This is a genomic window from Streptomyces prunicolor NBRC 13075 (genome assembly GCF_000367365.1).
Lineage (GTDB): Bacteria > Actinomycetota > Actinomycetes > Streptomycetales > Streptomycetaceae > Streptomyces > Streptomyces prunicolor.
The window spans coordinates 1-202,761 of the sequence record NZ_BARF01000081.1 but is presented as its reverse complement, the minus strand read 5'-3'; the positions used below and the strand labels follow the sequence as shown (position 1 = coordinate 202,761).

Sequence of the window (202,761 nt, the reverse complement as noted above, 5' to 3'; positions counted from 1 at the left end):
CAGTTCAGCGGGTACGCGGCGCACGTTTTCCGGGCACCTCGCGGGGTTCTAAACTGTGGCGGTGACCAGAGGAGAGCCGAGCCCGGCGGACCAGCAGCTGATCGAGCACCTGGCGGCGCTCGGCCTGTACGTGTCGGCGGCGCAGCTGGAGCGGTGGCGCGGGGCCGGGCTGCTGCCCGGGCACGCTCGGGCGTGGCTGGGGCGCGGGCGCGGCTCGGTGTCCGTGCTCGCCGACGGCACGGTCGCCGTCGCGGCGGCGATCGCCGGGCACGCGCGGCCGGGGCGGGACCTGCGCTGGACGGTGATCGCCTGGTACGCCGAGGCCGGACGGCCGGTGATCCCCGGGGAGTCGGCGGTGCCGGAGCCGCCGTGGCCGGCCGTGCACGAGGCCCTGCTGTGGGCCGCGGGCCGCTCCCGGGCGCAGCGCCTGGCCGCCGCCGGGCGAGCCGCGGCCGCCGCCGGCGAGGAGGAGCAGGACGCCTTCTACACCCACGTCACCCGCCTGGTCGGGCGTGCCCCGGGCCCTCTTCCGCACCCGGACGAGCTGCTGCGGGTGGTCCAGGACCCGGACGCCGAGCTGGAGCGCGGCACCGACCGCCGGCTGCGGCGCGGCGCGGTCCGCCTGGCCGCGGCCTCCGGCATGGGCGCCGACGAGGTCGGCGGCGAGGCCTTCGTCGACGCGCTCGCCGCCCTGATGCCCGGCCCCGACTGGGCGCCCGTCGCCGCAGAGGCGCGGCGGGCCGAGGAGGCGGGAACCCTGGGCGACTGGATCCGGGCCGGGACGCTCGACCCGCTCGCCCTCCTCCGGGCCGCCGGCGAACAGGAGGTGGCCGCCGCCCGCCGTACGGCGCAGCTGCTCGCCGGGATCGGCGCCCTCTACGTGATGCACGGTCTGCTGATGCCCGACACTCCCGGCCTCGCCCACCTGCGCGAGCAGCTTGACGCCTCCGGTTTCGGCGTGATCGTCGCCCAGCTCGTCCCCCTCATGATCAACCCGACCGGCGTCCCCCAGGCCCTCGTCATGTGCCTGATGCCCGTCATGGGCGCGCTCGCCGCCCACTTCGAGGACCTGCTCGCCCAGCAGGCCGACACCGGGCGCGGGCTGCTGTGGCTGCCCGGCGACGAACACGGCGGCGCCGAGGCCTACATGGAGGCCTGGACCGGCCGCGTCCACCAGCTCGCCGAGCGCTCCCGCACCCGCCGCACCGCCCAGCAGGCCGGCGGAGCGGACGGGGCGCTCGACGACGACGTCGCCGTCGAGGCCGGCGACCGTCCACACGGCGCCGGCCGCATGATGGAGCCCACTCTGCAGCCGGACGAGGAAGGAACCCGCAGCCGATGACCAGCAACGACCGCCGGACCGGGCCGGGATGTGCCGCATGACCCTCTTGGACGACATCGCGCGCGCCTCCCGGGCCTCCCGGGTGCACACGCCGCAGACCGAACTCCGCTACCACGGCGGCCCGCTCGACGGACAGGCCCACACCTGGCCCCTGACCGCCGTGCCGCCACAGATCCCGCTCGCCCCGTCCGCCGGCCGGCCGGGAGGCCGGTACCTCCTCGCCGGCGGAGCGGACGACCCGGACTTCTCCTACCACTGGACACCCGACGCACCCGAGCTGCGACCGGGTTCCGCCGCCCACGACGCCCCCACTCCGGCCGACCAGCTCATCGAGCTCCCCGCCTGGGCCCTCGCCATCCGCGCCGACTTCCAGGACAGCCGGGGCCGGCATGCCTCCCTCCACCTCGACGTCCCGCCCCTGCCCCACGAGTAGCCGTGCCCCCAACTCCCCGATCGCACCAGGTGGTTGGGACACCGCCGCGGGCGCGGCCGGCCGGGCCGTGCGAGCGCGGCCGGGCAGGGAGCTCGCGGGGGCGACGCCGGCATGACCGTCGAGCAGTACGGGCCGCTGCACTACGGACGGACCCAACGGCACGACGTCGTAAGGGAGTTGCTGGGCAGGCGGCCACCGACGCCGCGCTCGCCGGGGCGTGGCCCGAGCTGGAGGACCCCGGCTGGTTCGGCACCCGGCGCCTGATCGACGCCTACGACCGGGCCGCCGCCCTCCGCGACAACGGACGGCGCGGGTACGGGCACCCCCGACTGGTGACCGCCCATGGATCACCCCCGCGTCGGCGGGGCGTGCCATAGTGGCCGCGAGCTCCTGTCCCCGCCGACGCGGGGGTGGCCCCTTGGCAGCCGCGCGGCCCAAGGCGGCACGCGCTGCTCCCCGCGAACGCGGGGGTGTTGACGCGCCACACGCCCCCACGCCCAGGGAGAGGACCCACCCCGTGCAGCACCCGCTCGCCGCCGTCGTCGACCGCATCGACCCCGACGCCCTCTACCGCATCCCCGACCTCGCCGGCCTCCTCGGCCTGGCCCCCGGCAGCACCCACAGCCTCGCCCTCAGCGGCTGGTTCCCCGGCGCCGAGCGCGAACGGGTACCCGGCGCCGCCGGCGTCCGCCAGGTGTGGACCGGCGCCGCCCTCATCGCCGCCGCCGGCATCGACCCGCCGCCCCTCGACCACACCCGCTACGCCCCCTCCACCCTCTGGCGCCTCGGCTGCGGCTGCGACGACTGCCTGGCCTGGCACAACACCGACTCCCGCGACCGGCGGCGCGCACGCTCCGACGCCGCCTTCCCCCAGCAGAAGCGCCGGCAGGTCCTCGACCTGATCGCGGCCGGCGACGTCACCTCGATCGTGGAGGCCGCGGAGCGCGCCGGCACGTCGCCGGGCCTCGTGTTCGGGCTCGCCAACCGTGACCCCGCCTTCCGGGCCGCCCTGGACGAGGCCGCCAACGCCCTGTGCGTCGGCGGCGACCGGTGCGGCCGGCCCATCGGCTACCAGGCCGGCTGCCGCGGCACCGCATGCCGCCGCGCCCACCGCCCGCTCACCACACCCCAGCCCCCACTCCCCCGCCGGCAGCCGTAGACCGACCCCGCCCGCCCCAGGACGACCTCGGGGCCACCGACCGGTCCAGCCGGGCGCGCCGTACGCCCGAGCCGAGCGCGGCCGGCTCCTCGCGGCCCCTGCCGCCCACGGTCCTCCGGCGCCCTCTCCTCCGGTCACCGCGCGAGAGGAGCACCGCGCTTCAAATTCCCCCGGAATTCACCTCCGAATTGAGTTCTCTATTTCTCTTCAAGTGGATTTGAATAACCCGTTGTGTGGAATATCGTGCACGGCAATTCGGGGGCCTGGTCGAGAGTTGGTGTCAGTGGAAAGTGTGCGACCTGTGTGCGCAGGGGCGTACGGAGTGGATCATGGCGTGATCTGAGCGCTGGAGCGCGTACGCGGGGGCGCGCGAGCCCGCCGGGCACCACCCCGCCGGCGGGCGCCGAGGGCGAGTTATGTAACGCGCAGGATGTACCGGCCGGTTGTGTACCGGCGGAAAATGTAACGGCCGGAAGTATGTAACGGCGGCCCGCTGACGCCCGTCCCGCGGCCGGGGTGTTGAGCATTGCAATATTCAACGCCCCGGCTGCGGGACGGGCGTCAGCGCGATCGCGCCCCTGGTACCTGTACCCTCAACTCCCGCTGCCTGTAGGGGTGTTCACTCCCGGTCGGGGCTGTCGGCGACCCGTCAGGGCCTGCACCCGGGTCCGGCTCGCGCGCGGCGACGGCCCTGCCCGTTCCGCGTCACAGCCGGCAGGACAGCCGGAAGCTCGGTGCACGACGGCGGAGGTGACCGTGACGGAGACAGACCGGCTGAGCCTGGCCCGCCGACTGAGAGATGCCCGCCGGCGAGCCGGGCTGTCCCAGCAGGACACCGCCGGCCTGCTGGGAGTGGCGCGGTCCGCCGTCAGCGACATCGAACGGGGCCGGCGCCGGGTGGACGCCCTCGAACTCGCTTCCCTCGCCAGGGCGACCGGCACCGACGTCGATCAGCTGCTCGACACGCCCGCGGACCCGGTGCAGCAGTATCTGCGGGCGCTGCCGGGATGGCGCGATCTGGACGAGGCCGACCGGCGCAGCGTCGAACTCCACGCGGCGTTCCTGGTGTGGAGGCGCCGGCAGCTCCCGCCGCCGCACCGGTGACGGAGCGGCCGCCGGCAGGGAGACCAGCGCTCCGGGAGGCACCGCGGATCCGGCTCCTAGACTGCCGGGCATGGACCAAAAGACGCGGAATGTACCGCAGTTGATCGCTCAGCCGACCGCGTTCCCCATCGGCCAGGCGCTGACGGCCGCGGTCGTCCTCTCGCCGTACGGCGGCGCCGGCGAGGCCGAGATCGACCGGTTCCCCGCGTACGCCTCGCTCGTGCCGCTCACCGACGAGGCACCGGCCACCGGGCCGTGGAACTTCTGGCGGGACGACGACGGCGCCGTCCTCCTGGCGCTCAACAAACCGGGACGCGAGGGGGAGGTGCACGTCGTGATGGAGCTGGCCGATCCTCCGGGCCTGTGGTGGGACCTGGCCCGCGAGCACGCGCAGTTGATCGTGCTCTGGCTGCCGCACGCCCGTCACCCCACCGGCGAGGAGATCACCGCCGCCCTCAACTCCCGGTCCGGCTGGATCGCCTCGGCACGGCGGGTCCCGCCGGTCGAGCTGCTGTAACCCCGTGCCGACCGGCCCGCCGTTACGGCTGCAGGTGCCGGTCGCGGACCGGGATCCCGAGCGGCCTCGGTCCACGGCGGCGAGACGGGCCGGCACCGCCTCCCGGGGGCCGTCCCGGTACGCGCCCACCGCCGGCTCGCGTACGGCGCGGCGGCGGCCGTACGCGCGGGAGCAGCTGCCCGGCGCCGTCGTACGAGGTTCGGGCTGGACCCGGGCTGCGCCGACGTCGACCGATGCCGTCCTCAACTCCCACAGGGCGCAGGGGTGTTCGTTCCCCGGGCGCGGCCGTCGCGGCATCCAGCAGGGCACCGGCGCGCCGACGGACCATGCGCCGGCGCAGCCGGGCGACCAGGAGTACGACCAGCAGCCGCGCGCCCCTGCCGTCCGGGCGAACGGCGGCGCGCCCGGCGATCGGGCCGCCGCCGGCCAGGGCCGGGACGTGATCGGCGCGCACCCGCATCAGCCGAAGCCGCACCGCCTCCTCGACGGCCGCCTACCGGCACTCCGCGCAGGCCCATGCGCCGCACCCGGGCGCCGTGACGTACGGGCGCCACCGTCGTTGACCATGCGGAGCCCTGCGCCGCTCCCCCGCCGATCCTGCCGCTGGAGCTGCCCGTGCCGGTCCTCGACGCCCCGCCCGCCCTCGCCCCCGGGCCCGCGCTGAGCCCCGCCACCGACCGCCGCCCCGTCGAACAGGCCGTCGTCCGGGACGCGTTGAGCGGTGAGCCGCCCGAGACCCTGGTGGTCACCGACATCCCCCAGCCCGACGGCCTGCTCGTGTACCCCGCCTGGACCGACGGCGGCGACGTCCTCGGCGACCGGATCGACCGCCTCGCGCTCGCCCGCGGGGTGGACGGCTGGTCCTGGATCGAGATCCTCCACCGCCACGCCCGCACCACCCACCGCGGCCGGATCACGATCCGCGCCTACCCCCTGCGCCTCGTCCTCGCCGACGTCGAGCGCGGCTACCGCGGCGACGAGACCCACCGCGCCGGCCTCGCCCGCCTCCTGGCCGACGAAGCCGCCCGCCACGGCCTGCCCCCGCTGCCGGCGCCGGGCATCCCCGAATGGGGCGGCGTCGGCCCCCGGCTGCGCAACCGGCGCAGCCAGTAGGACCCGGCCGATCCACCCCACCGCCCCGGGCTCCACGCCGGCCGCGGAGGCGGGGCTCGCGCCGAACACGTCCTCCCGCACGTCCAGGGACTTCCGCCCCAAATCCCGCCCGGGCCCCCGCCGGTCAACGAGCGACAACCCTCACGCACAGCCGTAACGACAACCCCTCCGCCGCGTGGCGCACATACAGCGAGCCGGGGACCGTCGTACGAGCGGGAGCAGCCGCCCGGCGCCGTCGTACGGCCGTTCAGCCCCGGGCCGCGTCGGCACTGTCCAGCGACGTCCGGCGCCGTCCAGAAACGTCCAGAACCGTCCGGCGACGTCCTCCTCGACTCCGCTGTCCCGGCCGGTTGCCCGTGCCCGGGCGCCGCCGAGGGAAGCGGTCGCGGCACGGCCCCGACCCCCGCTTCCGGCACCGCGAGACGCAGCTTCCGCCGCGCCGCAGCGCGAGAATGCCCCGCCGGGCCCGCCGGCATCCACTACCCTGGTCGAACCGACGCGGGGTGGAGCAGCTCGGTAGCTCGCTGGGCTCATAACCCAGAGGTCGCAGGTTCAAATCCCGCCCCCGCTACGCAAGGCTCAGGCCCCCTCCGAAGGTAGAACTCGGAGGGGGCCTGAGCCGTTGTCGGAGCAGCATTCCCGCGTCGTATGCCATCGCGGGGGCGTACCTGGGTGGCGTCGCGCGTCAACGAGCTGTCCGGCTCCGGCTGTTGGGGCCGCCGCGCGAGCGCATGGCGGTGCCGGCCTCGGTGAGCAGGCGGTGGACGAAGCCGTAGGAACGGCCGCAGCCCTGGGCGAGGGTCCGGACCGAGGCTCCCTTGTCGTACGCCTTCTTCAGCTCGGCGCCGATCTTCTGTCGGGCCGGCCCTTTGATGTGGACGCGGATTCCCAGCATGTCGCCTCCCTTCAGGCGCGTGCTCGTGAACGGCTGCGGCCGACGCCGCGGTGGGCCGGGCGCGGCACCGGGTGGCTCACCGGCGGGCGGCGGCGCCGACGTCGCCGGCATTGACCAGCGCCGTCCTCAGCTCCTGCACCCCGCGGGGGCGTTCGCCGGAGGGCAGGGCGGTTGCGGCGTCCAGCAGGGCGCGGGCGTTGCGTCGTACGGCCGCCTCCCGCCATGTCCCGGGCGCCCGGGCAACCAACTCCGCGGCCAGCAGCAGGGCCTCGGCGCTGTCGGGGTGGGCGGCGGCGCGGTCGGCGACGAGATCGGCGTCGGTCAGGGCCGGGGAGTGCTTGGCGCTCGCCCGCATCAGCTCCAGCCACACCGTCTCCTCCACGGCCGCGTCCGCGAAGGCGCCCGCACCTGCCAGCGCGCCCGCCGGCAGGCCGGCCGCGAGCGCGGCCCGCCACAGGTCCACAGCCGCCCCCACCCGCGTCTGCTCGGCCGACGGGAGCGGGCCGTCGTCGCCGGTGTGCGGCGTGCGGGCGGCGATCGCCTCCAGCAGGCGGGAGACCGCGGCCACGCCGTCGCCGGTGCCGGCCGCCAACTCGGTCCACCAAGAAGCGGGTTCACCCAGGAGAGCGGGGTCGGCCAGGAGGGCGTGCGCGAGGTGCTCGGCGGCGCCGGGCACGGCGGCGCGCAGCGCGGCGAGGAGCTCGGCGCGGTCCAGGGCGGCGAGGAGCTGCCCGTCGGGGCCTCCCCAGCGCAGCCAGGAAGCGGCCGGCGAGGTCCGGCCGGGCTCGATCCCGTAGAGGGCGGTGCGGTGGGCGGCGGCGAACGCGGGCGCGTACCGGTGCAGGGCCGGCAGGTGCACCCCGATCGCGGTGGCCACCGCCTCCTGGCCGGCGTGCGCGGCCAGGACGGCGGCGACCGTGTCCAGGACGCCCTCGGGCATCTCGCCGACGGTACGGTCCCGGTGGACGGCGTACTCCAACAGAGCGCCCAGCGCCCGGACTTCAGGATCCGATCCCACCAGCGTCGGCGCCGTCACCTCCCCTCCGGTTGCCGAAGCAATGGCGCCCGGGCCGCTGGCTGGGGTAGCGGCGGCCGAGGTGGTCGTGCCGTCCTTGGCCTCTGCGGCGGCGGAGCGGGTGAGCGCGGCGACCAGTGCCTTCAGGTACGCCATGGCGTCCTTGTCCTGGTCACCGGCGAGAGCGTCGGCGCGCCAGGCTGCGGTAAGCAGGTCGAACAGCGCCTGGTCGGCGAAGAACACCGCGGCGGGCAGGCGCCGTACGCCGTCGGAGCCGACGGCGGGGGCGATCTCACCGAGGCTGCGGCGTACCGCGAGCGCCGCGGCGACAGCCGCCGGCAGCGCACCGTCCGGAAAGGCGCCGGCCCGATCGGCGTGAGCGGCGGCCGCGGCGAGATAGAACGCGGCGAGCTCAGGCAGCTTGAGGGCGGCCAGGACGGCGGGCACGTCGGTCGTCCAGGCGGCCGGGCCGGCGGCGACGAGACGGTGCAGCACCATCGCGTACCCGTCGTCGCCCGCGTCCGTGGCGCCGGCGATCCGGGCCGCGGTGGCCACCGGCCCGTGTCCGGCCGCCAGTTCCACCAGTTCCTCGGCTTGAAGGGCCGTGGTGGTCGTCGACGGTTCCAGCACGGCCTGGGCGCGCGGGTCGGAGGGGCCGGCGGGCTCAAGGCGGCGCAGCGCCTGAAGCACCGGCTCCCAGCCCTCAAGGACCGTGGAGGTCAGGACGGGCGACCAGTCCCACACCCGCAGCCATGAGGCGAGCGGCTCGGCCCTCCCGTCGGCCTGGTCGGCGGCGGGCAGCACCTCGACCAGGGCGGCGGGCGGCGGGGTGCCCAGGGCCGTACGGACGTCCGTCTCCAGCTGCGCGGTGTGCTCGGGCGGACAGGCGGCGAGGAGCAGTTCGACGAGGCGAGCCGGCTCCGGGGCGGGACCGGCGGCCAGGGCCTGCGGGACGAGCGCGAGGGCCTCCTGCCACCACTCCTGGCCGTCCAGGGCGTCGGCGGCCGGCGGACGGTGGGCGAGGTGCGCGGCCATCAGGCGGGTGTGGAGGCGGGCATCGAGGGCGGCCACCCGCCGGAAGTGGCGGGTGCGCTGGGGCAGGCCGGTGCCGGCGTCCGCGTCCGCCGCGGCGAGATCGAGCACGGCGCGCGCCAGCCGCGGCCCGCCGAACGCCGCGGCGTCATCGACGCGCACCTGGTCCAGGTCGGCGTGGAAGACCACCGGCCGGGAACCCTCGGGGGTCAACTCGACATCGTGGGCGAGGAGTTTGGCCAGGACCGCCCTGACCGCGCCGACGTTGCGGTGCGCGGGGCCGCGGCGGCCGGCCGGGTACGCGGTGTCCGCGAACTCCCGTACCAACAGCCCGACTTCGTGATCGGGCAGGCGGGAGGCGACCTCCCGGGCAACCAGTTCCCGCATCTCCGCCTCGTCGACCAGCCCGGTGAAGGCCACCGGCTCTCCGGCCGCCACCATCTCCTCGGCGGCGGCCACGCGCTCGACAACGGCCCGCAGCGCCAGATGGCCGGCGTACTCGTCCTCGACGGCGCCGGCCAGCAGTCCCTCCACCGCACCGATCCACTGCCCCGTCCGCTCGGCGCGCGGAACCGCGCGGGCCCACCGCGCGGCCAGGCGCAGCGTCGCCCCCACCTCCAGACCGTCTCCGTCCCGGACACCGGGTCCGGCCAACACGGAGTGGAGCTGGGCGGCTTCGACGGCGTCCCAGCGGCATACGGCCACGCCCAGCAGCGCGTCCAGGGCGAGGCGGCCGGTGGCGGCGATCTGCTGGGCCCGCAGGACACCGGGGGCACCCTGGCCGGCAGGCTCGCTCAGCCAGGCGCGGACAGCGTCCGAGTCGGTAGCGGCGATGTGGTCGAGGAACGGGGCGGCCGGCCACCGTCCGTCGGCCGCCTGGTCTGGCATCAGCAGGTGCGGCGCGTGCTCCTGCAGTACGCCGAGCCACGCCGTGGCCGGGCCGGAACGGAAGAAGAAGTCGCTCGCGCGCGGGTCCGCCCAGCCGGCGAGCTCCTTCGCCTCGACGGCACCCGGGTGCTGGAGGGCGACCAGCTCGAGGACGCGGGCCGCTCGGTCCGGGAGCGGCACGAGCAGGTTGCGGGCGGCGCCGAGGATGTCCGCGTACAGGACGGCGGCCTCGCCGGGGTGGGCCGCACGGCCGTGCAGGATCCCCGAGGCCACCGAGTACACGGTCCCCCACACATCCAGCGCCGTCTCCTGCGCCGCACCGAGCTCCACCCCCATCAGCCGCTCCACGATGCCCCGCGCCCGCGCCTGGTGATACCGGCCCGGACGGCTGAGCTCGTCACGCAGCACGTCCGCGGCCGCCGTCACCCGCTCCCACACCGCTCCCGCCCCGGCCAACGCGCCACCAGCCGCGTCGTGGGCGTCGGCGGTGCCGGCTTCGACGGCCGGCCCGTCGGACGGGGAGGCCTCACCGGCCGAGGGCGCGGCGCCCGCCGGTCCGTCCGGCCCGGAGACCTCGGCGGCGGGGGGCGCGACGGCATCCACCGCGGCCAGCACGCCTTCCGCCGCCGCCTTCAGTCCCACCGTGACCGGGGCACCGGGCAGGCCCAGCAGCGCGTCCGCCGCGGACCGCACACACGCCGCGGCCACCTCGGACGGCCGTACGAACCCGTCCCCGGCCAGGACCCGGTGGGCGTCCCGCAGCAGCCCCAGCGCCCGTACGCCCGCCTCCCCCTGCGCCGTCAGGGCGTCCGCGAGGACGTCGTCGACCTCGGGCAGCACGCTCGCGCCGGCCGGCGCCACCTCGTCGCTCATCCCCGCACCGTAGACCCGCCGGCCACCACCGGCGGACCGGCTATGGCGGATCCGCCATAGCCACCCGCCCGACCTGCCGCTTCTCCCCCACGCGCCGGCCGCCGACACCGCCCTGGCCGCCTCGGCGCGCACCGAGGTGAGGAGGTCGTACGACACGGCGCTGCTGCTCGTCACCCGCCGCAGGGGTGAGCGCCCGCACCGGCCGTCGTACGACCGCGGGCGACCACCGCGGTCCTGGCAAGCCTGCGGACGGTGCACGCCGCCCGAGGCCCGGCGGACACCGCCGTACGGCCGCCCGCTGCCGCATGGGCGCGTGCGTGGAAGTGTGTGAATGTGTGAAATCCGCCCGGCTGCACGTCACTCCGGGCGCAGCGGACGACACCGTCGTACGGCCTCGCCACGGTGCGCGGCGGGTGACGAGCAGCAGGCCGGGCGTATTCCAGGACGTCCGGGGACCCGCGCTTCCCTCGTTCCGGGAGCGGGGCGCCGCACGGCGGACGAATCCCCGGGCCGGGATGCCGAGTTGCGACGGGCGCGCTCCCCCGGACCTGGTCGGCACAGTACGGTGCTCGCGCCGCCGGCGCACTCGAAGGCCTCCCCCGCTCCGGCCGGTCACTCATACGCAGATTCCGACCAGAACAGCAGGTCAACCACCGCACAAGGAAGGTCAGTTGACGCCTTGCGGGCGGTCCAGGGCTCAGCCGGGCAGAGAGCAGCACGTCGAACGCGGGGCCGGCCGTTGGCCGGCGTGGGCGTGCCCCCTGTCGGGGGCCGCGTGGGGGTGAGGCCGGGTCCCTTTCGGGACCCTGGCCGGTCGGGTGCGGGGCCGGGGCCGTTGGCCCCGGAGCGGGTGGGGCGGTCGGGCCACGCGCAGGCCTGCACGCTCGACGACGAGGTCGACAGGGGCGACGGCCGGTGCGGACCGCGAGCAGGACGTCGCCCTGGGCCCGCATGCCGGGCTCGGGCACACCAGCCCTAATCGATCAGGCGGCGGGCGGCGCGCTCCCAGTTGGCGGGCAGGCCGTTGAGGGCCCGCTCCCGGGCGGCGAAGCTGTCCGGGGCGGGGCTCCGGGGGGCGCTGATGGCCCGTTCTGCGCCGTAATGGAGCTCGGCACGGTCCAGAACGACGTCGGCGCCGCCGGGGACGTCCTCGTCGGCGAGGTGCAGCAGGTCGGTGATTGCGTCCTCGATCGCGGCGAACGGGTGCTCGGCACCGTAGCGGTCCCAGATGGCCCTGCCGCGGGCCACGCGCTCGGCCGGGGTGCTGCTGCTGGAGTCCTGGGCAATATCGTCCACGGGGGCGATCCTCCGATTCATGGTCGGCCCGGCGAGCTCTCGCAGGGCACTACGCCGTGCGGGCCGGTCGACCGGCCGGGCGCCTCTGCGGGGCGGGAAGCGAGCCTCCGCAGCACTTCGGCCACAGGTCGCGTGTCCCGCCCCGCAGGGAGCGGCGCCGCAGGCCCCCGGGGGGACAAAGGCCTGCGGCCGGTCCCTCCCGCCCCGGGCGGGGGACGAGGAGCGGAAGGAACCCGTGAGCTGGCGGGACTCGAACCCGCTCCTCCCTCTCTCCGAGGGGGTGCACTGCCTACACCGCAGCTCCAGGAGGGGGCGACCCTCCCTTCAACCCGGGACGCTGATCAGGCACCCGAGTCCGAATTGGGGCCACCGGGGAGGGGTGGCATCAGCCTTCCGGCCCGCCACCCCGAACCCACGATGACTCTTAAGACTATACGCACCCCGGGGCGGCATTGCAAGCCATAAGAGGCAGGAAGCGAGTCGGGACATACAGGCACCCACTCGCCGGGTGATGCGGTCGCGGGGGCTGCCGGACGGCGCTCCATGCCCGGCGCAGCGGACGGCACCGCCGTACGGCCTCGCCGCGGCGCGGTTCGGCGCGCGACGGGCGCCGAGCGACAGCCGGCTGCCGGCCCGAGACCGCCACCCGCACCCGGCGCCGCGAGCGCGCCGCACGGCGGACGAATCCCCGGCTCCGGAGGGCTCGGCACCGTACGGCGGCGGACGAACCCTCCGGCCGGGCCGCCGAGTCGCACCGGGGCACGCGTCCGCGAACCCGGCGAGCACCGCGCGACGCCCGCCCGCCGGGGCTCACCGGAATACAACCATGTCGTCTCTTAAGACTTGCCATCATGCCATTCGGTGCGTATAGTCTTAAGAGTCACAAGGTGCGACGGTAGCCATCCGGAGGGACCCCGATGTACAGCGACGAGAGCAGCAGCGACGAACTCGAAGCCATCCGCACCGAGCGCCTGGACGTCGACCTGGAGACGGCGCAGATGCACGCCGAGGCCGACGCCTGGCACGCCGTGCGCGAGCGCGGGTACTGCAACCACGGCTCCGCCGTCGGCTACATCGACCCTCCGGTCCACGAGGTCCAGCGGCTCCTCACGCCCGGCCAGCTCATCTGCACCGCCGGGTGCTCCACGGTCTTCCGCGACGACGAGGACTGGTACGCCCAACTCGACGACCCGATGGCCAACCCCGTCCCCCTGCCCGCCCGCACCCCGGCACCCGCCGGGAAGTGAGCACCGCCCCTGCGGGACCGCCGCTGCCCCGCGGCGCAGCGGCCCGCCCCGCCACCATCCGCCCAGGAGTGCACGTGCCGTCCACGCCCGCCCAGGCCATCTGGCGTTTCGCCGACCACGACACCGTCCGCACCGGCGAGGGCCTCACCTGGCACCGCGGCCTGCGCCGCAGCCTGCAGTGGGCCGTCCCCGGCGGTGACACCTCCTGCGAGATCGACGACAACGCCGTACGCGGCCTGCTGGCCGCCGACCCCCGCGCCGTCTTCGCGCCCGCCGGACCCGGCGCCTACACGCCTCTGCCGGGGCACGCGCTGGACACCCCCGGGGCCCTGCGCCTGCTCGACATCCGCCCGGCCACCGGCGCCACCCTCCACCGCCACCTCCTGGACCGCGTCGGCGCGTTCGCCGGGAACACCACCGGCAGCCGCCGCACCCCCGCCCCCGGACTCCGGCCCGCAGACATCCGCGCCTCCCTGCTGGGCACCGCAGAACGCCACCGCGCCGCCCGGATCACACTCGACCGCGCCCACGGCCGCGTCCACGCCCGCTACGCCATCGCCAGCACCCTCCACACCCACACCTACGTACTCACCACCACCTGACACACCCACCACCGCGGGCCCGGCGGCGAGCAGCAGCCAGGCGCATCGGGAAGACCCGCCGGGCGACGACACCGGGCGCCCGTGCTCCGGGGGCCGGGGCCGGGACGGCCGAATCCCGACCGCACCTCCGCACACTCCCCCTCGGGTGTCGCAGGCCGCCGCTACGATGACGGTGCACCAAGGGCAACCGCGCCACGCCCGGTCCACTCCACCTCGACGCCCACACCGCCGACGGGGACCGCAGACGTCTGAGACTCGCGCGAGCGATGCCGTCATGCCCTCCTCCTGGACGGCCGGCGCGTGTGGGGCAGCAGGCCGGACAAGGACGTGAGACATGACCAACCCTCGCAACCGGGAACAGGACCGCGCCGTACGCCAGTACAAGCGCGACCACCCCGGCATCACCCTGGACCAGGCCCGCCAGGCCGTCGCCGCCCGCTCCGGCCAGCAGAGCCTCCCGGCCCGGATCCCCGCCGCTCCCCTGCCCCGCCCCGCAGAACGGCTGGAGGGCTACATCCAGCGCGTCGCCGCCACGGCCGGCGTCCAGCGGCACCGGGCCATGGAACTCCTCGGCCTCGCGCCCGGCACCTCCGCCACCGAACGTCTCGACGAACTCGCCGCCGGCCCGCTGCCCGACCACGCCGTACAGGCCCTCGTCGCGGCCACCGGCATGACCGCCGACCAGGCCCGCGCCCTCACCACCCCGCTCCCCGCGCGCCCCGACCTGGCGACCGTACGGCGCATGACCGAGACGCCCTTCACCGCCGGGCACTTCCGCCGCGGCGGCGAGGGCAAGACCTCGACCTCCACCGACCTGGCCGCGGCACTGTCGCTCGCCTTCGCCCAGCAGGCGAACATGACCGACCTGGACCCGCTCATCACCCCGGGCGAACCCCCCACCGACGCGCACGAGCTCGCCCGGCTCCTCGCCGAAGCGCGTCAGCGGCCCCTCCTGATCGACACCGACCCGGCCCGCGACCTCACCTGGACCAGCCCCGCGTCCACCCCCGTCCACGAGCTGCTCCAGACCCCCTACACCCCGGTCTTCGTCGATCTGGACCGGCCGACCGATACCGTCCGGCCGCCCATCGACCCCGAGGTCTTCGACGAGGTCGCGAAGGCCCTCGGGATCGAGCAGGACACCGACACGGACGCGCCGCCACGCGAGTAGCGGCCCGCGCGGCCCCAGCGCGGGCGGACCGGGCCCGCAAAGGCCTGAACGACGCCGGCCAGGTCGGGGCGCAGCGGCCGGACCCGTCAACGGCGTACGGAAGGCAAGGACCCGGCCACACGACCGCACGGTCGCCAACCGCGTCCACCCGAAGGCCTCCACCCGCTCCAACCGGTCACACATATGCGAGATCCCGACCAGAGCAGCAGGTAAACAGCCCTGTGCGGCAGGGAAGTTACCTGATGACGACGGGGCGCAGCGGCGGGCGGGGCGGGTGCAGAGCAGCACGTCGACCAGCGGGGCCGGCCGCTGGCCCCGGAGCGAGGTGGACCCCCGGCACCGTCCTCCGGTGCCGGGGGTCCATGTGCGTTTCCTGCGCCGGCCGTGGTTTCGGCCGGCCAGGGGTCAGGTGCGCCGGCGCGGCATGCGCGTCCGGTGCACGAGCGGAATGCCGAGGCGGGCGGCCACGGTCCTTTCCAGGGCGGAGACGACGTGGCCGGGGGTGGCCTCCCGCAGCGGGATCACCCAGTACTCGACCCACTCGTCCCGCTTCGACGCGCTCCGGTTGGTGTGCTGGCCGAGCCGGGTCGCGACGGCCCCCCGGTTCAGGGCCCGGGTGGGGGCGGTCTTTCCGCAGTAGCAGGCGTTGCCGTTGCGGTTGACCGCGATGTAGATGGCCTTGTCCTCGTGGCCGGAGTCCTCGCCGATGGGGATCGGCTCGGGCTGCGGTTCGAGGAGCCACTGGCCGGCGAGGCGGGCGAGCATGGCGTACCGGTCGTCGGTGACGGTGACGAGGCCGGCCCAGGCGGTGTCGGTCATCAGCGCGGCTCGCTCTCGGCGATGCGGGCGAGGTCGCTGCCCATGAAGCTGAGCTGCTTGAAGGACGGCTCCACGACGGTCCAGGAGAGTTCGGTGGTGGTGCCGTTCATCTTGCGCAGGGCGATCAGGTCGTCGAGGTCGGCGCCGGCCGCGGTGAGGGAGGTCTGGAAGGCCGTGAGGGCCTTGTCCTCGAGTTCGGTGGCGGTGGGGTCGTTCTGGTAGCCCTCGGGGACGAACCCGTGGTTGGCGGCGAGGCGCAGGTGGGCGTTGAAGTCGCTGCCCTTCCACTTCTCGCGCTCGACGAGACGGCCGTCGGCCCACCACCGCGGGCGCAGGCCGGCCCGGATCCGCTTGATCGCGTCGGCGAGCACCTGCCGGCCCTCCTTCGTGTCGAGGACGGTCTTGACGACCGTGCCGACGCCGGCGCGCATGACCTTGATGCCCCCGACGATCTGCTCGGCGGAGCCGCCGGGCGCGAGGAGGTAGCCGCTGGTGACGAGGGTGACCATGGCGAGCACGCCGAGGAGCAGCCGGGCGGGGACGTCGCCGTTGTCGGCGCGCTCCAGGAGGTCGTCCACGGCCTGGTCGCTGTCGATGTTCTCGACGGTCCATTCGTGGTCGGCGAGGGCCTGCCACAGGCAGCCGGTGTCCAGCGCGGTGCGCACGGGCGCCAGCTTCTCCCTGGGGAGGCTGGAGTAGGAGCGCAGGCCGAGTTCGACGATCGGGCCGCTGCGGTGGGTGACCTGGAGGCTGCGCTTGTCGAGCTTCGCGGCCATGACCGCGTTCAGCCGGGACTCCTTGCGGGTGAGCTGCTGAACGACGTACGTGAACCGCAGGTCGCGGAAGGCTGGGTTGAGTCCGAGGGCCTTCATGGCGTCGGTGACGTCGGCGCGGCCCAGGAGGACGTCCCGCACGGCCTGGGCGTCGTCGCCGAGCTCGCCGGAGTCGAACAGGGCGGTGACGATCTCCTCGGCGGTGACACCGTTCTTCGAGGGCCCCTTGAACTCCTTCACCCCGATGTTCATCCGCATCAGCAGCGAGCGGACCGCGACAGGGAAGCGCCGCATGCCCATGGACGGGTTGTCGTCGGTGTAGCCGACGATGACCTGCACCGGGACAGTCATCGCGTTGAGGAGCCTGGCGGCCTGGTCGCGCTTGGCACGGGCCGCCCTGCTCGTGCCAGCGGCGCCGTCGATGTCGCGGTGGGCGTTCTTCACGATCTCCCGGACAAGATCCCGCCGCTCGGCCAGGGGAAGCCGCATGAGGTGGGACGGAAGCAGACTGTCGGGGGCCTTGGCGTTGGTGGGGCGGATCGAGCTGGACGGGACCTTGATACCGGCCGTGCAGGACGCCCAACGGCTGTTGCCGTCAACGAGGTTGAGGTCGTCGTCGGGGTGGCGTCCCGGATTGAGGAAGGTGGCGGGGACGGCCGTCAGGGGCCGCTCCACGATGCGCCGGCCGACCTCCTGCGCGTTGACCTCCCGCACGCGCATGGACGCCCGGTCGGTGGCCGCGAGAAGGTCGTCCATGGCGTCGGCGTAGACGAGGGTGGCCTCGGTGTCGTGCCCGGTGGGCATGGACAGGACCCGCTGGTTGTTGCCGGTGTCCGGGTCGGCCGCGTAGTGGGCCTCGTCCAGGAGCCGGTCGTTCTCGATCGCGGGGGACAACAGCAGCGTGTACGCGCGGTAGGAGATGACACTCAGCCAGCCGGTCTCCACCCGGTGGCGCTCCAGGCGGGCACCTTCGAGCAGTCCGGGCTCGACCGCGCCGAACACGATCCGCCGGACGGCGGCGGAGGAGATCTGGACGTCGGGATGGCTCTCAAGGAACTTGATCGCCTTGGTGGTCTTGCTGACCGGCTCGACGCGGTGCACGAACGGCGCCGAGCGGTCGCCGGAGCGGATGTCGATGAGCGCGATGCCGTCGATGTCGTCGGGCTCGTCGGGGATGTCGATGGTGCTCACAGGGCCTCAATCGAATGGGCCGGCGCGAGGCGGGCTCGCGGCCGGTGACCGGCGTACGCGAGCAGAGCGCCATCGGAGCGCAACGCACCCGTGCCCGCCCGGCAAGGACCGCGGTCCGTCGCTGAGCCGACCCGGCGTCGCTTCGGTGACCCGCAGGCGGATCCGGGTACCCGCCCCGTAGCGTGCAGGCGGCGTACTCAGGTCTTGCCGGTGGATACCGCGGTGTCCACCGGCTGCACAACAGGCCGCCCTCGGCGGCGACGATGACACAACGGTACGCCCCTCCGAGCGGGCACAGCACACGAGTTGACGGACTTTCCGACCCGACCTGCCGTGACCTGCACGACCTCGCCCGACGGCCCGTCAGGAGCTGGGTGGGAGTCGCCTACCGTACGGCCGCCGGGACACCTCGACGTCCGCTCCGCCGAGGCGCAGCCGGACGACACCGCCGTACGGCCCCGCCACGGCGCGGTACGGCACGGCACGGCACGGCACGGCACGCGGCAGGTGACGAGCAGCAGACCCGAGCCGTTCCACGACGTCCCGGGACCCGCACTTCCCCCAGCTCCGGGAGCACGGCACCGTACGACGGACGAATCCCCGGGCCAGGACACCGAGTTACGCAGGGACCGCTCCCCGGACCCGGCCGGCACCGTACGACGCTCACCCCGCCGACGCGCACCGCCGGCCGCGTCCACTCGAAGGCCTCCACCCGCTCCAGCCGGACACTCATACCTGAATTTCGGCCAGAACAGCAGGTCAACCACCATACGAGGATGGCCAGTTGACCCCTGCCGGACGACCCGGGCGAAGAGCAACAGAACGCGGGGCCGGCCGTTGGCCGACGCGGGGCGTGCCCCCTGCCGGGGCCGCGTGGGCGTGCGGGCCGGGTCCCTTGCGGGCCCCTCGCCGGACGGGTGCGGGACCAGGGCCGTTGGCCCTGGCGGCGAGCGAGGCCGGGTTCGGCGACGTCGCCCCACCGGGACCGCGCGGAAGCACGCAACCCGCACGCGCAGCCGTAACGCCGCCCCTCGGCGCCGGACGGACACCCTGCGTGCGCCCAACCAACCTCCACGCACAGCCGTAACACGACCACCCGCGCCGAGGCCGGTCAGGACGGGACCCACGGCCCACGGCGGCCAGGACCGGCCGGTCGAGCCGGGGCCGTCCGCGCACCAACAACCCGCACGCACAGCCGTAACACCACCCCCTCGGCGCCGAACGGACCACCGACCCGCGGCGGGACGGCCCACTCTCCGACACGCGATCGCCGAGCACCGCGTACGGAAGGGAACTGCGCACACGGGCGGGACGACCAACCGCACGACACCGAGCGGACACCCGCCCCACGCACCAACCGGCACGCACACCCGTCACAACACCCCAACCCGCCTACAGCAGAAGCGAGTTCACCAGCCCCGCCTGCACACGCACCCGACACCCACAACCACCCCGCCACGGCCGCGCAGCAACCAGGAGGCGAGGCCAGGACGGGCCGACCGACCCGCAACCCGAAGCACGCGTTACGGCTGCGTGTGCCGGTCACGGACCGCACGCAGAGCGGCGCGCAGCCGGCGTCCGTGCTCGCTGTCCGGGATCTTGACACGGTCCGGGTCCATGGACGCGAGACGGTCCAGGGCCAACTGCCGCCCCTGGGGACCAACCCGGTACGCGGTCTCCAGCAGATACAGCGCCCTGTACAGCGGCCGGGAGAGCCCCCTGGCATGCCCGCTGAGGAACGGCTTCATCGCCCGCGTCAACTCATCCACCGGATCCGGGACATCGACCGGGTCGACCGCGTCGGGGACTTCGGGGACTTCGGCTTCCCCCACCGGGCGGGCGACGGCACGGCGGAGGCGGTAGGCCGCCTGCCGGCACGGCGGCCCGCAGTACACCGCATCCGCACGCCCAGCCGTAACAGCCCGCCCACACGCCCCGCACGGCCGACCCGACCCCCTGCCGCCCCTGAGGACCCGCGTGAGGGATGTCCGACAGGCCTGGGAGCACGTCACCCCGTCGAGCAGCGTCTCCGCCCGCCGCACCACCACCACACCGCACCCGACACACGGCGTCGGCGGCAGAACCTCCCCACGACCGACCAACTCCGTCCACCGGACCGCCGCCGACCGCCGGGCGTCATCCGGGCGCGACAGCCCGCTGACCGGATCGGGACACCCCCTGCCGTAACAACCCCCGCAGATCGGGAAACGGCCACCCACCCAACGCCGGCGTCGGCGCACCACACCCACCACCAGAAACACCGGACCACCACCGGACATGTCCGCGGCACACATGGTGCAAGGGCGACAACCATCACGCACAGCCATACCAAGGACAACGATCCACACCCACAACCGGCACGCACAGCCGTAACAGACACCACACCGGCATCAACCCGCATACAGCGCCCGAGAGTTCACCCCGCCCCACCCGTTCACCGGAACCGAGCCGGGACAACAACAACCTCCACGCACAGCCGTCACAACGGACGGCGGCCACGCGACGAGCGGCGACACCCCAGCCACGAGACACGACCGACCAACCATCACCCGGCGCCGACCACGCACCGGCACCATGCACCACCAACCCGCACGCACAGCCGTAACAGACACCCGCACCCCTCCCCGAGCGAACGCCAGACCGCCCACGACCACCAACCGCCACGCACAGCCATAACAACACCCCAACCCGCCTACCGCAGAGGCGAGTTCACCCGACCCGCCTGCACATCCAGCCGACGCCCCCCACGAGGCGGGCCAGGGCCCGCCGGCGCGACGGACGCCGAGCGGGCCCGAGGGACCGAACGACGCGGCGCGGCAACGACCCGCCCAAGGGGATTTCCCTCCCCGTACGCGGGCGCGGACCTAACCGAATAGGTCCAACTTGCCACGTTTTAAAGGCTCTTGACAGAGTTTCAGATGGTCTGTCACGGTCATGTCCGCCCGCTCCGGGCGGACCACCAGAGAGGACGATCCCCATGGCACGACGCACCGAGTACGACGAGAGCCAGGCCGCCGGACGCCTGCGCGTCCCCGTAGCCGCCTTCCGGTGGGCACGGCACACCGGCCTCGTCCCCGCCCCCGACGCCTCCTCCCGGCAGTGGTCACGGGCCACCGTGGAGGCGATCGACGCCGCCGCGATCCGCGCCGCGACGCCCACCCCGCCGATCTCCGGCGGCGAGGCCGCCGACCGGCTCGCCGACGCCCTCGGCACCCCGAACACACCCAGCGAGAAAGCGCACGTGACGTCGTTCGTGGTGCGGCGGTTCGTCGACCGCGGCCTGCTGGCCGACCTCAGCGCGAACCCCGACGGAACACTGCACCACCCCGGCCAGGTCGCGGAGATCTGCCGCCGCGAGGACCTGGCCCGACTGGTCGCCGCCGACACCCCGCTCGGACCCGAGCAGGCCGCCGCACGGCTCGGGGTCCGCAGGACCGACTTCGACTGGATGCTGCGCCTGGACTGGATCAGCCCCGCCGAGTCCATCGAGGTCCGCTTCGGCACCTCCCGCGCCGGAGCCGTCGACATCCCCCTCTACACCACGCAGTCCGTCGACACGCTCGCCGCACGCACCGACATCGACTGGGAGCAACTGCACGCGGTCCCCAAAGGCCGGCGCTCCCCCCTCGCGGCACTGGCCAGGCAGACCGCCACCGCATAACACCAACAGCCCCCACTCGTTGAACGGGACCGCGGAGCAAGGGACAAGCTTCCGGGGACCAGCCGGCCCCCGGAAGCTCCACCGGCTCCGGGCCCACGCCCCCGAAAACCAACCCCCACCGGCCACCACCCAGGCACACGAGCGCACGCCGCCGGAGTGTTGACCCCGCCCCCGCCCACTGCCAACAGCGGCAGGAACCCACACGCACAGCCGTAACAACGGGACAGCAGCACGGCGGGTCCGCGCCGTACGGGGCCTTCGAAACGGAACCAAACCCACACCCGCAGCCGTAACCGGGCGACCGCGCCCGAGGCCGACCGCGCCCGAGGCCGACCCGGGGAGCGGCGGGGCAGACGGCAGCCGGGGCCGTCCGCGCACCAACAACCCGCACGCACAGCCGTAACAACGGGACAGCACCGGCGACGAGCCAGCAGCACCCCCCGAACGCCACACAAGGAGGGCGAGGCCGTCGTACGACCGCGAGCAGCCACCCCGCCACACAACGAGCACAGACCCGCACAGCACCGACGTCACCAGCACCGCCCAGCACCGCCCTCAACTCACATACACCGACGCGGCGTTCACCCCCCGAGCCCGGCCGACCACCACGCACAGCCGTAACAACGGGAGGTGGACCGGCGTCCGAATTCCCTTGTCGAGCGCGCTGATGCCCCGTTGGCAGCCGCTGCTACCTTTTGCAGACGGCGCCGCAGATTTCGGGCACACGGCGCCGGGCCATCCGCCTCGGCGGGGAAGCCGAACCAGCACCTCCGGCTACCGGAGGCAAAGCGCCGTCGGGCGCCCCGATGCAACGGTGTCGCCGCATCAGCGGCGGCGCCGTTCGCAGATCACCATCAGGTGCGGACCCCGTTCGTGGCGCAGCGGTCCGTCGACCGCGGCCTGCTGACCGAGCCGCGACCCGCCCGCCCGAGACAACGGCCGCTACCCTGCACACCGTGCCCGGGTCACGCGCTGTCCTCCGACGCGAGGTCAGGGCGCAGCCGGTACCAGGAGCCGGGGCCGCCACGGCCGGGCCTGCGCACGCTCCCCTACGATGGCGAGTGCACCACGGGCAACCGCGCCGCACCCGGTCCACCACCATCTCGGCGCCCACACCAGACGGCTGCGACTCGCGCGAGTGATGGCGTCATGCCCTCCTCCGGGACGGCCGGCGCGTGTAGGGCAGCAAGCCGGACAAGGACATGAGAGACCATGACCAACCCCCACAACCAGGAACACGACCGCGCCGTACACCAGTACATGCGCAACCACCCCGGCATCACCCTGGAACAGGCCCGCCACGCCATCGCCGCCCACCCCGGCCACCAACACAGCCTCCCCACCCACCTGCACGCCGCCGAGATGCTCCACGCCCCCTACCCCCCGGCCTTCGTCGATCGGTGGCCGACCGACGCCGTCCCGCCGCCCGTCGACCCCGAGGTCCACGACGAGGTCACCAAGGCCCTCGGGGCCGGACCGGACACCGACACACCGCCACACGAGTAGCGCCCCGCGCCGCCCCAGCGCGGACGGACCGAGCCCGCAAAAACCCGCACGACGCCAGCAAGGCCGCAGCACAGCAACCGAACCCGTCAACGACGCACGGAAAGCGCGAACCAGCCGCCTCCACCCGAATGCCTCCACCCGCCCCAACCGGTCACGCATACGTGAGATCTCGACCAGAACAACAGGCCAACTGCCGCTCGTCCGCACCCGCCTTCCAGCACGTCGGCGGGCTGCGGCAACTGTCTACCGCCGGCCGGTGCCCGGACGCGCTCAGGGCTCGCAGGGCACCTCGGCCTCCGGGTCGTAGCCGTGCGCGACAGCGTGACCGTAGAACGCGTCAAGGGCGGCCCCCAGGCCCACCCCCCGGTCCGTATCCGGCAGCGGAGGCCGAACCACCCACTCCTGCAGAACCGCACGCTGCGCCTCGTCCGGCAGGTCCCCGAACTCCAGCCCGGAGAAGTTGTCGGGCATTCCCCTGCACAACTGCCCGAGCCTCTTGATCAGGCCTTCGGGCAGGCCGTCGGGCACCTCCAGCAGGCCTTGGGCCGCATCCTTGAGCGCGTCCACGACCAGGCGGCCCTCGTCCGAGCCGAACACCCTGTCCACGCGGAACTCCGGCCCGATCAGCCGGGCGCGCACCAGGTCGGTACGGATCTCCGCCTCACTCTGCAGGCCGAGATCACACTCGGTCACCCGCACCCGGTCCCGCCGGGCGTTGTAGCCGACATCATCCGCGGCGAAGGTCAGAGCGATCACGACGTCCGGGGCAAGGGCGGAGCGCAAGCCCTCGCCGTCACCATCGCCGGTCTCGGCCACCGCGAGCACCGGCACATCCAGCTCCCGCGCCAGGCGCCGCAGTTCCTGCACCGCCCCGGCACCGGCCTCCACGTCCTGCGCCGGCCGTCGCAGACCGGGCACCGCCTCCAGCCCGTCGACGACGACCAGCCGCAGCCCCTCCAGGTCCCGGGCCAGACGCGCGAGTTCACCGGTCCCGGTGGCGGGCCGGTCCTCGATCAGCAGCCGCGCGGCCTCCGGTCCGGCACTCAGCTCGGCCACGGCAGCCCGGTCCGCCCCTTCCAGCCGTCCCTCGCGCAGCGCCTGGTAGCCGACCCGGAGCTGGCCAGCCATCACCCGCGCGGCAATGTCCCGCGCGGAGGGCCCGAACGCCGCGTACAGAACAGCGCCCCCGTCCCGGAACAGCGCGCCCCGCACCGCGCCAGCAGCCCGCCACCGGCACCGGGCCTGCGGTCACTACCCGCCGGGCCCGTGACGGTGACCAGATACAGCCGGCCCGGGTGCAGACCACCGCCGAGCGCCCCGTCCACCACCCGCACCAACGTCGACACCGGGGACCGCGAGCCCAGCAGGGAACTCAACTTGTCCAGGTCTTGATCTGAGCAGCGACCTCCCGGACCGGGAGCCCGTCCCGGGCGGCGCGGGCCAGTGGAAGAACGGTGTCCAGGCCCGGGCTCACCGGCAGGTCGCACGCCGACAGGTAGGCTGCCGTCACCGTGGCCGCGAACAGCAAGTTCCTCACCTCCAGGCACGGGTTTCGCGCCAGCTCGCACAGCAGCGCCGCGGCCTTGTGATGGGGCTCGGGATAGATCTCATGGTCAAGAATCTCCGCCCGGTGACGTGCTTCCGCCGCAACCGGGACGCCGTAGTCGACCACCTGGGGATCTCCCGGAATCTGCTGTGCTACTGCCAGGATCCACGCGAGATCAATGCGGACGTTCACGCGGCGTCCCTCGACGCCGTTTCCGTCGCCTTGTCCGAGAGGCCGGGATAGCGGTCCTCCCCAACCTCCGCGTCGAACTCCTCCGTATAAGCGGCGAGGAAGGCCGCTGCGCCGGCCATGAAGGCAGCGCGTGTCTGGTTCAGGTCAGCCTCGATCAGGTCGGCCACGTATCCCTGCAAGCTCAGGCCGCGGCGCTTCGCTCGGTCCTCGGCGGCTGCTTTCACGGCATCGTCCAGTCTGATGTTCGTCTGCTTTCCCATACCGACACTGTAGCTACATGCCGGTACCAGTACATAGCAAATGAGCTTGGTCCGAGATTTCGAGCCCTGGCCGAGGAAGATCCAGCGCTTGAGAGGACGTGTGTGATCACAGAGGGCTCCTCGACGAGGGCGCGGCCCGTCGGTCACCGCCCAGCCGTCTCCGGGCCGGACAGCGGCGCCGCCTGGTGGTGACTCTGATCGCCGGCGGGGCTTGTGCGTTGTGGTAGCCGCACGGGCTCTACGAGGCCTCTTCGGAGGTACGGCGAACGGGAAGTAGATCGGATGGCCGCTGTCCAGCGCTCACCTGGTCACTCAGTTTCGCGGATCTGGCAACATCTGATCGTCAGGCGTGGCACGGTCGTGCAGGCGCTGATGCCAACGACCAGGAGGGGGAAGCCAGTGACCACCGTCGTAGACCAGCTTCGCAAGTGGCAGGCCATGGGCGGCCCGGACCTGTGGACACAGGCCTGGGACCACACGGTGCGGGTCGTTGAAGGGCCGCTCAACGGATACTCGATCATCATCGACGGGGTCATCATCGCGGAGGGGGCCGCCGGGCTCGCCGTCGCGCTCTACGTCCTGGCCGCCGAAAACGGCATCGAGTCGACTGCGGTGACGGATGAGCAGGTCCAGGCTCTCTACGCGGGCGACTTGAAGGGCGACGAGCGTCAGGCACAGTGGGAAGAGCGTCTTGCGGCGCTCGGTCACGACCTCACCGACACCAACGACCCCGTGGTCCGTGTGTGGAGGATCGTCTCGTACAACTACGCCCAGCATGGCGATGGCGACGACTTCGACTTCTCCATGACGCGCTGGGGGCGGGGCTACACCGACGGGATGAACCGCCTCCGTTCTCGTTTCGGTATCACCCTCTGAGCGCGGGCTCATGAAGCCCTTCGCGTTCCAGCACGGGACGAAGGCCTGGAAGGCTGAGAGCGTTCTGCACGTCTACGCACTCGTCGACCTCGCTGACCCTCGTCACGAGCCCCTGATCGCACTCATCACCGAAGCCAACAGGTCTCTGATCGACGCGGGGTTTCCACTCTGCCCAGTTGAGCTGCGGTGGCTCCACATCACCGTCGACCAGATCAGCGGCCGGCCGGCGGCTGCAGTGCCGCCCGCTGAACGGCGGGCCCTGGTAGAGGCGTTGATGCAGGCCCTGGCTACTGTCCCGCTGCTGGAGGTGATGGTCGGCTCGTTGCTGAGTTATCACTCCGGGGTCATCGCTGACCTGTGCCCCGACGAGGGGCTGGTGCATCTCCACGACGTCACCCGCCGCACCATCCGGGCGGTGTGCGGTGAGGGCGCGGTTCAATACCCCTGGGGCGTACAGCACTTGACCAGCGCCTACGCCTACGGCCATGCCGACTCCGATGCAGCACAACGTCAGTTGCGCCGTGTCCGACCAAGCCACGCCCCGCTCTACATCTCCGCCGTCCACCTCGTCGACGTCACCGCTACAACCACCGAGCGGTCGAAGACCATTACGTGGACGGAAGTGGCCACGATCCCCCTCGGGGGCCACGACCTCGCGGTGTGAAGCCCATGGTGGTCAATTCATCCCGTCGACGTAGAGGCCGGGTCCTGCCGACACCAACTCGGTCGGTCCGGCCGCGCTGTCCGGCCTGACGCGGCGATGTATCAGGTGAGCCGGAAGGCGCCGTCGCCGATCAGGTGGACCTCGCCGCCGACCATGATGGAGAGCACGGCATCGCGCGTACCGCGAATGGAGGCGTGGAGGGTGGACGGTCGGCCGACCTGGGCGCCCTGAGAGATGATGATCTCCTGTTTGGCCTCAATGAGCCCGTATCGCAGCAAGTGTAGAGCCCGGGCGCGGGCCAGACAGGCGGCACTCCACAAGGCGGGCGAACAGGGCAAATCGACCCAGTACGCCGTGGCCAGCGCCGCGAGCGGCGCCGGCCACGGCAACCGGCGGCCAATCAGCAGGAGTCGGCGTCGGGGGCGCACCAGCGTGGGCAACGGCCGCTCAGGTCCACACCCCCAAGCGCACCATGACGCCAATCATCACCAAGCCGACGCCAACGCCAATCGGAAGACGGTTACGGCCTTCGAAGTGTCCGGCCAGAGCCAGAACAAGACCGCCAACAACGAGTACAGCTGCCAACACATTCCACATCTGGGCTTCAGCCCAGTCAGTGATCATCCCGTCTCCAGCTCAAGCTTCGAGGTCGTCAGCATTATCCCGGACCGGGCGTACGGCACCGCCCCGATAGCTAGAGACCCGCCGCCAGGCAGGTCCAAGGCCGCGCCGTACAACGCTCCGGAAAATAGACGGGGCACATCCGGCCACCCCACCTGGACCAGACACGACCACCCACGGCGCCGAGGGTGTACACGGCCTTCTCCTTGACGCGAGGGCAGCGGCTACCACCAGACGTGCACGAGGTACTCACCACTGTCGATGACGCCGCTGCACGCGAGGTCGTTCATGACCGACGCGAGATGAGGCTCAGGTCCGCCCGCGCGCCACGCGGAAATCTCCTCGGCCTCATGTGGATTCATGGGGACGCCTTCCTCCCACTCGTCCAACGCCTCGACGAGGCGGTACGAGCCATTGGACACGCCGAGCGCCCGAATCACGCTGTACTCCACGCCGTAATGGCGGCGGATGAGGCATTCAAGGGCGGCGAGTTCGACCTGGTGGTGGGCGACGGTTTCCGCCGACAAGCTCATGTGCGGGCCTTTCCGTGACAGTTCGTGAGGCGGGCGGCATCCCGTTCGTCCGCTGCCCCGGCGGCGGATCAGGGCCTGCCGAACATCGGGCGAGCGCTTCTGCGGGGACTCGAACCCCGGTTCGCGGGCTGACAACCCGGCGTCCTACCCCTGGACGGCACGAGCCTGCGTTGAGGCATGCCGTGTTGCGTACCCCCGGCGGGATTTGAACCCGTGATCTCACCATTGAAAGCGGGGCGAGATAGGTCGGACTACTCCCACGAGGGCATAGGTTCCCACCGTCGGCCGGGGATCGGATCAGGTAGGGCCCGCGAAGGGCTTGCTCGTCACCTTCCCCGGCCGGGGCAGGGCCGCCGTTGGCTCCTCCCCAGGAGCCGCAGGCGACGCGTGCCAGCGGGTCAGATCCGCCGGGGGAAGCATCGCCTTCCCGCTGACACGTCGTGGACGGACGGGACTCGAACCCGCAACCAACCCCGCAAGGTTGCTCTGCCCATTGAGCTACCGCCCCAAGGAGAGCGTCCCCTCCTCTTCAACCCGACCAGGTGATCAACCGGCCAGGCCCGAACAACGTGCTGATACGCGCCCGCTCAACGGGGCCGTGCCTCTGGAGGGGCACATATCAGCACTCCGCGGTCCGAGGGGACTCGAACCCCTGACCCTCCCCCGGCGTGGGGGCCGCTCTACCAGCTGAGCTACGGACCTGCCGGTGAGCGCGGACCGGCCGCTCCTTGCTTCCCGGCGTCAACGGGACCAATCACCCCCGTTGACTCTTAAGACTATACATCAACTGCGCAGAGGATGCAAGCCTTAAGAGGCGGATGTGGAGGCGCCACGGACGCGACACGAGGCCGGCCACTGCCGACGGGGGCATGCCCCGTACCGCGTCCGCCCAGCCCGGGCCCAGAGACCGGGGCGGCCGGGACGCCCTCGTACGAACGCTCAGCCGAAAACCGGGCGGTGGTGGGCCTTCGGTCCGGCACCGCGAACACCGGCCCCGACACCCGACTGCCCATCAGCCGGCGTAGCCGACTACCGGCTGCACGGCGGCAAGGGCGGGCAGGACCGCACATATCAGCCCACCGAGTCACTCCCGCGCGCACCGCCTATCGCGTCAGCCTGTCCGCGCAAGCAGGGCGTTGACCGTCGCATCGTCCCGGTGACCATGTCCCCGGTCAACCCGATCAAGAACGTAGAGCTGGCTGGCCTGAGAGCCGGGCCCGCCACTACGGGGGAAAGCGGCGGACCCGGCCAGGACCCACCGTCCCACATCCGCCCTCCCGTACGCAGCAGTTCACGGCCCTGTCGGGGTGCCAGAAGGAACGCTCCGAGCTCCGCACTGGTCGGGGGAATGGAGGAGAAGGTGCTCGACCTTCCGCCGCCCAGGGCATATGCGTCATGTCGGGGGCGACGCCGCGAGATCAAGACCACGTTCCGCGGCCAGGGCGAGCACCGCGGTGACCGTGACACCGTCACGCAGGTACCGCCGCACCTGACGGCCGTCCAGAACAACTTCGAGCGCGGCGGCCGTGATGGACCACCTCATGCAGGCGCTCGCGGTTGCGGTCCCGTCAACGCCCAGGGCCCGCATCCAGATATCCAACTCATCGGGCGCCAGCCCCAGCGACATCCAGGCGTCTGTCCGCTCCCGCAGACGATCGCGGCGAAGCCGCGGCGCCAGTTCCGCGATCAGCCGGCCGATGTCCGAACGACGGGCTGGCCGCGGGGCCGAAGACCCGGGACGCTTCCGGCGCACAACACGCTCAAGCTCGGCTCCCAGATCAAGACCTTCTCGGGCGGCGACGGCCTGGGCATCCGGTGTCCGGCGGCGCACAGCTGACGCCGACGAGGTGGAGGCCATCCGGGCGGAGACCGGACGCAGGTAGTACCAGATCGCGGTGAGCTCGGGGTCGGTGAATCGCGGTTCGTACATGGGACAGCCTCTCGGGTCGACGTGTTTCCGGGCATGCGAAAGGGCCCCGTGCCGGAGGCAACAGGGCCCTGCAGATAGAGGGTGGTGATGTCAGATGGGCGCGGCGGACACACGCCCGCTCCGCCGACGGCTGCGCATGATCGAGGCCGTCCGGTAGAGGCTCCTACTGGGAGGGGCACACGCCGAGCAGAGCGGCCAGCTTAGGCGGATCTCACGGCAAAGAACCGCGTTTCGGCGAAACTCCAGCCCGGCGACGGCGACAGGCCCCATCCAGGAGACGGCCTGCTGCGGGCCTCGGCCACGAGGGCATTGACGATCCTCGTGGGGGGCGGTCAGTTTTCTGCGAGCGGATCGTCCTGGGCAGGTACGAAAACCCAGCCCATGGCCTCCATGGTCTCCGTCTCCCACATCTCGAAGAGCAACGGCAAGTCTCTCTAACGCCGGGCGGGATTGCCGATCCAGCGGATCGGGTCGCTCGCGGCCGGGCGGCCGCTGTCGCAGCCTTCGCACAGTTCCAGCAGCGCTCCCGGCGCCGGCGCTCTCCAGTGCAGCAACAGCGTCCGTGTGCACCGAGAGCACGGCACCGGCGTCTGCCTCTCGCGGCGCCCGCCGACTACGCCGTCCAGGTTCGCGAGTTCCTTATCCGTCACCGAGTCGAGGTGCCCATCAATGTTAGGCGTGCGCCAGAACGTACCGTCGGGACGGACGAAGTAGCGCCACTCGAACGACACAGAGTTCCCCTTCGGGGCAGATTGGTGCAATGCGCCACGATGTGCCCACCCCTGGATCACCGTCAAGAGCCGCACACCTCCAGACAGCGGGTCGGACGAAGTCGAACCTGTTGACGGGGCGCGATCACATTCCGGCTGGAACGCCCGGGAGGGTTGTGCACCGGCTCTCAAGTGGGCGGTCAGCAGAAGGGCGCCCTTCCTACCGGCGCCCCGCCCGGACGCCGGTGCGGTGGCGGGCATGCGCGTCGGTCCGGCGCCGAGGACGGTGCCGGACCGACGCGTCGGCGGACGCGGGTCCAACGCGCCTGCCAGGGTTCCGAGACGGTTCGGGCTTGCGACCAGGAGCCGTCAGGAGGACACCGGCGAAATCGCCGCCTGTGCCGTGCTGTTCACCACCGTCTTGGTGAAGGGGCCTAGACCGCAAATCGGCTGGAACAAACGGTGGGCCACCCCGAGAACGGCGCCCCGACAACTCGCCCTCGACGTACCGGTGTCAACGCCCCGGCCGGGCCGCGGATTCGGTTGCGGAGAGCGGAACACCAGCGGGGCCAGAAATTCCTATAACGGCCAAAAGGGGTGCTGGGTGCGGCGGGGCGGGGCCGTGCGTGGAAGGCTTGTGCCGCGCAGCCCGAGGACCGGCAGGGTCCAACTGCCCCTGGGCCACGCACTCTTGCGACCAGTAACTCGGGCCCCGGCACTCCGCGGGCGGCCCCCGTCAGGACGGGGTCCTGCGCACCATGAGCGACACCTTCGCCTCCCACCCAGCCCCACCGGCTCCGGCCGGCCTGGCTGTGCCCTGCTCCTGCGCCCACGGCGCCGCCGCCGCGGCGGACGGCGGCGAACCGGCCCCGGCCGCGGGGCGGTTCGGCCCCACGCACGCGCTGATTCTGCTGCTGTGCGTGCTGGTGCTGGGCAGCGGGCTGTTCCTCGCCGGGACCCCACTGGACACGGTCTTCACTCTGCTGGGCGGCCTGGTCTCGATCGGCGCAGGCACCCTGGCTGCGGCGGGCGGCGGGCGGCGTCTGCTCGCCGTCCTCGCCGAGGCCGCTGTGCGCGGCGCGGGCAAGTAGGCGGCCCGGGATGACCCGTACCCCCCGCGGCGCCGCAGACCGCCCCTTCGCCCACCTCGCCGAGCACCTGACCGCCCTGCGGCGCACCGCGCGGCTGCCCCAGCGCACCGTGGTCCAGGCCGCCAGTATCTCCCGCGGCGCCGTCCAGCGCGCCGAGTCCGGTACCACCGCCCCCACCCTGGCTGTCCTCGACGCTTACGTCCGTGCCTGCGGAGGCCGGCCGGACGACCTCGCCCGGGCCCGTGCCCTACGCGCTCGCGGCCGCACCGCCCAGCGCGATCGGCTCCGCTGCCTCGACGCCCCCAACCCGGCTCTCATCCACACCGCCGACGACCTCGGCGCCGCCCTGGCCGCCGCGTACGAACGAGCCGGCGCCCCGCCCCTGCGCGACCTTGACCTGCCCGGCCGCGCCCCGGTGCCGCCCACCACCGCTTGGCGGATCGTCAACCGGAAGGGGCTGCCCGCCACCGTGCGGCAGATGCTGACGTTCCTGACCGCCTGCAACGTCCACCCCGCCCAGCAGCGCACCTACATCGACGCCTACCACCGCATCACCGCCAGCCTCCATACCCGTCCTACGCCCCCGCCCGCACAACGCGCGAGCGATGGCCGCAGAGCAGTCGTGCGCCTCGCCAGCGAGGTACATCACGAGCAGCAGCACCTGGCCGCCGCACTCGCCCCCGGCCTCCAGGTCTTCGCCGCCGCACTTGGCCAGATGGACGTCCGCCCCGAAAAGCTCGTCCCCGCCGTCGGAACCCTCATCCCCGCCCTGTCCCGGCTCCTCGGACAGGAGGCGCGCCGCAACGGACGCTCCCTGTCCGACACCCTCGCCGCCGGCGTCGACCCCTTCGCCGCCGCGCTCCCCCACCTGCTCCCGGCCATCCCCCTCAGCCGCGGCCCCCGCCGCACAGAGAACCTCCGTCTCACACACGAACTGGCGCCCCCCGACGAACCGTTCTCCCCGGCGCTGATCACCACCACTCCCCCACCGAACTTCCCCGGCCACCTCGCCCCCACCAGCTGACCACCAGCCACACGTCGACCACGCCGCCGGACACGAGAGAAGCGAGCGAGTAGCAGGCCGGACACGATGACGGCCCCAGCGGACAGCGCATCGCCCCGGCACCTACGCAACCCCACGGCCTTTGCGGCAGTACGCGTGCGGTGCTCACGGGTGAGGCTCTGGAGCCTCACCCATGGGACTGGACTATCGGCGCACAACGGCGTGCATTGTCGTCACGACCTTCCACAACACGCTGATGCCGCCGGCCACACCGGCGCCCAGGGCAACGATCGGGTCGCGGGAGTAGGCCCATGCCCCGGCCGCGGCGGCCACCGCAGCGCCAGCACCGGCACCGGCACCGGCACCGAGTGTTGCGGTGCCGGGTCGGCGAACTGAACGACGACACCGAGGAGTTCGAGCGCCACGGGCATCCCGAGGTTGGCCCAGTGGTCCAGCAGGTCGACGAGCTCCACCCACGCGGCGAGGTCGGCGAACGCACGGCGCGGCTGGGTGCGCACGATGTGCTCGGCGACCACGAGATCGGCCCAGGGGCCACGCCCGGTGCGGGCGGTGAGCAGGACGTCGTCTCCGGTCCGTACGCCGAGTTCGGGCGCGCCCGGGGTCCGTTCGCGCATGACCGGGGTGAGGCGTGGACTGACTGGGGGGGTGACAGCGTCGGAGGCGAAGCGGAGGCACTGAGCGTCCTACTCCGCCACGAGGGACTCCTCATCGAGGTGCTGGTATCGCAGCCATCGGTGTAGTCAGTCCCGGTCGCAGGCAATTTCGGTCATCCCCGAAAGACGCAGTCCGAGAGCAGGCACGAGGCCGTCCCCAGCAGCTACCCGTGCCGAAGGAACCCCACGAGGCGGGCGAGCACCAGCAGTGAAGGGCACGACCAGCCGCATCAACGCGTCCAGGGTGCCGTCCGTCTCCCAGCGCACCCACTGCCGGTGAACCATCTGCCAATCCCCCAACTCACTGGGCATGTTGCACCAGAACTCCCTGGTCCTGAGCTGCCACAGGGCACCGAGTAGGTGACGGCGGAGATCGGGATTCAGCCCTAGGCGTGGGGATCGCAATTCGAGCGGCAATGCCAAGCGCAGCACATCCCACTGGATATCGCTCACATCCTGAACATCCCTACTGGTGGCCTGGGCCTTGACCGCCACGGCCGCGGCCCGTACCTCGTCGAGGACCACTCCGTCGTCGGGCCCGATGTCGGTGACGTCCGTCGTCACCGTCACCGAGCCACGCATGCCTTTCCCCAAGACCAGTGTGTCGGCGACCGCGCGAACGAGCGGCATCTGCCCAGACGCGGAGCCGGTTCCGCGTCTGCGGGAGGTGACGACAGGGATCACCAGGACCGGTGGACGCTCACCGGCCAGAGCCGACAGAGCCATCAACTCAACGGCACTGGCGGCCTGCGCCTGTGTCCATCTTCCCGCGAGGACAACCGCGTCGCCCGACCACACCGGCACCGCGGGGCGGCTGCGTACCTCCGTCAGGCTCGTCGTCAGCATCGACCACGCACCCGGCGCGGCAGTCGCCAACGACGCCCAGGACCTCAGGTGGTACCCGCAGCTCAGCATGCTACTGATGACGCTCACGGCGTCCGGGACGGGCAAGGCTCCGTCGACTGCGGCCAGCGTCGACCGGGCCATGGTGATGTACTTGGTGTAGGCGCGTCCCGTCCGGGGCAACAGCAGCCAGATCCGTCGCGCGTCCAGCGACGCGCGGGCCTTCAGCGCAGTCAGATGGGCCACCGCAACGTCGTCAAGCTGGCCGCCCCCGTCGGCTGCCGCATACCGGTCCGCCAACTCAGGCGTAATGGCCGCCACATGAATCCTCAAATCGCTCATAGAGCGTATATATATCGACTATTTACCAAAAGCCTCAACATCACTCGGGCGAGCTGCATCACGCTCCGGTGCGGGCAAGTAGGCGTACCCCCGCCAGCGGCGCAGTCGCCCCTTCGTCCACCTCGCCGCACTGCGACCGCCCAACGCGCCGAGCCGCAGAGCCAGGCGCCCCCCTCCATCGATCGTGTCCCGCATGGCAGCTCCGACGGAGCCTGCTCTCGACAGACGGCGCGACACAAGTCAGGGCTGCTGGGCGGCCGGTTGAGGACCAGGAACGGAGCGCACGGGCACGGCAGCTGCACGAGCAGCACGCTCTCGTGCCACCTCGGCATCCCATCCCAAACTCGCTTGTCCGCCTTACTTTCCGCGCGGTTGACGGTGAGAACAAGGAGGATTTCCACGGGTTATGGGGCTTCGAGCAGTCGGCGCCACCTGTCGTCGGCGAGCGCGGCCTTGAGTTCCCGCACGAGCTGTCCCCGGGACCGCGAGGTCACGTCTCTCCGGAGGCGGGTCGTTCCGGGCTCGCAGAACGAAGCGAAACCGGCGACAAGAGCGGCGACCTGTTCCGGACGGCGCCGGCCCAGTTCCTCGCGTGCGGCTCGTTCAGCTTCATACCAGGGCTGCTTGAGATCGTCGGATCGCTGCGCGGCCGTACGCCCCAACTGCCTCACGTGCATCTGACACTCGCGCCACCGCTGCGCCAGAGCACGGACGAACCTCCGTCGGTTAATGATGTCCCAGGCATCCTGGTCCGTCATGGCGCGCAGTTCCCGCATGTCGAGCGCGGCAAGGGAGGTGGTGAACTCGGGTCTAATCCCGGCCAGTTCGCAGTGTCGGTCACGCAGGTGCTCCAGAGCTCCGGCCCACCTACGCAGCAACAGCGGATGCCGTAAGTCGTCGCAGCGTTCCTGCTGATGCGTCGCGTCACCCGCCGCCACGGAGGTGACCTCGCGCGGTGAAGCGGCCAGGAGCGCACGTACCTTCTGGCCAGTCGGCGCCGTGATCAGATCCCTTCGTACGGCATCCTCGATGGCCTCGAAGACATCACGGTAGGACGGCGTGTCCAGGGGGTTGAGCTCGGGCAGGCCACGCCGGGTGAGTTCCTCGGCGCGTAGCTGCTTGATCTCCTCCACATGGTGCTTGGCCAGGATCGACAGCGCGCACAGCCGGGCGTCCTTGAGATGGGGTGCGAGCAGTTCCCAGCCCTGCTCGGCGCGCCGTGTCTTCAGGAGCGCATTGGCCTGGCCCATGCGCTGGTGCACCACGCCCGCCCGGCGCTTGACATTGTTCAACCGCGTGTCGCGGCCGTAAGTCATGCGCTCGACGCTGGAGGCTAGCTCCCCCGCCCCGGCGTACAGGGCATCGGCCCACTGCTCAAGCCAGTCGTCACTACATAAAGCCTCCGACACCGTGGCGTGCACATCGCCGGTGGCCTCGGCGACGGCCGTGGTGACCAGCACATCGAAGTCGACTTCCCACCACCTCTCAAGCTCGTGATAGGTCATGCCCCTGATGTCGCTGATCTTCATGTAGCTCGGCATCGCGTGAGTCTCCCCCATAACGGACGGGATGGTCGGCATCGGTGATCGAATGCTTCCCCGACGAATCATGCGGAACGCAGCCACCGGCGTCATAGGCCCGGCCAGATGGCGAGCCGGCCTCCGCAGGGGTCCTCGCCCGTCAGGACGCCCCGGAGAGCGTCATCCAACCACCTTGGGCGAAGGCCACAGTCAGTCTCCCGACGGAGGAGCTTGTGCATGCGTTCGCCAGAGACGCCACCGCCTGCGGTCGTCCGCCGGGGTCCCGCTCCCTCCGGCAGGGGGCCCGCCCAGTTCTCCTCCTGCGCGGGCCTGGCCAAGCACCGCAGCCTGCACGGCCGGCCAGTCCTGCATGCGCCACCAGCGGAACAGATCGCCGGAGGCGAGCACGGGAAACGGGAGCGCGTCGACGACCCTGCGCTGATACACCTCGGGCGGGCGCTCGGCGGGGTCGAGGCGATGCTGGTGGTTGACGATCAAGGCAGCGCAGGTGACAGGCTGACCGGGCCGCAGCTGCGGCCATTTCTCCAGATGGCGTTGAAGCTGCGAGATCAGTTTCTCCCCCGCTGGCCCGGCGACGGCCTTCACCTCGACCAGGCAGGTGGACCCATTCAGCACGGCGAGCAGGTCCGCCGACAGGGTGCCGCCCAATTCCTCGTCCAGATCGGTGACGGCGAATCCGGCGGCACGCAACACCACGGCCACCGCGTCTTCCAGCTCGCTGCCGCCGCCGTACAGGAGACCGGACCGTACGGGCTCGGCCTCGTCCCGCGCCCGCTCCAGATCGTGATCCAGGCGGGCCTTGTCCTCCAGGTAGCGGCGCTCCAACTCCTCAACTGCGCCGCGTGCTTGCGTCTCCGCTGGCGTCTCCAGGGCGGGATCGACGTGGCGGCGCGAGCGGACGCGGCGCAGCGCGGCCGGCACGTGCTCGGGGAGGGCGCGCTGGACGAGCCAGTCGACCACCTGGTTCCAGTCGACCCCGTCAGGGATCACGTACCAGATCTGCTGGCCGTCGCCGGACGTCCAGCGTGCGACGACGGGCTCACCCAGACTGTCGACAAGGATCGGCACCAGGTCGCCTTCGGGCTTGCGCATCGTCGTTCCGCGCTCCCCCTCCAGGGCGGTAGCCGACAAGGTCATCGCCCACCAGGGGGCGTTTGCCGGGCGGTTGCGCAGTCTCAGTCCGAGGTCGTGGTCGGCCGCGTCCAGATCGGGAGCCAGGGAGACCTCCGCCCCCGCGAGCAGCCGCTTGCCGACGATCGCGCCGGTGAAGTGGCGGAAGTCCACGCGGCCGCCGGGCCGACCGAAGACCGACCGCACGCGGTCTTGGTCATCGTCCGCCGTGCCCATCGTCGCGATGATGAGCGCGGGCTCGCGACGTGAGGCCGCCCCGGACAGGAACCTGTCAAACTCGTCGGCGCCTCGACCGGAGAAATGGCTCGGGTTGATGGCTGCGGCGCAGGTGCTGGTGTCCATGTCGAGCCAGCGCGGCTCGGCCCCATGCTCGGTCCAGGAGATGCCCGCGTACTTGGCCGAGGCCGCGAAGAGCTTGCGCGCGTAGTCGGCGGCCTGCGGATCTGGGTTCTCCATCTGGGCGGGGTCGTGGACAGCAATGTGTACGGGGACGAGTCCGTTCGGACCCGAGGTGTGCGCGGACATGGCCGAACCGTAACGGCCCGGTGTGACAACGCCGCCAGGAGGACACAGCCAAACCGGCCCTGCGGACGGTCAGAGCGCCGAGACGGTCTCAGCGAGCCGCGGGAAGGCTCTGGACTTGGTTGGCCACCTCGTCGAGCGCATCCCTGGCCATGTCGAGAAACACCCTGCGCTGCACGATCAACTCCATGCCGGCCTCATGCACCGCACCGCCAGCATCGGGGATGCCATCCGCTGCGGCTGCCTCCGCGTAAGCCCGCACGTCCAGCACCAGGGACGACATCCGGTCGACAAGCCCCTGTGCCGCGGCCGCGATGGTCTCGGGACCCTCCAGGATTGTCACGATCCCAGCGCTCTCAGCGTCCTTGAACTTCACTCTGATCGCGGCGACCCGTGCTTCGTCGAACGGCACCGACGAGCGCCTGACCTGCAGTTCTCGGAAGAGCGACTGGTTGTCTCGGTCTACGGCCCCCAGCGCTTCGAGGAAGGCGACATAGGCGGCCTGCCTGCGTTCACGACGCCAGCGCTGATGCTCGACGCGTAACTCATTCAGCTGGACCCGGTTCTGCGACTCCTCTTGCCATATGTACTGACGCTCCAGAGCGGTGGCCGTTCGCTGCTCCGTACGAGCTGCGACGAAGGCGGTGAGCGCGGCGCCCATGATGGTGCCCAGCACACCCACGACTGATACGACGATGGCGGTCATGCCAACGTACTTTCCCCACGCCTCTACCCGCGCACCCGAGACAGAGCCGCGGCTGTGGATCGGCACGAGGGACGGGCAGCGTCTCATTGCGCGCCACCGCCCCCGGTGTTGCCAGGCACCCGCGTTCCTGTACCGCCACAACCCGGTGCAGCCGACCGCGTTGCCTGACTCCACGGCGGCGAGCGGCCGCGTTAGGCACCTCCCCGGACCCCTTGGTCCTGTCGATGACTCGCACTGATGATTCTCGGCACCGGTGGCGCCGCAGACGTGGATAACCCTGGATAGGTCCCCCACCAGCGACAACAGAAGCCCCTGGCAAGCCAGTTGACCGGCGGTACGCGACGAGGCGCGTACCCGACGGCGTCGGGCCGTCTGAAATCCTCGGCGCGGTCCGACGGCCTCCTGCGAAGCTGTCGCGTCGGATCAGCCCGGTACGAGACCAGGACGCGCACCATGACCACGAACACGCCCGTCACCTCCGCAACACACCGCCGCGTGGACTGGAAGGTCCTCGACCGGGCCCTGGCCGCGTACTCCACCGACTCCCTGCTCGTACTGCTCCAGGCGGCCCTCACCTCGCCGGACTTCCAACGTCTTGAGGACCACCTGCTGCTGGTGCTCACCCGCGTGTTGCGCACCCCATCCCGCCCTGGCATGCCCGTCGGCGCCGACGACCTGCCCGGTCTGATCGACGCCATCGTGCGAGCCGCCCCCGGACGCGGAGTCCGCACTGGCCGCGACCCCAGTGACCTGCGCGCGGGAGTCGGCAGCACCGTTTCGGGGGAGCGGCTGCTGGTCCACCCCGGACAGCTCGACCACACCCTGCTCGTGCTGCGCAGCCTGGAGCTCACCGCTCTGGCCGTCGACCAACCGCTGCGCGAGGCAGTCGGTTTCGGGATCGGAGACGTCCTCGACCTGGCCCTGCGAATCACCGACCGGGCGCTCAGCGCGCTTACCCCCGCGTGGCCCGAACCCTATGTCAGCCCGGACGACGCCCCAGAACATCGGCTCGCCTGCCGCATCACCTCCGCCGAGGTCGACGCCGCCACCGCGATCGCGACGGCCGACCCGGTCGACCTCGTCCCCTCCTGCCGGCACCCGGAACATGCCAGGCGCGCCCTGACGTGGCTGACCAGCCCGATCAAGGACCTCCCGCTGCGCTACCGACCCCACGCACCACTGCTCGGCCCCGTCCTGGCCGTCACCGCGCACGGCCGACGTCTGCCCGTCCCCGCTGGCGCGGCAACGGACGCCATCGCCCCGGCCGCCACCCGGCTGTTCGCCCTCCTGCCACCGGCCGAACTTGCCGCGGCCGAGGAGCGGTTGCAGGAGGTGACCGTCGCCCGGCTCGCCCAACTCCTCGGCGTGGACCACTTCCCCGCAATCCCCGGACGGGTGTGCCGGATGACCTCGCCCACCCACCGCTACGACATCGCCGTCGTCAGCGCGCTGGCCGATGGCGCCCTGAGCGGCCGCGTCGAGGAAGGCCGCGCCGCCCTCGCCGACACACCGCCGGGCCACGGCCGCCTCGTCGTCTACGGCGGCCCCCGCGTCCTGACACGCGAGCTGATCCGCGACACCGCCTTCCTCCACGTGGAGGAACTCGCCGAGATCCTCCACCAGAGCAACGGCGACCCGACCCTCGCGGCCCTGTTCATCCTGGAACTCACCGAGCACCCAGGCGTCCACGGCGTGGCCTACCTCGATGCCCTCGACGCGTGGTCGCTTTGGCACCGCAACGCCACACTGCTGCTGCCCGGCCCCGACCGGGACGGCATCGCATTCGTCCCCGTCACGCCGTGCGACGAGGTCTGGGAGCACGCCGCCGTGCACGCAGCCACCGACCGTGTGCTGAGCGCTGCCGGCCTGCCGTGCGTACGGGACTTCACGCGCGTCACGCCGGTTGCACCCGAGCGCGGGGCCCGCGGGACGCGAGCCTGTCTGGAGTACCGCAGCTCCGAGGGCACCTTGCTGATCCGTACGTCGACCGTCCCGCCGATGGTGATTGTCGCTGTCCCCTCCCAACAGCGCGGCGGCCCACTGGACGCACGGGGCATGGACGACCTGGCCGACTCCCTTCACACCACGCTCACCACCATCGAGCCGGTCGTCGCGCACGCCACGCTCCCCGACGGCGCACCCCTCATCGTGGACATGACGGTCTCCGCCGAGCCCCACCAACTGCCCACCGGAGCAATGGATTCGGCCGATGACGCCGACGCGGAAGAGAGGCTCCTCGTGCTCGCCGGCTCCGACCCCGAGACCGCGCGGATCGGACTCGTCGTCGACCCTCCGCTCCTTGCCGCCTTCGCCGGCGACGGCCAACAGGGGCACCGCATCCTGGGCCGCCTCGTCCACGAACTCATCACCCAAGTCCGCACCGGCCGCGCCGCCGGGCCCGGTACCGACATCGACACCTTCACCGACGCATGGAACAACGCCCATCCTCTGCTGCTCCTGGCCGGCATCACCAACTCCTGGCCCGCTGCCCGCCCCGCCTTCACGCTGCCGCGCACTCCGCACCTGCACGCACGCGCCCTGCGCGCCGCGGCCGCGGCTGTACGCCGCGCCAGCGTGCCGGTCGGCACGTGGCACGGAGCCGACGCATGCCGCCCCGGCGGACCCGCCGAGCAGCTCCTCCATGCACTGGAAACCGAACTCGCCGACCAGATCAGCGCCCACCAGCCGGCCCTGTTCGGCGAACTCGCCCGGCATCTGAACGCCGCGTGGTCCCACCGCACTCGCTCGCACACCACCATCACGGTCAACCTCGCTGCCCCCTGGGCGGACAACTGGGCGGAGGAGTCCCGTCGCCAGCAGCAGGACGCGATGACCGCCACCAGCGCGCTGCACCTGCTACTGCAGCAGGCGCTCGTCACACCGCCCGCCGGTGACCGGCCCGTTGATGTCCTTGCCGTCGCCGAGCTCGTCGCGCTCGCCGAAGTCGTCTACACCACCGGCATTGCCGCGGTCTCAGCCGCGCGCCGTCTGCACGACCTTGTCCTGACCATCGACCCCAGCGGCCTGTTCAACCTAAGCGCCGACCCCAACACCTCCGCCCCGGCCCAGGGCACGGCGAACGCGGACCATCTCGGTTTCGACGCCGAGGCCTACCAACACGCCCGCCACCAGCGGATGATCGAGGCCGCCGCCGATACAGAACTCAAATCCTTCGACGCGGCCGACGTGCTCGCCCGGGCGCAGGTGCGCACGCCCGTCGGCTTCACGGCAGCGGCCCTTCCCACTGGTAGCGAGCTCGCCAAGGCCGACCAGCTCCTCATCAAGGACTGGGGGTGCGGTCTGGACGCGATCGTCGCGGTCCTCGCCACCGCGTCCGACTGGGCCACCGGCGAGCGCGGCACCATCACCGTGACCAGCGAGGAACTCGTCGCTGAGAGCGCCGCCTGGTCCGGGCTTCCCGCCGAACAGCTCCACGCCGCCGTCGACCGTCTGCGCCTGCATCCCGGCAACGCCGAAGGCCCCGGCGAGCACGCCTACACCGAGGTCGAGCGCCGTATCCGGCCGCTGACCCACCCTCTCATCGCCCACGGCGAGCAGCTGCTCGTCCTGCCCTGGCTCGCCCACGTCTCCCTGGAGACGTGGGCGGCCAACCTCGACGATGGCCACCTCCCGCACCCCGAACTTCCCGCACCCGTCGACAAAGCACTCTTTCGCTACCGCCAGCAACTCGACCAGCGTCTGGAGAAGGACGTGCGGGACGCCGCCCGCCGTGCCGGTCTGCCGCACCGCTTCCGCCTCTTGGAGAAGACCGCCGCCACACTCGGTATCCCCGGCCTGATCGGAGAGATCGACCTCCTGGTCGCCGACTCTGACACCCACCGCCTGTGGGTGATCGAGGCGAAGAACCCCACCCGGGCCGTCGCTGTCCACGCCCTGCAGCAGCACATGAAGAGGTTCACCACCCGCTACCGGGACAAGCTGCTCAGCAAAGCCGCCACCGTCGCCCAGCACGCGGTCCAGGCTGCGGCGGCCTGCGGTGTCGACGGCGAATACCCCTGGCGGGTGCAGCCGTTGATGGTCACCCGCACCATCGAGCCAGCCGCGTTCCTCGTCGATCCCCGCGTCCCCTACACCACGGTCGATCACCTCGCGGCGATCCTCAGCCAGCCCCACGACCCCGGGTCCGGCTGGGCCCCAGCCGGACCGTCCGAGACCCCGTGACCACACGCCGCGCCTGATATTTCACTGGTCCAACTGCAGGAGGTTCTACGCCTACGAACCAGCCCATCAGGCCAGGGTCGTGGCATACCGTGTCGGCGAGGACTGGCACCTCGACGTGTGCACGAGCGGCGGGCGGCTGCTCGTGTACGGGACCGTGCCGGAGGGTGAAGTCGCCGACCTCACACCGGAACTCGTCGCCCGCGCCGCCGCATGGGCCACCGACTCCTCCGGCTACGCCTGACAGCGGTTCACCACCACCGCGGAGGACATCAGGAATCGCTGAGCGCCGGCCGTCAGGACGTCATGCGACCGCGCGAGCTACTGCTCCTTGCCGGACACGGGGACGTGGCGGTGTACCAGTCTCCGGGCCGCTAGGCTGCGCGGAGCCTTGCAATATACGAAGTCTCCGGCGGTGGAAAATGCCTCGCGGCGCGGTGCACTCGATCTGGATCGCGGTCGACGACGAAGTCCCACAGAACGTCCGGGACGTCACGGAGACACACAAGAGGCTGCGCGCCCGGCGATCGGCCGACCCCTGCTGGAGCACGCTCGGGCTGCGTGGTGCGGATGCCAAGAACCGTCGCGCGCAATGGCGGACCGAGGTCCACCGCCAGCGTCTCGCAGGTGAGCTGCTGGACACCGTCGACGTCCTCGTCGAGTGGGGCGTTCGCGAGGAACTCTCCGCCCGAGGCTGGGACCATGAATGGGACCCGGCGCCCGAGGAGGCGTGGGAGCAGGGCCGGTGGCCCGGCTCGCGAGACCGCGGTCTCGGCGGTTACCCCGAGCGCCTCTCCGCCCGCCTCGACGGCGACCTCGTCGCCCTTGCCGTCGCAGCCTGCTGGTGGACGTCCGCGCCGGCAATCGAACTTCTGCAGGCCTGGCGCGACCTCCACCCCGGCATCATTCCACCCCGCTACAAGCTCGACGCCGAAGGTCGCGAACTCCTTGCCGGTCCGCTCGCCGAGTACGTTCGCCTTTCCGACCGAGTCACCACCACTGGAGCCATCTGGCGCTCCGGCGTCACGCGCGGACTCGCCCAGGCCCGCGCTCTCGTCCCCGCGGCGCAGACTGCCGACGGATCAACCACGGCACACTGAACCGGACAGGCAACAGCGCTGCCGCATAGGTTCCTTCATACGCGCGAACCTCACGGTCGCATCGTCTTCACGTGCAACAGAAACCCCAGTCGACTCTTAAGACTTGCATTCATCCACCCCAAGCTATATAGTCTTAAGAGACGCAGATGTTGAGGTCTGCGCCGCCCCCAACAACCCGTACAGGAGAACCCCACCGCATGGCCCTGCCCCTTCCCGCCGGATTCACCCTTTACGACTGGATGGAACTCCGCGGCTTCACCTGGAAGATCGAAAACGAGGGCTACGAGTACGCCGCCGAGGAATATGCACCGGAGTTCGAGACCGCAGAGCTGAAGGCCATCGCCGAGGACGACGACCCGCGCCCCCTGAGGCGGCTGGTCGACGACCACGAGCAGGCGATGGACACCTGGCAGGAACAGACCGGCTGGGATGAGGTCGACCGGCTGTGGACCGCACACCAGCGCGAGCAGAAGGAACGCGGCGAGCAGCACCTGCTCTGGGCCCTGCACCCGGGCGTCGACTGGGACGGCGGCGCGTACTCCACCGCCTACGAGAGCCGCGAGAAGGCCCTGGACGGCATCAAGCAGCAGAACGAACTCGCCGAGAAGTACGACCATTTCACCCCGTTCACCGGTCGGCTGATGCACCGCCGCGAGCCCGGCGGCGACTGGACCGTGGTACCCATCGAGCACTCCCCCTGAGGGTCACGCAGGTCCGGCCGGTACGACGGGACATGCCGTCGGCCTGGCCGCGGCCGAGGTCCCGGCGTTCCTGGACGGCAACTCCGAGGCAGACCTGACCGTCCCCGTACTCGGCAGCGTGGCCAGCTTCGGCATCAAGTCGTGGCCGACCTGGTCATCGGCGCACGCTGATCGAGCCTGGGCCCACCGGAGCGGGGAGGAACACTGATGGACCTCTCTGCGCGACCCTGTTCAGTTGGCGACGGCGTGGAAGGCGGCTGGCATCAAGCCCTGAGCGCACCCAGCCGCACACACGGGCGGCCGGGTGCACCCAGGAGCCGACACGCGGGCCTGCTTCACGAGTCCCGGTGTTCCAGGGCGTCGAGCGTAGCTTCGGCCAGCGTCCAGCCGATCGCCAGTGCGGGAGGTTCGACGCGGCCGGTCCGCACCCACGATCGCAGCGCCATGTGCCGCGGGATGACGGTGAGGGCGTCGATCCCCTGCTCCCGCTGCAGAGCGATTCCCACCTGTTCCAGCAGGTGCCGGTCGAGGTCCTCACGTGGCTGGGTCACCGCATATACGATCGGTCGGCCTAAGGGGGCGCTTCGTACCAGGCTGCGAAGTTCCGCGGCCACTTCCACCGACGGCCGCGGGTGGTGCAGCGTCCAGATCTGGTCGTCCTCGGCATGGCCGACGTCGTCCCGAAGCTCGGCGTTGGCTGCCAGCCACGCCGCACTTTCCCGTTGCCACAGCTCCTCGTCCCAGCGCTGGAGCGACTTCTCGGTGTCCGCCGCGACCATCTGCTCCTGAGCGGCGGCCTGCTCCGCGCGGCTCAGGAATCCAGCAGGAACGCGTTGGAGGTTCCGCACTCGGCTTCGTTCAGCCCAGTCAGCCATGACGTCCGGCCATGCCTCTGGGTGGCGCCGCTCGCCTTCCGGCGCGAGGATCTGCAGGAAGTCGGTCCGCCACGTGCCGAGGTGGGGGGCCTTGTCCTCTGGCGGCAACGTGGTCCAGGCGCTTCCGCCAACGGAACCGAAGGCCCAGAAGTCCTCGACGTCGTCGCTGGCTTCAGGGTCGTACGGCTCGACCCACCCGTCCTCTTCCTCATCCTCACCATCAAGGTCGAGTTCGTCGTCCCAATCGTCCCCGACCTGGTCGGCGTCCATCTCCGGCTCGTTCTCGTTCTCCGGATCGGCCGTGCTGCCGCCCGGCCGGTCGGCTTCGCCGTCCCACGGTCTGGCGTCGGCATCACCTTCCCGCGGCAGGGTGATGCCCTCCTGGTCGGCGCGCCACACGACGTACTGGGCGAAAGCCTCGTCAAGGGAGACGAACAACTCTGGCCCAGGGCGGCGTGAGGACCACTCCTGCTGATTGAGGCTCGTGAGGTGAGACCAGATCTGTACCCGGGGCGAGCGCTCGTCGATGATCTCGTCGTCGTACCAGGGGACCTGGTCCGGAGCCAGGACGACGACGGCATCGGCCTGAGCGGCCAGGCCGGGATGTTGGAAGGCGTTGCCGACGTCGACCACCAGGACGTCGAACTCGGCGCGCGCGGCGGCAAGTTGCTCTGCGGCCCCGGTCGTGCTCTCCGCCAGGACCGCTACCTGAAGGTGATGGTCGCCACCCAGCTGGCTGGAGGCATCGCGCCAACCCGTGAAGGGAGCATGGCCCAGACCGAGCAGGCGTGGAAGGTTCGAAGGGTCGTCGCCGGCAAAGATCCCCACCCTTGCGCCGCCGACGGCCGCAGCCGCGGCGAGCATGTAGCTGGCTGTGGTGCAGCCACGTCCGCCGCGGCCGTCACTGGAGAGCACCGCCACCACGCCCCGCAACGCGACCGTGGGCCCGCTCGGCCTCGCGGCGATGCGTGTGGGGTGCGGGCCTTCGAGTTCCGCCTCGATCGGGTCCCTTTGCCGCCAGGCGGCGAAGGCGTCGCGTGCCAGGCCCAAGCGCCGCAGGGCACGGCTCCAGAGCACGGTCTGGGAGACAGACAGCTCGGACAGGATGCTGCTGAGTGCCTCGCTCTCTGTTCGAGAGGCGGTATCCGCGTCCCACAGAACGTCGAGTCCCGCGCCGCGCACGAGGTCAGCGGCTTCCTGGAGGGCATGAGGCTCTGCCCGAAGCTCGACATGGGCGCGCTGGCCGGCGAGTGCGAGGGTGAGAGTGTCCCGGGGCCGTGCCGAGAGCGCGGCGGCCCGTAGTCCAGGGATGCCGCCCAAGTCTCCGGCCCGGGTGCGGATGGGCAACCAGCGTGCGAGGAGACTGGCTGCCTGTCCGGGCGCCGGCCACAGCGTAAGGCGGTCCGGGTACGGACTGGCGCCGGAGAGTCCCCACACCGAGCCGGGGTCGGCGGATCCCTCGACGAACAGGCCGGGGTGCGCCAGCGTTTGGAACAGTAGCGCCTCCAGACTCTGCTGACCGGTATCGACGGCGTCCGGGACTAGGCCGAAGCGCATGCCGGCCTGCCGGTAGAAGTGGAGAGCGGCCGCTTTCGGCTCGCCGGTGTAGGCCCTGCGCATACGCGCGGCCTTGCCCTCGGCGGACATCATGATCGGACCTATCCGCGGCGCGACACCCCGGACCGGCACGCCGGCAGACGACGAAAGCTGTGTACACGACCGGGAGGTCGTGTTGCCTGACGGGGTGATGCACCACCTTTCCGCCGTACACGCTTCCGGGTCCGGGCCGGTCAACGCGGGGCAGGGGGCAGCAGGTACTGCCGGGCGACACCATACCCGCCTGCACCCGCCGAACGGTACGAAACCGGTTCCCGCGTATACAGGTCGTTCGAGCGTGGCAGAACAGCAGGGCGATGCCTCGTGCGGGCTGTTCTGAGCCGGTCCGGCTTGCGCTCTGTGGGACAGTTCACCGGGGTGCGGCGACGGCGGCACGGAGGCCCATGGAGACATGGCGATCACGATGACCATCGAGGTCGGAGTGGTCTGTGTGCCGTGATGGCCAGCCCGGCCACGGAGGAACATCGTGTCCGTCTCCGTCATCTGAGGGGCACGACCTGCGCGCTGTGCGCGACGACTACACCGAGGCCCTGGACCAGTTGGTTGCAGCTCTGACCGAAGGCAGACAGCTAGAGACCCTGGAGGGGCCCGGGAGTGAGCCTCCGCGGGATCTGATGGCGGCCTTGGAGGCGAGCATCCGTGCATCACGGCGCGGCGAGGGGACCCCAAGGCGACGGCCAAGGCTCTATGCGAGGCGATGCCCCTGCGCCCCGGATCGCCACTCCCTGTCACTGGTTTCGTACCGTTCGGCGGGTGCAGGCGGGTATGGTGTCGCCCGGCAGTACCTGCTGCCCCCTGCCCCGCGTTGACCGGCCCGGACCCGGAAGCGTGTACGGCGGAAAGGTGGTGCATCACCCCGTCAGGCAACACGACCTCCCGGTCGTGTACACAGCTTTCGTCGTCTGCCGGCGTGCCGGTCCGGGGTGTCGCGCCGCGGATAGGTCCGACATGGTTCACCGCTCCCCGTTTCATCCTGCGGGGCGGGCCCCGCAGGGCTGGGCGGCTGGCGATTGGCTCAGCTCACAGGACGCACGCGCACTCGTTGCCGGCGCGCAGATCGCACCAGAGGCGCTGCGGGCCTACATGTCGGCGTACATCGTCTCGGACGCGACCGGCGACCGGCAGATCCGCCAGTTCCTTGAGCGCATCCTGATGACGGGCAGGCTCTCCCGCTCCCCCGACGGCGGCAGCCTCGTGGCCCTCAGCCACCACCACGACGGGTCCTACGCCTTCCTCCTCGCCATGCCGGACGCGCGCGTCGTCGCTTACCGCGGGCCGCGGACCTCCTGGTACGACCGGCCAAGCCGGACTCCGCTCGAGGAACTGCTGGAGGATGTCTCCGAACGTCGCCAACGCCAGCAAGATGTCGCCGAGCGTCGCCGACTCCAGGAGCTGGCTGAGGAGCGCCGGAAGCAGGAGCGCTCCCCGAAGCCGCCGCCGGAGCCGACCTGGCCGTTGCTCCCCGGTGACCGGGCCTACGACTGGGAGGGGCGTGCCGTCCCCGTGCCACGCCTCCGGCGCCTCATCACTGACGAGGACGTCATCCGGCGGACGGGGCGACGTCCCTACGTGGTCTTCCACGCCGATGCGCTGAACTCACCTTTCTTCCGGGAGGTCCCCCCTGAGAAGCGGGCTGCGGCGATGCGCGGTGTCGTCGACAAACTGCTGCGCGCCCCGACCAAGGGGACTGTGAGCATCGGTCCCGGCGCGATCACGGTGACCGGCCAGAAGGTGACGCTGACCTTCACGCCCGACTGCGCCATGGTCCGGACCCTCAACCCGCCGCGGCCCGGATACAACACGCCAGCCCGGTACCGGGCCGGCCGCTGGCGCCTTCCCCGCCCAAGGCCGCGGGACCCGTCATCGGAGCAGAGCCAGCACGTCGGGGAGGACGCCCATCGCCACGCCGCCCCCAGCTCGCCCCGGTGAGTCCCTCGGGTGTGCGCTTGCGGAGGCCAGTGACGGATCGGCGGTATCTATGCGGCGGCGCGGTCAGGGTGATCAGGGTGGCCGTCCCAGTCGGCCGCGACCTCTCGCAGTCGCAGCAGGACGTGAGCGGCCTGATCGTCGTCGCCGCACGCGACCCCGTGGGCATGGTCTTGCACGAGGGAGTGGGCGGCGCGCCAGTCGGCCTGGTAGGCGTCGAGACCCTCCGGATACTGCGCGCGCATCCGCTCGTCGAGCCGGTCGTCGATAAACGCCCACCACCGGGCTGCGGTCTGCAAACTCACCAGAGGACGCTCCTCTTCCTCAACCGCGCGAAGCGCCGGCAACGAACCGGCAGGCATCCGGGCCACTGTAGCGAGGACGGCGGCGCCGCCATAGCGGGTCCGCCCATGGCCAAGAGACGGACGGTCGGTCCCTGCTCGCACTCGTGCGGCGATCGAGGCAACCCGGTCGTCCCAAGCACGGATGTCGCCGGCAGTGCCAGCTGGCAGGGCTACCGGCGAGCGTCAGGCAGACGGTCGACATACGCCGCCTTCGTTCGCCACGCCGCGCTACAGGCCGGTGAGGTGCACTCCACCCGAGAGTAGGGCGAAGGCGTGAACCGGTACCCATTGAACGCCGAGTGGTGGCACTTGCGCTGGACTACGACCCAGAGAGGCCGGTGGGAGGGGGTCTTGCAGGCGGGCACGAGGTTCTCCAGAGAGTCGGGATCCGTCCCTCCCTTCCAGGCGGCGGGACGATGGCGGCGGGCGCGTGTCCGCCGGTCGGGCACTCAGCGCGAAAGGGGCCATCTCCCCGGCGCCATGGATGGCCAGAGCGGGGCCAGAGGCCTACGCCAGCTGGAGATGCGTGCGGCAGACCCAGGCTTGGACCCAGCCCTCGGTCACACGGTCGACCATGACGTTGTGGCTGTTGGTGCCGGGCTCACACACGGTGCAGTCGATGCGGTCGGGGCGCAGAAGCTGCTGCGGGGTGAGGCGGGTCGTCGCAGGGAGAGTCCACCGCTCGGAGCGGACGGTCTCGCTGCCGTACGGGTGGTAGCTGACGGGGAGGCGTGCCATGCCCGGGAGGTCGTGGTCTTCGGTTCCGGTCACGGTGACCGTGGTGCCGCCGATGGAGAGGAGGTCGCCATCGTGCAGTTCGCGGGCCTCGACGGCGGTGACAACGGAGCCGGTCATGATGACGGTTCCCGGAGGCAAGTCAGCAAGGCGCATCAGGAGCGACCGTCCATGGCGAGGGGCAGCTCGCATCCTGCGTCCTCTTCGGCCACATCGGCCCAAATTACGGCCTCATGGTCGTGCCCCGGCGCGCACGGCGGGGCCTGCTCACCCGGCGCGAGGTCGAAGTAGGGCTCGCTCTCTCCCGGGGAGGAAGGACTGACCAGCGCCCGCCGACAGAACTTGCAGAAGGGCAGGGTGATTGCGGGTGATGACACGAAAGGGGGCTCCTCGTCGATGGGAGTGGGTTCTGCTCTGGAGCAGCGCGCTGCGGACTGCGGCGTGGCTGGCGCAGGTGATGAACTAAGGCGACGGCGCCCGGCAAGGGCGCCGTCGGGCGGCTACTGCACCTGCGCCCGGGCACGGATGATGCCTGCCGACAAGTGGCCAACCCGGGCGTAGAGGGACTCAACCATCTGGGCCTGGTCCTCCGCCACCAGCCCAACAGCGGCCGTAAACGTCCCGGCCATCAGCCGGTCGATCATCCCCAGCAGGGACTCGATCTGCCCGGTCGCGTCCGCCATGTCCAACTCCGGCTCGCCGGTCTTCTGCTTCATGAAACGGTCCCTTCCCAACAACCTTGATGACTCTTAAGACTATACACACAGGGCGCGAGGATCGCAAGTCTTAAGAGACGATCAGGGAATGGGCAGCATCCACGTCAGTGGGTGGGACTAAGCACCAGCGCCAACAGGTGGGGCGGGATGCCGCCATCCTCCCCGAAGTCGATAGGCCCGCCGAACGCCCAGCCCGAGGTACCGCTGGCGGGGTCAGGCTGGTAGTAGCCGGCCTCGACGCGGACAGACGCAGGTGAACCGATGCCGGAACTGGGGTAGTCGGCGGCCCGGATGGCGACGATCGCGTCGGCGGGCAGATCAATGTCGGCGAGGATCTCGCGCAGCTCGCTCAGGCGCAGGCCCTGGACGAGGACGGGGAAGTCGCCGCGCCAGTCGGGCGCGCGGCGGGCGTCGTGAACGGGCGTTCCCCCGGCGATGAGGGTCTCGACGCTGTCGAGCTCCACGGGCTCCAGGTCCCGCAGCGTGCAGGGGTAGGACCCCTTGCCGTACGTCCAACCAGTGCGCAGCATCCCGGCCTCCATCCCGAGGGTGTCCTCTTCAAGGCGCAGCAGGTGGTCTCTGGGGACCTGTGCGAGGCCGGCGTGGCCGTCGATCTCCAGGGCCCGGACGTCCACGGCCACGGTGGGCCTGTCGTCATACACGAGCGACATTCTCCTTTGTTCGGTGAGCAGTTGAGGACAGATTGGCTGCAAGCCGGTTCCGCGTGCGGGGACCGACCGCTCCCGGCGGAGCACGGCAGTCACGACGATCGGCAGGCCGCGGTCTCGTACTCGGCATCGAGGGTCGCGTCGCGTCGCCACTCGCGCTCCTCACGAGCGCGTTCGCGCCCGTGCTTGTAGGAACGCGGATTGTGGCCCGGGCAGCAGTCGAAGCGGCGCAGGCCCTGACACGTCATCATCTTGGTGTGCACGACGTCGTCCTCACATACGCGGGATAGGAACAGGGTGGGCGATGGGTCCGTCACCAGAAGTCGGCTTCGACGAGGAGCTGGCGGCGGGGGCTCTTGCCCAGGAGGAGTTCGACCAGGACATCGGCCTCGATGGCGATCAGCGCGACGTCGAGCGAGCTCGGCTCGCGGGTGCCGTCGAGGATCGCAGCAAGGTGCTGATGGGCGAGGGGGCGGCCGAGCGTCGCCCGGCGCGCGGCCAGATCCCGGATCCGGTCGGCCGTCGTACACCTGGACGCCAAAGTGAGGGGCGTGGTAGTCACAAGGTCTCCTCATGGTGATGCACGACGGTCGGGCTTCCGTACGGACCAGAGTCAGTTCTGCTGGTTTGGACGGTAGGGACCGCGGAATCGGGCGGGGATGCCGACAGCCGAGGTGTTCCGGACGGGCAGGCCCTCACGCGGGCCGTTCTTCTGCGACAGCCAGGCGCCGAGGGCGAGTTCGTCGGTCGCGGCGTCGCGGGCCGCGCGGGAGCCGAAAGCTCGAACGGTGACGTCACCTTCGACGTAGAGGGCGAGGCCCCAGATGATGTCCAGGACGTCGTCGAGGTGTGCGACGACCTCGTACGGCACGCTGCCGAGGTCCCAGCCCTCCGTTCCCCACGAGTAGACGGCGTGCCACCCGACGGGCAGTTCCCGCGCCCAGTCGGTGCCGTCGCCGGTGTAGTCGTCCTCGGGCCAGCTGGGCAGCGCGGCAAAGGGGAACTCCTCGTCGGGGAACAGCAGGTGCGGCACGGTGGGCGTCTCCTCAAACCTAGATGACTCTTAAGACTATACATTCGCGGCATGTGAGCGGCAAGTTATAAGAGGCGATCAAATAGGGCGCAGTCAGGTCACCCGCACGACGGCGATTCGACGCGGCACGAACCGACCGCAAGGCCCGCCCCGACCCGCTCACGCCATAGCCACGCAAGATCAGTCACCGAGCCCGCCGAAAGCTCCGACTCTTAAGACTTGCGAAGCCTGCCTCTCGAATGTATAGTCTTAAGAGACAGCTCGGGGGCGCTCCTCCCGAACATCCCGCACGCAGGGGCTGCGGCAGTGTCGCAGCCTGTGGAAAGGACTTGTGTGATCAGCACCGTCAGCACGACCGTCTCCCCCCGCTCGAACGCGTCGGCGTCCGCCGCGTCATACCTGGAGCCCGCGGACCAGCGCAACCTCAGTGGCGGCGCCGGTAACCCGCTTCTGGAGCTGCCGACCTGGAGCGCCGTGCGGGCCCACTACGGCCTGACGTGGGAGCCGGTGGCGGCGTCGGTCCCGGCCTCCGGTCCCGACGGGCTCCCGATCCTGGTCAGCATCGACGAGTCGGGCAGCCCGGTCTACCAGACGGAAGACGACCACAAGAAGATCGTGCGCAACGACTCGTGGGCGACCCTCGGCATTCCGCGCTCCGGGTACGAGGTCCTCGACCACGCACTGCTCGGCCGGATCATCGCCCCGGTCATGGAAGCCCCCGGCGCGCAGGTCCGCATGCTGCGTGAACTCCGGGGCGGCCGTTCGGTAATGGGACTGATCGAACTGACCAGGGAGGCGAGGGGCTTCGCGGGCGACCCCTCACCGTGGACTCTGACCGTCGGCTTCCAGGCCTCGCACGACGGCAAGGGGTCCCTGCGGGTATGGGGCAGCGCTGAGCGTCTGTGGTGCACGAATCAGTGGAATGCCGCCATGAGGCGCTCCCGCGCGGCCGGGCACTTCTACACGATCAAGCACACCAAGAGCGCCCTTGACCAGATCGAGGAGGCCCGGCACCTGGTGAGCGTGCTGCGCCGCGACTTCGACGGCTTCCTCAAGGACCGCGAGGCCCTCCACCGCATGCCCGTCACGCAGACCCAGCGTGAACAGTTCATCGAGCGCATGGTGCAGCTGCCGGAGCAGGCAGCGGACCTGAAGGAGGACGACTACCGCATCCGGCGCGTCCACGAGCGCCGGGGCGTCCTGCGGGGCATCTTCGCCAGCTCCACCATGACGGGCGTCGGCCTGACGGCGGGCGCGCTGGTGGAGGCGGCCGGGGAGCTGTCGGACTGGGGCGGCCGTCAGACGGTGGACGGCCGTATCCGCCGGTCGCTGCTGGAACAGAGCACCTTCAAGGTGCGCGCCCTGCACGAGGCCCTCGCGTTGGCCGCGTGACCTCCTGCCCGGGGTCCGCCCCGGGCAGTTTCCGGCCGGTCCGCCGCGACTCGGCGGACCGGCCCCGCCCGAATCCATCCCACGCTCCCCTGCGCCCGCAGGCTCCCTCGACCGAGAAAGATCCACGACCTCTACATGACCGCAACGCACGTGAAGGGCGTCACCGTCGTCGCCGACGAGCCCGCCCGATCCCCGATCAGCCGCCCCGGTGTCAACGTGGTCTTCGACCAGATCAGGCACCTGTTGCTCGCCGACGGGAGCGAGTGGTATGGATGCCTCCACTGCGACTACGTGTCGCAGAACCAGAACTCCATCCGGCCGCACCTCAAGGCACACAAGCCCAAGGCCGCACCCGAGGTCCGCAAGCCGCACAAGCCTTCGGGACCGGCCGGGCGGACCGGCACGGCCCTGGCAAACCGCTCCGAGCCCGGGCCCCGGCGTCGCCAGCCGAGCAGGTCGACGCCGGCTCCGAGCAGGGACCTGGGGGCACTGAATCTGGGAGAACTCGTTCAGCGAGCGCGTCTCACCGAACAGATGCATGCCCAGCGTGACGAGGCCCTTCGCAAGGCCGAAGACGCCCAGCGCATCGCGAATGACTGGAAGTCTCGGGCGGACGACTGGCGGTTGCGGTTCGAGGGCATGAAGGCGCGGATGGAGCAGGCGGAGGGCACGCTCTCCAAGGTCCGCGCCATGGTGAAGTAGCGACTGGCGGGGGCCGAGGAAGCGCCCCCAATTCCCCTTCGTCTCTTAAGGCTTGCATTCACCCAACCTTGCGCGTATAGTCTTAAGAGTCACCGAGGCGGTTAGGGCCGCTCCTCGACCACGAGATGGATCGGATGAGCCACATGCGTAAGCACAAGCCGCACAGCACCTCGGGCAACCCCGCCCGGGTCGAAGCAGTCCAGAACCGCCGCCGTTCCGGCGCCAGCGGAACTCACGTTGCCGGTCCCCGCCGCGCCCGGGACCGCCGCAACGGACAGCGCGCGGCCATCCGCTTCTCCGTCGATGCCAACTGACCGGCCCTCCCGATCCTGTGCCCGTTCGAAAGATCCTTGCTGTGCGCGTCACCGTCTTCCACAACATGGCGGCCGACCTCGCCGATGCCGACACGTCGCCCGCGTTGATGCCAGCGCCCGACCTGCCCGAGCAGCTTCCCGGCATCCCGGGAATCAAGCTCGGCCGCGAGGACGGCCGCACCGTGATCCGGTGCAACGACGGCACCACCCGTATCGGGTTGGGCGTCCCGGCCGACGGCGCCGTCGTGACCGCCCTGGCCGCTCACCTCGTGCGCCTCACCCGAACCCACTGAACCCTCCTCCCCATAGGATCGGAGCCCGAATGGCCCTCGCAGAGCTGAGCAACATCCCGGACCCGGCGGACCACGACGCCTTCCGGCAGTGCATGGACAGCATCGTCCGTACCGGAGACACCGCCTCGCTGGCCGACCTCATGCGTCGCGCCGCGGCACTCTTCGCCGGCCTTGATGGACACCCGGCTGTTTCCGCGGCACCGGAGGCCTTCGCCGCGACGCTCACCGCGGCTGGCGCCACCACGCATCTCCCCGCCCTGTCCGCGCTCGCGTGGCGCGCCGGACAGCTGTGGGCCGAGCCGGCCTCCGTCGACGACGACCGGCGGGCCGGGTTCGTCGGATGCCTGCCCGAGTACGCCCATCACCCGCGGGTCGCCGCAGCGTCCTCGGCTCTCCGCCGTGCCGGGATTCCCCTCGCCGTGTTCCTTCACGATTGGCACTACTGCTACGGCGAGCACGGCGCCCAGGGCGTGTACCTGGCACCCAATGGTGAACGTACCGTCGAGGCCTCCTGGTTCATCGACGGCCGGGACAACGAGCGATCGCTGCGGCGGCCGCGTCTCGACCGAGTCCGCGAGGCCCGCAACGCGGCACTCACTCGCGTGCGCGACGTCCTCTCCACGGCCGGATGGAACGCATACACGAAGGCCAGTACGAACACCCAGTCGCGGCGGGTCCTGAGCATCGTGGCCAGCCTCCCCCTGTGATGAGCCGACCCTCCGCCCGCACTCACGGGTCACCGCACCGCGTCACCATGGCCGGTGTCGGTCTGCAATCGCCGACCGTGGTGGTGCGCGCGCCACAGACCGGTGAACTGCACGGCGTCGCGCCGGACGAGGTTCCCCCCGACGGCCTGGCCACTGGCGTACGGCTCCTGTGCAGCGACCACGGAACCCATGTCCCCGTGGTGCGGCCGTACGCCGGTGAGTTCGACGTCCACAGGGCCTGCCGTGCCTGCCTCGCGGTCGCCCGGGGCGAGCCACCCGGCACACCGGCTGCGGCCGAGGCGTTGCCCGGCAGCGAGCCGGTGCTGCCCGACCGCCCCGCTGTCATCCACCTGCCGGAGGAACATCGGGGGCGAGCGGTGAGCTGGGGCGATTGGGAGGACATGCCGTGGATGACGCATGTCCCCCAGGTCTGCGAGGTGTGCGGCGACGTGGGCCCGGTGCAGTGGGCGAAGGGCACCAGCAGCGAACCACCCGCGCGGTACTTCGCCGTCTGCTGTAACGCGTGCGGAGACGCCCGGGCGTTCGCTTATGGACTTGACGGCGCCCCAGTGGTGATCTGGGCACGCCGGGGATGGTGACCGGCTGCACAGGGTGGTAGGAAGCCGTGACCGCGGCCTCCGGACGATCCCGCCCGCCGCCGGCGAGGGTCGGCCTCACCCGTTCGGGGCCGCGGGGACCTGGGCGTACGTGGTGAAGATCAGGCCAGCCGTCAGCTTGTGCTGGGCCAACTGCTCGGCGACGACGTGCGGGTCCCTCCAGCGCTGTTGTCCATGCGTGAGCGCTTCGGCCCAGTTTCGTACGGCAGCGGCGAGCGCCTCCCACTTCTGCTGCGTGACCACGCGCATCCCGTCGACGGTGATCGCCTGCCGGTGCGGCGTACGGCTCTGGTGGACGATCACCGGGATCTGCTGGGTGACGTCGGGATACACCTGCTGGTCCCAGCGAACGCTTCCGCCGAGTTGGTCCAGGTCGTGCTTGATGATCGTGTCCGTGGTTCGTCCGGTCTTCAGCTCGATGACCGCGTGCCGCCCGGGCCCGAGGACCCATAGGTTGTCCGGGCCCTTGTCGTACTGCTTGTCGGGGCGCGTGCTGACGAACCCGAGGTGCTCGCCCAGCCGCTCCCAAGCGCGCTCCGCGTCGTCGCTGCGTTCCTCGTCTCCCCAGATGACGTCCTCGGTGAGGGCCTGGACGGCCAGGACCAGCGCGGTGCCGTCGGAGTAGGCGCCGCCGAGGAACTCGGCCGCGGCCTGCGCCTGGACGGCGGCGGGACGCAGTTGCGCCGGGGTGACGCCGCCCGCTGGTCGCAGGACGAACGGGTTGTCGTCCAGCGCCTTGGCCAGGAGACGCTGGGCGGCCGCGTGGTCGACGCGATGAAGGTAGGCGGCCCGTTGTTCGGTCAGCCAGCCTCGTACGGCCCGGTCGGTCACCGTGCCGATGGCTTGCTGGAGTCGGTCGGAGGCATCGTTGTATCTGCCCGTGGCGGCGAGGTTGAAGGCCTCGCGGACACCGATGGCCTCGGGTCGCACGGTGCCGCCGACGGCGTAGTGGACGCCGGCGAGGGCTTGGCGGCTCAGCGCCCGCCATCCCGGGTCCTTGTCCAGGCACAGGCCGACCGCTTCACGGATGCCGTCGAGTCCCTTGCCGGTGAGTTGCTCGGCGAGGCTGCTGCTGAGGTCGATCTGCGCGCGGGTGGCCGGCGAGAACAGCGCCCGCTGCTTGCGGTCGTGGAGCGCTACGGCCAGCTGGCTGCCGAGCAGCAGCACGGCGCAGTGATCCTCGCTGTCGCGTACTCCGCGTCCCATACCCTGCTCGATCCGTTGGATCTGCCGGGCGAGCAGTGTCGGGCTTCCGGAGAGCACCGCGGCCTCGCGGCGCTCGGTGGCGTCCATGGGCCGCGGGACCCCGTCGAGGATGAGCAACTCGCAGGCCTCGCGCGGCAGGTCGATTCCGTCGTACTTGTTGACCATGACGACGAGACCGACCCGTCCGCTCTTGAGAGCGCCCACCCCGGCTGGGAGGTCGGGGGCGTGCAGGACCCGGTCGGCGTACGGTCGCCACGGTGCGGCTGCGGGGGTGCTGGGCACGAGGACGACGACGTTGACCGGTCTTGCTTCGGGTGTGCCATCTCCGTCCCGGTCGCCGTCGGCGAACTGGCGGGCCATCTGCCGGATGGCCTCCGGGTCGAGGTGGGAGTTGAGGGCGAGGGGAGCGAGGATCATCCGGTCGCCGAGGTCTGCCGCGCTCCCCGGGGTGACCGGTTGCTGTACGTCCCGGGGGCCGGCATCAAGGTCGGTGACGAGGACGCTGTCGTCGGCGAGCGTGGCGGTGAGGTAGACGCGGCGGCGTGCGTTGGCGAAGGCGGGGATCATCGAGATCGGCGGGCACGGCGGGCTGATCTGAATATCCCGGCTGGAGACGGTGACCGAGCAGAGTTCGAGAACGCCGGCGATCAGGGGCCACGTGAACTTGAAGGCGTCCGTGTCCGCGTGCGGGTGCAGGACGGCCATGACGTCGTCCTGCCGACTGTTCCAGGACCAGAAGGGGACGGGCACCGTAGCGGTGTAGTCAGACGCCTGGACGTCCGCCCACCCCTTGGGGGACTGAGCCTTGAGATCGGAGGCGAACAGGTCGGTCAGGGCCTCGTAGGCGGGATGGCCGACAGGGATCGTGAGCCGGAACTGGGCCTCGGTCGTGGCGAGCGCGGCGTGCGCGTCGTCGACGATGACGATCCCGGCGTCGAGCTTGTCCCGGCTGTCGCCGACCACGCCGAACACCGACTGGCCGTTGATCAGTTTCTGGAAGGTGGCCACGAGGATGGCACGGCCCCCGCGGAAGGCCAGGTCGTCCACCGAGTCGGTCACGGCGAGCCCCATTCTGTGGGCCTCTGCGCGGACCTGGGCGGCCAAGTACCGGTCGGGGGCGAGGTAGACCGCGACGCCGATGCCCTCGTTCAGGGTGCTCTGTGCCATCAGCAGACCGACGGCGGTCTTCCCGCCGCCCGTGTTCTGCTTGATCACCACGTCCCGGCCGTCGCGGTGTTTGTCGAACCACGCTTCAAGGACTTCACCCTGTTCGTGCCGCAAGTAGGGCCAGGGCCGGTTCGCCAGAGCGGCATAGATCTCGCGAGGCCTCAGGAGCGGTTCCCTGCGGCCGGTCCCTACGAGGCTCAGGTCGAGCGACACGGCGGTGTCCTTCCTCATGGCGGGGCCGACGGCCGGTGTTCGGCCGTCGGCCCCGCCATCATCCCGTGGAAGCAGACGGGCCATCAGCGTTCCCAGCCTCGAGTCGCGAAGGGTGTTCAGTACAGGTGCGTAAGGACGCCGACGACGAGCCAGATCGCCCAGAGGGCCGGGACGAGTGCGGCCAGTGAGCTCCGTCGACGCAGGACCGGTGTCCCAGGCGTCCAGCTCGCCGGCCCGCCGGGCGCCGGTTCGGGCTCGGTCAGCTTGTTCACGCGAGCGAGCGCGCAGCGGTTGCTGATGAGTACGACGGGGTTGATGACGAGGGAGAACGGCGACCACCAGCCCTGCCAGAGGCTTCGGCTGGTGAACTCTCGGAATACCGCGGTGCCGCAGGTGCGGCAGAACGGTCCGGTCAAGCTGGAGAAGCCCAGCCAGATCAGCAGGCCCTGGTGCCTGCGGAAGGTGACCGGCGCAGCGGGGGACGCCGCGCAGATTCTGCACATCGGCTGACCTGTGAGCTCGGTCGGGGCTGTCGCCGGCCACGGAAGCGCATACTGCTGCGGCGCGGGCGGAGGCTGCGGCGGTGGGCTGGTCATGGTGGTGGATCCTCATGTCGCGGGGAAGGCGGACGGTTGGCCTGCGCCGTCATGGGGCGCCTCAGGCCATGGGGATACCGAGCCGGAGCGGGATCAGGGCTTTGCTGTTGGTCTCGCTGGGCGGTGAACCAGGCGTGCAGAGCTGGTCGTTCCACCAACACGGTCATGAACCTTGGCGGCCCGGTGGTTTCGTATCTCACGGTTAGTGGCGCTGGTGGAGCGGGTGCCGCTTCAAGGACGCCGCGGGCCGAGGCGGCGACGGATTGTTCGGCGTGCGCGCGCTCCCGCCGGCGGGCTACTTGGGGATGTCCGGCTTCGGGGCGGGATTCGTCTTGTAGGGGTTCGCGCAGTCATACAGCATGTACCCGCGGATCTTGACGCCGTCGGACTTCCTGGTGACGGTGCCCCTCGTGTACCAGGTCTTCTCGCTCTTCTTGTAGGCCCACTGGTCGTAGACGACCTTGTCCTTCCGGTAGGCGATGCCCACCGTGGTCGAGCTCTTGGACGGAGCCTTGTGGACCTTCACGGCGCTGCAGGAGATGGTCGTGGTGCTCGAAGTCGCCGCCTGCGCCGTGGGCGCAAGGGCAACTGCCGAGCCGGCCACGGACAGGCCGATCGCGCCGACGGCGGCGCGGCCGAGCCGTGTGCGTATGAGCATGGTGCTCCCTATCGACAGGGGTGGGGTGTTGCGTCGCGCTCGCGACGTCAGCAGACGCTAGGACGAGCCGCCTGTGGATAGATTTCGCTGGCTCGGCGGCAGCTCACATCTGTCCTGGCTGCGACCGAGATTCATGGTTGGCGAACGGAGCACGCTAGTTGGCGAATCTTGATGCGCGATCGATGGCCAACGCGCTCACCTGCGGCGATGCCCTCGTCCTCGGAGAGGGCGTGGCACGATCCGCCAACTATCACCCTCAAGATTCGCCAACTGCCCTTCTCTACAGGTCCCTGACCTGCACCGGAGCGAGCATGATTCGCCAACAACGACGCTCGGTCCACACTGGCCGCCGCGAGCCCCGGACGTCGACCACTCCACAGATTCGACTCTTAAGACTTGCATCGCCACTTTGCATGCAGTATAGTCTTAAGAGTCATCGGGTGATGTTCGCCCCTTACTGGAAGGAGTCGGCGTGACGACCACGCTCCGCCTCAGGGCCCACGTGGCCGACGGTCGCTACACCGTCTCCACGATCGAGTTGATCGACTCCACACCGGACGGCATGACGTTCGAGACGATGGTGTTCGACACCACCGTGGACGACGAAGTCGACTGCCGCCGCTACACGACCTCGGACGAGGCTGTCGCCGGTCACGCGGCTTGCGTGCGTGAGATCCAGCTCATCGAGGATGCGCTGACGCTCTGACCCGCCGAGCCGACCGCGCCCCCGCTCCCCAGGGCGCGGCACTCCGGCCAGCCCTCGCTCCCCCTCCCAGGCCGACCGATGAGCGTCGGTCCGCACTGGACCCGGCCGCGAAGGACAGCTACCCGCCCGCCGCCCACGCCCAGCGCATGGTTGGAAATCTATCCACAGGCAGGCCACCTTACGGTCGCTCAACGCGCTACGCCTGGCTGCACCAGTCCAGGCACGTCGGCTCATCTCCCGTTTGCCGCCCCGCCGTTGACTCCGTGACCCCGAGGAGGGGTGCAGCACCATGCGACAAGCCGCACACAGTTCCCGCAGCCGGCGACCGGGCCGGCGGGCCGCAATCGTCCTGAATGTCGTTGCGGCCCTCGCCCTCGCGGGCTGCGGGACTGCCGGCACCGACTCGGCGCTCGCCACGAGTTCGCCTGGCCCTACTGGTGAGGACCGCTACGCCCTGCCCTCGGCGTCGGGGATGGCCTCGATCGCGTCCTTCGTCAACCGTCACACGGCCTGTCGGGAATTCACGTCGGGCCAGAAGTACGACGCGTCTGGCCGGAACACTGCGTGGGGTAGGGCCGAGGTGCGGGACCCGTCGTGGGGTATAGCCGAGCGCGCCGTGTGCGAGGACACGTTCGCCGACGCCATCGCCCTGCTCGCGGTGCCCAACATGAAGACCTTCGAGGCCGCCGTCAGGGAGAAGGACGGACATGCCGACTTCCTCGTCGGCCGGGACTTCGCGGTCGTTCCGGTCAACGACCGCACGTTTCGCGACCTGACGGGATCCGGCCTCAAGTTCCTGACCTGCGACCCGAACTTCAGCGTGCCGAGCGGCTTCAGCACCAGGCCTGCCCTCGCCCACGGGTGCGTGCTTAGCAACTACGCCCCCGCGGGTTAGGCCCCGCGCCGCGACGTTGCGATGACAGCCGGCCCGGCCCGTTATCTCCACGGGCCGGGCCGGCTGTTCGGCGCCTGAACTACTCAGCGTGGCGCCTCTTAAGACTTGCACAACCCAGTCGACCACTGTAGAGTCATAAGAGTCAAGGGGTCGTTGTAGCGGCTCTTCGGCAACCGGCAACGCCACGCGCCGGTACCTCCCGACGACTCGACAGTGAAGGCTCGCATTGGACCACAGCTACGCCCAGCTCGAACTCGGCGGCTTCGGCACACTCCGGATGACCTTCCTGGCCGACCCGTCCACCGGTGCCGTGCGCTACAGGCTCACGGCACCGCACGTGCGCGGCAGCGTCGTCCTGGTCCCCGCTCTGTTCTTCGCGGACCCGAGCGTCCCGGAAACGCCCGCTCGGGGAACCGACCTGTACATCTTCGCGCGCCTCGACAACGTCCCGACCGGAGTCGGTCGCCACGAACGCCCGCTGACCGTCCACGGAATCGAACTCGCCGGCCGCAGCGTCGTCAACACCCAGGCTGTCGACGCCATCAAGGCCTACCGCATGGGCCGGTCTGGTCGGACCGAACTCCTGCCCAGCCGATCGGGCAATCTCGCTCGCGTCGTGCTCGGCGCCGCTGCGGAGCACTGGAGCCAGCGCGACGACCGGCCCGTGCTCGACGACCTCGCGCGACGAGCCTCCGCGCAGCACTTCCTGAGCGAGTACGAGAACGAACTCGACCAGCGCGAAGAGGCTGTTCGTCGCGCCCAGGTCGCCCGGGACGAGACGCAGCAGCGGATCAGCGTCTTGCGCGACCTCGTGAACCCTGCCGTTCCCGCCTGCGCATAGCCGACAGGCGCCTTCATCACGCCCGCCCGCTCACGGAAAGAGACATGCGAACCGACTTCCAGCACTATGCCATCCAGCACGACGACGGTCGCTGGCTGTACTACCTGCCGCACCCGCCCGGGCTCCCGGCCTCCCTGCGCACGTCGGTCCTGGCCGACGGCGAGCCGATGCAGCCGCTGGGCGACGGCACCGGCGTGTGGTGGGTGACCGGCCATCGGGCCGAGTGCCTCACCGCGGTCTACCAGCCCCGTCCGACGGTCACCGGCTACCGGCTGACCGACCTCTCTGCCCTCTCGGAGCGGTTCCCCGGGTACCTCAGCGTCGAGGAGTGGCACCAGTCGCTGGGAGACAGCAGCCGCAGTGAGGCCTACTACTCCCTCTACGAGGAGGTGACCCAGGACAGGGACGCACAGGAGTACGCGTACGAGGGCCGGACCGTCGTCCTGACGGGCGGGGAGCCGCCTGCGCCCGGAGGCCCGCCGTGGGTTGCGTCCATGCCGGAGTCGCTGGTGCAGCGTCCGGAGTACCACCATTGCTTCCGGGGCTACATCCCGGGCCTGCGTGACCACCTGCGCGATCTGGTCCGGCGCCTGGGACATGTCGAGCACTGCTTCAACGGCCGCTCGGGCAAGCCGAACGGGCTCTACGTCACGGTCGCGGTCCCGTTCGAGGAGCCGGTCTCGCGCTGGCTGCCGTACATCGGCGCCAACGGACGGCCGCTGAAGTCGGGGCGCAATGAGCCGGTGCTGGTCCGGCGGGAGATGTACCTCCCGGTCGCCGATCACGTCAGTGGACCCGACTACCGTACGGCGCTCGCCGAGTGGGAGCAGCAGGTCGCCTTCTGGCTGGACCTGGTCCGTAAGGCCGCTGTCCGGGCCTGCAACGCCTGTGAGGGGACCGGACACGTGATGGATGTCCCCGAAGGCGTCCATGCCCCCGGCCCGATCAGCGCCCTCGCGGCGTCACGCTAACCCCTTCCGAGTTCACCTGGCGGTACCGCCAGGCGAACTGCCCCGTAGCCCCTTGGAGTTCCTTGTCCCCCACCGCTTTGACGACCCGCACAGAGCTGCCGCTGGCCCACCACGGCACGCTCGTCGCCCATGTGACCGCGCTTCCGCACGGTCGCGTCCGTTACGTCGTACGCGCTCCTCACGTCCGGGGCACGTTCGTCGTCGTCCCCGAGCACCTCCGGGACGGCACCGTCGTTCCCTCCGCGGTCAGCGTGCAGTACGGCGACGGCGCTGAGCCCGTCGGCTACTACGAGCACCGGCCCGACGAACCGGTCGTCTACGGCGTCCGGTTGCACGGCTGGACCGGAGATCTCGACCCGGCCGCGGTGCCCGACGGGTACTTCCTCGGTCAGTACGCCACCAGTCTCCGTGACAACCGCGTGCACCGGCAGCTCACTTCCGCCGTCCGTCGCCGTACCGAGGCCGTGATCCGGGCGATCGTCGGTCACTGGTACACGCTGCCGCACCGTGAAGCCCTGCTCACGTCTGCGGCCCGGGTCAAGGCGTCGGCGTTCGCCGACCACGAGGCCGAGAAGGCCGCGCGGGCCGAGACCGAGTGCGCCGACCTCCAGCAGCAGCGAGTCCTCGCCCGGCGCAAGCTCAACGTCATCCTCGGCATCGCCCGTCGCACCCCCCGCCCGGCCCTGCGTCCCGACCTCGCGCCCGTACGGCTCCCGCTCGTCGACGGCCGCGGCCGGCCTATGGGGTCGGTCCTCGTACAGGAGGTCGCTGTGGACGGCGCCGTCCGGGGAAGCGTGGTGTACGAGGTCACGGGCGCACGTGTGCGCGGCCAGTTCACCGTCGGACGGGACATCTACCGACCGCTTCCCATGCCCGAGGGCATCTGGGTGGCCTACGGGCACGCACGCCGGCGCCACTTCGAGGACGAACGAGACCACGAGCCCACCGTCAACGGTGTCCGGCTCAACGGAGCGTGGAACAGCGACACGATCGAAGACCTCACCGCAACCACGCCGAAGGAAACGTCGGCCCGGGTGCGCACGAGCAGGACGACCGGGCACTCCGCCCCGTCCGCCACCGCCCGCCGTGCCTCGGCCGTACTGCGGGCCCTGGCCCTTCACTACCTCGCCCGCCCCGACGTCGAGGCGCTGCAGCTGGCCGCCGCTCAAGACGACGTGCTCGGCCAGCGTGGGGATGCCCGTCGGGAGCTGCGCGAACTGCGTGAACGCCATCGCGCAGCCGAGCAGCGAGCCCGAACCCACCGCCGCAGGGAGCGTCAGTACCGCTCGCTGGCCGTCTCCGGCACCCAATTGCGGGAGGCCCTGGCAGCCCTCGCCTCCTGAACACCCGCCCATCGCCCTCCCCCAGTCAGCAAGGAGAACGTGCTCCCTTCCGAAGAGATGCAGTTGGTCAGTGACCACTACGACGCCCTCGGCCGCGCCCTGGTCGATGCGCTCAACTACCGTGACATCCAGGGTGGCGGCTGGACCCACGAGCCGGGCTGGAACGTGCAGGGCTCGGTACTCCTTCGCCATCCCGCCGGCCTTGGCGTCAGCCTCGTCCGCATGAACACCCACCGCAAGGGCGATGCCGGGCGGCGCCTGACGATCGACGGTGTCTATCCGAGTTGCTGGGGCGGTGCCAGGGCGGATTCGATCACTGTCGGGATGGACCGCCCGGCCCTGCGTATCGCGGACGAGATCGTGCGCCGGTTTCTGCCCGACTACCTGGAGACCCTCGTGGAGGCGCTCAAGCAAACCCGTATCGCGGAGGAGAGGCGCCAGGCCAGGATCGTCATGAACCGGCGTCTGGAACATGCTCTTCCCGGGCTGTCGGCCGCGGGCAGCCCTCGCCACCCGGAACCGGCGCGCTCGCGCTCCTACTGGTACGGCGGCGAGTACAGCCAGGGCCCGACGCCGGTGCTGGCGTCGGGCAACGTGACTCTGCGCGCCGACGCCACGCACATGGACCTCAAGCTCACCGACGTGCCGGCCGAGCTGGCCCTGAAGATCCTGGAGATGCTCCACCCTTCCCGCGTGCTTGAGGGCGTCGTCACCGGACGGGCCATCGAGCAGGAACAGGCCGCGCTGCCGCGGGCCAAGCGGCTCATCCTTGGGGAGCTCGTGGACCGGACTCGGCCGCATGAGGCCGAGACTCTGTCGGGCTGACCGTAACGCGGTCCAGGGCCTCGACACAGGCACGAACGAGAACGGCCTGAACTTCCCTGGGGTGCTGAGTGGGTAGCCGATGTCCGGCCCGGGGCACGAGGTGGACCACAGCACCGGGAATCTGAGCAGCCAGCCGTACGGCGTGGACGGGTGGGATGTGGCGGTCGGCCTCGCCGACGAGAAGGTGCACCGTCACCCGTCTCAGCGCGTCCAGGCGGGTGGTGACGTCGTGCGTCATCAGGGCCCGGTACCAGCGTGCCGCGATGTCAATCGGCGGCTGTGGGTAGGGGCGAGGCCGCAGCAGGTCGCGCACGCGCTCGGCCGGGCGGGGCGCTCGCAGGCACAGTTCGGCCATCGCATGGCGGGTCAGTCCGAGCAGCCGCCGGTGGACGGGGTTGAGTCGGGCGGCCATGTCGAGGGCTCCGCCGGTGGTGGCGGCGAGGACGACTCCCACCACCTGGTCGTCGATGAGGTGCGGGTGGTCGGCCGCGAGCGTGAGTACAGCCATGCCGCCCATCGAGTGGCCGACGAGGATCACCGGAAGGTCGTCAGGCGCTTGGTGGCGGATGATCGCCCGCAGGTCGTCGGCGAGGAGGGAGATGGACGGCTCCTCCGCACCTGGGGTGGAGTCGCCGTGGCCCCGCTGGTCGTATCGGACTACGCGTATGTCCGGGTGACGGCCAAGGAGCTCGTGGGCGTGCCGTTCCCAGATGGAGGCTGCGGCCTGCCAGCCGTGCGCGAAGACGACGGCGAGGTGGGGCGTAGCGGGTCCGTCGGTGTAGAGCGCCAGCCGGGCGCCGTCCGGACGGGTCAAGTGGGCGGACGGCGCCTTCGCCGGGCGTGAGACGGGCGTACTCTGCTGGGCACTCACTACTCAAGTCCCCACAGGCACAACAATGTTGACGGTTGTCCCGCGTGCTGGGGGCAGTACGGCTCCAAGCCGCCGGAGGATGGACTGCATCCTCCGGTTGTCCGAGCCGACCAGGAGGGTGAGCTCGCGGACCGACGTGGTCCTGGCGACGGCGAGGACGTTACGGGCCAGGGCGGACCCGAGGCCCTGGCCCTGCCACGAGTCGTCGACAAGCAGGGCCAGTTCGTGTACGCCTTCGTCCTCTGTGTGCATCAGGTGAGTAAGGGCGACGACATCGGCTTCGGCGGGATCGCCGGCCGGGCGCGTGGCCCAGGTGATCCCTCGGTCTGGGTTCGTCAGGTGTTCCCATTCGGCCCGCGACAAGGTGCGGCGTGCGGCACCGTAGCGGGCGAACCTCGTTTCCAGCGAGCACCTGGCGTGCAGGGCGTTCGCGTCCTGGATGTCGTCTGGGGTCGCCGGAGATGTCAGCGTGCGCACACTTCGTTGTGTGTGAATCACCCAGGGGGATATCGGGGCTTCTGATGGCCTGGCTTGAGTGGCTCGGGAGCGCGAGAGCATGCTGAACCGGCCCTTCTGTCGGGGGAGTTGATCAGGCCGCAACCGGGGCTGACGAGCCTGCCACTGGTTGCCTGTGGATAGATTTCGCGGCACGGGAGGGGGTCGATGCCCTGCCGACGAGTCGCCCCTGGGCGGCTGGTAACCGCATGTCCGTTCTCATAGAGGTGCCGAGTCGCGGAATCCCGAGGGATGCGGAACCTGCTGGGTCGCGTCGTGGATCTGCGGCAACGGTGCGCGGGCCTGCGTTCTTCGTTCCTGGCCAAGGAGGTGGTGGCCGAGGCCTCGGCGTCGACCCGAAGTGGCCCCGCCTACCCGCCTGACTGTGCAGTTTGGAGCGTGGGGGCCGCTTCACGCCGTCGTTGAACCGGTTGTCATCCGGAGCCAGTTGTGGCCGCTTTACGGGACCGCCGATGGTCACCACAGCCACTCGGACCATGAGCGTCCTCGCATCTGGCCCGAGGGTTTTACCATGCACGCTCTGGTCGTTCGGTACCTTCGCGTGAGTGTCGGCCCCACCACCAGCTCCGGAGAACAACGTCTAGGAGCAGATGTCCGGCTCGCTGATCGGCTGGGGCCGTGGCCTCGGAGGCTCTGCTGCCTTCGTCAGTTGGACTGGTGTTTGGTGTGAGAGCGGTTCGACTGGAGCGGTCGGAGCACTCCCCCACGCCGTACCGACCGACCGACAACTTGATGCTGGCCAATCGGCACGGCCGTGATCGAACCTGTCTTCCCACGCTCCGCGCAGAGGCCTCGTGGGTGATATCCGCCAGCGTTTGAATCTAGGCCTTGCGAGCTACGCCCACGTATAGCGCGAGTTCGTCGGGCTTGGCCAGCGTTTGGCCAATGCCGGGCTGCCATTGAGTGGCCACCACAACGCCAGGGTCGAGCACTTCAAGACCAGCGAAGAACTGGGCGACCTCATCCCGCGACCGCACCTGGGCAGGAGTTCCCCCGTTGCGATAGACCTGAACGATCTGTTCCCACGCTTCGGGATCGAAGTCGCCCGTGGCGTGCGAGATCACCAGATGACTTCCCGCCGCCATTGGCTCCAGCAACTGTCGAACAATTCCTTGTGGATCATAGTCATCAGAGACGAAGTGCAGCAGCGCCACTAGCGAGAGCGCAATCGGCTCGCTGAAATCGAGAACCTCCTTCGCCGCCTGGAGGATTTTCTCGGGCTCCCTGAAATCGGCCGAAATGTACTCCGTGCACCCTTCATCGGTTCCGTAAAGGAGAGCCTCGGCGTGCCTTAGGACGATGGGGTCATTGTCCACGTATACGACACGAGAGCCTGAGTTTATCTCCTGGACAACCTGATGCAGGTTCGGCACCGTGGGGATTCCAGTACCGATATCAAGGAACTGCCGAATCCCTTGCCGGGCGAGCATCCGGGAGGCGCAATGCATGAAATCTCGGTTCGTCACCGATGCAGCTTTGATGTCGGGGTACAGTAACTCGACCTGCTCTGCCGCCGCCCAGTCTGCGGGATAGTTATCCTTGCCACCGAGGTAGAAGTCATACAGGCGAGCCGGGTGTGGTCGGCTTGTATCTATTTTCCCCGCATCGAAAACGTCATCGGTCATTTCCGTCCTCCATTGATGGCATGCATACAGTTACTACGGGACCTGAAAGAATTAGCCAGCAACCGACAAGCCCGGGGTGATCAAGTAGTCGGCCTTCCCGGCCTTTGCCCCGCTCACGAACGCGCCCAGCTCGGCCTTCGTGAAGATGAGAGCTGGGCCGTGAGGGTCAGTGGACTGGCGCAGAGCGATGCGGCCGTCGCCAAGGTCCATCGCTTCTAGGCACTGTCCGCCATTGGTACCGCTCCAGGGGCACTCCCACCCCTCGACGCCAAGGTCAACGGCGGCATTAAGGACGTGACTCATTTAGTAGCTCCTTGCGCACATCACCGAGGAACTCCACGGTGCGCCTTTTCGATATTGCCTGCGCACTCATCCGGTCCAGGACCTCGCGGTAGAGAGCGACCTCTACTCGGTCTTCGATATAGGTCGCACTGCTGACGCTGTCGTTGCAGACTACGTCCGGAAATTCCGAGACCTGGAAGCGGAAGTGAGTGAAAGGACCGAATGCTCCTGGATGCAGGCCGTCACTGAACCGGGCGACTTGCAGGGTTACATTCGGTAGTTGAGACGCCTCAAGCAGATGGTCGATCTGCGCTTGCATGACGTCCGCGTCACTGGCGCGTCGCCGCAGCACCGTCTCGTCCATGACCACCCACAACTGCGGCGCATCGGGGCGAGTGAGGAGCGCCCGGCGCTCCATGCGGAGGGCCACACGCCGTTCCAGCTCATCGGACGAGACCCGGGGGAAACCCACTCTCAGAACGTCACGGGCGTAGTCCTCGGTTTGCAAGAGCCCTGGAATCACCTGCGGTTCGTAGAGACGGATCTGAGTAGCCGAGGTCTCCAAGCTCACATATACGGCGAACCAACTTGGCAGCGCATCACGGTAGCTCTGCCACCAACCAGGAGCGTTGGCCTGCTCCGTAAGGTCGAGAAACTCCTTCGCCTCTGCCTCCCCGACCCCGTAGGTCTCCAGGAGCGCCTTGACCGTCGCCCACTTCAGGGTGACCTCGGCTCGTTCCATCCGGGTCACGGTCGTAGAAGCCTGGCGAATCCGCTTGCCGGCCTCCTGCGCCGTCAGATTCGCGGCCACCCGAAGGTCTTGGAGCCGTCTACCGAGCACCATCTGCAAGACGGTTGGGGCAGACCGCGGCTCGCTCACGTCGCCTCCTCTGCTTCCTCGAACACCCGACCTCGGATGCAGTGTGCCATGGCACCGACGCGCCGAACAGACTGCATCACCTGACTATGCAACCTGCATAGTGGGGCTTGCCAATTGCTCGATGTGACGAGCATAGTGTCGCGGGTGACCAAGCTCACCCGTGTACGACGGCTGACGCTGGCCTCGCGCGACCGGGGCTCTCGGCGCTATGTGGCCCGCTCCGCAGACGCCGCGCCGCGCGCCTACGGCAAGAGTCATCACCCCGGCACGGCGTCGCGTAGTGCTCCCCGACGCGATGCGCCCGAACTCTTCGGCTGCCGAGGCTGGTTGGCCTCTCAACGTCCCAAGGCCGAGTTACAGACGCAGTCCTCACAGCTCGCGGTCACGTGCAACCGTCCCCCCACCGCTAGGAACTGGCCGTGACCATGACCTACGACGCACCCGCTTTGGGAACAACACCCCCCGACCTCGGCGCCGAAGCGCGTTGCGCCGCCTTCCTCCTGCCGGCCGACGGCCTGGCCGTGCGCGAAGCCCGCCGGAACGTGCGGGAGCAGTTCGGCAAGTGGGGCATCGGCCTCGATGACTGCGACACCGCGGCCCTGGTGATGAGCGAGTTGTTCACCAACGCGCTCATCCATACGACGAGCGAGGAGATCACCTGCGGTCTGGGCGTTGCGCCGGATCTGCTGTTGATCAAAGTCTCGGATGAGGGGGGCGGCCATTCCACCCCCAGCGCGCGAAAGGCAACGCTCGATGAGGGGGGCGGCCGCGGGCTGATGCTCGTGAAGGGTGTGTCGGATCGCTGGGGGGTCGGTCCGGCCAAGGACGGTGGCGGCAGAATCGTGTGGGCGGTTCTGCGCCTGACTCAACCGTGAACGGGTCGCGGATGGTCGTCGCCTCCACCGACGTTCGCCAGCTGGCCTCTTGGAGTGCCGTCAGCCGGAGTATGCACAGCGGACGCGTCTGCCCCTCAGGCCACGAGGTCGCGACGTACGTTCGCGAGTTCCTCGTGGATCTGGCTCCATGGGAAGGTGCTGGCCCCGCTCTGTCCCGATCCCGGCTCCGGCAGACTCTCGTAGTCCAGGATGAGAGAGACACCTTCACGGCTGAGGGTCTCGACGCTGTTTCGGAACGGGAGTCGCTGCGCCAGTACCCGGTTGGGCCAGGGCACGGCGATCACCGGCTTCCCGAACCCGATGGCCTCGTTGACGAGGCCGAGGGCCAACGTGTCCGAAATGCCGGCGGCGAGCTTGTTGGTGCTGTTGAAGGTGCCAGGGGCAATCACGAACGCGTCTGCCTGCGGAAGCACATCGGGCTCGTCCGGCTGTTTGTAGTCGTACCGGACCGGATGGCCAGTCAGCTCGCGCAACCTCGGTATGTCGAGGAAATCAAGCCCTTTGGGCGTTGCGATCACGCAGACCTCCCAGCCCTCGCCCTGGGCCCACTCCACCAGCGTGGGAAGGTCCTGGGCCGGGTAGCCGCCGCACGCCACGATGTACAGCACGAGTCGCTTGACCTCCACCGAACCCACGTTGCCTTCTCCGCTCTCTCCGGAACCACGGTCACGCCCGGCCAGATGCCTCGCAACCACCTGAGCGCGACAAAGCCGGGCCCTGATTCTTTCACGGGGGTGGAGGCGGATGCCGGAGTCTGCTGGTGACGACCTCGCCGGGCTGATCGGCACCAGAGTGGAGTGGCACCGGCGCCGACGCGGGCTGTCTCGGCGGGAACTGTCCACACTGGTGGGCCATACCGAACGGTGGCTGAGCCTGCTCGAACAGGAGGGGCGCGGGGCCCTTCGCCTGGACAACCTGATCGATCTCGCCAGGGCTCTACGGATCGCCGACCTCAGTTCGCTCGTTGGGCGCCGTTTCAGTGCCACTGCCCTGGACATGCCCGAACACCCCGCTGTCCCGGAAGTACGCAAGGCACTGACCAACGCCCTGCTGGCGTCGGCCCCGGAAGAACCACCGGGTTCGGCTGCAAGTCTGGAGCGCCGAATCCGGCACGCCTGGGATGCCTGGCACGTGTCGCGCACGCAGAATACGCAACTCGGGTTGCTACTTCCGGGCCTGCTGCGGGACGCCACCGCCTTGACCCGGACGTCTTCCGGCACGCAGCGCCGCAGGGCGTACGCGATCGCGACTAGCGTCCACCTGCTCGGCCAGCGCTACGCCTACGGAGTGCGGGCAATGGAACTGGCCGCGAAATTCACGGACCGAGCGTTGTCGGCCGCGGTCACATCGGAGGACGCATACCTCATGGCGCTGGCCGGCTGGGGCTCGGCGATGACTTCTCTCACGGCTCAGCAGCCGCAGGATGCAGAAGAGACAGCCCTCGCCGCGCTCCATCACGTCGCGCGGCCTGTCTCCGTCGACGAGCAGTCACTGCGCGGAGCTCTCCTCCTTTTCGCCGCCATGGGTGCTGCGGGCGACCGCCGAGCCGGGGACGCCTGGCGCCACTGGGAAGCGGCAGACCGGATTGCGACGAATATTGGCGGGCACGTCGATATGCAAACCATGTTCGGCGCGACCAACGTCGGTATTTATGCCGTAGCAGTGAATGTCGAGTGTGGTAGAAGTTCTGCTGCTGTTGCCAGTGCCGCCCAGTTGAACCCCCGGGATATTCCGTCCACCAACCGTCGAGCGCAACACTTCATTGATCTAGCGCGCAGCCATTTTCAGGCAGGGGATCACGAATCTGTCCGTGGAGCTCTGCTGGCATCGGAGAGGGCTTCTAAGGAAACGATTGCCTTCAATCCAGAAGGACGACAGATCGTTTCGGACATCATCCGGACAAACCGCTCCGTGGATGACGGCATCGCCGGCCTGGCGGAGCGACTCGGCTTGAGGTAGTCACCTACCCCGCCTCGCGATACCGCTGATCCCCGGCCGCACGGGGTCATGACCTCTGCAGCGACAGGTGTAAGCGACCTGCTCCTTGCGCTCCCGGATCCCGTCCGAGCTCGTTGCGGAACAGGCCTGAGCACTGACTGACGATCCCCTGCCTTGCGTTCCCGCGAAACTCCACCGGTTCCGGCCAGGGCCCCGGCATCGGGCGTGGGCAGGCCACCCTCGCAGCCCGTGGACCTACCGGGTAATTGCTTCAGATTTCAGCACGCGCCGTGAGCCCCGGCCGCCCGGCAGGATATCCGGGCCATTTCACCCCCAGCGCTTGCCTCGTGGGTCCGAGTTGTTCGACGCGTCCGTCTGGACATCCGCCGACAGCGGAGAACGCGTCACCACGCGAAGGCACCCACTTCCGGCATACCGGGCTGGAGGTCATCGGCGATGCGCACTCCCTGCCCACCTTCCGGTTCGTTGCCGGCACGGCATGCCAGCAGCCAAGGAGCGAAGTCCGCTGGGCCCTCAACGAGGTGGAACATTTTGTTCCATCCGTCCACCGAACGGCACCTACGGTTGCCACACGCACACCGACGGTTCCACTCGGAGCGGCGCGTGCGGCCATGCCGCCCAGAATCCGGCCTCGCATCAAAAAGAGTAGGGGGACGAATGCCAGAGGGCCTGCACCACCTCGATACCCCGACTCTCATGCGGATCTACCGGGAAGTCCTGGGCTGGTCACTCGGATATCTAGCCAGCGGCGATTCGACTGAGATGGCCCTGCCCGGAGGGTTGGTCACTCCCGTATCCGACGAAGTGCTCGGCGCTCTCAACATTGAGCAACATCCTGCAATTGCCTGCCGTTGCGTGGACTTCGACGCCGTGACGCTGCCAGGCCCACTGGGTCACGCGGCACTAACTGCGTTCGAAGGGGGTCCGGACACCCCGTCGTTCACCGCCTCTGCACCAAACACGGTCACGCTACTGGTCGCCCCGGGAAGCGGGCCGGCCCTCGCCACGTGCGACGAGCGTCTCAGTGTCCACGCAGGCAGCGACTCCTGGTTGGTGATCCCGCCTTCCCCCGGCACACGCTGGGACACGGCTCCCTGGGTCCGCGGGCAAGTGCAGCCCATCGCCCTGCGCCGCGGAGAGGACCTTGTGCCCGCCCTGCGGCAGGGCCTGCGTGTCCGGCGCGTGGCCAAGTCCCGGGAGCGGTTCGTGCCAGATGGCACAAGCGGGTCTCAGACACCACGCGCCTCCGAGGGCCTAGCTTCCCGCGACGAGGAGGGCCTCTGACATGCCTGGCCTTCCCCTCTTCGCCCTGACGTTCGGATCCGCGCCTGCGTCCCGCGTGAGCCCGGGGCTACTGCGGGCATGCGGCACCACGCGGGCGATGTCCCGCTGCACGACCGGGGCCACGCACGTTTCGTGTGCAACTCGCGAGCACTGTCGCCGGAGCACGGGACGTCCACCGAGGCCTCGTCGCGCCTGCGGCCCGATCGACCGCCCGGGACGCCGGGCGTCCATGCGCGGTGGTTGTCCGCTGCTGCTCGGCACGCGCCAGATGTTGAGCGCTGCCGCCTTCCGACTGGTCGCCGGGGCGAGCCCGGGTTCTACCGGTTTCCCCCGATCCGGAGATCCGACCTCCGCCCCGGCGACCTCGCCTTCCCGTCCTGCTGCCGTTTCACATGAAGGTTTTGATGACACGAGAGATAGCCATCGCACTGTGCCTGGGTGTCATGTGCCTGATGCTGCTGGTGCTTTTGGTACGTCAGCAGCAGATCAGCAAGCGTGCCCGTGCCCAGGTGGAGTCCCTCAAGGCGGGCATCAGGAGCCGCGAAGACGAACTTCGATATTTGATTTCGGATCGTCTTCCCGCACTTACGGAGAGCCTGCTGGTGCAGTCACGTGCAGTGCCGGGTCTGCGAGACCAGCAGTTGTTGGGTACCCCGTTCGCCGACAGCGCCGAGAGCGTCCTCCGGGCCTTCGAGAACATGCTCGTCGAGAGCCGCCGGAAGGCGGACCACGCCGTCCGCGACACGCTGGCTGGGATCATCGGCAAGGTCCAGAGCCTGATCGGCGAGCAGGAGATCGAACTGCGCCGGATGCAGGATGACCACGAGCATCCGGACGTGCTCGGAGACCTATTCACGCTGGATCATCTCAATGCTCAGATGGCCCGCAAGACACAGGCGATCTTGGTGTTGTGCGGTAAGTGGGTCGGGCGGCAGCGGAATGTGGCCACACTGACCGAGGTGGTCCGCGGTGCCATCACCAAGATCGGCGACTACACCCGTGTGCGTTACGCCGAGAACGAGGAGATCGCGGTAACCGCGCAGGCCGTCGAGGCCGTGGTGATCTCACTTGCTGAGATCCTGGAGAACGCGCTCAACAAGTCGGAGCCGAACGCACCGGTATGGGTCGACATCCTGACCGCCTACAACGGCGTGTCCATCACCGTCAGCGACGCCGGCATCGGCATGACTGACCATCAACTCGCCTCGGCCGGTGCGACTCTCAGAGGAGATCGGCCGGTGGACATCACCCGGCTGGGAGACCCGCCTCGGATTGGCTTCGCCGCCATCGCCGCGCTGTCCGAGAGCTACGGGTTTTCCGCCCACCTCAACGGTCAGTCCTCCTCAGGTGGCCTGAGCGCCACGGTCTTCGTGCCCACCAATCTGCTGACGCGGCCCGAGAAACGCGACCCCCGGGTCATCCGGCAGACGGCGGTCCTCCCTCCGCCTCCCACCTCATCCGCGACTGGGCTACCGCAGCGCACCCGGGCAACGGCAATCAGCGGACCTGCTGTCCAACAGGTCGGGCAGCAGGAACCCCCGCGCATCGACGCCCAGGAAGCCGGAAGCCGCTTGGGCGCTTTCCAGAGCGGCACTCGCGCCGGGCGGCGTGCCGGCGTCTCCTCCCCACTCTCTGACAGCAACGACAGGTGACGTGACATGGACACTGGCATCCGGCTCAACCCTGGACTGGTCGACTTCGGCAAGGTCGACTTCCTCCTCGACCAAGCACTGCAGCGTGTCCCGCACGTAAGCGGGGTGATCCTCCTGACGGCGGACGGGCTGCTGCGGGCACGGACAGAGGGACTTCCTCTGGACATGGCTCAGCGGATGGCGGCGGCCTGCACCGCGGTGCAGTCCAGTAGCCGCGGCACCAGCGAATTCGTTGTCCCGGAGGGAGACGCAGTCGCCCGAAATGGGAATCCCGTAGCCCCGGAGCATTTCGACGGCGGACACTGGCGCCGGACACTGGTCGAGTTCGACGAGGGGTACGTACTGGTCGAAAGTGCCGGTCAAGGCACCTTCTTGGGGATCGCAACAGGCTTCGACGTCAACCTCCAGCAGGTAGGTACCTGGAGCCAGGACCTGGTGCAGTCGGTCGGCAACGTGCTGGGCACCACAGCGCGCCAGGACGTCGGCGGCAGCGTGTCATGACCGAACCCCGGCGCAGGCCGCCGCTAATCCGTCCCTACATGGCAACAGGCGGACGGACGCGCGCCAGTCGTCACTTGTTCGACGTGCTGACGGTCCTGCATGCGCCGGGCGAACTGCCGGTCGAAGGGCTGAGTCCGGAACAGCGACAGCTGGTGGACCTGTGTGAGAACGGCCTGCTGGCGTTGGTGGACGCCGCCAACGCGCTGCAGCTGCCGATCGGCGTCACCAAGGTCTTGGTCGCCGACCTCGTAGCCAGCGGGCACCTGATGACCCGAAAGCCCATTCCGAGAGCTGTTCGACCGGAAGACCATCTGCTGGAGAGAGTGAGAGATGCCCTCAGAGCCCTCTGACCGCCGCTACCTCGCCACGGGTACGCAGTTGGTCAAGATCGTGGTGGCCGGACCGTTCGGCGTTGGGAAGACCACCTTGGTCTCCGCCATCTCGGAGGTCAGGCCGCTGCGTACAGAGGAGTTGATGACGGAGGCAAGCGTCGGGGTGGACGACCTGCGCGGCCGGCCGGGTAAGTCCACGACGACGGTCGGACTGGACTGGGGCCGACTGACCATCGGCGAGGACCTGGTTCTTTTCCTGTTCGGCGCCCCGGGACAGGAGCGGTTCCGCAACGTCTGGCGCGAGACCGCGGTGGGGGCGTTGGGCGCCCTCGTGCTGGCCGACACACGCTTCCTCGCCGAGTCGTTCGAATCTCTCACCTTGGTCGAGGAGATGGGGCTGCGCTACGCGGTGGCCATCAACGCCTTCCCCGACTCCCCCTTCCACCCCGAGCCTGACCTGCGCGAAGCCCTCGACCTGGCCCCGAAGACGCCGCTGGTCACCTGCGACGCCCGGGACCGGCACTCGGCCGCCCAGGCCCTGGCTGACCTTGTGGAGTACCTGATGACCTCCGACGCATTGGAGTCCGCATGACCCATCCGACGCAGCAGGGCACGGTGCCCCCGCCCGGCTGCCCTGCGCATGAAGCCGGGCCTCGACCACCTGCTCCAGGCGGGCGGCCGGTGCCTCTGTACGGACCGCAGTTCTCCGCCCGTCCGCAGGACACCTACAGGGTGTTGCGTTCGATGGGATCGATCGCTCCGATAGAGCTCTCTCCTGGCGTGTTCGGACTGATCACGACGACGTACGCCGCGGCGCTACACCTGCTGCGCAATACTCCGCATCACTTCGCCAAGAACCCCCGCTGGTGGCGGGCGCTGGCCGAGGGACAAGTCCCTCTGGACAGCCCCGCGTTGATGATGATGCAGGCACGCGACAACGCGTTGTGGAAGGACGGCCCGGAACACACTCGCCTGCGCACCGCGATCATCGACAGCCTGGCCCACATCAATCCGCACGCGCTTCGGGCTCGCGTCAAGCGCATCGCCGACGCCCTCATCGACGCCCTTGCTCCCCATGGCAAGGCCGACTTGGTCGGGAGTTACGCGGCTGAGTTGCCGATGCGGGTGTTGTTCGAACTGTTCGACTGTCCGCCCGAAATCGGGCTCCGCATCGTCGGCAGTCTGATCAGGCTCTTCGACACTGACCAGGATGCGGCCGCGGCCAACGCCGACCTGGAAGCGGCATGTCTAGACCTGACCCACCTCAAGCGCAGTTCCCCGGGGTCGGACGTCACCTCGTGGCTGATCGCGCATCCGGCTCGCCTGACCGACGCAGAGATGGTTCAGACGATCCTGCTGGTCATCGGCGCAGGGACCGAGCCGAGCACGAACCTGATCGGCAACGCCCTCAAGCTCATGCTCACGGACGAACGGTTTTCCGGGTCGGTCATCGACGGGGCGCAGAGCGTGGTTGGAGCCCTGGACTACGTCCTGTGGACGGATCCTCCCATGGCCAACTACTGCCCGCTGTACGCGTATCAGGACACCGTCTACGACGGGATTCTGTTGCGCGCCGGCGTGCCCATCCTGGTCTCGTTCGCGGCGGCCAACACCGATCCGACGCTGAACCTCACCGACGCCCATCTCGCCGGTAACGACGCGCACCTGGCCTTCTCCGCCGGCGCCCACGGGTGCCCCTCACCCGACATTGCCCGCGTCATCACCGAGGTAGCAGTCGAGCGCGTCCTGGACCGGCTGCCAGGTATGGAACTCGCATGCCCCGTCGACCAGTTGGAACGACGCCCCGGCACCTTCCACAGCGGCTGGACCGCAGTTCCCGTCATATTCCCGCCCATCGCCACGTCTGGAGAATCATGGACACCGCCTCCTCGGCCCGCTGCCCCTACCGCCTCGACGGCACCGCATCCGACCTTCACGCCGAGGCCGCCCTCCTCCGCGCCCAAGGCCCGGCGACGACCGTGGAACTTCCTGGTCAAGTGGTGGCGTGGGCAGTAACCGACGCCGGCCTGATCAAGCGGCTGCTGAGGCACCCGAAGATCAGCAAGGACGCCCACGAACACGGCACTGACTTTGTCAACGAGCACATGCCGGAACAGTGGCCGTTGCGTACCTGGATACAGGTACGCAACGCGCTCACCGCCTACGGCGAGGAACACACGCGTCTGCGTCGCCTGCTGCAGAAGGCGTTCACTCCCGGCCGCGTCGCGGATCTGCAACCCACCATCGAGCAGATCACGACACGCCTCCTGGACCAGCTCGCCGCCGCCCCAGGCCGCGCCGCCGACCTGCGCGCCGAATTCGCCTACCTGCTACCGCTGCTGGTCATCAGCGAGCTCTTCGGTCTCCCCTCACGGATGCACGACGGCTTCCGCCGCTGTGTCGGCGGACTGTTCGCCACCAACATCAGCGAGACCGAAGCCGAAGCGCACGCACAAGGGATCTACGCGCTGCTCAGCGAGTTGGTTGCCGAAAAGCGCGCAACGCCGGGTGATGACCTCACCAGCGCCCTGATCGCCGCCCGCGACCAGGACGGCACACGCCTGTCGGAGCAGGAACTCATCGACACACTCCTGCTGTTCATCGGCGCCGGACACGAAACCACCGTCAACGCCCTCGACCACGCGATCGTCAACCTGCTCACCCACCCCGAACAGCTCCGCCTCATCCTGGCCGGTCCCGCCACATGGGACGACGCCATCCAGGAAACGTTGCGGCACCAGCCCCCGATCTTCTACCTGATCATGCGGTTCCCCACCGAGGACATCGAGGACGAACCGAGTGGGCTGACCTTCCGGAAGGGCACACCGATCATGATCAGCTACGGTGCTGCCGGCCGCGATCCGGAGATCCATGAGAACGCCGACGCTTTCGACATCACGCGAGAGACCCGACGAGCTCACCTCTCCTTCGGCCACGGCACCCACTACTGCCTGGGAGCCCCACTTGCAGTCTTGGAGGCCCAGATCGCGCTTCCCGCCTTGTTCAGCCGCTTCCCCGAACTGGCCCTCGCCGTCCCTGCTCACCAGTTGGAGCCGGTGGCGTCGTTTATCTCCAACGGCCACACCGAACTGCCTGTCTACCTCGACCAGGTAGCTGCGGCCTAGCAGAGTCCCCGACGAAGCCGGTGCCGTTCGCTGGCCGGAGCACGTACACCCCAGTCATCCGCACGGTGTTCGTACTCCGGCCGGAGGTGGGCCGCTACCGCCTCATAGGTATCGGAGCTCCCTGACGGCTGGCCCGCGCCGTCACATTCGTCGACGGGGCCATCGCCGCCGTCGGCCCCGAACGATTTGACCCCGTGTGGACCACGCCCGGTCTGGTTCCCACCCTCGAAGAACTCCGCCGACCCCGGCGCTGGATCACGCGTCTGCCCGCCGCTTGACCGCCGGAACCGACTGAACGGCACGCCATGCTTTTGACTTTCCACCGCCTTGCCGAACGACGGCCCGCTGCCCGTCCCGCCGATCCTTTACGAACCGCGTGGGATATCCCCGTTCTTCCCCTGATGGAAGGCGACCGCAGCAGCGAGGGATACGCCTTGCTCGGCCGAGCCTGGCAGAGCACCGTCCCCGCCCAGGTCCGTACCGGTGAATGCTTCGCCGCCGTACTGACCCAGCAGGCATACGGCGCCGCAGCTCTCGCTCGTCTGCGCCGGGTCAGCGAACGACGCCGGGGCGCTGTGATCGCCGACGGCGGCACATACACCTTCTTCGTCCCGCTGAATTCCGACTCCCTCCCCTGGCCGCCCTGCGCCACATACCTCCACGGTCCCGAAGTACGAGTACCGCCCCGCGGCGCACGCGCCGACCATCTGAGCCTGCGCTGGGCTTCCCGCGAGCCCATCGGACACTTGATCACCGCGCCCATGGTGCTGTCGCCGCTGCTTCGCGCGCTGTACGACGAGGGCGGCCTCGATGACTCGCCGACAGAGGTGAGATGACGCCAGCGACCTAGAACGAGGAAGTCGCAACGGTCGTCTCGCTCAATCTGGAGAGCGTTGGCCGTCGCGACACACCCGTCGGAGGGTTCCCAGAGCGGTGGTGCCACGCCCGCGATACAGGACGTGTGACCGTCACCTCGCCCGGTGGGAACCGCTGACCGCTCACTTCTTACGACGCAGTCCACGGACCGCATGTATTCGGATAAGGCACACGCATGAACGTTGGCACGGCGCGGGACCGGCAGCGGACGTCCGCTGCACCGAGCATCAGAGACACCGTGCTGGACATTGCGCTCGGCAAGCGAGCTGATGGTACGTGGGACCGAATCTCGATGACGGAAATAGCGTCTGCCGCAGGCGTGTCACGGCAGACCCTCTACACCCACTTCCGCAGCCGGACCGGCATCGCCCAGGCTCTGCTGTCGCGGGAGATCGACCGACTGCTGGACGGAATGGACCTGCGGTGGCGTCAAGCCCGCAGGCGGGGTACGGAACCCAGCGACTGCCTCGCGGCAGCGGTGAACTGGATGCTCGCAGCGAGCCGCAACCACCCGCTACTCCACGACGTGCTCACCGGCCATGGAGACGAGGCAGTCGGCGCGAGCCCTCTCACATCACAGCTCGCCCCGGCCGATCAGCAGGTCGCCCGCGGCCGAGGGCTGGCCAGTGTTGTGGGCGCCGTAACGGAGCTCTGTCACCGCTTGGATGCTTCCGGATCCGGCGGCCAACCCTGCCGGCTCCGGGGCATCGAGGCCGTCGTACGCCTGACGGTCTCCTACCTCCTCGTTCCTGAGGCGACCGCTCAGGCTCGATTACAGATCGCACACGCCGCGCGGAGCCTTGTGCCTGATTGCCCATCACGCGCCCACGCATCCGGAAGCGTCGCAGCATGCCAGCGGCGCTGAGGCTCCCTCACGCGCCACGGCTTTCGTCCGGTCACCGACGGCGATCCCCACGGAGCGGAGAGCCTCTTGCGCAGTAGCTGGGAGGTCCGCCCCATGGACAGCCACCAACAGCCCCAGTCCTGACGAAGACCCAGTCGACGCGGAGATCACGTGAAGCGCGGACCTTACGCCGAGCCCGGCCACCCGACACCGGGCTGCACAAGCGATGAGCCGAGCCAGAAGACGAGCACTGCGCCCGGCCCGCAATGGCAGAAGCACCTGAAAGACCTTCCGGAGCACTACGAGCCGGGCAGCAGGATTAGCATCAGCGACCGCGCGAAATACCGGAAGGCGATTTCTCGCGCCCGCCAGGACGGTGGAACGGTCCGTGCGATTGCGGACTTCCTGGGGCGTTCATACGGATTCGTCTATCGGTATGGCGGCGATCTGCGCGAGGTGCGTCCAGGCATCGCATCCGACGCAAGTCGGGTAGCAGAAATAATCCGGTCTCGCATCGCGGACGGAACCTACAAAGCGTACGAGGTGATTCCGGACAGACGGACGCTCAGCACGGAACTTCAAGTTTCCAAGGACACCCTCGACATCGCTGTCGACAGGCTATCCGAGGAAGGATTTCTGCTCCGCATTTCCAGAGCCGGAACGGTGAGTACAGACCCTCAGAACCTTCCGATCGGCCCCTTCATTGAGGTCCGCGCCCGATCCGGGCAATGGAAAATGTGCAGAACTCCCAGAAAAGCGGCCGTCCGAGATATTCGCAACACAATCATAGACAGAATAAAAAAGGGCACCTACCCCACGGGAAACAAATTTCCCACAGTTAGGGAGCTCGCAGGGGAATTCGACGTCCCGGTGGCGACGATCCACGAGACCCTTGAACCGTTGAAGGAGAGTGGAGTCCTTGCGTGTACCAATATAGCGAGGCACGGAACACAGGTTAATCCCTCGGCTCTCATTCTCCTGAAGGAGACAGCCGAGTGAGCGTCGACGTGATTGTTGCCGTGTCGTGGAACGCGGAGAAGAACGCGCTGGGCCTGGCGCACGAGATCCTCCGGAAGTACCGGCCGCACATCGTGTTCCGGCAGGAATTGACCGGGGCGGGCGCGGACGGCGGGCGCGCCCTGTATGCGGAGGCGAACGCTCTCGGGCTGTTCCCGTTCATGGCCAGCGTGCACGAGGGCCGCAGCAAGAACCCAGTCGGCGTGATGATCGACCTGGATCTTTTCGAGGTCGTCGCCCGGACCGATCACGACCTGCCGTGGAAACCCATCTGTCACGTCCAGGTCCGCCGCAAGGGCCTGCCCAGAACACTCCATTTGGGATCTTCGCATTTATGCCATTTCGACCCCACTCTACGCGCTGTCGAGGCCCGCAGGGCGACCACGATCGCCGACCACAACCGCACCGTTCTGATGGGGTTGGACGGCAACAGCTACGGCCATCGCCGGCGCGACGAAATCAGCAAGAGGCTCAGAGTGCGGATGATCAAGGACCGTGTCCACGTCCAGCACCGCACGATCAAACGGTTCGGTCGGCGCGTCTTGGACACTCGGCCGAGCGAAATCCTCACTGGCGGGCGGAGACCGGTTTTCATCGACCTCGGCCACTACGCGGGGACCGTCCTGGGACAGCGGCGGGCGCTGACTCCCACCGCAAGCCTGCGCCGTACGGACCAGGGGCCGCCGCAGCGGATCGACTGGATGCTCAGCACTCCGGACCTGGTACCGGCCCTTCTCAGCTTCGAGGTCATCGACGACCAGGACGTACGCAAGCGGAGCGATCACGGCCTGACCATCGGCAGGTTTCACGGCGGCAGGTTCGACCACGTCATGAGCACGCCCGGGTGACCGGAGCACTTCATAGCCGCTTACGCAGTGGCCTGCACCTATTTGGTGCTGCCCGAACAACCCACCTTTACACAGACGCACCGAGGAGAAGCAGATGACTACAGCGGTTTCCCCGCTCACGCTCGTCGCGCAGCAGGCGGCATTGCTCAGGGAGATCAACGAGGTGCTGGAACGGCATCCCGTCGCGGGTGCCTTCCGGCTCTTGTACGCGCCTGAGACGCTGGAGGTTTCCCACGACACGGTGTTCGTCCAGGTGGTCGACGCCGAGCGAGGCGTCGTGGAGCTTCACCCGCGGCACCTGTTCGAGATCGCCAGCGGCGATGTCCTCCACGCTACCCAGACGTTCGATCTGGGGGACGACGCCCTCAGTGACTACGCCTCGGAAGCGCGCGCGTCCGATTGCAAATCATCCAATCGCCTCAACGGCTCCCGTGGCCACATCTACGTCATATAGGGAGCCACCTTCAATGACCGCACAGCCTGTGCCCCTGCCGCTCGTCACGGCGGCTGACTTCATGGCACGACTCGGGCCAGCCGCCTTGCCGGCGATCGGGATGACGCCCGGCAACCTGCATCATGTGCCGGGAGCGTTCGACACCGCGTGGATCGAGGCCGCTCCCCTGCCGTTGGCCGCCAGCAAGGCACCGGAGCAGACGGTTGCCCTCGTAGACGGAACAGAGTTCCGGCGTGACACCGGTCTGGGGGCGCTTGCCAACGCCTATCAGGAGCGGGCGAGGACGCGCGTGTACGAGAGCCTGGACGTCCGCAGCGACGGATGGTTCAGCCTCGTCTCGCTTCATCTCGCCGGAATACTGCGCCGCCGCGTGATCTGCACTGCCTACGAATCACAGGCCGGAGACCGTAACCTCGGCGCGCACGATGACCACTGGCTCGGTGTCATCGTGCAAATGCGTGGCGCGAAGCAATGGCAGATCTGGACGAGCGCGGACAGTCGTCCCGTCGACCTGCTCACGTCGGCCGGAGACGTGCTGGTCCTTCCGCGAGGAATGACGCACGCCGTTAGCACTCCCGAATATTCGGCTCATCTCGTCTTCGCTGTCACCGACCAGCCGATGCACGCTCGGCCGGGGCCTGAACGCGAACTCCCGCCCACTCGAACTGACTTCACGACTGAAGGGTCTTCATGACAACGCGCGCCGTGGCCTGGAACCTCTACAACGGAGGCGTGGACGATTCCTCGGAGAAACGGCTCCGCAGACAGGCGGATATCCTCTCCGGCCTGGAACCTGACATTCTCGCTCTCTCGGAATGCACAGGTTGGGACGCGGAAGGCCGCCGACGCTTGTTATGGATAGCCCACGTCCTGGGTCTGACGCCGGTGACCATGGAGCGATCGCGCATGGGCCTCATGCCCAACTACACCGCCATGCTCTATCGCTCCTCGAAACTCCACCTGGTCAGCTGGGACAGACCAGCAGAGGGCGTGTTCCACCACGCCCTCATCCGCGCTCGCCTGCGGCCCCTCGAAGCGGAGAACGACGACGCCGATTTCCTGGCGCTCGCCACCCACCTGAGCTACACCGACGGTGACACTCGTCTGCGTGAAGCGCGGTGGATGACCGACTACGCAGGCGATTTCCCCGGCGCACCGTCACGGGGACTGATCCTGGGCGACCTGAACTGTCCCAGCCCCGAGGACCGACTCGATTGGGACAAGGTGCCGCGCAATCTGCAGTCGCGCTACCGACTCGTTAAGGAGGACGGAACGTTCGGCGACGCGGATGTCCGGGCCATCCAGGTCCTCCTGGAGTCCGGATGGCAGGACCCGGAGACCTTGACCGGCAGGCCCCGAGACGCGACCGTCGGCTACTTCTACGCGAACGAGCCCGTTCCTCTGCGGCTGGACCACCTCCTCACGTACGGACTGAGGGTGCTCGACTACCGCACCTACGACACGGCCGAGGCTCGGCGCTGTTCCGACCACCTCCCCGTCGTGGGGGAGTTCGACACCGCCCCGTAGCGGGATCACCCGCGGTTGCGCCACCCCTTGTGCGCGGCGTCTCGCGATCTCCGTCTGAGCACAGGCTCGCCCCCTGTCGCCAATGCCATTCCCCGCTCTCGGCGGCAGGAGCGCGGGACAGCCCTGACTCCGGGCTTGGCGAAGGGCACCCGGACCCCTTCGTTCCCCGGGAACAGTCAGTGGCCCTCAGAAGCAAACGGCCACCGAAGCCGACCAAGACCGATCACTTCTCGACAGGACCATCTGTGACCCACACCAGCTTCACCGTGCTGGACGACACCCAGCGCCACCCCGACCTGGCCGAGCGAATCGACCAGATCCTTCGCCGGGTGGCACCAACGGTGAGCGAGATAACCGGCCTTCCGCTTCCCGCGAAGGTCCGCTTCCGCCTGCTGACGCCGAAGGCGTGGCGGGAAGAGACCCGACAGCACCGTATGCGCATCCTCGCCCGCGACATCGCCGACCTGGACCTGCTGCCAGCGGAGATCAGCGCCATGCGCCTCGCGCTCAAACTCGGGTCCTTCGTCCCGGTCCTGCTCTGGCCCCTGGTGCCCGCCACGACCCAGGAGGCCGCTGACAGCCAGTGGGAGACGACCACTATCCCGCAGACCCTGCGTCACTGCGGCGTGCTGACCGAGGAACCCTTCCTCGTCCAGGTCGTGGCACATGAACTGGTCCACCACATGCAGGAGGAAGCCGCCGGCGGCACGGTCTGGACCAGCTTCTTCCTGCCGAAACGGGGAGTCCTCGCGTCACCGAAGAGTGTCTCGGCCATCGTGGAGGGGCACGCCACCTGGGCCGAACGTCAGACGCTCAAGCGGTTGTTCGGCACAGCGGCCGATTTCCGGGAAGGACCCAAGTCCTGGCGTTATCGCCTGCACAACCGGGGCATCGTCCGCCGCTTCGGCCCGAGCCGCGAAGCGTACGAGCAGGGTTCCCGCCTCATTGCGCAGGCCGTCGCCGCACTCGGCACCGGCCTGGTCAACCAGGTCTGGAAGGACGCCACGCACCTCCCCACCGAGTCCGAGATCGCGGACCCCCCGTCCTGGATCCGCCGCATCGAGCGGGGGCTCCCTGGTGTTTGATCTCCTGTCCCGTCTCACCGGTCCCGGTGCCTCGGGCCGTACGGGCAGCATCGCAGGCATCGCGCTGAACCTGTTGTTCGACGTAGCCCAGCAAGCCGTCTGTGTCGGCGCCGGCACGCAGTCATGGGCATCGCTCGCCGTGTACGACGCCGACGAGTTCGCGTCCTTCGCCACCGGAGAATCGGAATGAAGTTACTTCACCTCGCGCTGCCCGAGCTCTTCCACCAGCCAGTTCCTGAGCCCCCGCCGCTGAGTGACGCGCCCGCCCGCCGTGTGGTGCGGCACGTGATCGGGCTCCTCGTTCTTGCCTGCTGGTTCCCCCTGATCGTCACCGCGGTGACATCCGGCCACCTGTACGGCCTGCCGTTCTCCTTAACGACACGGACCAGATACGTGGTGATCTGGACTCAGTTCACCGTCGCGGCAGTCGTGTTCTGGTGGCTGTGCTGGCTGGTGTTTGCCCGGACCCCGCTCAGCCAGGTCACGCCCCGGCAGCGTCTCCTCCAGCGCGGCGCCGCCGTCCTGGCCGGAGCGGCGGGCATGTACGCAACCGCGCCGTTCCCCATCGCGCTCGCGCAAGTCGTTGGCGCCGGCGTGTTCGGCTGCGTCCTGGCGTGGCTGGCCCTCGAAGTGTGCCGAGCGCACCGGGTCTCCCTGCGAGTCACCGTTCCCCGTACTCCAGTTGAACGGTTGCGTGACTGGGAGATCACGCAACTAGTCCTCGCTGTATGCATCGCTGGCGGCGCTCTCAGCTTCCTGCTGCTCCAGCTCATCCGCTGGACCGGGGCCGGCGTGCCGGTCATGAAGGGCGGCCAGATGGCCACCCTCGGCGTCGACAACATCGGGACCCTCGCCATCGGACTGGTGTCGACGGTGGCGCTGGAGGACGTGGTGATCGTCGCCACCACGACCGCCCTGCTCACCGCGGTACGCCGACCCGCATGGCAGATCTACACCCTGGTCTGCGTCCCCGAAGTCCTTCTGCACGCCTACCTCGGACTCCCCGCCATCGGCATGCTCCTCTTCGCTGCGGGCCGCGTCTGGCTGTACCGGCAGTACGGACGCCTCCTCCCCTTCATGGCCGCCCACTTCACCTTCGACCTTGTCGGCGGCGGCCTCATGTTCCTGCAGGGGCTCCCCTTCTGGTACCGGCCCGCCCTGGGTCTCCTCTTCAGCCTGCTGGTCTCGTGGTTCGGATCCCGGTTGGAGAAAGCGGCGAAGGCGGCTCACCCGGATACACAACCCCCGCCCGTCACCCCCGACGGTGACACGCCGCAGCCGACGGACGATCCGGAGCCGGTGAGCATCCCATGATCCCCGTCTCGGTGCCCGCTTCCACAGCGGGGCCGGGGCGGGCCCCCGGCGTGGAGGGCCAAGCGGCCTCCGACTCCCCTCGGACGGCAGGGCAACCCTCCGCGCCGGACGTTCCAGCCGAGAAGCGGCGCGCTTCTTGAACGCGAGGTCACACCAATCCGCCTGAAGTGCCAGGCAGTTCAACCCATCTGTTGGAGCATCATGGCAACTGACCTCCGGGTCGAAGAGACCTCCCGTCTCCGATCGGGACAGGCCGAGCAGGCTCAGCGGCTCTACCGCAGCCTGCACGAGGCCATCGTCGCTGGTGACGTACCAGCTGGCACGATCATCACCTCCGCGGACTTGGCCCTCAGTTTCCAGACCGACTCTCGTGTCGTGGCAGCCGCCCTACGGGGGCTCGCCCATGAGGGACTGATATCGATCGAGCGGGGCCGCCCCAAACGTGTGCTCGGTCCACCCCTCCAGACCGATCCGGGCTCCACCGCAGACCCGCGCGTCGTCCAGGTCGAGCACACCCTCCGCGAGCGCTTGGCCGATCTCATCTACAAGCCCGGCCAACTCCTACCTGAACGGCAGGACTTGGCCGACGAGCTGGGTGTCCCGCAGAGCGTGGTCGACGCGGCTCTTGGCCCGCTCTTCATCGCCGGGTACCTGGCCCACTCCCTCCTGCCGATCGGCACCCGGGTCACGCGCCTCGTCCTGGAAAGCTCCCCAGTGTGAAGGGCCGACACACGTCATGATCATCGGAGCATGCAGCCGGGGCGAGTTGTACGACCTCGCCCGCGGGCTTCCGCCCGGTATCCGACTGGACCCCTCGGACGAGAAGACCGTCAAGGTGTGTCACTCCGGTGTGGTCGCCCGGTGCGGGCCGAGGCGCAGGCCCTCCATGAGATCAGTGCAAACCCACCTCGCGGCAGACCGCGGCGCGGACGCGAGCCCTTTCTCCATCGGTAGTTCTCGGTGACTTCCATGCCCCGGGATCAGAGGGCCGCCCACACCACCGAAAGGAACGCATGTCCAGACAGAGCCTTCTGAAAGGCATTCGGGATGGCCGAATACGTGATCTCGCCAAAGCCGCGCGGAAGAACAAGTTCGAGCTCGGGACCACCAGGTCGGATCACCTCTTTCTGCGCTGCCCGACCTGCCGGCAGCGCATTACCTTCTCCAGAACAGTGGCCGGATCGGACACCGTCGCGTACCCCGACTTGTTGAAGCGGCTACGCAACCACGGGCTTGAGTACGAGGGCCGCGGCGGCACCCATGTGGGCGACCCTGTGGCTACGGGCGTCACGAACACGGCCTCTACGGTGAGGCAGGGCCAGCCTGCGGTGGAGGATGACTCACGGGCGCAGTACCCGCCCATAGCCACGCGGCCGCGTGGTGGCAGGCAGGCCGTGTCGCGGGGTACTCGGCGCCGCGACCATCGGGCGACTTGACGAGACCCCAGGAAGCATGCGGGCGTGAAGGTCGCAGCGCGCGTGCCGCGACCTTCACGCCCGGGCCGGGTGCTCCCGTGGAACCGAGCCCGTATGACCGACCATCAGCCAGCCCGTCCTCCACGGCTGCGCCCGAGCCCGTGAGCAGACCGCGTAGGCGCACATGTCACCGGCGGTCCCCCGCCGAGTGCCGCACCGGCCTCCCATCGGTCTCGCCTGACGGCACCCGGACTCGTCGAACGCACGATGCGTCAGCGTCTCACGGACGGGGTCTACCAGCCCGGGAAACTGCTCCCAATCCAGGCGACCCTCGCCAAGGAATTCGGCATGCGCGTCCCCTCTTTCCGCCACCATCTATCCGCTGTATCGGGAGGGATACGTCGCCGTCTCCGTGAAGCCGAGGTGCACGCTGGTCACACATCGCGTCCTCGAAACGCTGCGGGACCAACTTCTGACGGTCAGGGCACCGGTCCGGAATCAGCGTCGGCAGTTACACACGGCGTTCGGGGAGAGCAAGACCCTCAGCGACTGGTGCAAGGACGAACGCTGCGCCGTGGCCTTCAGCGTGCTGCGGAACAGGGTCATCGACCACGGATAGGCTTTCGCGAGAGCCGTCACTACGCATCGGGTGCGGTGGCCAGTCCGACATGGGCGAGGCGCCTGCGGTGGTCTCGCGGATCCGGCGAGCGCAGGCGCCTCTGCTCTGCCCTGGACAGTGTGCGGGGGTTCAGTGACTGCAACCCAGGGCTTACAAAGATCATTTTATAGGCTGACTTGTTTTACTCCAAGTGGTTTTACCGTAGTTGTAGCGGTCTGGCACGGTGCGGCGGATCCTCGGTCGGGGTCAGCGTGCGGACGCGGGGGCGAGTCGGGCGTCGGCAATGCGGGCGGTCTCCGTAACGAGCGCCCGGTCCCATCCGGCGGCGCCCGGAAGTGAGCGGATATAGCTGCGGAGGTCACGGGCCTGGATGACGGTGACGCCGTCGAGATAGATGCGCCCTCCGGGGACACGAGCGCCGTGGACGGCGATCACCGCGCGGACCGGCCAGCCGAGGACTCGCTGGACCTGGTCGGCTTCCCAGCGCACGGTGGAGACTGCGGGGCCTTGGGGGTAGTCGCCGTACCAGAGCTGCCCGTCGCTCTTAACACGCACCTTCGAGGTGATTGACATCCAATTCTTGGTATCTACATAGATAAGCCCGGATCGCCCAACTATGAGGTGATCAAGGTTCGCACGAGATTTCGGAACGCCTCGGTCGTGAAGGACGGCGTACCGCCGCGACCAGGCCAGAGGGCGGAGCAGCCGTGCTGTGCGGCGCTCACCGGCCGCGCCGACGGCCCAGGAGTTCCGTCCGGGAGAGGTGCGGCGGCGGCCGACGATGAGCGCTACGGCTGCCGCTGCCGCGCCCGCGGTGATGCCGAGGATCTGCGCCATGATGAACGCGAGCGCGGCCGCGAATCCCAGGGTGACGGGCAGGGGCAGCGCTCGTCGGCGCTGTCGTGCTGCCATCTGCTGTGCGCTGGCTCCTGCGCGGTTGCGGCGGCGTGCCGGGCTCAACGGTCGATCCCCTCGTTCGATGGCGTGCCGTCGGACCGTATGGCGGCTTGCCTGTGGACAGATTTCGCGCGGCCGTGGGCGTCGCGCCGCCGACAGGCAGGCGGCGCGACGCTCGCGGAATGTGACGCTCTCCCCACCGGGGAGGAGCAGGTTCTCGGGGAAGGCCGAGGTCAGCAGCCGTTCGCGACGGGCGTGAACTTGATGCTGTCGCCCTCGCGTACGGCGAGGGCTTTCGTATAGGCGGCGTGGGTGACCTGGAACCACACGTCTCTGCGGCGCTGGTCGCCGTTGACGGCGTCGAGCTCCACGCACCAGCGCTCGCGGCGGGCCACCCGGGTGTGGGACTCGGTGCCGTTGCGGACCTTGCGGCAGGTGGTGATGGGCCTGTTCTCGTACCAGGTGCTGGTCAACGTGCGCTTGCCGGTGCGCGTGCGCGACGTGTGCTTGATCTTCTTGGTGGTGGTCGTGCACCGGTTGACCATGCGGGGCCGGACGGCGGGCGTGGCCTTCCGGGTGATGTGGCGGACATCGTCGCGGAGTCCGGAGACGGTGTCGGCGTGGCGGGCTTCCGCAGGGGTGTCGCCCCGATGGGTGCCGGAGGCGGGACCGCAGGCACTCAGGCCCACACTGACGATGAGGGCCACTCCGGACAGCAGCATCTGCCGCTTCTTCGTCATCAACTCTCTTTCTTCGGGGCCTTGTTGCAGGCCTCCTGCGCGGGCGAGGCGTTCCCGCACTCCCACGCCTTGACTCTTAAGACTATACATCAACGGCAATGGAGGGGCAAGCCTTAAGAGACGGCCATCAGGGGCGGCACATGACGGCGACGACGCGCCCGAGGATCGCGGCCCGGTCGCCCGGGATGGACTGGTGCGCCGCGCCGCGCGGAACCAGCCAGACGTGGCCCCCGTCGAGCCGGAGGCGCTTCACCGTGGCCTCGCCGTCGATCACGGCGGCAACGATGTCGCCGTTGACCGCCTCGGGCTACCGACGAACGGCGACCCATCCGGCCCCCATGAATCGACGTGTTCGATTTTTGTTCGATACGGTGATGGAATCCAGCCACGTGGCTGGACGGGCAGGGGGGCGTGCTGGAACGGAGGTGCCGGATGCCTGGTGGTGTGCACCTGCGGGTCGCGAGCGGCTACTCCGCGCGGTTCGGCGCCTCCTTGCCGCAGGACCTCGTCCGGCGTGCCGCCGAGCGCGGGATCACCACGCTCGCGCTGACCGACCGGGACACCGTGGCCGGCACGGTGCGCTTCGCGCACGCCGCCGCCTCCGCCGGCATCAACCCGGTGTTCGGCGTGGACGTCGCCGTCGCCGCCCTCCAGCCGCCGCCACCGCGTGAGCGGCCCCGAACGCCGGTGCGCGGCGGTGCCCACGTGGTGGAGCCGACGTTTCGGGTGACGCTGCTGGCGAAGAACGCGCAGGGGTGGGCCCGGCTGTGCCGACTGCTGTCGGCTGCGCACGTGCAACCGTCCGGTGGATCGCCGGTGGTCACGTGGCCGGTCCTGCGCCAGTACGCCGACGACGACCTGGTGGTGCTGCTCGGTCCGACATCCGAACCCGCGCGAGCGCTGTCGGCCGGGCGGCCGGATCTTGCGGTCCGGCTGCTCGCGCCGTGGCGAGAGCTGGCCGGAACGAACGTACGGCTCGAAGCCGTGTGGCTGGGCCTGTCCGGAACGGGGCCCGGCTCGCTGCGGCTGGCGGCGCGGACCCTCGGACTGGCCGACCAGGAACAGATGGGTGTGGTTCTGACGAACGCGGTGCGGTACAGCGATCACGGCCAGCACCGGCTGGCCGACGTGCTCGACTCCGCGCGGCTTCTGCGCCCGATCGACCGCCGGCGCCTGGACGGCGGGGAGCGCTGGCTGAAGGGCCCGGATGCCATGGCGGACGTCGCGGACCGGATCGCCGGTGCCGCCGGCGGAGGGCCGGGTCGCGCTGCGGCCCTGCTTGCCGAGACGGCGGCGACCGGGGAGCTGTGCGTGATCGACCCGGTACGGGACCTGGAAATGGGCCGGCCGCATTTTCCCGAGGCTCAGGTGGTGGGGGCGGGCCCGCGGGACGGGGACGGGATGCGTCTGCTGCGTCAGCGGTGCGAGGCGGGCATGGTCGCCCGGAGTCTGGACGACGACCGGCCTGCCATGGACCAGCTGGAGTACGAGCTCGGAGTCATCGAGCGGATGGGCTATCAGGCGTACCACCTTGCCGTGGCTCAGGTCGTGAGCGATGTCAGGGCGATGGGGATCCGGGTGGCCGCGCGCGGCTCGGGCGCCGGGTCCATGGTCAATCACAGCCTTTTCGTGGCCAGCGCGAATCCGGTCTCGCACCGGCTCCTCTTCGAGCGGTACCTATCGGAGCGGAGGACCTCGCTGCCTGATATCGACCTGGACGTCGAGTCGGCGCGGAGGCTGGAGGTCTACGACAGGATCTTCGAGCGGTTCGGCGGCGAGCGGGTCGCTGTCACTGGCATGCCGGAGACGTGGAGGGCCCGGCACGCCCTTCGGGATACCGGGCTTGCGCTCGGCCTGGCGCCCCAGGTCGTCGACGAGATCGCCAAGGCCTTCCCTCACATCCGGGCCCGGGATATCCGTTCCGCGCTCAAGGAGCTTCCTGAGCTGCGTGATCTGGCCCGCCGGGCGGACGGCTTCGGGCGGTTGTGGGAGCTCGCGGAGGGGCTCGACGGTCTGCCGCGGGGCTACGCGATGCATCCGTGCGGGGTGATCCTGTCCGACGCGAGTCTGCTGGACCGGGTACCGGTGCAGCCCACTCCCGGCGGCCAGTATCCGATGATCATGGCCGACAAGATCGATATCGACGTGGAGGGCGACTGGCAGGGCTGGGGCCTCCTGAAACTGGACGTCATCGGGGTTCGGATGCAGAGCGCCATGGCGCACGCGGTCGCGGAGATCCGCCGTGTCACCGGCCGGCAGATCGACCTGGACAACCCGGACCATGTTCCTCTCGACGACCCGGCGACGTTCGAACTGATCCGCCGCGGCGCCGTGTTGGGCTGCTGGCAAATTGAGTCAAGCGGTCAGCAGGACCTCATCGGAAGGCTCCAGCCGCAGACCCTGGCGGATGTCATCGCCGATATCAGCCTGTTCAGACCCGGACCCGTTGCGGGTGGCCTTCCCGCCAGGTTCATCGCCGCGCGGCACGGGATAGAGGTGCCCCGGTATGCCCACCCTGACCTGGAGCCGATCCTGGACGACACGTACGGGGTCATCATCTGGCACGAGCAGATCATCGCGACCTTCGCCCGCTTGACGGGGTGCGACCGGGCCGCCGGCGATGTGGCACGCCGGGCGCTGGCCGACTCCGACCGGCTGCCGCGCGTCGAGACGTGGTTCCGGAACGCCGCCGCGGAACGCGGCTACAGCACGGAGGTCATCAGCGAAGTCTGGTCGACCGTCAAGGAGTTCGGCGCATACGGATTCTGTCGCGCCCACGCGACAGCATGTGCCGTTCCCGCAGTTCAGAGTGCCTGGCTGAAGACCCACTACCCGGCTGCGTTCTTCGCTGGCCTGTACCAGCACGACCCCGGAATGTGGAGTCTCCGTGTCCTGGTCTCCGACGCGCGCCGCTTGGGCGTCCCCGTCCTGCCGGTCGACGTCAACGCCTCACGGGCCGCCCACAGCGTCGAGGAGACCCCCGAAGGGTGGGGAGTTCGCCTCGCGCTGTCCACCGTGAAGGGCATTAACGAGGCGGAGGTCGCCAGGATCGCCGCCGGCCAGCCCTACGGCAGTGTGCAGGACCTGTGGCAACGCGCCCGGCCCTCTCTGCCCACCGCGCAGCGCCTGATCCAGATCGGCGCCCTCGCCGCTGTCCAGGGCAGCCTCACCCGGCGGGACCTGCTGCTCCAGGCCACCGAACTGCACCGGCACTCACGCAACCGGACGGCCACCGACGGACAGCTCCCGCTCGGCGGCGAGCTGGTCACCGCGGGCCCCGCCGGGCTGCCCGAGATGACCAGCCGCGAGCGGATGAGTGCCGAGCTGGAGGTGCTGTCCGTCGACGTGTCCCAGCACCTCATGGACCATCACCACCGGCTGATGCGGGAGTTGGGCGCGACCGACGCCGCGCACCTGCGCGCGCTGCACCGCGGGCAGCGGGTCTTGGTTGCCGGCGTGAGGGCGGCCACCCAAACTCCCCCGATCCCGTCGGGCAAGCGGGTGATCTTCTGCTCGCTCGAGGACGGGTCGGGTCTGGTCGACGTCGCGTTCTTCGAGGACTCCCACGACGCGTGCGCGCACACCGTGTTCCACAGCGGCCTCCTTCTGGTCCGGGGCACAGTGGAACGACGAGGCACACGCAACACGGTCGTCGGCGAGATGGCGTGGGACCTGGAGGACGTCGCGGCCGCCCGCCGCGACCACGGCCCGCAGGCAGCGCTGGACATGCTCGGCCGGGAAGCACCGGCCCGCACCCCGGCCCAGTCCGCCGACGAGACGACCACTGCGGCGCCGCGGACGCTGACCGACGGAACGGCCGGCTCCCGGCTACACCCCTACGCAGACCTTCAGCCCGCAGGGACGCGCGCCGCCGACCTGCGCCGTTTGGGGCACCGCAGCCCGGGAAGCGCGGGGTGACCAGATGACCGACGTCATCCATATCCGGTTCGAGTTCCCGGCGGAGGCCGAGGACCTGGTGCCGGTCCTTCGGCGCCTTCTGGAGGACTTCACCCCCCGCGTCCAGTTCTTGCACCCGGACAGTGCCAGGCTCGACGTCACGGGGGCCCGACGCTTCTGGGGGCGGGACGCCCGAGGAATCGCGCAGGTCATCCAGTTGCGGACGGCCGCGCTGTACGGCGTACGCAGCGCGGCAGGCACGGCGTCGTCTCCGATGCTGGCCGCGATGGCGGCTGCCCTCGCCCCCGTCGGCCAGGTCCTCGCCGTGGGGCACGCCCCCGACGAGATCCGTACGTTCCTTCATCCCCGGCCGGCCGGGGAGCTGCCGGGCGTCGGCGCCGCGACGTCCGCCACGCTCGCCCGGTTCGGTCTGTACGCCGTCGGGGACGTCGCCGCCATCCCCCTGCCCACGCTCCAGCGACTGCTCGGCGCCCGCGCGGGCCGGGCACTGTACGACCGGGCCCGCGGACACGATGTCTCCGCGGTCGACTCCGCGCCGCCGGCCCGCAGCATCAGCGCGCAGCACCGGTTCGGCCGCGACGAGCTCGACGGCGCGCGGCACCGCCGGGTGCTCCTGGCCCTTGCCATGGAACTCGGTGCGCGACTGCGCGCGGCCGGGCAGATCGCCGAGGGGGTGTCCGTCACGGTGGCCTACGCCGACCGGTCCGCCACCACGCGCAGCCGGGTCCTGCCCGAGGCGAGTCACCACACGGTCTTCCTGGGCCGGGGCGCGTACGCGGCGTACGAGACGCTCGGGCTTCAGCGGGCTCGGGTGCGGGGCATCACGGTGCGCGCTGACGGGTTGCGGGCGGCGGACCGGGCCACGCGGCAGCTCACCCTGGACGCGCAGGACGACAAGCAGCTGCTGATCGAGGCGGTCGCCGATCGTGCGCGGGCCCGGTTCGGGGGCGACGTGCTGTATCCGGCGGCCCTGGCACCGGCGCCGGCCGACCGGTATCGCTCAGCGGACGGGAGCGGGTGACGTCCAGCCGGGCGGGGCGACCTCGGGAAGGATTTCGAAGAGGGCGTCGGTCGTCCACACCATGCCCAGGTCGGCGTTCGGGTCCAGCCGTCCGCTGTAGACGCCGACCAGGGCGGTGGCCGACTCGTCGTGCGTGAAGACGTCGCCGCCAGCGACGACGGGCTCGCCGGGCCGGATGTGCATCACGACCGGCGACCCGGACTGGCCGGGGCGGGTGCGGGAGTCGAGGAGGAATCCGGGCAGTTGGTCCCATCTGGCGAGGGGCTCGCTCGCGACCGGTGCTGCCGTCCAGACGGCGAACGGCCAACTGCCCGTGTGACCGAAGGGGAAGCCGAGGACGAACAGGCGGTCGGTGATCCGCAGGGGGATGTCGACGTCCACCTCGCTGCCCTGCTGGGCGCGGTGTTCGGGCGCAAACAGGTCGCGCAGGGTGGGCCAGGTGTTGGGCATGAACGCCTCCACCACGCTCTCCGGGACGGCGCCGATGTGCAGGGCGGCGACGTCGATCCGTCGTTCGCTGTGGCTGCGCCACCGGGGGCCGACCTGGAATTTCTCGTCGTACAGCTCGAAGTCCCGGTTGACGGGCTGAAAGCCGTCGTCACCTTCGCCGGCGAAACGGACCCGGAGGTAGTCCGGGCGAAGGCCGTCGGCGCGCATGGCCGCGCCGTTGTCCGAGCGCCGTCCGCTGAGGACGTGCCAGGCGGTGACAAGCCAGAAGTCTCCGGGGATCCCGATCAGAAAGCCGGTGGCCGGCCCGAGGAGTGTGTCCTCGGCCTCTCCGAGGGAGCGATTCCATGCCTCGATGTACAGGGCGCCGAAGGACAGAGTGTGGATGCTGCGGACTCCTCGCATGCGCAGGAGCCTATGCGCCGACCGACGGTGTGGGGTCGGCCTGTTCCTACGGTGGATCGAAGACGGAGCCCACGACGGTGACCGAGCAGCCGATGGCCGCCGGCCGTTCCAGCCGGGGCGTGCGGACCAGCATCGTCCACAGGGAGGCGGCGTCGGCCCGCCACATGATCTCCAGTTGATCGCCGTCCGGCCACACCGAGCGGAGGGCGTTCTCGCAACGCCCTTGGGCCTCCGCCAGGTCACCGCACGGCAGCCCGAGAGGTGTGTAGGACTCAGCGGTGCTGCAGTCCGCACGGTACTGCACAACGCTCTTACTGGCAGGGGGTGTTGAGGGTGTGCGGTCCATGAGGACATCGTGTCACGGGGTCCTGGGCAAGGTGCTCTCCGCGCCGGTCAGCTCGGAGGGCTTGGAGACGAGAAGTCCGGGCCGGGTGGTGGTGACTTCCCTGACTGTCCAGCCGTCTTCACGCAGCAGGTCCGCGTAGGTCACGACGAGAACGAACTCCTCAGCCGCATTGCCTGAGAACGTGCGGTCGTTGTCGGCTCTCGGGAACTGGGCGCGGTGGCTGACGCGGGCCTGCTCCGAGCCCGGCCAGCCGGGAGAGCACAGGAAGCCTGCCGTGGCGACGGCACCGGTCGTGTCGAATGTCGCCGCGGGGTGGTGTGCCAGCAGAAGCGCAGTGGCGGCCGCGGCCACAGCCGCAGTTTTGTCCTCGGTCAGGTCCGTGGTGTCCATGGGCTTCCCCATTCGGCGGGCAGTCGGTCGATGCCGTGCGGCTGCGTGCTGGTCCAAGACGGCCCGGGCGGCGCATACGGGGGGTTCGGCCCGCCAGGAGAAGGGCTTCGAGAGACGCCCGGGTGGCCCGAGTCGCGTAGTGGCGGCTCTCGTTGAGGAGGAGGAGCACGGCCGTCCGGTGCTGGCAAGCGGTCAATGCGGACTCCAGTGTTCTCGTCGCCGCCCGTGGCCCGGGCGGATTCGAGTTGGTGGTCGCGGGTGGCCTGGCGGGGTGCATCGGCTTCGGGTGATGGGCGACCGCCAGGCCAGGGTCAGGATCGCACGTCCCCGTGCCCAGGCCTGCCGGGGGATGTGAGGTCAGTCTCCGGGTTTCCATCCCCGGAGTTCGATGTGGCTGATCTTGGTTCCTTCGGCGATGCGGCCGGTCTCCTCCATCCAGTTGGTGATGGCTGCGGTGACGTCGCCGTCGGCGTGGGTGACTCGCTGGTGCCATTCCTGCGCGTCCATGCCCGCGCCACCGCGGCCGTAGCTGCGTTCCTCGGTGCCGTCGGGACGTTGGACGACGTGGGTGCGTACGCGCGGGCTGTCCTCGTCGCGGCCGGAGTCGATGAGAAAGCGTCCCTTCGACGCGCGGACGGTGAAGGCGATGACACCACCGACCGCGGCGGCTTCGTCGATGACGGGCTTTAGTCGGGAGGCGCCGGACGCAATGTGCGTGCGTCCGGCGCGGGCGAACCCCGAGCTCCACTCGTCATCGACGGCGTGCTGGAGTGCGTCCTTCTGCCGTACGCGGGCCAGTCGCCCGGACTTCGTACGACGGCGCTGGACGTACCGGTCGGCGAGGGCCTTGAGTGACGCGAGGTCGCGGGGGCCCCCTGCCTGTACCTCCTGGACGACGGCCTGGAGAGCGGCGACGTACGCCTGCCCGGCGCCGGCTCCGCGGGTGAAGAAGTGCGAGACGATGGCGGAGTTGCGCCCAATGATCTTGGCGACCTCGCTCTTCGCGAAGCCCGCGGCCAGCAGGTCGTTGGTCAGGCGCGCGGCCTCGCTGGGTGGCGGGCTGGTTCGGCGCCTACGCGGCGGCATGGTCCCCGTTCTCCTCTCTTGTGGCGTCGGTTAGATGTTGGCGGAGGCGGTGTCCTGCTGTTCCTCCAGGTAGACCCGGCCGAGCGACTGCAGGGTGTAGAAGTCGTTCTCGACGACGGGGGCCGTGGAGGGATAGGGCAGGACTCCCTTGAGGAGGTAGTCCCCAGGGTCACCGTTGTAGGGCCAGTCGGGCCGGACCGTGGTGTAGAGGGCGTCGGTCCGGATGGCCACGATGCTTCCGCCCGGAAGGTGAAGGGCTCCGATGCGAGTCTTCTTGCCCTCGGCAGTTTTCACACTCGTGGAGAGCAGGGCGGCGCGGGCGGCGGACCATACGCCGGAGGCCCACTCGGGGTGTGCGTTGGGATTGCGGCGCATCTGGGTGCGCTCCCAGAAGACGGTCTGGCCCTCGATCGTCTTGATCCTCGCACCGCTGGGAATCTGGCTCTCCTGCCCGAGCTGGACGGCGCCCGTGGTAATAGTCGGCCGCTGTGCGAAGCCGCCGATGCCGTACAGCAGGATGCTCCGGACCGCGCGGGAGGCCAGCCGGTAGGCTGTGCGCAGGTCGTCGTCTCCGGCGACCTGCGCGGCTGCGCCCAGTTCCGCCCAGGCGTTCTTCAGCTTCTCGGACCATTCCCTCAGCGGGGTGCCGCTCTCCCACAGCAGGCCGTCGAGGATCTCGATCCGCCACGGCTGGAGGGGGTTGCGCAGCGCGAGGTTGATCTCGGCGCCGCCGGCCCAGGTCGTGAAGGTCCTGCCGCCTTCGTGCGGGTAGACCCACGCGCGCTCGCCTTCGACGGCGAAGGGGAGGATGCCGACGTGGTTCCAGTCGTCGGGGATGGTGACCTTCACACGCCAGTGGGACGGCTTGAAGAGGGTGTCGGTCTGCTGCTTCTCCGACCAGCTCGCGAACTTCTGCGCGGTGACGCGTTCGGGTTCACCGACACCGGAGGTCCAGGTGTGCTTGCCGTAGGCGAGGGTGCGGTCGAGCTCGTAGAGGGCGGGCAGCGGGTCCGGGACACGGGGCGGGGTGATGAGTTCGGTGCGGCCCTGGCCGGAGGTGGCGTGCAGCAGCTGGCGGATCTCGTCGGACATGACGGGATAGCCGTCGGACCAGCGGGAGCCCTCCCTCGTAGGGAGGGTGCGCTGCCACAGGTCGCGGCCGGTCTGGCTGGGCGAGCCCAAGAGGACGACGTCCGGCCAGATCCGCTTGAGGGCCTGTCCGAGCAGGACGAACGCGTGGCGGATGGTGGCGACGTCGGTGCCGTCGCAGGCGAACCACTCGGCGACGCTGCGAATTTCGACGTGCTGCTTCCCGCGCTCCCAGCGCCCGACGGGGTTGCGCTCGTGGAGGAAGTGGCCGGCGAGGGCGTCCTTGCCGCGGCGGGACTCGACCTTCCACCCGTCGGGCATGGGGGCTTCGAGCCAGGCGCCGACTGCGTCCCTCAGGTAGGGGTAGCGATCGGCGTCCCGGTGCCACGGGGCGCCGGCGGTGATGAAGATCCGTTCGGTGGTGTCGGGGGCGTTGGCGAACACCGCGGTGACGATCTCGCCGGCGCTGGCGCTTCCCAGGTCGAGCCGGATCCGCTGGTCGCCGAAGAGGAGGTCGCCGGTGCTGGCGTCGAGGAAGACGGTACGCCGGGACTGCTGCGTGAAGTCGGGCCGCTTGGAGCGGAGGTCGGGGTCCACGCTGAACCAGCGGTCGCCTTCCGCTCCCTCGGGGATCACGGGCAGTTCACGGGGGACGACGTCGGTCGCGGTGCCGGCATCGGGTTCCGGCGCGGAGGCGACGGGGGTGACGGCGGCCTCCTCGGTGATGTCGGCGGGCGGCTGCTCGACACGGGTGTCGCGCTCGTCGACGGCTTCGTCCTTTTCGGGCGCGGGGGCCTCGGGAGGCTGATGGGCTGCGACGGGCTGCATGTGCGGTGCAGCGGCGCCGCTCTCCTCGGCGGCCGGCTGCGGGGAGGGCCTGCTGTCCGCTGCCGTGTTCCCGGGAGTTTCGAGGGGGGCGGGGCGCAGGTGCGGGGCGAGTTCGACGATGTCCTTCACGGAGCGTCCAGCTGCGGGTGCCAACTGGTCGGCCTTGGCCTTCGAGTAGCCCGCCACCTCGGTGATCTTGCGGTCGCGTCGTGCGACCAGCCTGCCCAGGGCCGTCTCCGCCTTTTTGATCTCTCCGCGCAGTTCGCGCAGTTCGGCGAGGCCGTCCTTGTACTGCTTGGCGTCCATGGGCTCAGCTGCTCCTGTCCTGCGCGGCGCGGGGCGTGATGGTGACGCTGTAGTGCGGGGGGATGGAGACGGTCAGGTTCTGGGTGCCGCTGAGGGTGATCACGGCCTGACCGACGACAGCTTGGCGCTGCTCCGACTCGTCTTGGCCCTCGGGTTGTTCGCCCTGGAGGAGGTCGTCCAGGGCGAGGAGTTTCAGCGGGGTGCCCTCCCCTTGCGTCCACGTGGGGGCCGGCGCACCGAGTTGCGCGGCGTACCGGGCGGACGGGCGGCCGTGGAAGACAAGGCGACGGCGTGGCCCGTCGCCGGTCCAGTGGTACCGCTGCCCCCTACCGTCAGGGACGATCTCGTAGACGGCCTTCGTCTCCCCGCGCCGGCACGCGATGATCACTGCGATGCGGTCGGGGTCGAAGTGCCGGATGGTCGTGGAGCGGCCCACCCAGGGCGACCAGTCCCCAAGGACGACGTCGGCCTCCGTCGACATGCCGGCCTCGATCTCGCTCCAACGCCTGTTGACGTTGACGGCGAGGACCTGGTCCGGTTCACCGTGGCCATCCGTCGGCATCGCTGCCCCTCTCAATCGCGTACGGGCGTGCCCTCCACCCTAGAATACTTCCAAATGCTTCCGCAACTAGCATTCCTAAGTATTCAATCGGGGCTGTTCACGGGCGTCGCAGCCGAGCGGCCGCTCGGGGCGTCCAGCGCCCCTCGGCGTACGCGCCCTCCGGCGGTCTAACGAGATGCCCAAGCCGGCGGTGCGCGGACTCCACGACGGGTTCAGACCACCATCGGGTGTTCACACCGCCGAGTGCCGATCACTCAACTTCTCTTTCATTCGGGCGAGTTCGGCATAGAGCAGGTCCAGGACCGCGTCGGTGATCGTCGACGCGGTAGGCCCCGAGCGGGCACTCGCCATCGATGTGCGGACAGGACCGTCGTCGACAGTGTCCTTGCCCGGGGGCTCGTGATTGAGCGTGCACAGGGTACGGATGGCCGAAGCGCGGGAGACCCCGAACCACCGGATGATCATGTCCTCGGTGAGCGCCGCCGGATCCAACCAGAGATGGCCTCCCTCGATCTGGAGGCGCAGGACGCGAACTACGAGCTGCTCCAACGGGTCGTACGTGTCAGTCACAGGTTGCTCCTTCGGTCTGCGGGCCGCTCTCGCGGCGGTTTCGCTCGGCCCGTTCGCGTCGTGCCCTGCGGATGGCAAGGGCACGGGTGCGGGCTGCCGGGTCCGGCTCGGGCTGGTCGGGATCGGGCGTGCGGCCGATACCGAGGACCGCCTCGCGCATCGGTGTGCGGAGAGACGATCCTTCTGCACGGTTCCCGTCGGCATGGTTGAGCGGGGCGTCGCCCTGGGACAGGGTCCGGTGGGACACCGTGCTCCGTGGTTCCGGCCGAGTCCGCAGGACGGTCTCAGCGCGCGGCGGAGGCTGTTCTCCGGAGAGATCGCCGGGCGCGGTGCCGGGGCGGGAGCGGACGAGATCCTTCACGACGCCCGTCCCGAGTCTCTCGGCGAACCGCGCCAAGAGGGCGGGTTTCTCAAGCCGGAGCTGGGTGAACCACGCCGGTGAGTCGACCTGTACCTCCAGTTCGCCGGTGGCCGCGCGGAACTTCAGGGCCCGCACGTGGGCGGCCAGCCGGGGCCCGGCGACCTCCGTCCACTCGTCGACGGCACTGCCGCCGGCTGTCGGGGCCTCCCAGGCCCGGTCGGTGATCAGACGTTGGATCACCGCACCGAGTCCCCGCGGGTCGCGGCCTTCTGACGCTGAGCGGGTGCCCTGGCTGGGGCGCGTCCGCGGGGTCCGGCTCTCGGTGGCGCCTCTCTTGCGTGCGTTCTCCTTCGCCGCGAGGAGTGCGACGCGCGCCAGGTCCACGCCGGAGAGCTGTGGGGTGGTGGTCCTATCGGTCATCGGTGCTCCTACCGGTGTCCCAGGGACATCAGGGTGCTGCGGCGAGAGAGCCTCAGCGCGCGGTGGACGAGGGCAGGGCCGTACATGGACTCGGCGGTGTCCCGGCCGAACGCCTCGACAGCGGAGGTGACGAGGGCGGTGTCGCCGCGCATGAACTCGGCCCTTGCCGTCTGGCGCATGACCTGCAGTTCCTCGGCGGACAGTTCCTGCGGGCCAGCGAGGTCGGGTAGGGCTTCGCCCGCCGCAGCAGGGGCGGCGGTCGCGGCGATCGCTTCGGCGACCAGGCGCTGAACCGCAGCGCTGCGGGGTGCCTCCCAGTCGCCGTCGAAGCGCTCGCCGCGACCCCGGACGGACTGAATTCGGTGGCGGCGCGCCATTTCGGCGGCCGTGTGCCACTGGTCGACGGCCAGGTCTCGCTTCTCCTGGGTGTCCAGGAGCTCGTGAGCGCGGTGCAGCAGCACGGCCAGGAGGCCGGAGGCGCGGCGGACGTGGGTCGTTTCGCCCCGGAAGTGGAGCCATGCGCGTACTTCGTGCGCGCTGAAGCCGGCGTCGGCGACTCCGCGGACCACCCAGGCGATACGCGGCACCGAGCAGCCGCGCAGCCAGCTGACCTGATCGATGAGCTCGCGAGCCAGCTGGAATCGGCGACCGGTCTGGTTGAGGGTCTGGCGGACCTTCGCCTTGGGATTCTTCTGGGTGGGGGACGTGCGCTTCCCGACTTCGAGCTTGCTCTCAGGGGGGAGAGAAGTACTACCCGCGGACGAAGAGCTATCTGAACTACCCCCCATTGGGGTGCAACGCGATGACCTGGACGAGCGGGTTCGCGAGCGGCGGGGCTGGCGCATGAGCTTCTGCGCCATCTTCGCCAGCCGCTTCATGAGCGCCCGTCCCTCGTCGCCGATGCCTTTCAGGGCGCGGACGAGCTGCTCACTGGCACGGGTGACGAGGTGCAGTGCGGCGTCGAAGGCTCGGGGGATGACCCAGACGAACTCCGAGGCCTGCCCGCCCTCGCCGGACACACGGGTCCCCTGGGACCGGTAGGCGAGCAGCCCGCTCTCCCGCAGGATCGAGAGGTGGTACTGGATGGTTCGCTCGCTCAGTTTCAGGACGCCCATGAGGTAGTCGACACCCGGTCGGCAGGGTGCAAGGCGGGCGAGTTCGGCGGCGACACGCAGGGTGGTCTCGCCGACCTTCCGAGGACCGTGGCCGCGGGTGCGGTAGTAGGCGTCTTCGAGGTGCGCCCAGCAGACGGCCTGCATCCAGGAGAAGCCGTCGGGGGCGAATCGGCCGGAGGTCGTGGTGGCCCACTGGTCGGCGGGCGCGACGCGAAGCCGTTCGGGGACGGTGGGGGCGGGCGTCGCGCACGGGGTTTGCAGGGGCTGAGCGGAGAGCACGTGGATCCGTTTCCGGGTAGCGCGAAATAGACCCGTGGCGCGCAATCGCGCGGCGGGCCTCATGGCCTGGGTGGTGCCGCCGGCCGGCGGCTAGGGAAGTGTCAGAGACACATCAGGGAGAGCTGCTCCGGCGCGGCGGCCGGCGCGCAGTCCTCCTCCCTGGGAGCCTCCTGCTCGGGGAGCAGGTTCAACTGCTCCGTGGTGTCGGTGGACGGCGGGTCGTCCGCGGGCGCCTGTGCGGGCGGGCGGGGAACGACGCGGATTCGTGCCGCCCGGTGCGGGCGCGCGTCGCGGAGCACGTTGCGGGGCGGGGGCGTCTTGGCGTCCTCGGCAACCAGCTCGGCAAGCGCGCGTACCTGAGGCCAGGTCAGCTGGGTGCGCAGTTTCACGGTGCGCAGCGACGCCCCGTCGCAGAGCATCCGCATCGCGGAGAGCTCCTTGCGGGCGTGGTCGGATTCGTAGTTGGGCCACGCGGCAGCCGGTTGAACTGTCGCTGTCGTCTCGTCGGTCGTCGGTTGCTCGTCGGTCGTCATGTGGCACCGCCCCTTGAGGTGGTGGGGTCGGCTTTCGAGGACGCCTTCGCCGGGGTGGCCTGCTGGCCGGTGGGCCAGGGCGTCGACTTGGCCTTCGTGAGTGGGGAGTTGAGGTCGCGTACGAGTGGGGGTGCGCAGGCGCCGGCGAGCGTGTGCCGTACGTCCGCGCCAACGAGGTGGTCGGTCCAGGCGCGGGTGTACGCAGGGATCTCAGCGGCTGCGTGGTGGCGAGCGACGCGCGTGGCAGACGACGCTGTACTTCCGCTGAGGCCGTATGCGGTATGCGAGCTCAGCGCGGCATGGACACAGCCGGGAGCGGTTACCGCTCCCGGGCCGAGGATGTGCCGTGTGCTGGTGGACAGTTCGATCACCCTGGAGGTTGTCCGGCGTGGAGTTGCACGGCGAAGGGCCGGGGCCGGGCGCGTCAGGTTCGCCCGACCCCGGAGCGCGGGGTAGCGGAGGAGACGATCGAAGCTGGTTTCGGACAGCTTGGTGATCGCCTAGGAGCGCCGATGGGGCTGCGCCCGGCCGGGGCGGCCGGCGTTTGCCTTGCTCACACCCGTCGTCGGTGGACAGCCCACGACCCCTGCGACCTGCGCGGCAGGCGCGAAAAGGCGACTTTTTTCCTTCACGTGATGCACTTGAGGCGCAGGTGATGCCACACTCATCCAGATCGATCTCCGTTACTCGGGGAACTCGTACGGGCCCGGCCATCGCATGGCCTCGCAAACCTGAATGGCCGGGTCCGCCCCCGCTCCCGTGACGGGAGCGGGTGTTTTACGGTGAAGCAAAGGGCAGTTGAGCTGGCGACACCACCCCGTAGATCACTAGAAGATGAAACTATCCCCTTCTTGTGATCTGATCAAGTGGCTAGAGTGTCTGCGCCCGCCAACCTGATGGAGTACCCGCATGCCCGAGCGCCTCTTCGACGGCAGCAAGCTGCGCGAGCACCGCGTGGTCAAGCGCAAGTCGCAGACCAACGTGGGGGACGCAATCGGCGTGACGACCAACCAGGTCTCCAAGTGGGAGAAGGGGCAGGCCACGCCGCCGCAGGAGCGACTCCCCGGGATCGCGCGCGCGGTGGAAGCCGACCTCGACGCGCTGTTCCCGCGGCGCGAGCCTCCCAACCTCACGGACCTGAGGTGTGACGCCGGCATGACGCGGGCCGACACCATGGCGTTCACCGCGACGAAGTCCTCGATGGCGGTCCGTGCAGCCGAGGACGGGAAACGGCCTCTGCCGCTGGAGCACGAACTCGCCCTCGCGCAGGCGTACGGCGTCTCCCTCGCCGAGCTGCGCGCGGCACAGAAGCGATCGTTCGGACAAGTCGTTCCGCTGTTCACGCCGTTGCCGACCGCTCCGGCACCGGCGAGGAGCGCCATCACCGACAGGATCGCCTCGGTGCGCGACGAGGTGTACGGAGGCAGCCTCCCGTCGGACGCAGAGATCGCCGCGGCGGGCAACAGCAAGAGCGGCCGGCCGTTGCTGACCGAGGACCTGGTGGCCGCCCTTCGCGAGGGCACACAGACGGAGGCCCCGGACGCCGTACGAGACGCCCTCGCCCTGGCCTTCGACCTGCCGCCGGTCTACTTCCATACACAGGATCAGCAGGTCGCGCGCCTGGTCGTGTCGGCGCGAGCCGTGCACAACCGCTACGCGGCCGCGACCGCCAGCGGCGGTGAAAGCGGGATGCCGACCGAGGCCCGCGAGGAGCTGGCGTGCTTCGTCAGCGACACGGTGACCGCGATCCTCGGCCCGAAGCTCGGCGGCGGAACGAAGTAGCCCGACCCGACTGCGGATCACGGATCGCGGCGCAGCACGTGCTGGCGAACGGCGATTCCGGCGGGCACGGCGTGACGGCGCCGGCGATGATGCAACACTCATCCACATCTCCCATCGAGGTGATGTCGCCGGGCCCGGTCAACAGGTTCCAAGGCCGGAGTGACCCGACCCGGCGCCAACGTCACGCTAAGTAACGCAATACGGCTGTGAGTGATCGCGCATGACATCGACCCTGCCGGGCAGATGGAGGTCGATCACCGGATAGCGATCATGCTGCACCCGGGCACAGGTGTCAACAATTGTCGCCACCTCTTCCCGGGCGAGGGTCTAGTGAGCTACAAATGTGATCACCCGCCGGGCTTGGCCGCGCGCGTGAGCGCTACTCTTTTGTCCGCCGCGCGTGCAGCTTTACCGACAAAGAGCAGGAGACCGCCCGTTTATGGACAACGCCACCTGGGTGGAGGACGTGACGGCGGCCCTGGCCGCAGTGAAAGCGGAGCTCGAACATCTGGGACACAGCCTCGAAGTGATCAACTTCTCGAACATCACGCACGAGACCGGCATTTCAGAAGTTACCCTCCGTAAGCTGTTCGCCGGTGAGGATGTCGCGTCCGAAGCCGTCAACCTGCCCTTCAAGGACCGGCTGACCTTCCTGGTCGCAACACGTCCGGGAGACGACGGCAAAGAGCGCAGGCCTTCCGAAATCGCGGCCGCGGTGGGGGTCTCGAAGGCGACGATCAACGCCCTGCTGAGCGGCGCGCGCAATCCGGGCTTTGAGGTCAGCAGGGATCTGGCGGAGTACTTCCGAGTGGACCCGGGATTCTTCAGCGTCCGCGGAGACAAGGCACTCCTCAAGGCCCTTGAGCCGGCCATGCGTCAGGCGCGTCTCCTCGCCTCGCTCAAGGGCGAGAAGGTCGAGTTGCTGGCGCTCCGCGGAAGCCTGGCCGGCGGCAGTCCTCAACTGGCCCAAGAACTACAGGAAGTACTTGAGGCGGTCGTCGCAACGGCGCGGGGATCGAGAACACCGCAACCGGTGGACACAGCCGACGATGACCCGGATCTGCGTGAATTCGCCGACACGATGAGGTCCTTGCCGCTGAAGAAACGCCGCGGCGTTCTAAAGGTTCTGCGCACCGTCGTGGGCATGGACAAGGACACCTAGAGAAGGACGTCACGCGTCCCTGAAGCGCCATCGTCTCCCAGTCAAGCCGGAGACGCGGCCCTGCCGCGCAAGCGGCAGGGCCGTCGTGCTGTCACCGTCGGCGTTTCTGGCCCCGCGCCGCGCGGTACTCGCGCCCCAGGATGCGCAGGGCTGCTGGAGTCGCGGGGCTGGCTCCGCTCTGGAGGATGGAGGCGCTGTTGCGCTTCACGGCCTCAACTCTCAGCACCTGCACGGAGATCAGGGCGTTCAGGAACGGCCAGTACGGCGGTTCCACGAGGTCCGGCAAGTCCCGGCACTGGGCGAGCACGGCATTTGCGTTTTCTGCCTGTTCGTTGACGAGTCGTTCTACCGCCGGCGCGCACTCCCGTGGCCGTTCGCGCAGGCTTGTGAGGTCCAGTCCGTGCCTGTCCAGCTCGTTCTTGGCGATTCCGACGCGGCCCTGTTCGGCGTCCTCGGCCAGGTCGGCCAGGAAATCGGTCCGTTGCATCGCCTCGATGAGCTGGCGGCAGCCGCGCACGAACGCGTCGTGGTGCTCGGCGTACGGCTCCGGGCCGATCAACGAGGCCGTCAGCATCAAGGCGGGCAGGGAGTAGCTGTCGACGTAGTCCTGGAAGTCAGCCTCGGTTGCGAAGCCGGACCAAGTGGCTTCGACGAGTGCTCCGTCCAGGAAGGCGCGCACACGCGCCCCCATGTGCGGGTGACGCCGAGTCGTATCGGCAAGTGCTCGGAGGGTTTCGTCCTCGGCTGATCCGCTGGCCAGGGCCGCCGTCGCCTGTTGGTCCCAGGAGCGCAGATGGTCTTGTCGTGTGGGGATGTCGCCGATGTCGATGCGTTTGTCGGTTTCATCCATGAAGGCGACCGCGGCGATGACGGCCGGGCGGATCCCGGCGGGGAGCAGCAGCCGGGCGGCCAGATACTCTTCGCGGCGATTGCGCCGTACGCGCTTTCGCTGGACGTCGTAGGCATGCCGCAGCTGCGGATCGGTGATGGCGGCCTGGGTCAGGGCGGCGGACCAACGGGTCACTGCTCTCCTTGGGTCTGTGCGTTGTTGCCGGGTCACACCGAGTTCGTCAACGGTCCAGGAGGACGCGGGCAGTTCGCAGGAGGACTCGGGGGCGGGTGAGGGTCCGGGGGTGTTGCCGCATGTGAAGGACGTTCATGAACGCGCGGTTGATCACGGGGTCCTTGACGGAGGCCTCCGTGATCCTGTCGCCTGCCCACCGAATGACGTTGTAGGCGCGGGGATAGGGGCCCGTGACATGTGGCTGGGCCAGGTCCGCAGTAGTGGACAAGGACCAGGCGGCGTCGACTACCCGGTCGGTTCGCCGGAAGTATCCCCAAGCCGGCTCGCGAGGAGACGCACCGGAACGCAGGTGGGCCGACAGGCAGGACGCCTGAAGGGTGGCAAGCGTGAGCCCCTGCCCGTAGATGGGGTTCACCGAGGCCATCGCATCGCCCGAGACGGCGAGGCCTGCGGGAAACCGCTCCAGCCCGGTGAAGCGCAGTCGTCGGCTCTCACGGAAGTGGAAGGTGTCGATCTCGCCTTCCAGTGCGCAGTGATTGGCCACCTGTTGTAGCGGGGCGACGCAACGCCGAAGCCTGGCACGGAACTGGTCGGGATCCGCCGTGGGCCGGTAGTCGTGGTAGCCGGCGACGACGACGGACCACCGGTTTCCCTCCACCGCGGCGAGCGCGCCGGGCTCGCACGCGCTGGCGAGGTAGTTGCTGGCCGGCCCGGGCGCCGAGTGGACGATCACGGTGGCGGGGAGCTCGTCCCCCCTACGGAACGTGGCAGTGGCGTATCCGAGGTCGATCCGCATGCGGTCGACAGGAGCTGCCGGCCATCCGTGTTGAGTGAGCCAGGTGGTCAGACGGCTGGAGCGTCCCATTGCGTCGACGACGAAGTCGGCTTCGATCTCGGTCGCGGTCGTCTCGGTGCCGGCGGTGTAGCGGACGCCGCGGACACGGTCGTGGTGTAGGAGAAGTCCTTGAGCACGCCCTGTCACGAATCGGATGTTGGATACAGCCCGGGTACGCCGGAGAACACTGTTCTCGATGAACGGGCGGGTAGCGCCGATCATCTGCAGGTCGTTCATGGCGGGTCTGCGGCGGCCGTCCACATAGAACTGAACGGCTGAGCCCCTGCCGAGGTGTGCACCGTCGTTGGCCATCTCCTCGACGATGCCGGGAAACCACCGCTCCAGTTGGAGCTGCCCCATGGCCAACAGGGCGTGCAGCTGCCGTCGGTGAGGCGCACCTGGGCGGTTTCCCTCAGCGGTCAGGAGATTCGGCTCCAGGACGACGACGTCCTCCGCGAAGTCGCTCAGCACCCGAGCTATGAGCAGCCCGGAAAAGCTGCCTCCAAGAACTACAGCCCGCTGCACGGGTCTCCAATCCGAGCCCGTGTCGGCTCAGGCTCATCCGGTGGTCTGTGACGGCCGGCGGTGGCCGGGCCGACGCTACTGGACCCGTGCAACGGTGTGAGGTGACTGGTCGGCGCGGCGGGCGGTGTGGACGATCAGGAGGGATGCGTCGACGAGCGGGTGGCTGAGGGATCGGGCCACGCGGACCAGCCGGGCCCTCTCTAGCGCTGCGGCCGTCTTATTCCCCGGCATTGCGGCGGCGGGCCCGCGAGACACCGGCGGCGCCGGCTCCGCGTCGGCGACGCTGCGCGTGCGGGCCTCCTGGAGGCGTACGACGGCGTGCTGCAGAACGGCGGCTGTGGCGAGGGCCTCCAGGTCGTGCTGCGGCAGGCCCCCCTTGGGGATGGCGAACTTGGTGCGGGTGGACTCGTCCTCAAGGCACTTGTCGTGCAGGGCCTTGACCACCTGGGCCGGCTCGTCGCTCACCCACTTTTGAAGGGCCCGGATCCCGTCGAGGATCTCGATGATCCTGCGGTGGAGAGTCCAGCGAACGTTGACGGTGCGGTTCGGGCGGGCGCCGGACGAGCCGAACGACAGGTTCTTGTCAACGCTGGCGACGACGAGGTCCCACAACGGCTGAAGGACCGCGATGTCGCGGCGCTCGCGGAGCCAAGCGGTCGCGGCAGCACCGGACATCCCGTAGCCGGTGAGCAGGCAGCCCACGACGCCGAACACGGAGCCCAGAACACCCACGCCGTCGAGCTGATGATGTCCTGCGGCTGCCGCAACGACCGCCGGCGCCGAGCAGACGACATAGCCGGCAGTGACGGCCATACTGGTGCCGAACCAGCGCATCGCGTGCTGCATCTGCTCATCTTCGAGCTTCGCGCGTCGAGACCGACGCCATGTGCCCACAGTTGCGCAGGCCAGTGCGGACAGGAACACGCCGAGGAAGACCAGGACGCGTGGCTCGTCGGCCTGAGCGGTGTTGAACTTCAGCGGCTCGGCAGGGCCGGTCAGGTGTGCGCCGAGGAACATCACCGTCATGATCACGGCCGCCACGGTGTAGCCCACCGTCCACGCCGCGATCGTGCGGCGCGTTCGCCGAGGCTCCTCTGGGTGTGTGGGCACCCAGATCAGGGTCAGGATGTGATCGATTGCGAAACACGTGAGGATGCAGAGGTAGATCGGCAGCGTGGCGATCCATGGCTGGTCGAAGGCCTCGCCCATGCGCCGGTAGCCAGCTGGCGAAGCTTCTATGTAGTTGAGTCCGCCCACGAAGAACGAACCGGCAATGAGGGCGAGAGTGAGGGTCGGCTCGCGTAGGAAGGCAAATCCCTTCCAGCAGCCGATCGTCACGTAGAAGGCCGCCATGAAGAGGTAGATAGGGGTGGCGACTGTCTCAGACACCGGTTCTCCTGTGGGTGAGGATGGCAGTTAGGCCTTCGAAATCGGTGCGCCGCAGTTCCAGGTGCCGCTCCAACAGCACGGTGGCCAATGCCTCGACGCGGCGTTCGGTCTTCGAGGCGTAGTGGGAGCGCTTGAAGTACCTGGTGACCTCGTCCGGGTTGAGGTTGGGCACGAGTTGCTGTGCGAGCTCCCTGGGAAGGAACTCGTCGGCGTCCAGTGTGTCCGTGTGCCCGTCTGCGTCGTCCAGGAGGAAGTGGCCCAACTCGTGAAGAATCGCGTGAAGTTGGGTTAGCTCACTCGCGTTGGTGTCAACAACAACGAAGTCCTGCTCGGGAGTCGATATGCAGAACGCGCTGACCTTCGAGGGCAAGGCCAGGTAGAGCACGGTGATGGGTGTGCCGCGTCGGCGGGCGACCAGCTCAACCATGTCGTCGATACTCCGGACATCCGAGAGGCCGATGTCCTTGCGGATGAGCTTGGCGGCGTTGTGGGTCTCGACGCGTATGGCGATCTGTTCCCGGAGTGAAGAGGTCCAACGCGGCGTCGAAGCTCTTCGGCGTCTGATCGGCTCTGTCGGCGTCACGCTCACGTCGCCCTCTGGCTGATGGCGGCGCGACGGCGCACGGAACCAGTCGTACGGCAGGCCGTCCATGGGGCGGGTGATGCCAGAGGTCGTCCGGGCGTCGAGAGCTGTCGCGCTGCCGCCCTCGCGGCCCGGCGTACCGGGGGCCGGGCCGGATCGCGCAGCCGGATCCGGCATCCAGGCCAAGGCGAAGCCGCACTGTGGAGCAGGGCGGTCGGCGAGCCGGGGGCGCACCTGCCCTTCGAGTGAGCGACAGCAGAAGGGAAGTCAGCGACCCGGCTCAGGGCGTTCGTTCCGCGTTCGGCCCTTGTACGGACCGCAGATCGTCCACCTTCGTCGAGGTGCGGGGCCGGCAGGGAAGCCGCGACACTCTCTGGCTCGTGCCCACCCAGGTGAGGGCGGCGCCGGGTCTTCGGCGACTGGGGAACGGAAACCGGGTTACCGAGGTGACGCCGAAGCTCTTTCGTCCTGTTCATGCTTGCCCTTAGCCCCCTGCGTCCCGCACGGCCCGCCAAACATCGAATCAAACTCATGTTCTATCAGCATGTCGCGCCGTGCACCCCGTATGAACGCCCCGCTCAAGGTCCGCGCCACGCCGCAACGCAACGTGATCACGCGGCCACCCTCATCGCGGGAGCGGGCTCCATACGACCCGACTTTACAAGCAAACGCAACATGCAATTCCGCTTCTCACGGGGCGAGAAAGTGTGCCATACATTTACTCACAGGGTGAGAAAGCAGAGAGTCCTTTTCTCACGTGACGAGAAAGAGGACGATTGGTCTAGCACAGTCCATGTGGCCTGATGAGACGTGGTCTAGCCTGTGCCCGCTCGCGAAAATATTGAGGAGAAACATGCACGCCATCGTTATGACCGAATTCGGCGGACCCGAGGTACTGAAGTACACCGAGGTCCCCGACCCGCAGAGGCGCGGTCGGCAACTCCTCGTGGATGTGACGCTTGCAGGAGTAAATTACGCAGACAGGCACGTAGCCGAAAATTCATACCTCAAAGCGGTCGATCTGCCCTACATCCCGGGCAACGAAGTCGTGGGGGTCACCCAGGACGGCCGGCGGGTCATCGGCCTGACCCAGGGCGGAGGCTACGCCGAGAAGGCGATCATCCACCCGAGTCTGGCCTGGGAGATCCCGGACGGCGTGACGGACGAGCAGGCCGTTCCGCTGGCCTTGCAGGGCAACAGCGCCTTCCACATCCTGTTCACCGTTGCCCGCGTCGAGGCCGGCGAGAAGATCCTCGTCCCCGCCGCGGCCGGCGGCGTCGGCAGCCTCGCCGTCCAGCTCGCCGCCCAGAACGGCGCTCAGGTGATCGCGCTCGCCTCGACCGAGGAGAAGCGGCAACTCGCGCTCGACCTCGGCGCGCAGGCTGCAGTCGACTCGTCCACGATCGATGGCCTGGCCGACCGGGTGAAGGAAGCCGCCGGAGGCCCGGTGAACGTGGCCCTGGAGATGACCGGCGGTCAGATGCTCCAGGAGACGATCGCCACGCTCGCGCCTCGCGGCCGACTCGTGCTGTACGGCTTCGCCGGCGGTCAGCTGGAGGACATCCCCGTGCGCACCCTGCTCCAGAACTCCATCACGGCATCGGGATTCTGGCTGCCCAGCCTCTACACCGACCGCCGGGTCTCCCTCGAACTGTCGACCATGCAGTTGTTCGCCTCCGTGGTCAACGGTGCCCTGAAGACCGTCTCTGGAGGATCCTTCCCGCTGGAGCAGGCCGCGGACGCTCACCGGCTCCTCGCCTCACGCTCGGCGACCGGCAAGATCTCGCTCGTGACCGGCAAGTAATATCCCTGGAGGTTGGCAATTGCCGGAGGCACGCACGCCTCCGGCGCGCAGGGACGATACGCCTACGGCAGTGTGGGCAAGGGGCAGGAGAATGGGATGAGCTCAAGCCGCGGACGGGCCGGCAACTCGCACACAGACCGCGTCATTCTGGTCCAGCAGACGCTGGCCGAAATGGGCCCCGGGAAGCACCAACTGTCCGAGATCACCGCAAGGACAAAACTGGATGACTCAACCGTGGGTCGCATACTGGCCCGGCTCGTCTACCTGGGCCTCGCGGTCCGACCTGAGCGTGGCCGGTACGCGCCGGGCATCGGGACCGCCGAGATCGGCCTCCACCCCCTCGCCAACAAGCAGCTCAGCGACGACAGGCGTGTCAAGCAGATCCTCGACACCCTGCGCCTGAAGACCGATCTCGGCCTGGTCTTCCTCTACACGAAGACGCAGCTCTTCCCGTCCCGCAACTGCCTGGCGATGTCGGTCGGTGACTCCGGCCTGGACGAACTCGGCATGTCCGCCCGCGACGTCCTGATGGTGAACCGGAGCCTGCGCACCGGCGCTTCCGGCCGGACGATCCTCGCCTACCTCTCCTCAGAGGTCCAGGAAACGGTTCTGCAGGAACAGCTTCCCGATGAGGCAGGGCCCGGCGCCATCACGGATGTCGCAGAGTTGCGGGCCTCGCTCGCCGAAGTACGCGACCAGGGTTTCGCCTTGGGCTATCAGGAGTGCATGGCGCGCTGGAACTCAGTCGCAGCCCCGATCGTCTGGGAGGACTCCATCGTGGGTGCCGTCCTCCTGCTCAAGCCCTTCGACGTGATGCCGCACGCGCCGGAGGAGTACATCGAAGCAACGGTCGAGGCCGCGGCCCAGCTGAGTCTTGAGATCTCCGGCTGGTACTAGGCCGCCACAAGCTGGCCGAACTTGACGATGGCCGGGCCCTGGACAACTCCAGGGCCCGGCCTCGCTGTTGTGGTGCCTCGTCAGGCACAGTGTGCGCCCCAGGCACTGGCCACATCGGCCACCCACACCTCGGGCAACTCCCCCTGAAGGGTCCCAAGGAGCAGTTGGGGCACCGCGTCCAGCCGTTCGAACAGCGCGACGCTGACCGGCTCGCCCACCAGCGTGTACCGCCCGTGGCCGGCGAGTGGGCTTCCGGGACCGAACTCTCGGTAGACCTGCCGGAGACGCTCCCCCTGCTGCTCGGCGAACAACGCCAGGCGTTCGGGATAGCCAGCGGTCTCCTCCTCCGCCATGGTCGCCAGCACCAGGACCATCGCGTCCCAGCACAGGTCGCTGTCGTACTCCGTCAACCCGGTGGCAGAGCGGAAAGTGCTCACGGCGGCCATCAGTAGATGGGAGACGGCTGTGCTGTCGGCGTCGCCGGCATGCCAGGTGCGGTCCGCACTGCCCACGGTCACCTCGTGCAGGACGCCTTCGAGGTCGGCGATCTGATGGGCAAGGGTGACCGCCTCCCCCCGGGTGAGGGTGTAGGCGGCCCTGCCCCCGACCTCGCTGACCCGGCGCCACGTACCGTCGATCCACACCTGAAGTCCCGTTGCGGCGCCGTAGGTGATGGCCCACCGGTCGCCATGGCGGTCGGGACGTACGACAACCTCTCCATAGACGCCGACCGCGCGGTTCGGAATCGGGACACGGAACTCCGTGGCCAGTGCGAGCAGTTCCTCGTCCGAGAGTGCACCGGGATGTTCCGCACATCCGTAGAGGGCACGTGCCTCGATCGCCACCGGCGTGGGATTGCCGTTGTCGGTCAGCTCCCACAGTTCCTCGGACCGCTGCCGCCATGTCAGGACGCCGACCGAGTCGAGGTCCTCGGTGTACGTCCCCTCGGTGATCTTCTGGGCGGTGGCGAGGTCGGCAAACGGCCGACCGCCCCGCCAGGTCGGATGGTCGTCCCAACTGGCCTCGAACACCCTTCCGACCTGGCGCGCCTCCTCAACCTCGCTCATCACATGCCCCCCGAGGCGTCCGGTAGTGTCCGGGCAATCGCAGGTATCCGCCGACGGTCAGGATCAGGACACGTTCGCAGGCCTCTCGCGGGACTCCGCCGTCCTGGCCGCGCTCCTGTCGAGTGTCTTCACGCGGGGGCCGCCTCACAGCGCCCTGCCGTCCGGACCGTAGAGATCCCCGTCGGGCCCGCGCCGGGCCTCGAACTCCCCGCGGTCGGCCTCCTCTTCCTCGGCTTCGCGCCAATCGAGGTACTCCTGCCGGACATACGCCCGAGCTCCCCCGGGGCCATTCCACAACGTGCTGTCGGCGCGGATGCTGCCGTTCGTGTGCTGCCCGAGGTGGCTGGTGTCGAACGCGAGGAGCCCCACTGCGGCCGCGACCGCATGCATGTTTGCCTGGTCGACCTCCTCATCATTGAACGCCCGGCGGTACCAGTCGAGTTCGATCCTGTGAGCCGCTCGGTCCAGCCACGCGGACTTCCGCAGCAGCACCTCCCGGTGCTCCCACCTCTCTACAGCCGGTCTGGCACCGGTCCACGTGCCGTGGGCGCGTTCCTTGACGTTCTCGGTCAGCACGAGCAGCGCGTACTCCTCGTCGAACAGGTCGGGGGCGGCATCGTAGGCCTCCCTGTAGTTGGGTCCCGCGTGGGCGGGCGTCTCGAATGCGTCCCAGGTGGCGGCGCAGCGGGTGCAGGCCAGCGAGCCCACGTCCGTGGCGCCGCAGGGGTAGCGGATGAGGTTGGCGACCAAGTGCGCGCCCTGGCAGCGCGGGCAGCGGATGGCAGGGGTTTGGAGCATCGGATCCATTTCGTTGTGGTGGTGGCGGTTGAAGGGCGTTGGTTGTCGGGTCGGGGTGGTTCCTGTTGTTGTCGGCGATCTCTTCCTGAGAGGGCTCGTGATAGAGCGGCGGGACTCGGGCCCGTGCTCGTGCACGGGGCTCTACGTCGCAACGGACTCCGCGCTCTGGCTGTTCACGGGCTCCGTGAGTTCCACGATGACGAGCGACAGGCGTGCGAATCCGGTCGTGACCGGGGATCCCATCACGGGATTGGGGCCCAGCAGATGCTCGTGGTTGTCGTCCGGCAGGAGTCCTCCGTCGGAGACCAGGCCGTCGACGTACGCCTTGGCCGTGGGCGCCCAGTTGCCCGGGTCGCGTTTGCGAGTGATCGGCCGGGCGTGCAACACGTAGAAGATCGCCGCACGCTGGAGACGGGGGAGGCGCTTGGCCATGGCCAAGCGGGCGGCGTCCGTACGAAGTTGCCTCCGAAGCCGGTGATAGGCCATGTGGTGAAGCCGCTGATTGCTGGTCAGCAGGTCCTCGGAGTACGGCATGAGAAGTGTTTCGACGTAGCCGACTCCAGAGAGCCCGGCGAGCAACGGACCAACAGCGGGCGGCTCGGGGAAGGAGGGCGGCCCCGGGTGCACGGGAGCCTTCTTCCGGGCCGGCTTCTCCCGTGGCACTTCCGCCGCTGCCGGCTGGACGGCCTGGGCCCCGCCGCGGCGCCCAATCAGCGCCTGATACTGGGCGATAGTCATCCTGGCAACCACGCTCAGGCCTCCAGAGCCGCAGTGCCAGCATCAGTCAACCACCAGCGGTGCCCGTACTGACCGGTGTCCGTCTTGCTGGGCTTCTCATCCTCCTGAGCCCACCCCTTCGCCTGGAGCTTCGTGACGGCGGTGTCGACCTTCCGGCCGAGGTGCCCCCAGGCCACTCCGTGGCTGCGCCGGCTGGTGTCGCGAATCGTCGGCTGGCCACGTGCCGGCCGCAGCGTGAGCACGACGCCGGAGTCGATGAGCTTGAGCAGCCTCGCTTCCACTGCGGTGGGCGGGGCGGGTGCATCGAGAGTGCGTACCTTGGCGACGAACTCCTGGCAACGCCCGCAGGTGGGCGGGAGGTCGACCGCGCCGCCCAGGTGCAGGGGGTTGGACCGCTCCGGCGTCTCGCACAAGCCCATGTCCGCCGTGTGCCTTCGGCTACGGCCGGAGAGGAGGTCAACCGCGGCCACGATGTGCCGCAGCGCCCCATCGGCTCCGGTGTGGCGGGTGTTTTCGTGGACGGTGAGCGGAACCGGGGCCTTCACAGCGAGCTGGCGCCATGCCTCCTTGGCCATGTTCAGTTCGGCCACGGCCGCCCGCTCGCGCCCGACTCGCCGCTCCTCCGCCGCCTGACGCTCCTTGACGATCCGGGGCGGAAGGGGCGGCTCAAGCCCCCGCTCGTCCGCGACTATCAGCATCCACCCATCCACGGTGGAGACGTGCCGGATGCCGGGGAAGCCGCGGCCCAGGACGGCCGTGCACCAGTCGCCGCCCCGACGAGCGGCGACCTCCTCCATGCGACCGATGGTGTCCATGCCGAGAGGCCCACGGCCGCTGCGCCGCGCCTGCTCACGTACCTCCTCGAACTCGGGGTACGCGGGCTCTGCGCCGAGCTCGGGCAGAAGGCCGGTGACCGCACGCCGTCGCATCAGGCCCCCCTTCCGGATGCAGCGTCCGCAACGCCGACGAAGTAGACCTCGGCGAACCCCTCCCGGCGCAGACGCGCGGCTGACCGAGGCGTCTGGCGGTGCTGCCAGGCAACGCGGTCGTCGGGCACGCGGGTGTTCGCGGGGCGCAGCGCATTGCGTGCGAGGCAGGTTTCCAGGGGGGTGAGGAAGACGACGGCTACCGTACGCCGACCGTGGGCGAGGGCAGGCTTGAGCACGGTGGCCCGCACACGCTCCTCCACGTTGGTGGAGTCGACGCCCGTGGTCAGGCCGAGTTCCATCCGTGTACGCAGGATGAGGTTCTGCATCCGCACGGCCTGCGGGGTGACGCGCTGGTTGCCAGCATCGTCAGCCAGACGCAATCTGAGTTCGTCGAGGCAGACGATCGAACTCTCCGGCATCGTCGAGAAGAGCGTGGACTTGCCGGAACCGGCCGCGCCAACAGCACAGACGAGTGTTCCAGCGTCGAAGGACGAAAGGTCGGGGATCACCGCTTCACCGCCATCCGGATAGCGGCGACAGCGGCGGCGATGGTGGTCGCGGCCAGGAACAGGGTGACGGGGCTGAAGCCTCCGAACACGGATGGTCTCCCAATGGATTGAGGATGTCGCGAAGGTCGTCGCGCCAGCGCTCAGCGCGGCGGACATGCGGTGTGGTGTTGCTGCCGAGTCGGCCAGGTGTGCCGAGCGGAGTCAGTACGTGGGGACGGTGCCGTAGCGGTTGCGGGCGTCGACGTAAAGGTCGTAGCGGCCACGCACGCCGTGGAGAGTGACGGCGCCCTGGTAGGAGCGTGCTTCGATACGGCCTCTGGCCGTACGGGCGACAGTGAGCCCGATGCTGCCGTTGTGGCTGATGATCCTGGCGTCGCTGCCGCTGTAGGTCGTGATGGTCGTCCGGCCGTTATGCGTCTCGATGTCGGCCGACTCCTGGACCGCGGAGATGGTGAGGGAGCCGTTGTGGCCACGGACCGTGACGGATCCGAGGACGCCAGCAGTCAGGCCGCCATTGAGTGTGGTCAGGTCGAGCTCGGCGAGTGCACCGTGAATGATCAGGTCCGCGTTGCGGGTCGTCATGGTGACGCCCGAGCCCAAGGGGAGGGTCACGTTGACTTCAAGCCGACTGCTTCCGTCTTCCCCAGCGTTCATGCGGCCGACGTTCGTGACGCGGTCGCCGACGTGGAAATCACCGGCGACGGTCACCCGGTCGCCGAAGTAGTACGAGCTGCCGTACGCGGAGTGAAAGGTCGTGCCGTGGCTGATGAGGGGTTCCGGCTCCGGGACGACGACGGTGACACGGTTGCCGACCAGACGGATGGTGGCGCGGCGGGCGGCATCGGCCCAGCGGCCAGTGCTCTCGGTGCTGCGCACCGTGGCGCGCGCGACGGTTGCGGCCGGATCGACGGTCACGGTCACACGGCCGTTGGGGCAGGTGATGTTCGCGAGGAACGGCGTGTGGCGCTGGTCGCCCTCGCCGGTCGTGCTGTTCGTGGCGGCAGAGACATGGTCCGATGCGGACGGGCGCAGCTCGGCGATCTTGCAGACCATCTCTGCGGCCCAGGGCTCGTTGTGGGCGATCCGCTGGAGCGCCTGAGCAAACTCCTGCTGTGCCTCGACATGGTCCTTCGTGGCCTTGATAGCCAGGTAGAGGTTGGCGGCCATTGACGCAGCGTGCTCGGACACCCCGAGGAGGCTGACGTACTGGCGGCTGAGCTCGTCGGCGGTGTTCACGTGTCTCCCCTTGCTCCAATGCGACTCTTAAGACTATACAACACAAAGGTAAACGTCCGCAAGCCTTAAGAGTCAACGCGGTGAGTGCGGGGCGTCCTGGACTGCTCGCTCGGCCGCGCTCTTCATGATCGCGATGCCGTCGGGGCGGGCGTGAACCGCAGCGAGGATGCTGTCCGTCCACCACCTCAGCCCGCGGTAGTCGCGCCGCGCCGTATCCCTCGCCCGCCGCACGGCGGACAGCTCTTCCGCGAGCACCGGACAGTCGCAGCGCTCGATATCAGGGTCGTGCATGCGGGACATGCAGCCCGGAACGAGCCAGCGCGTGCCGCCCTCCTCCTCAACCCAGTAGCAGACCGGCGGAATCACCGGCGGCTGTCCGTCGAGCGAGTTCATCATCATGGTCCTTTCCGTGCCGACCGTTCTCCGCCCCGTCCCGCGATGGCGCTGGGGCGGGACAGACAGCGGTCAGTGCGAGAGGAGGAGAGAGCGGCCCTCCGGGCTGGAGGTCGCGTGGGATACGGGCTGCGCCGCGGCCGACCCGGCGACCGCGATTGCGTACAGGACGAGGGCGGCGACGGCGACCGTCGCGATTCCTGCGGTGGCCAGGCTCCAGGACGGCGTCCCGTTCCACGCGACCAGGACGGTGGCCGCGGCCGCGGCCAGGAGGGCGACACCGAGGCCGGCGGCGCCGAACGTGTCCTCGACGGTGATCAGGATCGCGCGCGCAGGCGCGATCACGATCGTCAAGACGGCTGCGAAGAAGGCGAGTTGGACGGTGCGTAGGACGAATCCGGACGCGGCGAGCGCGCCGAGGGCGCGGCAGAGGAGGCACATGAGGGTCCTTTGAGGTGAGGGTCTGTCCGCCGCGTCGGGCGGTCGGTCACAGCAGGGCTTTGGTCCAGCTGGCGGTGAGGGCGAGGGCCAGGCCGACGAGCGTGAGGGCGATTGAGGCGTTGATGCGCCGGTACTTGGTGCGCAGCAGGCGGGAGAGGGCGCCGACGTCCTCGGCGCGCCGGTCGTCGGCGAGGACGTCGCGGATCTGGCCGGCGGGCAGCAGGGCCCAGAAGGGCCACGCCGTACGGCCGGAGGGGCGTGTCCGTGCCCAGACGGCCAGCAGCACGAAGCTGATCGCCGCCAGCAGTCCGCAGGCGCTCAGCGCCTGGAAGACGAGGACCAGACGACCCTTCCCTCCGGCGGGCGTTCCGCCGACGAGGAGGACGGCGCCGTTGAAGGCGAGGAGGAGATTCGCCTTGCCGTCGCAGCGGCTCAGCTGACCTTCGAGGCTGGTGATGGTGGCGTCCAATCGCTGGTCCAGGCGCGTGGCGCGGTCCCTCGCGGCCCGGACGCGCCGGGCGGACAGCCTGGGGCGCCGAGTGCGTAAGGGGCGGCGATGTGGGATGGGTCGGGTGCGCAATGTGGTCTCCTGCCTGACGCTACGGCGGCGTGGCTGTGGACAGATTTCGCGAGGCGGGACCGGCCTTTTGGGGCCCGGCCCCCCGCGCTGTTCGCCGTGGGTGGGCGGCGCCGGCGCTCAGGTGTTCGGGTGGCTGCGGGCTTCGGTGGAGGCCGTGGCCGGCGGCAGGTGCACCGTGATGTGGGGCTGGTAGACGGCGACGGTGCCGTAGGGCGTGGAGGTGCGGCGCCGGGGCAGGCCGCGCAGGGCGAGGGTGGAGGCCAGGCACCAGGCCAGGGCTGCGGCGCCGGCCGCGACCGGACGCCCGCTGTCCGGGGTCGCCGACCAGATCATCGCGACGGATACGGCCCCCCATCCGACCCAGGTCATGTGCAGTGCGTTGTTGCGCGTGAGGCACCCGCCGGCGAGCGCGGTCAGCCCGGTTGCCTGCCACAGCGCGTACGCAACCGGCTCGGTCAGGGGCAGGGCCTTGCTGTGGTCGGCCAGGTAGGAGTGCACCGGGTCGGTGAGGGTGGCGCGGACGGCGGCGACGACGTGGCCGGGGCCATCAACGGCCGGGACGGCGCCGAGCATCTGCTGCACGGCCGTGAACACGGCCGTTCCGGCGTGGGACATGAGCAGGACGAAGACGGCTGTCACGGTCGCGGCGAGGACGGCCTTGATCCAGTTGGCCATCCCGTGCCAGCCCGCTTGGGGTGCGGCACGCAGGTCCTCCCACCGGCGGTGCAGAACGCCGCCGTCGGACCATGCCGCGGTCCACCGCCGGCGTAACGCTGCTCGTCGGCTTCCGCGGTTCCCGGACATCGGGGGCTTCTTCAGTTCGAGCTCTTGGGTCGGCACGGGTGTTGTCCGATCGGTTTGAGTGGTGGTGGTTCAGGTCCGGATGGCCTGTCCCGCCCCCGAGGTCCCGCAGGGCGGGTCCGGGCGCGAGGCAGGTCACCCGGACGTCAGCCCTTGAAGCGGTTCCGCTTGAAGACCGCCTTGCGGATGTTGATCACCGAACCGCCGGTGCTCTTGCTGCTGCCGCGCCCGAACACGACCAGTCCGAGGGCGACGGCCAGGACGGCGAGCCACATGACGAACTGGCCGGCGGCGGTGAGGATGTCGTCGACGACGGCCAGGCCGGGGGCGGCTGCGCCGACGCCGTACCCAGCGAGGGCGATTCCGCCGCCCGTCGACAGGGCGATCACGCTGTACTTCCACACGAACGCCGGCACGGCCGCCGCCGGCGCCTTCTGCGGCGGAGCGGTGGAGGCTGGCAGTTCGAGGTACTGCGGCGCCGCGGCGAGCTGTCCACGCTGCTGCTGGAGGCGCTGCTCCTCCAGGAGCGTCAGGTCGCGGACACGGGCCATGTACATCTGGTCCGCCAGCAGGCGCTGGACATCCGGCGTCAGCCGCAGGTACGGCGCGGGCACGCGGGAATCCGGATGCGGGCCCTGGGGGTCGGTGAACACCCGCAGGATGCGCTCCAGTTCCTCGTACGGCAGTGCGTCGAGGTCGCTGTGAGCCCGCGTCGGCGCCTCGTCGACGGCCGGCTGCTGCTGGTCAGGGGACAGGGGGTGGATCTCCACGGGGGCTCCTTGCCGGGTGCGGACAAACGAAAGACCCGCCCGGCCGAAGAGGCCGGGCGGGTCGGGCGGGGTGGTCGCCACGGAGACGACCGGTGGGGCTATCCGAGGCTGAGGAAGGCGAAGGAACCGGCGAGCAGGACGAGGAGCGCCTTGGCCCACCACGGCCCGACCTCGAGCGCGCCCCACGCGCCGAGGAGTGTGGCAGCGCGCAGGCCCCATCGGGCGAAGAACCCGAGGGGCGTGAGCTGCTGCAGCTCGACGATGCGATCCGTGCGCCGGTCCATCTCGCGCTGGAGGTGGGCCCGGGTCACCGGATCGGTCTCCGAGGTGTTGGCGAACGTCACGCTGTAGGTGTGCCGTTCGCCCTCCAGCCGGGCGATCTCTTCCTCCGGTGTCTCCACCCTCGCATCACTCCCCTGCCGCTCCCGAGGTGGCGACGGCCAGCCCCATGGACTCCAAATCTGCCTGCTCAACGCCGAGTTCGCCGGAGAGCCTACTGAGCGCCTCCGGCCAGTCCGCGGGCGCCACCAGCACTGTGCGGGCCAGAGAGCCCTTGCTCGGGCCGACGACGCCGAGCGCGTGCAGGACCTCCATCACTGCGCCGGATTCGGCGAGGGTGGTCCGCAGCTTGCGCTGGAGCATGGACGTCGAGCCGAACTGAGTGGAGACCACGAGCTCGGCCGCGGTGAGCACGAGCGGTCCGTCCAGCCCATCGGGCAGTTCCAGGACGTTCTCCTCGGCTCCGCTCTCCCCCGTACCCTGCGGGGCAGCGGGAGTCGTACGGGCGAAGTAGCGGGTGTACTGCCCGCTGGTGTCCGCGAGGGCCTTGCCCTCCTGGGCCCACTTGGTCAGCCATCCGCCGACGGTCCGGGACGCGGGAACGTTCGCTCCGTCGCCGAGCATCTTGTCCATCATGTCGGCCAGCACGGCGTGCAGTTGCTTGGGCTCGTAGCCGTCGGAGCCAGCGGCGACGAGGAGTTCCCAGCCCAGGTCCCGGGGATCGATCCGGGGCGCGGGAACAGGGACGGCCGGTGCAGCGACCCCAGTCGGCGCCAGCCTGACCGGATCGGCGGCCGGGTCCGCTCCGGCGACCGCGCCGTTGATGTTCGCCTGGACGGCGGCGAACAGCTCGGCGGTTCCGCCGCCGAACGCCTCGTAGCCCGACGGCATACCCGCAGGTGCAGCGACCGCGGCAGGGGCGCCCGCGGCGGCCGACACGGGAAGGTCGGCGAGCAGGGCGGCCGCCGCCTCGACGATCTCTCCAGCCTCGTCGATGGCCCGCTGTGCCGCCTCGGTGAGCTGCTGTCCCTTGTACAGAACGGGGAGCGTGCGTGCCCACCGGCCCGGGTAGGCCGCGCCGGCGGGCACGTCCAGGGTGACCGCGTCGAGCGTCGGACGCCGGCCTGCGGTCGCCGCGCACACCTTGTCGGTGAGTTCGTCGTGGATGTGCCAGCCCTTGAACGGCGACGGCTTCCTCGGGCCGAGGCGCGTGTGCATGTTCCAGCCCGACCCGGCGACCGGGGCGTCTTTGGGGTCGATCTTGATGTAGCCGGGGAAGAGGTAGGCCAGCTCCTCCGGGTCGCTGACGGTCATGCCGATGCGCCACTTGGCCTGGAGCTTCATGGCGGCCGTGATGACGTCCTGCGTGGCGCGCAGACCGCAGATCAAGGTACGGACGCGCATGGCGCGGCCTTCGTTGACGATGCGGTCGAGGTTCTCCTTGACGTCTTGCGGGAGGGAGGCGGTCTCGTCGACGAGGATGACGACGGCGGGGATCTTGTGGCTGACGGGGAGCTTGTTGTCGGTCTTCTTCTCCCTCATCAGCTGCTGGTAGCCGGCCTTTCGGGCGGCGATGCCCTCGATGGCCAGGTTGGTCATCAGGCGGGCTTCGTCGTCGTCCTTGGCGATCCAGTCGACGATCGGCGCGACGGCAGTGCCCTCGGTGGCCCAGGGGGTGATCCACGGGAGGGCGACGCCGCCGCCGGTGGTGTCGATCGCCCAGATCAGCACGTCGGGCATCCGGGCGAGTTGTGCGGTGACGACGCGCAGCTGGTTCGTCTTGCCGGCGTCCGTCTCCCCGATCAGTACCCCGCAGTCGTTGCACAGCGCGCCGAGGGCGTACTGGCCGTTGCGGTGCAGTCCGATCGGGAACCGCTCGGTGATGGTGAGTTCGCTGAAGTCCTCCGGGTACGGGATGTCCTTGGACATGACGTCCTCGATGGTGACCTCGACGAGGATCGTCCCGCGGTTGGCGCCGGGGTAGATGTCGACGCCGCAGCCGTCGGGCAGGCGCATGTCGGAGGCCAGCTTCGGCCCGTATCCGTTGAGGTCGTCGACGGTGGTTCCGCCGGCGGGCAGATTGATCTCGACGGTGTAGCCGACCTTGGCGGGCCACCAGCTGATGTCGATGCCCTCGCAGCCCTCGATCCGGGCGACCCGGTTGAGGCGGTCCTCCCAGGCGCGGAGGATGCCCACCGATGCACGGCGCAGCTTCAGGAGCGTCTTGCGCTCCTGGCGGGTGGGCTCGCTGCGGCTCGCGCCGGCGTTCAGCGCGAGGCCGATCGCGCCCAGTCCGGCGCCGAAGGCCCAGCCGGTCGTGCCGAGCGGCGCAGACGCCAACGCCCAGGAGGTCCACATCGTCGCGGTGAACCATGAGGCGACACGGGTGACGAGGGTGGTGGTGGTCGTTCCCTGGCGCGCGTCGTACGCAACGCCGGCGAGGGCGGCGCTGGACAGGGTGATGGCGGAGGCGTACCAGGGCAGGCCGGTGAGCGGAGCGAGCATGACCATCGACGCCGCGGTCTCGGTGGCGTAGCCGAGGAACGCGGGGTGTCCGCCGCTGGGCACGGACCAGTCCCAGTGACGCATCGACATGAAGTTCTCCATCCAGTTCCGCGCGGGGCACGGCGGGGTGCGGGGCGAGTAGGTGATGAGCACGCGGTGGAGGCGCCCCCAGGTCCTGGGGGCGCCTCCACCGCGTGCGGGGGTACGTAGCGAGCGGGTCAGCGCGAGGCGTTCCACATGCCTTCGGCCGCCGGGCCCTTGCGCGGGTGGGTGTTGTGACTGATCTCCCGGCTGTGGTCCTCCAGGAACAGCTTTCCGGCCATCTCCGCGTGCTGGGCCGCCGTCTGCAGACGGGTCGTGACGCGGCCGATGTCGTCGGTGACCCGATCGTCGACCGGGTAGAAGGCGTTGGTGCGCTTCCACAGAGCGTCGACGGCGTCGGCGAGGGCCTTCAGGCCGTAGCCCATGCCCTCGATCTCGCTGCCCCGCTGCATCATGTGCACCGGCTGGTAGGAGCGGTACAGGACAGCCGTGAGCACGCAGCCGGCCTCGATCCGGCCGGGCTGGAACATGGCGGTCTCCGCGCCTTCGCCGCCCGTCGGGGTGACGTTCCACATCCACTCGTTCGTACGCGGGTTGAGGATCCGCTGGATATCGAAGCGGTGGAGGGTCTGGAAGAGGGTGACCATGGTGTCCGCGGTCTTGGCGGCGAGCAGCGCCTCCTGGTACGCCTCCAAGAGTTTGTGGACGACGCGCTTGGACAGCGGCAGCGTCTGATCGCCGGTGATGGCCGTGCTCTGGACGATTGCCGCTACGGCACGGATGCCGTTGGGCAGGCCGGCGTACTCGGCGGCGACGTGCATCATGCTGGTCGGCTTGAAGCCGAGGTAGCCGTCGGCTGCCGCCTTCATCGAGAGGGCGAACTTGCTGTTCTGGCCGTCGAGCACGGTGGCGCCGGGGGCGATGGAGGTTCCGCTCACGGGGTCGGAGTCCTTTCGGGGGTCGTTCACGTTGAGGTTCAGGGCGTCCGCCTGGGCGTCGTTGTCGTGACGGGCGCGGGAGCGGCGGAGGAAGAAGCGCCAGATACGGCCGGCGATCCGGACCGGGAAGGCGAACCCGCCCAGCGGGTCGCGGTGGTTGGTCAGCAGGCGCAGGACTCCCCAGAGGAACCCGACCGGCAGCGTGGCTAGGCCGCCGAGGGCGGCGAGGGCGCCCGCGCCGGCGCAGCGGGCCCAGTGGGCAATCCTGCGGGCAAGACGTCGGCGCAACAGGTAGAGCCGGTTGGCCGACGGGTTGGCGGGGGTGCCAGCGCCTTGTCCGGTGCCTGCGAGTCGTCGGCGCAGCCGTGTGGCGGCACCGCGGAGACGCTGCAACAGCCGGCGGCCACGCCCGGGCGCCGTCGGCGTCGGGGTGCCGCCACCGGCATTGCCGCCGCCGGGGGTTGTGGAGCCGGAGTTCCCAGACCCTGAGCCCGGGGTTCCGCCTCCGGCATTCCGGCGGCGAGCCTTGTTCGCCCAGCCCCGGAGAGTCTGCCACGCCTTTCCGGATGCTGACCGAGTGCCCGCCGGCCGCTTGGAGGCACCGGAGCCGGCACCGCCGGACGCGCCGCCGGAGCCTCCTCGGGAGCCGGGTCCGGATCCGGAAGGGCCGCGGCCCGGGCCGGGGTTGGAGGAGCCAGCGCCTCCGGGCGCGGTCGACCGTCCGTCCTTCTGGCGGCGTCCCGCCCCTCCTCCGCTGCCGGAGGACGGGCGGCTGCCCGAGGACGAACTGCCCGTTGCGCCGGCCCGGTTGCCACGGCCTCCGCGGCCGCTCAGGCCGCGGCCTCCGCCCAGGCCACCACCGTGGCCGCCGCCACCGGGGCGCCGGGCGCCGCCGCCCGCCGACCGGTTCGCCCCGTCGGTCGCCCGGCGTGCGGCGGCTGCCGTGTTCCGTCGTCGCCCGGCCAGGCACGCGGCACCGACAGCGGCTCCGGCAATGCCTGCCGCAGCCAGTCCGGGCATGCCGACCGCCGCGTACAGGGCGCCGACCCCAACTCCGGTTACGTTCACGCCGTGGATGATCAGGGGGAGCGCGCGGGGGCGTCCACGGCGCTCAGAGCGGGGCGTGGAGGCCGGTTCGGCGGCCTCGTCCGGGGTGGTGTCGACGGTGGTCTCGCGGCGCTTGGCGTCGTCGTTCTCGTTGGTGCTGGGGGCGGTTTCGCGCTCTGCGGTCTCAGTGTCCGCCACGACGAGCAGCCTCACTTTCAGTAGCGGAGAGGAGAGGCGAGGAGAAGCGAGGGGCGGGCGCGAGCCCCCATATCCCCTGCTAGGAGGCCCTGCAGGGAGCGTGGGCGGGGGATTTCCACTCGCGTCGCGTCGCCTCTCCTCGCCTCGCCGCTACTTTCCGTAGCAGGGTTCAAGGGGGTGTTTTCGATGTACTCAAGGGGTCGCCGAGGGCGCCGGGAAGACCGGTCCAAGGCCTTGGACGAGTACTGCCAGAGGTCCTGGGCCGGGCGGACGGGCAGCCCTGGGAGGGGCTGCCCGTCCGCCCGGCCCAGGACCTCCCCGCAGGGGGTGCACCGCGATTCCGCTTACGCGAGAACGGGCAGCAGTTCCCTGGCCTGGGGGTCGCTGAGGATCCTCAGCGCGCGCTGGATCCGGTCGTGCGCGGTGCCGGTGGACACCTCGAGCTCGGTCTTGACGACCTCGATCTTGACCTCGTCCTCGCCGCGCGCGTGGATCATCGACGCGACCCGGAAGGCCTGCCATTCAGGCACCGACAGCTTGGCGTGGGAGAGGGCTTCAGACGCTCGGGCCTCGTATTCAGCGGCTCGGGCGTTCCGTTCAGCCGCTCCCTCGGTCGCCGTCGCCGTACGGAGTGCCGAGGCGGCGATCTCCTCGCTGGCTCGCTGGGCGTCCAGGTCGGCGTTCAGCTCCTTCTGGCGCTGTTCAGCCACTCGTGCGGCGCTTTCGGCGGCCTCCTCTTCGGCTTTCAGGCGGGCCTTGTCGTGCTCGGCCGCCCGGCGCTCCTGCTCGGCGGTCGCCTCCTTGAGGTCGGCCGCCTCCTGGGCTGCGCGAAGCTGACTTTCAACCGCGGCCCGTCGCTCTTCCTCGCGGGCCGCGTTGCGCAGCCGCTGGTGCTCCACGGCCCACGCGGCCTGGGACTTCTCCGTCTCGATCTGGGCCAGGGCCTGGCGCCGCTCGGCCTCCTGGACCAGCTCCGCCTCCCGGGCGCGGGCGCCCTCCTGAACGAGCTTGAGCTCCGCCTGACGCTCCGCCTCGGTCAGTTGAAAGGCTGCCTCGGCCTTCTGAATCTCGGCGCGGGCCTCACGCTCGGCGGCATCCCTCGCGATCGTCAGTTCGCCCTCCGCCTTGATCCGGCGAACCTCCGCCTGAATCTTCGCGTGGAGCGTCTGAACGTCGGCCTCGACCGTCTGAATCTCCGCCTCGGCCCGCTGAAGGGCCGCCGAGGCCAGGCGCTGCCGCTCGCGGACTTCCTCCATGAGCGGCACGGCCAGGGCCTCATCGACTGAAAGTCCGACCTTGGCCAGCTGAAAAGGAGCGAGCTCCTCCTGAGTGGCCTTCCGGCGCCACCATCGGGTCTGGTACTTCGAGGCGAGCCTCTGGGAGTAGACCATCCACTCCTGGTGGTGGGCGCGGGCCTGTTCGAAGTCTGTGACCTCGTCGCGCCGCATGAGCTTCCAGATCCGGAAGCTGGTGATCGGGTTGACCATCCAGCGCGACAACCGGATCTTGCCCATGCGCCGTACACCGTGGGCCTCGCCGATGTGCGCGGCGTACAGGTGGGCGGCGATCTCGGAGAACACGACCCAGAGTGCAGCCAGGGCCGCGTGCCCGATCTGGGCCGGGACGGTGTTCGCCGCCTCCCAGTTGAGGTAGATCGTGATGACGGTGCCGGCGCGCGGCACCCACTTGACCCACCACAGCTGTCGGCGCACCCGGATCAGCAAGAGGTTGACGATGCCGAAGGCGAGGATCGACGAGTCGATGCCCACCGGGAGCATCCAGGGGTCCGTCCACTCCCAGCCGCCCTCGGCGGCCGGCTGGGCGGCCTTGTTGTAGAGGGCGCCGAAGCTGGAGTAGAGGCCGATGGTGGCAACGCCGGTGCCGAGGAGGATGCCGAAGAACGCGAGGACGATCTCCCACTTGGCGTACTTCTGCACCGGCTGCTCCGTCGGCGCGGCTGCCGACGGCTGCGCGGGGACGTCGTGCCTGGAGGCATGGTCGATGGCCTCGGCGGGGGCATCGGCGTGGGACGGCTGCTCGACGACCTCCGGCTCGCGGGTGTCGACGGGGGTACTCATGTGCTGGTCTCCGTGACGTCGTCGGGCAGGGGAGGTCGGTAGGGATCGAGAGCGAGGCCGACGCACATCCGGACGGCGCCGAAGACGGCCAGCCCTACGGCCAGGTGCGTGAAGGTTTCTGCAAGACCGTTAACAAAGAGGTCGATGAGGGCGAGCACCGTCGCGGCCAGCGCGATGAGCGTGGCGAGCAGCGGCGCGAGCGAACCGCGCGGAGGGTAGGTCTCGGGCGTCGACTTGCTCAGGTCGGGGGTGGCGGTGGCGCTACTCACTGGGCGCCTCCGCTGATACGGTTGAGCATGCGATTCGCTCCTTCGCAGCGGTCGCGGGCAAGAACAAAGAAGGAGGCCCTGCCGGGGGCCTTCTTTCTTTTTGTGTGGGCGCCGTCAGCGGCGCGGACGAGCTATGGAGACTGGCCGTACGTCCTATCCGTCTCGGTGCTCGCGCAGGTAACTGGCGAGCAGGATCATGGCGGTGGCCCGGCTGGCGAGCGCGTTTTCCGCGGGCCAGAGCCCCTCGTGCTTGGGGAGATGCACGGTGAGCAGGTGGTGGGCGTCGGCGACCAGGTCGTCGGGCTTCGCGTCGATGTGGCGCAGGGGCGACCGCATTCGGGCGAGGCTGGCGCGGAGCTTCATCGGGGTGTTCCTCCGGGTCTGGGTGGCCTGAGAAGAGGGGAAGGCGTCGTCAGGCGGTGGCCAGCCGGAGGCGGTTGCGGGCTGCGCGGCGCTTCATCGCGCGGCGCTCGTCCTCGCTCAGGCCACCCCAGACGCCGGAGTCCTGGCCGGTGCTGAGCGCCCACTGCAAGCACTCCTCGACCACGGGGCAGCGTCCGTTGCAGACGGCCTTGGCCTCTTCGATCTGCAGGAGCGCCGGGCCCATGTTGCCGATGGGGAAGAAGAGCTCAGGGTCCTCATCCGCGCACGCGGCCTGGTGCCGGAAGTCGTTCAAGGGAAGTGCCTCTCGTTCGTGGGTGAAGTCGGTTGTGGGAGGCCCGAGTTGGGCCTCCCACGGTGGTGATCAGAGGGGCAGGGATCGGCGATCCCGACCGTTGGCTGCGGTTGACCTGCTCCCTCCCGCCCCTCGCAGAAGTGGACAGGGGCTACGGGAGGGGGATGGTGCAGAGGACCCGTTTACTGAAGGGCGTGACCTCGGTGGTGATATCCACGCCGAGGAGTTCGAGCATTGCCAGGCCCCGGCCGGAGTCGGCGTCCGCGTTGTCCAGGGGGACATCGGACGGCGACGGCAGCCGTGAAGGCTCGGGGTCGGTGATTCCGACGACGACGCCCTCGTTGCCCACGCGGGCGTCGATGATGACCGGGACGCCCTCGCCACAGGCACGGACGGCGTTGCCGACGAGCTCCGAGACGGCGAGCACAGCGATCTCGGCGACGTCGGAGTCGATGCCTGCCGACTTGAGGAACTCGGCGGTACGCACCCGCAGTTCACTCAGGGCGGCCTGGCTGGGGATCAAGTGGCCGAGCAGCATGCCAGCGTGCTCCCGCAGGTACACCTCGGCGAACTCGTCGGGTGCCGCATCACTCTCGTGGACCATGGTTCCGGTTCCGAAGGAGGTCGGGTCGGTCACCGGTTCCCACCGCCCTTGCCGCCCTGCACTCGGCGCAGCGCCTCGTCGATGATCGGGTCGTGCGGCTGGTCGTCGCCCTGCGCGGCGGTGATCTGCGGGGATGCCATGATGGGGCGCATGGTCGTGGTCCTCTCTCGCGATGGATGTACGACTGACAGCGGCCCCGGGAGGCACCCCGGGGCCGTCGCCGTTTTCGGCCTGGATGGATCTGGCGGTCTGTCTGTGTCACGAGTGGCCGCGGCCGTCGGCGCTCGTCGCGGTGACGGGCGGCGGCGACCGCGGTTACTGGTAACCGAGTGAGTGCGCGTTTCCAGCGCGCGTTGATCTCAGTGGATGCGGACCGCTCGCGCCCGGGGAAATCAGTCCCAGGCGGTCTTCGCAGCGAATGTCTGCCGCACCTTCTCTGAAGCCGGTTGCGCGATACGTCGTGGGCTTACGCCCTTTCTCGGCCGGCTGGTCTCCACGCGCCTCGACCGGAATGGTCACGGCCTTCATCAGCGGTGGATCGCTCTGTGGAGTTATTAAGGAACAGCCGCTTCCATCGACCCCACGCCTTGCGAGCCTGAGATCTCCGGGCGGAACAGAAGACCGCTACCGAACTGGAGTGCGAATAGATGCACGTCCGGCATGCAGCGCAACTGGCTCTTCTCGGGGTGAATCACTCGTTCCATCACAACCTGACATGTCAGGTTGCCAACGATCAAGACGTTAGGGGGCAGTCGGTCGCCAAGTCAAGAGCTGACATGTCAGGTTGGGGAATTCGAGTGCCCTGAGGCCACAATCAGGACGGGTATGCGCTGCACCTTGGCCAATCCGCTCGAACCGCCGGATCTGACCTGACGTGTCAGGTTGTATGGTGCGGCCATGACGACGATGCGCTCGCGAGAAGGGGACAGTGGGTGGACGGTGGAAACCGCCACCGGCGATCTCCGCGATCGGATCCGCGCCAACGAGTTCCGGAAACCCGACGGTGCGCAGGGCCAGCTGCCGCCGGCCAGCGCGCTGGGGCAGCAGTACGGCCTCAGCCGCAACGCCATCAACCGGGTGATTGCCAAGCTCCGCGGTGAGGGTCTGCTCGAGACCCGGCCAGGAACCAGGGGGGCGACGGTCCGGGGCTGGGCGCCGCTGGTGTATCTCCCTCAGCAGGAGTTCGGGGCGGAAACGGGTCCAGCCACCGACCTGCTCACCCGGCTAGTTGAAGCGCTGGCTCGCAAGGGTGAGTCGCGCATCGACGAGGTCACGGGCGAGCCAGTCGACGACCGTATCGCCAACAAGCTCGGCCTGAAGCCCGGAGAGTATGTCGGCGTGCGCCGGCGCACGAGCATCGTCGATGGCGTGCCGGCCATGACTGACGACTCCTACGTGCCACTTCGCTTGGTCGACGGCACCGACTGGATGACCCCCGGCAACGTCGCGCGCGGTACCAACAAGGTGCTCGCCGAGCTCGGTCACGAGCTGGTCCGAGCGGTCGACGAATTGCGCCCGCGGTACACCAGTGAAGAAGAGAACGAGCGCCTGGGCCTGGGTGTCGGCGGATCAGTACACGCCATCGAGCTCATCAGCACCGGCTTCGACCAAGACGCTATGCCTGTGCAGGTCACCGTCCTGACCTTGCCGGGGCCACGCAATACGGTGGTGTACGAGCGCCACAGACCCCAGGCCAAGGCGGCCGAGTGAAGATCACTAGAGCCACGCTCGACGATGTCGCCCGCCTCCAGCAGTTCCGTACGGATGCCGCCGCCTGGCTCGCCGCCCAGGGGAGTGACCAATGGTCCACTCCGTACCCCGAGGACCTGCTGCTGAACAGCGTCCGGGCCGGTGAGGTCTTCCTGTTCTACGCCCCCGAGACGCTTAATCCGGTGGCCACGGTGACCTTGGATACCAAAGCGGACCCGGTCCTCTGGCGCGCGGAAGAATTCCGGGAACCTGCCCTTTACGTCCACAAGCTGACCTTGGCGCAACCTGGAAACCGTAGTGGTCTCGGACGCCGAATCCTCGACTGGTGCGGCGACCGGGCAGCCCGCAGCGGAGCGCTCTGGTTGCGGCTCGACGCTTGGACCAGCAACAGCAAGCTCCAGGCCTACTACCAAACTCAGGGCTTTACCCACGTGAGGACGGTGTACGACGTCGAGGCCTACGGTTCAGGCTGGGTCGCTCAGCGCCCAGCGAGGACGAGCGACATCGCGCTCTTCGCTGAACCGGTGTAGATCGTCCGGCCCTCGCCCCACAGGCAGTTCATCTACGGTCCGGGGCTGATGTCGTGTCCGACATGACTACGACATCGAGTCGCGGATTCCGGCATGGAATTCAGGATTCCGCAACGTACGGCATTGCGGAGCGGCTCAGGGACCTGCGCGTCAGTGCGTAGCCCAGCCACCTGGCAGCTAGGCCACCCGGATTGCCGAAACGGGCCTGTTAGTTGCTGGGTTCGACCCAGTAGTCCTTGAGCATCGCGCCGGGCCAGGCCGGCTCGCTGACTTCGCCGCGCGGCCCCATTTCTGCGAAGTATGGGGCCAGGTCGTAAATGGGAGTGCCGTCGACCGCGTCAAGGTCGGTCACGTGCAGGTCCAAGCCGTCGACCTTAAGGAGTCGCGGGAAGCTGGTGGCGAGCTGGTTGGGGCGGCGGTGATTTCGGTGCGCGAACGTACCCGAGGGCTCCCAGCGTGGGTCGTTCCTCGGGCTGCGCGCGTGCAGCGCAACGTCGTCTGGGGAGGCCTGGCTGAAGTTCCATGTGACAACGAGGTGGGAGAACTCGTCGAGCCCCTTCACGACGTCGGCAGGGAACTCCGGACTCAGGCGGATGATGGACTCGACTCCGCCCCAAAAGTCGTCTGCGACCTCAGTTCGGCCTCCGATGACCGTTCCGATGGGCTCAATCTTCAACGTCACGTTGCTCCCCTTGTCCCTCGTCGATGTGATCAATCTACGGCGCGCAGGTAGTCGGCTGCTCGGGTCTCCAGCTCAACTGCCGTAGAGATGCGCATGCGCCGATAGGGAGACAGAAGCTGGCGCATCTCGACCACGCGTTGCCGGGCCCTCCCCGAGTAGATGCCCTCCTCCATCGCGTCCAGTGCCCTGGACCAGGTGGCGCACGCCTCTTCAACTCCGCCCCCCGACAGCTGGGTGGCACCGAGGTATCCGAGCGTGACCGCGTGAGTCCGCTTGAACGCGGCTCCACGAGTTCGCACACTGCGGCCGAACTCTCGGACTGCGCCTCGATGGTCTTGGAGATCTCGTAGAGTGCAGGCCGTTTCGTGGGCCAGCGATGCCTCCCCGAAGAAGAAAGTGCGGACTGGTTCTTCGATTCCGTCGTGCGCGCTGCCCAGATCGTCCTCGGCTCGGAGTAGCGTCTTGGCCGCTGCCGTGTCCTGCCCGGCCGCGGCGAGGCATCGGGCGTGCACGACCCCAAGGAGTGCCCGTTCACGCGGTGTCGCCGACGCATAGCGCTTTCCCGCGATCGACGCGGTGGACAGCTGGAGTGCGTCGTTGTAGAGACCAAGGTCAAGGGCCTGGTGTGCCATGGCACGCAGGATGTGACCTGAGAGGGGTGCGTCGCCAGCGCGAGCGGCGAGCTTGAGGGCGAGCGTGAAGTAGGGCTCAGCGATGTCGTGTTCACCGTTGTCGAAGGCCATCCATCCGCTGAGGTAGGTTGCTTCGGCGGCCGCAGAGAACATGTCGCGACGGACCTTGTCGTGGGGGAACTTGCCCACCAGATAGCCGGCAACGTCATCACGGAGGTATTGGACAAGTGCTCGGCGGCCGTGACCGCCGCCCCTCCGCTGATCCATGCGCGAGAACGCCAGGGTCATCTCGCGCACACTTTCAACGTCGCCACGACCGACTCGCTGTGCTCCCTTGATTTCACCGACTGCCGGCTCTTGCGCCATCTCGGCCCACCAGGCATCCGAGGGAAGGGCGAGGGCTGCGGCTGAGTACACGCCGCTGCGCAGCAGACTCCTCCGGTCCGGATCCAAGTCGGTGCTCCCCAAGTCATTCAGCGCGATCAGTGGATCGACGCGCCAGTCCAGCGCCCCCTGCGCAGGTGAGGTGAGCGCTGTGAACCCGGCATCGGTGGGCGTGACGACGCGTCGCAGACGGCGGGTCAGTGCCTCGCACATGATTATGGGCGACTGCCCAGACGGATCGTGGCCCTCCACCCAGTGCTGAACGTGCTGCCGCGCGATGTGGCCGTAGTCGATCAGGTTGTTCTCTTTGGCAACTCGTACACAGGCGCTGGCCGCCATAGCCCGTGACCAGCGCGCTTCCTTCAGTAGAGCCTCAAGCCGAGTGTTCCGCTCGCGCGCCATATTGCGCCCCCGCACTGCCGATGATCTTGTGGCACGTTTGTCAGCCGGAGCTCGCGGTTACAGCCCGCAGCGTGCCAGTTGAACGAATCTAGTGCCCAACTACTGTGCGCGTTTGGGGAACTGGCCGGGAGTCACCTGCTTGAGTCTCTGGATCCAGCATGAAAACGATCTTGTGGCACGTTTGGCAGTCAGCTTCCCCTGGGCCCGTACCCACGACGAGCTCGACGCGGTTCGCTCTACGTACTCACCGAGCGACTCGTGCAAGGGGATTCGATGACCGAGCTGCGCAGCCCCGCCGGGGTATGCGGTGTCGCGGATACCTCGTGCTCCTCTGAGACTGTGTGGCTCGGGAGCGTGGGCTCCCTATCGGCATGCAGCAGCAATGCGGGACTGGCCTCTCAGTACGGCGAGAACAGTACGAAGGTGCCCGACCTTCTGAACTTCCCGCTTGCTCGCGCCCGATCGCAGGCCAGAGTCGCCCGGCACATGGTGGGGGATTGGCTCTTGCACAGGTGCCACATGCCCGGCGATCGAGTGGAGATGGCCGAGTTCATCGTTTCCGAGCTCGTCACCAACGCCATCTTGTACGGCAAGACCCCAACAGTTGCGGTACGCGCCCATGTAATCAGCGACGCGTCCATCCGCGTGGAGATCGACAACTTCACGCTCACGGACGCGCCACACCCGGAGCGTGCCGGCCAGGAAGCGGAGAGCGGGCGTGGCCTGTTTCTAGTCGACTGCCTCATCACGCAACTCGGCGGTTCATGGGGCTACGTAAACGGGGGGACCGTCGTTCGATGCGATCTGCCAATCCAATCCGCATTAGAGGTGGCCGATTCCGTCATGGAGACACGATGAGCGCCCTCATCGTTCAACCGGAGCCCCTCGCAGACGCCACCCTCTTGAAACCAGCAGAGAGACGCGTGATCGTTTTATCGGCCCTCGGGTGTCGTAGCGCCGCAATCGCGGGAGTAGATGGAGTGAACGTTTCTCCACCACGTCTTCGACCACTCTGGTACGCGATAACGAAGAAGTTCGGCTTCCAGGGCCGAAATCCTCGGCACACCCAGGTGGAACTCGTCATCCGTGCGCGCATGTTGGGTCTCCTCGATGAGGTCGACCTTGGCTCACTCTCATGCGACGTGTGGGCCTTGGTGCAGGTTCTCGCGCTCGGCAAGACCTTAAACCAGCACGCGTTAGACCTTAAGCCCCCAATTTGGCAACCGTGCGCACCCCCTGCTCACGCGTCGGTTTGTTGCTGGCATGGCATGCCATCTGCCAGGAGCGAAGTCCACTGGGCCCTCAACGAGGTGGAACATTTTGTTCCATCCGTCCGCCGACCGGCATCTACGGTTGCCGCACGCGCACCGACGGTTGCGCTCGGAGGCGCGTGCGGCCATGCCGCCAAGAATCCGGCCTCGCGTCAAAGAGATCAGGGGGACGAATACAAAAGGGCCTGTACCACTGACCAGAAGGTGCCTCAGTAACGCATACACCCAGCCGAACACCGTCTTCCGCGCCTTGCCTCAGCTCCTGACTCTGGCCTGTACGCCCTTGGTTCCGCCAGAGAATGGACTGAATTGACCCTCCCCGGCCCACCTCGCGGCGGCTACTCATGCTCCAATTCCTACCGCTGGGCGAGAGATCCGCGCTGTCAAACAGCTGATACTCGAGTTCAGATTCAGGAGGCCTTTCTTGCAGCGCCTCAGCGTCTCACCCTTACCGGCCTTGGCTGCCGACTGCATCAGTATTCCCGCTGGAGAACCCCAGGCCCCGAGAAGGGCCGCGATGTGACAACCGCTACCAAGATTCACCTCACGGATCGTGAAGAGCAGGTGGTTCAGTGCCTCGCAGAGGGGTTGCGCCCCCGCCAAATCGCCCTGCAGCTCACCATCCGCGAGGGCACCGTGCATTCCTACGTGGCCCTGGCGAAACGGAAGTTGGGTGCCAGCGGGACGGCTGCCGCAGTGGAAGCTGCCTATGCCGCCAGAGTCCTCCTGCCGCCTGAATCCGAGGTGGGCAAGGTTGATCTGCCGGTCGAACAGCGCGAGTTGATTCCCCTCATCGCTCGGAGCATGACCGGAGTTCAGATGGCAGCCCATGTGAAAAGGCCGCTCAAGGACGTCCGATCCGACGTGCTCGCCCTGCTGAAGGCCCTTGGGGCGGGGACCCGTGCTCACGTTCCGACCCGGGCTCGCCAACTCGGCCTCGCCACACAGGAGAAGCAGGGGGAGACGAAGGAGTGACGATCAACCGCCCTCTCTACATCGCCCCATACGAGGGTGAGTCCGCGTGTGACGTCACCGTGGTATTCGATGACGCCGGCCATGTCTACTACGCCGACGAACGGCCGGACGACCGTGACGTCGACGGCATCCTCTGGGAACGGTGGGACGGGGCGCCGTTGGGCCCCCTTCAGATGGCCCTGCACCACCCCGCCCGACAACGTGAGGTCATGGACGGGGAGTTGCTGTGCGGCGTCTGTAAGGGCGAGCCGGATCGCGACGACCGGGGAGTGCTCTGGCTCCTGAATGCCGACGCAGACGTACGGGAGAACCTGGCCTTCCCCGCGGACATCGTGACCGCGACTCCTGCCGTTTGTCGTACGGACGCCCGCCGAGCTCTGCGCGCGTGCAGCGTCCTTCAGGACGGGTTCATCGCGGTCCGCGCCCGGGAGGCAGAACTCGTCGGCGTACGTGGCACCGTCTACTCGCCGACAGCGCCTCCCCTGATCAACCAGGTCGTACGGTTCGACGATCCGGACATCCACCGGGTGGTCGCCCGCCAGCTCATGCGCGAGCTGTGCAACGCAGTGTTGGACGAGGACACGCTCCCCTCGTCCGCCCTGGCCGGCCGGCGCGGCATCTCAGGACCGACCACGGCCGGCGGCAGTGCACATTCGGTGTGGGGGTGATCGCGATGCCGGCCAACACGCAGGTCGCGCTGTTCGACCTGGACAACACCCTCACCGATCACGCGGCAGCATTCGCGTTGTGGGCCGCCGAGTTCTCCAGGGAATCCGGCATCCCGCTCCCGTGGCTCATGAAGGCTGAGGAGCGACACGCCGGCGTGAGGCACGTCTTCTTCGAGGAGGTCAAGGAGACCTTCGGCATTCGGCAGTCCGTCGCTGCTCTCCATGGCGCCTACCGCGGTCGTTGTGCCGAGCTTGTCCCGTACCGCCCAGAAGTGTGCACCGCCGTTCAAGCACTGGCGGAGGACGGATGGGCTCTGGGCGTGGTGACCAACGGCGCGCCGGAAGCGCAGCGACGCAAGCTCGACGTGTCGCAGCTCGCTCGGTACTTCAGCTCGGTGATCATCTCTGGCGAGTACGGCGTACGCAAACCCGATTCGGCGCTGTTCCGACTTGCGATGGACGACCTCCAGGTCGAAGACGCCACACGGGCAGTCATGGTCGGCGACTGCCTGGCTACCGATGTCGCAGGGGGCCTGCGGGCGGGACTGCGCACCGTGTGGGTCTCGGGAGGGCGGACGCTCCACCCCGATGCCCCCGTCCCCACGTACATCGTCCGGGATGTGGTCGAGGCCAGCGGCCTGCTTCGCGACCTCAGTCTCGCTTCAGTCGGTGGCCCTTCACACCCCACGTAGAGCCTGGAACGGAGTCCGAAGGTGAGGAGGAAAAACGTCTGGCGTGCGGCCGTGTTCGTGCTCGCCATCGCCGTGCTGATCCTCGCGGCCGAACTGCGAACCCCGCTGTGAACAGCGGGGCCGCGCGAGACACCACCCGCACCACCACGCTCAACACGCAGTTGTGGAGTCTTCCGCACGCGCGTCGATCGGCAGACAACGACCCAATGACCCGGTGGCTGTCCCCCGCTGGACGGGACCACCCGCACAGGACGGACATTCATGGCTGGGCGCATCGAGGACTACGCACTCATCGGCGATCTGCAAACAGGCGCTTTGGTCAGCCGCGACGGAACGGTCGACTGGCTTTGTCTGCCTCGCTTCGACTCCGGCGCGGTCTTCTCCGCTCTACTCGGCACGGAAGCCCACGGCTTCTGGCGTATCGGCCCAGCCGGCCCGCTTCCTGTGCCTGCTGACCGGCGCGCCTACCGCGGCGAGTCGCTGATTCTGGAATCCGAATGGGACACCCCCACGGGCACGTTGCGGGTGACGGACTTCATGCCCCCGCACGTGTCCACGCCGCGGTTGATCCGACTGGTTGAGGTCGTCCACGGCGTCGTGCCCGTGGCCTCCACGCTCCTCCCGCGCTTCGGTTACGGACGGGTCATACCGTGGGTCCACAAGGTCGACGGCCGCGCCGTCTCCGAGGCCGGCCCTGATTCCGTGTGGCTCGACTCGTCACTTGGTACGAACGCTGCCGACCCGAACTGCACCGAGTTCACCCTCACCGCCGGCGAGTGCGTCGGGTTCACCTTGAGCTGGCAGCCGAGTCACATCACGCCGCCGCCCCCTGCCGACTACGGCGAGGCCTTGGAGGCCACTGAGCGCTTCTGGAGCGGTTGGGTCTCCCAGTGCACGTACAACGGCCCGTACCGCGATGCCGTCGTCCGATCTCTGATCACCCTCAAGGCGCTCACGTTCGCTCCGACCGGAGGAATCGTCGCCGCTCCGACCACCTCCTTGCCCGAGGACATCGGCGGCGTTCGCAACTGGGACTACCGCTTCGTCTGGCTGCGGGATGCCGCCATCGCCATGTCCTCTCTCCTGCGTACCGGTTATCGCGAGGAGGCTCGGGCCTGGCGCAGGTGGCTTCTGCGCGCGGTCGCCGGCGACCCGGAGAACCTGCAGATCATGTACGGCCTCGCCGGGGAACGTGATGTGCCGGAGAGTGAGCTCGGGTGGCTCCCGGGCTACGAGAAATCCACGCCCGTCAGGATCGGCAACGCCGCGTCCACCCAGTTCCAACTCGACGTGTACGGCGAGGTCACCGAAGCCCTGCACCTTGCCTCCACGCTCGGCCTGGGGCCTGATCGGGCCAGCGGTCGGCTTCTCACCAAGTTCGTCCGCTACCTGAAGGACCACTGGTTTGAGCCGGATGAGGGGATCTGGGAAGTGCGCGGCCCGCGTCGTCACTTCGTCCACTCCAAGGTCATGGCCTGGGTCGCCGTCGATCGCGCCGTCAAGCTCGTCGAGGCGGGTGACGTCGACGGGCCAGTCCAAGAGTGGCGCGGTCTGCGGGACACGATCCATCGCGACGTCTGCGAGCAGGGATACGACCACGAGCGCAACACCTTCACCCAGTCGTACGGGTCCAGGGAACTCGATGCCTCCCTCCTGCTGATCCCACGCTTCGGGTTCCTGCCGCCGGACGACAAGCGGGTCATCGGCACCATCGAAGCGGTTCAGCGGGAACTGTCCACGAAGGACGGATTCGTCCTGCGGTATCCAACCGCTGGCGAGAACACCGGCCTGGATGGCCTGAAGGGTGACGAAGGGGCCTTCCTGGCCTGCTCGTTCTGGCTCGTTGACGCACTCACACTGATCGGCCGGCGGGAGGAAGGGCGCGGGCTGTTCGAGAGACTGCTGGAACTGAGCAACGACGTGGGACTGCTCGCTGAGGAGTGGGACTCCGCAGAGGGTCGCCAACTCGGCAACTTCCCGCAGGCGTTCAGCCACGTCGCCCTCGCCGACAGCGCCGGGATCTTGGACTCGGTAGAGACGGCGAGGAGGGCGTGACGGGCGGCGCCGAGTTGTGGGTCTCCGCCTCGGAGCAGCAGCTCGACCGAAAGAACCTGACCGTCGCGACATGGGCCTACGGTTTTCAGGGCGGGCACATGCCGACCGCCGCGGCCCGGCTATCCGGGTTCTGGCCCCTTGGCCAAATCCTGGGCAGCCAGGTGGAGTTAGGCGCTCTCGGCGACGCCGTGCACGTCGATGGCGGGGCGCAGGAGGCGCACCCTCTCGCGCAGATCTGCGACGCCGGCAGCCGTCACCTCGGCCAGCGCGCCGTCGAGCTGTACAAGCCGCGTACGCGTGGTGGAGCGAAGTCTGGCGGGCGGGATCTCCTCCAGGACGCTGAGCGCCCGTTGGGCTGCGTCATCCGGACGGCCTGGAGCCTCTGCTTGAGCCAGGGTCAGAGAGGCTGCTGCCCAGCTCGGGGTTCCGGTGACGCAGATCCTCAGGGACGCCTCCGCGGCGGCGATGGCCTTGTCCGCGCGGACGAGTACCCGGTCGGCCTCGGCCTGGTGGAGGCGGTGCTCGGCCTCGTCGTACCCGAAGCGGCCCGGAGCGTAGCCGATCGGGTCCGATTCCAGTGCGCGAGCGGCGTCAGCCATTGCGCGGTCGGCGTCCCGAGGGCGTTGGAGCGCTGCGAGGGTGGGCAGTTGTGCCCAGCCGTGGAGTTGGGCGCGGGGCAGTCCGCGGGGAGCGCATGCGAGCCCGCGGTCGGCGTAGTCCAGCGCCTCGGTGAGTTCACCTCGGGCGCGCGCAACCATGGCCTGGGCGCCGCACGCCCAGGCGGCGAGCCGATTGTCGCGGCAGCGCTCGCCGAGGGCGTAGGCGGTCGCCAGGTGGACGCGCGCTCCCGTTTGATCATTGAGGTGGTGGGCGAGGTTTCCGAGGAGGGCGCTCAGCCAGCCGATGCTGCGGCGCATGTCGACCTGTACGCCCTCCGCCGTCTCTCCGGTTGTGACGGCCTTCGCGAGTCGGCCTCGAACTCGGTGGACTTCGTCGAACAGGGTTGCTGGCGGGTGCTTGCTGTACCCGAGGGCATAGAACTCGATCGCGGACTCGGCGGCCTCCACTACCGTTCGGCTGCCGGTCGGGTCGATGAGCAGCGCGAGGTCGAGGGATTCACGGACGGCCGGAAGCCCAGCGGCTGTGGTCATGGTGGTCCCACTTTCTCCTTCGGGGGCATCACGCGCCTCAACGGCATCGGCACTGTACCGACCGGCAGCCGGGATCGGGCCGACCCTCCAGCGATCGAGGTCGAGTTGCTCGGGGCGGGCCCCGTACACCGTGCACAGTGCTTCCGCGTATTCGTCGCTGGGCCACCGGACGCGCCCGTGTTCCCACCGGCACAGCATCGGCTGGGTCATGGCGGGAGGCATCAGGCCACGAGAGAGGTAGAAGTCGCCGACGCGGGCGATGGTCTCGGCTCGGGACCATCCCAGAGCCAGTCGCCACGCCTCAAGGCGGCTCACTTCGGGCAGTTCGTCCGCGATGGCGTTGGCCGTGTTCTCCGTGCTCTGCCCGGTGCACAGGCAGCGTTCGCGGATCTGCGCGGCGGACCTCCGGATGGCCTCGCGCCGCGAGCGACTGACGGTGATCATCTGCGCACCCCCCGTGAAAGGAACGGCTGTCCAGCACGGTATCCGAGCCGGACGCTGGGCGGCAGACCCGCTGTTCGGCCACGTGCTCGCTTTGCCTCGCACTGGCAATGCGGGTGCTCAACACAGGCAATGACGTTCGGTCAGCCGCCACTGACGATGGAGCCACCTCGCGGCCGTACGGCCCGGCCGTTGACCCGGCCGAGCGGGTGCGGCACCCGCGAGTCCGTGCCCGTGCACGTCGCGTGCCTCGGACCAGTGATCGGAGGTGGAGCCCGATGGTGAGACTCTTCCGGCCAAGCAGGTCTCTTCCGCTCTCGTCCTGTCGACGGATCAGACCGACCGGGGGTACCACCCGCGCGATGCGCGTCCTGGTTGACGGTGTCGATATGGCGGGCAAGACCACGCTCGTAGAGGCGCTCGTGGCCGAGTTGGAGGGCCGTGGCCGTCCGGCCGTGCGTCACCGGGGCATGCTCTGCCCGCATCATCCCCTCGCCTGGGCACTTCGTGGGCTCTCTCAGGCTCGCCAGCCGGACAGCTGGTGGACGACCACCGCCTACGTGTTCGGCGGGTTCCTCCTCGACAGCCTCCTCGTACGCGTCGACCCGCCCCGACCGCGCAACAAGGTGATCGTTCAGGACGCGTACGGCGATCGCATGGTCGCCTTCGGCATGGCCGGCGGCCCCTACCTGGCTGCGGCGCTGATCCTGCGCTGGCCCCGCCTCCTGGCGCCCTTCGACCTGGCCGTCTACCTCCACGCCTCACCAGAGGCCCGCGCGAGACGGCTTCTGCAAGGACGTGGGCACATCGACGTCCGGGATGAACGCACCGTTAAGGACACGAAGTTCACCGAGCGCTTCCACGCCTTCCACGTGCACGGCGTGGGACGCCGGCACCGCCGCCTGCTGGTGCTCGACAGCAGCAAGCGCGCACCGGACGACATGGCCAGGGAGATCGCCGATCTGCTGCTCAACGGCCCACGTCAGCAAGGTCCTGAGCGGCAGAGCACCCTGCGCGGCCAGTCGTGAATCTGCGGGCGGGGCCACCTCCAAGGAAGAGATTACGATCATGAACAAGGCAACTGCCGTACGGGAAGCGGACCTCCAGCACTTATGGCACCCCTGGAGCCCGCTCAACAGCGCCGGAGAGCGCCTGGTGCTCACCGACGGGCGCGGCTCCCATGTTCGCGACGACCACGGCCGCACGTTCCTCGACCTGCGCGCCGGCACCTTGAACGCGACCGTCGGCTACAGCCACCCTCGGGTCGTTCAGGCGTTGGCCGAGCAGGCAGGTCGCCTGATGACCTGGGACCTCGCCGAGGTCACGACGCCACCGCCAGCCGAACTGGCCCAGCGGATCGCGTCGTTGCTTCCGCCGCCGCTGGGGCGCACCTTGTTCTGCAACTCCGGCTCCGAGGCGACCGAGGCGGCGTTGAAGATCGCCCGGATGTGGCACGGCATCGAGGGCAGCGTGGAGCGGACCGTCGTTCTGTCGTACGCCGATGGCTATCACGGAGCGACGGCTGCGGCGATCGCCACCACCGCGTCGTCCTTCCGCCGGGAGGGCAGCGGCCCTCTCCCCGACGGCTACGCCCACCTGGCCACCCCCCGTTGCGCCGCGTGCGCGTCCGGAACGGGGCACACGCACTGTCGGGTGCCCGGGTCCGCGGAGTGGGAGGAGCAGATCCTCGCCATCGGCCCGGAGAACATTGCCGCCATCCTGGTGGAGCCGGTGCTGAGCGTCGGCGGTGTCATCGTGCCACCGCCGGGCAGGCTGCTCGATCTGCGCAGGCTGTGCAACCGCTACGGCATGCTCCTCATCGTCGACGAGGTCGCGACCGGCTTCGGTCGGACCGGCCGCACTTTCGGTTTCGAGCACGACCTCGACCCTCAGGCCGCCCCCGACATCGTCACCACGTCCAAGGGCCTCGCCGGCGGGTACGCGCCCTTGGCCGCCGTGACCGTACGCGAGGACATCTACGCCGTCTTCGCCCGCGACCGGCTGCTCGGCGGGCTGCGGCACGGCCACACGACCGGCGGCCACACGACCGCGTGCGCCGCCGCACTCGCCGTCCTGGACGTGATCGAGGAGGAGAGCCTCGTCGCGGCCGCCGCCGACCGCGGCTCGCAACTCCTCTCCCTGCTGTCGGTGTTGAGCGAGTGCGCGCAGGTGCGTGAGGTGCGGGGCTGCGGCCTGATCATCGGCGTGGAGATGGCCTCTGTCGAGATGGCCGCGAGGGTCTCCCGGGTCGCGCAGGACGCCGGCGTTCTGGTGCGCGGCTTCGGGCCCGTGCTCACCGTCGCCCCGCCGCTGACGATCAGCAAGGACGAGGCCGCGCACGGCGCAGGCGTCCTCATCGAGGCGGTCCGCGCAACGAGCCGGACGGTGGTGCGGTCATGAACGCCGAGCGGGACACCGTCGTCCTGCCGCTCGCAGGTGCCGGCTCACGGCTGGGTTTGCCGACGCCGAAGGAGTTGCTGCCGACCGGCGATGGCCGGGTGGCGCTGGATGTCACCCTCGACCTTCTCGCGCCGCATGCCTCCAGGATCCGGCTGGTTGCGGTCATCGGGGACGGCCGCGAATCCACGGTGCGCCACCTTCGGTCCCGCTGCACCGCACTGGGCCTCCCGCTCGCCGTCGCCTTCCAGGACCCGGGCCTGCCCGAGTCGACCGGCGCCGTACTGAGCGCTGAGCCCTGGTTCGGGCCGGCCACCCTGGTCCTCCTGGCGGACCAGGTCCTGCTCGCGCCCGAGCCGGAAGCGGTCGGCGACATCCTCGACCTCATCCACGCGGGCCACCCGGCGGCGTTCCTCGCCGCCCGCGAAACCGATCCCGAGCGGCTGGCCGTCGACGGGGCTCTCAACCTGGACGACTCACCCGACCGTCCCCGGGTCGTCGGCTTCGCCGACAAACCCGGTCTGCGGGCGGCTGGGCGGTTCAACGCGGTCTGGTTCGGCTACGCCGTCGCCCGCCCGTCCGCATCGCGGTTCCTCGCTGCTCTGCACCACGCCACGCTTCACCGTCCCGCCCAACAGGACGCCCTCACCGCCCTGTTGGGGGCGTCCGTGGTCGAGGTCGGACCCTTTTGCGACCTGGGCACCTGGCCCGCCGTCACCGCCTATTGGAAGGCCGAGCACCCATGAGCCGCCACATCGCCATCCTCAGCGGTCCCTACCGTGTTGACGACCGGCTCGGCGGGATCGGGCTGCGGCTGTGGGAGATCGCCCAGGTCCTCGCCGACGCCGGCCACCGCGTCACCATCGCCGCTCCGTACCCGTCCGACTTCGCCCATCCCGGTGTGCGGATCGTCACCGGCGCCGAGAGCGAGGTTCTCGACGCCTGCGACGTCGTGTTCACCACGGACCTGCCCGACACGCGGCTGCTGCTGAAGGCCTACGAGCGGGGCGCGTTGATCGTGGCCGAGAACGCGCCTCCGATCGAGCACCTCCACTTCGACGCTCTCGCCGGCCCCGAAGCCCAGGACTTGTACGAGGACACGGTCGCCCGGTGGCGGCTGCAGCTGATGCTCGCCGATCACCTCCTGGTCCGCTCCGAGGCCGAACTCGCCTCCACCCTGGGCGCGTTGGTCGCCACCGGCCGCATGTCCGCCGCCCACCACCGCACCGACCCGGGCCTGTCGCACCTGGTGAGCCTCGTGCCGATCGGTTACAACCGGCACTCCCTCGCCACCGCTGCCGTGTCGCCACAGGTGGCGGCCGGGGCCTGTGACCTGCTGTGGAACGGCGGCGTGTGGGACTACTGCCACCCTTCCCCCGTCCTGGACGCGCTCGCCCACCTCCGCGAGAACGCCCCCACGCTGCGCCTGCTGTACGCGCCGGACGAGGTACGGGGGGCCGCGCTTGAGGAGCGGGCCGAGGATCTCCACGTCGCCGACCGGGTCCTGTGGCCGACCACGGCGGTTGCGCACCGCGACCGGGACGGCTGGGTGAAGGCGGCACGCGCGCTGGTCATCACCGGCGAGCGGACCGCGGAGAACATGACGTGCCACCGGCTGCGGCTGCGGGACGCCGGCCTGTACCGGCTGCCCGTCGTCTCCGACGGCTACGGCGCCACCGGCCATCTGGTCCGCGCCCTCGGTATCGGCCCCGTGGTCGACCCGGCCGACACCGCGGCGCTTGCCGCCGCCCTGCGCCAGGCCACTACCGAGGGCCCCGCCCGGACCCAGTACCTCGCCTCCCTGGCTGCCGTGCAGGACCGCTTCACCCTCGAACACCACCTCATCGGGCTGCTCGAATTCCTGGAAGTCGGCCGCCCGGCGCCCGACCGCAGCGCTCACCGCGCCGCGATCCAGGACCTGCTCGCCCAGCGCCCGGCTCTTCGCCACCAGTCCCCCGCCGTCATCTGAGTTCCGGAGGCCCGCCATGCCCACCCCGTTGATCGACACCCCCGTGTCCGCCACCACCGAGCTGCCCGACTTCAGCACCGGGCCCGCCGCAGTGGTTGAGACCAGCAGCTGGTCGCTCCCGGACACCGGCGTACGCCGCCGCGTCGCGGCCGAGTACCGCCGGCGCGGCTACGTGATCGTGGACGTCCCCGGCTCGACGCCCACTCACGACGACCTGGCCGCCCTGTCCGGGGCGCTCGGCCTGGGCCGGCCGTTCACCCCGCCGCTGTACGCCGGCAGCGCCCACACCGTGGGCGGGGTCAGCCGCCTGACCGCCGTACCCGACGCCGCCCACCCGTTCCAGGGCGCTGCCGGGCAGAACGTTCACTGCGACGGCACGCTTCAGCAGCTCGGCGAGATCCCCACCACGGTCATGATGTGCGCCGCCGAGGCCGCCGACGGCGGGCTGTCGTACCTGGTCGACCTGGTCGACGCCTATGCCGAACTGCGCCGTCTGGACCCCGAGGCCGCCGCTCAACTCGCCCACCCCGAGGCGCTGGTGCGCACCTCGACCCTCGTCGACGGGCAGTCCGTGACGGCGCCGGCGTTCGCCGAGGAACACCCGGGGACGTGGATCACCCGCTTCAGCCGCACCGCCACAGACGCCTACCGGCACCTGCCCGGGCAGAGGGACGCGCTCGACCGGGCGTTGGCCATGATGGACGCCGCCGCGATGCCGGGCAGCTCCTACCGCGTCTGCTTCACCCTCCACGCGGGGCAGGCGCTGGTCCTGGCCAACGACCGGCTCGGGCACGGGCGCACCGCCTACCGCGACGACCCGGCCTGCCCGCGGCTGCTGCTGCGTGGCCTGTTCACCCGTCGGCCGCTCGCGTGACCGGCTTACTCGCCCGTCGTTTCCGTCCCCCGTTAGGAGCCACCGCCATGCCGCAATCCGTGCCCAGCGGAGCCGTGCTGCTGGCCGAAGGACTCAGCGTGCTCCGTGCCCACCAGGCCCGGGCGTCGCGCACCCTCAGCCTCATCCCCGCCGAGGGCATCATGGCGCCGGTCACCCGTCTGCCCCTGATCAGCGACCTGTACGCCCGGTACATGTTCGACGAGGACCCCGACCCGCAGGCGGGCGAGTGGCGGTTCCCGTCGGCGAAGGACGCGGCCTGGCTGGAGACCGGCCTCACGGTCCCGCTGCTCGCCCGCCTCACAGGCGCGGACCACGTGAACGTACGGCCTCTGTCGGGGCTGCACGCCATGGAGATGGTCATCACCGCGCTCGGCGGGCCGCCTGGGAGCACGATCGCCTGTCTCGCTCCAGCCCAGGGCGGGCACTACGCCACTGCGGACGTGGCCCGCCGGCTCGGGCACCAGGTGGCCTTCCTGCCAGGCAGTTCGATGCACGAGCTGGAGTGCGACCTACTTCCCGGCTTCGTGGCCGAGCACCGTCCGACGCTGGTCTACCTCGACCAGTGCCACGCCCTGCACCCCCTGGACGTGACTCCGCTCGTGAAGGCCGTGCGGGAGGCCAGCACCAACACGCTGGTGCACGCGGACATCTCGCACACCCTGGGCCTGGTGCTGGGCGGCGCGCTCCCCAACCCGCTCGCGGCCGGCGCGGACAGCCTGTCCGCGTCTACCCACAAGAGTTTTCCCGGCCCGCAGAAGGGCATCATCGCCACCCGGTACGCCGCGGTCGCGCGGCAGATCAAGGCGATCCAGCCCCAGCTGGTGTCCAACCACCACGTCGCCGCTGTCGCCGCGCTCGGCATGTCGCTGGCCGCGTTCGCCGACCACGCCGCTCCGTACGCGCACACCGTCGTGGCCAACGCGCAGATGTTGGGCAAGGAGCTCGCGCACGCCGGATGGGACGTCGTCGGCGCCGAGTTCGGCTACACCCGCACCCACCAACTGTGGGTAGCCTCCCCCGGGCAGACGAGTGCCGAGACCGCAGCCTCGCGCCTGTACGAGGCGGGCCTGCACGTCAATTGGCTCACCGATCTGCCGTTCGACAAGCCGGGCCTGCGTCTGGGGCTGGCCGAGGCGACCTGGATCGGCCTGACCCCAGGGGACATGCCGCGCCTCGCTCAGATCATGACCGCCGCGGTGGCCGGGAGCCGCCCGGTGGGCGAACTCGCCGAGGAGACCGCCGCGTTGCGTCCGCGCGCCCTGTACCCGTACGTACGCCCGCTCGACGCGGACGCGGTCCAGGACGCCGCAGCCGTCGTCCACGCCGTGCTCGGGGAGGTGGCGCGATGACCCAGTTGATCGCACCCGTCACCGAGGACGCCCCGTGTGTCGCGGTCTACCGGGACCTACGCGACGGTGTCTCCCGCGCCAGCGCGCAGATCGGTTTCGGCTACAACCTGTACCCGGCCGCCGCAGCCGTCCACCGGTTCCTTCACCGGGCCCTGGCGGCCAGTGCCCGCGCGGGCCGGCTGCACGAGTACGGCACGGTGCACGACGCCCACGACCGCGCTCTGGCCGCGACCTTGGCCGGCGCCTACCTCGGGCTCGACCTCGACGAGGCACAGATCGTCTTTACGGCCGGCGCGACCGAGGGAATCGGTCTGGTCACGCGCTGGCTGGCGGCGTGCGATGCCGGCCTGCTGCTGCCCGCGCCCTGCTACTACGCCTTCGAGCAGACCCCGCGCCGCTGGGGCGGTGCCGTCGTGGGCCGCTACTGGCACGACGGCACCGTGCACGCGACCGGGGACACGGCCTCCCGCACCGCGCTCGTGGAGATCTTCCCCAACGGGGTCACCGGCACCCTCTACACCCCGCCGCCGCGGACGGCGGACTTCCACCTGGTCGACATCGTCTTCCTCGCTGGCGGCTCCGGGCCGCACCCGCATCAGGTCACCCACCGGGTCCGTGCCGCGCTCAACGGCCGCTTCACGGACACGGCGGTGCTGATGACACCATCCAAGGACCTGTGCATCCCCGGCCTCCGCCCCGGCCTGCTGATCAGCGGTTCGCCGTCCCTGGCCGAGGCCGCGCGCGACGACATCTTCGACCGCACAGCCTCCGCCAGCCCGCTCGCCGGCCAGCTCGTCCTGCTCTACCTGAGCGTCCTTCTGCTCGCCGAAGCCGCTCACGAGCCGAACCCACACGCCTTCGACCGCCGGTACCGGTGGATCGTCCAGCAGTACGCCCGCCACACCGTGGAGCCCGTCCCCTCCGAAGCGGTCTGCCGCTCGATCGTCGACCATCTCGACGCGATGAGTCGCCATTTCGCCGACGGCTTCGACCTGCTCACCCAGCACGCCGACGACCTGCTGGAGAGCGGCGACCACCTGCGGCCCGTCTCCGGGTACTCGCTCCTGCCCCGTCTGAACGTCGACCTCGCCGACCCCGGTGAGAGCATCGCCTGGGTCAACGCGGTCGGGCGCCAGTTCCAGCTCAAGCTCAACCCGCAGCTCCTGTTCGGCGGCACACGGCAGTCCTGGCACGCGCTCTCCCCGGGGCCGCCGCGCATCCGCGTGAATCTGTCCGTCCCGCACGACGGACTGCTCACCACCCTGGCCCTGCTGCGCGAGGCGCACCGCGGCGTGGTGCTGCCCCAGTCCCGGACGGAGGCCGCCTGAATGAGCACGCTGACCAAGGTGCTGGCCCGCGCCGCCGCCGGACACCCGGACGCGATCGCTGCCGCCGAAGCGCACCGGCACGTCACCTACGGCCAGTTGTGGGAGGCGGCCGGGCGCACCGCGCAGGCGCTGCGTGACGCGGACCTCATCCGCCGGGCCGTCGTGCTGGCCCTTCCCCCCGGAACCGGATGGATCACCGCGCTGATCGCCGCATGGCGAGCGGGCGCCATTGCCGTTCCCGTCGACGTCGCCCATCCGCCCGCCCGGCTCGCCCAGATCGCGGCGGCGTGCCGGGCGTCCGGGGCCATCACAGCGGATGCCCAGGCTCCCGCCTGGGCGAGACACCTCACCTCCCTCGCCCCCGCCGACGGCGCAACGACCGCGCCGCCCTCCACGACCGGCGTACCGCCCGATCCCTGGGACGACGACGTCGCCTGTATCTGGCACACCAGCGGCAGCAGCGGCAGCCCCAAGCCCGTCCTCATCAGCCACCGAGCTCTTGCCGCCCGCGCCACGGCTCTCCCCGGCCTGTACGGCCTCACCCCCACCGACCGCATCGCCCAGCTGACGTCGCCGGCCTTCGACGCCGTGCTGTGGGAGGTGCTGGGCGCATTGTCCTCCGGCGCCCGGCTGCAGATCGCCGGGCCTACCGAACGGCTGCCCGGGCCGCTGCTCACGCAATTCCTTGGCGAGCAGCGGATCACGGCGTTCACCTGCACGCCCACCCATCTGGCGGCCACCGAGTTCGCCGAGCTGCCCGAGCTGCGCCGCATCGTTGTCGGCGGCGAGGCACTGCGTGCCGAGCCGCTCGCCCCGTGGTTGCGCGCGTACGAGGTCGCCAACGCCTACGGCCCAACCGAGGCGTGCGTGGAGGCGGTGGTCGCCGAGCGCGTGAGCAGCGGCGAGGGACCCGTCCCGATCGGCCGCCCGCTCCCCGGGGTCACCGCCTGGATACTCGATGAGGGCCAGCGGCCCGTGCCTCACGGGTATCCGGGCGAGCTGTATCTGGGGGGCGCGGGACTAGCGGACGGCTACCTTGCTCTGGACGCCGAGACCCGGCAGGCTTTCCCGCTCCTCGAACTCCCTCTCCCGGAGGGCGGTGTGGGGCGTGTGCGCGTCTACCGGACGGGCGACCGCGTGTGGCAGCGGCCGGACGGCCAGTACGTCTTCGTCGGCCGCGTCGACGACCAGCTCAACGTCGGTGGCGTCCGGCTCGAACCCGGTGAGGTCGAAGCCGCGGCGTGCCAGCTGCCGGGAGTGCGGGCCGCCGTACTGCACGCCGAGCAACCGGACGGCGAAGCCCGCCGCCGTCTCGTCCTGCATGTGGAGGCGGACGATGTCGACCTGGCGCCGCACCTGCGTCGCCACCTGGCGGGCGTGTTGCCCCCGTCGGCCGTGCCCGCGCTGATCATTGTCCGGGCGAGCCTGCCCCGTACCGCATCCGGCAAGATCGACCGGCTCGCTCTGGCCCATTCGGACGCCCCGGCCGACCGCACCGCCTCGGCTGCGGCGCCGACGGGGCGCCTTCCGGACGACGTCGCCCGGTGGTGGCAGGAGACCACTGGCACGCCGGCTGACGGGAGCGCCGACTTCTTCGCGTGCGGCGGCGAGTCGCTTTCCGCGCTGCTCCTGGTGCAGAAGGTGAACGAGACCTACGGCACCGAAATCACCATCGGTGACTTCCACGCCGATCCCACCACGACGTTCCTGTCCGCTGCGCTGTCCTCCAGGAGCTCCTCATGACCACCTCGATCCGCGGGCTGCTCGTCGACCTGGACGGCGTCGTACGGCTGTGGAAGAACCGCAGTGCCGTCGCGGCGGCGATCGCCTGCGGTCTCCCCGAACAGGCCGTCCGCGGCGTCGCGTACGGAGGGGTCTTCGACCTGGCCCACCACGGGATCTTCACCCACGAGGAATGGGTCGCGTCCGTTCGCGCCGACCTGACCGTCCAGTTCGGGCCCGAGGGCGGCAAGGCCGCCGATCTGTGGGCTGCCGACCGAGGCGAGCCCGACCCTCAGATGGTCGCGCTGCTGCGGCGCGCCCGCAGCGCCGGTCTGACGACCGGCGTCCTGACCAACAACACCACCGCGGTCGCCGCCGACCTGCTCTTGCACGGACTGGACGATCTCTTCGACCATGTCGCCAACAGCGCCGACCTCGGCGTGACCAAACCCTCGCCCGCCGCCTACCACCAGGCCCTCAGGCTCATGGACCTGCCCGCCGGGGTGGTGGCCTTCACCGACGACAACGCGACCAATGTGGCTGCCGCTCTCCATGTGGGCCTGCGCTCCACCCACTACACGAGCGCCGGTGCCTTCGAGACGTTCCTGTCCAGTCTCGGCGTCGTTCTTCCCACCTCCGCGGACGCCGTCCCGACGCGGGCCGGGGCCCCGGCCGGCGTCGCGCCGCCCGACGGCCATGCGGAAGCCGATGCCGGCTCCCGACAGGCCGTCCGTTACCTGAGCACCTCCTTGACCGCTGCCGGTCTGGCCGCGCGGCTGACCGAGCACAACGAGCCCCTGACGGCCGTCCCGCTCGGTCCCGACGCCGTCGCATCGATCACGCCGGCGGGCCGACTGACGACGTGGCGCCTGCTGCCGCACGGCGCCGACACCGCAGCCGCGGCCGGCCAGTTGTCCGCGTGGACGAGCACGTCGTGCGACGTGGAGGCCGAGCACCTTCCGCCCTGGCTTTGCGAGGTCCGTACCGCGGCCGCGCCCCGTGCCGAAGCGCTCCTGCACGACGTCGGCTGGTCGCTGCACCAGATCGCCGCCGCCGCGCACACGGGCGACCTCCTGGCGGCCGTCACGCATCTGGACCTCGCCCGTCACCAACTCACCGCTCTGGCCTCCCTCCTGGCTCGCCACCAGCAGGCGCCGTGGCCCGGCGCGACGGCCTCCCGGTATCTGCCGCCGACCGCCCGGAGTGCTCTCACGGCGTCCCACAGGGTCGGCGTCACGAACGTGGAAGGGCTGGCAGAAAGCCTCGCCCCGCTGCTCGCCCTTCTGCGCCAACTGCGCCACGGCGCCCAGGCCGTGCTGAACACCAACAGCTCGTGGCCCTGGCAGCACACCACGGCCGCGCTCGCCGACCTGCTCGGCACCGCCCCCGACCTCAGCCCGCACCCGGCCGACGACCCCCTCTACACCCCCGCCCTGGCCTGCGTGTACGACCGCCACCGTCCCCTCACCGAGGCCATGACCGACGCGTTGCGGACCTTCGCCGCCGAACAGCTCGCGGGACGTGACGTGGTGGAGATCGGCGCCGGCACCGGACGCATCACCCGGCACCTCGCCGACGGGAACGCGGCGTCGTACCGCGGCGTCGAACCCTCCGCCGCAATGGCCACCCTCCTGACCCGGCATCAACTGCCGGGCGTGGACGTGGTGTCCGCGGACGCACTGATGCTCCCCTTCGCCGTCAACAGCGCGGACGTTGTCATCGAGCACGAGGTCCAGATGTTCACCGCCGATCCCCTGCTCGCCGTCGACGAGGCGCTGCGGATCCTGCGCCCCGGAGGCCTGCTGGTCCGACTGCTGCTGCACCCCACCGGTCCCGACCCGCTCGCCGGCATCGACGCGGCTTACCGCACCGCCGCCTTCGCCGACGGCCCGCTTCCCCTCTTCCAGGGCAAGGGCACCGACCAGCGCGTCACCGCCCATCTCGCCGTCCGCGGCCTGGACACCACCACCCGCACGCTCGTCACATTCGCCCGCCACCGCGAGCCCGCGGAAAGCGTGGAGGCGCTCGCCGACCGGGCCTGGCCGTATCAGCACCAGCTCACCGACGCCGCACACGAGCGCGGCATGACCGCCGCCCGGGCGGCTGCGGCGCGGGTCGCCGAGGCCGTCCCCGTCGAATGCGTCCTGCGGGCGCTCACCACGTCCGACCGCCCCGAGGTGCCCTGATGTCTCTGCCCCCTCAACTACCGCCCCGATACCAGTGGGTTGAAAGCGTCGACGACGACGGCCCACCGCCGCAGGCGACGACCATTCCCCTCCTGCTCCCCGCCGAAGCGGAACGCGCCCGGCGCTGGGCATGCGTCCTGCACGGTTACGGCGTTGCTGACGAACGGCGCCCGCCTGCACGAGCCGGAGCGCGGGTGGCGAGCCTGCCCGGCCACGAACGCCTCGGCCAGTTGGTAGCGCACGCCCTCGGCCGCGCCCATCACGTCCTCGACCCCCACCGGCCCCTCGCCGTCGGTGACCGGGGCGGCAGCGTTCTGGTCGTCGCGCCGGCCGACGCGCTGCCGTTTCGCGTCCTGACGGCGATCGTGACCGCCTTCGGAGAACAGGACACCGAGACCGGGTTTCTCACCGGCCGCGACGCAGCTGGCGTCACCTTCTCCCTGGCCAAGCTCCTCGCCGCCACCGGGCCGGGCCCGGGCCCGGCCCGCAGCGGCCTGCTCGACGGCACGACCGGCCTCGCCCACGTCCTGACCGCTGGCGAGAGCGACGAACGCAGCACCGTCGCCGACGTTCTCGGCCGGCAGTGGACCAGCCTCATCGTCGACGCCGACGGATCCGCCGCGCACGCCCCGCTCGGCGCACTCACCCTGTGCGGGCTCACCGGCACCGCCGAACACACCTTCGACGGGAGCGTCCTTCCCGGCGGCTGTAGGCCCACCAGGTGCAAGACCGACCCGTCCGGACGGATCGGCCCCTTCGCCCTCCACAAGCTCACGACCCGCGCTCTGGGGATCTTCGTCTGCAACGGCATCACCCTTGGGCCAACGGAGCAGTACCCCTCCGACCTCAGCCTCGCGCTCGATGCCCTGGAGGGCGTCCCCCAGGCCGTCTTCGGCCTCATCCGCGGAGACCTGGACACCAGCGGCCACGAGCCCCGCCTCGCCGCCGCGAGCCTGCACGCCGGCGACCGCCTCGGCCAGTGCGTCACGCTCCTCAACACCGACGGTGCCCGTCGGGGAATCCGCGGTCCCTCCGCCGTCCTGCTCGGCGACCCCGAACAGCGCCTCCACACCCCGGGTGCCACTGCATCCCCGCGCCCCCGTCCCCGGACCGGCCGACACGTCACCGACGACCAATTGCTCGGCACATGGCAACAACGCCTCGCCGACGCACACGCCGTCGAGCGCGGCCTGCACGACTCACTGCAGCGCCGACCCGACCAGGACCTGGCCACCTGTCTAAAAGAGATGGCGGCCCACCGGGGTGCCGCGGGCGAGCTCCTGCTCGCGGCCGTACGCGACCACTCCCCCGCCGAAACGTGGGGCCCTGCCCTCGACACCAAGAGCACCGCGTGGGCTCACGCAGCCCTCTCGATTCTCAGCCGGACCCGTGGTGGCGCCTTCGCCCGCCAACTCACCGCTTCCCGTGCCCATCACCGCACCACACGCTGGTCCTCCGCCAGCCCCTGCCCGTACTGCCACACCCCGCGCGAGACCGAGCACCTGACCAGCCCACTCGGCCTCACCGACCGCCGCACCATCCGTTGCCCCAAGTGCGGGCCCGCGCTCAGCCTGCCCGCCGCTCTCCCCGAGCTCCAGGTCGATCCCCCGGCCGCTCTCCACGCCGGCAAGTCCGCCGACATCGCTCTGTATTTGCCCAACGCAGCCGACGGCCTGGTGGCGGTTCACCTGCGACCACGCTCAACCCGGCGAGGCTCATACGATCACCAGGTCATCGCCGCCCGCCCCGGCCCGCACACGATCACCCTCACCATGCCCGAGGAATCGATCCCCGAACTGGACCGACTCTGGGTGGTCCACGCCCACCGCTTCCACATCGGCTACTACCAGCAGCGCCTTCCTGGCCTTCCCTCAAGCACCTCGTACGGCCGCAACGCGTAACTCCGGAGCGGACCTGACGGTTCGCCGACCAACACGACCACGCACCTGAGGAACCACATGCTTGTCTGGATCAACGGCCCCTTCGGGGGCGGCAAGACCACCACGGCCACTCTGCTCCACCAGCAGCTGGCGGGCAGCATCATTACCGATCCCGAGGAAGTCGGGTTCCTGCTGCGCGGCAGCCTCGGCGACCACCCCAGCCGTCAACGCGACTTCCAGGACTACCCGATGTGGCGCACGCTGGTCGCCGCCGTGTGCGCAGAACTCGACCGCCATACGAACGGCGGCCCGGTGATCGCCCCCATGACGCTCCTGCGCCGCGAGTACGCCGACGAGATCTTCGACGCCCTGGGCAAGGCCGGCACCGAGGTGCACCACATCCTGTTGCACGCCGAACCCGAGGTCATCCAAGCTCGCATCAACGAGAGCATGGAGTTCCCCGGCGACGAGGAGCGTAGTGAGAAGGTCCGGGCCTTCCGGCGCCGCAAGGTCACCGCTTACGAGGACGCGTATGCGACCTGGCTCAGCGCCCGGGCCGAGGTGATCGACACCACCTCGCTCGCCCCCGATCAGGTCGCCGAACGGGCCCTCGGCCTCCTGCGAAGGCCATGACGAGCACCCCAGTAGCCGCGATACCCCGCCTCGCCGGGCCGGCCACCGTGGTCACCGACCACAGCTGGCCCGGAACGTCGACGACGGTACTGCGCCTTCTGGACCCGGCGGGCCGGCAGATGATCCACAAACGGAACACCAGCACCGGCAGCTTCCAGCGCGAGCACGCAGCCCTCGCCCTCTGGGCCCCTGCCCTTGGAGCGGCTGCGCCGCAACTCCTCGCCGTCGACGAGGCTGAGCAGGAACTCGTCATGACCGCCGTCGCCGGACACCCCCTGGCCCAAGTGCACTTGACCCGGCGCCAAGAGCACGTCGCCTATGGCCACGCGGGCGCGCTGTTGGCCCGCTTCCACCATGCGGCCGAACCGAAGACGCTGTCCTCCTTCGGCGCGGAACGCGCCGCGTACATTGGCGCACAGCTGTCGGAGGGCACCGCACCGCTGACCGGTTCCGAAACCCACGTCCTCCACGAGGCCCTCGACCAGCTCGCCCTCATGCCACCCCAGCGCGCCCAGCCGTCCCACCTCGACTTCACCAGCCGTAACGTCCTCGTCCATCCGGACGGCAGGCTCGCTGGCGTGGTCGACTTCGAAACCAGCCGCTACGAGGCTCGCGGCCGCGACTTCCTACGCATCACCCAGCGCACCCTTCTCCAACGGCCCGACCTCCGCAGGGAGTTCTATCGCGGGTACGGCCGCGAGCCGGACGAGACCGAAGGTGAACTCATGCGTATCTGCACGATCACCGACGCAGCCGCCATCGTCGTCACAGCCACCGCACAGGGCCGCAGCGCCTTCGCCACGGAAGCCAGCCGCGTCCTAACAGCCGCCTTGCGCACCTGGCCAGACCCCGCCCCGGGCACCTCTGTCCCGCACGCCCAAAGGCCCCTGTGACCGTGCCCACGCGTGGCAGGACAAGTCACGCCGTCGAGGACTTACCGACTTCCAATCCCTTCCAGAGCGGGCCGGCGGCCCGGTTCCGTGATTTCGCCGATCCGGCCGAACAAGTCCTTGGCCTGGGGCCGTAGATCCTCCGAGATGTCGCCGTGCTCGGCGATCTCCGCAGCTGTAAACCACCGGACCTCGTGCGCCGCCTCGCTGACCGGGCCATCGCCTTCCGCCACGGCGAGAAAGAGGTGGTCAATGTGGACGTGCGGACCTCGGGTGTGGTTGTCGGGGTGCACGTCCAGCTCCTGGACCCACCACGGCGCGGGCACCAACGGGTGGGGCGCCCCGGCGGGGAGCGCGTTGGAGGGGCCGAAGATCAGCCGTGCTCTCCAGCCGGTCTCCTCGGAGATCTCCCGCTGCACCGCTTCGGCCGCATTCTCGAAGGTCTCAACATGCCCGCCGGCGAGCATCCAGCACTCCAGGCGGGGGTGCCAGATCAGGCCGAGCCGCCATTCATCCGGGCACGGCCGGAAGAGGAAAGCGCTGGCCGTCGACTCCTTGATTCGTGCAGAACTCATGTGCTTGAACGGTCCCGTCGGTCGATCTCGTGCGGCCACCGACCCGGCCCTCTGTTCACCCCTGAGCCTTCCAGAACCGCTTCGGCGACAGGACCAACTCGAGTCATGTTCCCCAACTACGTTGGGCACAAGTTCAGGTCCGAGCCGGCTGACCCGTTGAGGGCACGTGCGGTCCGACGTCTCGCGCCAGCCGCCCGCGGCCCGGGGCACCGCGGCCGACTCCGGCGCGTGGGCCAGGGCCGCCGAGACGACATAGTGACCGTGGACTCAGCATCTCGCGCGGGCAGCGCACCGGTGCCGGACTGCAGGCTGCGCCTCACCGGATCCCCCTGAGCCCGCGACGGTCGAGAACATCCATTCTGGCGACTCTTAAGGCTTGCATTCGCATCGCGTCACCTATAGAGTCTTAAGAGTCACACTCGGTCAGTCCGCGGAGGACCTTCACGACGGCCGCCGCTCCTCGTCCCTGGAGAGCCGTATAGATGAGCACAAACACCAAGATCAGCGAGTACACCCGGGCCGCCGACCAGGCCCTCACCCAGAGGCGCGCCTGGGAGACCCTGGCGATGTACGCCGGCCAGACCCCAGAGCTCGCCGACGCCCTGGCGGTCATCGACTTCACGGAACTCGGCGGGTCCCTCGACGACACCGCCATCGAACTCGGCCTGAGCGAAGCACGCACGGAGTTCGAGCGCAACCACGCTCTGGCGGAGGTCGAGACGCGTCGCATGAATGCCGGCGCCGCCCCGGACTCCCGCTGCACGTGCAGCCACCTCGGCGCCGTCCACGCCCGCCGTGTCGTCGACGGCCGGCTCCCCTGCGGATCGAGCGGCTGCCGCTGCGAGGACCTCGCGTTCAGCTCCTGACCACCGAACCCACAACGCGAAGGAGGACGACCGCCATGACAAGCAGCCTGGCACTGGCGATCGCGTATGAGGACGCGCTGGAGGAGGCGGGCATGCACGCAGACGAGCGGACCACCTGCTATACCCACCAGACCTGGGCCGTCGAGTGCGCCGACCGGCACCTGCCGCTCACGGCTGGGCGAGCGCTCGCGTCACTGCGCGAGGTCGGCCGCGTCCGGTGGCGGGCCGCCGGCGCCTACGGCCGGCCGTAGCGGACGAGCGCTCGGCCGGCCCGCAGCGCCGTCCGACGCCGGCGTCCGCCGAGCGGGCGCAGGACCCTTGGCGGGCGAGGCCCGCGTCGACCGCCTCCGGCGCACCGGCATCACCACGCTGGGCAGCTTTCGGACACCAGCCGGGAGAGACCTCATCGACGGGGCAAACGGTCCCCTGACCTGCGGCCCCAGCCAGTCCCCGTACCGCCGGCGGAACCCTACGGCGGGCCGCGGTCGGCATCCCGCCTCGCGCAGGCCGCACCGACGGCGGCCTACCGGCAACGAAGACCTCGCAGTCTGCCGTATCCTCAACCCCCGACGAAAGCCATAAGAGACAGGATCTTGAAGATGAGCAGTACGGACGCCACCGAGGTCATCGACCTGACCAAGCGCACGGAACCGCTAAGCCTAAGCGAGATCAGCCGGGCGCTGGGGATGAAGTCGCGCGGCAACGCACAGAAGATGCACAAGCCGCCGCTGCAGAAGGCCATGGAGGGCAAGCCGCCGACCAACAGGCCGCCCCTTCACGCGGTGGCCGAGGCGCTGGAGGTCGACCTAGGTGACGACATCCTCACAACCTCGACCCCGCGGTTCCCGGTGGAGGTCGTCCTCGCTCTTGGCAAGGCCCTCGGCTACCTCGACCAATCCGGTCAGATCGTCCCGGAGATCGCGAACAAGGGTCGCGGACGCTGGCTACCGGTCGCCCCGACGATCTATCCCGCCACAGGTGAGCGCCGGGTCTACATCAACCACCTGGCCGCGAAGCTGAGCACCAGCAAAGAGTCGATCGAAATGGCACTCCACCGGAAGGCCTTCACGGAGCCAGACGATACGGACGAGATCGGCCGCGTCGTTTGGTGGGTGCAGACCGCGAACGAGATCCTCAGGACCAGGAATATCGAGGAACGGTTCTGATCGCCCTTTCAAGCATCCGCCCAACTGAGGCGGGGTCGGTGCTGGAGGTGGCGGCGATGCACACCGAGGAGCGGACCACGCACTGCGTTCACCAGACCCGGGCCGTCGAGTGCGTCAACCAGTACCTGCCGCTTACAGCTGGGTGAGCACTCGCGGCGCCATGCGAGGCCGAGCGCACCGCCGGGCACCGTAACACCCGCAGATACCAGCACAGGCCCGCGACCCGTAGCTGAGCTTCCACTGGACGGAACCACCAGCTGGAAACGAAGACCTCGTGGTCTGTCGTATCCTCAACCTCCACGCAAGCCATAAGAGACAGAATGGACCTTAGGTATGAGCATCACCGACGATGCAAGCGTTATCGACCTGACCGAGCGGACAGAACCGCTCAGCCTAAGCGAGATCAGCCGGGCGCTAGGGATGAAGTCGCGCGGCAACGCACAGAAGATGCACAAGCCGCCCACGCAGAAGTCGATGGGTGGCAAGGAGCCGGCCAACAAGCCGGCGCTGCACGCGGTCGCCGAAGCACTGAATATTGACCTGGGCGACGACATTCTCGAAACCTCGACGCCCCGCTTCCCGGTAGAGGTCGTCCTGGCTCTGGGCAAGGCCCTGGGGTACCTCGACCACACAGGCCACATCATCCCGGAGATCGTGAACAAGGGCCGCGGCCGTTGGCTTCCCGTCGCCCCGACGATCGACCCGGCTTCGGGCCGGCGCCGTGTCTACACCAACCACCTGGCCGCGAAGATGGACATCAAGAACTCGTCGATCGAAATGGCGCTCTCCCGGGAGCAGTTTACGGAGCCGGATGAGAGGGACGAGCTCGGTCGGATTTTCTGGTGGGTACCGACCGCCAACAAGATCCTTGCGGACAAGAACATCACGGATCTGTTCGCGTTCCCTCACGAGTACCCTCGTTCTTCCGAGTCGGAGGCGACAGCTGAAACGAGCGTTCCGCCCTCGGAGTGACGGGCCCTGGCAGCCACCCCGGGTTTCAAGGTCACCTACTCGCAAGGCACACACCCCTCGGCTGCGGCCGACCGACCTCACCCGTCCCAGAACATCTGGGACGGGTGCTGGCATGTTCACCACGGCGTGGAAATGGGCGGAGGGCAGGCCCGAATTGCACCTGAGCACAACCAGAGGTTGGTGACCCTGTGACCACAGCATTAAAATCTCGGCAGCAGCCCTGAAGAACGCCCTGAAACGAATCGTGCGCTACTGAAATATTCAGCGCAGCCCGACACACAAAACCCGTTCTGAGCTGCGAGAAGGCCAATTTGGTGATATAGTCTTAAGAGTCAGAGAGCGTTGATCCCGACACTGGTCGGACTGGACATCGTGTGCCGATGTCGGGACTCGCTGGAATACTCCACCGACTGATTCCGGAGGAACCTTGACGGATACCACCACTCATCCGGCGGAGGCGTCCGGGCCGCAGCCTAGCCGCAACGAACGCTTCCACTTCACCACCGCCGTACGCCAGCAGCGTCCTGCGCGCATCCTTCTCGACGGTCCGCCCGGAGCGGGAACCACCTACACGGCCCTGGCCCTGGCCGCCTCGATCGGCAAGCGCGTCGCCGTCATCGACACCCAGCGCGGCCGGGTGAGCGCCTACGCGGACGACTTCCCCTTCGATGTGTGCCCGCCGCTCAGCTACTACTCCCCCGAGACCCTGGTGACGGCGTTGGCCCACTGCGCCGACCAGCGCTACGACACGGTCGTGGTCGCGACCGCATCTCCGTTCTGGAACGGAGCAGGCGGGGTGCGCGAACAGGTTGACCGGGCCTCCAAGAGAGCCTCGTCCGGCAGTACTTGGAGCGGCTGGCGCGAGGTGCGCCCGGTAGAGCAGAACATGCTCGACGCACTGCTCGGGTACCCCGGCCACATCGTGGCCACCGTGCGCGACAAGCTCGACTACGTCGCCGAGGTCGACGAGTCCGGCCGGGTCCATCGCAGGATCGTCGGTCTGGCCCCGGTCGCCCGCGAGGGCATGGAGTACGACTTCGACCTCGTCGCCACGATGGACCACACGCACACCCTCGTGGTCGTCAAGGCTCCCACGGATGATCTGTCCGGCGCCGTCGAGACCAAGCCCGGTGCACGGTTCGCCGCGCGCATCACGGACTGGCTGATGCAGGGCGAGGCCGTCGAGCTGCCGTTCGACCTCGCCGCCGAAGCCGTCCTGCCGGACCTGTCGTTCGAGGAACTCGGCGACCTGATGCACCGCGTGCGCCTGCGCCAGGCGGAGGGCCACCCGTTGCTGCTGCCCAACGGCATCGGCATCACCCTGGGCGCCCACATCACCAAGCGCGGCAACGAGCTGCGCCGGGACTGAGCCCTGCCGCTCCGGTCCCTTCTCCGCCGCTCGGGCGCTGCGCACCTTCCGCGCCGCCCATGAGCGAGCTTTCTTCCTGAACTCTCCCTGTCCATGCGGCGGTCCGGCCTGCCCATATCCGGGCCGGACCTGCCGCGCCTATGAAAGGCCACGATGCCGCAGACCCTCAACCAGGACGACCCGCTCGTCCGCCTCCTCTCCGCCTATCGGTCTATGTCCGACCGGCACAAGGCCGCGCTGGACCGCTTCCTTGACGCGGACGGCTTCGTCGACGACGACCACCGCCGCACCTACAGCAGGCGCGAGCGCTCCGCCGCCGTGGAGGCCCGCGACCTCCTGGAGCAGGCCATGGACCTGCTGACCGGGCGCTTCGCGCTCCCCGACGGCATGACCGTAACCGTCCCCGGCAGCAACCACGACTCCTACACCGTAACCACGGGGCGCCTCGACGATCGCGTCCGCGCGGCCTTCCTGCGCGGCCAGTGCCACGCGTTCGCCCGCGCCTTGTGCGACGAGACCGGATGGGAGATGGCCGCCATCATCTCCGACACGTGCAGCTTCGATCCCGACCTCTGCGGCATGGAGTCGGTAGCCCGCGACGTGTGCGGATGCCAGCTGGAGCACGTGGTCGCTGTACGCCCGGACGGCGCTCACGTCGACATCACCGGCGTCCACCTGCCCGGCACGCTCCACGACTTCGAGGACCAGGAGGCCATCACGGTCAACGACACCGTGTGGTCCTTCATCCTGCGCTCCCCCGCATGGCGTCGTCCGGCGGTCGACGTGGCCCGCACCTTTGTCGCCCCGCTGTTGGCGAATCTGCACGGCCGGGCTGAGGTGAGCGTATGACCTGGCTTCGTGCCACGGCACTCAGGGCGCTGGACGGCGTCGCCCGCCTCTTGGTCCGCTTGGCCGACAGCGTGACGTCCCGCTCGGCCACCGTCCCCAACCCGGTGGTTGCGGTGCGCACCGTGCAGCTGCTGCTCGCCGAGACGGGCGGCGGTGACTTCTACGAGGCCGTCCAGGAGCGGCTGACGGCGCTCGGCTTCCCGCCGGTGGGCTGCGGGGGCTGCAACGGCTACTCGTGCACCTGTGACGACAACGCCCTGGCCGAACTGGTCCAGGCCCTCGGTCCGCTCGCCGTGCGCGGCCTCGTCCGCTCGGCCGTCGAGCTGTTCGGGACCTACGGCGACCACCACGACGTTCTCAGCATCACGCAGGTTGACCAGCTGTGTGCGGCGGCCACCCTCTTCGACGCCGAGTGACTCTTAAAACTTGCATCGAATCATACCCGTGATGTATAGTCTTAAGAGTCACATGGTGATGCTGGTCTCTCCCCCACGACCAGCAGGGTGCGTCCGTAGCTCAACTGCGGAGAGCCCGGCCGCAAAGCCGGAGACGCGGGATGGAGACCCGCCGGACGCCCCCCTCCCCATTCCCTTCCCCTGAGCACGGCCGCCGTGCCGTGCTCTGCCCCACGCCCCCGTACTGACAGGACCTCTGTGCCCACCATCGAACTCGCTGCTCTCCTCAACCACTCCGATACGGCCGGCCGCCCGGTGATCCTCAAGGCCGCCGTCGCGGCCGGCGTGCTGTGGAAGTGCCGCAAGTCCGCCTGCAGCCATCACAACGACGCAGGCGAGGAGCTTTGCCGGGGGTGCGGCCGCAACAGCAACGGACAGCCTCTTTCCGACTCCCAGCCTGGCCCCTACGTCGCCCCGCACGAGATCTGGGAGATGCTCCGCGAAGAGGTCAGGGACCACTTCCTCGCCCAGGAGATCACGCCGCTGCCGGACGCAGTCACCTTCCCGTGGCGGAGCGACGACCCTACGTCGACCTGGTCGCTCACGGACCTGGTCGTGCACCACGGCGGTCGTCAGGAGCCCTATTCCAGCGACCTCCAGAACACCGAGATCGAGTCGGCCCTGGAGGAGGTCGCCCGCGCTGTTGAGCCGGGCTACCTCGAAGACCTCCGCATCACTCTCCAGCCCTGACCCATAGCCGCCGTTCCGCAGCGTCCCGACACCCGAGACCTTCAAGGAGGACTGCGATGCCCGGGTCCGTACGCACCACGTCCCTGCCGTTCCATCTCACGCTCGGCCTTCCGGGCCGTCCCTCGGTGTCGGTGACGTCCACCGTGCTGGGCCAGGGGCAGGTCCGCTACGCCGTACAGGGCCGACGGCTCCAGGGCACTCTGGTCGTCGTCCCGGAAACGCCCATCGGCGGACCGCTCGAACCGCGCGCCGTGCGCGTCCACTTCGGCGACGGCACGGACGAGGTCAAGGCGTTCACGCCCCGCCCGGACGAGCCGGTCGTCAACGGCGCGCGGATCCACGGCGCCACCGAGTCCATCAACCCCGCAACCATCCAGCGCTCGCACTACTTCCTCGCCTCCCGCGCGGTCGTCCTGCGCCACGGGTACGACACCCGGCGCATTCCGGACGGGGCCCGCATCGTGACGGAGGCCCTGGTCGTAGCGGTCGTCCGCCACTGGCGACAGCGTCCCGACCGCAGAGCCCTCGTCCACGCCGCCGTCCGCCACCGTGCCGCCACCCATGCGGCACACGAGCGGCTCAAAGCCCGCGCCCTGGAAGAGGATTTGGCCGCAGTCCACGCCGACCGGGCCACCGTCCGGCAGCACAGCCGCCAACTGGCCGGCCTGGTGCGCCGCCGCCAGCCGCCCGTCCAAGCCCCCCGCACCGAGCCCGTCCGCCTTCCGATCACCGCGAGCGACAGCACGGACCTGGGCGCCCTGACCGTACGGGAATTGGAGGTCGACGTGCTCCCGGGCCGGGTGGTGTACGAGATCAGCGGCCCGCGTGTGGGTCGCGGCCAGGTCACCCTCGGCCCGGACATCTACGGCAGCGCCCCGCTGCCCGGAGGGCTCTACGCCTGTTGGGGCAGGCCCACCAACCCGTCCTGGTTCACCAAGGACCGCATCAACATGCCCACGGTCAACGGCGTCACCGTGCACGGCGGTTGGAGCCACCCCGGACGAACCGTGACCGCAACCTCCCCCAATACCTCCAAGGCCCAGGTACCCGCCGGACCTGGCAGGTGGGTCTCGGCCTCCCCCCTGACTCACCGCCGTGCCGCAGCCGTACTGCGCGCCCTCGCCGTCCACTTCACCTCCCGCCACGACCTGGAGGCACTGCGCATCTCCGCCGGCAAGCAGAACGCCGAGCGCACCCGCGCCCGCGTCGCCGAGGAACTGGACCGCCTGCGCAGACGCGAGGCGAAACTCACCCGCCGACTGCGCCAACACCGCGCCCGCGAGGCCTACTTCACGGCCCACCTCACGCCCGCCCCCTCCCCCGCAACTTCCTCGCGCGCCGCCTGACCCCGCCGTCGACTGCCGCGGACGCTGCATCGCCATGCCCGCCCGACCGCACAGCACAGCACAGCACAGCACAGCACAGCACCTACCACCGTGCCGCCCGAGCCCGAGCGGACTCCCCCGGCCCCGGACGCCCTCCGCGCTCCCAGCCCTACGAAAGGAATCTGTTGACCCTCAGCCCCACCGGCGCCAAGATCCTCGCCGCGCACGAGAACGGCGTCGTCACCGGTCACCCGGCTGCCCTGGACCGTCTCGAAGGCTCCCGCCTAATCCGGCGTGCTCATGGCGTACGGGTGATGACGGAAGCCGGACGCGAGGCCTTGAAGTCCTGGCAGGAAGAGCACGGGGAGCCGGCTCAGGACACCGTTTTCGGTGTGCTGCCCAAGCTGCCGCCCAAGCCCCACGAAGCGGTCATCACTGCTGCCCTGCGTCCCGACCAGCTCGTCGCCGGCCGGGACGACCCGGCGTACCACCGCGGCGAGACGTGGTTCCGTACGCCCACGCTGAGGGTCGTCAATGCGGCGGGATACGCCGACGTCCGCCCTGCCTCGTGGAGGGCTGGGACCAGGACCTGGGAGAAGTCCGGGGCATCCTTGTACCTGACCACTGCCGGCCGCGAGTACGCTCGCCAGCGGGGGAGCGTCGACGTGCGCCGCCGACGCCTCGTCATCGTCCAGTGCGGGGATAAAAAGGCCGAGCCGAGCTGGGAGAAGTACCACTACCGCGACGTGATTCCCGCAGGTCAGCTGTACGTTGGCCAGTACCACCAGTCCCTGAGGCAGGCGGCGGACGCACTGACCGACGTCTCCCTGATCAACATCCTGTCAGCGCTCCACGGAATTGTGACGCTTGCCCAGCCGCTGCCCCCGTACAACGTGACGATCGGCGACGAACGAGCCATCACTGCCGAAAAGGTCACCCTCCACACGGCCGCGCTGGGCACCGACGACGCCGACGTGATCTTCCTCGGCGGCCGAAACTACGCCGCCCTGCTCCGCCACTCCGTCCCACACCTGTTCACGCCGCTCTCCGGAGGAATCGGCGAGCACCGCGGACTGTGCCGGCAGGCGACTGACAACGCGGCACTCCGGGAGTCCTGGTGGGCGGAAGCCGCCGAACTCTTCAACCGGCACCACCGCCTGCCACCGAGCTGACCGCTCCCGCACGACAAGCACCCGGTCTCCGCCACTGGCAATGTCCCCGTCCTCCGTCGGCCGGTCGAGGACACGGGGCCACTGGGTACTCGACACCCGTCCTTTCACAAGACTCCAATGCGCCCCACGCCCGCAGTCGACACGCTCCCCGGCCTCTGCCCCGCGGGTACACGGACACGTCGAGGACGGCCCGGACTGGGTCGTACAGGTCGATGTTTCCGAGTCCGGACGCAAGAGCCGTTGCGGCAGCGGCAGGGCCCCCGACAACCAGCTGGCGCTCGGCGCGCAGGAAGCCCCACAGGGCCAGCACCGCACCGGCAGCCGCGCCAACCGGGATGGCGGCCTCCGCCACGTCGCGCCCCTTCCTCCTACCTGTCCGTACGCGGGCTGGGCAATGGAATCAGGCCGCGGCGGTCCCGAGCCTCTCCAGCAGGAGCCGCTTCTGGCGGGCGCCCAGTCCTTGGACCCGCCGGCTGGAGGCGATGTCGAATTCGGTCATGAGCTGCCCGGCGCGGACCTTTCCGATTCCGGGAAGCGACTCCAGCATCTTGCGCACGTGGGTCCGTCGGACGGTAGGGCTGTCGCTGTCCAGAAGTTCGCGCAGCGAGCGGCGTCCCTGCTTGAGCTCGGTGAGCACGAGAGCTCGCTCTCTGCGCGAGGCCGCGGCCTTCTCCAGGGCGGCGGCCCGCTGTTCTGGCGTCAGCGAAGGCAAGGACATGACGGCTTCCTTTCATCGGGTGATGCAGGCAGGTTGTCAGCTGCGTGGGGTGTCGTACGAACAGCATGCTGGGCTGCCCATGTCCGACGGGCTGGTCGCAGGGTGCTGGTGGCGGTCAGGGGCCCGAGCGCCGGGCTGGACGGCGGCGGATGGCTCGTTCCGCCTGCTCTTCCTCCCACGCCTGGGCGTACTCGGCAGCGACGGCCGGGTCGGTGTAGGCGGGTTCCAGGAAGATGCGGTGCGGGTCGGGCTGGGGCGCGAGGGGCCGACGGCGGCGGGTCGCCACGGTCTCGACGCGCCGCGGGCGGAGGGGCGGGGGCAAAGGAACTCCTGCTGAGGGACTTCGGGAAAGTGAGGCAGGCGCAGGCCGCTCGGTGTCACCGGGCGCGGTTCAGCCTGCCGTGTTGGGTCGGGTCGGGTCAGCCACCGGATGCCGACGCTCACCGTATGCCCACACGCGTCCCGGGGTCGGTGTGGTGGACCGGATTGAGGGCGTCGGCAAAGGCCGAGACCCGGTCAGCGGCGGTGCGCAGGCCGTGGGAGGCGCCGAGTTCCAGCAGCGGTCGTACGACGGGGGTCCCGATGACGACGCCACTGACGAGGTTGCGGACCTGAGCAGCCTTCTCGGGCGTGGAGATGCCGATGCCGGTGACGACCGGGGTGGGGCCTGCCGCGTGCAGGCGCTCGGTGAACGCGGTGAGCGAGGGGATGTCGAGTTCTCCGGTGTAGCCGGTGAGTGCGTTGGCGGCCGGCGCGTAGACCCAACCGGTCGCGGCTGCGGCGACCTGGTGCAGTTCGGCGTCGCTGGCCTGCCGGGAGACGAGTTGCGGGGTGTGGATGCCGGCTGTCCGTGCGGCGGCCAGCCACAGGTCGGCCTGCTCGGCGGGCAGGTCGACGATCATCGCTCCGGCGGCTCCGGCGGCGGCGAGGTCATGGGCGAAGTGCCGCGGCCCCCAGTCGCGCACGGGGCCCCAGTAGGTCATCACGACGACGGACGCCTCGGTTGTCGACGCCACTCGGTTCACGGTTCGGAGGGCGTCCAGCACTCCGATGCCCTGGCGCAGAGCCTGCTGGTAGGCGGCTGTGATGAGGGGGCCGTCGTAGACGGCCTCGTGGTAGGGGATGCCGACCTCGAGGAGGCCGGCGCCGCGGTCGGCGAACAGTCTCAGGGCGGCGCTGTCGTTGCTCGCTGAAGGGAAGCCGGCCGGGAGGAAGACACCCAGTTGGGGCGCGTGTTGGGTGAGGCGCTGGGTGAGCCAGTTGGAGGCAGGGGTGAGGGGGGTCATAGGGGGCGCCTTTCGCGATGCGGGTGGGCAGCGGTCGCGGGCCTGCGGTGGCGGGCGGTTTCAAGGAACCGCCCGCCACCGCTTCTCGTGCCGCGTCGGTCGCCGGAGCCGCTGCTCGGGCTGACCGCTGATCGGGTCCCGTTCGGTGTCCGTGTCCTCTGCTCGACGCCGCACCTGGCTCGGCAAGGGCGTTCACCTGCGGAGTCCGGAGCCGATGTCGTGTCCGACACGGCTACGGCAGTGCGGCGCGGATTCCGACAGGGGATTCGGGATTCCGCAGACGGGTCGGGACGCGGCGGTCAGCCGGCGAGGGAGAGCAGCATGTCGGAACGGATCCATCCGTAGGTTCCGGTGGACAGGCCGCTCTTCGAGCGGTGCGTCAGCTTCGTGTAGTACCAGGTGCTCTTGCCGCAGTAGACCCGCAAGCTGTCGCCGGTGTAGAGGAATCCCTTGCTGGCATAGGTGACGGACGGGCCCGTGCGGTAGTTGACGCCGGCGCCGTCGACCTTGGCGTCGTGGTCGGCGATGTTGTAGGTGCACGTGCTCGACGTGGCGGCCGACGCGGTCGGCGCGAGAGCCGCCGCAGTCCCGGCGAGCAGGGATACGGACAGGGCGACGGTGGACAGGCGAAGTGCGAAGTTCATGACGTTCTGAAGCCTTTCAATAGGATTTGATGTGAATTACGCTCGCGCCCAGCGCGCTCTGCGCGGACACGGAGACCGGGCGGGCTGGCCGTGGCGAATGGAGCGCCCCGAACGTCGTCAAGGGCTCCTCGGCCCGGTCGTGTACCGGTCGGCTGCGCGATCGACGGAGCTGACGACGGTCTTCGCCGCCGGGAGCTCGGCGGGCCGGTGACCGGCCGCGGCGCAGTGGTACGCAGTGGTGCGGCTCACGCGGCGCTGATCATCGTGGGGCGGACCTCGACCTGGGCGCGGCCGAGGACGCTGTCGAGGTGACGGCGCACGTCGGCTGCGGTGTCGCCGGTAACGATCGCGAAGCCGCCGCGGATGTTGTTCGGTTCGGTGGACGACGGTGTGAGGGTGACGTGGTCGCCGACGTCGCACAGCCACTGGAGTTCCTGCAGGTGATGGGCGTCGAACGGGTGGGGATGCAGGGCGAGCCCGGTCACGGTGCCGTCGGTGGGCGGGTAGATCATGCCGATCGCGGCGCTGCGCGCGCGGGTGGTCGTGAGGTCCGGGGTTCGGCCGATGGCGAGGTCGGCGGCGGCTGCCGCGAGGTCTACGCCCGTTGCGTGGTGCACGAGTTGGCCGATGCGGTCGCCGCCGAGGCGGGCGTTGACCTCGATGAGGCGGGGGCCTGAGGCCGTGAGCTTCATTTCGACGTGGGAGACGCCGTGGGTGATGCCCACGGCGCGCAGGGCGGCTGCGGCGATGGGGGCTACGTCGTCGAGCAGCGGGTCACCGGCGATGACGAGATGGGCACGCTCCATGAAGAAGGGCTCGAAGCCGACCGCCTTGTGGGTGACGGCGACGGCGGTGGTGACGCCGTTCTCGGTGATGGTCTCGACGGACACTTCCGGGCCGTCGAGGAACTCCTCCAGGAGGATTCCCCCCTGACCTTCGGGGCCCTGGTGGGCGGCGCCGGCGGAGGCGATGTCCCAGAGGGCGGGCAGGTCGGTGATGCTGTCGACGCGGACGACGCCGATGCTGCCGGCGTGCGCGGCGGGCTTGAGGACGACGGGGTATCCGCCGATGCGCTCTGCGGCGGAGGCGGCTGCGGCGAGGCTGTGGACCCAGGTGGAGGCGGCCGAGGGGACGTCGGAGGCGGCGAACAGTTGCCTGCTGGTGGCCTTGTCGCGGGCGGCGGCGACGGCGGTCGGCGTGTTGCCGGGCAGTTGGAGATGTTCGGCGACCTTGGCCGTCGTCATGAGCAGGTACTCGTTGTAAGTCAGGACTCCGGCGATGGTCCAGTGGCGGGCCAGGGCCTCGGCGGCCGCGATCACGCGGGCCGGGTCGTTGAGGTCGGTCTTCTCGAAGTCGACGATGTAGGGCAGTTGCCAGGTGGGCGCCTCGTCGTCGATGAGGAGGAGGGAGTGCTCGGCGGCGGCGGACTCCAGCATGTACCGGCGCATCAGTTCGGGTGCCGAGCCGATGACGAGCAGCTTGGGTTGGGACATGGAGCAACTCCTGGGATGGGACGCGGTGTTGGTTCAGGAGGCGTCCGCGGCTGCGAGGGCCGCGGGAGCCGGTTCGGTGCCCGCCGTCTGCTCGGCAGGGGTGTGCGGCGCGGCGTATGAGGCGCGGTGGCGCCACAGGCCGCGGAAGGCCAGTGCCATCGCGAGGCCCTGGGCCGCGGAGCAGATCAGCAGGAGGGCGGGGAGCCGGCCGGCGGGCAGCGCGGCGACCAGGGCGCCGGCGACGGGCATCGGGATGACGATCAGGACGATGGTGACGCTCAGCGTGCCGCCGAAGACGGCCGCCGGGATCAGCCGGGCGCGCAGGGTGCGCAGGACGACGGTGAGCGCGCCTTCACCGGCCATGAGAACGGCGATCGTCAGGGCGTAGCTGCTCAGTCCGGGGGCGAGAGCGGTGGCCAGACAGGCCAGACAGGCAGTGGCGGCCGCAGCGGCACCTACCGGCCACAGGCCGTGGTGGTCGATGAGGCGGCGGCTGGCCGCGACGGCGCCCAGCGCGACGACGCCTGCCGCGCTCCAGACGGCGCCGACGGCGAGAGAGGAGGCACCGTACGTGTGGAGCACGGTGATCGGAGCGCTGACCTGGGCGACGGCGACGGCGAGGTTGCTGGCGATCAGGCCGGTGACGAGCCAGCCCAGGGCGGGGATGGCGCGCACGGTGTGCCATCCGGTGCGCAGGCTCGCGACAACTGACTGCCGGTCCGGCTCACTCCCGGCAACGGCAGGTCCGGGCAGGGACTCGGTGAGGAGCGCGGCGCTGACGGAGAGGACCGCGACGACGGCGAGGAGGGTGGAGGGTCCGGCCAGGAGCAGCAGTCCGCCGAGCAGCGGGCCGATGAGCAGGGCGCCTTGGTCGATGCTGATCTGAACGGACTGGACGCGGTGGGCATGGGCGCCGGCGGCCCGGCTGGCCTGGGCACCGAGGGTTTCGACGGCAACGAAGGAGGTCTGTGCGAGGAGGCCGCTCAGGGCGCCGACGGCCATGACCGTGCCGGTGGCGGTGGTGCCGCCGGCGGGAAGCGCGAGGAGTGTGAGGGCAGCGGCGGCCAGCAGCAGTCCACGGCCCGTGGTGGCGGCGCGGAAGACGCGGTCGGCGCGGTAGCGGTCGACGAGGGGGCCGCCGATGGTGAACGCGGCGAGGCGGGGCAGCCACTCCAGGAGGAAGGCGATGCCGGTCAGGGCGGTGGAGCCGGTGGTTGTCAGCACCAGGAGCGGTACGGCGTACGTGGTGACGGCGGTGGCCACCGCGTCGGCGGCGCGCATGAGCGGCGGTCGTCGCAGGACGGCCCGGCGGTGCGGGAACAACGGCATGAGGGATCACCTGGGGTGAGGACTGGAGTGGAGGCCGCGGCGCGAAGAGGCAGGCCGGGCGGGCGGGGTGTCCCGGGCCGGGCGGCCCGGGACACCGACAGGAGGTGGTTCCTCAGTCCGTGCACATACGGACGTCGCGGTAGACGTACCGACCGCTGACCCAGCCCGTCTTCTTGGTGTTCTTGTCGGTGATGTAGACCCACTTCGCACCCGAGGTGGTCTTGTGCACCGTGAACCGGTGCGACTTGTAGAGGATCCCGACGGCCGTCGACGTGGTGGTGGCCTTCGAGCGGATGGTCACCGCGGTGGTGCCGTGGACCGCCCACGGGAGGTACGGGTTGGTGGTGCAGGACGAGGCGGGCATCGCGGTGGCGACCGACTGCGGCGCTGCGGTCGCCGCCGGGGCGGACAGCAGCGGCAAGGAGACGGCGGCCGCAGCGGCCCCCAGCACGGCTATTCGGCGTGCATACATGTTCAAACCTCCATAAAAAGGGTGCTGTTGGGTAGGGGTGTGCCACGGCGAGGGGTCGGTGGGCAGGCACTGGACGCGATGTCGGACACCGACGTCGCCGAGGCTTGGAAGGTGGGCCTGGCCGTCGTAGTCACGGCGCTTGGGCCCGGTCGCTCCGTGCGGGAGCGGTCTGGTGGCGCGTCGCGGCGGCGGCGCGCGGTGGTACTAGAACCAGCTGGCGGCGACCCAGCCCTTCATGCCGTAGGTGCTGCTGGAGAGGGATTCGCCGTAGTACCAGCGGTTGCCGTACTTGTTCTTGGCGGAGCACTCCACCCAGAACTCGCCGGCGGAGTCGAGGTGGCCCTTGGCCTTGTAGGCCACGCCGGGACCGGTGCGGATAGCCGGCCATTCCAAGTTGGGGCCCCGGACGCTGTGGTTCTTGTCATTCCGGGTGCACGTGCTGGAGCCGACCGCGGAGGCCGGGGTGGCCGTCGCGGCGATCCCGCCGAGCAGGACCGCGGTGGCCGTCGTCGTCATGACGGCGTTGCGGAGCGCTGGTCGCATGAGAAACGTTCCTTCGTTGGGTGAGGTGTTCGTTCGGGTTTCGGGCTGGCCCGGCCGGCTGCTCGGGATCCCCCATCGGCGCAGAGAGGCGCCAATGCGTCTGTGGTCAGCCCTGCGGTGAAGGCTGCTCGTCTGGTCCCGTGCGGCGGCGGGTGTAGTGGGCGGCGCCGACGGCGGAGATACCTACCGCGAGCAGTCCCCCGGCGGCGAGCGCCAGGGTGCCGTCCCCCGACGCGCCGGTGTGTGCCAGCGAGGCGTCGGCCGCGGGCTCGAAGGTGTTGGACTTCGCTGCCGAGGCGCGATCCTCGCTCGACGACGTCGCTCCGCTTCCGCTCCCTGAACCGCTGCTGCCGCTGCCGTTGGCGCCTCCGGAATCCGAGTTCCCGCCGGAGCCGCCACCGCTCTGGCCTGGATCCGTCGGGGTCGGGGTGGGAGTCGTGGGGTCCGTTCCGGGGTCCGTGGGGTCGGTCCCCGGGTCGGTCGGAGTCCCCGGGTCGGTGGGGGTACCGGGATCGCTCGGGGTGCCCGGGTCCGTCGGAGTCCCCGGGTCGGTGGGAGTTCCCGGGTCGGTGGGAGTTCCCGGGTCCGTCGGCGTCCCGGGATCGGTGGGGTCCGTTCCCGGGTCCGTCGGGTCGGTGCCCGGGTCGGTGGGCGTACCCGGGTCTGTCGGGTCCGTGCCGGGCTCGGTGGGATCTGTGCTCGGGTCGGTACCGTCGCCCGGATCGGTCGGGTCGGTGGTCGGGTCGGTCGTGGCACCGACGCTCACCTCGGCCGATGCGGATATCCCCAGGTCCAGGAGCGGTTCATCCGAGGCGCTGGCCGTGGGCTGGTCCGGGGTGGGCTCGTCGACGGCCGAGGCTGCCGGAGCCGCGAAGAGGCCGGCCGCTGCCACCACGGCGGCCGTCGCGGCAGCTCTCCGCAGCAGGCCTGGTCGAGTTCTGAGCATGAAGATGGTGCCTCTCTATATAGGGGACAAGAAGGCGTCAGTTCGGGCTTTACGGGGCGGTGCCCCGTGCCGTGAGCAATCGTCATCCGGATTGCCTGTGGATAGATTTCGCGGCCGCCGACGGGCTCTACGTCAGCCGGTCAGCAGCTGGCTGTCGGTGCTGCACCGGACGGTCGCGGCCGGGGCCTGCGGGAGGTGGCGGGCGAGGGCGGCCGGGTCACCGGTGTAGTGGAGGGTGCGCAGGCCCAGACGTGCGGCGGCTTCGCAGTTGTCCGTGCGGTCGTCGACAAACAGGACGCGCCCGGGGTCGTCGACGCCCGTGGCCTCCAGCGCGTGGAGGTAGGCGGCCGGGTCCGGCTTGCACAGTCCTAGACGGGCTGAGTAGAGGGCATCGGTCATCAGATCGCGCCGCCAGTCGGTGGCGTCGAGGGCGTCGCTCAGGAAGTGCGGGGCATTGGACAAGAGCACCATGCGCAGGTCAGGCCGACGGGCGCGGTACAGGAGGTCAAGGACGCGGTCGTCGGTGCGGATCCACATCGCGGTGTCGGCGGCGCGCAGGGCGCGCAGGGCCCGTGCTCCGGGGTGATAGCCGAGGACTTTCGCCCAGTAGGCGAGGTCGCTCAGTTCTCCGGCGTCGTAGGCGTCCCGAGCGGCCCAGAAGGCGTCCTGGAAGGCGTTGAGGTGCCCGGGCCACTCGGCGACCTCGGCGAGGCGGGTCCACAGGAGGGTGTCGGGCTGCCGACCCTTGACGCCGTTGTAGTCGAGGATCAGGGCGTCAATTCCGGTGTCGGTGGGGGTGGTTGGGGCGGGGACGGTCATCGTGTCTCCAGAGCTCGGTGGGCGGCGAGGGCGACGGCTGCCGCCAGGAGGACGGGCAGCGCCAGGGCGGTGGGCACGCTCGTGAGTGAGGCGAGCGCCCCGATGGCGGCGGGGCCGGTGAGCAGGCCGAGGTAGCCGGTGGACGCGACCGCGGCGACGGCGCGCGGTCCTCCTCGTCCGGCTGCGGAGATCAGTGAAGGAACGGCGGTGGACAGGCCCAGGCCGAGCGCCGTCCATCCGAGTAGAGCAGCCGGCACGGTGCCGACGGCCAGGCCGGCGCCAAGCCCGGCGGCAGCCAGCGCGGCTCCGGTTCGTACGACGGCGGGCGCCCCGAAGCGGGTGGTCAGCCGGTCGCCGAAAATCCTGCCGGTGGCCATGGCCGCGCTGTAGAGCGCGTACGCGGTGGCCGCGGTCGCCTCGCTGGAATGCAGTGAGTGCAGGTGAACTGCACTCCAGTCCACTGCGGCCCCCTCGCCCAGGAGACAGCCGGCCGCAAGGGCACCCAGTACCCATACGGTGACGCGTGATGAGGACGGACTGGCCTCATCTTCCGTACTGGGCTGACCGGTTGCGTCGTCGAGGTGCTGTGCCGCGCGGACGGCCGGCACGGCGCCGAGAGCGCCGAGGACGGTGACTGCACCGACCGCGGTGAACAGCACGTCGTACGGCATCCACGTGGTGGTGGCCGCGAGTGCTGCACCACAGAGGGCTCCGACCGAGTACGCGGCATGGAGGGACTGCATGATCTTCCGGCGGTAGGCCCGCTCAACGTGGACAGCACAGGTGTTTGCGCCGACGTCCAGCAGTCCGTGTGCGACTCCCATGACCGCTGCGCCCAGGGCAAGGGACGGCAGCGTGCGGCACTGGCCGAGCACCACCAGCGCGACGCCGAAGAGGACCATGGGGCTGACCAGCAGCCGTGAGGGTCCATGACGCTCAGCCAGTCGGCCGGCAACCTGGAGCCCGGCGACCAGGCCGGCCGCGGCGCCGAGCAGGACGACTGCGAGCTCGCCCGAGGTGAGATGCGCGGCAGCCTGGACAGCGGGCATCCTTGCTCCCCACACCGCCATCACGATGCCCAGGGCGGCGAAGATGCCGGTCAGCAGCCTCCGGTCTGTCGTCGGGAGTGCGGTGCTCTCGGCGGAGGCAATGGCAGTCATCTCGCCTCCCGCAGGGCCACGGGACGTGCATGCCGGGGAATGCGGGCCGGCGCGGCACCGCGGGGACGGCCCATCTGACGAGCGGGCGGCAAGGGCAGGGCGAAGTGCATGACGTCCTCACGCGTTGGCGACAGGGGAGACGGCGCGGCATGCGGGCGAGTCGGCATTCGCCTTACGCCGAAGGGGAGTTGGTCACCGGACAACGGATGAGCCCCACTCGTCGCCCGGATCACCGTGCGACGCTCAAGGACAGCGCGAACCGGGCCTGCGGGTCCGTCCACCAGTGCGTCAAGTCCAGCCCCGCGGCGGCGAGTTCAGTGCGGACGCCGTCCCTGCGGAACTTCGCGGAGATCTCCGTACGCAGGTCCTCTCCCTCGGTGAAGTGCACGGTGAGGTCCAGTTCGGGGATTTTCACGGTCTGGTCCGTACGCGAGCGCAGTCGCATCTCCACCCATTCGCTGTTCGGGTTCCAGAGAGCGACGTGGTCGAAGGCGTCGGTGTCGAAGTCGGCACCGAGTTCGCGATTAACGACTGCCAGCACGTTTTTGTTGAAAAGCGAAGTGGTCGGGTCGTCGTAGGCCGCCACCAGCACGGATTCGTCCTTGACCAGGTCCGTGCCGAGCAGCAGCGCGTCCCCGGGATCCAGCAGATCCCGCACGCCGGACAGGAACGCGGTCCGTTCGACGGGCAGCAGGTTGCCGATGGTGCTGCCCAGGAACGCGACCAGCCGCGGCCCGACGGAGACCGGCAGGGTGAAGTCGGCGGTGAAGTCGGCGATCAGGGCGTGCACGCTCAGCTGAGGCCGCTCGGTGCTGAGCGCCTGGCCGGTCAGTGTGAGTGCGCTCTCGCTGACGTCGACGGGGATGTAAGTGTGCAGGTCGGGCAGCGCGTCCAGCAGGTGCCGGCTCTTCGTGGAGAGGGAGCCCGAGCCGAGCTCGACCAGGGTGCGCGCGCCGGTGGCCGAGGCGATCTCCGTCGAGTGGGCGGCCAGGCAGGCGCGCTCGGCAGCCGTCGGGTAGTAACTGGGGAGCTCGGTGATCCGAGTGAACAGCTCGCTGCCGACGGCGTCGTAGAACCACTTCGGCGGCAGCGTCTTCGGGCTGTGGGTCAGGCCTGCGAGGACATCGCGACGCAGAGCTGCGTATGTCGAGTCCGGGGCAACGGCACGGGTGAGTTGGAAAGACGGACTCATGACGTGGCTTCCTTCGAGGGAGAGGCGGTGGGGCGGGCAGAAGGGGATGCGGGCGGGCGGCGTACGGCGGCGGCGAGGGGCCAGCACAGGGCGGCACCGAGGAGGCCGCAGCTGAAGGTGGCGGCGCCGACCAGGGCGTCGCCGCCGTGGGTGAGCGCCCAGGTGGCGAGCGCCGGCGCGAGGATGACGGCGCCGGCCAGGGTGGTCCCCCAGATGCCGGCGTAGGTTCCCTGGGCCGCGGGAGGTGCGATCCGGTTGAGGATGTCGGCCGCGGCCACGAAGATGACGACCTCGCCGGGTACGGCCAGGGCCGCCGCGGTGGCGTAGCCGAGGGTGGAGGAGACGAACCCGGTGGCGCCGACGGTGACGGCCAGGCCCACGGAACTGGCGGCGAACAGTCCGGTCATCGCGTGGGGGCGGCTGGCACGGCGGCTCAGCCAGCCGTTCAGCGCGGGTGACAGCGCCAGGACCGCGCCGGCGTTCGCGGCCTGGGCCCAGCCGTAGTCCGCGGCCGACAGGCCGTGGCGTTCCATCAGCAGCGGCAAGCCGGAGAAGAGACTGCCGGTGCAGGTGAGGGCGGTGAGGCTGGCGGCGAGCAGCCACCACAGGCGCGAGTCGGCCAGCGCGGCGGCCACGCCCGGAGAGCTGGTGGGGCGTGCGGGCTCCTGGGAGTCGACCAGCTTCCAGGCGATTAGCGCGAACGTGCCGCAGACGGCCGCGTTGATGCAGATCAGTGTGCCGATCCCGAGGGGCGCCGCGAGCAGACCGCCGATGGTTCCGGCGAAGGCGGCACCGACGTTCACCGCGAGGTTGCGCCAGCCGTTGACCGCGACGCGGGCGGCGTTGTCGGGGAAGGCGGCGGCGATCGCCGCGGTGACGACCGGCCGTGGGGCGTCGTACACGAAGCCGGCCAGGAAGGACGTGGTGACCAGCGCCGGCGTGGTGTGCGCGAGGGCGAGCGGCGGGAGGACGGCTGCGGCGAGCAGCATGGTCGCCACGAGGGTGGCGCGGTGGCCCCAGCGGTCGGCGAGCCAGCCGCACAGAGCGGAACCTGCCAGCCAGCCGGTCCCGAAGACCGCCAGGAGGACGCCCACGAGGCCTGTCGCCAGGTGAAGGTCGGTGAGGAGGTAGGGCAGGTAGGGGAAGGTGAAGCCGAAGGCCCTCACGGTGAACGTGCCGACGAGCAGGGTCCAGATCGACGCCGGCCATGAGCGCGTGTATTCCGTTGCCTGCGCGTCCGGTGTTCTGCCCGGTGCGGCAGTGGTGGTCACAGGGGCTCCTGCGGGTGGAACAGCGCGCGCCGGACGGGCGTACGCCGGTACGGAGGAGAGGGGTGGGGTGCCGCCGAGGGCGGGGGCTCTCGGCGGCACCCCCGGGGCCGAGGGCCCTCGGCGGTGGCCGGGGCTCGGGCGCCGGGTGCGGTCCGGCGCTCTCGGCCGACCCGGCCAGGCTCGGGGGTGAGGCCTGGCCGGGAGTCATCGGTGGTGCCGCGACGGGGCGGCGGGCAGTGACACGGCTGGCGATGCGCCGTTCCCGGGTCCACGTTGCGCGGTGGGCGTCCGATATCTCGCGCCGATCAGGTCGCGTCGGCGTTTACCACCAGTTGTTGTAGCCCGAGCGCACCCAGCCCTTGACGTTCTTGTTGGGGCCGGAGGTGACCTTGATGTAATCCCAGGACCGGCTATTGGCGCCGGAGGCTTCGCGGTAGCAGTACACGTAGGTTCGGGTCCCCTTGGACAGCAGGCCCTTGGAGACGTACGACGTTCCCGGCCCGTTCCTCAGATTGACGCCGTTGGTGTTGATGTGGCCGTTGAAGTAATACCAGGCGGAATTGCAGCCCTTCGAGTCCACGGCCGAAGCCGTGGGTGCCGTCGCGATCGTCGTGCCGACGGCCGCGAAGAGGGCTACGGCCGAGGCGACGGCCACCCGTCCGACGAGGTGGGATCGGGTCCGCCGGGAGGTGGGTGGGGTGGCCTGCGCCGCTTCGGGTGTGCCGTCGCGCGTGGTCTGCATGTCGTCCTCCCGTTGAAATCCGCATGTGGAATACGCCGTTGCACGGGGTGGCGGCGTTTGTTTCGCGGCCTGCGATCCGATGCGCTGACTTCGGAAAGGTAGAACGGATAGCCTGTGGATAGATTCTGGGAAATCGGGGACGCCCGGTTATTCGTGTCCGTTTTCATCCGGCCTTGGGGAAATATGGTGGCGTCCATCCCACGTATTTGGCTTTCCAGGTCCTTTCTATGAAGTCGGCCTTGACGATGTCGATGTAGCCCAGTCGTTTCACGTCGTTGCTGGCGATCTCGCCGTTGCCGAGGTAGACGGCGATGTGGCCGGCACGGTGGCCGGTGTCCCAGTACATGAGGGCGCCCGGGGGCGGGTGGCGGTCGCCGTCGTGCCGCATGTCTGCGGGCACGACCTTGTAGTGGTCGATGGCGTAGGAGACGCCGCTGAAGTTCCAGCCGTAGACGTTCGCGACGAAGGCGAGGCACCTGCGGTACCAGCCGTTGGTCGACATGGGTCCGGAGTGGGTGCGGGCCCAGGCGATGGCGTCCTCGATCGAGCGGGGGTTGGTCAGCTTCCAGGTGGCCGTGCCGTCGGTGAAGGTGCCGCCTGCACCGCTGTCGGAGGTGTCGGTGGCGCTGTCTGCGCACTGGCTGGGCACGTCGCCGGATGCGGTGTCGGAGTCCGCCGTGCTCCCGGCGCCGGAGTCGGTGCCGCCGTGGCCGAGGTCGATGCCGGCTTCCTTGGCGAGCGTGCGTACCTCTGACTCGCGCCCGGCGTACAGCTCGGGGTGGGCGCTGCCCTGGACTGCCTGGGCGACGTCGCCGGGCGGCTTGGTCTGCCAGTTGGCGACGTCGACGAGACCTTTATTGGTGCCGCGCCCGTAGAGGAAGGATTCGGTGGCGTATGCGGGGTCCATGATCTGGGCCTTGGTGCCCCAGTCCATCGTGGGCCGCTGCTGGAAGAGTCCGACCGAGTCCAGGTTGCCGTCCGGCCGGTTGATCATCGACGACTCCTGCATGGCCGTCATCAGGGCGATGAGCGTGGCCCTGCCCGGGAGCTTCTGGGCGGCCTTGGCGATGGCCTTGGCGTTGGCGATCTGCTGCTGGTGCACACTGCCTTGGGCGGGCGGGCTGTTGTTGCTGTCGGGAGCTGCGGCCCCGGTACCGGGGCCGGTGTCCTCGCAGGTGGAGGCCACGGCGGTGGAGCCCATGGGCATGGCGCCCAGGACGAGCAGGCCCGCGAGAAAGACGACGGCGCCGACCGCGCCGAGCTTGAGCATCAGGCCCTTCTTCGCGAGGCCGGCCGCCCGCATCGCGATCTGGGTGAGGTCGTCCTGGTCCACGGCTACTTCTCCAGGCCCAGGACGCGGGTGACCATCCAGGGCTGGCCGACGTCGGCGCGGGAAACCTCGAGCGTGAGGCGCCGGCTGTAGGTGTAGTCGTCGGTGCCCTTGACCTCGATGCGTGCGGTGGCGTCCCGGTAGACCCGCACGGGGGTGTCTGGGGCGAACTCCTCTTTGGCGGCAGGGGCGTTGATGCTCACCTGGGTGGGGGTGGCGGACGTGGCCTGGGCGGCGACGAGCTTGTTCCAGTCGAAGTCGTCGTGCCGGTTGAGGTTGTCAACCAGGGCGGTGGACGCGTACGGCGCCGCCCGTTCGACGGCCGCGGAGTGGGTGCCGTCCTGCAGCAGGATCCGGGTGGTGTAGGCGAGGACGAAGGCCTTGGCGATGCCGTCGGGGGTGGCGGGGCGCCGGGCGGCGCTGCTCGCCGAGGCGGCGGGGGACGGAGAGTCGTCGTGCGGAGACGGGGCCGCCGAACGCGTGGCCGGAGGCTTGGCCTGCACGGTGTCGCGGTCGCGGTGCGAGGTCAGCCAGGAGGCGCCGGCGACGAGGCCGGCGACGACAAGCAGGATGATCGGCACGCTCAGCGGCGTGGGAACCTTCCTGCGTTCCTCCTTGATCCAGCGGGCGCGGGCATCACGGCGGGCCGACCGCCAGGCCCGTGTGGCGCGGCGCCGCCTGCGGAAGGGCAGGTCGGCGATCTGCTCGGGCGGTTCGTCGGCGCGCAGGAGCTCGCGCCACCCTTCGGGGGTGCGGGGGGACGGTGCGTCCTTCTTCGGGGGCGGTGTCGAGGTCTGCCGGTCGTTGTGGTCGCGGTCGGGCATGGGGCACTCCGGGGAGGGGCGGCCCGCGTGCGGGCAGGCGGGCATGACGAGATGGCCCCGGGGCGGTCCGGCCGCACTGCGGCCGGACCGCGGGGATCTCACGCGTGGGAAGGGGTGGAAGGTCCGGGCGAGCCGGACGGCGGACTAGGAACTACCGCGGCCCAGGGGGCAGTTCGGGCCGGCGTACGACCTCGCCGCGGATGACCGGCCTGCGGCTGGCGGGAGGTGCGTGCGTCCGTGAGCCGGGCGGGCGCGGTGCGGGCGCGGGCGGGTAGGCCCGGAACCGGGCGCCGACCGGGTTGTTCGTGTCGACGATCTGTCCGGCGATCGGCTGTGAGCCGTTGCGCCGCGGGTGCGGCGGTAGACCGGTGCGCTCGGGCGAGCCGGGCCGGACCCTGTAGCCGCTGCCGGGTACGTAGCCCCGCTCACGGGCGGCTGCCGCGCGGGCCGCGCGGGCGGCAGCCGCGTCGGCGGGCTGTCCCGGGCCGCCCGGCAGGGGACGAGGTCCTGGTCCGCGAGTGCGGCCGGGCGGTCCGCCGGGTCCGCCGGGCAGGCCGGGCCGGGTGGCGGCGTGGTCACCGTAGGAGCCTCCGGGCAGCTGCGGGAAGCTGGGCGGCTGGGGATAGGTACGCGCACGGGTGACGCGGATGGTGGTCTCGCCCGGGTCACTGCCGGCGGCGCCCCCTGCTCCTCCTCCCCCGCCGCCCCTTCCTCCCCAGCCGCCGATTCCTCCGATGCCGCCGAGGACGCCGCCGACCCGGCCTCCGCCGCGGCGCAGTGACCCGATCAGACCGCCGCCGCCACCGCCTCCGCCGGAGTTGTTCCGGCCCAGCGAGCGCAGGCGCCGGGCGGTCGCGAGGGTACCGAGCGTGCTCAGCACACCGCGGCCGGCCAGCTGGGCGCCGCCTCCGGAGACGATCCCGTCGAGCTGGCCCTTGAGCTTGAGTGCGGTAGCGGCGGCGGCGATGTTGAGCAGAGAGACGATGAGCCAGCCGTAGACGTTCAGCAGGCTGATCATCGCCATGTTGACGATCATGACGCTGCCGAGGAGCATCATCGCGGTCATCGAGACGAGGACGGTTCCGGCCAGTGCCTCGGCCCAGGCCACGCCCCACTGCCGGGGTCGGCCGGGGATGCACCACAGGCACGCGAAGACGACGCCGCAGACCAGGAGCATGAGGGCGCCGAGGAGGCTGGCGAGGGTGGCCGCGGCCAGGATGACCACCAGGGCGCAGAAAATGACGGCGGTGATGACGGCGGCAATCAGGACACCGAGGCGGCCGGAGGGAGTGTGGCCCTGGCGCCATTGGACGGCCTCGTGCCCGGCGTTGTCGGTGGTCATGTTCTCGGAGAGGTAGTCCTCGCGCTTGTCCATGTCGTCGCCGAGCTTGACGACGTCGGGCCCCCACCGCTTGCACGCCTCGATGCTGCCCAGGTCAGCGACGCACCAGGGGACGACGACGTAGGTGCGCCACACGGCGTCCGAGGCCTTGCGGACGGCGTTGTCGCGGTCGTTGTCCGACCAGGTGGGGGTGGCCGTTTTGAACGGCAGTGCGTCCGAGGTGTCGCCCGCGAGGCCGCCCGCGAGGGTGGTCATGGCGACGGTGGAACCGGCCTGCCGAGCCTGGTCGACGCCTTTGACCCAGGTCTGCGACGACGTCAGCAGCGTGGTGGCGATGGCCGCGCTGGCGGCCACCCACACGAGTTGGCCGAGCATGCTCTGGTCGGAGCGCCGGGCCCAGGCGAGGAACATGCCCACCGCGAGCGCGGCCGGCAGGAACATCGTGACCATCGGCTGGGCGGCGGCGGCGATGGCGCGGGAGATGGCCGGCTCGATCTCGGGCAGGGAGACCGCTTTGAAGGTCCACTGCATGATGGTGACCGCGGCGCGCCCGATCATTGCCAGGATCGCCATGAGGAGCGAGGCGAGCTGGTGCATGCTGCCGTCGATCAGGTCGCCGCCGGTGAGGTCGGCGCTGAGCTGCTTGTCCAGCTGGAAGGTGCTGGCCGGGTAGCTCTCGAAGAGAGTGCCTTGGCCCGAGGGCGGGGTGATCGGGGACGGCATCAGATCGCCGATGCCGGCCGGGTTGTACTTGCTGTCACCGTCGGCGGCGGCTGCGGCCGGCGCGGTCACCATGATGGTGGTGAGCAGGCCGACTACCCACAGCAGCAGGGTGCGCAGCCGCGGCAGCCGCCATGTGCAGGTGCGGATCCTGCGGGCCGCGCGGAGTATCAGTCCGTTCCGGCCAGGACCGGTGCGACGGGGTCGGCGGTGTGCGCGAAGCGGTCGCCGACGTCGCTCGTCTGCTCGATGAGCCATGTGTCACCCTCCTTCACGAGGCGTACGACGTAGCGGAATTGGTCCTCTCCGGACCGGTGCATGGTGGCCAGGGCTCCCTTGCCGGCCGGGTGGGTGGCGGAGGCCGGGACGTCCTGCACGTTGCTGATCTTGATGTCGAGCGGGGCGCGGGTGGTGTCGGTGTCCTCGGCGCCGATGGTCTTGCGCTCCTTGACGCAGCCGGCGAGGGTGCCGCCGTCCTCGTCGAAGTTGGGGCGCGACGCCTTCGTCGACAGCTCGCACATCGTCGTGGCGTCGGCGGGCTTGACCGCCATCCACGCGTGCATGTAGGCGCCTGCGGCCTTCGTCACCAGCTGCTCGGCGCTCGGCCCCTTCTTCTGCGGCTTGTCGGAGCCGGAGTTGGAGTCGGAGCAGGCGGCGAGAGTGGTCAGGACGGCTGCCGTCGCAACGGCGGCCGATGCGTGGCGGATACGCGGGTTCACGGGCTCTCCTTGATCGGGTACGGGTGATCACTCAACCCTCCGATCCTGCCTTGCCGAAGCCGGCGCGGTGATCCACCCCCTCGTCCTCGGACTCCAACTCCCCTTCACTGCGACCGCTTTGGTCGCGTTCGGCGTCTTCTGCCTGGTCCCTGGGGTTGGTGGACAGGGCCCGCAGGAGTTCGTAACTGGGCGAGTCCCACTGCATGGTGGCGACGCGGTCGAAGCGGTCCCTCACGATGCAGTGGCCGTGACGGATGACGCCGTGGGCCGTCTTCCCGACGCCGTGGATCAGCGCCCGGCTCGCGTCGCCGACGGGCAGACGCAGCAGTTCGGCGAGCGCGTCCTGCTGCACCCTCGTGGCCTGCTCGAAACCGTAGACGGTCGTGATGGCCTCCAGGACACCGTCCAGGCCGAGCAGGGAGTTGGGGTCCTGGCTGTCGATCGCCAGGCTCGTGTCGAGAGCGCGGCCCATGCGGGCGACGAGGTCGAGGAAGCGTTTGCCGTCGTCCGTGCCCGTGAGCACGTGGACTTCCGGAACGCTGATCACCTTGGGCAGGTTGCGCAGGTCGGCACGGGAGGAGGTGTTGAGGGCGTACGCGATCAGTCCGCGCATCAGGGCGAGGCTGACGCGCTCGTTCATCGTCATGTCCGCCGGGCGGGTGCCGGCCTGCGGCATCGTCAGGCCGGGGACCTGGACGAGCCACAGGCCCGCCTCGGGCTGCAGCGGGCTGGCGCCGTCGCGGGGCTTGCCGAGGACCGGCGCTCCGAGCTGGGTGCGGGCGACCTCGGCGAGTGCGTGGCCGGCGTCGCGGGCCAGTTCGTTGTTGCTGTCCTTGAGCAGGTCGACCACTCGCCACGAGGCCGGGTCGTGGTGCTCGGCTATCTCGTTGACCGCGCGCAGCAGGTGGGTCTCGACGCCCTGGTTGCGCATCCGTTCCGGCAACATGATCAACATCTGGCTGACGACCTGAAGGGCCGCCTCGCCGCGCTGGAGCATGCGGAACAGGTCGGCGACGCCCGGGGTGTCGATGCCGCAGGTGACGTGGTGGGAGGGCAGGCCGAGGTATTCGCCGGCCCGGATGAGTCCGATCTCGTCGCCCTTGAACCCGAGCATCAGGGCGTAGGCGCCGCGCATCGCGGCGGTCAGGGTCGCCAGCATCATCGCGGTCGTCTTGCCGCGCCCGGAGCGGCCCAGGAAGGCGGTGGTCGTGGCGTCGCCGCGGGCGCTGCCGGCGGTGATGTCGAATCGCACGACACCCGGGGTGGTCCCGGTGAGGAGCCCGGCGATGGGCCCGGTGTCGTCACCGGCTTCGGAGCCGCCCCAGAACATGCTTGCGGCGAGGGCGTCGGTCTCGCGGATGTGCCCGAGGTCGGCGACGCGCAGCATGTCGCCGACGAGGCTCTCCAGCCACATCTCGCGCTGCTCGTCGGCGGCGACAATGACGTCGATCGACAGCCCGGCGTAGTGCGAGATGACAGCGTCGCACCGGGCGCGCAGGTCCTCCAGCGACTCGACGGAGGACACCAGCAGGCGTGGGTGGTCGTGCAGGAGGGTCATGCTGTCGCGGGACATCCGCTGGCGCAGGGCCTCCATGACGAGTTCGGTCTCCTCGATCTCGGCCAGGGTCTCGCCGGCCGAGTTCTCCGAGGCGGAGCGGCGCTGCTCCTTCGCCGACTGCCGCACCTTGTCGACGGCCTTGATCGCCGCACCCTTGCGCCAGACGTTGAACCGGACACTCGCCTCGGGGCACACCAGAACCTCGTCGCCGGATTCGTGGGTGTAGCGGATCTCCGACAGGCACCTGAGCCACTCCTGCTCGCCGGGGGTGTGCATCGCCTCCGGGAAGGCGGGCATGGCCAGCAGCGCGACCCAGGCGGCGGTCTCACCGCGAGCGTCGAGGAGCTGGAGGTGGTCGGCGTGCGGAATCGCCCTGGACTGGCTCAGGCGGACCAGGGAGGCTCCGGTGACGACGGGGAGGTGGGGCGGGGCCGGCTGCGGACGGTAGGACTCCCGGGAGATCGCCCACGCGAGGAGCTCGACCGGCGCGATCCGCGCCCGCCACGGCGTCGCCTCCAGCCTGCGCTCCAGACGCCGTACGGCGGCATCCAGCTGGGCGAGTTCCCCTTCCGTCAACCCGGTGTGGCGCAGGCCGAGCGCGGAGGCGGTGGTGTCCTTGACCGTCGCGTTCGTCGCGGTGGCCCGCTCGGCGATCTTGATGCCGAGCAGCAGGTGCCGCTGCGGCAGGTCCAGGCCGTCGAGGCGCTGCGCCCACATGTCGGCGAACGCCTCCACGTCGCCGGCGGTGAACATCTCGTGCGCCTCGGCCCGGTAGACCTCCCCGTCCAGCGGCGACCACACGACCTTCAGATGGGCGTCGTAGCCGGGCAGCACCTTAGCCAGAGCGAGCGCGGCCGCATCCTGCTCGGCGTCCTGCGCCGGCTCCGGCATCAAGTCCGTGTTCGCGCTGGACAGAACGAACCAGGCCTCCGCGCCCGTGGCGGTCACGACCAGGCCGTCGGCGACGGCGACCAGCTGGGGCACCGGCATGAACCGCTCGGCGCCGAGCCCGAGGAGGCGGCCGACCCGGGAGACGCCCTTCTTCGCCGTCTTCGTCTTCGTCGCGCTGCTCATCGGAACTCCTTGGGTACGGTGCCCCGGGCCCAGGCGCGTGCCTCGGACTCGGACAGGTGCAGGGCCTGCATGCGGGTCGTGGTGCCGTCCTGGACGGCGTGCATCCGGCCGGGGATGACGGAGTACGGAGGGACGGGCCACACCTCGGGCGCGACCCGGGCCCACAGGGTCTGACCGCCGTACGCCAGGACGCGGGTGGTGAACACGTCGCCGACCTGGGTGCCGAGGTAGGGCGGGATACCGCGAGTGCTGCCAGCGACGATCTGGATGCCGTTGTGGCGACCCGCGGCCAGCAGCATGCCCAGCGCCTCGACGCCGGGTGCATCCTCCAGCTGGCTGTCGGGGCGGGTCAGCATCCAGTGCTGGCGCAGCCCGACCAGCAGGCGCTCGGCGTGTTCGATGACGACGAAGCGGCGCCGGTGCCAGGCCTCGGGGTCGGCGGTGTACTCGTGGCGCAGCCGGTCGAGCATCTCGATCAGGAAGGCGTGGATGGCGTCGATCCGGCTGTAGACGACCGCGTTGTCCAGCGAAACCGCCCAGGCGTGGGAGGAGCGGCTGGCGTCGAGGTCGAGGACGTCGACGTGCGCTCCGTGATGCAGGGCCTGCGCGGCGATCGAGCGGAGCACGGTGCTCGTGCCTCCTCCCCCGCCGGTGGCGACCAGCACGTTGGACGGCACGGCCGTCAGGTGGACCGGCTGGTCGCCGTCGGCCAGGCCGAGCAGGATCCGGTCACTGCCGCGCAGGGCCCGCACGGTGTGCGGGTCGGTGAGGCGGACCACGTCGCGCAGGGCCTCGATCGGCATACGGGTCTGGGCGGTCATGGTGAGGTCTCCAGGGGGGCGGCCGTACGGCGCTTGCGGCGAAGGCGCCGCCGGGAGCGGGCCACGGCGTCCGGCCCGTACAGCCGCACCCGGGGCCGGATGAGCGCCGGCGTCCCGACGGTGTGGGCCGGGTCCGGGCCGCGTGCGGCGAAGAACGCACCGAACAGGGGCATGTGGGCCAGGTGGGGCAGGCGCTCGCCGATCCGGCGAGTCCGCAGCCGCAGTCCGAGCCGGCGTGCCGGAACGCGGCCTCGGCCGATGACCGGGCGGACGCCGCGCACCAGGTATTGCAGGTGAACGCTCCACACCAGGAGGTTGGTGCGCCGCCAATAGACGAGGGAGCGTTTGGAACCGGCGTAGGTCAAGGCCAGTGGCGGCAGCAGGAAGAACGGCACGGCCGGCTGAGGAGGGAAGCCGAACAGGCTGAACCAGAGGGTCCACCAGGTGCCGAAGCACACGAGCCCGTAGCGCAGCGTGGTGCGGGGGATGCCCTCGCCGAGGTCGACGCCGAGCAGTTCGTGCTGCCGTGTCTCCAGGTCCCAGTGGCGGCTGAAGGTGCGGGATTCTCGCATCGTCGATACCGCCGCTCACACCTGGAAGGTGGAGACGATCTTCGTCCCCACCACGCTGAGGATGCTGATGGCCTGATCGGTCTTGATGATGCAGAACGCCGCGACCGCGGCGCCGGCGAGGCAGGTTCCGAACTTGCCCCACTGACTCCGGCTGAAATACATGAAGACCTGCACAACAAACACGGCACCGAACAGCGACGAGACGATGGTGATGATGTACGAGGCCAGCGGGTTGGTGCCCATGACTCTCCTTGGCGTGCGGGTATGAGGGCGGGTTCGAAGGCGCTCGGTGCGGGCACCGGATGGAGCGCGTGCTCACTGCGACGTCACCAGCCAGACCTGCCAGCGGGACGCGCCGTCGGCGCTGACCTGCGTGAGGGTGACGCGGTAGGTCTGTTGCAGCTCGGCGCCGGCCAGCTCCCACCGGACGGTGGCCAGGCCGGTGCGCCGCGAGCCGGATCCGGTCTGGAGGGCCCAGGTGTCCAGGGAGTGCCACGCGAGGCCGTCGCTGAGCGGCGCGATCTTCGCCCCGGGGGCGGCCGACTGGTCGGCGGTTCCGTCGACCCAGGCCTCGAAGAAGTTCGCGACCGTCGTGCGGGTGCGCTCGGACAGCGCGGCGTCGGTGTCGGGCGAGCCCGGTTCCTCCCAGGTGACCGGTTGCGCGAGGCCGACCAGGGCGGGCTGCCCGGTGACGATGACGCGTGCGCCGGCCTCGGCGACGGGCACCTCCAGGCCGACCCACGAGGAGACTGACTTGGCCTTGGAGCCGGCGCCTTGCGTGGAGGACACCCGTACGTCGACGGAGACCCTCGCCTGGTGCGCGCTGGTCTGGGTGACCTCGCCGGGGATGGTCTGTGCGACGAGCTGGAGGCCATGGCCGTCCCAGCCGGCCTTGGTATCCGCGCCCTTGGGCAGGTCCCGGGCGAGTTCCGTCGCCCGGGAGGCGGGGTCGTCCTGGGACCACGTGAGGTAGGAGCGGGCGAACCGGGCGGCGACCTGCTGGGCGGCGGCGTCGGGCACGTCGTCCTTGGCCGCTTCCGTCTGAGGGCTGGTTTTGGGAGTGGCTGTCGGCTGCTGCGGGGCGATGACGCTGCGTACGCCGATGAAGGCGAACAGGCCGATCACGGCCCAGACCGCGATCCGTCCGGTCCGCCGGGCGAACACGCTGCCCGACCCTTCGTCCTCCTCCGCCCACGCCGAGGTGTCCGGCCGTCGCGCCGGCGCGTGCGCCTGCGCGGTCGCAGCGTCCTCGGTCGTGTCGGCTTCCGGCTGTTCACCGGCCTTCCGGCGGGAGCGGCTGGCGAGGGCGTCGGCGAATTCTTCACCCCCCGCCTTCTTTTTTTTGGGAAGGCCGAACACCTTCCGCAGCAACTTCATGGGAACTCCTCGGCCGTATCGCGGTCCGGTCGTTGTGCGCATGCGGACGCAATGACTGATCGGCTTCACCGCGAGATACGGGAAGCGCACACCAAGAAAGCTATGCCGAAATGCCTGTGGATAAATTTCGCTGCCGCCAGAGCTGTGCGGTCGGCATGTCGGAGAACCGCGAAAAGGGCCCGCACGAGGTGCGGGCCCTGGGGTGGTCGGGGTGAAAGTCAGAGGACGGACACGTCTTCCTCTTCGGAGATTTCTTCCTCGTCGAACTCGCCGTTCTCTGCGGCGAGGCGGTTGCGTGCCCAGCGTTCCAGGTCACTCAGCCGGTAGAGGCTTTCCCTTCCTCGCTTGTCCGCAGGGTCGGGGAATTCGGGGTCGCGGGCGCGGGCATTGCGCAGGGAGTTCAGGTCGACGTCGTCAAGGAGGTCCTCGGCCTCGCGCAGCCCGACGAGCGGATCCGCCTCGTCCTCGTCGCCCTGCTGCTCGTCGCCGGCCGTGAGCTCCGAGACTTCGTCGTCGCTCTCCTCGTCCGCTCCGGCGTCCTCCTGCCAATTCCCCGCAACAGAAGCGAGAGCGTGAACAGCGCGGCCGTGAACAGGCCCATCTGTGTCATCGACACCCTGTTTCCCCAGGTGGACACTGTCATCTGTGTCACTGTTCAGCTGTGTCACTCTGTCATCCGCCGCGGGGATGTTCTTGGTGAGGGAGACGGCAGGCACCGGGGCGGAGCCGGCCATGGCCCAGGCCCGCGCCTCGGCGTCGGTCATGAACAGGACCTGGGTCTCGTGGGCCATGCCGCCGAGCACGACCTGGGCGCGGCCGATGTGGCGGGTGCTCTTAGGGGCGGGCTGGACCTCGGGGACGAGCATCTTCCAGGCGTTCTGCGTGTAGCGGGCGAGAATTCGGGTGGCGAAGTTCTCACGCATTTCAGGGCCGCCCAGGGCGCGGGCGGTCGCCGACTGGGCGACCAGGAGCACGTGGAGCCGAACAGCCCGCCCCATGAAGAGGATTTCAGCGAGTGCGTCGACCGCTGGCGATATCTTCGGGTCGCCTTTTTCCTTGATCTTCTCCCAGTAGCGGGTCAGCTGTTTCATCGTCGCATTGATCTCCTCCAGCAGGATCACCATGCGCGGCCCGATCTCGGACGGGTCGGCGTCGTCGCCGAGGTGCTCCGCAACGTGAATACGGCGCTGCCCTTCGGCGCCGAGCCGGACCAGAGCGTCGTGAATGTCGGAGATATCACGGCAGTATTCGACGTTCTTCACGCCGCGGGCCCACATATGGGATACGCGTTTGAAGTCGAGAATGTATCCGTGCGCGCCGTGGTGAATGAGCTGGGAGGCAATGGTGCGCAGGATGACGCTCTTGCCGCCGCCGGTACCCGCGGACACCAGGACATGCGGGGACTCGGCATCCAAGTCCACCGACACGATCTTCTGTCCGCGCTCCAGGCCGATCAGAGGCGCCGATTCGGGCACCTTCTTGACGAGCTCCCTGACCTTGGGATCGCTGAAGACGACCTTCGACGGCGGACGGTGGACCTTCTTCACCGTCACGTAGGGGCTGCGGCCGTCGTATTTCCAGCTGAAGGACACCCCTTGCAGGGCGAGCTTCTTGACGATCATCTCGGCGACGTCGGTCTCCTTGAACTTCAAGGCGACCGGCAGGTCAATACGGATCTCCGCGTCGTCGTCGCTGAAGTTCTTGGGAACGTGCAGATAGGAGCGCGGCCGGGTCGCCTCGGGAATGCCCAGCGGGCCGACCAGCGCCAGGTGCAGCGGCTCGACCCACTCCCGCATCAGTTCGCGCTGGCCACGGTGGCGCACGGCGTGCACCGCGGCGCCGGTCAGCAGCAGTCCGCCGGCCCCGGCCCCGCCGTACTCCACCGCCCTGAGCGTCTGTTCGGGCTCGGTCCAGTAGAACCAACCGCCGGTGCCCAGGGATCCGAGCGTGGTCAGCCGGGACACCACCCGCTGCCAGCCAGGCCGGTAGGACCACGGACCGACCCGTCCCTCGACACCGTCGAGGACGCGTCGGCCGCCCTTGAAGAACGTCGCGTCCGTACGGCGCTCACCGTCCATGTCCCGCCCGGACAGCAGCCGGCCAACGCCCATGAGGAAGGCCTCGACACTCTCTTCGAGCTGCCGGTCGAACTCGCTGCGCCCCATCGCCTGCCTCGCCTCCAGTGCGCACAGTGCCGTCCGCGTACCGCGGACGTTGATCTCCATGGACGCTAAGCCGATTCGCCTGTGGACAGATTTCGCTGCTCGCGGCCCGGGCCGTACTGCACGTACTGCACCGTGGCGGCCGACCCGCTGCTCCGAGCAGTACGGCGCGCACTGGACCCGGCTGCTCGCTGCTCTTCGGCGTCCTGCTCCACTGCACGAGCAGCGACTGCTCCCGCGCTGCACGGTCGCGTGCAGGACTGCACGGGCACTGCACGCAGCAGGGCGGAAGCAGCAGATCGGCGCCGGGAACAGGACGTCGCGCTGCACCGGTCGCTGCCCGAGCAGGAGTTCATACCGCCGACGGCAGTCCAGCCGATCCCCTGGCCCGGGCTTCACGGGGCAGGGGGCGCAGGGCCGCTCGCGCGCAGCGGCTGCACGAGGTCCTGCTACGGAGTCCCGGACTGGAGCAGTACGCCGAGCAGCACATTGTGTGCCCGCGCGACGGACGGGGAGTGCAGCGGCGGGTCACCCCTGCTGCTGCTCCTGCTGCTGCTTCGTACGGTCGTACTGCTGCTGCACCGCTCCACTGGTCCGGCGTGCGCCGCCCCCGCTGCTGCCGGCCGGGCGCGCCCGTTCAGAGGAGAGGGACGCCGGATTCGACCCGGACGGCCACCATCGCCCAGAGCATCCGGCCTTCGGCGCGGCAGCGGTCCAGGACCGTGTGATGGGTGGCGAGGGTCCCGGGGTCGTCGATCTCCTCGGCCTGCATCGGCAAGTCCTCGCTCCAGGTCCCGGGAGGCACCACCATCACCACCGCGACTCAGGTCTCGAGCGCGGCCTTCAGCCATGCCGAGGACAGCGGCAGCGGTTCGTCCGGCGCCAGGGTCGTGCTCAGCCCGTCGAGCGCGAGTCCGGTGAAGCAGCCATCGAGGATCCGTACGGCCGCATCGGCCTTCGGCGGCACATCGGCCGCCCGGACCAGGCCGACCGCCTGGGCGTCATCCACGAGCCGCTCGTACAGACGGGGGTCGGGCTGGATCACGACTTCGGCGAAGCGGCGGCTGGGGGTGACGGCGGTCGAGAACGTCCACGTCCGGCGTGCCGCGCCCGCAGGTGTGTCCGCGGTCCCCGCGTTCGTCGGCGCCTTGCGGGGCTTGCGCGCCTTCTGCCGTCCCATGGGCTGCCCAACGACCGCGGACCGGGAGAGTGGCGGGCGGCCTCGGCCACATCGGGAGCAGGAGGCGACGGGGCACCTTCGTGCGGTGGAACGGCGTCCTACGCGGCAGCCGCCTCCTTCTCCGTCTCCTTCTCTGTCTCCTGCGTGCTCGGGGCCGGCACGGTGGCGGCCTGCTTGGTGGCGTTGGTGGCGATCCGCCATATCTGGCCGCCGTTAACGGTCTTTCCGTGCTCCTTCAACCACCGGGACAGCGCGGGGGCGTCGTAGCTCGCCAGTTGGGCGATGGCGTACCGGACCGCGTCGGCGTTCCTCATCGAGGCGATGACCTTCGTGTGGTCGGTGGCGTCGGTACGGCCTGGCTTGCCGTCCTCCTCTTCTCCCTCTCCCCCCTCCGCGGCGCCGTCCTGGTCGTCCTGGTCGCCTGGGCCGTCGTGCTCGTCGGGTTCCGGCTCCTCGTCCTCACCGCCGTCGGCATCCGGCTCTTCGCCCGGTGGGGCCGGGTCCACTTCCGTGTCGGTCGGGGCGGGCTGCTCCTCGCCCGGCACGGGCGACTGCGGAACGGGCCGGACGGTGTCGGGCTCGGCGCACGCCGGGCCCGCTGCGTCTGCGGAGTCCGTGCCGGAGACGGCTTCCGCTGGTACGGGGGCCGGGTCGATCGCGGCGGGGGTCGGGTGGGCGTCGATGTCGGCGGCGGCGAGGCCGGCCGACGCGGTCTGTGCGAGGGGGACGCCGTACCGGGCGAGCCGCAACGGCATCAGCGACTCCACCGGTGCCTTGCGGCGCCACGCCCGGCCGAAGCGGGAGCGCAGGCGGGACTGGTAGACCAGGCGTTCCTGCTCCAGCTTGATGACCTCCTCGTAGGAGCGCAGCTCCCAGAGCTTCATCCGCCGCCACAGCAGGAACGTCGGCAGCGGGGAGAGCAGCCAGCGCGTGAGGCGCACGCCTTCCATGTGCTTGTCGGCGGTGAGGTCGGCGATCCGCCCCACGGCGTGGCGGGCGGCCTCGACGGTGACGACGAACAGGACCGGGATGACGGCGTGCATGCCCATGCCCAGCGGGTCGTCAGCCGCGGCGGCGTTGAACGTGATGGTCGCGACGGTCAGGAGCCAGGCCGTTTGCCGCAGGAGCGGGAAAGGGATACGGATCCACGTCAGCAGCAGGTCGAGCGCGAGCAGGACGCAGATGCCCGCGTCGATGCCGATCGGGAAGAAGTAGGAGAAGTTGTTGAAGCCCTTCCTGGCGGCCAGCTCGCGTACGGCTGTGTAGGACCCGGCGAAGCCGATCGCGGCCACGAGGACCGCGCCGAGGACCACGACCGCGATCAGGACGCGGTGGGTGCGCGTGAGCTGGACGCGGCTGGGTGACACACCGACTCCTTCCATTGTTGAGCCGTGAGTGTCACCCGGATCACCTGTGGATAGATTTCGCGCCCTCCGCCGGCTGCGGCTTCCACCACCGCCGGCCCCGATCGGGTCACGCGCGGGGCAAGCGGCCCGTGAAGTCCCATGCGACGAGCGCGCCCAGGCGGATCTGCCGGACGAGGGCCTGGACCTGACCGGCTCGCGGGGCACGCTGGGTGAAGTGCCGCAGGGCGCCGGCCACCGCCTCGAACACATCGGCGTCCGTCTTCGATCACGTACATGGTGGTCGTCCTTCCGGCGGGCCCGGTCATCTCCCGTGCGGAGATGGGCGTGCCGGACCCCTGATCGTGCGGACGGTAGGAGGCGGGTACCGCTTGTGTCGCGTCGCCTGTCGCCTGCCGCGAGGATCAGTGCGGCGGAGACGGCAAGGAGGGGGTCGGCCAGGCCGGGTCGCGGCGCCAGGCCGCCCACCGGTCGGCCTCGGCGAAGGGTCCGGCCCGCTCGGCCAGGAGGGCGAGAGCCTCCTCGCGGGCGGCGTCGACATGCGCGTGCTCGACGTCGTCGATGATGCCCAGCCGGCGGGCGTGTGCGTATTCGGCCTCGTCCTTCCACCGCCAACGGGACAGGTCCGCGTCGACGAGGAGGTCGACGAGCAGGTCGAAGGTGTCGAAGCCGCGGGGTCGGCGGACGTTGGGGCGTTCGAAGTTGATGTACCAGGTGAGGAGCCGGTGGTCAGCGTCGCCGCTGAAGTGCGCACCGGGCGGCTTCCACAGCAGCAGCACCGTGTCCTGCCACTCCCCCGCGCTCAGCGTCCAGGTGCCGGCGGCGAGTTGCCGCACCGCCTCCTCGCGCAAGACCGTGGTCTCACCGCGGCGGGCCCGCACGTACGCCGCGGGCACCCGTACGCCGGCTCCCGGCCAGGCGCAGGTGACCAGGGCCGCGGGCGTGTCCTCGACCACCCGCAGGGCCTGGGCGCTCCACACGCGTCCGCGGAAAACATCACGCCGCTGCACCGTCTGACCAACGTCGAAGAACTCCACCGAACCACCCCCCGCACGCTCAACGCGCAGCCCCTGGGACGGGGTACGCCCGCCGGACACCATCGCGTACGCACAGGTGTCCGGCGGACCAGCGACTACGTCGAGTCCTCCCGCCCCGGCCGGATACGGCGGCTGCGCCTCTTGCGGGCGAGGCACGCCACGGCCGTGACCGTCAGCGCGGCGGCGACGCCCGCGATGTACTCGGCCACGACCTGGCCGAGGAGGTTCACGCCCCGCTCCCGAAGACCCCGTCCTGCGAACGCCCGTACGTGGCGCGGGCGGACGCCGCCCGCTGCTCGTAACGGCGCCCCAAGCGGCGGAGCTTACGGCGGACGCTGTCGGCCTCGGCCGCGCTGACCCCGCCCAGGCCGGCCAGCTCGGCCCACGAGGTCCGCCCGGACTGCGCCCAGACGCGGGCCACCTGCTGCTCGCCGGGCGACAGGCCGGCGAACACGGCCGCCGCGCCCGGCGTCTCCGGCTCCCACAACCCCGGGGACTGCGTGGGGGCGGCCCGGTCGGCGAGCACGTCGACGAGCGTGCCGCCGCCGGGGACGGGGTGGTCGAGCGACAGGAGACGGCCGCCGGCCGTCTTGCGCCGCCACAGCGGCCGCAACTGGCGGTGCACCACGGACGACTCCCGCTTCAGCTGCTTCAGGCCGAGCGCGCCGGCGTCGTCGACGAGGTGCTCGCCCAACAGGTCCACCCAGTCCCCCAGCAGCGCCGTCGATACCGCCTCCAGCCACTCCTCGTCGGGGTGCGCGATACCGAGCCACATGCTGGCGAACTCGGCGACCGCCGGCTTCCACCCGTCCACGGTCCGCGTCTCGAGGATCGCCCGACGGGCGTTGAGGGCGGCGAAGACGCCCAGCCGGGCCCGCTCAGCCTCGGCATCGTAGGGCGACCACTTCGCCTGGACCGCCAGCGTCCGCAGCTGCCCGTCGACCTGCTGAACCCAGATGTAGTCGGCTCCGCGCTCCCGGGGTTCCGGCTTCGCGACGCCGCCCAGGAAGGCGATCGAGCACATCTTCTCCGCCAGCGTCGTCCCGAAGTCGCCCTCGGCAGGCCTGCGGCCAGCGAGCGCGCGCCGGGCCTCGGCGAGTTCGGCCCGTACGTGGACGGGAAGCGGCGCCACCCGGAAGCGGGGGAAGGCGACGAGGTCGGCCGACGGCTGAGCGCCGCTTCCGCCGGACGGCTCCGAGGGAGCACCGTCGTGGATGGTCATCGGGGTTGTACTCCTTGCTGATCGGTACGAGCGTTCACCCCTCGGCACCGGCAGGACGCCCGTCCGACAAAGAATTTTCCGACCGGCATGTGGTCTGCCTCACACACCCGTGGCGGTGGGCTCGTGGCGGCACGAGCGGTGTCAGACCCGCCGCCTACGAGCCCGACCAGAACGCCTTCGAATTTCCAGACGACCTTTTCGACGCCGGCGGGAGCTGCACGAGATCCACGCCGAGCTCCGCACGATGCATGCGGTCCGGCCCTGGTCGGTCGAGCCGAACGACGGCTGGGACGACTCCGCCAAGTGGTATCCCTCCGTCCGCCCCGCGACCGACGGCTGGAGCGCCGAGGACACCTCGGCATACACGTCTCGCTAGGAACGCGCCCGGGATCTGAGCGCGTTCGTGATCACCCACCGGTTCTGGGGCGAGGTCGAGGTCGCCGCCGCCGAACGCGCCGAAGCGCGCTCCAAGCTGATCCACGCCACCCAGCCGGCCCCGGCCGAGCCCGCGGCAACCAGCTGAGGCGAGGACCGGGCCCCGTCGAGCAGCGCACCGCGATAGCTGCGGCGCCATGACGGTCACGGCCAGCCCTGCACAACGCCCGCCCAGCACCGCCGGCACGACCCGCGCCAGCCGTAGCAGTTCGACTCCGTGCGGTGCCGACTGCATCACGCCAGCCCCGCGCCGACCGCGACCGTGTCCTCGTCCAACGGACGGGCCGCCAGGTCGGGGCACCGCTCGCTCCACGCCGGCGGCCTCTCGCGCGGCACCGCCGCGGCCCGCACCCGGGCCAGGTCGCCGAGGAACTCGCGCAACAGGTCGTGAGCGACCCGCTCCCGCGCCTTCGAGGCCGCCTTCTCGGCGCGCTCGCGGTTCTTGTCCGTCAGGAACATGCCGTGCAGAGTCATCCGCCGGACATGAGCGGCCTCCATCTCGGCCGGCCCGGACTCCAGCAGCCGCCGAAGCGCCCGCCGCCTGCGCTGTTCGAGAAGTTTCGTGGCCAGGTCCTTCTCGGCGAACGCCCGGCACACCGGATCATCGGCGCCGTCCGGCGCCCCGGCGCCCCTTACGACCACCCACGTGTCCTCGGCGACCTGTGCGGTCAGCATGGCCACCGCCTGCGGATCGTCGACGTCAGCCCGTACGGCCACGGCAATGTCGACCGCCTGGTCGACCAAGGCCTTCGTGGACCGGCGCAGCGAGCACACCGGGCACAGCCCGGCAGCCTCGGCGCGACCGCAGTCCTCACACGGCCGTGCCGCCCGCCGCACCTCCTCCTCCGCCAGCTGCGCCCTCTGCTCTTCGATCGCCGCGTGGAAGGCAACCTGACGTTCGGCCGCCCGTTCCCGGCGCACCGCATCAATCGCGCTCTGGTAGTCGAACTTCGCGCGCAGCGCGTCCTCGTAGACCCCACGCCACTCCCCCGCAGCCACGTGCGGGTGCTGGGCCGCAACCTCGGTGGCCACGATCTGGCGCAGGCCACGTCGATCACCGATGAGACAGTCGCAACTGGGGCAGGTGCCACCGGAGTCGATGCGGATCCCGTCGTCGCACAGGTTCGACCAGCACCCGCTGTCCTGCGGCAGCCCCCGCCGGATCAGCCACGCCGCCAAGTCCTGCACCGGGGTCCGCTGCCGGGCCAGCCGTCGCTTGAGCCGCTCAGCCAGCCGACGCTCGGCCACCCCCTCGCCGTCACCCACGAACGTGCGCAGCCGCACCAGCTCCCGACGAACGTTCTTTGCCAGCCACGCCCCGGTCGACGCGCGCCCCAGCCCGGCCCACAGCCAGGCCACCGGAGCTAGAGCCACCGTCAGGTCCTTCGGCACCCCAACCGGCCCAACGATCCCGCCAGTTCGCACCGGCGGGTCCCACCCTGATCTCGTCGACGCGCTTTGCTGTTCCCCGCGAAGCGGGCCCGTCCCACCAGCCGCACCGGCAAGAACTTCCGTCGTCTCCGGGAGATCCCCGTCCGCGCCCGCGCATTCCCGCAGCGGGTCCTCACCCAAGACGGCAGAGCCGGAAAAACAGTCCAGATCACCGGTAGAAGAAGTACAGAGAGAGACCACAGGTGAGTGGGCCGCGTGGGGGCCTGCACCAACGGCCTCCCCTGATCCACCGTCAAAACCCGCATCTACCTGTGACGATGCGTCGAGATCCGTCTCCTGAACCCCACATGCAACAGGAACCTCGACCGGAACATCCTCGAAGCTCAGCTGCGCCCAGCCATCCCCGGCCAGGACTAGGCCCTCGCACTCCCCCTCCTCACCGCACCGCGCGCACCCGGCATCCGGTTCCTGGGGGGCCGCGGGAGCTGGTGAAGCCGACGCATCGTCAACCTGCGGCGCGGGCGCAGGCTTCGACGCTGCCCGAGCACGCTCGTACGCGTCCCGGATCGCCGGCACCAGCAGTCGATCCTCCCCGTACCGCTCCGGGCGGTCCCATGCCACACCCTCTAGCGCCAACAGCTGCTTCAGCACCGGACGGGCCTCCTCGACGGAGCAGCCCAACAGCTTGGCCACCGTCGCCTCAGACCGGTTGTAGCCCTTGGGAAGACGGCCCGGAGCCATCGGCACCGAACCATCCGGACGAGCATTCAGCGCGAGCAACAGCATCGCCAACCGGTCGGTCGCCGACCCCCTCCCCCGCCGCTTCGCGAGAAACCCGGCTGGCGTCGCGGCCTTGTCCTTCGGCGCCCAGCCAGGGCACAACACGGCCTCGCAGAAGTGCAGCAACGTGGCAAGGTCCCGTTTGTTCAAGAGCGACAACGGGTTCAATCCCTGCTGCGCGCGTGCTTCCTTCAACGGCAGCAGCTCGAAGTCCAGCGCGTGCGTCCAACCAGCGGCGTCCCGCGCGCTATCGCATGTCGCGATCCCGCTCGCCCGGACAAGAGGAACAACCGTGTGAGCCACATGAGAGACCCCGTAACCCAGCCATCCGCCCAGGTCCCGGGACATCGTGATCACGTGCGAGGACGCGACCGGGGCCTTCGCGATGAGCAAAACGGACGTGAGGCGCACGGAGTTGCACACCCCATCCAGCCGCGGGTCATCAAGGACGGTCCGCACGGACGAGAGAAACGCGCTGCGCATGGTCCGCGTGAGGACGAGAGGTTCGGTGGAAGCGAGTACAGATCCCCCGCGGCCTCCCGCACCTTGGGACGCAGGCGGCGCGGTCGAGGACGACGAGGACGGAGGAACCGGTGGACGGGCGGACGCACGATTTCGGTCTGCTTCGGGCACGACTGCGCCAGCCCTCGGACGGGTAGCTATGATGTGCTCCAGTCGAGGAGGTTCTAGGGAAACTCGCATCGCCAACCGGCACCGCCTGGGGAGGTTGGGAGGCCGGCCATGCGACAGGTATTCAGCTAGGGATGTTGAGTAACGCTCACCTCCTCGACGTGACTGGCCCGGGATTGTGGAGTCCCGGGCCAGTGGGCTGTTCTGGCCGAACTGGGATGCTCGGCCCTACTGGTGGCTGGAGCGGGCCGGGGCGCTCGTACGGCGCCTACCGGTGGACGCCGAAGCGCGAGTCGCCTTCTTCCGGGGCTCGCGCTTCTTGATCCTGGTGAGGATTGCTGGGAGTTCGTCGATCCACCGACCGATCGGAAGCCGAAGCGCGACTTGGTCGTCAAGGAACGACGGCTCTTGGCCATCGGGTGACGGTGATTCAACGGCCGCGCGCTCTTCGCGAGAGTGAGCGACGCGAACTCCCGTCGGCGTGACCCACAAAGTGGTTTCTGGGGTGGTGGTGGGGTCCGTGACCGCATCCCGTGCCGCGTGAAGTGCCGAAAGGAGCCACGTGTCGAGGTCTTGCTTCTTCGAGCGCTGAGCTGGCCTGTCGGGCCAGACGAACGTCGAGAGAAGCCGGTAGACCTTGATGACGATGATGTCGGAGACGTAGTGCTCTTCGGGCAGGACACCGTTCGCCTCAGCCTTGTAGACCCAGTTGCTGTCCAAGCCTGCGGCGGTCGCCACGGCGTTTGCGCTGAGGCGTTCTGTCAACGACATGGGGGCTCCAGTGACGCTATTTAGCTGACCCCGTCACCCTACCGCAAGTTCCAAAGTTATTACCCTGTCAGGGGTATAGATGCGTAGCGGGGTGTGCCCGTGGAAGGGTGCGCCGGACGCAGGGGCGTTTGATCGGTAGGTAGATCGGTAGGAAGCAAGGACGGCTGATCGATAGCCACTTAGTGATAGTCCAAGCAACATGGATCGATATAACTACCTGGTCAAGGTTGCTTTGAGAGTCATTGGGAGCCTCACTTCACGCGCGTCGCAGAGGTCGGCGGAGGCGTCGGCGGGGCGAGGTGGGCCTGTGGCTCGTGACAGGGCCCAGCCGCCCGACAGTGGCACGTGACGTCTAGGTCGTCGAGACGTTCGCGTAGAAACTGGTCTGCCACCATGAGGATTTGAGGGAAGAACGATGAGCGTGCCGCGCGTGTCGCGCCAGCAAACGAGGAAGGCCGCCCCCTTGGTAGGGGGCGGCCTTCAGATCGACGAGATCAGATCAGCGGTGGCATCTCAGGCTTCGGCAGCGGCCCTTCGGCCTCCAAGGCTCGGAGTAGCTGCTGGACCAAGGCCGAGACCACAGCCTTGCCCTTGCGGGCATACCCGACTTCCTCCAGCAGTTGCAGAATGTCGCCGACGTTCTCGATGGCTGCGGGGCTGAGGCTGAGAGTCGTCTTCTTGCCCTTCGGTAGCCCCATCTGCTCTTCTTCGATCTTGTCCGCCATTGCGACCAGTTCATCTTGGTCAAGTGGGGCCGTACGCAACGCGGCGTCGAGGTAGTGCCCCAGGTTCAGGGTGGGTCGCCCTGAGGACTTCCGGTCCCGCCCCATGCGGGAGCGCAGAAGAGTCCACAGACCAGGGATGAGGTTGACCCCCTGTGAGTCCCAGTTGCGTGAGTGCACTTGGGAGTCAATGAAGCTATTCCAGACCTCTTGCTGAACTGGGCCGTACTGCGGGCGACGCTTGCGCGATGCGCCTGCTCCGTCGGGCTTCTTCTTCGCCGTGGGCGTGCGTCCGGTCCCGGTGGTTTCACCCTTGGCCTCGGCGTCGGGCTCGGCTTCGGCCTCAGGCTCGGCTTCGGCCTCGGCTTCGGCTTCGGCTTCGGCCTCAGGCTCGGCTTCGGCTTCGGCTTCGGCTTCGGCCTCAGGCTCGGCTTCGGCCTCGACCTCGGCTTCGGCTTCGGCCTCAGGCTCGGCTTCGGCCTCGACCTCGGCTTCGGCTTCGGCTTCGGCCTCAGGCTCGGCTTCGGCCTCGGCCTC

General features: G+C 69.7%; 202 protein-coding genes, 5 tRNA genes and 2 pseudogenes. 91 read left to right on the top strand and 118 right to left on the bottom strand.

What is annotated here, in order from left to right; translation table 11 throughout:
- The first annotated feature begins 61 nt into the window (after positions 1 to 61).
- The 5 genes from SPR02S_RS34605 to SPR02S_RS34585 all read left to right on the top strand — a co-directional run bounded on the left by SPR02S_RS34605 (position 62) and on the right by SPR02S_RS34585 (position 4,555).
- Positions 62 to 1,342, top strand: coding sequence for a hypothetical protein (locus SPR02S_RS34605; protein WP_174447580.1), 1,281 nt, complete (start codon positions 62 to 64; stop codon positions 1,340 to 1,342).
- Between the two features lie 37 nt (positions 1,343 to 1,379).
- Positions 1,380 to 1,775 carry a hypothetical protein gene (locus tag SPR02S_RS34600; RefSeq protein WP_019061609.1) on the top strand — a complete coding sequence of 132 codons (396 nt, stop codon included), beginning with the start codon at positions 1,380 to 1,382 and terminating at the stop codon, positions 1,773 to 1,775.
- A gap of 517 nt (positions 1,776 to 2,292) precedes the next feature.
- A complete protein-coding gene (locus SPR02S_RS34595; RefSeq protein WP_019061608.1) occupies positions 2,293 to 2,934 on the top strand; it encodes a hypothetical protein in 642 nt (213 codons plus the stop codon).
- 756 nt (positions 2,935 to 3,690) lie between these two features.
- The gene (locus SPR02S_RS61875) at positions 3,691 to 4,038 is read left to right on the top strand and encodes a helix-turn-helix domain-containing protein (protein WP_026151118.1); all 348 of its coding nucleotides are present in this window, start codon (positions 3,691 to 3,693) and stop codon (positions 4,036 to 4,038) included.
- A gap of 70 nt (positions 4,039 to 4,108) precedes the next feature.
- Entirely contained in the window at positions 4,109 to 4,555 is a 447-nt protein-coding gene (locus SPR02S_RS34585) for a hypothetical protein (protein ID WP_019061606.1), read from the top strand.
- A 22-nt stretch (positions 4,556 to 4,577) separates the two neighbouring features.
- Here SPR02S_RS34585 and SPR02S_RS63460 read toward each other — a convergent pair whose 3' ends face one another.
- Entirely contained in the window at positions 4,578 to 5,030 is a 453-nt protein-coding gene (locus tag SPR02S_RS63460) for a hypothetical protein (RefSeq protein ID WP_158697926.1), read from the bottom strand.
- Positions 5,031 to 5,170: 140 nt separating this feature from the next.
- Here SPR02S_RS63460 and SPR02S_RS34580 point away from each other — a divergent pair, with 140 nt between their 5' ends.
- Together SPR02S_RS34580 and SPR02S_RS34575 are read left to right on the top strand one after the other, a co-directional pair.
- A complete protein-coding gene (locus SPR02S_RS34580; protein WP_019061605.1) occupies positions 5,171 to 5,668 on the top strand; it encodes a hypothetical protein in 498 nt (165 codons plus the stop codon).
- Between the two features lie 497 nt (positions 5,669 to 6,165).
- Positions 6,166 to 6,239, top strand: a tRNA-Met gene (locus SPR02S_RS34575).
- A gap of 114 nt (positions 6,240 to 6,353) precedes the next feature.
- Here SPR02S_RS34575 and SPR02S_RS34570 read toward each other — a convergent pair.
- From SPR02S_RS34570 to SPR02S_RS63450, 5 genes are all read right to left on the bottom strand, one after another.
- Positions 6,354 to 6,563, bottom strand: coding sequence for a helix-turn-helix domain-containing protein (locus SPR02S_RS34570; protein WP_026151117.1), 210 nt, complete (start codon positions 6,561 to 6,563; stop codon positions 6,354 to 6,356).
- Positions 6,564 to 6,639: 76 nt separating this feature from the next.
- Positions 6,640 to 10,371, bottom strand: coding sequence for a hypothetical protein (locus SPR02S_RS64385; protein ID WP_020684239.1), 3,732 nt, complete (start codon positions 10,369 to 10,371; stop codon positions 6,640 to 6,642).
- Between the two features lie 40 nt (positions 10,372 to 10,411).
- Positions 10,412 to 10,612, bottom strand: a complete 201-nt coding sequence (locus tag SPR02S_RS63455) for a hypothetical protein (protein ID WP_158697925.1) — start codon at positions 10,610 to 10,612, stop codon at positions 10,412 to 10,414.
- Between the two features lie 734 nt (positions 10,613 to 11,346).
- Complete coding sequence (locus tag SPR02S_RS34560; protein WP_019061603.1) at positions 11,347 to 11,667, bottom strand: hypothetical protein; 321 nt, start codon at positions 11,665 to 11,667, stop codon at positions 11,347 to 11,349.
- Positions 11,668 to 11,901: 234 nt separating this feature from the next.
- Positions 11,902 to 11,971, bottom strand: a tRNA-Ser gene (locus tag SPR02S_RS63450).
- A 613-nt stretch (positions 11,972 to 12,584) separates the two neighbouring features.
- Between SPR02S_RS63450 and SPR02S_RS34555 the strand changes: the two genes are divergently transcribed.
- From SPR02S_RS34555 to SPR02S_RS34545, 3 genes are all read left to right on the top strand, one after another.
- Positions 12,585 to 12,914, top strand: coding sequence for a hypothetical protein (locus tag SPR02S_RS34555; RefSeq protein WP_019061602.1), 330 nt, complete (start codon positions 12,585 to 12,587; stop codon positions 12,912 to 12,914).
- A 74-nt stretch (positions 12,915 to 12,988) separates the two neighbouring features.
- Positions 12,989 to 13,516 carry a hypothetical protein gene (locus tag SPR02S_RS65810; RefSeq protein WP_019061601.1) on the top strand — a complete coding sequence of 176 codons (528 nt, stop codon included), beginning with the start codon at positions 12,989 to 12,991 and terminating at the stop codon, positions 13,514 to 13,516.
- 334 nt (positions 13,517 to 13,850) lie between these two features.
- Positions 13,851 to 14,687, top strand: a complete 837-nt coding sequence (locus tag SPR02S_RS34545) for a hypothetical protein (RefSeq protein WP_019061600.1) — start codon at positions 13,851 to 13,853, stop codon at positions 14,685 to 14,687.
- Between the two features lie 405 nt (positions 14,688 to 15,092).
- On the opposite strand, the gene SPR02S_RS34540 is transcribed toward SPR02S_RS34545, so the two are convergent.
- From SPR02S_RS34540 to SPR02S_RS63445, 3 genes are all read right to left on the bottom strand, one after another.
- Positions 15,093 to 15,506 carry a hypothetical protein gene (locus tag SPR02S_RS34540; RefSeq protein ID WP_019061599.1) on the bottom strand — a complete coding sequence of 138 codons (414 nt, stop codon included), beginning with the start codon at positions 15,504 to 15,506 and terminating at the stop codon, positions 15,093 to 15,095.
- The gene (locus SPR02S_RS34535) at positions 15,506 to 17,470 is read right to left on the bottom strand and encodes a hypothetical protein (protein WP_019061598.1); all 1,965 of its coding nucleotides are present in this window, start codon (positions 17,468 to 17,470) and stop codon (positions 15,506 to 15,508) included. The genes SPR02S_RS34540 and SPR02S_RS34535 overlap by 1 nt, the downstream gene beginning before the upstream one ends.
- A gap of 1,523 nt (positions 17,471 to 18,993) precedes the next feature.
- Positions 18,994 to 19,302 (bottom strand): hypothetical protein, encoded by a 309-nt coding sequence (locus SPR02S_RS63445; RefSeq protein ID WP_158697924.1) that lies wholly within the window; start codon positions 19,300 to 19,302, stop codon positions 18,994 to 18,996.
- 145 nt (positions 19,303 to 19,447) lie between these two features.
- On the opposite strand from SPR02S_RS63445, the gene SPR02S_RS63440 reads away from it, so the two are divergent.
- The 3 genes from SPR02S_RS63440 to SPR02S_RS34520 all read left to right on the top strand — a co-directional run bounded on the left by SPR02S_RS63440 (position 19,448) and on the right by SPR02S_RS34520 (position 22,637).
- Positions 19,448 to 19,657, top strand: coding sequence for a hypothetical protein (locus tag SPR02S_RS63440; RefSeq protein ID WP_158697923.1), 210 nt, complete (start codon positions 19,448 to 19,450; stop codon positions 19,655 to 19,657).
- A 790-nt stretch (positions 19,658 to 20,447) separates the two neighbouring features.
- A complete protein-coding gene (locus tag SPR02S_RS56940; RefSeq protein WP_019061596.1) occupies positions 20,448 to 21,131 on the top strand; it encodes a hypothetical protein in 684 nt (227 codons plus the stop codon).
- Between the two features lie 1,212 nt (positions 21,132 to 22,343).
- Positions 22,344 to 22,637 (top strand): hypothetical protein, encoded by a 294-nt coding sequence (locus tag SPR02S_RS34520; RefSeq protein WP_019061595.1) that lies wholly within the window; start codon positions 22,344 to 22,346, stop codon positions 22,635 to 22,637.
- A 270-nt stretch (positions 22,638 to 22,907) separates the two neighbouring features.
- Here SPR02S_RS34520 and SPR02S_RS34515 read toward each other — a convergent pair whose 3' ends face one another.
- From SPR02S_RS34515 to SPR02S_RS56935, 3 genes are all read right to left on the bottom strand, one after another.
- Positions 22,908 to 23,849, bottom strand: coding sequence for a DnaB-like helicase C-terminal domain-containing protein (locus SPR02S_RS34515; RefSeq protein ID WP_019061594.1), 942 nt, complete (start codon positions 23,847 to 23,849; stop codon positions 22,908 to 22,910).
- Positions 23,850 to 24,009: 160 nt separating this feature from the next.
- Positions 24,010 to 24,375 (bottom strand): hypothetical protein, encoded by a 366-nt coding sequence (locus SPR02S_RS34510; protein ID WP_026151116.1) that lies wholly within the window; start codon positions 24,373 to 24,375, stop codon positions 24,010 to 24,012.
- Complete coding sequence (locus SPR02S_RS56935; protein ID WP_019061592.1) at positions 24,372 to 24,635, bottom strand: hypothetical protein; 264 nt, start codon at positions 24,633 to 24,635, stop codon at positions 24,372 to 24,374. The genes SPR02S_RS34510 and SPR02S_RS56935 overlap by 4 nt, the downstream gene beginning before the upstream one ends.
- Positions 24,636 to 25,034: 399 nt before the next feature.
- On the opposite strand from SPR02S_RS56935, the gene SPR02S_RS34500 reads away from it, so the two are divergent.
- The gene (locus SPR02S_RS34500; RefSeq protein WP_019061591.1) at positions 25,035 to 25,511 is read left to right on the top strand and encodes a hypothetical protein; all 477 of its coding nucleotides are present in this window, start codon (positions 25,035 to 25,037) and stop codon (positions 25,509 to 25,511) included.
- A 10-nt stretch (positions 25,512 to 25,521) separates the two neighbouring features.
- Positions 25,522 to 26,175: a hypothetical protein gene (locus SPR02S_RS56930; RefSeq protein ID WP_019061590.1), complete on the top strand. Its 654-nt coding sequence runs from the start codon at positions 25,522 to 25,524 to the stop codon at positions 26,173 to 26,175.
- Between the two features lie 101 nt (positions 26,176 to 26,276).
- Here the strand turns inward: SPR02S_RS56930 and SPR02S_RS63435 are convergent, their stop codons facing one another.
- The 7 genes from SPR02S_RS63435 to SPR02S_RS34445 form a co-directional block, all read right to left on the bottom strand.
- On the bottom strand, positions 26,277 to 26,615 hold the full coding sequence (locus SPR02S_RS63435) for a hypothetical protein (protein ID WP_158697922.1): 339 nt from the start codon (positions 26,613 to 26,615) through the stop codon (positions 26,277 to 26,279).
- A 7-nt stretch (positions 26,616 to 26,622) separates the two neighbouring features.
- Entirely contained in the window at positions 26,623 to 26,799 is a 177-nt protein-coding gene (locus SPR02S_RS63430) for a hypothetical protein (RefSeq protein WP_158697921.1), read from the bottom strand.
- Between the two features lie 221 nt (positions 26,800 to 27,020).
- Positions 27,021 to 27,329: a hypothetical protein gene (locus SPR02S_RS34480; RefSeq protein WP_019061587.1), complete on the bottom strand. Its 309-nt coding sequence runs from the start codon at positions 27,327 to 27,329 to the stop codon at positions 27,021 to 27,023.
- 439 nt (positions 27,330 to 27,768) lie between these two features.
- Positions 27,769 to 27,837 (bottom strand) — tRNA-OTHER (locus SPR02S_RS34465).
- Between the two features lie 120 nt (positions 27,838 to 27,957).
- Positions 27,958 to 28,033: transfer RNA gene (locus tag SPR02S_RS34460), tRNA-Ala, on the bottom strand.
- A gap of 689 nt (positions 28,034 to 28,722) precedes the next feature.
- The gene (locus SPR02S_RS60750; protein WP_019061586.1) at positions 28,723 to 29,259 is read right to left on the bottom strand and encodes a hypothetical protein; all 537 of its coding nucleotides are present in this window, start codon (positions 29,257 to 29,259) and stop codon (positions 28,723 to 28,725) included.
- Between the two features lie 434 nt (positions 29,260 to 29,693).
- Positions 29,694 to 29,990: a DUF6300 family protein gene (locus SPR02S_RS34445; protein WP_019061584.1), complete on the bottom strand. Its 297-nt coding sequence runs from the start codon at positions 29,988 to 29,990 to the stop codon at positions 29,694 to 29,696.
- A 737-nt stretch (positions 29,991 to 30,727) separates the two neighbouring features.
- Between SPR02S_RS34445 and SPR02S_RS34440 the strand changes: the two genes are divergently transcribed.
- Positions 30,728 to 31,060, top strand: a complete 333-nt coding sequence (locus tag SPR02S_RS34440; RefSeq protein ID WP_019061583.1) for a hypothetical protein — start codon at positions 30,728 to 30,730, stop codon at positions 31,058 to 31,060.
- Positions 31,061 to 31,070: 10 nt separating this feature from the next.
- The gene (locus SPR02S_RS65805; protein ID WP_019061582.1) at positions 31,071 to 32,084 is read left to right on the top strand and encodes a helix-turn-helix domain-containing protein; all 1,014 of its coding nucleotides are present in this window, start codon (positions 31,071 to 31,073) and stop codon (positions 32,082 to 32,084) included.
- Positions 32,085 to 32,296: 212 nt separating this feature from the next.
- On the opposite strand, the gene SPR02S_RS63425 is transcribed toward SPR02S_RS65805, so the two are convergent.
- The 5 genes from SPR02S_RS63425 to SPR02S_RS34410 form a co-directional block, all read right to left on the bottom strand.
- Positions 32,297 to 32,698, bottom strand: a complete 402-nt coding sequence (locus tag SPR02S_RS63425) for a hypothetical protein (RefSeq protein ID WP_158697920.1) — start codon at positions 32,696 to 32,698, stop codon at positions 32,297 to 32,299.
- Positions 32,699 to 32,824: 126 nt separating this feature from the next.
- Positions 32,825 to 33,922: a transposase gene (locus SPR02S_RS34425; protein ID WP_078623088.1), complete on the bottom strand. Its 1,098-nt coding sequence runs from the start codon at positions 33,920 to 33,922 to the stop codon at positions 32,825 to 32,827.
- A 404-nt stretch (positions 33,923 to 34,326) separates the two neighbouring features.
- A complete protein-coding gene (locus SPR02S_RS34420) occupies positions 34,327 to 35,451 on the bottom strand; it encodes a hypothetical protein (RefSeq protein ID WP_158697919.1) in 1,125 nt (374 codons plus the stop codon).
- A gap of 201 nt (positions 35,452 to 35,652) precedes the next feature.
- Positions 35,653 to 37,119, bottom strand: a complete 1,467-nt coding sequence (locus tag SPR02S_RS56915) for a hypothetical protein (protein ID WP_019061578.1) — start codon at positions 37,117 to 37,119, stop codon at positions 35,653 to 35,655.
- Between the two features lie 88 nt (positions 37,120 to 37,207).
- Positions 37,208 to 37,822, bottom strand: coding sequence for a hypothetical protein (locus tag SPR02S_RS34410; RefSeq protein ID WP_019061577.1), 615 nt, complete (start codon positions 37,820 to 37,822; stop codon positions 37,208 to 37,210).
- Positions 37,823 to 38,275: 453 nt separating this feature from the next.
- Between SPR02S_RS34410 and SPR02S_RS34405 the strand changes: the two genes are divergently transcribed.
- The 4 genes from SPR02S_RS34405 (at position 38,276) to SPR02S_RS34390 (ending at position 43,802) form a co-directional block, all read left to right on the top strand.
- Positions 38,276 to 42,004, top strand: a complete 3,729-nt coding sequence (locus SPR02S_RS34405; protein WP_019061576.1) for a hypothetical protein — start codon at positions 38,276 to 38,278, stop codon at positions 42,002 to 42,004.
- A 79-nt stretch (positions 42,005 to 42,083) separates the two neighbouring features.
- The gene (locus SPR02S_RS63420; protein WP_019061575.1) at positions 42,084 to 42,245 is read left to right on the top strand and encodes a hypothetical protein; all 162 of its coding nucleotides are present in this window, start codon (positions 42,084 to 42,086) and stop codon (positions 42,243 to 42,245) included.
- Between the two features lie 193 nt (positions 42,246 to 42,438).
- Complete coding sequence (locus SPR02S_RS34395; protein ID WP_245607668.1) at positions 42,439 to 43,101, top strand: hypothetical protein; 663 nt, start codon at positions 42,439 to 42,441, stop codon at positions 43,099 to 43,101.
- A gap of 197 nt (positions 43,102 to 43,298) precedes the next feature.
- Positions 43,299 to 43,802 (top strand): hypothetical protein, encoded by a 504-nt coding sequence (locus SPR02S_RS34390; RefSeq protein WP_019061573.1) that lies wholly within the window; start codon positions 43,299 to 43,301, stop codon positions 43,800 to 43,802.
- A 335-nt stretch (positions 43,803 to 44,137) separates the two neighbouring features.
- Here SPR02S_RS34390 and SPR02S_RS63415 read toward each other — a convergent pair whose 3' ends face one another.
- A complete protein-coding gene (locus tag SPR02S_RS63415; protein WP_019061572.1) occupies positions 44,138 to 46,327 on the bottom strand; it encodes a hypothetical protein in 2,190 nt (729 codons plus the stop codon).
- Positions 46,328 to 47,377: 1,050 nt separating this feature from the next.
- Between SPR02S_RS63415 and SPR02S_RS34380 the strand changes: the two genes are divergently transcribed.
- Positions 47,378 to 48,223 (top strand): hypothetical protein, encoded by an 846-nt coding sequence (locus SPR02S_RS34380; RefSeq protein ID WP_019061571.1) that lies wholly within the window; start codon positions 47,378 to 47,380, stop codon positions 48,221 to 48,223.
- A gap of 47 nt (positions 48,224 to 48,270) precedes the next feature.
- On the opposite strand, the gene SPR02S_RS56910 is transcribed toward SPR02S_RS34380, so the two are convergent.
- From SPR02S_RS56910 to SPR02S_RS56905, 8 genes are all read right to left on the bottom strand, one after another.
- The gene (locus tag SPR02S_RS56910; protein ID WP_019061570.1) at positions 48,271 to 48,525 is read right to left on the bottom strand and encodes a hypothetical protein; all 255 of its coding nucleotides are present in this window, start codon (positions 48,523 to 48,525) and stop codon (positions 48,271 to 48,273) included.
- Positions 48,526 to 49,071: 546 nt separating this feature from the next.
- Positions 49,072 to 49,419, bottom strand: a complete 348-nt coding sequence (locus SPR02S_RS34370; protein WP_019061569.1) for a hypothetical protein — start codon at positions 49,417 to 49,419, stop codon at positions 49,072 to 49,074.
- A 35-nt stretch (positions 49,420 to 49,454) separates the two neighbouring features.
- Complete coding sequence (locus SPR02S_RS63410) at positions 49,455 to 49,676, bottom strand: hypothetical protein (protein ID WP_158697918.1); 222 nt, start codon at positions 49,674 to 49,676, stop codon at positions 49,455 to 49,457.
- 123 nt (positions 49,677 to 49,799) lie between these two features.
- Positions 49,800 to 50,015 carry a hypothetical protein gene (locus SPR02S_RS34365; protein WP_019061568.1) on the bottom strand — a complete coding sequence of 72 codons (216 nt, stop codon included), beginning with the start codon at positions 50,013 to 50,015 and terminating at the stop codon, positions 49,800 to 49,802.
- 104 nt (positions 50,016 to 50,119) lie between these two features.
- Positions 50,120 to 50,686 (bottom strand): hypothetical protein, encoded by a 567-nt coding sequence (locus SPR02S_RS34360; RefSeq protein WP_019061567.1) that lies wholly within the window; start codon positions 50,684 to 50,686, stop codon positions 50,120 to 50,122.
- An 89-nt stretch (positions 50,687 to 50,775) separates the two neighbouring features.
- Positions 50,776 to 50,946: a hypothetical protein gene (locus tag SPR02S_RS63405; RefSeq protein WP_019061566.1), complete on the bottom strand. Its 171-nt coding sequence runs from the start codon at positions 50,944 to 50,946 to the stop codon at positions 50,776 to 50,778.
- Between the two features lie 50 nt (positions 50,947 to 50,996).
- On the bottom strand, positions 50,997 to 51,245 hold the full coding sequence (locus SPR02S_RS34350) for a hypothetical protein (RefSeq protein WP_019061565.1): 249 nt from the start codon (positions 51,243 to 51,245) through the stop codon (positions 50,997 to 50,999).
- Positions 51,246 to 51,296: 51 nt separating this feature from the next.
- On the bottom strand, positions 51,297 to 51,716 hold the full coding sequence (locus SPR02S_RS56905; RefSeq protein WP_019061564.1) for a hypothetical protein: 420 nt from the start codon (positions 51,714 to 51,716) through the stop codon (positions 51,297 to 51,299).
- A 333-nt stretch (positions 51,717 to 52,049) separates the two neighbouring features.
- Between SPR02S_RS56905 and SPR02S_RS34340 the strand changes: the two genes are divergently transcribed.
- The 6 genes from SPR02S_RS34340 (at position 52,050) to SPR02S_RS34315 (ending at position 55,723) form a co-directional block, all read left to right on the top strand.
- Complete coding sequence (locus SPR02S_RS34340) at positions 52,050 to 53,108, top strand: DUF932 domain-containing protein (RefSeq protein WP_019061563.1); 1,059 nt, start codon at positions 52,050 to 52,052, stop codon at positions 53,106 to 53,108.
- 135 nt (positions 53,109 to 53,243) lie between these two features.
- A complete protein-coding gene (locus SPR02S_RS34335) occupies positions 53,244 to 53,810 on the top strand; it encodes a hypothetical protein (RefSeq protein ID WP_019061562.1) in 567 nt (188 codons plus the stop codon).
- A 143-nt stretch (positions 53,811 to 53,953) separates the two neighbouring features.
- Positions 53,954 to 54,124, top strand: coding sequence for a hypothetical protein (locus SPR02S_RS64095; protein WP_169389441.1), 171 nt, complete (start codon positions 53,954 to 53,956; stop codon positions 54,122 to 54,124).
- A gap of 41 nt (positions 54,125 to 54,165) precedes the next feature.
- Positions 54,166 to 54,417, top strand: coding sequence for a hypothetical protein (locus SPR02S_RS34325; protein ID WP_019061560.1), 252 nt, complete (start codon positions 54,166 to 54,168; stop codon positions 54,415 to 54,417).
- A gap of 29 nt (positions 54,418 to 54,446) precedes the next feature.
- Complete coding sequence (locus tag SPR02S_RS34320) at positions 54,447 to 55,124, top strand: hypothetical protein (protein ID WP_019061559.1); 678 nt, start codon at positions 54,447 to 54,449, stop codon at positions 55,122 to 55,124.
- Positions 55,124 to 55,723, top strand: a complete 600-nt coding sequence (locus SPR02S_RS34315; protein WP_019061558.1) for a hypothetical protein — start codon at positions 55,124 to 55,126, stop codon at positions 55,721 to 55,723. The genes SPR02S_RS34320 and SPR02S_RS34315 overlap by 1 nt, the downstream gene beginning before the upstream one ends.
- 75 nt (positions 55,724 to 55,798) lie before the next feature.
- Here SPR02S_RS34315 and SPR02S_RS34310 read toward each other — a convergent pair whose 3' ends face one another.
- From SPR02S_RS34310 to SPR02S_RS34300, 3 genes are all read right to left on the bottom strand, one after another.
- The gene (locus SPR02S_RS34310; protein WP_026151114.1) at positions 55,799 to 58,327 is read right to left on the bottom strand and encodes a DEAD/DEAH box helicase; all 2,529 of its coding nucleotides are present in this window, start codon (positions 58,325 to 58,327) and stop codon (positions 55,799 to 55,801) included.
- Positions 58,328 to 58,443: 116 nt separating this feature from the next.
- Entirely contained in the window at positions 58,444 to 58,830 is a 387-nt protein-coding gene (locus SPR02S_RS34305; protein WP_019061556.1) for a hypothetical protein, read from the bottom strand.
- A gap of 388 nt (positions 58,831 to 59,218) precedes the next feature.
- On the bottom strand, positions 59,219 to 59,581 hold the full coding sequence (locus tag SPR02S_RS34300; protein WP_019061555.1) for a hypothetical protein: 363 nt from the start codon (positions 59,579 to 59,581) through the stop codon (positions 59,219 to 59,221).
- Between the two features lie 472 nt (positions 59,582 to 60,053).
- Between SPR02S_RS34300 and SPR02S_RS34295 the strand changes: the two genes are divergently transcribed.
- The 6 genes from SPR02S_RS34295 to SPR02S_RS34270 all read left to right on the top strand — a co-directional run bounded on the left by SPR02S_RS34295 (position 60,054) and on the right by SPR02S_RS34270 (position 65,162).
- Positions 60,054 to 60,287 (top strand): hypothetical protein, encoded by a 234-nt coding sequence (locus SPR02S_RS34295; protein ID WP_019061554.1) that lies wholly within the window; start codon positions 60,054 to 60,056, stop codon positions 60,285 to 60,287.
- A gap of 289 nt (positions 60,288 to 60,576) precedes the next feature.
- Positions 60,577 to 61,182 carry a hypothetical protein gene (locus SPR02S_RS56900; protein ID WP_063746283.1) on the top strand — a complete coding sequence of 202 codons (606 nt, stop codon included), beginning with the start codon at positions 60,577 to 60,579 and terminating at the stop codon, positions 61,180 to 61,182.
- A gap of 226 nt (positions 61,183 to 61,408) precedes the next feature.
- Complete coding sequence (locus SPR02S_RS34285) at positions 61,409 to 62,023, top strand: hypothetical protein (RefSeq protein ID WP_019061552.1); 615 nt, start codon at positions 61,409 to 61,411, stop codon at positions 62,021 to 62,023.
- A gap of 44 nt (positions 62,024 to 62,067) precedes the next feature.
- A complete protein-coding gene (locus SPR02S_RS34280) occupies positions 62,068 to 62,994 on the top strand; it encodes a hypothetical protein (RefSeq protein ID WP_019061551.1) in 927 nt (308 codons plus the stop codon).
- A gap of 62 nt (positions 62,995 to 63,056) precedes the next feature.
- Complete coding sequence (locus tag SPR02S_RS34275; RefSeq protein WP_245607667.1) at positions 63,057 to 64,337, top strand: hypothetical protein; 1,281 nt, start codon at positions 63,057 to 63,059, stop codon at positions 64,335 to 64,337.
- Between the two features lie 39 nt (positions 64,338 to 64,376).
- A complete protein-coding gene (locus SPR02S_RS34270) occupies positions 64,377 to 65,162 on the top strand; it encodes a hypothetical protein (protein WP_106437068.1) in 786 nt (261 codons plus the stop codon).
- Here the strand turns inward: SPR02S_RS34270 and SPR02S_RS34265 are convergent.
- The 5 genes from SPR02S_RS34265 to SPR02S_RS34245 all read right to left on the bottom strand — a co-directional run bounded on the left by SPR02S_RS34265 (position 65,101) and on the right by SPR02S_RS34245 (position 69,336).
- Positions 65,101 to 66,033 (bottom strand): alpha/beta fold hydrolase, encoded by a 933-nt coding sequence (locus SPR02S_RS34265; RefSeq protein WP_026151112.1) that lies wholly within the window; start codon positions 66,031 to 66,033, stop codon positions 65,101 to 65,103. The genes SPR02S_RS34270 and SPR02S_RS34265 overlap by 62 nt on opposite strands.
- Before the next feature lie 3 nt (positions 66,034 to 66,036).
- Complete coding sequence (locus tag SPR02S_RS34260) at positions 66,037 to 66,510, bottom strand: GNAT family N-acetyltransferase (protein WP_019061547.1); 474 nt, start codon at positions 66,508 to 66,510, stop codon at positions 66,037 to 66,039.
- An 860-nt stretch (positions 66,511 to 67,370) separates the two neighbouring features.
- Positions 67,371 to 68,174, bottom strand: coding sequence for an SAM-dependent methyltransferase (locus tag SPR02S_RS34255; RefSeq protein ID WP_019061546.1), 804 nt, complete (start codon positions 68,172 to 68,174; stop codon positions 67,371 to 67,373).
- 51 nt (positions 68,175 to 68,225) lie between these two features.
- Entirely contained in the window at positions 68,226 to 68,477 is a 252-nt protein-coding gene (locus SPR02S_RS61870) for a DUF397 domain-containing protein (RefSeq protein WP_026151110.1), read from the bottom strand.
- Positions 68,461 to 69,336, bottom strand: a complete 876-nt coding sequence (locus SPR02S_RS34245) for a Sco1979 family transcriptional regulator (RefSeq protein ID WP_019061544.1) — start codon at positions 69,334 to 69,336, stop codon at positions 68,461 to 68,463. Before SPR02S_RS34245 ends, SPR02S_RS61870 begins: the two co-directional genes overlap by 17 nt.
- Positions 69,337 to 69,761: 425 nt before the next feature.
- On the opposite strand from SPR02S_RS34245, the gene SPR02S_RS56895 reads away from it, so the two are divergent.
- Complete coding sequence (locus SPR02S_RS56895) at positions 69,762 to 70,211, top strand: ATP-binding protein (protein ID WP_245607671.1); 450 nt, start codon at positions 69,762 to 69,764, stop codon at positions 70,209 to 70,211.
- 95 nt (positions 70,212 to 70,306) lie between these two features.
- Here SPR02S_RS56895 and SPR02S_RS63400 read toward each other — a convergent pair whose 3' ends face one another.
- The gene (locus tag SPR02S_RS63400; RefSeq protein ID WP_019061542.1) at positions 70,307 to 70,867 is read right to left on the bottom strand and encodes a flavoprotein; all 561 of its coding nucleotides are present in this window, start codon (positions 70,865 to 70,867) and stop codon (positions 70,307 to 70,309) included.
- 109 nt (positions 70,868 to 70,976) lie between these two features.
- On the opposite strand from SPR02S_RS63400, the gene SPR02S_RS34230 reads away from it, so the two are divergent.
- The 19 genes from SPR02S_RS34230 to SPR02S_RS34145 all read left to right on the top strand — a co-directional run bounded on the left by SPR02S_RS34230 (position 70,977) and on the right by SPR02S_RS34145 (position 87,770).
- On the top strand, positions 70,977 to 72,191 hold the full coding sequence (locus SPR02S_RS34230) for a helix-turn-helix domain-containing protein (RefSeq protein WP_019061541.1): 1,215 nt from the start codon (positions 70,977 to 70,979) through the stop codon (positions 72,189 to 72,191).
- Positions 72,192 to 73,879: 1,688 nt separating this feature from the next.
- Positions 73,880 to 75,127, top strand: a complete 1,248-nt coding sequence (locus SPR02S_RS56890; RefSeq protein WP_019061540.1) for an ATP-binding protein — start codon at positions 73,880 to 73,882, stop codon at positions 75,125 to 75,127.
- 6 nt (positions 75,128 to 75,133) lie between these two features.
- A complete protein-coding gene (locus SPR02S_RS34220) occupies positions 75,134 to 75,628 on the top strand; it encodes a roadblock/LC7 domain-containing protein (RefSeq protein WP_019061539.1) in 495 nt (164 codons plus the stop codon).
- Entirely contained in the window at positions 75,625 to 75,978 is a 354-nt protein-coding gene (locus tag SPR02S_RS34215) for a DUF742 domain-containing protein (protein WP_026151109.1), read from the top strand. The genes SPR02S_RS34220 and SPR02S_RS34215 overlap by 4 nt, the downstream gene beginning before the upstream one ends.
- Positions 75,959 to 76,552 (top strand): GTP-binding protein, encoded by a 594-nt coding sequence (locus SPR02S_RS34210; protein ID WP_019061537.1) that lies wholly within the window; start codon positions 75,959 to 75,961, stop codon positions 76,550 to 76,552. The genes SPR02S_RS34215 and SPR02S_RS34210 overlap by 20 nt, the downstream gene beginning before the upstream one ends.
- 188 nt (positions 76,553 to 76,740) lie before the next feature.
- A complete protein-coding gene (locus SPR02S_RS65120) occupies positions 76,741 to 77,976 on the top strand; it encodes a cytochrome P450 family protein (RefSeq protein WP_019061536.1) in 1,236 nt (411 codons plus the stop codon).
- Positions 77,958 to 79,085: a cytochrome P450 family protein gene (locus tag SPR02S_RS34200; protein ID WP_019061535.1), complete on the top strand. Its 1,128-nt coding sequence runs from the start codon at positions 77,958 to 77,960 to the stop codon at positions 79,083 to 79,085. Before SPR02S_RS65120 ends, SPR02S_RS34200 begins: the two co-directional genes overlap by 19 nt.
- A gap of 128 nt (positions 79,086 to 79,213) precedes the next feature.
- Positions 79,214 to 79,363: a zinc-dependent metalloprotease gene (locus tag SPR02S_RS66250; RefSeq protein ID WP_078623086.1), complete on the top strand. Its 150-nt coding sequence runs from the start codon at positions 79,214 to 79,216 to the stop codon at positions 79,361 to 79,363.
- A 123-nt stretch (positions 79,364 to 79,486) separates the two neighbouring features.
- Positions 79,487 to 79,921, top strand: coding sequence for a hypothetical protein (locus SPR02S_RS34195; RefSeq protein WP_019061534.1), 435 nt, complete (start codon positions 79,487 to 79,489; stop codon positions 79,919 to 79,921).
- Positions 79,922 to 80,136: 215 nt separating this feature from the next.
- Positions 80,137 to 80,826 carry a TetR/AcrR family transcriptional regulator gene (locus tag SPR02S_RS66245; RefSeq protein WP_078623085.1) on the top strand — a complete coding sequence of 230 codons (690 nt, stop codon included), beginning with the start codon at positions 80,137 to 80,139 and terminating at the stop codon, positions 80,824 to 80,826.
- A gap of 150 nt (positions 80,827 to 80,976) precedes the next feature.
- The gene (locus SPR02S_RS60720; RefSeq protein ID WP_078623084.1) at positions 80,977 to 81,804 is read left to right on the top strand and encodes a GntR family transcriptional regulator; all 828 of its coding nucleotides are present in this window, start codon (positions 80,977 to 80,979) and stop codon (positions 81,802 to 81,804) included.
- Positions 81,801 to 82,670: an endonuclease/exonuclease/phosphatase family protein gene (locus SPR02S_RS34185; RefSeq protein WP_019061532.1), complete on the top strand. Its 870-nt coding sequence runs from the start codon at positions 81,801 to 81,803 to the stop codon at positions 82,668 to 82,670. Before SPR02S_RS60720 ends, SPR02S_RS34185 begins: the two co-directional genes overlap by 4 nt.
- 94 nt (positions 82,671 to 82,764) lie before the next feature.
- The gene (locus SPR02S_RS34180; protein WP_019061531.1) at positions 82,765 to 83,124 is read left to right on the top strand and encodes a hypothetical protein; all 360 of its coding nucleotides are present in this window, start codon (positions 82,765 to 82,767) and stop codon (positions 83,122 to 83,124) included.
- 13 nt (positions 83,125 to 83,137) lie between these two features.
- Positions 83,138 to 83,818: a cupin domain-containing protein gene (locus tag SPR02S_RS34175; protein WP_019061530.1), complete on the top strand. Its 681-nt coding sequence runs from the start codon at positions 83,138 to 83,140 to the stop codon at positions 83,816 to 83,818.
- The gene (locus SPR02S_RS34170) at positions 83,815 to 84,651 is read left to right on the top strand and encodes an endonuclease/exonuclease/phosphatase family protein (RefSeq protein WP_026151107.1); all 837 of its coding nucleotides are present in this window, start codon (positions 83,815 to 83,817) and stop codon (positions 84,649 to 84,651) included. The genes SPR02S_RS34175 and SPR02S_RS34170 overlap by 4 nt, the downstream gene beginning before the upstream one ends.
- 245 nt (positions 84,652 to 84,896) lie before the next feature.
- Entirely contained in the window at positions 84,897 to 85,736 is an 840-nt protein-coding gene (locus SPR02S_RS34165; RefSeq protein ID WP_019061528.1) for a zinc-dependent metalloprotease, read from the top strand.
- Positions 85,729 to 85,926, top strand: a complete 198-nt coding sequence (locus SPR02S_RS34160) for a hypothetical protein (RefSeq protein WP_019061527.1) — start codon at positions 85,729 to 85,731, stop codon at positions 85,924 to 85,926. Before SPR02S_RS34165 ends, SPR02S_RS34160 begins: the two co-directional genes overlap by 8 nt.
- On the top strand, positions 85,923 to 87,050 hold the full coding sequence (locus tag SPR02S_RS34150; protein WP_158697917.1) for a hypothetical protein: 1,128 nt from the start codon (positions 85,923 to 85,925) through the stop codon (positions 87,048 to 87,050). Before SPR02S_RS34160 ends, SPR02S_RS34150 begins: the two co-directional genes overlap by 4 nt.
- Positions 87,051 to 87,251: 201 nt before the next feature.
- Positions 87,252 to 87,770, top strand: a complete 519-nt coding sequence (locus SPR02S_RS34145) for a GntR family transcriptional regulator (protein WP_019061524.1) — start codon at positions 87,252 to 87,254, stop codon at positions 87,768 to 87,770.
- A gap of 1,560 nt (positions 87,771 to 89,330) precedes the next feature.
- On the opposite strand, the gene SPR02S_RS59600 is transcribed toward SPR02S_RS34145, so the two are convergent.
- The 3 genes and pseudogenes from SPR02S_RS59600 to SPR02S_RS60715 form a co-directional block, all read right to left on the bottom strand.
- On the bottom strand, positions 89,331 to 89,996 hold the full coding sequence (locus tag SPR02S_RS59600; RefSeq protein WP_063746282.1) for a nuclease-related domain-containing protein: 666 nt from the start codon (positions 89,994 to 89,996) through the stop codon (positions 89,331 to 89,333).
- A 218-nt stretch (positions 89,997 to 90,214) separates the two neighbouring features.
- On the bottom strand, positions 90,215 to 90,721 hold the full coding sequence (locus tag SPR02S_RS34125; RefSeq protein WP_019061521.1) for a hypothetical protein: 507 nt from the start codon (positions 90,719 to 90,721) through the stop codon (positions 90,215 to 90,217).
- Positions 90,722 to 90,848: 127 nt separating this feature from the next.
- Positions 90,849 to 91,049 (bottom strand): annotated as a pseudogene (locus tag SPR02S_RS60715) (LexA family protein); the annotation flags it as partial.
- A gap of 104 nt (positions 91,050 to 91,153) precedes the next feature.
- Here SPR02S_RS60715 and SPR02S_RS34115 point away from each other — a divergent pair.
- Positions 91,154 to 94,639 (top strand): DNA polymerase III subunit alpha, encoded by a 3,486-nt coding sequence (locus tag SPR02S_RS34115; protein ID WP_026151104.1) that lies wholly within the window; start codon positions 91,154 to 91,156, stop codon positions 94,637 to 94,639.
- 4 nt (positions 94,640 to 94,643) lie between these two features.
- Complete coding sequence (locus SPR02S_RS34110; RefSeq protein ID WP_019061518.1) at positions 94,644 to 95,660, top strand: DNA polymerase Y family protein; 1,017 nt, start codon at positions 94,644 to 94,646, stop codon at positions 95,658 to 95,660.
- On the opposite strand, the gene SPR02S_RS34105 is transcribed toward SPR02S_RS34110, so the two are convergent.
- The 11 genes from SPR02S_RS34105 to SPR02S_RS63395 form a co-directional block, all read right to left on the bottom strand.
- Positions 95,640 to 96,512: a trypsin-like peptidase domain-containing protein gene (locus tag SPR02S_RS34105; RefSeq protein WP_019061517.1), complete on the bottom strand. Its 873-nt coding sequence runs from the start codon at positions 96,510 to 96,512 to the stop codon at positions 95,640 to 95,642. The two genes, SPR02S_RS34110 and SPR02S_RS34105, sit on opposite strands and share 21 nt — an antisense overlap.
- A 46-nt stretch (positions 96,513 to 96,558) precedes the next feature.
- Complete coding sequence (locus SPR02S_RS34100) at positions 96,559 to 96,858, bottom strand: hypothetical protein (protein WP_158697916.1); 300 nt, start codon at positions 96,856 to 96,858, stop codon at positions 96,559 to 96,561.
- 12 nt (positions 96,859 to 96,870) lie between these two features.
- Entirely contained in the window at positions 96,871 to 97,248 is a 378-nt protein-coding gene (locus tag SPR02S_RS34095; RefSeq protein WP_019061515.1) for a hypothetical protein, read from the bottom strand.
- Between the two features lie 357 nt (positions 97,249 to 97,605).
- Complete coding sequence (locus tag SPR02S_RS34090) at positions 97,606 to 98,334, bottom strand: hypothetical protein (RefSeq protein WP_019061514.1); 729 nt, start codon at positions 98,332 to 98,334, stop codon at positions 97,606 to 97,608.
- Between the two features lie 30 nt (positions 98,335 to 98,364).
- Positions 98,365 to 100,557: a hypothetical protein gene (locus SPR02S_RS34085; protein WP_019061513.1), complete on the bottom strand. Its 2,193-nt coding sequence runs from the start codon at positions 100,555 to 100,557 to the stop codon at positions 98,365 to 98,367.
- A 4-nt stretch (positions 100,558 to 100,561) separates the two neighbouring features.
- Positions 100,562 to 101,119 carry a hypothetical protein gene (locus SPR02S_RS34080; protein ID WP_019061512.1) on the bottom strand — a complete coding sequence of 186 codons (558 nt, stop codon included), beginning with the start codon at positions 101,117 to 101,119 and terminating at the stop codon, positions 100,562 to 100,564.
- Positions 101,120 to 101,350: 231 nt separating this feature from the next.
- Positions 101,351 to 101,689 carry a hypothetical protein gene (locus SPR02S_RS34075; RefSeq protein ID WP_019061511.1) on the bottom strand — a complete coding sequence of 113 codons (339 nt, stop codon included), beginning with the start codon at positions 101,687 to 101,689 and terminating at the stop codon, positions 101,351 to 101,353.
- Positions 101,682 to 102,470, bottom strand: coding sequence for a DciA family protein (locus tag SPR02S_RS34070; protein ID WP_019061510.1), 789 nt, complete (start codon positions 102,468 to 102,470; stop codon positions 101,682 to 101,684). The genes SPR02S_RS34075 and SPR02S_RS34070 overlap by 8 nt, the downstream gene beginning before the upstream one ends.
- Before the next feature lie 8 nt (positions 102,471 to 102,478).
- Positions 102,479 to 103,864 carry a helix-turn-helix domain-containing protein gene (locus SPR02S_RS34065; RefSeq protein WP_019061509.1) on the bottom strand — a complete coding sequence of 462 codons (1,386 nt, stop codon included), beginning with the start codon at positions 103,862 to 103,864 and terminating at the stop codon, positions 102,479 to 102,481.
- 101 nt (positions 103,865 to 103,965) lie between these two features.
- Positions 103,966 to 104,397, bottom strand: a complete 432-nt coding sequence (locus tag SPR02S_RS34060) for a hypothetical protein (RefSeq protein ID WP_019061508.1) — start codon at positions 104,395 to 104,397, stop codon at positions 103,966 to 103,968.
- Positions 104,394 to 104,768 (bottom strand): hypothetical protein, encoded by a 375-nt coding sequence (locus SPR02S_RS63395; protein WP_158697915.1) that lies wholly within the window; start codon positions 104,766 to 104,768, stop codon positions 104,394 to 104,396. The genes SPR02S_RS34060 and SPR02S_RS63395 overlap by 4 nt, the downstream gene beginning before the upstream one ends.
- Before the next feature lie 538 nt (positions 104,769 to 105,306).
- Between SPR02S_RS63395 and SPR02S_RS34055 the strand changes: the two genes are divergently transcribed.
- Complete coding sequence (locus tag SPR02S_RS34055; protein WP_019061507.1) at positions 105,307 to 106,179, top strand: helix-turn-helix transcriptional regulator; 873 nt, start codon at positions 105,307 to 105,309, stop codon at positions 106,177 to 106,179.
- 439 nt (positions 106,180 to 106,618) lie between these two features.
- The gene (locus SPR02S_RS34050) at positions 106,619 to 107,341 is read left to right on the top strand and encodes a helix-turn-helix domain-containing protein (RefSeq protein WP_019061506.1); all 723 of its coding nucleotides are present in this window, start codon (positions 106,619 to 106,621) and stop codon (positions 107,339 to 107,341) included.
- 91 nt (positions 107,342 to 107,432) lie between these two features.
- Here the strand turns inward: SPR02S_RS34050 and SPR02S_RS34045 are convergent, their stop codons facing one another.
- From SPR02S_RS34045 to SPR02S_RS56880, 4 genes are all read right to left on the bottom strand, one after another.
- Complete coding sequence (locus SPR02S_RS34045) at positions 107,433 to 108,365, bottom strand: squalene/phytoene synthase family protein (protein WP_019061505.1); 933 nt, start codon at positions 108,363 to 108,365, stop codon at positions 107,433 to 107,435.
- Between the two features lie 46 nt (positions 108,366 to 108,411).
- Positions 108,412 to 109,671: an NAD(P)/FAD-dependent oxidoreductase gene (locus SPR02S_RS34040; protein WP_019061504.1), complete on the bottom strand. Its 1,260-nt coding sequence runs from the start codon at positions 109,669 to 109,671 to the stop codon at positions 108,412 to 108,414.
- 129 nt (positions 109,672 to 109,800) lie between these two features.
- Positions 109,801 to 111,114 (bottom strand): DUF6545 domain-containing protein, encoded by a 1,314-nt coding sequence (locus tag SPR02S_RS56885; protein WP_019061503.1) that lies wholly within the window; start codon positions 111,112 to 111,114, stop codon positions 109,801 to 109,803.
- On the bottom strand, positions 111,107 to 111,766 hold the full coding sequence (locus SPR02S_RS56880) for an ImmA/IrrE family metallo-endopeptidase (protein WP_019061502.1): 660 nt from the start codon (positions 111,764 to 111,766) through the stop codon (positions 111,107 to 111,109). Before SPR02S_RS56880 ends, SPR02S_RS56885 begins: the two co-directional genes overlap by 8 nt.
- 784 nt (positions 111,767 to 112,550) lie before the next feature.
- Here SPR02S_RS56880 and SPR02S_RS34025 point away from each other — a divergent pair.
- Together SPR02S_RS34025 and SPR02S_RS34020 are read left to right on the top strand one after the other, a co-directional pair.
- The gene (locus SPR02S_RS34025) at positions 112,551 to 113,501 is read left to right on the top strand and encodes a quinone oxidoreductase family protein (RefSeq protein WP_026151102.1); all 951 of its coding nucleotides are present in this window, start codon (positions 112,551 to 112,553) and stop codon (positions 113,499 to 113,501) included.
- A 96-nt stretch (positions 113,502 to 113,597) separates the two neighbouring features.
- Entirely contained in the window at positions 113,598 to 114,398 is an 801-nt protein-coding gene (locus SPR02S_RS34020; protein WP_019061500.1) for an IclR family transcriptional regulator, read from the top strand.
- Positions 114,399 to 114,478: 80 nt separating this feature from the next.
- Here SPR02S_RS34020 and SPR02S_RS34015 read toward each other — a convergent pair whose 3' ends face one another.
- From SPR02S_RS34015 to SPR02S_RS65800, 20 genes are all read right to left on the bottom strand, one after another.
- The gene (locus SPR02S_RS34015) at positions 114,479 to 115,465 is read right to left on the bottom strand and encodes a hypothetical protein (RefSeq protein ID WP_019061499.1); all 987 of its coding nucleotides are present in this window, start codon (positions 115,463 to 115,465) and stop codon (positions 114,479 to 114,481) included.
- Positions 115,466 to 115,609: 144 nt separating this feature from the next.
- Positions 115,610 to 116,263, bottom strand: a complete 654-nt coding sequence (locus SPR02S_RS34010) for a hypothetical protein (protein WP_106437076.1) — start codon at positions 116,261 to 116,263, stop codon at positions 115,610 to 115,612.
- A 141-nt stretch (positions 116,264 to 116,404) separates the two neighbouring features.
- Complete coding sequence (locus SPR02S_RS56875; RefSeq protein ID WP_158697914.1) at positions 116,405 to 117,001, bottom strand: hypothetical protein; 597 nt, start codon at positions 116,999 to 117,001, stop codon at positions 116,405 to 116,407.
- A 14-nt stretch (positions 117,002 to 117,015) separates the two neighbouring features.
- On the bottom strand, positions 117,016 to 117,930 hold the full coding sequence (locus SPR02S_RS34000; protein WP_019061496.1) for a hypothetical protein: 915 nt from the start codon (positions 117,928 to 117,930) through the stop codon (positions 117,016 to 117,018).
- Positions 117,930 to 118,595 carry an AAA family ATPase gene (locus SPR02S_RS56870; protein WP_078623083.1) on the bottom strand — a complete coding sequence of 222 codons (666 nt, stop codon included), beginning with the start codon at positions 118,593 to 118,595 and terminating at the stop codon, positions 117,930 to 117,932. The genes SPR02S_RS34000 and SPR02S_RS56870 overlap by 1 nt, the downstream gene beginning before the upstream one ends.
- A 45-nt stretch (positions 118,596 to 118,640) precedes the next feature.
- The gene (locus tag SPR02S_RS33985) at positions 118,641 to 119,675 is read right to left on the bottom strand and encodes a DUF4097 family beta strand repeat-containing protein (RefSeq protein WP_019061493.1); all 1,035 of its coding nucleotides are present in this window, start codon (positions 119,673 to 119,675) and stop codon (positions 118,641 to 118,643) included.
- 72 nt (positions 119,676 to 119,747) lie between these two features.
- A complete protein-coding gene (locus SPR02S_RS33980) occupies positions 119,748 to 120,074 on the bottom strand; it encodes a hypothetical protein (protein ID WP_019061492.1) in 327 nt (108 codons plus the stop codon).
- Positions 120,075 to 120,140: 66 nt separating this feature from the next.
- Positions 120,141 to 120,509 carry a hypothetical protein gene (locus tag SPR02S_RS33975; protein WP_019061491.1) on the bottom strand — a complete coding sequence of 123 codons (369 nt, stop codon included), beginning with the start codon at positions 120,507 to 120,509 and terminating at the stop codon, positions 120,141 to 120,143.
- Positions 120,510 to 120,555: 46 nt separating this feature from the next.
- Positions 120,556 to 120,978, bottom strand: a complete 423-nt coding sequence (locus SPR02S_RS33970) for a Pycsar system effector family protein (protein WP_019061490.1) — start codon at positions 120,976 to 120,978, stop codon at positions 120,556 to 120,558.
- A gap of 228 nt (positions 120,979 to 121,206) precedes the next feature.
- Complete coding sequence (locus SPR02S_RS56865) at positions 121,207 to 121,893, bottom strand: hypothetical protein (protein ID WP_158697913.1); 687 nt, start codon at positions 121,891 to 121,893, stop codon at positions 121,207 to 121,209.
- Between the two features lie 143 nt (positions 121,894 to 122,036).
- A complete protein-coding gene (locus SPR02S_RS59135) occupies positions 122,037 to 122,660 on the bottom strand; it encodes a hypothetical protein (protein WP_052347096.1) in 624 nt (207 codons plus the stop codon).
- A 98-nt stretch (positions 122,661 to 122,758) separates the two neighbouring features.
- Complete coding sequence (locus tag SPR02S_RS33955; protein ID WP_019061488.1) at positions 122,759 to 123,061, bottom strand: hypothetical protein; 303 nt, start codon at positions 123,059 to 123,061, stop codon at positions 122,759 to 122,761.
- A gap of 7 nt (positions 123,062 to 123,068) precedes the next feature.
- Entirely contained in the window at positions 123,069 to 125,534 is a 2,466-nt protein-coding gene (locus tag SPR02S_RS33950) for a DNA translocase FtsK (RefSeq protein WP_306305750.1), read from the bottom strand.
- A gap of 128 nt (positions 125,535 to 125,662) precedes the next feature.
- Complete coding sequence (locus tag SPR02S_RS65115) at positions 125,663 to 127,669, bottom strand: hypothetical protein (protein WP_245607665.1); 2,007 nt, start codon at positions 127,667 to 127,669, stop codon at positions 125,663 to 125,665.
- Between the two features lie 344 nt (positions 127,670 to 128,013).
- Positions 128,014 to 129,747 (bottom strand): DUF2637 domain-containing protein, encoded by a 1,734-nt coding sequence (locus SPR02S_RS33940; RefSeq protein WP_019061486.1) that lies wholly within the window; start codon positions 129,745 to 129,747, stop codon positions 128,014 to 128,016.
- The gene (locus tag SPR02S_RS33935) at positions 129,744 to 130,016 is read right to left on the bottom strand and encodes a hypothetical protein (RefSeq protein WP_019061485.1); all 273 of its coding nucleotides are present in this window, start codon (positions 130,014 to 130,016) and stop codon (positions 129,744 to 129,746) included. Before SPR02S_RS33935 ends, SPR02S_RS33940 begins: the two co-directional genes overlap by 4 nt.
- 153 nt (positions 130,017 to 130,169) lie before the next feature.
- A complete protein-coding gene (locus SPR02S_RS33930) occupies positions 130,170 to 130,379 on the bottom strand; it encodes a hypothetical protein (protein ID WP_019061484.1) in 210 nt (69 codons plus the stop codon).
- A gap of 49 nt (positions 130,380 to 130,428) precedes the next feature.
- On the bottom strand, positions 130,429 to 130,692 hold the full coding sequence (locus tag SPR02S_RS33925; RefSeq protein WP_019061483.1) for a WhiB family transcriptional regulator: 264 nt from the start codon (positions 130,690 to 130,692) through the stop codon (positions 130,429 to 130,431).
- A gap of 151 nt (positions 130,693 to 130,843) precedes the next feature.
- Complete coding sequence (locus SPR02S_RS33920; RefSeq protein ID WP_019061482.1) at positions 130,844 to 131,329, bottom strand: ATP-binding protein; 486 nt, start codon at positions 131,327 to 131,329, stop codon at positions 130,844 to 130,846.
- Complete coding sequence (locus SPR02S_RS65800; protein WP_019061481.1) at positions 131,326 to 131,448, bottom strand: hypothetical protein; 123 nt, start codon at positions 131,446 to 131,448, stop codon at positions 131,326 to 131,328. Before SPR02S_RS65800 ends, SPR02S_RS33920 begins: the two co-directional genes overlap by 4 nt.
- 745 nt (positions 131,449 to 132,193) lie before the next feature.
- Here SPR02S_RS65800 and SPR02S_RS33900 point away from each other — a divergent pair.
- Together SPR02S_RS33900 and SPR02S_RS33895 are read left to right on the top strand one after the other, a co-directional pair.
- The gene (locus tag SPR02S_RS33900; protein ID WP_078623082.1) at positions 132,194 to 133,006 is read left to right on the top strand and encodes a GntR family transcriptional regulator; all 813 of its coding nucleotides are present in this window, start codon (positions 132,194 to 132,196) and stop codon (positions 133,004 to 133,006) included.
- A complete protein-coding gene (locus SPR02S_RS33895) occupies positions 133,003 to 133,536 on the top strand; it encodes a GNAT family N-acetyltransferase (RefSeq protein WP_019061478.1) in 534 nt (177 codons plus the stop codon). Before SPR02S_RS33900 ends, SPR02S_RS33895 begins: the two co-directional genes overlap by 4 nt.
- 208 nt (positions 133,537 to 133,744) lie before the next feature.
- Here SPR02S_RS33895 and SPR02S_RS33890 read toward each other — a convergent pair whose 3' ends face one another.
- Positions 133,745 to 134,218, bottom strand: coding sequence for an SAM-dependent methyltransferase (locus SPR02S_RS33890; RefSeq protein ID WP_026151099.1), 474 nt, complete (start codon positions 134,216 to 134,218; stop codon positions 133,745 to 133,747).
- A gap of 29 nt (positions 134,219 to 134,247) precedes the next feature.
- Positions 134,248 to 135,636 (bottom strand): NsdA family TPR-like regulatory protein, encoded by a 1,389-nt coding sequence (locus tag SPR02S_RS33885; protein WP_106437065.1) that lies wholly within the window; start codon positions 135,634 to 135,636, stop codon positions 134,248 to 134,250.
- Between the two features lie 273 nt (positions 135,637 to 135,909).
- Between SPR02S_RS33885 and SPR02S_RS65795 the strand changes: the two genes are divergently transcribed.
- The 5 genes from SPR02S_RS65795 (at position 135,910) to SPR02S_RS33855 (ending at position 141,297) form a co-directional block, all read left to right on the top strand.
- Positions 135,910 to 136,494 (top strand): ATP-binding protein, encoded by a 585-nt coding sequence (locus SPR02S_RS65795; protein WP_052347095.1) that lies wholly within the window; start codon positions 135,910 to 135,912, stop codon positions 136,492 to 136,494.
- Between the two features lie 932 nt (positions 136,495 to 137,426).
- Positions 137,427 to 137,882 carry a response regulator transcription factor gene (locus SPR02S_RS63390; protein ID WP_019061474.1) on the top strand — a complete coding sequence of 152 codons (456 nt, stop codon included), beginning with the start codon at positions 137,427 to 137,429 and terminating at the stop codon, positions 137,880 to 137,882.
- Positions 137,879 to 138,550: a hypothetical protein gene (locus SPR02S_RS33870; RefSeq protein ID WP_019061473.1), complete on the top strand. Its 672-nt coding sequence runs from the start codon at positions 137,879 to 137,881 to the stop codon at positions 138,548 to 138,550. Before SPR02S_RS63390 ends, SPR02S_RS33870 begins: the two co-directional genes overlap by 4 nt.
- 5 nt (positions 138,551 to 138,555) lie before the next feature.
- Entirely contained in the window at positions 138,556 to 139,242 is a 687-nt protein-coding gene (locus SPR02S_RS33865) for an HAD family hydrolase (RefSeq protein WP_043258665.1), read from the top strand.
- 261 nt (positions 139,243 to 139,503) lie between these two features.
- A complete protein-coding gene (locus tag SPR02S_RS33855) occupies positions 139,504 to 141,297 on the top strand; it encodes a glycoside hydrolase family 15 protein (RefSeq protein ID WP_019061470.1) in 1,794 nt (597 codons plus the stop codon).
- Between the two features lie 167 nt (positions 141,298 to 141,464).
- On the opposite strand, the gene SPR02S_RS56845 is transcribed toward SPR02S_RS33855, so the two are convergent.
- Positions 141,465 to 142,892 (bottom strand): helix-turn-helix domain-containing protein, encoded by a 1,428-nt coding sequence (locus SPR02S_RS56845; RefSeq protein ID WP_019061469.1) that lies wholly within the window; start codon positions 142,890 to 142,892, stop codon positions 141,465 to 141,467.
- A 359-nt stretch (positions 142,893 to 143,251) separates the two neighbouring features.
- Between SPR02S_RS56845 and SPR02S_RS33845 the strand changes: the two genes are divergently transcribed.
- From SPR02S_RS33845 to SPR02S_RS33790, 12 genes are read left to right on the top strand one after another with little or no spacing between them, the layout of a single operon-like run.
- Positions 143,252 to 143,917, top strand: a complete 666-nt coding sequence (locus SPR02S_RS33845; RefSeq protein WP_019061468.1) for a nucleoside/nucleotide kinase family protein — start codon at positions 143,252 to 143,254, stop codon at positions 143,915 to 143,917.
- Positions 143,918 to 143,957: 40 nt separating this feature from the next.
- Positions 143,958 to 145,289, top strand: coding sequence for an aminotransferase family protein (locus tag SPR02S_RS33840; RefSeq protein WP_019061467.1), 1,332 nt, complete (start codon positions 143,958 to 143,960; stop codon positions 145,287 to 145,289).
- Positions 145,286 to 146,032: a hypothetical protein gene (locus tag SPR02S_RS33835; RefSeq protein WP_019061466.1), complete on the top strand. Its 747-nt coding sequence runs from the start codon at positions 145,286 to 145,288 to the stop codon at positions 146,030 to 146,032. Before SPR02S_RS33840 ends, SPR02S_RS33835 begins: the two co-directional genes overlap by 4 nt.
- Positions 146,029 to 147,255: a glycosyltransferase gene (locus tag SPR02S_RS65110; protein ID WP_026151097.1), complete on the top strand. Its 1,227-nt coding sequence runs from the start codon at positions 146,029 to 146,031 to the stop codon at positions 147,253 to 147,255. Before SPR02S_RS33835 ends, SPR02S_RS65110 begins: the two co-directional genes overlap by 4 nt.
- A gap of 16 nt (positions 147,256 to 147,271) precedes the next feature.
- Entirely contained in the window at positions 147,272 to 148,129 is an 858-nt protein-coding gene (locus SPR02S_RS33825; RefSeq protein ID WP_019061465.1) for a TauD/TfdA family dioxygenase, read from the top strand.
- Between the two features lie 47 nt (positions 148,130 to 148,176).
- Positions 148,177 to 149,499 (top strand): PLP-dependent aminotransferase family protein, encoded by a 1,323-nt coding sequence (locus SPR02S_RS33820; protein ID WP_019061464.1) that lies wholly within the window; start codon positions 148,177 to 148,179, stop codon positions 149,497 to 149,499.
- Positions 149,496 to 150,827, top strand: coding sequence for a PLP-dependent aminotransferase family protein (locus SPR02S_RS33815; protein WP_019061463.1), 1,332 nt, complete (start codon positions 149,496 to 149,498; stop codon positions 150,825 to 150,827). Before SPR02S_RS33820 ends, SPR02S_RS33815 begins: the two co-directional genes overlap by 4 nt.
- Positions 150,828 to 152,570, top strand: a complete 1,743-nt coding sequence (locus SPR02S_RS33810; RefSeq protein ID WP_019061462.1) for a non-ribosomal peptide synthetase — start codon at positions 150,828 to 150,830, stop codon at positions 152,568 to 152,570. It begins immediately after the preceding gene.
- Positions 152,567 to 154,735, top strand: coding sequence for an HAD-IA family hydrolase (locus SPR02S_RS59125; protein WP_019061461.1), 2,169 nt, complete (start codon positions 152,567 to 152,569; stop codon positions 154,733 to 154,735). The genes SPR02S_RS33810 and SPR02S_RS59125 overlap by 4 nt, the downstream gene beginning before the upstream one ends.
- Entirely contained in the window at positions 154,735 to 156,636 is a 1,902-nt protein-coding gene (locus SPR02S_RS33800) for a hypothetical protein (RefSeq protein ID WP_158697911.1), read from the top strand. The genes SPR02S_RS59125 and SPR02S_RS33800 overlap by 1 nt, the downstream gene beginning before the upstream one ends.
- A gap of 57 nt (positions 156,637 to 156,693) precedes the next feature.
- The gene (locus tag SPR02S_RS33795; protein ID WP_019061459.1) at positions 156,694 to 157,248 is read left to right on the top strand and encodes an AAA family ATPase; all 555 of its coding nucleotides are present in this window, start codon (positions 156,694 to 156,696) and stop codon (positions 157,246 to 157,248) included.
- Entirely contained in the window at positions 157,245 to 158,141 is an 897-nt protein-coding gene (locus tag SPR02S_RS33790; protein WP_019061458.1) for an aminoglycoside phosphotransferase family protein, read from the top strand. The genes SPR02S_RS33795 and SPR02S_RS33790 overlap by 4 nt, the downstream gene beginning before the upstream one ends.
- Positions 158,142 to 158,182: 41 nt before the next feature.
- On the opposite strand, the gene SPR02S_RS33785 is transcribed toward SPR02S_RS33790, so the two are convergent.
- Entirely contained in the window at positions 158,183 to 158,713 is a 531-nt protein-coding gene (locus tag SPR02S_RS33785; protein ID WP_019061457.1) for an NUDIX domain-containing protein, read from the bottom strand.
- Positions 158,714 to 159,195: 482 nt separating this feature from the next.
- Between SPR02S_RS33785 and SPR02S_RS33780 the strand changes: the two genes are divergently transcribed.
- From SPR02S_RS33780 to SPR02S_RS33725, 11 genes are all read left to right on the top strand, one after another.
- The gene (locus tag SPR02S_RS33780; protein WP_019061456.1) at positions 159,196 to 159,579 is read left to right on the top strand and encodes a hypothetical protein; all 384 of its coding nucleotides are present in this window, start codon (positions 159,196 to 159,198) and stop codon (positions 159,577 to 159,579) included.
- 35 nt (positions 159,580 to 159,614) lie between these two features.
- Entirely contained in the window at positions 159,615 to 159,830 is a 216-nt protein-coding gene (locus SPR02S_RS33775) for a hypothetical protein (RefSeq protein ID WP_019061455.1), read from the top strand.
- Positions 159,831 to 160,178: 348 nt separating this feature from the next.
- A complete protein-coding gene (locus SPR02S_RS33770; RefSeq protein WP_019061454.1) occupies positions 160,179 to 160,745 on the top strand; it encodes a hypothetical protein in 567 nt (188 codons plus the stop codon).
- A gap of 333 nt (positions 160,746 to 161,078) precedes the next feature.
- The gene (locus SPR02S_RS33760) at positions 161,079 to 161,717 is read left to right on the top strand and encodes a hypothetical protein (protein ID WP_245607664.1); all 639 of its coding nucleotides are present in this window, start codon (positions 161,079 to 161,081) and stop codon (positions 161,715 to 161,717) included.
- A 427-nt stretch (positions 161,718 to 162,144) separates the two neighbouring features.
- Complete coding sequence (locus SPR02S_RS33755; protein ID WP_019061451.1) at positions 162,145 to 163,086, top strand: ATP-binding protein; 942 nt, start codon at positions 162,145 to 162,147, stop codon at positions 163,084 to 163,086.
- A gap of 153 nt (positions 163,087 to 163,239) precedes the next feature.
- Positions 163,240 to 163,935, top strand: a complete 696-nt coding sequence (locus tag SPR02S_RS33750; protein ID WP_019061450.1) for a hypothetical protein — start codon at positions 163,240 to 163,242, stop codon at positions 163,933 to 163,935.
- Complete coding sequence (locus SPR02S_RS33745) at positions 163,932 to 164,351, top strand: hypothetical protein (protein ID WP_019061449.1); 420 nt, start codon at positions 163,932 to 163,934, stop codon at positions 164,349 to 164,351. The genes SPR02S_RS33750 and SPR02S_RS33745 overlap by 4 nt, the downstream gene beginning before the upstream one ends.
- A gap of 89 nt (positions 164,352 to 164,440) precedes the next feature.
- Positions 164,441 to 164,511 (top strand) — tRNA-OTHER (locus tag SPR02S_RS33740).
- A gap of 77 nt (positions 164,512 to 164,588) precedes the next feature.
- Positions 164,589 to 165,080 carry a hypothetical protein gene (locus SPR02S_RS33735; RefSeq protein ID WP_019061448.1) on the top strand — a complete coding sequence of 164 codons (492 nt, stop codon included), beginning with the start codon at positions 164,589 to 164,591 and terminating at the stop codon, positions 165,078 to 165,080.
- A gap of 56 nt (positions 165,081 to 165,136) precedes the next feature.
- Positions 165,137 to 166,426: a hypothetical protein gene (locus SPR02S_RS33730; protein WP_019061447.1), complete on the top strand. Its 1,290-nt coding sequence runs from the start codon at positions 165,137 to 165,139 to the stop codon at positions 166,424 to 166,426.
- A 164-nt stretch (positions 166,427 to 166,590) separates the two neighbouring features.
- A complete protein-coding gene (locus SPR02S_RS33725) occupies positions 166,591 to 167,577 on the top strand; it encodes a DUF6884 domain-containing protein (protein ID WP_019061446.1) in 987 nt (328 codons plus the stop codon).
- A 400-nt stretch (positions 167,578 to 167,977) separates the two neighbouring features.
- Here the strand turns inward: SPR02S_RS33725 and mihF are convergent, their stop codons facing one another.
- The 31 genes from mihF to SPR02S_RS33570 all read right to left on the bottom strand — a co-directional run bounded on the left by mihF (position 167,978) and on the right by SPR02S_RS33570 (position 197,494).
- On the bottom strand, positions 167,978 to 168,295 hold the full coding sequence (gene mihF / locus SPR02S_RS33720) for an integration host factor, actinobacterial type (RefSeq protein ID WP_019061445.1): 318 nt from the start codon (positions 168,293 to 168,295) through the stop codon (positions 167,978 to 167,980).
- Between the two features lie 115 nt (positions 168,296 to 168,410).
- Positions 168,411 to 168,617, bottom strand: a complete 207-nt coding sequence (locus SPR02S_RS33715) for a hypothetical protein (RefSeq protein WP_019061444.1) — start codon at positions 168,615 to 168,617, stop codon at positions 168,411 to 168,413.
- Between the two features lie 118 nt (positions 168,618 to 168,735).
- Complete coding sequence (gene trpA, locus SPR02S_RS33710) at positions 168,736 to 169,581, bottom strand: tryptophan synthase subunit alpha (RefSeq protein ID WP_019061443.1); 846 nt, start codon at positions 169,579 to 169,581, stop codon at positions 168,736 to 168,738.
- A gap of 299 nt (positions 169,582 to 169,880) precedes the next feature.
- On the bottom strand, positions 169,881 to 170,225 hold the full coding sequence (locus tag SPR02S_RS33705; protein WP_019061442.1) for an SH3 domain-containing protein: 345 nt from the start codon (positions 170,223 to 170,225) through the stop codon (positions 169,881 to 169,883).
- Positions 170,226 to 170,470: 245 nt separating this feature from the next.
- Entirely contained in the window at positions 170,471 to 171,718 is a 1,248-nt protein-coding gene (locus SPR02S_RS33700) for an ATP-grasp domain-containing protein (protein ID WP_019061441.1), read from the bottom strand.
- A gap of 33 nt (positions 171,719 to 171,751) precedes the next feature.
- On the bottom strand, positions 171,752 to 173,047 hold the full coding sequence (locus tag SPR02S_RS33695) for an MFS transporter (RefSeq protein WP_019061440.1): 1,296 nt from the start codon (positions 173,045 to 173,047) through the stop codon (positions 171,752 to 171,754).
- Positions 173,048 to 173,159: 112 nt separating this feature from the next.
- On the bottom strand, positions 173,160 to 173,519 hold the full coding sequence (locus SPR02S_RS33690; protein WP_052347094.1) for an SH3 domain-containing protein: 360 nt from the start codon (positions 173,517 to 173,519) through the stop codon (positions 173,160 to 173,162).
- Positions 173,520 to 173,723: 204 nt separating this feature from the next.
- Entirely contained in the window at positions 173,724 to 174,062 is a 339-nt protein-coding gene (locus SPR02S_RS33685) for a hypothetical protein (RefSeq protein ID WP_019061438.1), read from the bottom strand.
- 106 nt (positions 174,063 to 174,168) lie between these two features.
- Positions 174,169 to 175,008 (bottom strand): hypothetical protein, encoded by an 840-nt coding sequence (locus SPR02S_RS64540; protein ID WP_245607663.1) that lies wholly within the window; start codon positions 175,006 to 175,008, stop codon positions 174,169 to 174,171.
- A 132-nt stretch (positions 175,009 to 175,140) separates the two neighbouring features.
- Positions 175,141 to 175,827, bottom strand: coding sequence for an HAD family hydrolase (locus SPR02S_RS33675; protein WP_019061436.1), 687 nt, complete (start codon positions 175,825 to 175,827; stop codon positions 175,141 to 175,143).
- Positions 175,824 to 176,987, bottom strand: coding sequence for an MFS transporter (locus SPR02S_RS33670; protein ID WP_019061435.1), 1,164 nt, complete (start codon positions 176,985 to 176,987; stop codon positions 175,824 to 175,826). Before SPR02S_RS33670 ends, SPR02S_RS33675 begins: the two co-directional genes overlap by 4 nt.
- Before the next feature lie 229 nt (positions 176,988 to 177,216).
- Positions 177,217 to 178,179, bottom strand: a complete 963-nt coding sequence (egtD, locus tag SPR02S_RS33665; RefSeq protein WP_019061434.1) for an L-histidine N(alpha)-methyltransferase — start codon at positions 178,177 to 178,179, stop codon at positions 177,217 to 177,219.
- Entirely contained in the window at positions 178,176 to 179,450 is a 1,275-nt protein-coding gene (locus SPR02S_RS33660) for an MFS transporter (protein ID WP_019061433.1), read from the bottom strand. Before SPR02S_RS33660 ends, egtD begins: the two co-directional genes overlap by 4 nt.
- Before the next feature lie 322 nt (positions 179,451 to 179,772).
- On the bottom strand, positions 179,773 to 180,192 hold the full coding sequence (locus SPR02S_RS56830; RefSeq protein ID WP_019061432.1) for an SH3 domain-containing protein: 420 nt from the start codon (positions 180,190 to 180,192) through the stop codon (positions 179,773 to 179,775).
- Between the two features lie 163 nt (positions 180,193 to 180,355).
- Positions 180,356 to 181,525 carry an NlpC/P60 family protein gene (locus SPR02S_RS33650; protein ID WP_019061431.1) on the bottom strand — a complete coding sequence of 390 codons (1,170 nt, stop codon included), beginning with the start codon at positions 181,523 to 181,525 and terminating at the stop codon, positions 180,356 to 180,358.
- A 2-nt stretch (positions 181,526 to 181,527) separates the two neighbouring features.
- Positions 181,528 to 182,346 carry a hypothetical protein gene (locus SPR02S_RS33645; protein WP_019061430.1) on the bottom strand — a complete coding sequence of 273 codons (819 nt, stop codon included), beginning with the start codon at positions 182,344 to 182,346 and terminating at the stop codon, positions 181,528 to 181,530.
- Between the two features lie 151 nt (positions 182,347 to 182,497).
- On the bottom strand, positions 182,498 to 184,666 hold the full coding sequence (locus SPR02S_RS59120) for a hypothetical protein (protein WP_158697910.1): 2,169 nt from the start codon (positions 184,664 to 184,666) through the stop codon (positions 182,498 to 182,500).
- Positions 184,579 to 185,127, bottom strand: coding sequence for a hypothetical protein (locus SPR02S_RS33635; protein WP_019061429.1), 549 nt, complete (start codon positions 185,125 to 185,127; stop codon positions 184,579 to 184,581). Before SPR02S_RS33635 ends, SPR02S_RS59120 begins: the two co-directional genes overlap by 88 nt.
- Before the next feature lie 31 nt (positions 185,128 to 185,158).
- Positions 185,159 to 187,759 (bottom strand): ATP-binding protein, encoded by a 2,601-nt coding sequence (locus SPR02S_RS33630; RefSeq protein WP_019061428.1) that lies wholly within the window; start codon positions 187,757 to 187,759, stop codon positions 185,159 to 185,161.
- Positions 187,756 to 188,580, bottom strand: coding sequence for a hypothetical protein (locus SPR02S_RS33625; RefSeq protein ID WP_019061427.1), 825 nt, complete (start codon positions 188,578 to 188,580; stop codon positions 187,756 to 187,758). Before SPR02S_RS33625 ends, SPR02S_RS33630 begins: the two co-directional genes overlap by 4 nt.
- Positions 188,577 to 189,152 carry a hypothetical protein gene (locus SPR02S_RS33620; protein WP_019061426.1) on the bottom strand — a complete coding sequence of 192 codons (576 nt, stop codon included), beginning with the start codon at positions 189,150 to 189,152 and terminating at the stop codon, positions 188,577 to 188,579. The genes SPR02S_RS33625 and SPR02S_RS33620 overlap by 4 nt, the downstream gene beginning before the upstream one ends.
- Positions 189,153 to 189,167: 15 nt before the next feature.
- Positions 189,168 to 189,395, bottom strand: a complete 228-nt coding sequence (locus SPR02S_RS33615) for a hypothetical protein (RefSeq protein ID WP_019061425.1) — start codon at positions 189,393 to 189,395, stop codon at positions 189,168 to 189,170.
- 72 nt (positions 189,396 to 189,467) lie between these two features.
- Positions 189,468 to 190,529, bottom strand: coding sequence for a conjugal transfer protein (locus tag SPR02S_RS33610; RefSeq protein ID WP_019061424.1), 1,062 nt, complete (start codon positions 190,527 to 190,529; stop codon positions 189,468 to 189,470).
- 218 nt (positions 190,530 to 190,747) lie between these two features.
- A complete protein-coding gene (locus tag SPR02S_RS33605; protein WP_245607662.1) occupies positions 190,748 to 192,493 on the bottom strand; it encodes an FtsK/SpoIIIE domain-containing protein in 1,746 nt (581 codons plus the stop codon).
- Positions 192,494 to 193,328: 835 nt separating this feature from the next.
- Positions 193,329 to 193,496, bottom strand: coding sequence for a hypothetical protein (locus tag SPR02S_RS33600; RefSeq protein WP_158697909.1), 168 nt, complete (start codon positions 193,494 to 193,496; stop codon positions 193,329 to 193,331).
- Positions 193,497 to 193,514: 18 nt separating this feature from the next.
- Positions 193,515 to 193,871 carry a hypothetical protein gene (locus SPR02S_RS33595; protein WP_019061421.1) on the bottom strand — a complete coding sequence of 119 codons (357 nt, stop codon included), beginning with the start codon at positions 193,869 to 193,871 and terminating at the stop codon, positions 193,515 to 193,517.
- A 98-nt stretch (positions 193,872 to 193,969) separates the two neighbouring features.
- Positions 193,970 to 195,253 (bottom strand): DUF2637 domain-containing protein, encoded by a 1,284-nt coding sequence (locus tag SPR02S_RS33590; RefSeq protein WP_043258652.1) that lies wholly within the window; start codon positions 195,251 to 195,253, stop codon positions 193,970 to 193,972.
- Positions 195,254 to 195,344: 91 nt separating this feature from the next.
- On the bottom strand, positions 195,345 to 195,485 hold the full coding sequence (locus SPR02S_RS63380) for a hypothetical protein (protein WP_019061420.1): 141 nt from the start codon (positions 195,483 to 195,485) through the stop codon (positions 195,345 to 195,347).
- 154 nt (positions 195,486 to 195,639) lie between these two features.
- Positions 195,640 to 196,272 carry a ribonuclease FAU-1 family protein gene (locus SPR02S_RS33580; protein ID WP_019061419.1) on the bottom strand — a complete coding sequence of 211 codons (633 nt, stop codon included), beginning with the start codon at positions 196,270 to 196,272 and terminating at the stop codon, positions 195,640 to 195,642.
- A gap of 95 nt (positions 196,273 to 196,367) precedes the next feature.
- Complete coding sequence (locus tag SPR02S_RS65790) at positions 196,368 to 196,502, bottom strand: hypothetical protein (protein WP_019061418.1); 135 nt, start codon at positions 196,500 to 196,502, stop codon at positions 196,368 to 196,370.
- Positions 196,499 to 197,494, bottom strand: a complete 996-nt coding sequence (locus SPR02S_RS33570; RefSeq protein WP_019061417.1) for a hypothetical protein — start codon at positions 197,492 to 197,494, stop codon at positions 196,499 to 196,501. Before SPR02S_RS33570 ends, SPR02S_RS65790 begins: the two co-directional genes overlap by 4 nt.
- Between SPR02S_RS33570 and SPR02S_RS66550 the strand changes: the two are divergent.
- A pseudogene (locus SPR02S_RS66550) lies at positions 197,487 to 198,017 on the top strand (DUF8825 domain-containing protein). The gene SPR02S_RS33570 and the pseudogene SPR02S_RS66550 sit on opposite strands and share 8 nt — an antisense overlap.
- A gap of 146 nt (positions 198,018 to 198,163) precedes the next feature.
- Here SPR02S_RS66550 and SPR02S_RS65105 read toward each other — a convergent pair.
- From SPR02S_RS65105 to SPR02S_RS64465, 3 genes are all read right to left on the bottom strand, one after another.
- Positions 198,164 to 199,303 (bottom strand): hypothetical protein, encoded by a 1,140-nt coding sequence (locus SPR02S_RS65105; RefSeq protein ID WP_245607661.1) that lies wholly within the window; start codon positions 199,301 to 199,303, stop codon positions 198,164 to 198,166.
- 1,656 nt (positions 199,304 to 200,959) lie between these two features.
- The gene (locus SPR02S_RS33550; RefSeq protein WP_019061413.1) at positions 200,960 to 201,502 is read right to left on the bottom strand and encodes a hypothetical protein; all 543 of its coding nucleotides are present in this window, start codon (positions 201,500 to 201,502) and stop codon (positions 200,960 to 200,962) included.
- Positions 201,503 to 201,996: 494 nt separating this feature from the next.
- Positions 201,997 to 202,761, bottom strand: a 765-nt coding sequence (locus SPR02S_RS64465) for a hypothetical protein (RefSeq protein ID WP_218006592.1), incomplete at its 5' end; no start/stop codon positions are given.

Coding starts and splice junctions, on each gene's coding strand:
- SPR02S_RS34600 (WP_019061609.1), top strand. CDS start 1,380: ATGACCCTCTTGGACGACATCGCGCGCGCCTCCCGGGCCTCCCGGGTG.
- SPR02S_RS34585 (WP_019061606.1), top strand. CDS start 4,109: ATGGACCAAAAGACGCGGAATGTACCGCAGTTGATCGCTCAGCCGACC.
- SPR02S_RS34570 (WP_026151117.1), bottom strand. CDS start 6,563: ATGCTGGGAATCCGCGTCCACATCAAAGGGCCGGCCCGACAGAAGATC.
- SPR02S_RS64385 (WP_020684239.1), bottom strand. CDS start 10,371: ATGAGCGACGAGGTGGCGCCGGCCGGCGCGAGCGTGCTGCCCGAGGTC.
- SPR02S_RS34555 (WP_019061602.1), top strand. CDS start 12,585: ATGTACAGCGACGAGAGCAGCAGCGACGAACTCGAAGCCATCCGCACC.
- SPR02S_RS34545 (WP_019061600.1), top strand. CDS start 13,851: ATGACCAACCCTCGCAACCGGGAACAGGACCGCGCCGTACGCCAGTAC.
- SPR02S_RS34540 (WP_019061599.1), bottom strand. CDS start 15,506: ATGACCGACACCGCCTGGGCCGGCCTCGTCACCGTCACCGACGACCGG.
- SPR02S_RS56940 (WP_019061596.1), top strand. CDS start 20,448: ATGGCACGACGCACCGAGTACGACGAGAGCCAGGCCGCCGGACGCCTG.
- SPR02S_RS34520 (WP_019061595.1), top strand. CDS start 22,344: ATGACCAACCCCCACAACCAGGAACACGACCGCGCCGTACACCAGTAC.
- SPR02S_RS56935 (WP_019061592.1), bottom strand. CDS start 24,635: ATGGGAAAGCAGACGAACATCAGACTGGACGATGCCGTGAAAGCAGCC.
- SPR02S_RS56930 (WP_019061590.1), top strand. CDS start 25,522: ATGAAGCCCTTCGCGTTCCAGCACGGGACGAAGGCCTGGAAGGCTGAG.
- SPR02S_RS63430 (WP_158697921.1), bottom strand. CDS start 26,799: ATGATCACTGACTGGGCTGAAGCCCAGATGTGGAATGTGTTGGCAGCT.
- SPR02S_RS34480 (WP_019061587.1), bottom strand. CDS start 27,329: ATGAGCTTGTCGGCGGAAACCGTCGCCCACCACCAGGTCGAACTCGCC.
- SPR02S_RS60750 (WP_019061586.1), bottom strand. CDS start 29,259: ATGTACGAACCGCGATTCACCGACCCCGAGCTCACCGCGATCTGGTAC.
- SPR02S_RS34440 (WP_019061583.1), top strand. CDS start 30,728: ATGAGCGACACCTTCGCCTCCCACCCAGCCCCACCGGCTCCGGCCGGC.
- SPR02S_RS65805 (WP_019061582.1), top strand. CDS start 31,071: ATGACCCGTACCCCCCGCGGCGCCGCAGACCGCCCCTTCGCCCACCTC.
- SPR02S_RS63425 (WP_158697920.1), bottom strand. CDS start 32,698: ATGCGCGAACGGACCCCGGGCGCGCCCGAACTCGGCGTACGGACCGGA.
- SPR02S_RS34425 (WP_078623088.1), bottom strand. CDS start 33,922: ATGAGCGATTTGAGGATTCATGTGGCGGCCATTACGCCTGAGTTGGCG.
- SPR02S_RS34420 (WP_158697919.1), bottom strand. CDS start 35,451: ATGAAGATCAGCGACATCAGGGGCATGACCTATCACGAGCTTGAGAGG.
- SPR02S_RS56915 (WP_019061578.1), bottom strand. CDS start 37,119: ATGTCCGCGCACACCTCGGGTCCGAACGGACTCGTCCCCGTACACATT.
- SPR02S_RS34410 (WP_019061577.1), bottom strand. CDS start 37,822: ATGACCGCCATCGTCGTATCAGTCGTGGGTGTGCTGGGCACCATCATG.
- SPR02S_RS34405 (WP_019061576.1), top strand. CDS start 38,276: ATGACCACGAACACGCCCGTCACCTCCGCAACACACCGCCGCGTGGAC.
- SPR02S_RS34390 (WP_019061573.1), top strand. CDS start 43,299: ATGGCCCTGCCCCTTCCCGCCGGATTCACCCTTTACGACTGGATGGAA.
- SPR02S_RS63415 (WP_019061572.1), bottom strand. CDS start 46,327: ATGATGTCCGCCGAGGGCAAGGCCGCGCGTATGCGCAGGGCCTACACC.
- SPR02S_RS34380 (WP_019061571.1), top strand. CDS start 47,378: ATGTCGGCGTACATCGTCTCGGACGCGACCGGCGACCGGCAGATCCGC.
- SPR02S_RS34370 (WP_019061569.1), bottom strand. CDS start 49,419: ATGACCGGCTCCGTTGTCACCGCCGTCGAGGCCCGCGAACTGCACGAT.
- SPR02S_RS34365 (WP_019061568.1), bottom strand. CDS start 50,015: ATGAAGCAGAAGACCGGCGAGCCGGAGTTGGACATGGCGGACGCGACC.
- SPR02S_RS34360 (WP_019061567.1), bottom strand. CDS start 50,686: ATGTCGCTCGTGTATGACGACAGGCCCACCGTGGCCGTGGACGTCCGG.
- SPR02S_RS34335 (WP_019061562.1), top strand. CDS start 53,244: ATGACCGCAACGCACGTGAAGGGCGTCACCGTCGTCGCCGACGAGCCC.
- SPR02S_RS64095 (WP_169389441.1), top strand. CDS start 53,954: ATGCGTAAGCACAAGCCGCACAGCACCTCGGGCAACCCCGCCCGGGTC.
- SPR02S_RS34320 (WP_019061559.1), top strand. CDS start 54,447: ATGGCCCTCGCAGAGCTGAGCAACATCCCGGACCCGGCGGACCACGAC.
- SPR02S_RS34315 (WP_019061558.1), top strand. CDS start 55,124: ATGAGCCGACCCTCCGCCCGCACTCACGGGTCACCGCACCGCGTCACC.
- SPR02S_RS34305 (WP_019061556.1), bottom strand. CDS start 58,830: ATGTGCAGAATCTGCGCGGCGTCCCCCGCTGCGCCGGTCACCTTCCGC.
- SPR02S_RS34300 (WP_019061555.1), bottom strand. CDS start 59,581: ATGCTCATACGCACACGGCTCGGCCGCGCCGCCGTCGGCGCGATCGGC.
- SPR02S_RS56900 (WP_063746283.1), top strand. CDS start 60,577: ATGCGACAAGCCGCACACAGTTCCCGCAGCCGGCGACCGGGCCGGCGG.
- SPR02S_RS34280 (WP_019061551.1), top strand. CDS start 62,068: ATGCGAACCGACTTCCAGCACTATGCCATCCAGCACGACGACGGTCGC.
- SPR02S_RS34255 (WP_019061546.1), bottom strand. CDS start 68,174: ATGACCGATGACGTTTTCGATGCGGGGAAAATAGATACAAGCCGACCA.
- SPR02S_RS61870 (WP_026151110.1), bottom strand. CDS start 68,477: ATGAGTCACGTCCTTAATGCCGCCGTTGACCTTGGCGTCGAGGGGTGG.
- SPR02S_RS56895 (WP_245607671.1), top strand. CDS start 69,762: ATGACCTACGACGCACCCGCTTTGGGAACAACACCCCCCGACCTCGGC.
- SPR02S_RS34230 (WP_019061541.1), top strand. CDS start 70,977: ATGCCGGAGTCTGCTGGTGACGACCTCGCCGGGCTGATCGGCACCAGA.
- SPR02S_RS56890 (WP_019061540.1), top strand. CDS start 73,880: ATGACACGAGAGATAGCCATCGCACTGTGCCTGGGTGTCATGTGCCTG.
- SPR02S_RS34220 (WP_019061539.1), top strand. CDS start 75,134: ATGGACACTGGCATCCGGCTCAACCCTGGACTGGTCGACTTCGGCAAG.
- SPR02S_RS34215 (WP_026151109.1), top strand. CDS start 75,625: ATGACCGAACCCCGGCGCAGGCCGCCGCTAATCCGTCCCTACATGGCA.
- SPR02S_RS34210 (WP_019061537.1), top strand. CDS start 75,959: ATGCCCTCAGAGCCCTCTGACCGCCGCTACCTCGCCACGGGTACGCAG.
- SPR02S_RS34195 (WP_019061534.1), top strand. CDS start 79,487: ATGGAAGGCGACCGCAGCAGCGAGGGATACGCCTTGCTCGGCCGAGCC.
- SPR02S_RS66245 (WP_078623085.1), top strand. CDS start 80,137: ATGAACGTTGGCACGGCGCGGGACCGGCAGCGGACGTCCGCTGCACCG.
- SPR02S_RS34180 (WP_019061531.1), top strand. CDS start 82,765: ATGACTACAGCGGTTTCCCCGCTCACGCTCGTCGCGCAGCAGGCGGCA.
- SPR02S_RS34175 (WP_019061530.1), top strand. CDS start 83,138: ATGACCGCACAGCCTGTGCCCCTGCCGCTCGTCACGGCGGCTGACTTC.
- SPR02S_RS34170 (WP_026151107.1), top strand. CDS start 83,815: ATGACAACGCGCGCCGTGGCCTGGAACCTCTACAACGGAGGCGTGGAC.
- SPR02S_RS34150 (WP_158697917.1), top strand. CDS start 85,923: ATGAAGTTACTTCACCTCGCGCTGCCCGAGCTCTTCCACCAGCCAGTT.
- SPR02S_RS34145 (WP_019061524.1), top strand. CDS start 87,252: ATGGCAACTGACCTCCGGGTCGAAGAGACCTCCCGTCTCCGATCGGGA.
- SPR02S_RS59600 (WP_063746282.1), bottom strand. CDS start 89,996: ATGGCAGCACGACAGCGCCGACGAGCGCTGCCCCTGCCCGTCACCCTG.
- SPR02S_RS34125 (WP_019061521.1), bottom strand. CDS start 90,721: ATGACGAAGAAGCGGCAGATGCTGCTGTCCGGAGTGGCCCTCATCGTC.
- SPR02S_RS34115 (WP_026151104.1), top strand. CDS start 91,154: ATGCCTGGTGGTGTGCACCTGCGGGTCGCGAGCGGCTACTCCGCGCGG.
- SPR02S_RS34110 (WP_019061518.1), top strand. CDS start 94,644: ATGACCGACGTCATCCATATCCGGTTCGAGTTCCCGGCGGAGGCCGAG.
- SPR02S_RS34105 (WP_019061517.1), bottom strand. CDS start 96,512: ATGCGAGGAGTCCGCAGCATCCACACTCTGTCCTTCGGCGCCCTGTAC.
- SPR02S_RS34100 (WP_158697916.1), bottom strand. CDS start 96,858: ATGGACCGCACACCCTCAACACCCCCTGCCAGTAAGAGCGTTGTGCAG.
- SPR02S_RS34095 (WP_019061515.1), bottom strand. CDS start 97,248: ATGGACACCACGGACCTGACCGAGGACAAAACTGCGGCTGTGGCCGCG.
- SPR02S_RS34090 (WP_019061514.1), bottom strand. CDS start 98,334: ATGCCGCCGCGTAGGCGCCGAACCAGCCCGCCACCCAGCGAGGCCGCG.
- SPR02S_RS34085 (WP_019061513.1), bottom strand. CDS start 100,557: ATGGACGCCAAGCAGTACAAGGACGGCCTCGCCGAACTGCGCGAACTG.
- SPR02S_RS34080 (WP_019061512.1), bottom strand. CDS start 101,119: ATGCCGACGGATGGCCACGGTGAACCGGACCAGGTCCTCGCCGTCAAC.
- SPR02S_RS34070 (WP_019061510.1), bottom strand. CDS start 102,470: ATGACCGATAGGACCACCACCCCACAGCTCTCCGGCGTGGACCTGGCG.
- SPR02S_RS34060 (WP_019061508.1), bottom strand. CDS start 104,397: ATGACGACCGACGAGCAACCGACGACCGACGAGACGACAGCGACAGTT.
- SPR02S_RS34055 (WP_019061507.1), top strand. CDS start 105,307: ATGCCCGAGCGCCTCTTCGACGGCAGCAAGCTGCGCGAGCACCGCGTG.
- SPR02S_RS34050 (WP_019061506.1), top strand. CDS start 106,619: ATGGACAACGCCACCTGGGTGGAGGACGTGACGGCGGCCCTGGCCGCA.
- SPR02S_RS56880 (WP_019061502.1), bottom strand. CDS start 111,766: ATGGACGGCCTGCCGTACGACTGGTTCCGTGCGCCGTCGCGCCGCCAT.
- SPR02S_RS34025 (WP_026151102.1), top strand. CDS start 112,551: ATGCACGCCATCGTTATGACCGAATTCGGCGGACCCGAGGTACTGAAG.
- SPR02S_RS34020 (WP_019061500.1), top strand. CDS start 113,598: ATGAGCTCAAGCCGCGGACGGGCCGGCAACTCGCACACAGACCGCGTC.
- SPR02S_RS34015 (WP_019061499.1), bottom strand. CDS start 115,465: ATGAGCGAGGTTGAGGAGGCGCGCCAGGTCGGAAGGGTGTTCGAGGCC.
- SPR02S_RS34010 (WP_106437076.1), bottom strand. CDS start 116,263: ATGCTCCAAACCCCTGCCATCCGCTGCCCGCGCTGCCAGGGCGCGCAC.
- SPR02S_RS56875 (WP_158697914.1), bottom strand. CDS start 117,001: ATGACTATCGCCCAGTATCAGGCGCTGATTGGGCGCCGCGGCGGGGCC.
- SPR02S_RS34000 (WP_019061496.1), bottom strand. CDS start 117,930: ATGCGACGGCGTGCGGTCACCGGCCTTCTGCCCGAGCTCGGCGCAGAG.
- SPR02S_RS56870 (WP_078623083.1), bottom strand. CDS start 118,595: ATGTCCGCCGCGCTGAGCGCTGGCGCGACGACCTTCGCGACATCCTCA.
- SPR02S_RS33980 (WP_019061492.1), bottom strand. CDS start 120,074: ATGATGATGAACTCGCTCGACGGACAGCCGCCGGTGATTCCGCCGGTC.
- SPR02S_RS33975 (WP_019061491.1), bottom strand. CDS start 120,509: ATGTGCCTCCTCTGCCGCGCCCTCGGCGCGCTCGCCGCGTCCGGATTC.
- SPR02S_RS56865 (WP_158697913.1), bottom strand. CDS start 121,893: ATGTCCGGGAACCGCGGAAGCCGACGAGCAGCGTTACGCCGGCGGTGG.
- SPR02S_RS33950 (WP_306305750.1), bottom strand. CDS start 125,534: ATGTCGATGCGTCACTGGGACTGGTCCGTGCCCAGCGGCGGACACCCC.
- SPR02S_RS33940 (WP_019061486.1), bottom strand. CDS start 129,747: ATGAGTACCCCCGTCGACACCCGCGAGCCGGAGGTCGTCGAGCAGCCG.
- SPR02S_RS33930 (WP_019061484.1), bottom strand. CDS start 130,379: ATGAAGCTCCGCGCCAGCCTCGCCCGAATGCGGTCGCCCCTGCGCCAC.
- SPR02S_RS65800 (WP_019061481.1), bottom strand. CDS start 131,448: ATGCGCCCCATCATGGCATCCCCGCAGATCACCGCCGCGCAGGGCGAC.
- SPR02S_RS33900 (WP_078623082.1), top strand. CDS start 132,194: ATGACGACGATGCGCTCGCGAGAAGGGGACAGTGGGTGGACGGTGGAA.
- SPR02S_RS33885 (WP_106437065.1), bottom strand. CDS start 135,636: ATGGCGCGCGAGCGGAACACTCGGCTTGAGGCTCTACTGAAGGAAGCG.
- SPR02S_RS65795 (WP_052347095.1), top strand. CDS start 135,910: ATGACCGAGCTGCGCAGCCCCGCCGGGGTATGCGGTGTCGCGGATACC.
- SPR02S_RS33865 (WP_043258665.1), top strand. CDS start 138,556: ATGCCGGCCAACACGCAGGTCGCGCTGTTCGACCTGGACAACACCCTC.
- SPR02S_RS33855 (WP_019061470.1), top strand. CDS start 139,504: ATGGCTGGGCGCATCGAGGACTACGCACTCATCGGCGATCTGCAAACA.
- SPR02S_RS56845 (WP_019061469.1), bottom strand. CDS start 142,892: ATGATCACCGTCAGTCGCTCGCGGCGCGAGGCCATCCGGAGGTCCGCC.
- SPR02S_RS33845 (WP_019061468.1), top strand. CDS start 143,252: ATGCGCGTCCTGGTTGACGGTGTCGATATGGCGGGCAAGACCACGCTC.
- SPR02S_RS33840 (WP_019061467.1), top strand. CDS start 143,958: ATGAACAAGGCAACTGCCGTACGGGAAGCGGACCTCCAGCACTTATGG.
- SPR02S_RS33835 (WP_019061466.1), top strand. CDS start 145,286: ATGAACGCCGAGCGGGACACCGTCGTCCTGCCGCTCGCAGGTGCCGGC.
- SPR02S_RS65110 (WP_026151097.1), top strand. CDS start 146,029: ATGAGCCGCCACATCGCCATCCTCAGCGGTCCCTACCGTGTTGACGAC.
- SPR02S_RS33825 (WP_019061465.1), top strand. CDS start 147,272: ATGCCCACCCCGTTGATCGACACCCCCGTGTCCGCCACCACCGAGCTG.
- SPR02S_RS33820 (WP_019061464.1), top strand. CDS start 148,177: ATGCCGCAATCCGTGCCCAGCGGAGCCGTGCTGCTGGCCGAAGGACTC.
- SPR02S_RS33815 (WP_019061463.1), top strand. CDS start 149,496: ATGACCCAGTTGATCGCACCCGTCACCGAGGACGCCCCGTGTGTCGCG.
- SPR02S_RS33810 (WP_019061462.1), top strand. CDS start 150,828: ATGAGCACGCTGACCAAGGTGCTGGCCCGCGCCGCCGCCGGACACCCG.
- SPR02S_RS59125 (WP_019061461.1), top strand. CDS start 152,567: ATGACCACCTCGATCCGCGGGCTGCTCGTCGACCTGGACGGCGTCGTA.
- SPR02S_RS33800 (WP_158697911.1), top strand. CDS start 154,735: ATGTCTCTGCCCCCTCAACTACCGCCCCGATACCAGTGGGTTGAAAGC.
- SPR02S_RS33795 (WP_019061459.1), top strand. CDS start 156,694: ATGCTTGTCTGGATCAACGGCCCCTTCGGGGGCGGCAAGACCACCACG.
- SPR02S_RS33790 (WP_019061458.1), top strand. CDS start 157,245: ATGACGAGCACCCCAGTAGCCGCGATACCCCGCCTCGCCGGGCCGGCC.
- SPR02S_RS33785 (WP_019061457.1), bottom strand. CDS start 158,713: ATGAGTTCTGCACGAATCAAGGAGTCGACGGCCAGCGCTTTCCTCTTC.
- SPR02S_RS33780 (WP_019061456.1), top strand. CDS start 159,196: ATGAGCACAAACACCAAGATCAGCGAGTACACCCGGGCCGCCGACCAG.
- SPR02S_RS33775 (WP_019061455.1), top strand. CDS start 159,615: ATGACAAGCAGCCTGGCACTGGCGATCGCGTATGAGGACGCGCTGGAG.
- SPR02S_RS33770 (WP_019061454.1), top strand. CDS start 160,179: ATGAGCAGTACGGACGCCACCGAGGTCATCGACCTGACCAAGCGCACG.
- SPR02S_RS33760 (WP_245607664.1), top strand. CDS start 161,079: ATGAGCATCACCGACGATGCAAGCGTTATCGACCTGACCGAGCGGACA.
- SPR02S_RS33750 (WP_019061450.1), top strand. CDS start 163,240: ATGCCGCAGACCCTCAACCAGGACGACCCGCTCGTCCGCCTCCTCTCC.
- SPR02S_RS33745 (WP_019061449.1), top strand. CDS start 163,932: ATGACCTGGCTTCGTGCCACGGCACTCAGGGCGCTGGACGGCGTCGCC.
- SPR02S_RS33730 (WP_019061447.1), top strand. CDS start 165,137: ATGCCCGGGTCCGTACGCACCACGTCCCTGCCGTTCCATCTCACGCTC.
- mihF (WP_019061445.1), bottom strand. CDS start 168,295: ATGTCCTTGCCTTCGCTGACGCCAGAACAGCGGGCCGCCGCCCTGGAG.
- trpA (WP_019061443.1), bottom strand. CDS start 169,581: ATGACCCCCCTCACCCCTGCCTCCAACTGGCTCACCCAGCGCCTCACC.
- SPR02S_RS33705 (WP_019061442.1), bottom strand. CDS start 170,225: ATGAACTTCGCACTTCGCCTGTCCACCGTCGCCCTGTCCGTATCCCTG.
- SPR02S_RS33700 (WP_019061441.1), bottom strand. CDS start 171,718: ATGTCCCAACCCAAGCTGCTCGTCATCGGCTCGGCACCCGAACTGATG.
- SPR02S_RS33695 (WP_019061440.1), bottom strand. CDS start 173,047: ATGCCGTTGTTCCCGCACCGCCGGGCCGTCCTGCGACGACCGCCGCTC.
- SPR02S_RS33690 (WP_052347094.1), bottom strand. CDS start 173,519: ATGTATGCACGCCGAATAGCCGTGCTGGGGGCCGCTGCGGCCGCCGTC.
- SPR02S_RS33685 (WP_019061438.1), bottom strand. CDS start 174,062: ATGCGACCAGCGCTCCGCAACGCCGTCATGACGACGACGGCCACCGCG.
- SPR02S_RS64540 (WP_245607663.1), bottom strand. CDS start 175,008: ATGCTCAGAACTCGACCAGGCCTGCTGCGGAGAGCTGCCGCGACGGCC.
- SPR02S_RS33675 (WP_019061436.1), bottom strand. CDS start 175,827: ATGACCGTCCCCGCCCCAACCACCCCCACCGACACCGGAATTGACGCC.
- SPR02S_RS33670 (WP_019061435.1), bottom strand. CDS start 176,987: ATGACTGCCATTGCCTCCGCCGAGAGCACCGCACTCCCGACGACAGAC.
- egtD (WP_019061434.1), bottom strand. CDS start 178,179: ATGAGTCCGTCTTTCCAACTCACCCGTGCCGTTGCCCCGGACTCGACA.
- SPR02S_RS56830 (WP_019061432.1), bottom strand. CDS start 180,192: ATGCAGACCACGCGCGACGGCACACCCGAAGCGGCGCAGGCCACCCCA.
- SPR02S_RS33645 (WP_019061430.1), bottom strand. CDS start 182,346: ATGCCCGACCGCGACCACAACGACCGGCAGACCTCGACACCGCCCCCG.
- SPR02S_RS59120 (WP_158697910.1), bottom strand. CDS start 184,666: ATGGCTCATCGAGCAGACGAGCGACGTCGGCGACCGCTTCGCGCACAC.
- SPR02S_RS33630 (WP_019061428.1), bottom strand. CDS start 187,759: ATGAGCAGCGCGACGAAGACGAAGACGGCGAAGAAGGGCGTCTCCCGG.
- SPR02S_RS33625 (WP_019061427.1), bottom strand. CDS start 188,580: ATGACCGCCCAGACCCGTATGCCGATCGAGGCCCTGCGCGACGTGGTC.
- SPR02S_RS33620 (WP_019061426.1), bottom strand. CDS start 189,152: ATGCGAGAATCCCGCACCTTCAGCCGCCACTGGGACCTGGAGACACGG.
- SPR02S_RS33615 (WP_019061425.1), bottom strand. CDS start 189,395: ATGGGCACCAACCCGCTGGCCTCGTACATCATCACCATCGTCTCGTCG.
- SPR02S_RS33610 (WP_019061424.1), bottom strand. CDS start 190,529: ATGAAGTTGCTGCGGAAGGTGTTCGGCCTTCCCAAAAAAAAGAAGGCG.
- SPR02S_RS33595 (WP_019061421.1), bottom strand. CDS start 193,871: ATGGGACGGCAGAAGGCGCGCAAGCCCCGCAAGGCGCCGACGAACGCG.
- SPR02S_RS33590 (WP_043258652.1), bottom strand. CDS start 195,253: ATGGAAGGAGTCGGTGTGTCACCCAGCCGCGTCCAGCTCACGCGCACC.
- SPR02S_RS33570 (WP_019061417.1), bottom strand. CDS start 197,494: ATGACCATCCACGACGGTGCTCCCTCGGAGCCGTCCGGCGGAAGCGGC.
- SPR02S_RS33550 (WP_019061413.1), bottom strand. CDS start 201,502: ATGTCGTTGACAGAACGCCTCAGCGCAAACGCCGTGGCGACCGCCGCA.